Consider the following 230,686-nt stretch of genomic DNA (forward strand, 5'->3'; position numbering starts at 1 on the left):
GGCCGGCTTGCCGCCGTCGGTGGTCGAGGCGTAATGCCAGGGCGCGTCCATGTGGGTGCCGCTGTGGGTGGTGATGTCCAGCCGCTCGGCCGCCCAGCTCTCGTCGCCCGGCAATTGGTCCTTGCGCAGGCCGGGGAACATGGCGGCCATTTCCGGCCAGCCCTGCTGGTGGTCCATGTAGTCGATCTTCGGCAGCAGCGGCGGCGGATCGGTGAAGGGGTTGTTGTCGAGGGTGACCGAGAGGTCTACGAAGCGGCGTTTCCGGTTCTCATTCATTGCAGCGACTCCTTGACTCTGACCTGGGGACGCCCACGGCGTGGGGCGCCGGGCGGGGTAAGCGCGTTGCGGATCAGGCTGGCCACGTTGCGGTCGTGGCTGAAGCCGAGCGCCCGGGCCTGGGGAGCCCGCAGCGGCGGAAAGGCACCGAATGCCGCCTCCAGCTGCGGATTCGGGGCATGGGTGATCAGCGAGCGCCGCTCTTCGCCGTACAGCTCCACCAGCCCCTCGATCACCTCGGCCACCGACAGCTTCAGCACCGGCAGTTGCCAGACCCGGCGGGAGCGCAGGCTGTCCACTTCCAGTTCGGCGGCCTGGATCAGGTTGGCCACGCAGCAGCGCACCGACATCCACCAGCCGGTGGCTTCCGGCGAGACCGGGCAGCAGTACGGCGTGTTGCGCACGAAGGCGTTGAGCAGGTCGCTCATGAACCCGCTGAGCAGCCCGCTGGTGCCGTCGGGCCGCGCCACCACGCTGGGCAGGCGGATGGCGCGGCCGTCCAACTCGCCACGCCGAGACAGGTCCACCAGCGCGGTTTCCACCATCTGCTTGTGGGCCCCGACGGTCAGTGCCGGTTGCAGATCGCCCTCCCCGTTCATCCGCGGCGGCAAATCGTCGCCGTAGACCGCCACGCTGCTGGCGAACACCAGCACCGCCGGGCTGGGCTGAGCGCGCAGCAACTGCATGAGCTCCAGCGAGGCCAGCAGGTTGGTGCGATAGCCCAGTTCGTAGTCGCGCTCGGCAATGGCCCCCGGAATGCCCGCCAGATGGAACACCACGTCCACCCCGTCGGCGAGCGCCCGGCGCAGCACCGCCGACTCGGTGACATCTCCCGGCAGGCGGCGCAGCCGGCCATCCTCCGGCAGCGCACCCAGGCAGCGGTCCACCACCAGCAGCGCGTCAATCGTTCGTCCCCTGAGGGTTCCGGTTTCCAGCAGGCGCAGCACCAGCTGCCGCCCGATGAAACCGTTGGCGCCCGTGATCAGTACCCGCATCGTGCCTCCTCGGCCATCTGGCGATTCATCAGCAACCCTGCCTTTCGGATTGGCGCACGGCAGGCTCGGCAAGCGGCACGGCAACGACCAGCGGCGCGGCGCCGGCGCGGTCCGTGGCACCTGCCGAGGCTTCGTCGGCAGGGGCCAGGCCGCGGGCTTCAGGGAACAGGAACCAGGCCAGGGCCGGCAGCAGCACCAGGGCGCCGACCATGTTCCAGATGAACATGAAGGCCAGCAGCACGCCCATGTCGGCCTGGAACTTGATCGGCGAGAAGATCCAGGTGCCGACGCCGATGGCCAGGGTCACGCCGGTGAGCATCACCACCTTGCCGGTGAACACCAGCGCCCGGTAATAGGCCTGGGACAGGCTGTCGCCCGAACGAATGCGCGCCAGCATGATGCTCATCACGTAGAGCGCGTAGTCCACGCCGATGCCCACGCCGAGGGCGATCACCGGTAGCGTCGCCACCTTCAGGCCGATGCCCAGCCCCACCATCAGCGCCTCGCAGAGGATTGAGGTGAGCATCAGCGGCAGCACCGCGCAGACCACCGCCCGCCAGGAGCGGAACGTCACCAGGCAGAGCAGGATCACCGCGCCATAGACGTAGAACAGCATCTCCCGGTTAGCCTGCTGGACCACGATGTTGGTGGCCGCCTCGATGCCCGCGCTGCCTGCCGCCAGCAGGAACCGGGCCTGCTCGCTGTTGTTCTCTTCGGCAAAGGCCTGCACCTCATCGACCACCGAGGTCAGGGTGTCGGCCTTGTGGTCGGAGAGGTAGGCGTACTGGGTCAGCAGGCTGCAATCCTCGTTGTAGAGGCCTCGCGGCGCGCCGCCGGTGATCATGTTGAGGGTCGCCTGGTTGTTCACCAGTTCGTACCATTTCGGATTGCCTTCGGAGAGCCCCACCAGCACCCGACGATTGAGCTGGGCCAGGGAGTTGGTGCTCTCCACCCCAGGCAATGCCCGCAGGCGCCAGTCCAGATCGTCGACCCGCTTGAGAGTGTCGTAAGCCGCGCAGCCACCCACCGGGGTCTTGACCATAACCGCGAACACGTCGCTGCTGGCACCGTAATGGGCAGTGATGTAGGCGTTGTCCCTGTTGTAGCGCGAATCGGAACGCAGCTCCGGCGCACCGGCATCCAGGTCACCCACCTTGAGGTTGAGGCCGATCAGGTAGCCACCGGTGGCCATCAGCGCGGCGACGAGCACGCAGCCGGTCGCCCAGCGGCGAGTGGTGAAGAGGTCGAGAAAGCGCCACAGCGGATGCCTGACGGTGCCGGCCGCTTCGGCCTGCTCGCTGCGCAGGCTGCGCTGGGCGGCGTGGGCATCGACACCGAGATAGGAGAGCAGGATCGGCAGCAGCACCAGATTGGTGATGATCAGCACCGCGACTCCGATGCTGGCGGTCACCGCCAGGTCCTGGATCACCGGGATGTCGATGGTCATCAGCACCGCAAAGCCCACCGCGTCGCTCACCAGCGCCGTCAGGCCGGCGATGAACAGGCGGCGGAAGGTGAAGCGGGCCGCCACCAGCCGGTGCATGCCGCGGCCGATGTCCTGCATGATGCCGTTCATCTTCTGCGCGCCATGGCTGATGCCGATGGCGAACACCAGGAACGGCACCAGCACCGAATACGGGTCGAGCTGGTAACCCAGCAGCGGCAGCAGCCCGAGCTGCCAGATCACCGCCGTCAGCGAGCAGGCCATCACCAGCAGGGTGCTGCGCACGCAACGGGTGTACCAGTAGAGCACCGCACCGGTGATGAGGATGGCCGCGGCAAAGAACAGCAGGATCTGCCGCAATCCCTCGATCAGGTCCCCCACCACCTTGGCGAAGCCGGTGATGCGGATCTCGATGCGGTCGCTGGCGTACTTGTCGCGCAGCTCCTCGAGCTGGCTCGACAGTCGTGAATAGTCCAGCGGCTGGCCATCGGGCGTGGTCGGCAGCAAGGGCACGTAGATGATGCTGGAGCGCTGGTCGAAGGCCACCAGCTGGCCGATCTCGTTGGAGCGGCTGATGTTGCGCCGCAGGTCGTCCAGGCTGCGTGGCGAGCCGTCATAACCGTCGGGAATCACCGGGCCACCTTCCAGGCCCATTTCGGTGACGCCGACCCAGCGGGTCGAGGGCGTCCACAACGAGCGCATGAAGGCGCGGTCGACACCCGGCAGCAAGTAGATCTCGTCGTTCAGCTGCTGCAGGGTCTGCTGGTAATCCGCGTCATAGATATCGCCCCCGGTGTTGACCACGGCGACGCGCACCGCATTGCCGAGCCCGGAAAGCTCCTGGCGGTGCTCCTGGTAATTGACGATGAAGGGGTGGCTGACCGGGATCATCTTCTCGAAGCTGGCGTTGAAATCCAGCCGGGTCGCCTGCCAGCCCAGTGCCAGGGTGATCAGCAGGCACAGCAGCATCACCAGCGGGCGATGGTTGAACAGGGCGCGCTCGATGAACGAGCCGGAGGCTCGATCGAACCGGGCAAGGCTCTCGGCGGGGTTCGCTGGGGTATTCCGAGGGTCTCTCATGAACCTACTCCGCAGAAGCGTGTGCGTTGGCCGGGGTCAGCGGCGACAGGGACACCGGACCGTTGAAACCGACACCGACCACCCCGCCATCAGCCGTTCGGGCCACGGCGGACAGGGGCGCCCCGGCGCGCACGGGCAGCGGTCGCAGGCTGCCGCCGGCCACTTCCAGCAGACCGCCGGCCTGATTGACCAGCAGCAGGCGGTCGTCAAGGGTGACGGCGTCGTTGAGGGATACCGGGACCGGGTTGTCGAGCATCCGGAAGCTTTCGCCGGCATCGTCCGAGAGCATCACGGTGCCCCGCAGACCGCCGACCAGCAGCGCATCCGCCGGCAGCAGCGCGAGGGTGAAATAGCTGCCTTCGTAGCCGGTCTCCACCGCCTCGAAGCTGGTGCCGTCATCGGTGGAGCGCATGAACAGGCCCTGCTCGCCAGCGATGTAAAGGTGCCGGTCACGGCTGGCGATGGCGTAGAGGTGCGCGCCCCAGTCGTTGGGCAGGCGACCTATGATCGAACTCCAGGTCTCGCCCCCATCGCGGGTGCGAAAGGCCATGCCGAAGGCACCGGCGACGATCCCGTTCCGGGCATCGCTGAAGTGCACCACCAGAAAGGGCTTGTCCGGGCCGTCGTCGACCAGCAACCGGGCATTGTCCAGCCGCTGGGAGCCGGGCCCCGCCTCACGCTCGGCGGCTTCCAGCTCCAGCGCGGCAGCCTGGCGGCCGTCGAGTTGCAGGTTCCAGGTCTCGCCCCCGTCACGGCTGTGCAGCACCACGCCGGAGTGGCCGACTGCCCAGCCGTGTCGCTCATCGACAAACTGCACGTCAGTCAGGCTGATGCGCACCGGCACGCTGCCCTGGCGCCAGCTGCTTCCATGGTCGTCGGACAGGAGAATGATGCCGCGCTCGCCCACCGCCACCAGCCGGTCGCCGGCACGGGTGATGCCGAGCAACACCGCGCGGCCGGGCTCGATCAGCTTCGCAGCGGGTTGCGCCAGCACGTCAGGCGCGGAGTCGGCCAGTAGCGGGCCGGCGAGGGACACGCAGAGCAAGGCAAGGAAGGCGCCGCGGAGCTGTTGGCCGAGCCTTCGCCCTTTGGCGAGATTCGGCGCTCCAGCCTCGGCCGGGCGCCGGACGGCACACGCTTGAATAACCATAGGTAAACCTCTTCTTGTTCTTGTATTGCCGCGTCCGTGCAACGCTCCCGCTTCAGCGGGTCGGCTGTGCGGGAGAAACAGAATCGGAAATCAGGCGGCCCGAGAGGCGCCGAGAATTGTCCAAGGCACCGCCATGCGGTCGCAATCGACGGGCAACAACGGCGGCTCGGCGGCACGGGAAGCCGCACCATCAGAGGAAGAGGCGAAAATCGCACCGGGGGCGCGAAGGCGATGCTGTGTCATTGTTCTTCTCCAGCATTTCTGGCTTCGTTCATGGGCGGCGCACGTAACCGCCTGAACGTAGACGCACCGAAAGTCGTCGCTTTCGGCCTGTTTGTAGCTTCACGTTATGGGCCACGCGGGAATTTGGCTAATCGATCTTAAAGATGGGAGGTATCGCATTCGGCGATACCCAAACGGCCCCTTGCGGCCGGTCTGGATGTGCGGAAAAAGCGCGGCCTGACGCCTGCGCAGCTGATATCGAGGCGCGGCCCAAGCGCAGTCGCCGCGCCTCGTTTCACGGGCTCAGCCGCTGCTTTTCAACGGCTCGTTCTCCGCCCCTGGCTGCCCTGCCCGGCCCACCAGCAACAGGTAGGCGGTCAGGGTGCCAACGCCGCAGAGAGCGATGGCCAGTGCCATGGGCCGGGCGGTGCCGTCATACAGATACCCGAGCAGGGCCGTCGACAGCGCCGCCGCCCCCATCTGGAGGAAACCCAGCAGCGCCGAGGCCGTCCCCGCCATGTGGGGAAACGGCATCAGCGCACCAGCGATGCAGGGCGCCACCAGAAGCCCCGCGCCGAACCCGGTGATCAGCTGTGGGGCGACGACCTGCAGGGGATGCTCGGCGCCGCCAAACACCAGCAGCGACATCAGGCTGCCACCAAGGATCGACAGCCCGGCGCCGGTGACGATCAGGCTATGAATACTGACCCGGCCACTCACACGCGCGCTGATCAGGTTGCCCAGGATGAACGCGCCGATGACCACCAGGTAGTAGAGGCCAAAGCGGGTGGCCGGCACGCCGTAGGCGTCGATCAGCACGAACGAGGCGCTGGAAACGAACGCGAAGTGCCCCGCGAACATGCTGCTGACCGCCAGCACATGGCCCATGAAGACGCGATTGCGCAGGGCACTCAGGTAGTTGCCGAGAATCATTCCCGGACTCAGCGACTGGCGCTGCTCCGGCTTCAGCGACTCCGGCAGCGCCATCGCGACGAACACCAGGGCCAGCAACCCGTAGAGCACCAGCGCGGCGAAGATCGCCTGCCAGCCGAACTGCAACAGCACCCCGCCAATGATCGGGCCCAGGGCCGGCGCCACCGCCAGAATGCTGCCCATCAGCGCCAATACGCGCGTGGCCTCCACATTGGAAAAGGTATCTCGCACCACCGCCCGGCCAAGCACCATTCCCGAGGCGGCCCCGAACGCCTGCAGAAAGCGAAACACCAGAAGCACGGGAATGCTCTCCGCCAGCATGCAGGCGATGCTGCCCAGGGTGAACAGCCCCAGCCCGCCCAGCAGCATCGGCCGGCGACCGAAGCGGTCGGCCAGCGGGCCGTACAGCAGCTGCGAGATGGCCAGCCCCGCCATGTAGGCGGTGAGGGTCAGCTGGATCTGGTCGGCACCTACGCCAAACACCCGCGCCATGGTGGGAAACGCCGGTGTATACAGGGCCGTGGCCAACGGCCCGATAGCCGAGATGGCAGCGAGCATGAGGGCCGTCAGGCCCGGGGTGAGGCGGATCATTGTTCTACCTTGTATGAGACGCGGCCCAGGCAATCCCGAACCGCTCGAAGAATGGAGCACTGCATGGGGACCGGCGTTCCGGCGGAACGCAAAAACCGCGGCCGGGGCCGCGGTTCGGATCAGCGCCAGGGTGCCTGGCTCAGATGGGCTGCGCAGTGACCTCCAGCATCTTCTTCACCAGTCCGATGCGATCGAAGCTATGGTCGCGCTCCATCTCCTTGTCGCCCGCCATGATGGAGCTTTCGGCAATGAACCGGCAACGCTCGAAGCGCCGGGCCATGAAACGCTGCAACCGCTCCTCGAGGGTACCTTCTCCGATGATCTCCTCGCTCAGCACCACCGCATCCTCGATGGCCATCCCGGCGCCCTGCCCCAGATGTGGCGTGGCGGCATGTACCGCGTCGCCGATCAGCACCACACGGCCTCTGAACCAGGGTTCGGCGACGAAGATCACCTCCATCGGCTTGTAGACCACCTGACGGCTGTCGGTAATCTGCTCCGCCAACTTGCCGACAAGCCCTCCGAAACCGGCCAGCCGCTCGCGCATTCTGCCGGCCAGCTCGGCCTGCTCCATGTAGGGATTGTCCGGCTCGTGGCTGGTGACATACATGTACATCAGGTCATCGGCCAGCGGCACCAGCCCGGCGTTGCCGTGCTCGCCCTGGAAATGAGCCAGGTGATCGATTTCCGCCGGCCGCGGGAAGTTGTAGCGCCACACCGCCTGGCCGGTGAAGCGCGGCGTATAGGTGTCACCGAACAACATCCCGCGCATGCGCGAGAACAGCCCATCGGCGCCGATGACCAGGTCGTAGCGGCCGGCGCTGCCGTCGGTGAACCGCACGTCGACCCCCTGCGCGTCCTGGCCCAGGCTTTCCACCGACATGCCCAGGGTCACCTTCGCTCCCAACTCCATGGCCCGCCGGCTGAGCAACTCGTGCAGCGCGAGGCGCGACATGCCGATGTTCGCCGGGTACTGGTCGCCCACCAGGCTCTTGCCGGGGATGCGTACCAGCCGGGTGCCGGTGGCGCCGTCGTAGATGCCCACGTCGGAAAACCCGAACCCGGCCTTGAGGTAATCATCGGCCAGGCCGAGCCGGGCCATCTCCCGCACCACGTTGGCCTGCTGGATGATGCCCACGCCATAAACCGTCCACTCGGACTTGAGCTCCACCAGATCGACACCGATGCCCTGGCGCCGCAACGCAATCGCCGCGCACAACCCACCGATCCCGCCACCGACCACCAGCACCTTGCTCACCTGACCCATTGCATACCTCCTGGTTGTTGTTATGAGGTCACCTTGCCGCGCCCGGCCATGGGAACCGGGACGCGCAATGGGCGTTAACCTAGAGAGGCCAAGCGACCTTGACCAATCGCAAGTGGGGATGTGATGTATCGCGGCAGGCGATAGGTTGGTGGAAGTAGCCAGAGCCGTGGAAATACCTGATGGAAATGCTAACGCCCAGTCAGAAGCCTTCCAGCACAATCTTGCCCTTTGCCTTACCGCTTTCGAGCAGTGCATGGGCACGACGAAGATTGTCGGCGCTGATGCGCCCATAGTTGTCGCCAACGGTGGTGCGCAGGACGCCCGCATCAATCTGCCGCGCAACTTCATTGAGTATGTTGTGCTGCTCCTGCATGTCCTCTGTCTCGTACAGCGAGCGGGTGTACATCAGCTCCCAGTGCAGCGACAGGCTCTTTCGCTTTAGCGGTACGACGTCCAGCGTAGCCGGATCATCGATCAGTCCCAGCCTGCCCTGGGGCTTCAGCGACTCGATGATTTGCTCGTAGTGCCGGTCGGTCTGGGTCAGGCTTGCGACATAGCTGACTTCTGGGATACCGATGCGCTTGAGCTCGTCGCTGAGCGGCTTGGTGTGGTCGATGACATGATGCGCGCCAAGCTCGGTGACCCAAGCTTGAGTCTCAGGGCGCGAAGCCGTACCAATGATGGTCAAGCCAGTGAACTGCCTCGCCAGCTGAGTCAAGATCGAACCCACCCCACCTGCAGCGCCAATGATCAACAGTGTTTCGCCTCGGTCGGAGGTATCGCGTGCAACACCGAGGCGATCAAAGAGCAACTCCCAAGCAGTCAGGGACGTCAGGGGCAGTGCCGCAGCCTGGGCGAACTCCAGCGACTGCGGCATCGATCCGACAATGCGCTCGTCTACCAGCTGCAATTCACTGTTGCTGCCTGGGCGGATCAGCGACCCGGCGTACCAGACCTTGTCACCGGGCTCGAACAGCGTTACGTCGGAACCGACCGACTTGACCACGCCGGCCGCGTCCCAGCCGAGTATGCGCGGCTGGCTTTCGTCCGCGTGCGGTACGTAGCCCTGCCGCACCTTGGTATCGACGGGATTGACCGATACGGCTTTGACTTCTACCAGCAGATCGCGCGGCCCCGGCACTGGCTCGGGTAGATCGATCTCCACGAGGGCGTCAGGGTTCTCAACAGGCAGGCATTGGAAGTGTGCAATCGCTTTCATTCGGAGCTCCTCAGGAGACGCGGTACATTTTCGTGACGGAGAATTTTTCAGCAGCGCACTCGATGACTGGTAGCGCCGCCTGGAAATTCGGAGTCGCTTCGTGCGCAGTCAGTGCCGTTTCGTCCCGCCACTGTTCGACCATATGAAAGGTTCGAGCCTGCTCGGCATCTTTGTGAAAGTCGTATTGGATACCGTCCGCTTCGGCTCGACTTGGGCCCTGTAGCCCCTGGAGCGTCTGCTGGAGTTCGGCTTCGAAGCCGGCATTCGCGACCAGCGTGGCAACCAGTGTGAGAGGGGTGGTCATCAAACCTCCTGTCTGTGTGCGATATAAGAGAATGCATTGGCTGGCACGGGTATATCGAAGATGTCCATGCCGGCCATGCGGCGATGAAGCTAAACCTGTGTTACAGCGCGACAACAATCTTGCCCACCTGGGCATTCGACTCCATATAGCGGTGAGCCTCGGCCATCTCGTCGAAGCCGAATGTACGGTCGATTACCGGTCGCAGCTGTCCGCCAGCGAGCCCTTCGTTGATGAAGTGCTTGGCCCGTTCGAGTTTTTCCTGATTCTGGGTAATTTCGAAAAGCTGATAACCGCGCAGCGTCAAATGCTTGCCGAGCAAATCCATGACCGATACCGGGATATCCCGACTGTCCAAAGCGCCGTACTGAAAGAAGATTCCATGCATGGATAGCGCCTTGAGTACCAAGGCCACGTCGGGCCCGCCCACCGGATCGAAGGCCATGCGCGCGCCCTGTCCATGGGTAATCGCCATGATTTCGGCCACCATGTCCTGTTCCTGGGTCGCAATGACTGCCGCAGCCCCGGCCTGGATCAAGGCTTCACGCTTGTCGCTGGTGCGGGTCAGCGCCACGGGGATGGCGCCTACCATGTTCGCAATCTGAATCGCGGCCAGCCCCACACTGCTCGATGCAGCACGAATCAGCACCGCCTCGCCCGCCTGCAGCCCGCCGAGTTCGATCAGAGCGCCATAGGCCGTGACAAACTTCATCCAGGCTGCCGCTGCCTCGACGAAAGAAAGCGCCTCCGGGTGCTTAACCACCGCATGCGCCGGGGCGTTGACCAACTCCCCATACAAGCCATATTCGGCAAAGGAGAAAGCTGGCACTACGCTGACGGCATCGCCAGGGGCGAAACCGACCACATCGGAACCGATTGCCGACACTGTTCCAGCCGCCTCATAGCCCAACATGGCGGGGAAGTTCGGTTCAATAACGTACTGGCCTGTGCGGTACATCACCTCGGCCCGGTTGATGCCGAGCGCCTTGACGCGAATTTGAACTTCGTTCGGGCCGGGGGCCGGCACGTCGACTTCGTCGATCTGGAGAACCTCGGGGCCACCGGTGCGATGAAAGCGTATGACGCGCGACATAGCGTAATCCTCAGCTAATTATTACGAAGGGGCCGAGCCATGGACCGCTCAGCCAGGCAGCCACCAGCGCCCATAGGCACTGGGCAGGACGATTAGCGGCCACTCAAAGGTTCCTCACGGACAGCCCCCAATTCTCTTGCGCTGGCGACGGAGCTGCCGCCTGCAATCTGATGGTCGACGCAAGAGAGGCGGCCAGCTGTCGTATGCATCGTGGGAAACTAGTCGTCCGGTTTTTTGAACGCCTTTTCCTCCCGTCAATCGAAATATCGTTGCCATATTTCGGAGTAGTCATGGTGGGTGCGGATAATGAGCAGGTATTGCTGCGCCAACGGAAGGTCATGGCCGAGTTCGGTGAGCTAGCCCTCAGATCGCAAGACTTAGATGAAATTCTGACCGAAGCGTGCCGCTTGGTCAGCGGGGCCCTGGGCACTCACCTCGCCAAGTTTCTGGAATTCAGTGAGGATCGCAAGGCGGTATTGCTTCGAAATGGCGTCGGCTGGAAGCCCGGACTAGTTGGCCATCTCTCGCTAAGCGTCGATGAGGGCACACCTGAATGGTACTCGCTGCTAAAAAATGCATCAGTAGTATCTCCGGATATTAGTACGGAAGATCGATTTTGCTACCGCAGGTTCCTCATTGATCACGGCGGCAAGGCCTTTATAAACGTTTTGGTGAAAAGCCGAGACGAGGCCATGCCCTACGGAATCTTCGAGGTCGACAGTACTGAGCCACGGGACTTTTCAGACAGCGACGTAGACTTCCTGCGCAGTTATGCCAACCTGCTAGCGGGAGCTATTTCTCGCTGCCGGGCTACAGACGCTCTGGAAGAATCTGAAAGGCAATTGCGTGAAAGCGAGAGGCACCTCCGCCGTTCTGTCGAACTCAACCCGCAGTTACCCTGGACAGCTGATCCTGAAGGGCGAGTGATATCGGTTGATGCTCGTTGGCTGGCAATTGCCGGGGCGAACCGCGACAAATGTACTGGGCATGAATGGAAAAATCTGGTTCACCCTGATGACATCGTACAAATGATGGCGGTCTGGGAAAGGTCGGTCGCGACACTTGAACCTTATGATTTTCAGGCCCGCTTTCTTAATGCCGCGGGTGAGTACATCTGGTTCAGAACCAGAGCCTTCTCTAGCCTTAACGAGCACGGCCTATGCGAGCAGTGGTACGGAACATTAGAAGATATCAGCGACCGCATTCAGCTTGAGGATGCTTTACGTGAGTGGAATGGAGAGCTAGAAGCGCGCATCCAGGACCGAACCCGGCAGTTCGAGAAATCGCAGGGTGAACACGCCGCCGCTGAAGAAAGGCTTAGACAAAGTCAAAAGATGGAAGCCGTGGGCCAGCTGACTGGCGGCATCGCGCATGACTTCAACAACATGCTCGCAAGCGTAGCCACGAGCCTCGAGCTGATGCAGCGACGAATCGATGCAGGCAAGTTCGAAAAACTGAGCCATTACGTTACGTTGGCCATGACGTCCGTAAAGCGAGCGGCCGCCCTGACGCATCGACTGTTGGCTTTTTCGCGACAGCAGACACTCGACCCAAAGCCTGTTCAAGCCAGCCAGATCATTGCTGGGATGGAAGACCTGATCCGCCGTACGGTAGGGCCAAGCACCATTGTCGAAACCAAGCTCAGGGCTAACGACACGATTCTCTGTGATCCCAATCAATTTGAGAACGCTCTGCTCAATCTCGCCATCAATGCGCGGGACGCCATGCCAGCGGGTGGTTCCCTCAATATCGAAACACGGCGGCATAGCATTCAAGGCGACGTCGCAACAGAGCGAGATCTTCCCCCCGGTGAATACATCGGTGTTTCAGTGACAGATACCGGAATCGGGATGACTCCAGAAGTACTCGCCCGTGCGTTCGATCCTTTCTTCACAACGAAGAAAAGCGGAGAGGGAACGGGCCTAGGCCTATCCATGATCTATGGTTTTACTCAGCAATCAGGAGGCCAGGCGCGCATACATAGTCAACCGGGCATGGGCACCACTGTCACGTTGTATTTTCGCTGGCACGAGCAAGAAGCCCTTCAGAGCGAGATACAAGCGACTGGTACCGTAAGGCTTCCCGGTGCAGCCAATAACGAAACCATACTCTTCGTCGACGACGAGGTAACGGTGCGCCAGGTGGCGTGCGAAGTCCTTCGCGAACTCGGCTATCGAGTCGTGGAAGCTGTTGACAGCAAATCAGCACTTTCGCAATCCCAGAAGCTAGAGAATGTTGATCTATTGATTGCTGACATCGGCTTGCCAGGTCATATAAACGGTATCGGCCTGGCGGAAATGGTTCAAAAAAGCCACCCGAAGCTGAAGGTGCTTTTCATTACTGGTTTTGCCTCAAGTCCTATTTTAGAACAAGCGAATCAGCGACCTGATGCCGAGCTGCTTGCAAAACCCTTCACGCTGGAAGAGCTGACCATTGAGATACGCAACTTGCTAGATCGCCAAAATGATTGATTCGAGGTGACGCAGCGTATCGTTTCGGTTGTATGGGCTTGCCAGCCCCAGCCCGAGACCCTGCCGCCCGCCCCGCCACAACCGCCAGCCCCCGCTCTACCCACCCCCCAACGCCCGCCCGATCAACCGCCCTACATCCCCGTCATCCCTGAACCCCAACTCCCGAGCGGCGCACGCTTCCAGCGGCGGATACCGGCCGAAGGCCGCTTCGAGCCCTTCGTCCGGTGCGTAGCTCACCCGTGCGCGGCGGTCGTCGCCGAAGCGTTGGCAGAGGCCGTCGATCAGCCCGGCCATGCTCAGCCGCAGCACTGGCAGGGCCAGGCTGCGCCGGGCGCTCAAGGCTTCGGCGGGCAAGGTGGCGGCGTGGAGCAGGTTGTCCACGCAGCAGCCCACCGACATCCACCAGGCCGTGGCCTCGGGTGAGACCGGGCAGACGAAGGCTTCGCCGGCGCGCAGTTTCCAGAATACGTCGCTCATGAACGCCGACAGCAGTCCCGATGGCTGCGGTGGCCGGGCGACGATGCCGGGCAGGCGCAGGCTGCAACCTTCCACCCAGCCCCGGCGGCTGTAGTCGTCGATGAGGGTTTCGCCCACCAGCTTCTGCGCCGCATAGCTGAGCCGCGGACGCGGCGGCGTGTCGTCGGTCACCCGTGCCGGCATCGACGCGCCGTATACGGCGATGGTGCTGGCGAACACCAGTCGGGCGGGCTTTTCCTGCTGCCGCAGCAGTTCGAGGATCTGCTCGGTGGCGGCGAGGTTCACTTGCCGCCCGAGGTCGAAGTTTCGCTCGGCCATGCCGCCGGGGATGCTGGCCAGGTGGAACACCACTTCCAGCGGCGCCTGGCCGAAGGTGTCGGCGAGCAGGGCCGGATCGGCGATGCTGCCGGGGACCTGCCGCACCCGCGGGTCACGCGCCGGCTCGGCAAAGGCCATGTCCATCAGCACAAGTTCGCTGAACCGACGGCCCGCGACGGCGCCCTCCTCCAGCAGCCGGCGCACCAGATGGCTGCCAACGAACCCGTTGGCGCCGGTTACGAGCACGCGCATGGGCTACTCCTCGCTCGATACGTAACGGTTGTCGACAGCGCCGAACAGGCTCGTGCCGTCGCTGCCCAGCATTTCGAAACGCAGCCGTTCGCCAAAGCGGATGAAGGGCGTGTACGCCTCGCCGTGTTCGAGCATTTCCAGCGCCCGGCGCTCGGCCAGGCAGCTCGATCCGACGGTCTTGTGGTCGCGATTGGAGAAGGTCCCGGTGCCGAGCATGGTGCCGGCGCCGAGGTTGCGGTTGTAGGCCAGATGGCTCAGCAGCTGGCCAAAGCTGAAGTCCATCTCGCGACCGTTGGGATGGCCGAACCATTCGCCGTTGCGCGTCACCTTCAGGTCCAGCGCGACCCGTCCGTTCTGCCAGGCGTCCCCCAGTTCGTCCGGAGTGACGGCCACCGGGGCGAACACGGTGGCCGGCTTGGCCTGGATGAAGCCGAAGCCCATGGCCATCTCCCGCGGCAGATGCCCGCGCATCGAGACATCGTTGAACAGCGCCAGCAGGCGGATGCTCGCTTCGCAGCGCGCAGGGTCGGCACCCATGGGGATCGGTCCGGTGATGGCGGCCACCTCCCCCTCGAAGTCGCAACCGTCCGCCTCGCTGGGAAAGGCGTAGTCGTCGCAGGGGCCGCGGAAATCGTCGCCCTGGCGCTGGATCAGGATCGGCACGCCAGCCGGCACCTTTACCGTCAGGTTGAAGGCGCGCTCCATGATGCTGCCGTGGTTGAGAAAGGCCGAGGCGTCGACGAACTGGTAGGCCCGTGGCAGCGGCGCCATGGCCTGGGCCGGATCGAAGGCGAAGGCGCCAGGCACATCGCCGGCGTTGAGGGCGTCGTACAGCGATTGCAGGCGCGGGGCGCAGGTGTCCCAGGCTTCCAGGGCCTGTTGCAGGGTACTGGCAATGTCCTCGGTGGAGGCTGCCTGCTCCAGGTTGCGGGAGACCACCACCAGGCGGCCGTCAGGGCTGCCGTCTTTGAGCGTCGCAAGTTTCATGGTTGTTCCTTGTTCTTGTTGTCGGGGTTACCAGTGGATCAGCGGCTGGCCGGCCACGGGCGAGCGGAAGCTGGGAATGCGGTTGCCCAGAAGGCTGCCGAGGTACACGGTCTTAAGGTCCGGCCCGCCAAAGGTGATGCTGGCCATCCAGGGCGCGAGCGGGCCGCGGGCGGCCTGCATGGTGGCGGGCGTCAGGGTGCCGGCATCGCGTTGGCGATAGAGCTCGGCAGTGGCCTCGGGGTTGCTGTCGTCGAGCAAGGTCAGCACCTCCCCCTCGGGGGTGATGGCAATGAGCTTGTCGGTCATGATCAGGGTCACCCAGAGGTTGCCGTGGCTGTCGAAGGCAAAGCCGTCGGGGAAGCCTTCGAGCTTGTCCGGGCCGTAGATTTCACGATCGCTCAGGGTCGCGTCGGGGCCCACGCGCAGACGGGAGATGCAGCGGGCATTGCTCTCCACCACGTAGAGCCATTGCTCGCGCTCGTCGAAGCGGATCTCGTTGGTGCCGCGAAAACCCTCGGCGACCACGCGAATGCCCTTCTCATCGATCACGCCGATGTAACCGTCGGCCACGTCGGCGTTGATCGAGTCGGTCCAGGGCTGCATCTGGGTGGTCACGGTGAACCAGATCCGCCCCTTCGAATCGAGCAGCGGGAAGTTGGTCTTGCCGAAGGGCTTGCCGTGCAGGTCGGCAAAGAGCACCGTCAGCTCGCCCGCCCGGCTCAGCCGCTCGATGCGGTCCAGGCCCCAGTTGCAGATGATGAAGTCGCCCTCGGGCGTCAGCGCCAGGCCGTTGGGCAGCGAGGCGTTCTGCGATTGCACGAAGCGCTGCTCGAAATCGGCCTCGCCGACGCTTGCCTCGGCCGGCGCCAGCAGTTGCTGGCCGCCGTCGGGATCGATGCGTATCACGCCGCCACGGGCATCAGCGGTCCAGAGGGTGCCGTCGCGCTGGGCGACGATGCATTCGGGGCGTTGCAGGTCGTTGCCGACGAAGCGGATGGCGTCTCGATCGACCTGCCAGCCGCGCAGGGGGTTGTCACGCATGGGCATACCTCGGCCGTTTTCCGGCCCTTGTTATTGTGAATTCACGGCACTGCCCCGACGGCGGCTCAGGTCTCCAGCCAGATGCGCCCTTCGCCGTCCACCAGACAGGCCAGTTCGGTCAGCGACTGGCCAAGACAGGGCCCACTCACGCACAGGCCGTTCTCCGGCAGGAAACGGGCGCCGTGGGCGAAGCAGACGATGTACTCGCCGCCCGGTGTCATGAAGCGGTCCTTGCGGTACTGCATGGGCACGTTCAGGTGCGGGCAATCGTTGCGGTATACCTTCGGCCTCCCGTCCAACAGCAGTGCCAGCACCGTGTCGCGGCCCCGGTCGAACGGGTCGAAGCCACGGGCGGCACGGTCCTGCAGGTCCTGCACATCGCAGAGAAAGGTCAGCGGAGCAACTTGATTCATAAGCGCAGTCATACGGCACTCAACGCAATCAGGGTCGCGCCGGAGCGGGGCATTTGACCAATCGCTTGTTCCGATGCGAGGTATCGCAGGAGCTGATAGCTGGTTGTGGCGGCAGAGAGGATGAAGCCCCTCCCCGCCACGGCGTTCGTCACAGATCCAGCACCAGCCGGGCGCTCTTCGCCCGTGAGCAGCACGGCGTGAACTGATCGTTGGCGGCCTGCTCGGCTTCAGTCATGAACAGGTCGCGGTGATCAGGCTCGCCTTCCAGCACGCGCGTCAGGCAGGTACCGCAAATGCCCTGCTCGCAGGACAGCGGCACGATGACGCCCGCCTCTCCCAGCACCTGGGCGACACTCCGGTCGGCAAGCACCTGGAACACCTGTCCGCTGCTGGCGAGCTGGACTTCGAAGCTGTCATTGCTCTCCTGGGCAACGGGCGCCGCGCCGAAATATTCCCGATGCAGATTGGCCTCCTGCCAGCCCTGCGCCCTCGCGGTGCCCAGAACATGCTCCATGAAGCCGCCGGGGCCGCAGACGTACAGATGCGCACCCTCTGCCGGCGAGGCCAGGACTGTCGGCGCATCCAGCGGCTGCCCGTCCCTGCCGTCATCGAAGTGATAATGCACCCGCTCACCAAACGAGGACTGGCGTATCCGCTCGACAAAGGCCGCCCGCTCGGCGGAGCGCGCGCAATAGTGGAGCTCGAAGTCGGCGCCCGTGTGCGCCAGGCGCTCGGCCATGCACAGGATCGGTGTAATGCCGATGCCACCGGCGAACAGCAGACTGCGCTTGGCCTCGTGCGCCAGAGGAAACAGGTTGCGCGGCTCGCTTATCTGCAGCACCGAGCCCTCGGTCAGAGCATGCATCGCCTGTGAGCCGCCACGCGAGGCCGGATCCTTCAGCACGGCGATCTGGTAGCGGTGGGACTCCTCGGGGTGATTGCACAGCGAATACTGACGAACCACGCCATCGGGCAGGTGTACATCGATATGCGCCCCGGCGCTGAAAGCCGGCAGCGGCTCGCCATCAGGGCGCACCAGCTCGAACGCGAGGATGTCCAGCGCTTCCTGCCGGCGCGAGGCGACCTGGACCCTGATCATGCCTCACCCCCGCCAACGATCCTGACGGGGGTTACCGCAGTCGCCTGCTCCTCGGCGATGAGCCGGTCGAGGATCTTGCGCGCCTGCACGCCGCCGGCATCGATGTTCAACTTGAGCAGGTTGCGCTCGGGATAGGCCAGCAGGTTGCGCTGCTGGCGCTCGAGCATTTCGAGATCCTCGGAGAATATCCTGCCCTGGCCCTCGCGGATCGTCTCGGTCAGGGCCTGGTCCTGTGGGTTGAAGTGGCGCGCCATGCCCCAGAAGTACCAGATGGAGGTCTCGGTCTCGGGAGTTATGAAGTCGACCACGATGCTCGACGCCTTGTGTTTCGGGTCGGCGTCGTAGCCACCGTGACCGGCATGCGCCACGCCCACCTCGATCAGTACGTGGCTCGGCGGGGTGAAGCGGCAGATCTGCCAGCGGTCCACCGGCACGTCGTCGGCCAGGTTGTTGCCGCGCAGGGCCATTTGCCAGAACGGTGGGGGCATGATGTTTTCCATATGCCGGGCGGTGGTGACGGTAACGCCGTCCACTGTGGTCCTGGGCGCAGCCTCGTCGATCTCCTTCTGGCCGATACTCGAGGCATGCACGTAGGTCTCATGGGTCAGATCCATGAGGTTGTCGATCATCAGCCGGTAGTCGCAGTTGATGTGGAACAGGCCGCCGCCGTAGGCCCAGTCGGGATGCTCGGCCCACTCCAGGTGGTGAATGCCGGCCGGGTCGGCCCTTTGCTGATCACCGGGCCACACCCAGATGAAGCCGTGGCGCTCCTCGACCGCGTAAGCCTTGTTGCAGGGGAAGCCACGCACACGCTGGCCGGGCATGGAGACGGTCTTGCCGTCACAGCCCATGACCAGGCCGTGATAGCCGCAGACCAGATTGCCGTCCTCGACATAGCCCAGCGACAGCGGCGCGCCACGGTGGGGGCAGAAATCTTCGACGGCGGCGACCCGCCCTTCAGCGCCACGATAGAAGACGATCCGTTCGCCGCAGATCATCCGACCCAGGGGTTTCTCGGCGATCTCGTCGGGGGTGCAGGCAACATACCAGGCATTCTTGGGGAACATCGCGGCCTCCTGTGGGGCGTTTTTGTATTTATTGGATCCAATGAAATACCTGGCGAGGCATGCCGTCAACGGGCCAAACGCATTTTTCGAAACCAGCGGGACGCGGGGATAGACGTAGAATGGGGCTTTGTCCTGCAGCAGACCCCACGCCATGAGCAAACCCGGCCAGCATGTCCTGATCACCCTGCGCAAGATGATCGCCTCGGGCGAACTCCCCGCCGGGGAGCGCCTCGCCGAGATCCCGACCGCCGAGGCGCTGGGCGTCTCGCGCACGCCGGTACGCATCGCCTTTCGCACGCTCGAGCAGGAAGGCCTGCTCAGCAAGGCCGGCGCCCGAGGCTATGTGGTGCGCGCTGTCAGTGCCGACGAAATCGCCGGTGCGGTGGAGATCCGCGGCGTGCTGGAAGGACTGGCGGCACGTCAGGCGGCCGAGCGCGGCCTGTCCTCGGCCACGCGCGCCGCGCTGCAGGAGTGCCTGGATCAGGGCGACGCGCTGTTCGCCAAGGGCTATGTGACCGAAGAGGACCTGGAGGTCTATCACGACCTCAACCTGCGCTTTCACCAGCTTCTGCTGGCGGCCAGCGGCAATCCGGCGATCGCCGAGACCCTGGCCAGGCATGCGGCGCTGCCGTTCGCCTCGGTCAGTGCGCTGGCGGTGAACCTCAACGACCTGGCCCGCGAATACCGCCGCTTCAATTTTGCGCACATGCAGCACCACACCGTGGTCGACGCCCTGGTACACGGCCAGGGCGCACGCGCCGAATCGATCATGCGCGAGCACGCCAATGTCACCCTGCGCTACCGGGAAATGCTCAGCGACACCGGGAGCGATGTGACCATCCTGCGGAAGTGAAGCGGTCGTTACCGGAGGGGCGTTGTGCTTTCGCCCCTGGATAATTGGATCCAAATGCTGGGCGAAAGGACGCGGACCGACGGCTCGAACACCCGGTCTACCGGCAGATGCCGGCCGCGGCCTGCTCGGCGAGCACTTCGGCCATTGCCCGGGCCGCGCGGGACAGCGGACGCGCCCCGTGCCGAATCAGCCCCACCCGACGCTCGATGCGAGGCCCCTCCAGCGCCAGCACGGCGGCGCCTTGCTCCGTCATGGGCGCCGTACAGAGCGCCGGAACGATGCTGACGCCGAGTCCGCTGGCCACCATACGGCCCACGGTGACCAGCTGATGACACTCGAAGGCGACAGGCGTGGCCAGCCCCTCCCGCGCCAGTTCGCGCTCGATCAGCAGGCGTACCGCGGAGGGGCGCTGCAGGGTGATGAAGGGCTCGGCGAGCAGTTCGCGGCCGCTGATCCGGGAGCGCGCCGCCAGCGGTGACTCGCCCGGCACGACCGCGACGAAGCGGTCGAGAAACAGCGGCTCGAACTGCAGGCCCTCCTCCGCTTCCGGCTCAAAGCCGATGCCCAGCTCCACCCGATGGTCGCGCACCATTTCCTGGACCTGCTCGTTGACCACGTCATGCACTGCCACGTTGACCCGCGGATGGCGCTCGCGAAACACCCGCAGCGCCGCCGGCAGACAGTTGCCGGCGAAGGACGGCATGGCCGCCAGCAGCACCTTGCCCATCTGCAGGGAGAAATGCTGGCTGAGCAGCTCCTCGGTATTGTCCCAGTCCGCCAGCAGCCGCCGCGCCAGCGGCACCAGCAATTCACCTTCCGGCGTCAGCCGCACGCTGCGGGTGGTGCGCGTCAGCAGCGGCCCGCCGAGGGACTGCTCAAGCCCCTTGATCGACAGGCTCAGCGCCGGCTGGGAAAGATGCACGCGGTTCGCCGCCTCGGCGAAGCTCAGGGTGTCGGCGAGCGCAAGGAAGGCACGGAGCTGGCGAACATTCATAAGATATCCAAATCAATCGATGGCAAATTCAAAATTAACAAATAAGCCTGCTGCTGCGAAGCTGACATCAGGTGCAGATGCACTGCCTGATCAACACGCACAAGAGGCCGAGCCAATGGCAGGACTGGATAAGCGAGTCGCCTCCTACGAGGAGGCGCTGGAAGGACTGAGCGACAACATGACCGTACTGGCCGGAGGCTTCGGCTTGTGCGGCATCCCGGAAAACCTCATCGCGGAAATCCGCCGACGCGGGGTCAAGGGGCTCACGGTCGTCTCCAACAACTGCGGCGTGGATGGCTTCGGCCTTGGCGTGCTGCTCGAGGAGAGGCAGATCAGCCGGATGATCGCCTCCTATGTTGGCGAGAATGCACTGTTCGAGCGCCAGTTGCTCGACGGCGAGCTTGAAGTGGAACTGACGCCCCAGGGCACCCTCGCCGAGCGGATGCGCGCTGCCGGTGCCGGCATCCCCGCTTTCTACACCGCGACCGGCTACGGCACGCCGGTGGCCGAAGGCAAGGAGGTCCGCGAATTCAACGGACGGCATTACATCCTCGAGCAGGCGCTGCCCGGCGACTTTGCCATCGTCAAAGGCTGGAAGGCCGACCGTTTCGGCAACGTGATCTACCGCCACACCGCGCAGAACTTCAATCCGCTGGCGGCCATGGCCGGGCGCATCACCGTGGTGGAAGTGGAAGAGATCGTCGAGCCCGGCGAACTCGAACCGAGCCAGATCCACACCCCGGGTATCTACGTGGACCGAATCATCCAGGGCACCTTCGAGAAGCGCATCGAAAAGCGCACCTTGCGCGGCTGAGAACAGGAGGCACGAACATGGCACTGACCCGTGAACAAATGGCCCAGCGCGTTGCGCAGGAGCTGCAGGACGGCTACTACGTGAACCTCGGGATCGGCATCCCCACGCTGGTAGCCAACTACGTGCCCGAGGGCATCGACGTGATGCTGCAGTCGGAGAATGGCCTGCTCGGCATGGGCGAGTTTCCCACCGAGGCCGAGCTGGACGCCGACATGATCAACGCCGGCAAACAGACCGTCACCGCCCGCCCCGGCGCCTCCATCTTCGATTCGGCCGAATCCTTCGCCATGATCCGCGGCGGTCACGTCGACCTCACGGTGCTCGGCGCCTTCGAGGTGGACGTTGAAGGCAACATTGCCTCCTGGATGATCCCCGGCAAGCTGGTCAAGGGCATGGGCGGGGCGATGGATCTGGTCGCCGGGGCGGAAAACATCATTGCGCTGATGACCCACGCCTCCCGCGACGGCGAGTCCAAACTGCTGCCGCGCTGCACCCTGCCCCTGACCGGCGCCGGCTGCATCCGCCGCGTACTCACCGACCTGGCCTACCTGGAAATCGAAAACGGCGCCTTCGTGTTGAAGGAGCGCGCCCCGGGCGTCAGCATCGAGGAAATCGTCGCCAGGACCGCTGGCGAGCTGGTCGTGCCGGAGCATGTTCCGGAAATGCGCTTCGTCTGATGCCAACCCGGCCAGCCGCCCGTGGCTGGCCATGGAGAACACCGATGCAAGAAGTCGTTATCGTCGCTGCCACCCGCACCGCCATCGGCAGCTTTCAGGGCGCCCTGGCCGGGCTGCCCGCCGCGGAGCTGGGAGCGCTGGTCATTCGCGCGCTGCTCGAACGCAGCGGCCTGGATCCGGCCGAAGTGGATGAGGTCATCCTCGGCCAGGTGCTCACCGCCGGTGCCGGACAGAACCCGGCCCGCCAGGCTGCCATCCGTGCCGGCCTGCCCCATGCCGTGCCGGCCATGACCCTGAACAAGGTCTGCGGCTCCGGCCTCAAGGCGGTTCACCTGGCCGCCCAGGCGATCCGCTGCGGCGACGCCGAAGCCATCATCGCCGGTGGCCAGGAGAACATGAGCCTCGCCCCCTATGTGATGCCGGGCGCCCGCACCGGCCTGCGCATGGGCCATGCGCCGATGATCGACAGCATGATCAGCGATGGGCTGTGGGATGCCTTCCACGACTATCACATGGGCACTACCGCGGAGAATCTGGCCGAGAAGTACGGCATCAGCCGCGAAGCCCAGGACGCCTTTGCCGCCGCCTCCCAGCAGAAGGCCGCTGCCGCCATCGAGGCCGGCCGCTTCCGCGACGAGATCACCCCGGTGCCGGTGCCCCAGCGCAAGGGCGATCCGCTGCTGTTCGACACCGACGAACAGCCCCGCCCCGGTACCAGCGCCGACGCCCTGGCCAAGCTGCGCCCGGCCTTCAGCAAGACCGGCAGCGTCACCGCCGGCAACGCCTCCAGCCTCAACGACGGCGCCGCCGCGGTGCTTCTGATGAGCGCGGAAAAGGCCAGGCGTCTCGGTCTCCCGGTACTGGCCCGCATCAAGGCCTACGCCAGCGCCGGGGTGGACCCGTCGGTCATGGGCATCGGCCCGGTCCATGCCACCCGCCGCTGCCTGGACAAGGCCGGCTGGACGCTGGACGAACTGGACCTGATCGAAGCCAACGAAGCTTTTGCCGTGCAGGCGCTGTCGGTGGGCCAGGAGCTGGGCTGGGATACGGCGAAGGTCAACGTCAACGGCGGCGCCATCGCCCTCGGCCACCCCATCGGCGCCTCCGGCTGCCGCGTGCTGGTGACCCTGCTGCACGAGATGATCCGTCGGGACGCGAAAAAGGGTCTGGCGACACTGTGCATCGGCGGTGGCCAAGGCGTGGCGTTGGCGGTCGAGCGGGAGTGAGGCCAAAAAACCTCATTCCAGCATTCGCCGCTCGGCACGTTGCAGATCTTCAGGGGAGCCGTAAATCACGATCACATCATTTTCTTCGACTCTGGTATCTGCCGGCGGTGACACCCAGCGCTTACCAGAACGAACGATGGCCTGGATCATCGCTCCCCCAAGATCTAGCTCCCCAACCTGCTTGCCGAGGGCGCTACAGCCAGACGGAATCCCGATAGAGCGGGCCTGACTGGCGTCATCTCGTTCAGGGTCGTCAGCATCCAGGTCATCGCCGCGGAAAAACTCACGAATCAACCGATACTTGCTCGATCGCTGTTCCTGTATCCGCCGCATGACCTGGGACGGCGGAATATCAAGCAGCAGCAGTGCTTGCGAGGCGATCATCAGGCCAGCCTCGAGCGTTTCCGGCACCACCTCAGTGGCCCCGGCTTGTTGCAGCTCCTCGACTCGCGTCTCGTCACGCGTGCGAACCATTACAGGCAGGTCTGGCCGGAGAGTTCGAAGATACTCCAGGGCCTTCAGGGATGCCGCGACGTCGTCGTGACTGATGATTACCAGACGGGCACGGTTCAGGCCTAGCAATTCGAGCATGGTTCTATCGGATGCATCCCCATAGTAAACCGGCTCGCCAGCACCATGAGCTTCCCGAACTCGCACTGCATCGAGATCCAGCGCAATGAATGGCATGTTCTCTTCGCCGAGCAGGTGGGCAACACTTTGCCCGATGCGCCCGTAGCCCAGGATGATCACGTGCCCATAAAGCTGAGCCGTTGTGTCTGGCTCCAGTACCGGACTGCCGGGACTGTTGGTCTGGATAGCACCGCGCACCAGAACGCTGGCGATGGCCTGGTTGTACTTGATGATAAAAGCACCCAGAACCATCGAAAAAAGCACTGACATGAGCGCGATCTGGCCGAGGTAGAAATCAATGGCATCTGATGCAAACGCTATCGCCAGTAATGCAAAGCCGAACTCCCCGCCCACGGCCAGTAACAAACCGGTTCGCCAGGCTGTCGATGGGTCGGCACCGGTTGACCTCACCAGCGCCATCACCAGCAATGTCTTGCTAATCAGCAAAACCAGGGCCCCGAGCAGGGCCCAGTGCCAGATCTGCGGAAGAATCCCCGGATCGACCAACATGCCGATGCCAATGAAGAACAGGCCCAGCAATACATCTCGAAAAGGTCGGATGGTCGATTCCACTTGGTGACGAAACTCTGTTTCACCGAGCATCATCCCTGCCAGAAAAGCGCCGAATGCCAGTGACAATCCGAGGCTATTGGTGGTCCATGCAGCCAGAAGCGCCACGAACAGGACCGTCAGGGTGAAGATCTCTGCGGAGCGACGACCGGCGATGAAGTGAAAAACCGGTCGCAGCAGCCATCGCCCGGCCAGAAAGACCAGCAACAGGGCTAACAGGGCTTTAGCCAGCGCCCAGCCCATGGCTCCCGCGAGCGCCTCCGCTCCAGCTGCCATACCGAGAACTGGAATGACCACCACAAAGGGCACGGCGGTGACATCCTGGAACACCGACATCGCCAATCCGAGCTTTCCGTGGCGACTGTTTTCTTCGCCCTGCTCCATAAGCTGCTTGCCGATGATGGTCGTGGATGACTGGGCGAACACTGCGCCTATCACGAACGCCGCGACAGGGGGCAACCCTGCCAACCAGGCCACCGACCCGACCACGCCGGTCGTAAGGACCACCTGACTGGTGCCGAGTCCAAGGACCTGATGGCGCAAGGCGAGGATCTGCGGCAATGAAAAGTTCAGGCCGATCGTAAACAGAAGAAAAACGATACCGAACTCTGCAATGGTCACGATCTGCGGGATGTCGATAACCGGACCCAGGGTGTGCGGGCCGAGCAACAGGCCGACCAGCAGATAGCCCAGACTGGTGGGAATCTGGAGACGATGAAAACCCACTACAACCGTAACGGCTGCGCCCAACAATAAAATAACTTGCGCAAGGTGCTCCATCAGATGGGACCTCCGCTGACAGGTCGAGCAGCAGGTGGATAACAGCCGGCTCTGCGGGCGACCTGGTTGGATATCAAGATAATCGACGTCATTGCTTGCCTGATCTCATTCCTGACCGTGCCTTTCGCGCATCACGGCCGAAATGAGCTCGATCGCGACTCACGTTCTGGGCGTCTTATCCCTTGAACCCCTTCCCCACCAGATAAACCTCCCTCGACCGCGGCCGCGATGCCTCTGGCTTGCGTATCACCACCTTCTCGAACGAAGTGCGGACGTCTTTCAGGAATTCGTCAGAGCCTTCGCCCTGGAACACCTTGACCACATAGTTGCCGCCGGGCTTGAGCACCTGCCGGACCATGTCGAGGGTGAGTTCGACCAGATACATCGAGGCGGCCTGGTCAGCCGCCGCGACGCCGCTGATATTGGGGGCTATGTCGGAGACGATCAGATCGGGCTGCCGGCCATCGAGTATGTCGAGAAGCTGCTGGAAGACCGCATCATCGGTAAAGTCGCCCTGGATGAAGTCGACGTTATCCAGCGGGTCCATGGGCAGGATGTCGGTCGCCACTACCCGCCCCTTCTCACCCACCAGCTTTCCGGCCACCTGCGACCAGCCGCCGGGGGCGGAGCCAAGATCCATGACCAGCATACCGGGGCGTATCAGCTTGTCCTTCTCGTTCAGCTCGATCAGCTTGTAGCTGGAACGGGAGCGCAAGCCGTCCTTCTGAGCCCGTTTGACGTAGGGATCGTTGACGTGTTCATCCAGCCAGCGGCGGCTGCTTTTGGATCGTTTCATCAGATTTGCGCGAGAAACCCCGCACTTCAGTGCGGCGAGGGATAGCGCGGCGCCGTCAGACGCCCCTGCTCTCGCTGCCTCCTTCTTCGGTGGTCGCTATCTTTACAAGAAGATTTGTACTCTGTGAGGCATCGACCGTTGGTACCCCAGCTCCAAACGCTGCTCCTGTTGCGGACATACGCTGGACTCGCTCCCGCTCGACATTCGCGCCTGGGCCTGCCCCGAGTGCAAGACGGAGCACGACCGCGACGTGAACGCCGCGGTCAATATCAAAGCCGCCGGGCTGGCGGTGTTAGCCCTTGGAGAGAATGTAAGCGGCATGGGTCCAGTACCCGTGTCCGGTTCTCGTTGAATTGGGAATCCCCTTCCTTTAGGGAGGGGAGCAGTCAAGAGAGAGCCAACCACGGAAAAATCAATGAGGAGCAGACCAATGTGCGGGACAGAGGATTGCGAAGCGACGGCAATTATAAGCCGATGACGCTGGTCCGCGGGGCTGGGATCGCACCGCGCCGACCGACACGACACCTTCCAGAACCCCCAGGCCAGGCCTGACAGGGCCGGGCCGCCACAGGTACAATCCGCGCCGCTCTCCCACCTCTTCTCCCTCCTCTGCCGGAGTCACCGGCCAGGACTATTGCCGCCATGATTCGCATCACCGAACTGTCCCTGCCTCTCGATCATCCTGCCGATGAGTTGCGCCAGGCCATCGTCAAGCGCCTGAACATCAGCGACGCCGATCTGCTGGACTTTACCGTGTTCAAGCGCAGCTACGATGCCCGCAAGAAGAACAGCGTCATCCTGTTCATCTACATCATCGATCTTGAGGTTCGCGACGAGGCGGCCGTGCTGGCGCGCTTTGCCGATGACCGCAACGTGCGCCCGGCGCCAGACACCGGCTACTACCCGGTCGGCCAGGCACCGGCCGGTCTGAGCGAACGCCCGCTGGTGGTGGGTTTTGGCCCCTGCGGGCTGTTCGCCGCGCTGCTGCTGGCGCAGATGGGCTTCAAGCCCATCGTGCTCGAACGCGGCAAGGATGTGCGCAGCCGCACCAAGGATACCTGGGCCCTGTGGCGCAAGAAGACCCTGACGCCCGAATCCAACGTCCAATTCGGCGAGGGCGGTGCCGGGCTGTTCTCCGACGGCAAGCTCTACAGCCAGATCAAGGACCCGAAGTTCTACGCCCGCAAGGTGATGCACGAGTTCGTCCGCGCCGGCGCGCCGGAAGAGATCATGTACGTGAGCAAGCCGCACATCGGTACCTTCCGCCTTACAGGCGTGGTCGCGGCGATGCGCGAGGAGATCATTGCCCTCGGCGGCGAGGTGCGCTTCCAGAGCAAGGTGACCGATCTCTTGATCGACAATGGCCAGCTCGAAGGCGTAGTGCTGGAAAGCGGCGAAACCCTGCGCAGTCGCCATGTGGTGCTGGCGCTGGGCCACAGCTCCCGCGATACCTTCCGCATGCTGCATCGCCAGGGCGTGTTTATCGAAGCCAAGCCCTTTGCCATCGGTTTTCGCATCGAACATCCGCAGGGCATGATCGACCAGGCTCGCCTGGGCAAATACGCCGGCCACCCGGAACTCGGCGCCGCCGACTACAAGCTGGTGTACCACGCCAAAAATGGCCGCGCCGTCTACAGCTTCTGCATGTGCCCGGGCGGCACCGTGGTGGCGGCCACCTCCGAACCGGGGCGCGTGGTGACCAACGGCATGAGCCAGTACTCGCGCAACGAACGCAACGCCAATGCCGGCATCGTCGTGGGGATCAACCCACAGGAGGATTTCCCGGGCGACGCACTGGCCGGCGTGGAACTGCAGGAGCGTCTGGAATCACTCGCCTATGAGCTCGGCGGCAGCGACTACTGCGCTCCCGCGCAGCTGGTGGGCGACTTCATTCGCGGCGTGTCCTCGACCGAGTTCGGCGAGGTCGAGCCCTCCTACAAGCCCGGCGTGCGCCTGGGCGATCTGGCGCCCTCGCTGCCGGACTATGCGATCGAGGCCATCCGCGAGGCGCTGCCGGCCTTCGGCAAGCAGATACGCGGTTTCGATCGCGCTGACGCGGTGCTCACCGGTATCGAGACCCGCACCTCTTCCCCGGTCCGCATCACCCGCGACCACGAGACATTGCAAAGCCTCAACCTGCGCGGCCTCTATCCGGCCGGCGAGGGTGCCGGTTACGCCGGCGGCATCCTCTCGGCAGGCGTGGATGGCATCAAGGTCGCCGAAGCCCTGGCCAAGTCGATGCTGGCTGAAGCCGGACAGACCGAAGCGCAGAGCAGCTGAGCGCCCGATTGATGAAACTCGACGACATCAAGAAACTGCACCAGAAAAAGTACCGGGCCGAGTTCGGTCATTTTCTGGTGGAGGGCGAGCATCTGGCGCTGGAGCTGCAAAAAGCCGCCCTGCACAACCCGCAGCTCCAGCGCAGCGAGCTGTACGTAACGGCCGCCTATGAGCACTGGCAAAGCCCGTTCAAGACCCACCTGATCAGCGACCGCCAGATGGCGCAGATCACCGACACCAAAACCCCGCAGGGCATCGTCGCCCTAGTCCCGATGCCGGCCGCGGCCACACCGGCTTCTGCGCCCGTTGCGGGCGAGTGCGCCATCTACCTGCACGAAATCCAGGATCCGGGCAACCTCGGCACCATCCTGCGCACCCTGGCCTGGTTCGGTAACTTCCGCTGCCTGCTCAGCCCCGGCAGCGTCGACCCGTACAACCCCAAGGTCGTGCGCGCCAGCATGGGCGCCATCTTCCACACACCGCTGGAACTGGACGTGGAACTGGATTCCCTGCGCACGCGCTTTGCGCGCATTGCCTGTCTGGATATGGAGGGCGAGCCCGTGCAATCGGCGGGCTTCAGGAATTTCGACTGCTACCTGTTCGGCAACGAAGCCCGCGGCGTACCCCGCGAACAGCTGCACACGCTCGGCGCCCAGCCGTTTACGATCTCCGGTTGCGGCGCGATCGAGTCGCTGAATTTGGCGGCGACGGTGAATATGTGTGTGTATGAGGTAAAGAGGTAGTTGCGGACAATGGGCGAACCTCAACTGAAAGGAAAGCTGACGGTAAATGACGTTCCGCTCTCCTCATCAGAGCTCACGGATACCCGCCCGCCGTGCGCCTTGGCTATTTCCCTGACGATAAACAACCCCAGACCCACGCTTCGTACGCCGTTATCGGCATTCGCGCCTCGGATCATTGGTTCGAACAATTTAGCCAGCAAGGATGGGCTAATCACTGCACCATGGTTCACTACCGCCACATATGCCATGTCATCTTCCAGCTTCGAAGTAACCACGATCGGCCGCTCCAGGTCACCGTAGGAAACGCTGTTACCGACAAGATTACCGATGAGCTGGTGCACGCGGTCAGCGTCCAGGCGCGCAGTACCAGTGCCGACCGCGTCGTGAACAAGTCTCGCCTTAGGAAACGCAACGCGCAGTTCCTCGACGCTTTGACGGACGAGATCATGTAAGTCTAGGTCCGAAGGAGAGACGACGATTCCTCGTCCAACCCTGACCAGGGTGAAATCCAATAGATCACTGATCAAACGCTCTGCGCGGCTAGCCGATTGGGTGATGTATCCGAGCAGGTTGGTCTCTCTAGCGGTGCGCTCGCCTTGGGCGAGCACATCGGTGCTCATCTTGATTGCCGTCAGCGGGTTTTTCAGGTCGTGGCTGGCGATGGCGACCATCTGCTCGGCAAACGATGCGCGTTTCTGGGCCTCCTCGAATGCCTTGCTCAGTTCCGCTTGAGCCAAACGAAGTTCGGCTTCGGCAGCCGATTTCTGCCGCAGAAGCTCCTCGGCGAGCTTTCGGGCTTTAAGTAGCTCTCGCTCATACTTGTCTCGATCATTGATCGTGAATAGCGCCAGTTCATGCTGAACGCCATTGACGCCCGCGCGCCGGACACCATTCAACAACACGGTAAAGGTACGTCGGTCACGGCGCAGAAGGTCTAGTTTCACCTCGGCGACAGAACCTTGCAGCTTCATCAGCGGGGCCCAGTGAGTCTGATGGAAGATTCGCCCGCCCATCGTAAGTAAATTCTGAAAGCGCCTGCTACGAAGCTCCTGTTCGGTGAAACCGATCCATTGGCTGAACGTAAGGTTGGCGCGAAGTATGGTGCCGTCCTCCTTAGTCACTAACAGCCCGCAGGGCGCCTCCTCATAAAGCGACTGCGGGTCGGGCAGTGGAGGCTCATCGCCGTGCATCTAAGCCTTTCCATGGCAGCAGGAAGCTGTCCATTGCATCAGCACAGGCGCCAGGGACACTCATGTGTGGGCAGTGACCGACATTGTCCACCAGGACGAGCGTGCTGTTGAGCATGCTGTTGCGCAGATACTCGCCAACCACGACGGGCGCGATTAGGTCATCGGTAGACTGCAGGATGAGTGTCGGCGTGGCTAGGCCGGCAACGTCTTTCCGGTTGTCCGACGTGAAGGTCACTCTCGCGAAGTGCTTGGCTATCTCGGGGTCGGTACGGCAGAAGCTGTTGGTCAGCTCAGCGCCCAGTTCAGGCTGCCCAGGCGCACCCATGATGACGGGCGCCATGTTGCTGGACCAGCCGAGGTAGTTGTCGTCCAGGCTGTCGAGCAGCGACTTGATGTCTTCGAGGGTGAACCCTCCCACGTAGTCATCGGAGTCGACATAGCATGGGGAGGGGCCAACCATGATATGAGCAGCGATGCGACCGGGCGCTTGCCGATCAGCCAAGACGTCAATCATGGCGCTTACCGAATGGCCTACCAGAATCACTGGCCCGACGGCGAACTGATCAATGATCTCGTTGAGATCCTGGGCGTATCCGGCAAGCGAGTCGTACCTTGCCCAGTCATACGCGCCAATGTCTGATCGGCCTGCGCCTACGAGGTCGTACACCACGACTCTGAAATGGTCTACGAAAAGGCCTGCGAGATAGCGCCACATGGTCTGGTCGCAGCCGAAACCATGGGAAAAAATCAGCGTAGCTGGACCGTCGCCCATCACGTTCACGTTGTTGCGATCTTTAAGGTCCATGTGCATTTCCAGACAAGGTAATTACCACCAGGCAGGGAGTTTAGATATCCAGCCGTGTTAGGTCACTCGATAACTTCAGCGGGCGTTGGGTCGCGAGCTCTATTGGCATGGCGCTTAGGCTAAAGCAGCGTAGTAGAGCCGATAGTGATCCGCGACAGGGAAACCATGGCATCCAGACCGCTCCGAAATCACGAAACCCACCGAATCGGTGGGTTTCGTTCTAGAGTCAAAAAGATTCAGGCGTCGTTGGCGCTCTCGATGCGCTCGTCTTCGTCGGCATTCTTCACGTCGCCGACCGGCCCGCCCTCAGGATCGGTCGTTTGCTCTAACGCTTCGCTGCTCGCACCACCATCCTGCGTGGCGCTGTTGCCACCGGCCGGCAGGTTGGTCTGGACGAAGGCTTCCTGCCCTTCCAGCTCCAGCACCCGCGAGGTGTGGAGCCGGACTTCGCGCAGCAGCTGCGGGTTCTCTGCCAACTTCTGGTCCAGCGAGGGGATGATTTCCTTGAGCCTGGCCTGCCATTCAGGGCTCTCGACCCACTCAGGAAAGACCCGGGTCAGCAGGTTGAGCATGATCGGTGGCGCGGTGGAAGCGCCCGGCGAGGCGCCCAGCAAGGTCGAGAGGGTGCCATCCTCGGAGACCACCACCTCGGTGCCAAACTGCAGGCTGCTGCCGTCGTCGGTCTTCTTGATGATCTGCACCCGCTGGCCGCAGTCGAGAGCTGCCAATCATCAGGGTTCAGCTCGGGATAGTACTGTCGCAACGCCTCGAGGCGATCCTGCATCACTTCGCCGACCAGATAACGCACCAGATTGAAGTTGCTCACGGCCACTTCCATCATCGGCAGGACATTGCTGAAGGTCACCGACTCGAACAGATTGGTCCATGAGCCTTCCTTGAGGAACCTGGTCGAGAAGGTGGCGAAGGTGGCGAAGGGGCCGAAAAAGAGCGTGGGCTGACCATCGAGACCTGAGGATCACCCAGGGCGCGGCCAAACGCGCCGCCGCGCTGACCCACAGGCTGCGGGCCTACGGCCACGGCGGCGAGCCGGCCGATTTCGACGCCGCGGACCCTCAGTTCCCATCGCCAATCGTGGTCCCGCCATCCACCACGATGTTCTGCCCGGTGATGAAGCCACCCGCCGCCGAGGCCAACAGCAGTGCCAGTCCGGCGATCTCATCCGGCGTTCCGACCCGTCGCAGGGGCGTGAGCGCCAGGCGTTTTTCCATGACCTCTGGCCGGTCGGTGAGTGGGCGGGCGAATTCGGTCTGGATCACGCCGGGGCTGATGGCGTTGACCCGCACGTTGGAGGGTCCCCACTCCACCGCCAGGTTGCGCGCCAGTTGGGCCAGCCCGGCCTTGGACAGGCCGTAGAGGCCGAGCGCCTTGTTGCCACGCACGCCGGCGATGCTGGCCATGAGTACCACTGCACCGCCGCCCTGCTCCGCCATTCGCGGAATCAGTGCGTTGGTCAGCCAGAGGGCGCTGCGCAGGTTGACGGTCATGGTCAGCGCCCAGTCGGCATCGCTGGCGCTGGCCAGCGGGCCCATGTGGGGGGCGACGCCAGCGTTGCAGACCAGCGCATCGACGCGGCCGAATGCCTGGACCACGGCCCCGGCCAGGTACGGCACCTGGCCGGACTGGCTGAGGTCGGCGGCAAAGGCTTGCGCCTCGAACCCCTCCTCGGCCAGTTCGTGACAGACGCGCTCGCAATCGTCGGCGCTCTCGCTGCTGATGGCCAGTCGCGCCCCAGCCTGGCCGTAGGCCCGGGCGATGGCCAGGCCGATGCCCCGGGTCGCGCCGGTAATCAGCGCCACCTTGCCGGACAGGTCGAACAGGTTTTGCATGGCGGGCTTTTCCATCAGAGCACCTGGCAGGCGTCGTCGAACGCCAGACGCGGCCCGGCCGGGCGCAGTTTGTCGGGATCGCCATGGCCGATGCAGCAGAGGAAATTGCTTTTCCAGCGGCCGTCCGGAAAGAACTCCTCGTCCACCTGGGCGTTGTCGAACCCGGACATGGGCCCGCAATCCAGGCCCAGCGCACGGGCGGCAGTGATGAGGTAGCCGCCCTGCAGGCTGCTGTTGCGCAGGGCGGCGACAAAGGTCGCCTGGGGGTTGTCGCGGTAGGCGGCGCCGGCATCGTAGGCCGGAAACAGCTCGGGCAGATGCTCGAAGAAACGGGTGTCGTAGGCGACGATGACGGTCAGCGGCGCGGCCAGCATCTTCTCGCCGTTGTGGCCTTTGAGTGCCGGGAGCAGACGCGCCTTGGCCCCGGCGCTGCGAATGAAGACAAAGCGCGCCGGGCAGCAATTGTTGCTCGTCGGCCCCTGGCGCACCAGATGGTAGAGGGCGTCGATCTGCTCGTCGCTGACCTCTCGGTCGAGCCAGCCGTTGTGGGACCTGGCGGAGAGAAACAGCTGATCCAGCGCCTCGGAAGATAGTGGCTGCGACATGAAGAAACTCCAGCTAGGGAGACGGGGCCGCGGGGCCCCGCCAGGTCAATGGGTCGAATGAGCCGCGCCCGCGCCGGGGCTCAGCCGGGCCTGCAGGCCGCCGATACGTGGCACGGCGAGGCAGATCAGCGCCACCAGCACCTGGACCGCACCGATGACGGCCAGCGCGGTGGGCAGCGAGGCGATCACACCACCGGTGAGGGCCACCACCACCAGCGGGCTGGCGAACTGGCCGCCGAACATGGCCGACGTGAAACCACCAGTGGCGCGCCCGCGCAGCGTGCCGCCCACCTGGGCCATGATCCAGGTGATCAGGGTCGGCATCAGCAAGCCGATGCCGAGGCCGTTGATCACCACGGCCACCAGCGCGACCGCATGGCTCGGCGCGGTGGCCAGCAGCAGCCCGCCAATTCCGGTCAGGGCGAAGCCGGCCAGCAGCAGCGCATCCAGGCGATAACGCACCAGCATCCGGAAACTCACGGCGCCGATAACGATGGCCAGTTGGTTGGCGCCCATGGTCATGCCGATCAGTTGCGGCGCCTCCACCCCCAGCAGGTTGAGCAGGTAGCCGCCCTGGGACGGCACCACCAGCAGGCTGAGCCCGGCCAGGAAAGTGAGCACGTAGAGCGGCATCAATGCCTTCCAGGGAAACAGCTGCGCAGGCTCGGCGCCATGCACGTCGCTGTGACGCGCCGGTTCCCATAGCAGCCAGGCGCAGAGCGGCAGCAGCACGAAGCCCACCCCGTAGAGCAAAAACGGCGTGCGCCAGGTTTCCGAACCCAGAAAGCCGGCCAGGGTGATGAACAGCACCGCCGACAGCGAGGTGACCACCATCTGCAACGCCAGCAGGCGTTGGCGGCGGACGCCGCTGTAGTAGTCGCCGATCAGGGTGGTGCAGCAGGTCATGATGCCCGCCTCGGCCAGGCCGATGCCGGCGCGACTGAGGACAATGAGGTACAGCGAATCCAGCCAGACCGGCATCAGGCCGAAGACCGAGTACAGCGCCAGGCAGATCAGCAGCAGCGGCTTGCGGGCCACCCGGTCGGCGATCACGCCGGCAAAGGGGGCCAACAGCGCCACCATCAGTGCCGGCAGGGCGATGATCAGGGGTACCAGCACGGCGCTGCCGGGGGTCTCGGAAAAGTGCTGCATCATTGCCGGAAGGAGCGGTGCCACCAGCACCGCGGCGAGGACCGACAGGCAGCTGCCGATCATCAACAGGGCGGTCTGGGGCCAGGAAGCGTTTCGCATGGGTTCGTCCTTTCTTGTGGTTTGCACGCAAGTGCCGGCGTTGCAGACGGGCCGGCAGGCGGCAAGCCGCCTGGGAAAGAGGGGCCCGGCAATACCGGGCCCGGGAGCAGAGCCCTTAACGCAGGCTCGAGCCGGTCAGGGACGCCGGGGTGAAATGGTTGTCGGGCCAGCCGCCTTCCTTCAGCACCAGGTTGCCCTGGTGATTCGCTTCCAGGTTGCTGGCGTACCAGGTACCGGCGATCAGGTCGTAGAAGCCGTGCGGGCCCTGAACGAAGCCGGGCAGCTCCGGCGCGACCACCGGCAGGTTGTACAGCACCTTCCAGAGGTCTCCCTTGGCGTCGTAACGCTCGCCGGTCACGGCGCGCCAGCTGTCCTCGTCGATGTAGTAGGTGCCCTTGGAAGCGGTGTGGCGCTGACCGTCGCGCAGGGTGGCTTCCACCACCCAGACCCGGTGCCGCTCCCAGCGCACATAATCGGGATTCAGGTGGTTGGCCATCAGCAATGCGTCGATGTTCGGCGCCTGCTGGCTCTTGTTGGCGTTGTAGGGGATCAGCATTTCCTTCTTGCCCACGAGGTTCCAGTCGAACCGGTCCAGGCGGCCAAGCCAGACCTGCAGGTCATCGAAGCCGGCCACACCGGCCGCCGCCGGGGTCGGGGTATCGCAGCAGGAGTTGGGCAGCATCCGCACGCGGCGCTGGCCGGTCAGGTAGACCCAGGTACGGGTCTGGTCGGGGTTCAGGTTCTCGCGACCGATGATGGCCTCGCCGGCACGGATCGGTGGGCCGTCGTTGACCATGCGGAACAGCCAGTAGTCACCCTTGTGCTGGTTCTGGAAGGTTTCCAGGCTGCCCTTGGGGTCGAAATACGGGATCTGCACCTGGGAGTTGCCCACCGCAGTGACCACGTGGCGGCCGTCGGCACTGGTCAGGGCGTTGGTCATCGGCTGCTCGTAGGCGTGGCCGCGCCAGTGCAGCAGGTGGTTCCACATCACCTCGGCGCCGTTCTTCGGCAGTGGGAAGGGCACCCCGCCAAAGGCGTCAGTGGGAGCGTAGCTCGGCGCCGGGCCGGCGCTGGCACGAGTGGCGTTGGCGAAGGTGTTGTCGTAGTACCAGTCCGGCGCGGCAAAGGTACGGCGGGTTTCGTAGACGTCGATCCGGTAGCTGTCCGGATACTTCTGCAGCATGGCCTTGGTGCCCTCGGTGAGCACCGCCTCGTATTCGCCCATGTTGCTGGCGGTCACCGAGTACAGCGGCTTGTCACCGGCGAAGGGGTCCTGGCGCTTGCCCTTGCCGTCGTAGCGGCTGCCGCCAGTCAAACCGCCATCCCAGGCCGGGATGGTGCCATCGGCGTTGCCGGCGCGTTCGGCGCCGAACGGGGTGAGCTCGTTGCCCTTGAGCTTTTCGGCTTCTTCGGCGCTGACCGCGGCATAGGCCAGCGGGGCAGCGGCGGCCAGCAGGGTGACGGCGACGGCAAGGCGCGCTCGTTGGAATGCAGTTCTCATATTGTTCTCCTTATCAGAACGTCCGGGTCACGTAGAGCGAGATGAAGTCACGGTCAGCCAGCGGCTGGTCGAAGCTGTACTGGTTCTGCTGAGTGAGGAAGTGGCCCCGGCTGCCGAAGTAGTTGGTGTAGGTCGCGCCGAAACCCCAGTCCTGCTGGTAGGTGCCACGCACGCCGATGTTGAAGTCGCCACCACGATCCACGCCGAAGTTGCCTACGGCAAGCGAACGACCGCGTGGGCTGTAGCCGATACCCACCGGTACGCTCAGGTCCAGCTGCGGCAGCACCTGGCGGTAGGTCGGGGTGAATACCACACGAAAGCCCCAGGCATCCCGCTCGCCGTTGGGCTCCAGTACCTCGCGGTTTTCGGTGACGCTGAGCATGCGGTTCCAGGCCACTTCACCGACAAAGCTGGACTCGCGGAACACCGCGTTGGTCGGCAAGGTCGCGATCCAGGACATCTGCGCGTGCAGGGTGTTGCCCCTGGCGAAGGCCGCGTTCTTGTCGTTGTCGCCGATCTGCCCCGGCAGCACGGAGATATTGCTGGAAAGCAGCGGGCTGTCGCGGCGGGTGGAAACCTCGAAGCCCAGGTTCACCGGCCCGAAGGTATTGCTGACGCTGGCGCCGAAGGCCTTGATGTTCTCGGCATAGGCCCACTCGAACTGCTCCGGCCCCACCGGTGCCGGCAGCGGCGTCCCTGGCCCGATGCGCATCTGCGACAGGCCGGTCTTGGCGTGGTAGCGGATCGCATAGAGGCCATACTCGGCGTTGCCGTTGGGCAGACGGAAGCGCACGCTGACCCCGCCCTGCCCCGAGTCCTTCGGCTTGTTGTAGCGGACCGGCACGCTCGGTGCGAAGGGCTGCGGCCCGAGCAGGATGCGTTCGCTGCCGTCACCGACGATGTCGCCGACACTGAAGTAGCTGCCCGCGCCGGGCAGGCGCACGCCTTCCCATTCGAACTGGTAATAGGCAGCCAGGGTGACGTCTGGGCTGAGGTCGAATTGGGCAGAGACCTGCTCCACCGGCCGGATCAGCTCGCGAAACTGGGTATTGGGCACCGACTGCGCCTTCACCGCGTCCACTGGCTGCATGCCGCCGGCGATGCCATTGGCGCCATAGAACAGGCTCTCGCCCCAGAGCAGCGAGTGCTGGCCCAGGCGCGCAGTCAGGTTGCGTCCGCCCAGGTCGAAGCGGCCCATCACGAAGTAGTCCAGCAGTTCGGCATCGCGGCCGTGCAGGTCACGGACACCACTCTGGAAGTGGCCATGACGGGTGCCGGGGAAGTTCCAGGAGGTCGGATTGTCGTGGTCGGCGCTGCTGTTGTAGAGGCTGTCGTACCAGGCGGCGCCGGAAATCCGCGCCCCGAAGGTGCCACGGTACATGACCTCCAGCTCCGACAGCAGGTCGAGGCGGTTGGAGACCAGGCCGCGGTCGAAATTGCGGTTGCTGTCATCCTGGTTGATGTTGCTCAGCAGCTCATCGTCCTGGCTGCCCACACGAAAGGCGTTGCTGTACTTGAGGGTGTTATCCCAGCGCAGGCTGAGATCGGGGTTGCCGGTGTCGATCTGGAAGGCATGGGCCGGGAGCGCGCACGCGGCCAGCAGCGCCAAGGGCACACTGGCATGGCTCCAGCGAAGTTTCCCGAATACCGGCTGCCTGATCTTGTCTTTCATGGCGATTCCTCTCGTCATCATTTGTAATTATTGTTTTCTACCTGCAGCTTGTTCAGCGATACATCCGTGACATATCGACCAGAGCACCCGTTACTTCCCGAGGCGGAAATAACCGTTACCCTTCTGCAGTCCAACTTCTCGGCACTCGCGTCGATGGCATTCTTCGCGATGACGTCTGCCTGAACCCGCATCGGCCGGTCCGGCTAGAACTTTTATTTGCTGATTTCGAACACCGGTTCGTTCGGTGTCCCCCTTTTACTGCAGGGCGAAACAGGCTGTTCGCCCTGCAACGGATTCGGGCGCGGTTCAGATCGGTTGCGCGGTAACTTCCAGCATTTCCTTCACCAGGCCGATGCGGTCGAAGGTATGGTCGTGGGCCATTTCTTTGTCGCCGGCCAGGATCGATTTCTCGCTGATGTACCGGCAGCGTTCGAAACGCCGGTCCATGAAGCGCCGCAGGCGGGCTTCCATGGAGCCCTCGCCGACCAGCTCGTGGCTCAGCACCAGTGCGTCCTCGATGGCCATGCCGGCGCCCTGACCGAGATGCGGCGTGGTGGCGTGGGCCGCGTCGCCGATCAGCAGTACCCGGCCCTTGAACCAGGGCTCGTTGACGAACACCACCTCCATCGGCTTGTACACCACCTGGCTGCTGTCGGTGATCTGCTCGCGCAGTTCACCCACCAGCCCGCCGATGGCGGAGATCCGCTCGCGCATCAGTTCGGCCAGCTGAGACGGCTCCATGCGCGGGTTTCCCGGCTCGTGGGAGGTGGAGAACATGTACATCAGGTCCTCCGCCAGCGGCACCAGTCCGGCGTTGCCGGCAGCGCCCTGGTAACTGGCCAGATGGTCGATGGAAGGGTGGCGCGGGAAGTTGTAGCGCCACACCGCCTGGCCTGTGTAGCGCGGCTGGTAGCGGTCGCCGAACAGCATGCTGCGTACCTTGGAGTAGACGCCGTCGGCGCCCACCACCAGGCTGTAGCGGCCGCTGGTGCCATCGGTGAAGATGACATCCACGCCCTCGGCATCCTGCTCCAGGCGCTCGACGCTCAGTCCCAGGCGTACCTGAACACCGCGGCTGATGGCGGTCTCGCTCAGGACGTTGTGCAGCGCCAGGCGGGAGATACCGATGTTGGCGGGATAGTCGGGGCCGGCCAGACGCTGGCCGGGAATACGAACGAGTTGTTTGCCTTCGAGGTTGTAGATGGCGACGTCTTCGAATGCGTAGGCGGCCTGCAGATATTCATCCAGTACCCCGAGGCGGGCCATTTCCCGGACCACGTTGCTTTGCTGGATGATGCCGACACCGTAAACCGTCCATTCGGACTTCAGTTCCACCAGGTCGACGTCGATTCCCTGGCGACGCAGCGCGATACTCGCGCAAAGCCCCCCGATACCGCCGCCCACAATGAGCACTTTGTCTGTTTCACGCATGACGAGCACCTTGTTTTTGTTTTCGTCTGTTCGACTTCGCGCTGCGATGGCGCCAGTCCCAGTCACGTCGGTTGCCACCCGCTCAAGGCATGTCCAACCGCTGTTGGGGTAAAACTAGGGGGCACTGATCCGTTTGACTAATCGTGAGTTGGGATGGAAAGTATCGCGAAAATAAATACAAAAAGGATCTCTCGGATGCGCTTCCAACATCTCGATCTCAACCTTCTGGTCGCCCTCGACGTGCTGCTGGAAGAAGAGAACATCACCCGCGCCGCGGCGCGCCTGCACATGACCCAATCGGCCGCCAGCGGCGTGCTAGGGCGTCTGCGGACCTACTTCGATGACGATCTGCTGGTGCAGGTGGGGCGCAAGATGCTGCCCACTCCACTGGCCCGCGAGTTGGCCCTGCCGGTGCGGGAGGTGCTGATGAAGATCCAGTCGTCGATCACCGCCAAGCCGGTATTCGACCCGGCCACCAGCAAGCGGCACTTCCGCCTGTTCACCTCCGATTACGTGATCAGCGTGCTCTTCGCCCAGGTGATTTGCCGTCTGGCCGAGATTGCGCCGAATGTCACCCTGGAAGTGCTCGCCCTCGGCGATACCGCCTTCGAGTCACTGGCTCGGGGCGAAGTAGATCTGATGGTTATCCCCGATCGCTATCTGGTGGACGATTACCCGGCAGAGCTGGCATTCGAAGAGGAGCAGGTCTGCGTAGTCTGGGCGGACAACACCCAGGTAGGAGACAACCTGACCCTCGAACGCTACCTGGAGCTGGGCCATATCTCGGTGGGCTTCGGCCGCAACCGGCAGCTGAGCATCGAGGACTGGTTCATGAGCCAGTACGGCTGCAATCGCCGGATCGAGGTCATCACCCACGACTTCAACACCCTGCCGCAACTGGTAGTGGGCACCCAGCGCATCGCCACCATGCACCGGCGGCTGGCGGAGCTCTACGCTCGGGCCTTCCCGCTGCGCATCCTGCCGACACCGGTGCCGCTGCCCACGGTTCGCGAGTTCATGATGTGGCACCGCAGCATGGACCGGGACCCCACGCTGCGCTGGCTGCGCGAGCAGATCCTCGAGACCGCCCGCAGCCCGGCGTTCGCCAGCGCCTGAGCCTCAGCCGGCGGTGCGCAAGTGCCCCACCGCCTCGTTGAGCGCCCGACCGACCTGCTGCAATTCTCCCGTCGACGCCTCCAGGTGCCCGCTTTCCCGGGCGCTGGCTTCGGCCACGTCACGCACCCGCTGCATGCTCTCCCCCACCTGCGCCGCCACGGCGCTCTGCTCTTCGGCGGCCGCGGCAATCTGCTGGCTCATCTGCTCCACCCGGGACACGGCCTCGGTGATCTGCGCCAGCGCCTCGGAGGCTTCTGTCGCCAGTTGCACGGTTTCCTCGGTCAGGTCGCGGCTGCCCTGCAGGCGCCCGGCGGCCTGTTCGCTGACCTGCCGCAACTGCGCGATCATGCTTTCAATCTCGCTCGTCGACGCCTGGGTACGCTTGGCCAGCCCCCTGACCTCATCGGCCACCACGGCGAAGCCGCGACCATGTTCCCCGGCCCGCGCCGCTTCGATGGCAGCGTTGAGTGCCAGCAGGTTGGTCTGTTCGGCTACCGCCTTGATCACCTCCAGCACCTTGCCCATCGCCGCGCTTTCCCTGAGCAGCAGCCCCATGGACTCCGAGCAACCGGCCATTTCCCCGGCCAGTCGGGTGATCCGCTCGCCTGCCCGGCGCACCAGCTCATCGCCCCGGCGCGCCTCGCTGTCGGCCTGCCCCACGGCCTGGCTTGCCACACCGGCGTTGTGCGCCACCTCCTGCGCAGTCGCGGCCATCTGCTCCATGGCTGCGGCGGCCTGTTCGGTTTCCTGGCGCTGCTGGGCCACGCCACGGCTGCTGCGGCCGATCACCTCGACCAGACTGTCAGCCGCCCCGTTGAGCTGCCCGACGCCACTGCCGATGCGCCCGACCAGCGATCGCAGGCTGCCCAGCATGCCGCTCACGGTTTCCAGCAACTGGCCCATCTCGTCGCGTCGGGGTTCGACGGGCGGCGCTTCGCTCAGGTCCCCCGCGGCCACCCGTCGCGCCAGGGCAACGGCCTGCCGCAGCGGCTGGACGATGGAGTGGCGGATCACCAGGCTGGCGACGATGCCAAAACCAAGCGCCAGTAGCGTGATGAGGCCCAACTGCCCGTGGAGACGCCCGCTGGCAGCCTCGAACGTCCCGGCCTGGGCCTGCTCGGTGACCGCCAGCCAGTCGCCGACCCGCTCGGCGGTGGCGCTCATCGCCGCTTCGGCCTCTGCGGCCAGGGCCTTGCTCTGGACGAACTGTTCGAACGCCTCGCGGTAGGCGCCCAGCGCGGCGCTGGCTTCGGCCAGGGATTCTCGCTCCGCCCCTTCGACACGCAGCGCGAGGTTATCCAGCGCCGAGACCAGCTCCATCATTCGGCTTTCCCAGTCGCTGCGATAGCGCTCGGCCCCGTCGAGGGTGAAGTACAGCTCGCTGTCACGCAGATTGGTCAGGCGGTCGCGCAGCATCGCCGCCTGCTCCAGCTGCTCCACGCGAAGACCGTCGGGCAGCTCCTGGTCCATCACCTTCAGCCGCAGCCCATCCAACTGATCCAGCAGTACCACGGCAAAGCTCGATCCGACCGTCTGAGCCATGTCCTGCATGCGCAGGCGCGCCCGGCGAGCGGTCTGCTGCGATTCGGCATAGCGGCGGAACTCGTCGAGATAGGCATGGGAAGCCGCTTCGATGTCGGTGTCATCGGCAGCTTCCAGCGCCCGGCTTTCCAGGTGTCGGATCAGCCGCTCGGTAATCGCCTCCACCTCGGTCGCCGCCTCGGGCGCCAGCGACAGGCCGAATGTCTTTTCGCCGATCCGGGCACGCTGCATCAGGGACTGGATGTCTGCCGCGCTGCGAATCTGCTCGCTGCGCTCCTCCACCACCTGCAGGGAATAGAACGCGGTGGCCGCAACGCCCAGGGTAGAGAGCAACACCAGGCCAAAGCCCAGGGACAGTTTGCCGCCCACCGGGAGATTGCCAAGCAAGTGTTTGATCATGGTTTGTTCCTGTCGCATCAGGCTTTTTCTTGTAATGAGTGGCCTCGCACAACGCGCCGAGGCTAATGGCATAAAGCCACAATTCGCCGCGCCGGACCAGCCGCCTTTGCCGATACGAGGTATCGCCAACGGCGATGACACCCCGCGCGCCTTCTTGCAGCCGTAGCGAACGCCTGCCCTGCCCGTCCGCCTGAAGTATCGCGCTACGTGATACCAGCAATCCGGACAAGCGATTTGTGCAATCCCCGAGCCCATGCCAGTTTTTCGAGTATCGATCCCCCATGGCGCTTGCGCGGGGCGTCGATTCCGGCCGGCGCCGACCGCTGGAGCAGCCCGCTATCAACCAGAACAACAAGAGATGCGCAATGCCACAGATCACCCGAGTCGCCCTCAGGCTCCGTCCTCCGCCTGCCCCGCGCCGTTGCAACGCTTCCCTGACGATGCCAGGCGTTCTGCGCCAACCCGATTGTGCCGGCTCACCCTTGCGCTGCCGGAACACCCGGGCGAGCCGTCGCGGACCTTAACGCCGCGGCCAGTGAAGACGATCGCCCTGCCGGGGCTGCCGCAGAGCCAAACACACCAATAAGGAAAACAATCCATGTTCCGTTATTTCCCCACCAATTATGTCTGGAACCTCTCCGTCTGCCTTGCCATGGAAATGGGGGCGAAGATTGGTGAGGTCGTCGAGATGTGCGAGCCGCTGATGGAGGCTTCCAAACAGCCCGACGCCGCCGGCACCCAGGCGTTTCGCGAGACCTGGGCGAAGATGGCCGACAAGCTCTGTGAGCTGGCCGCCGAAGACGAGGAACGCGGCCGCCTGCTTTCGGCCGGCGAAAAGTACAACCGCGCCGCCACCTACTACCTCACCTGCGAGCGCCTGCAGGCCCACGGGGCACCCGGCCGTGCGGCGCTGTACCAGCGCTTTCAGGAGGTTTTCCAGCGCGGCGTGCTGCTCTCGAAGGAGAACTGCGAGCGGGTCGAGATCCCCTACGAGGGCAAGGTGATCTCCGGCCTCTATGTGCGGGCCGAAAGTGTCGAGGGCTGCCAGCCGGCGCTGGTTCAGCTGAACGGCCTGGACTCCACCAAGGAGATGAAATACCGCGTCGGCATGCCTGCCTGGCTGGCCAAGCGCGGCGTCGCTTCGCTGATCATCGACCAGCCCGGCACTGGTGAGGCGCTGCGCCTGCATGACCTCAAGGCACGTTATGACGCCGAGCACTGGGGCAGCGTGGTGTACGAATGGCTGGCCGCCCGCGACGACATCGACTCTGCGCGCATCGGCTGCGAAGGCGTGTCCCTCGGCGGCTACTACTGCCCCCGGGTGGTCGCCATGGAGCCTCGCTACGCCTGCGGCGTGGTCTGGGGCGCCAACCACGACTGGCGCGACGTGCAGAAGCGCCGCCTGGAGAAGGAAGGCAGCTTCCCGGTGCCCCACTACTGGGAGCACGTGCGCTGGGTCTGGGGCGGCAACGACATCGAGGAATTCATGCAGATCGCCGAGAACGTCCACCTCGACGGGGTGGTGGAAAGGATCAAGGTGCCCTTCCTGGTCACTCACGGCGAAAAGGACTCGCAGATTCCGCTCAAGTGGGCGCACCGCACCTACGAACAACTGGTGAACAGCCCCAACCGCGAACTGAAGATCTTCACCGAGCGCGAAGGCGGCATCCAGCACTCGAGCTTCGACAACTCGATCAACGCCGGTCACTACATCGCTGACTGGGTGGCCGAAGTCCTGGGCGGCCGCGTGGCCTGAACAACAAACACAACAAGAGGATTCATTGATGAAGATTATCGGCCCTGATTACCTGGTGTTCGGCGTGGACGACGTCGACGCCTGTACCCAATACATGACCGACTATGGGCTCAAGCCCATCGACGTGACAGACAAGGGCGGCCGCCTGGAGGCGCTGGACGGCACCGGCGTGGTCATTCGGCACCGCGACGACCCTAGCCTTCCGCGGGCCATGGAAACCGGCACCATGCTGCGCGAGACCGTCTACGGCGTGGCCGACGAAGCCAGCCTGCAGGCGCTGGAACAGGAGCTGTCGAAAGACCGCACCGTCACCCGCGGTAGCGATGGCGTGCTGCGCTGCCAGGATGACATGGGCTTTGCCCTGGGCTTCCAGATCACCACCCGCCGCGCCCTGGACCTGCCAAGCGAACGGGTCAACGCCCCCGGCGACCAGCCCCAGCGCCCGGCCAACGAACTGGGCTGCACCAACGACCTGCCAGCGCTGCCGCGCAGCCTGTCCCACGTGGTCTACTTCGTGCCGGACTTCGCCAAGGCAGAGGCCTTCTACAAACGCATCGGCTTCGTCTGCACCGACCGCTTCGTCGGCGTCGGCCCTTTCCTTCGCCCGGGTGGTACCCTGGATCACCACACCCTGTTCCTGATCCAGACCCCGCCGTTCATGAAGGGCATCGAGCACTTCACCTTCCACATGGGCGGCCCCACCGAGGTGATGACCGCCGGCTACCGTTTCGTCGCCAAGGGCTACGAGTCGTTCTGGGGTCCCGGGCGCCACCAGCTGGGCTCCAACTGGTTCTGGTACTTCAACAGCCCTCTGGGCTGCCACGTCGAATACGACGCCGACATGGACCTGCACGACGACAACTGGACCGCCCGCGAAGCCCCGCTGGGGGCGGACGCCTCCCAGTACTTCCTGTTCGAGCACCGCCCCAAGTGGGCACCGGGCGGACCCGGCCCGGCCCAGCAGCACTGATCCTGTCCCCCTGATGGGGGGGCGCTGGCGCCGTGGCAGTGCCCCCGTACGCGTAGCTCACCGGGCCCGGAGCCGCCAATCCGCCGGACCGGGTCGATGGGATTACGGGATGCTCAAGATCATCGCTTCGTGAATTTACAACGGGTGTGGAAGGTACCGTAGGAACGACAAAGCCGCCCCGTGGGGCGGCTTTGGCAGTCTTGCTCAGCGAGAGGGCGACCGGAACCGAGCTCGGCCACCGCCCCGCTCAGAGGCTACAGTTCTTGATCGTATGAAAGCTGTAGGCCAAGGCCAATAGTCCACTGAACTGACGGTCGATGGGCTTGATCGGGCCATCGCCGGTCTGCTCGCAGAAGTCAGTGACAATCACCAGATAATCCTTGAAATCCTTCGGTGACTTGACCACCCGCTGCGTCTCCATTCGCAGCGTCCCATCCTCGCTGTTTTCTTCCGGCGGCATCACCACGGGAGCGCTTCCCGCTACCAGACCATGACCCAGCGAGGGCTTGGTTGAGGCACAGCCTGTCAGGAGTGTGATGGACAAAGCGGCGGCGGCAACAGCATGGATGGCCTGTGGCATGTCGGTTCCTTTGCGCGAGCAATTAATCAGCGTGAGCGAAATAGAAAAGACTGAAACAGATGTTTCAGGCGGCGAAAAAGTGACGCCATTATCACTACGACCATTTCGACACCCCAGTACCGTCCAGCGGTAAAGCAGGATTAATCTACAAACGGTATGAATTCTTGTTCAAGTTGTAGTGCGTCTTCCCTGACCGCCCTTTGCTAGGCCCAACGCTCGGCGGCTCAAGACAACGGAGCTTTCCCGCTCTTGGCTTCAACGCGTCAAGTAACAGGACCCTGGTTATAGCGGCTAAAAGCCATTATTGAACGGAGCTGATGCTGCTTACATGACGCCATTCAAGTCATTGATGGCAATTTGATATTCTCCGCCGCATATCGAAGCGCCGAGCGAGCGAAACCTTCTGAGCGCGCAGAAGGCAGGGTGTCTACACTGATTCCAGCCCTACCCTGATAATTACAAGGAATCGCCATGCCCTATTCGCCCGATCTGGTTTCGGAAATCGATGTCCTCGCGCTGTTTGATCTGGACAACCATCTCAGCGGCGTGAAAATCCGCCATGACGCCCGTCCAGACGCTATTGCCGCTGCCAGGCGGCTCCATCAGAAGGGTCTGGTGACTCAGCCGGACGGAGGGTATCTAACCGACCTGGGCCGCGATGCGGCGGAGCATGTGCAGGGGCTGATGCTCATACTCACCCAGCCCGAGCAGGTCAATTAGGGGCATCGCTCACCGCTCTTCATTCATCGGCCCCCTTCCCGTTTTCAATGGCCTGCGCCGACAACAGCGTGGGCCTCAAGTGCATATCCGTTCGTCGGATTTATACACTCCTCCCAGTTCAGGCTTTCCGAGCGTTGTTCATTTTTTTGGCGACTTTTATTTGGCTGAAATTCTGACCTCCTTGCTCCTGGCGGCCTCGGCCGCGACATCATTTCAACATTACCCGGCAATTCATTATGTTATTTTCTCTCGCCCGCTAAATTCGACGTTTTAATGACGTCAAAATTATTTAGCTTCGCGGCTCTCTTTCTTTTATAACTCTCCTCTCGCAGCCCACACGCTACCCAATCGTGGCGAACTGCTGCGGATAGCCCTGAGCCAGAGCGGCTCGATCAGGCTCCTTGTTTTTTTGAAGGGCTTTTGCCCTTTGCAGTATCAAGTTCTGGAGAGGCGAAATGTCCATCGTAAGTGTACGGAAAGTGCTTGTTCACTCCATCGCCATGGCGGCAATTCTGGGAAGCGGCGCGCTTCCTGTAAGCGCGCTGGCAGCTAGTTCACCCATCGCCCTGGTCGGGGTCAACCTCGCCGGCGCGGAATTCGGCAGCAAACGGCCGGGCGTGCATGGCAAGGACTACATCTACCCGTCCGAGTCGCATTTCAAGCGCTACGCCGAGCTGAACATGAAACTGGTACGCCTGCCGTTCCGCTGGGAACGCATCCAGCCGCAACTGGACGCAGGCCTTGATGCGGCCGAGTTGTCGCGGATGATTCAGACCCTCGACCGTGCCCACAAGCATGACGTCAAGGTCATCCTGGACATGCACAACTATTACCGCTACTTCGGCCACCTGATTGCCACCGATGAGGTTCCGATCAGCCAGTTCGCCAATACTTGGCGACTGCTGGCGCAGCGCTTGGTCAACCACCCGGCAGTGTATGGTTATGGCTTGATGAACGAGCCCTACAGCACCAACGGTTTCTGGCCTGAAGCTGCCATGGCCGCCGCCAAGGCGATTCGCACGGTGGACAAGGAGCGCTGGGTCTTCGTCGCGGGCGACCACTACTCCAACGCCCATGCCTGGGCACGCTACAACCCCAACCTGGTGAACGATCCCTGGATGCGGGACCCGAAAAACAACCTGGTGTACGAAGCGCACATGTACATCGACATCGATAATTCCGGCCGCTTCAATGATCGCGACGCGGTGTACGAACCGGATGTCGGGGTGAAAAAGCTCAAGCCCTTCGTGGATTGGCTCAAGCAGCACAACCTGCGTGGGTTCATCGGCGAGCACGGCGTGCCGGACTTTTCACCCTCCGGAATAGTAGCCACCGACCGTGTGCTCACGTACCTGCGCGAGCACTGCATCCCCAGTACCTATTGGGCAGGAGGCTCCTGGTGGGGCAGCTACGCCCTGGCCATCGAGCCCCGTAGCGACGGAGAGCGCCCGCAATTGCCCATGCTCCAGGCACAGGCAAACACCAGCCACAGCTGCAGCACTATCGGCCCCGGCCAGTAAAAGCTGCACCAGGCCCCGGTCGCGACCCTGCGGCCGGGGCTTTTCTCATCCCGGATTTTCCATACCGTCGTCTGCTGGCGAGCTGGATGGCTCACAAATGATCAAGAGCGGCGATTCACCAGCGCGCCTGCCGCGCCTTGGGTGTTATGGGTAAACCAGATCACTCGACTGGCGCCACGGGTGATGGCGACATAAGCCAGCCGCGCGGTTTCGTCGCGCATCGCCTGGTCATAACTGCTGCGGAAGAAGCCGGACCTGGCGTAGAGCGCATTGCGAAACGGGTGCGCGGGCGGCGGCTCGCAGTCATCGAGGATGATCGCCACTTCCGCCTGCAACCCCTTGGCACGGTGGATGGTCAGTGCCCTGACCGGTAGCGCCGGGTCGAGCCTGGCCTGGATGCGCTTGAGCGCGTCGTTGCCGCGGCTCAGCAGCAGGACGGCAGTTTTTTCGTCTGTGTGGCGCAGGCTGCACTGGGCCGTCACCTCTTCGAGCAAGGCATCCATGCCCGTGCGAAGGTCGAACCCTGGCACCAGCTTGACGCCATGATCCCCGGGCCCTGTGACTTTCGCGGCCCGGCAGTTCTTGTCCTGCTTGCAGGAAACCTCCGCCAGCATGCGCGCCGCGTCCTCCATGACAGGTGCCACCGAGCGGTAGTTGGTTTCCAGACGCAGCACCCTGCTCTTCTTCAAGCGTCCCTTGCCCGGAAAGTGGCGGTCGAAGTCCAGGAAAAGCTCCGGCGAACTGCCGCGCCAGCCGTAGATCGATTGCCAGTCGTCGCCAATGGCCATGAGACTCACCGCCTGGCCCCGGCGCGTCAGCTCACGCTGCGCCGCCTGCAACCAGAGTACGATCTGCGGGGAAATGTCCTGGAATTCGTCGATCAGCAGATGGCTGAAGGGTATCAACGCGGTCTCGCCGAAGCTGCTGCCATTGTCGCCAAGCGTCTCGGTCAGCTGCTGGAATCCGTGATTGAAGGTCATCAATCCCCGGGCAGCGAGCTGCTCGTTGAAACTGCGCCAGAAGAGTGCCAGCGCCTCGGCGAAATCCTCTTCCACCCCGCTCATCCCATCGCCGGTCAGGCACTCCGGGCGCAAGCCGATGCTTTCGGCGAAGCCCGCCTGGACCTGGAACGCCTCGAACAAGGGCAGCGCGCGGAACTCACCTGGCAATCGATAAAGGTTCAGTGGCGCCTTGCCCGCCGGCTTTCCGGACGCAGGCGGAGGCGCGCCGAGCAACCGATGCACCCGCTCGCGGAAGTCGGCGTTCTCGGCGTAGCAGGACTGGTAAGTCTCCTTGAGCACGGCACGCTGGGCGCTACCGGTTGCCAGGCTGTCGTCGGGCTCGCCGCTTCGACCCCGACCGGACTGTTCGAACCAGCGCGGATCACCAAGCGCCTGCCGGGCCATCATGCCCATGGCCGAATGAAAGGTGCGTACACAGCGGCGCGCGCTCGTCTCATCGAAGGGATAGGACCAGAACTGCAGCAGCTCGACCAGCTTGCCCCGCAACTCGGCGCAGGAGGCGTTGGTAAAGGAAATGACCGTCAACCGCTCGGGCGCGACCTTCAGGTGACAGAGCATGAATACCACGCGAAGCAGCAATGTGGAGGACTTGCCCGAACCGGCCCCGGCAAACACCCGCGCCACCGGATGCTCACAGGTGATCATCGTCCATTGCTCATCCGAAGGCTCTCCCAGCAGCCCCTTGCCCACTGCAGCCTTGACCTGCTCGCGCATCGCCTGGATCTGCCCGGTTGTTACCGATAGCGGGGACGGCCCATAGATGCCCTCGCTGGCGGGCTGCGCTCGTTTCGCGCGAGGTTTTGCCGCCCCTTTGGCACGGGCCTTGGCCGTCGCCTTGCTCTTGACCCTGCTGGTAGCGCCGGAGACCAAGGGGGCATTCGGGTGGGGATAGGCATGAGACAGGGCCGAGCCATGCTGCTCGCGCAGGTAGGCCGAAGTCCGGGGAAAGCATGCCCTGAGAGTCGCTGTGAGCAGCGCGCGGTAGCGCTTGACGGCGGACAACATCGTGACGGTCCTGGGTGCCCGAGGCTAGAAGCGCTCACCGGGTGCCAGATAGCGCCACTGCCCCGGCGGCATCTTGCCCATCGGGACGCCTCCGATACGGATGCGCTTGAGCGTTCGTATCGTCAGACCGACGCCTGCACACAGCGTGTGGATCATCCCGGGGGCAACCTGTTTCAGGGCAAAGCGCAGGTGGTGCTCGTTCTGCCAGCTGACCTTGCAACCGCGCCCTTCATTGAGCCGGGCCAATCCACCAGGACTGATCTGCCCCCTGACCTCGGCGACATATTCCTGCTCGATGCGTGCCGAATCATCGTTGAGTTTGCGCAGAGCCCGCCAATCCTGGCTGAACACCGCAAGGCCGCCGGCGCCTGCCTGCAGCGGCAGCGCCGCGCTCAACCGCGCAAAGTGTCCCTTGAGCACCCGCTGCCGGCTCACATCAGCGCTCCAGTGACTGTCGACGCGAATCAGCTGGCTCGCCTCGCCGGCATAGCCAACCGGCACATTGAGCAGCAGGGTCGCAGGCTCCAGGGGTTCGGCCACGGCTCCGGGCAGCAGTTCGACACCTTGTCCTTCGACGGGGTACTGAGGCAGATCCACCACCGCCCCATCGACGGTTACCCAGCCGCCCTCGATGTAGAGCTCGGCTTCCCGCCGGGAGCAGCCGGTGAGCTGGGTGACGCATTTGGACAGGCGAATGGAATCGGACATGGGAGGCAACCTTGAGAGGGCCGATATTGTAGCACTCCGCTTGGCAGGCGCATGCCTGGCGCATAGACTGTACACATATACAGCACAGTGGGAGCCAATGATGGCCGTCGAAGTGGTTTATCGGAGCAGCTGGGACCCGGAGCGTTTGTTCATGGATAAAGCAGAAGCCGATCGTCACGACAAGATGCTGGAACTGGCCGATGCGCTGGCCTCGGCATTGCAGAGGGCCGTGCCCTCGTTGTCCGAACAACAGGCGGAGGAAGCCGGGATCTTCATGGCCCGACACCGGGATCAGTTCGCCAAGGCGTTCAAGCAGAACCTCGAGGCTTTGGCCGAAGTCGGTGAACCTGCGGAAACGGACTGATTCAGAGCCGGTCGAAGCGATATCCCGACCGGAGCCGCGCTTCCCATGAAAGTCGCCTGCATTGCCCTCGCCGCGCTGATCCTCGCTGGCTGCGCGGCCTCGCCAACTGACTTCAGCGAACACGAGACCCAGCTCGCTGCGAAGGTCCGGGCCTATCCCGCCTCGGCCGTCGCACCTGGCAATACCGTCATCGGGCCGGTTCGCAGCGTGACCTGTGACAGCGGCTCCTTCAGCCGCTTCCCTGGTACCGAGGGCGAAGGGGTCTGGCTGTTGAAGCTGGAAACCGCACGCCTCGGAGGCAATGCCGTGGTCCAGTACTCCTGCCGCACTCGAGGCTTCGACCCGGCCAGCGGTTGCCGGGAATCCAAGCGCTGCGAAGGCAAGGCAGCCAGACTTGATTGATGCCTACCCTCTGCCAGAATCAAAGGGTGAACCTGACCATGGCCAGCCAGGTCTGAACCAGAGAGACCTGAGACGCGGAGGATGTGATGGGAGCGGGCGAAAGCGAACAGCACGTGGAGCAACGGCAGTTTCATGCACTGCGTGCCCACGTTGACGAGATGGTTGCCTGTGGCGCCTCCATCGATGGTCGGGATCCACTGAGACTGACCTATGCCGGCGTGCCCCACTGGGTCGAACAGGGCATGCTGATCAGTGATCTTGGTGCCACGCTCGAGATGGAGGGGTTTGCCCATGATGCCTGGCACTGAGCAGGCTCGGCGACACCCCGCCCCAGTGTTTCGTGCGGATGAATCACCGTTGAATGACCTGGACGAGTCCGAGCAGGAGGCCGACGTCCTACCCGACGAGGTGGAGCTGGCTGAAGCGCTTGAGCAGGCCGATCAGGAATCTCCTGCAATGGATCCCGCCCAGCCAGGGCCTGACGCGCTCTGAGCCAGTCAGGCCTTGGCCGTCAGTAGCTGGGTAAGCACCGCCCGCAGCTTGCCTGGCTTGACCGGCTTGTTGAGCAGCGGCACGCCCTGGGCGTGCAGTTCGCGCAGGCACAGGTCGCTGCGGTCGGCGGTGATCATCGCCACGGGAATCTCACTGGCAAAGCGCTGGCGCAACTGCTTTATCACATCGGAACCGACAACGCCGTCATCGAGGTGGTAGTCAGCCAGGATCACCTCTGGCGGCCGCTCCTGAAGCACCTCGAAGGCCTCTCGCTCATCCCTGGCCGTCAACACGCTGCAGCCCCACTGCCCCAGGAGCGCAGCCATGCTCGTCAGAATGCTCGCCTCGTTGTCGATGACCAACACACGACACCCGGGCAAGGGATCGCCCAGCGAAGGCAGTGGACGTGACGGGATATCGGGGGCGGGCGCCAGCGCGGCGCTCGGCAGATCCAGCCAGAAGGTCGAGCCCCGGCCGACTTCCGACCGAACCTGGACCCGGTAATCGAGGATCCCGGCGATCCGGTCGACGATCGCCAGCCCCAGGCCCACGCCCTTGCGCTCGTGCCCGCGCTCGAGGTCGAGCTGGTTGAACTCCAGGAAGATCGCTTCGAGCTGATCCGCGGGAATACCCCGGCCGGTGTCGCGCACCTCGATCCTGATCTGATCGCCGCGGCGGCGTGCGCCCAGCAGGATGCCGCCCTCCTGGGTATAACGGCAGGCATTGCTCAGGAGGTTGCGCAGGATCCGGCTGAGCAGGCGGCCGTCGGTACGCACCGCCGCCTCGGGAAATCGCACCTTCAGACGGAGCCCGGCCGCCTCGGCGACAGACTGGAATTCCGAAGCCAGCGGCGACAGCAGCTCGTCCAGGCTGTAGGTGTCCAGATCCGGCTTGACCGCGGCCTGGTCGAGCCTGGAGATGTCCAGCAGGTCCGAAAGCATATCCTCGGCGCTCTCCAGCGCCTGGTGCGAGCGCTCGATGAGCACCTGCTCGGCGAGCGGCAGGTCGCGCTCGCGCAGCGTGGAGATCAGCAGCCGAGCCGCGTTCATCGGTTGCAGCAGGTCATGACTGGCAGCAGCGAGAAACTTGTCCTTGCTGCGATTGGCGTCTTCGGCAATATCCCGCGCCTCGCGCAACTGAGATTCCATCCGCTCACGCTCGGCGATTTCCTGCTGTAGATGACGATTGGTCGACAACAGCTGCTCGGTTCGCTTGGCGACACGCTGCTCCAGCTCGTCGTTGAGCTGCAACAGGCGACGCTGGGCCTGCTTTCGTTCGGTGATATCGGCGACGAAGCCTTCGACCAGATCGCCTTCGTCTGGCTTGTACAGCAGGTTCATCATCACGTCGACAGCGCTACCATCCTGGCGCAGCAGACGCGTCTCATAGCTGAACAGCCCGTGCTTGTCGCGCAGGACCTGGCGGATGTGTCCCAGCTCGCCGGCCCCGCCGGCGAACAGGCGCTCGACCAGGTCGGCCCGCGCCACGATCTGCGCCGGCTCCTGATATCCAAGCATTCGGGCAAACGCCGGGTTGGCGGCACAGATGGCTGCGTTCAGGCGCGCCTGGAAGATGCCGTGAACGGCATGTTCGAACAGCCACTTGTAGCGATTGCGCTCCTGCTCCAGTTCATCGAGCCGAGCAGCTAGTTCCGGGTAGTAGCTCTTGCGGACCGAATGGCTCCCCAGCCCGAGCAGATCGGCGACGTCGGCGGGGTCAAAGGGCTTCGCCATAGACAACCTCGACGTCCCGCTGGGTCGACTGGCGGGGATTGGTCAGAATGCAGGGGTCGGCCATGGCATGCCGAGAAAGAAAGGGAATGTCGGAGCTGTCGACGCCGTGCAGGCGAAGCGTTTCTTCGAACCCCACGGCGCGCTTGAAGGCAATCAGGTGATCCACCAGCCGTGCGCGGACCTGGGGCGGAGTCAGACCGCGGCAATCGATGCCGAGCGTTTCAGCCACGATCCGGAAGCGCTCCGGTGCAGCGTTGAAGTTGAAGGCAACCACATGCTCGACCAGCGCTGCGTTGCACAACCCGTGCGGCAGGTCGAGGAACCCGCCAAGGCTGTGGGACATCGCATGTACCGCTCCGAGAATGGCATTGGAGAATGCCAGGCCAGCCTGCATGCTTCCGAGCATGATCTTTTCGCGCAGCTCGATATCGCTCGGGTTGGCGATCATCGCCACCAGGTTGCCGTTGATCAGCCGCATGGCCTCGAGGGCATGGGGATCGGTCAGCGGCCCGTGTCCGGTGGAAACGAAGGCCTCGATCGCATGAACCAGGGCATCGATCCCGGTACAGGCGGAGAGAAAGGGATCCATGCTCGCCGTGGTTTCCGGGTCGATCAGCGACACGTCCGGAACCACTGCCTTGCTGACGATGGAAAACTTCACCCGCTCCACCTGATCGGAAATGATCACGAACTGCGAGACGTCCGCCGATGTGCCTGCCGTGGTCGGAATCAGGATCAACGGCGGGCTGGGCATGCGGATGGTGTCGACGCCCTCGAACTCGAGGATGTTGCGACCATGGGCGGCGACGATGCCGATCCCTTTGGCACAGTCCATCGGGCTGCCACCGCCGACCGCGACGATCACGTCGCAGACGCTGGTGCGGTAGAGGTCGGCCCCGAGCATCACCTCATCCACCCGGGGATTGGGCGAGACGCCGGTGAACACTACATGTTGGATGCCCTGCTGATCGAGGCTCGCCAATACATCACCGACCCAGCCCGCCGCCTGTACGCCCGGGTCCGAAACCACCAGTACCCGTCGCGCGCCAAAGGTCGAGGCGTAATTACCTACCGAATGGCGAGAGCCAGCCCCGAAGATGATTTCCGGGCTGACGAACTTGCGAAGTGCGGTTATCGAAGACATACGGCTCGGTTGTTCTTAGGGGATCGCTAGTGACAGCCTGCCTATCGGCAGGTCGTCATCTCTTCGCGCCGATCGTTGGGCGGCGCCTGACGGCGATGGTACTGCAAGGCGCTCAGGGCTGCGAGCCGACGGCGAGCCGCTCACAACAGTCTTTGGTAGAAGCGATACTCGCGTTCAAGGGCATCGGCAAGATTGGCTGCCTGGCGGAAACCGTGTCGCTCACCGGGATAGAGCCTGTACTCCACCGGCACACCACGGACCCGCAGCGCTTCGACCATCGACTCGGTCTGCGCTGGCACCACCACGGCATCCTGGCCACCCTGGAAGAAGATCACCGGCGCCGTGATGCGGTCGGCATGGCAGAGCGGCGTCCGCTGGTGATAGCGCTCGGCATCCTGCTCGGGGTCGCCGATCAGCCAGTCGAGATAGTCGCCTTCGAACTTGTGGGTCGCGCGGCGCAAGCTCAGCGGATCGCTGACGCCATAGAGGCTTCCGCCTCCGCGAAACACCGAGGCAGACGCCAGTGCGCAGAGTGCGGTGTAGCCGCCGGCGCTGGAGCCTCGAATGAAGACGCGCTGCGGATCGATACGCTGCTGATCGGCCAGATACTCGACGAGCGCACAGGCGTCCTCCACTTCCAGCCTGCCCCACTCCCCTTTCAATTGCATACGCATGGCTCGACCGAAGCCACTGGAGCCTCGATAGTTCAGGTCGGCCACGGCAAAGCCGCGCTGGGTCCAGAACTGGATGCGCGGATCGAACACCGGATAGCAGGCTGAAGTCGGCCCGCCATGCACGAAGATCACCAGCGGTGGAGCACCGGCCCCCTGATGAGCGATGTTGCGTGGGGGGTAGAAGAAGGCGTGCGCCCACCCTTCGCCGCTGGCGAAGTGAAGCGGCTGCGGACGCGACAACTGGGCCTCGGCCAGGGGCTGTTCGCCGCCGGTGACCAGGCGCAGCTCAGCGGATATCCGATCGATGGCAATGATGGCCGGGAGCCGATCCGGCGCAGCGGCAATGGCATAGAAGCAGCGATCATCGGCAGTGAGCTGCCGGAAACGGCTGAAGGCCGTGGCGAGCCGCCGGGCGCCAGGCCCCTCCGTCAACCAGAGCTCCCCGAACCCGTCATGAAAGCGGGTCGCTAGCCATTTCTCCTCAGCCAGGGGCAGGTAGGTCGAGGCGCCCAGTTGCCAGGGTGCCGCGGCATGGTCGGCAAGCGCCACCGGCGCGCCTGGCGATGCCTCGCCCAGAGGCATCCAGCGGCCCTGATCCCAGACCCAGGGTTGCCACCAGCCGGCAAGGTCGCTGAGCGCATGGAGACGCCCGTCAGGCGCGAAGCGCGGTTGCTGTATCGACTGGTCGCGAGCACCGCCGGCAATGCAACGGGGGGCCGTCCAGCCGCCAGCCGGGTCGCGTTCGGCCAGCATCAGGCGGGTCGCGGTCCAGGGCTGGTCCGGGCGGCTCCACTCGACCCAGGCCAGTTGGTTTCCCTTGACGCTGGGGCAAGGCGCCGCATAGAAGTCGGCGCCTTCGGCTATCACGCTGCGCTGCCCCTCGACCAGACTGAACGCCACCAACCGATGCACGGCGGTCGCAGAGCTTCGGTCTTCCTCCACGGCAAGCAGTGTCTGGCCGTGGCGGTCAAGGCACAGCGCAGCGTACCGGCAGTGAGCAGCGCTGGTGAGCAGCGCCGGCGCTGCGACCGGATCGGTAGCCTGCCGGTAGATCTGCTGATCCCGGCCATTGACGAAGGCCACGCCCGTTTCAAGCACGCACAGCGCACCCCCGCCATATTCATAGACCCGGCTGCCGAGGGAGACCCCCTCCGGGGTCAGGCAGCGGCTGCCCTGGTCATCCTGGAACCAGAGGGTCGAGCGGGCGTCGGCAGGGTCGTACTGCACCCAGTACAGACCACCATGGCCGGCGGCCAGCTCGGCGAAATCACGGCTGGCACTGGCGGCATCCTCGGCGGTCCAGTCGCTGGGCCAGTATCCATAGGGTAGTTCGTTCACATGGCTCCAGGCCTGGTGGCCGGCGAACCTCAGCTCCTGCAGATCAGCCGGGACGCCTTCTCGTTGCGATATTGCAGCGTTTCAGCCGTTGCGCTGACGGTTTCTGCCTCCCGTCGCGCCTGCAGGATCAGCTCGTGATGCATCGACTTGCCACATACCGGATCAGCGTTGCTGGCGTCGCCGGTGAGCATGAAAGCCTGGCAGCGACAGCCACCGAAGTCCCGCTCCTTCTCGTCGCACGAGCGGCAGGGCTCGGGCATCCAGTCTTGGCCGCGGAAACGGTTGAAACCGAACGACTCATACCAGATATGCGCCAGGCTGTGCTCACGGACGCTGGGGAAGGCGACCGGGAGCTGGCGCGCGCTGTGGCAGGGCAAGGCAGTGCCGTCCGGGGTGATGTCCAGGAACAGGCTTCCCCATCCATTCATGCAGGCCTTGGGGCGCTCTTCGTAATAGTCCGGGGTGACAAAGATGAGCTTGCACGGATGATTCTGCGCCGCCAGCTTTTCGCGGTACTCGTTGGTGATGCGCTCGGCCCGTGCCATCTGCGCCCTGCTTGGAAGCAGCCCGGCCCGGTTCAGCTCGGCCCAGCCATAGAACTGGCAGGTGGCGAGTTCGACGAAGTCGGCCTCCAGTTCCAGGCAGAGCTCGATGATCTCGTCGATGCGATCGATGTTCAGCCGATGGGTGACGAAATTGAGCACCATCGGATAGCCGTGGGCCTTTACCGAACGGGCCATGGCGACCTTTTGTGCATAGGCCTTGCCACTGCCGGCGAGCAGGTTGTTCAGCTCCTCGTCAGCGGCCTGGAAGCTGATCTGGATGTGATCCAGCCCGGCCTCGGCGAAGGCCGCGACCTTGGCGTCGGTCAGACCGATGCCGGAGGTGATGAGGTTGGTGTAAAACCCCAGATCACGGGCCGCGGCGATCAGCTCAACCAGATCCTGGCGAACCAGTGGCTCACCGCCGGAAAACCCCAGCTGCGCGGCACCCATCGCGCGCGCTTGGCGAAACACCTCGATCCACTGGGCTGTGCTGAGCTCTTCGCCCTGCCGGGCGAAATCCACCGGGTTGGAGCAGTATGGGCATTGCAGCGGGCAGCGGTAGGTGAGCTCGGCCAGCAACCAGAGCGGCGGCCCCACCGCGCTTTCACTGCAGTTCGATCCAGAAGCGTTCATTGGCTACCTCGAATAACGCCAGGATGTCCTCGGCGATCCCCTCCGCCTCGGGAAAACGGGCCTGCAATTCGGCGACGATGGCGCCGATGCTGCGCTGGCCGTCGACAAGCTTGAGGATCTCGCCGGCACTCTCGTTCAGCTTGATCATGCCTTCGGGATAGAGCAGCACATGGCAGTTTTGCGCTGGCTCCCACTGAAAGCGATAACCGCGCCGCAGCTTAGGCACCTGGGTCAGGGCGACTTCAGGCCCGGACATGCTGAACTCCGGGGCAAGGGGTTCGTGCACGATGCAGAAGAATGTTCAAAGAGCGATCCCCCGGTGCCAGACACGCTCGTCTGTGACCGTGTGGTAGGGCGGACGGTCAAGTTCGTAAGCCATGCTCATGGCATCCAGCATGCTCCACAGAATGTCCAGCTTGAACTGCAGGATGTCCAGCATGCGCTCCTGGGCCTCTCGCGTGTCGTAGTGAGCCAGGGTAATGCGCAGGCCGTGCTCGACATCGCGCCGGGCTTCCTTCAACCGCTTGCGGAAATAGTCATAGCCCGAGGCGTCGATCCAGGGGTAGTGCTGCGGCCAGGCATCCAGCCGCGACTGGTGAATCTGCGGCGCGAACAATTCGGTCAGCGAGCTGCTGGCCGCCTCCTGCCAGCTCGCCCGCCGGGCGAAATTGACGTAGGCATCGACGGCGAAGCGCACGCCTGGCAGGACCAGCTCCTGCGACAGGATCACTTCGCGGTCGAGGCCCACTGCCTCGCCCAGGCGCAGCCAGGCTTCGATACCGCCCTCTTCGCCCGGCGCACCATCGTGATCGAGGATTCGCTGGACCCACTCCCGCCGCGTCTCGCGGTCCGGGCAGTTGGCCATGATCGCCGCGTCTTTCAACGGGATGTTCACCTGATAGTAGAACCGGTTGGCCACCCAACCCTGGATCTGCTTGCGCGTTGCGCGCCCCTGGTACATCGCCATATGGTAGGGGTGATGAATGTGGTACAGCTCGCCTTTGGCGCGTAGCGCCTGTTCGAACTCGCCGGGTGTCATGGCGGGCCGGTTCATGGGCTTCCCTCGCAGAGTGGACGCGATACGGCGGCGCGGGGCGACAATCGGCGCCGCGCCTGCCGATCGTTGTCAGAGTTCCATTTCCATCCCGTCCCAGGAGACTTCTACGCCCTGAGCGGCCAGTTCGACGCGCTCGGCGGAGTCTTCGTCCAAGATCGGATTGGTGTTGTTGATATGGATGAGGACCTTGCGCTGGCGCGGCAGGCGCTGCAGCGCCTCGAGCATGCCGCCCTCGCCGCTCTGGGGCAGATGGCCCATCTCGCGGCCGAGCTTGGTGCCGACGCCGGCGTGGATCATTTCATCCTCGCGCCAGAGCGTGCCGTCCACCAGTACGCAGTCGGCGTGGCCCATCAAGTCCAGCAGCGCATCGTCGACCTGACCCAGGCCCGGGGCATAGAACAGAACGCCCCCGGTGCGGCTGTCCTCGACCAGCAAGCCGATGTTGTCGCCAGGATGGGGATCATTGCGGTGGGGCGAATAAGGCGGCGCCGCACTGCGCAGCGGAATCGGCGTGATGCGCAGCGCCGGGCAGGCCTCGACGGTGAACGCCTTGTCCAGTTCGATACGCCTGCGGTTCAGGCCGCCATTCCAGTGTTCGAGCATGTTGAACAGCGGAAACCCGCTGGTGAGGTCCTGGTGGACCATGTCGGTGCACCAGACATCATGCGGGCAACCCTCGCGCAGGGTAAGCAATCCGGTGGTGTGGTCGATCTGGCTGTCGAGCAGGATCAGCGCGCGAATGGCAGTGTCGCGCACGTCGCGGGCGGGCTGGAGAGCGGGAAAGGACTCGATCTGAGCCCGGATATCGGGCGAGGCGTTGCAGATGATCCAGTTGACGCCATCGTCAGACAGGGCGATGGAGGACTGTGTACGAGGCTTGGCGTTGAGCGTGCCTTCGCGCAGGCCGCGGCAGTTGCGGCAGTTGCAGTTCCACTGGGGGAAACCCCCACCGGCGGCGGAACCGAGAATACGGATATGCATGGGAGCCCCAACAAACAGCAAGCCCCGGAAGATCCGGGGCTCTTGTTAATCAACGATTGGCGAAGTACATGGTGACTTCAAATCCAATGCGCAGGTCGGTAAAGGCTGGTTTGGTCCACATGGGCGAATCCTCTGTTATGGGCCGATATATTCCGGCGAGGACAGTTATGCACCCTCCGGCTTCACGACCCAATGGTACTTTGGAACGAGTTATTGCTTACGTTGGTATCTGACGCCCATCACCGCCAGGAGTGCCCCTTTGCTGGCCCGGTGTTTGAGCAGATGTGACAGGCTCGGCGTGCGTGTCCAGGCCCAACGGATGGGGTCGGCAAGCACCCACCAGAAAGAAAAAACGGCGCGCCGAGGCGCGCCGAAAGCATGACAGGAGAAAGTCGCTCGAATCAGAAGAAGCCCAGCGGGTTGATGTCGTAGCTCACCAGCAGGTTCTTGGTCTGCTGATAGTGGTCGAGCATCATCTTGTGGGTTTCACGGCCGACACCGGACTTCTTATAGCCGCCAAAGGCCGCATGCGCCGGGTACAGGTGATAGCAGTTGGTCCATACGCGACCGGCCTTGATGCCGCGGCCCATGCGGTAGGCACGGTTGATGTCACGGGTCCAGACGCCGGCCCCCAGGCCGAACTCGGTATCGTTGGCAATCGCCAGCGCCTCGGCCTCGTCCTTGAAGGTGGTCACGCCCACAACCGGCCCGAAGATCTCTTCCTGGAACACGCGCATCTTGTTGTGGCCCTTGATCAGGGTCGGCTGCACGTAGTAACCGCTGGCCAGGCTGCCTTCGAGCTGCTCGGCGGCACCACCGGTGAGGATCTCGGCGCCTTCCTGCTGGGCGATCTCCATATAGGAGAGGATCTTGTCGTACTGCTGTTGGGACGCCTGGGCGCCGACCATGGTGTCGGTGTCGAGCGGGTTGCCGCGCTTGATCTGCTTGATCTTCTTCATGACCTCGGTCATGAACGCGTCGTAGATGGACTCCTGGATCACGGCTCGCGACGGGCAGGTGCAGACCTCACCCTGGTTGAAGAACGCCAGTACCAGGCCCTCGGCCGCTTTCTCGATAAAGGCCGGCTCGGCCTGCATGATGTCTTCGAAGTAGATGTTCGGCGACTTGCCACCCAGTTCCACGGTGCTCGGGATGATGTTCTCGGCGGCGCACTTGAGGATGTGCGAACCGACCGGAGTGGAACCGGTGAAAGCGATCTTGGCAATGCGCTTGCTGGTGGCCAGCGCCTCGCCGGCCTCGCGGCCGAAGCCCTGCACCACGTTCAGCACGCCGGGCGGCAGCAGGTCACCGATGATTTCCATCAGCACGGTGATCGACAGCGGCGTCTGCTCGGCGGGTTTCAGAACGATGGCGTTACCGGCGGCCAGCGCCGGAGCCAGCTTCCAGGCGGCCATCAGCAGCGGGAAGTTCCACGGAATCACCTGGCCGACAACACCCAGCGGCTCATGGAAGTGATAGGAGGCGGTGTGCTCGTTGATCTCGGCAGCGCTGCCTTCCTGGGCACGGATGCAACCCGCGAAGTAGCGGAAGTGGTCAACAGCCAGCGGCACGTCGGCATTAAGGGTTTCGCGCACGGCCTTGCCGTTGTCCCAGGTTTCGGTGACGGCGAGCAGTTCAAGATTCTGTTCGATGCGGTCAGCGATCTTCAGCAGGACCAGCGAGCGTTCCTGGACCGAGGTGCAGCCCCAGGCATCGGCGGCCGCATGGGCGGCGTCCAGGGCCTTGTCGATATCTTCGGCGCTGGAACGCGGGAATTCGGCGATGACCTCACCGGTGACCGGGCTGGTGTTGACGAAATACTCACCCTTGACCGGGGCCACGAACTCGCCACCGATGTAGTTGCCGTAGCGCTGTTTGAAGGAAACGATGGAACCTGCGGTACCGGGTTGAGCGTAGATCATGGTCATGGCCTCTCTTGTCTTGTAGAGCGACACTGGCCATAGCAGCCAGGTCATGGTGCCGATCTTTGCAGCCGCCCCGACGACGAGAAATGCGCCGATGGCATAGGTGCGGTTGTCCTTTGGTAGTACGCGACCAGCCCTGAACAAGGTAGCAGCGGATTGCCGAAGCGGCTTGGGAAGTGTTCCGGCGGCGCCAGCGCAAGGTACTTTACGTGGGCGCCAGCCGAAGACGTAACCCAGCGAATCGGGCTCGGCATTTCTGGGACATCACCGCAGTCGGCGCGCTGGACAAGGTGGTCATCAAGTTCCGCCGCGAAGGCACTGAAGTCGAGGTGCTCGGCCTGAACGAGGCCAGCGCCACCCTCGTCGACCGATTCGGGGTACACGACAAGCCCGAAGGCATCGACCAGATTATCGGCCACTGACCCGGATCATGGGGGCGGATGCACGTTGGTCTATCCTCTGTGCAGAGGTGACACGAGCCCTCAAGCGCTCCCGCTGAACACCATTAGGAGAGATGAATGCCCAATGTGATGGCTTGTATCGACGGCTCTCCGTCTTCCCGCGCCGTCTGCGACTGCGCGCTGTGGGCGACCCAGCGCTTGGACGCGCCCTTGACCTTCCTGCATGTGCTGGACCGCAACCAGTACCCGACCGATACCAACCTGGCCGGAAACATAGGCCTTGGCGCCCGCGAGCACCTGCTCAACGAACTGGCCGCCCTCGACGAGCAGCGCAGCAAGCTGGCGATGAAACAGGGCCGGCACCTGCTGGAGGACGCGCGCGAGTATGCGGCTGGCACCGGCATCAAGGATGCTCGCCTGCTGCAACGCCATGGCAGCCTGGTCGATACGCTGCGTGAACTCGAGGGCGACATTCGCCTGGTGGTCATCGGCAAGCAGGGGCAAGACAGCGAAGACCTCGGGCACCATATCGGCAGCCAGCTCGAGAGCGTGGTGCGCACCCTGCACCGGCCGATTCTCGTCACGCCGCCGGAGTTCGAGGCGCCGCGCAGCGTGCTGTTCGCCTTTGATGGCAGCCCGACGACGCGCAAGGGAGTCGAGTTGCTGGCCGCACGGCCGCTGGTCAAGGGCCTGCCCATCCACCTGGTGATGGTCGGCGCGCAGACAGGCGATGCCGAAGCACAGCTGGAGTGGGCGCGACAGCATCTGGTCGACGCCGGTTTCGATGTGCATACGGCCATTCGCGCCGGAGACGTGGAAGAAACCCTGCTCGCCTACCAGGCCGAACAGGATCTCGATCTGGTCGTGATGGGCGCCTATGGACATTCGCGGATTCGCCAGTTCCTGGTGGGCAGCACCACCGCCAACATGATCCGCCACATCGGTACGCCGATGCTGTTGTTGCGCTAAGGGTGCGCTGAACTGTCCGACCGCCCCGCCAGGGCGGTCTATCCGCGCAAGCGTTTGCGCATCTCGTCGGTAATCACCTGCTCGACCGCGTTTATGCCTTTCCAGGGATCATCGTCGCCAAGTTCGTCCAGGCGCTCGTGCAGATTGCGGATGGTCCACAGGTTCGCGGCCGTGGTGTCAGCCAGTTCGTCCCGAAAGATCGGCACGGACACCGGCAGGCCCTCACGGGCGCGTGGCGAATAGGCGTTGATGGTGCTCGCGCCCTGCCCGTTGCGCAGGTAGTCGATGAAGATCTTGCCGATCCGGTTCTTCGGCCCGCTCACCGCGGAAAAATGCTGTGGCAGCAACTTGGCCATGTGGCTGGCAATCGCCTTGCTGAACGCCTTCACTTCCGCCCAGCCCTGCACGGGTTTCAGCGGTACGACGATATGGAACCCCTTGCCCCCGCTGGTCTTGAGATAGCTCTCCAGCCCCAGCTCATCAAGCAGCGTCAGGGACAGCTGGGTGGCCTCCAGCATACGCCGCCAGGGCAGCGCCGGGTCGGGGTCCAGGTCGAGTACGAAGCGGTCCGGACGATCCAGCGCAGGCGCCACGCCATTCCACGCATGCAGCTCCAGGGTGCCCATCTGCGCCGCGCCCACCAGCGCCTCGGTGGACTCGATGGTCATCAGTCCCGCGTGCCGAGGGTAGAGGCTGCGGTCGAGCTGGGTAATGTGTGGAATGCCGAGCTTGTCGGCGTGCTTCTGGAAGAACAACTCGCCCTCGACCCCGTCCGGCGCACGCACCAGGGCCAGCGGGCGATTGTGCAGGTGCGGCAGGATCCACGGGGCGATGGCGGCGAAATAGCGAGCCAGCTCCAGCTTGGTGACCCCGCTGCGCGGGTCGACGACGCGCTCCGGATGGCTGATGCGTACCTTGGCCAGCGCCTCCTGCGCAGGCCCGGTGGCACTTGCTGGCCGGGCCCGTTCATGGGTGATGGACTCGGCCGGCTTGTCGGCGCGCAGCCCATAGAACACCGCGTGGCGGACCACGCCCTGGCGGGTGATCTCGGCGAACGCGACCTCGCCGATCAGCTGCGGCTCCAGCCAGTGCGCCCCTCGTGCCTCGGCACCGGTGGGCGGATTGATGACCGGGCTCTCGGCAATCTTCAGCGGCTGCATGCGTTCATGAACGCTGGCAAGCGTTGCCTGAGTGAAGCCCGTGCCAACCTTTCCGGCGTAGCGCAACTGCCCCTGCTCGTCGTGCAGGCCCAGCAGCAGTGCTCCGAAACCGCTGCGCATACCCTTGGGCTCGGTGTAGCCGACGATCACGAACTCCTGGCGGTTCTGGCACTTGATCTTGACCCAGCTGCTGCTGCGACGAGACTCGTAGCGGCTGCCGACACGCTTGGCGATCAGCCCTTCGAGCTTCATCTGACAAGCGCTGTCAAGCAGGCTGTCGGGGTGCTCGGAAAAGTCTTCGGAATAGCGCAGCAAGGGCGTTTCGGCAGCATCGAGCAGCATCCTCAGCGCGTTGCGTCGGTCTTCCAGCGGCGCCTCCCGAAGATCCATGCCATTCAGGTAGGGCACATCGAAGAGATAGAACAGAATGCTGCCGCTACGACCGTTCTCGAAGGCATTCTGCAAGGCCTGAAAATCCGGCTTGCCGTCCTCGTCGAGGACGACCACTTCCCCGTCAAGCCACGCCGATTCCAACCCCAGCCCCGCCAGGGCTTCGGCCTGCTCCGGCATCCTGGCCGTCCAGTCATGGCCGCTACGGGTCAACAGGCGTACCTCGCCGGCCTCGATGCGCGCGAGAATGCGATACCCGTCGAATTTGATCTCGTAACGCCAATCGCCAGCCGGGGTCGACTCCACCAGTGTGGCCAACTGCGGCTTGAGAGTTTCCGGCAACTCGGCGGCGCGAGCGCCCCTCAGGTCTGTCGACTCCTGGGGCGTGCGGCGCCGGGCCGGGGTCTTCAGCGGTTGCTCGGCTGCAGCCTTGCTGGCCGTACCGCGCTGACGGGGAACCAGGCTGCGGTCGCTGAGGACGCTGTCGGGCTGCTCGATGACGATGTCATAGTCGCGCTCACTCCGGGCTGCCTGATCGTTCGACTTGATCAGAAACCACTGTTCCTTCTTGCCCGACATGCCAGTGCGCACGAGATTCCAGTCACCCGCGAGCTTCTCGCCTTCGAGGGTGAATTTGAGTTTCCCTTTGCGATAACCCTCAGCCGGATCACCCTGGGGTATCCAGACTCCGCGGTCCCAGACGATCACTTCGCCGGCACCATAATGCCCAGGGGGGATGCGGCCTTCGAAGGTGGCGTATTCCAGCGGATGGTCCTCCACCTGCACGGCCAGGCGCCGAGACTTGGGATCAAGAGAGGGACCCTTGGGAATCGCCCAGCTTTTCAGCGTGCCGGCGAGCTCGAGACGGAAGTCGTAATGCAGCCGCGTGGCGTCGTGTTTCTGGATGCAGAACTGCAAGCCGTGCGCGGCCACCTTTCGGCGGCGCGGGGCAGCCTTCCCTCCAGGCTCGGGCGTGGCGTTGAAATCCCGCTTGCGGTTGTATTCTTCCAGAGCCATGCCTGACCTCTCTGCCACCTGAGTTGGCGAACGGACCATCCCGTTTGGATACCGCTACGCCGCCCGGGGTTCTGCCACCGGTCGCCTGGGGTTAAGCCGATGAAAGGCAGGCTTCGCGCCCGAACTCCATCAGCGTCTCGTCTCTCTATCAGCATGTGATGCCTCAACCCTGGAGACGAAATCATGGCTACTAAACATCGCGGTGGAAGTGGAAATTTTGCGGAAGATCCCCAACGTGCAGCCGAAGCGGGCCGCAAGGGAGGCCAGGTAAGCGGCGGTAATTTCAAGAACGACCCTCAGAAGGCCGCCGAAGCCGGTCGCAAGGGCGGTGCCAATAGCCGCCGTGGTAGCCGTTCGGAGTAGGAGCGGCCGGAGAGTCAGGGGGCGGCAGCAATGCCGCTCCCTATCCCCACCGACGCATTACTCGGTAGTGCCAGGTGAGGTGGCGTCGTCATGGGGGCCGCCGGGTGACGAAAAGCGATCCGTATCGTTACGCTCGGTCGACCAGCTAGTACCCTCATCCCCGCTGGGCGCGGTTTCGACCGGATACCCTTCTTCAGTACGAACCCGGCCCTGCGAATCGGTGTAGGTGTCGAGTTCTTCCATATGGGTGGGATTGCCGCTCGGGCTCGGATAGGCGCCCCGACGTTCTTCGGGTGTTCCCGCCGGCCATTGGGCAAGCGCGGATGTCGCGAACACGCCGCTGATCAACAACGTAAACAAGCTGCTCTTTTTCATTGGAATCCCTCAAGCGTTTAAGGAAATGCCGGCCCGTTGGGTCCTAAGCCGAGCCGGCGGGAGTTCTAACCGAGCGAACCGCCTCCAGACGACGAACGGCCCGAGCCAGGAACCCTGTGAAATCAAGATCTTCCGCTGGGTGACTGAAACGTCGAAGCGCCCCGGGTTTACACGCTGGCGGGGCCTGCTAGGGTGGATAAGGACGGCACTCCTGCCGACGCCGTCTGGCATTCGGCAAGCGACCAGGCTGCCGGACCCCTGCACATCGATCGTGCAGCATCCGCACCTCATCTGTCCGGAGGTTCCCATGGGCACTCGTCTCCCCCCGTCGAAAATAGAAGCCATTCTTCGTGATCACCTGCACCCCTATCGTTGCGAATGTCAGCCCCAGCTCGACAATTCGCTCAGTGTCCGGCTCTACCGGGAGGCCGGTGATATGGATGAACTCACGGCGATCGGCATCAGCCCTGAGCAATGCCGGGACGCGGCGAATCTGGTACGGCTGGCTCAGGAGTTACGAATCGAACTCCACGCCACCAGCGGTTCGCTGTTCGACGAACCCCATCGTGAAGAGCCTACCCACTCGACCGTTCCGCCAGTTGACGCTAGCCATTCCGCCTGAGTAGCCGAGCCAGAACGTTATGGCCATAACTGTCACAGTGATCTTCCTGGCTGTGTCCGAATCGCTCCCAGGCTTTTTCATGAAAGAAAAACACCACGGTATTGCACAAGGGTTCGATCAGCGCTACCGCTCCGCCGAGCGCCCAACTTCCGGTCAATGCATAAACGACCAGAAACGCGGTAAGAAAATGAAGAACGGCAAAGGTCAGGGTCTTGACTAGGGACTTTTTCTTCATGGGCTTCCCACCGCGGCCGGGTTTGCCGGCAGAAGTTTCCTGAATGAAACAGCTGCCGGCGCAGGTTGTTAACGCTTCGCTTCAGCATCCGGAATGGATTCACGCGTCAGGAATTGCTGAGTGACTTTTGGCATGTAGTCGCTCAACCATTCGGCCATGGCAATTTCTTCTTTCAAGATACTTTCGCAGGTGCTGCGAGTTTCACTGTCACCGATTACTTCAGCCGCGGCGATGAGGATCTTGTAGGAAGCAATTTCCAGATTTTCAAATACATAGCTGGCCTGGACACCCTTGACCACTTCATCGCCGACAAACATGCCGCCCATCGCCTGGCCGAAGGCGGTGACTTTCGCGCCCATATCCTTGATGCCCGAATAAGAAGCGTCATAGCGCTTGAGACACTCCTCCACGAGCCTTGCCTGATTTTGGGTTTCGGTGATGTGCTGCTCAATGCGAGCGGTAAGCTCAGGGTAGTGTTCGATGCGATCGAGCTGCTTCTTCAACATCGTTTCCGCCTGGACTTCCATGGCATGCGCGTCCCGCAGCCAATCCACCATGTGCTTTTTCACATCATCAGGCTTGAGTCCGGTGTCATTGTATTGAGCCATGAGTATTTCCTCTATTTAGTGCGGTTACCTGGGAGGGTCTCGACGACCTCTTGTTATGTCCGAGGTGAGTTCCAGATAGGAGTTCCCCCTTCCCCGACTGGCTGCAGGTTTCAGATTTTTGCGTCACTCGCCGGCAGGGCGTTGAACCTAGATCAAGGGTGATCGGTCACTTTGAGCTGTTCCCGAAGCCTGAGGCCCGACTCATGGAAATACCCGCGGCGTTGCTGGAATGGCAGAACTACATTGCAGATCCAGCCATCCGCACGCTGGTGGTGGCAATGGTGGTAGTGCTGGTGCTGTCGCTGTCCAGCCGGGTCCTGACAAGCACGATGCTGCGACTCGGGCGAGGCTTCGTAGTCACTCGTGAAATGGCGCTGCAGGTGCACAAGCCCATACGGGTGCTGCTGCCGCTGATGGGGCTGCAGGCAGTCTGGGCAGCCGCGCCGGCCAATCTGGCGCTGGTCCCCCTGGCCCGCCAGCTGACCACGCTACTGATGATCGGCGTGTTCACCTGGCTGGCGTTGCGCATGCTCCGCGGCGTCGAGCAGGTCATCCTGCTGAACAATCCGGTCAACGTGACGGACAATCTGCGCGCTCGTCGTATCCAGACCCAGACGCGAGTCCTGCTGCGCACCCTGAGCCTGTTCGTCATCACGGTCGGCGCCTCGGCGATTCTCATGACCTTCCCGGCCGCCCGCCAGTTCGGCACCAGCCTGCTCGCTTCAGCCGGCCTGGCCGGCCTGGCTGTCGGCTTTGCTGCACGACCGGTGTTGGGCAATATCATTGCCGGCGTGCAGATCGCCATCACCCAGCCCATTCGACTGGACGACGTGGTGATCGTGGAAAACGAATGGGGGCGGGTCGAAGAGATCACTGGCACCTATGTGATCGTGCGGATCTGGGATGAGCGTCGGCTGGTTGTGCCGCTGCAATACTTCATCGAAACGCCCTTCCAGAACTGGACCCGCAGCACCGCCAACCTGATCGGCTCCGTGTTTGTCTGGGTCGACTATTCATTGCCGCTGGAGCCGCTGCGAGAAGAGCTGCGGCGTCTCTGTGAAGAAGTGCCGGAGCTGTGGAATGGCGAGGTGTGCGTGCTCCAGGTGACAGATACCAGCGAAAAATCCATGCAGCTACGCGCCCTGGTCAGCTCCAGAGACTCTTCCTCCAACTGGGACCTGCGCTGCCATATCCGGGAAAACCTCATCGGCTTCATTCAGCGGCAGTACCCACACGCTCTGCCCCAATTGAGGGCAGATATGAATGTCGGGCAGAAGCACGAGATTGATCTCACCCAGCCACTGCCCAACGAACCTGAGCGCCAACCACCGGTTTGACCGGATTAACACAGGTGCGACCTGTTGTCGCACCCCTCAGCCCAGCGGGCGCTGTACGGTTAGCTCGGCATAGCGTGCCATCAGTTGTTCCAGCCCATACCGCGCAGCCTGCTTGCGAATGGCCACTCGATCCCCCTCGAACTGGACTGTCTCGCTGACCACCCGTGTCCCGTCGTTTCCTGCCAGCGCATAGGCATAGCACTGGGTGCCACTGGCATCCTCTGCAGAATCGTCTGCAACGCCCGTGTTTGACACGGCAAGGCGAGCGCCGGTAACCCTCAATGCGCCGATCGCCATCTCCCTAGCTACCTCCTCACTGGTCAGACCAAAGCGCTCGACCGTTTCTCGATTGACGCCAATCAGCCGATATTTGGCCTCCTCGTCATAAACAACGAAGCCACCATAAAGCACCGCGCCGCACCCAGGAATGTCCCCCAGCAACGAGGCCATTAACCCGCAGGTGCAGGATTCGGCGGTAACCAGGCTAAGCTCGCGCGCCTTCAGGAGCGCAATCAATTGATCCAGACCCTGCATCGTTACATTCTCCCCACTATGCTGGAAAAGCCGACCAGCGCTTTTCTTTCCGAGGCAGCGCTGATTGGCAAAGTTCCTGCTGTGACTTTTTTAGCGGGCTGCGAGAACTAAATAACTTTGGCTTGGTCAACTATGGCGGGGAAGTGCGTCTGCCCTACCCAGAACAATTCAAATTATCTATGTCTAGCGTGCGTCAGACTCCTGCACGGCCGTTCGGTGCGCGCGGGAAATTTGCTCGGAATACGGTATCGGCCTTCAGGCAGCCGGCCATTAGGGAGAAATTCGATGAGTAATGCTGCTGTGAATGCCTTGGCTTTGAATACCCTGCAACGCACCTTCGTACCGCGGTCTACCCGCCCCATCCTGAAAGTCAGCAGCACGCAGGACAGCAAGAAAAAAGTGCTGTTCGTCACTCCCGAATTTGCCGATCTGATCAAGACAGGTGGACTTGGCGACGTTTCGGCTGCCCTTCCCCGCGCCCTGGGCAAGCGTCACGATGTCCGCCTGCTCATCCCCGGCTACGCCCAGGTGATGAACAGCGGCCACCCTATCCGCATGGTGGGCCGAGTCGAGGCGGATGCCGGCATGCCGGCCTGCCGCATCGGGCGGATGGACATGCCCGATGGCCTGATCGTCTATGTACTGGTTTGCCCGGAACTGTACGAACGTGACGGGGGCCCCTATGGTGACCCGCACGGTCGAGACTGGCCGGACAATCCGGTGCGCTTCGCCCGCCTGAGCCTGGCGGCGGCTGATATCGCCGCCGGTCACGCCGCCATCAGCTGGATCCCTGAGCTCCTGCACGCACACGACTGGCCCGCCGGCCTGGTGCCCGCCTACGCCCGCTGGCGTGGGCTTTCGACCCCCAGCGTGTTCACCATCCACAATCTTGGCTACCAGGGCCTGATCGACATGAGTCTGCGGCATACGCTGGCGATTCCTGATTCGGCCTGCCACATGGAAGAAATGGAGTTCTATGGCCAGCTGTCGCTGCTGAAGGCGGGGATCGCCTACGCTGATCATGTCACCACCGTCAGCGCCAACTATGCCCATGAAATCACCACGCCCGAATTCGGCTACGGGCTCGATGGTTTCCTCCGGGTCAAGGCCCGCAAGGGTCTCCTGAGCGGCATCGTCAACGGCATCGACGACAGCTGGGTGCCGCGCAGCGACCCTCACCTGATTGCCGGGTTCGATCGCAACGACCTGTCGGGCAAAGCGGTCAATGCCGCGTATGTCCGCGATTTGTTCGGCCTGGAGCCGTCCAGCGGTCCGCTGTTCGCCGTGGTCTCGCGCCTCGTCCATCAGAAAGGCATCGATCTGACCCTGGGCGTCGCCGAGACCATCGTCGAGCATGGCGGGCAGATCGCGATCATCGGTTGTGGTGAAGAGCACATCGAACAGGCGGTGCACGATCTGGCCGCTCGCTTCCCCGGCCAGGTCGGTGCCCATGTCGGCTTCTGTGAGAACGAAGCCCGCCGCATGTATGCCGGCAGTGACTTCCTGCTCATGCCGTCGCGCTACGAGCCCTGCGGGCTGAGCCAGATGTACGCGCTGCGCTACGGCTCGCTGCCCGTCGCCCGACGCACAGGGGGGCTGGCCGATACGGTGGAGGATGGTCTGACCGGTTTTCTCTTCGACGAGCCTTCCGTCGCGAGCTACCGCAAGGCCGTGCTGCGGGCCATCAACGTCTACCGCTACCCCGACCTGCTCAATGCGATGAGAACTCGTGCAATGGCAACCGAATTCTTTTGGGCGCAATCGATCGAACCATACGACCAGCTCTATCACTCCTTGCTTCTTCAGCGGCAGGTGATAGCCCATATCGTATGACGAGGACTCTTGATGCCTAAGCAATCCGCGCCCACTGGGCGACACGGCGCCGTTCCACTTGGAGGAGGAAAGGCTCGTTTCACTCTCTGGGCACCGGATGCTGAACGTGTCGAACTGCAGCTCATCGACGGCCCGACGCTGCCCATGGTTGCCGATGCCGATGGCTGGTGCAGCTTGGAAATCGACTGTGAACCCGGCACCCGTTATCGCTACCTGATCAACGGTGATCTGGCGGTCCCGGACCCCGCCTCCCGGGCACAGGATGGTGACATCACCGGGCCGAGCATTCTCGTTGACCATAGCCGCCATGTCTGGCGCAACACCGACTGGAAAGGTCGCCCGTGGGAAGAAACCGTGCTTTACGAGGTCCATGTGGCGGCCTGCGGCGGCTACCGCGGACTGGAACGGCGACTGGCGGAACTGGCGGAACTGGGCATCACCGCGATCGAGCTGATGCCGCTGGCGGAGTTCCCGGGTGACCGGAACTGGGGATACGACGGCGTGCTGTGTTACGCCCCGGAGGCCAGCTACGGCTCGCCTGAAGACCTCAAGCACTTCATCGATGCGGCCCACGGCCATGGCCTGATGGTGTTCCTGGACGTCGTCTACAACCACTTCGGTCCCGACGGCAACTACCTGCACAGTTATGCCCAGCACTTCTTCAATCATGATGAACAGACGCCCTGGGGCGACGCCATCGAGTTTTATCGACCCGAGGTCCGCGATTTCTTCATCGACAATGCCATCATGTGGCTGAACGACTACCGATTCGATGGGCTCCGACTCGATGCGGTACATGCCATCATCGACCAGAGCTTTCTCACCGAGCTTGCCGAGCGTGTGCGGGGCGCGGTCGACCCCGAGCGGCATGTCCATCTGGTGCTGGAAAATGAAGCAAACCGTTCCACCCTGCTCGAGCAGGGCTTCACCGCCCAGTGGAACGACGACGGCCATAATGTGCTGCACGTACTGCTCACTGATGAACGCCAGGGTTACTACGCTGACTACCATGCAGACGCCAGCAGCAAGCTGGTGCGCTTTCTCGGTGAAGGCTTCGTCTATCAAGGCCAGCAGAACCGCAAGGGCCACGCCCGGGGCGAACCCAGCGGCCACCTGTCGCCGACCGCCTTCGTGCTGTTTCTGCAGAACCACGACCAGATCGGCAACCGCGCCTTCGGCGATCGCCTGACTACCCTGGCTGATCCCGACGCCCTGCGCGCCGCAACGGTGACGCTGTTGCTCTCGCCCATGATCCCGTTGCTGTTCACCGGCGAGGAGTGGGGGTCACGGCAACCTTTCCTGTTCTTTACCAGCCACCACGGCGAACTGGCCGACGCCGTGCGTGAAGGCCGCCGCGGCGAATTCGCCGAGTTCGCCGAGTTCGCCGATCCGCAGCTGCGCGAGCGCATCCCCGATCCCAATGCCCTGTCCACCTTCGACGATTCGCGTCCCGACGTCACCAGCCAGCAGGAGCCCGGCCACCGCGAATGGCTGTCGCTCTACCGTGAGCTGCTGGCCCTGCGCCACCGAGAGGTCATTCCGCGGCTCAAGGGCTCGCGCTTTCTCGAAGCTCGCTCACTTGGTCAGGGCGCTGCGCTGGCGCGCTGGACCCTGGGTGATGGCAGCGTGCTGAGATTGGCCCTGAATCTAGGTGATGAAGCGCTCGCACTCCCCTCCTCGGCCCCGGCGCGGAGGCTGTTCGCCAGCCGCGAATTGAGAGGGGACGATCTGTTGCCCGCGCGAACCGCGCTGGTCTATCTGGAGAATGAAAATGTCGGATGAGCGTCTCGCACACCTGGCCGAGGCCGCTGGCCTTGCGATTGACTGGGTAGACGCCAATGCGCGGCCGCAACGTGTCACTCCCGAAGTACTCCGCGCGGTTCTCGCCGGCCTCGGGATGCCGGCCGACAGCGAGAGCGACATCAGCGCCAGCCTGCACAAGCTGCACGAGGACGAAGGCGATGGGGCACCGCCGCCCCTGATCACGCTCGATCAGTACAAGCCCGCAAGCCTGCCGGGCACCTTCGCACCTGGTACTCGCTTTCGCCTGGTGCGTGAAGACGGCCACCAGCATGACGGCCAATTGGACGACCAGGGGCAACTTCCGGCGATCGACCAGGTGGGTTATCACCGGCTGGAGATCGGCGAGGCCCAGATCACTCTGGCGGTGGCACCGAGCGCCTGCCCGAGCGTCGCGGCGCGCACCGGCAACACCTGGGGGTTGACCGTCCAGCTGTACGGCCTGCGCCGTCAGGGCGATGGCGGCCTGGGCGATACCGAGGCACTGGAAGGGCTGGCCCGACATGCCGCAATGCATGGCGCCGACGCACTGGCCATCAGTCCGGTGCACGCGATGTTCCAGGCCTACCCGGAACAGTACAGCCCCTACTCGCCGTCCAGCCGGTTGTTTCATAACGTCCTCTATAGCGCGCCCGGAAGCATTCTCGGTGAGCGCCCGCTGCGTCAGGCGATCGAGGCCAGCGGCCTTGCCAGTGAACTGGCACGCCTGGAATCGCTCGATCTGATCGACTGGCCAGTCGTTACCGAAACCCGTCATCGCTTGCTCCGCGAGCTCTATCGCGAGTTCAACCATGGCGGGCATCCGCTGCGCGCCGATTTCGACAGTTTTCGCCAGGCCGGTGGCGAAGCACTGGAGAACCATTGCCGTTTCGAAGCGCTGCATGGCCAGTTGCGCGCCCCCAACGGACGCCCCCAGCACTGGCGCGACTGGCCCGACCACTATCGTGATCCCGCGCACGCCGCCGTGTCCCGTTTCGCCCAGGACAACGCCGAGGAAGTGGGTTACCACGCCTTTGGCCAGTGGCTTGTCGCCCGCGGGCTGGAGCGTGCGCAAACGGCCGCACGCAGCGCCGGCATGCGTATTGGCCTGGTGGCCGACCTGGCCGTCGGCGCCGACGGCGGCGGCAGCCAGGCCTGGAGCCGCCAGGCCGAACTGCTTGCCTCGCTCAGCGTCGGTGCGCCGCCGGATATCCTCAACGGCCATGGCCAGAGCTGGGGCATATCGGCGTTTTCGCCCAACGGGCTGCGCGACAACGGATTCCGCGCCTTCATCGAGATGCTGCGCTGCAATCTCACCCACGCCGGCGGCATGCGCATCGACCACGTGATGGGCCTGCAGCGCTTGTGGGTGATGCCCGTGGGTGCCGGGCCCGACCAGGGCGCCTACCTCAACTATCCGCTCAAGGACATGTTGCGACTGTTGTGTCTCGAGGCGCACCGCCACGACGCGATCATTCTCGGCGAAGACCTGGGCACCATTCCCGACGGTCTGCGCGAAGAACTGGCGCAGCGCAATATTCTTGGCATGAGGGTCCAGTTGTTCGAGGGTCATGAAGGCCGCTTGCCGCCGCCCCATGATTGGTCGAAGACCGCCCTGGCGACCACGTCCACCCACGACGTCCCTACCCTCGCCGGCTGGTGGGAAGGCCACGACATCGACTGGCGCATCAAGGTTGGCATGGAGCCGGAAGGCCAGCGCGCCGAATCCCTGCGCCAGCGCGAGCATGAACGCAGCCGGATGGACGACTCGCTGCGCGCGGCGCTTGGCAAGGACGACCATCCGCTGGACACCCAGGAAGCACTCGATGCCAGCGTGCGTTTCCTTGGCAGCACGCCGGCGCCGCTGGTCCTGCTGCAGGTCGAGGATGCCCTGGGCCTGCGCGAGCAGGCCAACATGCCGGGCATCACCGAGATCCATCCGAACTGGCAGCGACGCTATCCCGGCGAAAGCACAAGCCTGCTGGACAAACCGGAACCAGCGCGCCGGCTGGCGCTACTGGCCGATGCGCGGCGCCAGTCGCCGGGAGCCAGCCCTGAATGAAAGCCCTTACCTCCACGCTTCGCCTGCAGTTTCACCGTGATTTCACCCTCAACGACGCAGCGGCCCTGGTGCCCTACTTTGCCCGCCTTGGCATCAGCCATGTGTACGCCTCGCCACTGCTCACCGCTCGGCCTGGCTCCATGCACGGCTACGACGTCATCGACCCGACCCGCATCAACCCAGAACTGGGCGGCGAGACGGCGTTGAGAGCCTTCATAGACACTCTGCATGAGCACGGGATGGGGTTGATCCTCGACATTGTCTCAAACCACATGGCCGTGGGCGGGCGCGGTAACGCCTGGTGGCTCGACGTGCTCGAATGGGGCCAACGCAGCCCCTATGCAAAATTCTTCGACATCGAATGGCACTCGCCCGACCCGCTGCTTGAAGGCCTGTTGCTCGTGCCGGTCCTGGGGGTCGACTACGGTGAGGCGCTGCTCGACGGGCAGATCAAGATCAAGCTTGAGGTTGACCACGGCCAGCTGTACGCCGAGTACTACGAGCATTGCTTCCCGCTCACCCCGCCCAGTTACGGCGAGCTCCTGCGCGGCGCCGACGAGCCTCGGCTGCGCACCCTCGCCCAGCATTTCGATGCGCTGCGCACCGAGCCTGCACCCTACACCACGGCGGTACAGCTGCGCTCCGAACTGGCGACCCTGCTGAAAGACCCCGAGGTCTGCGCCGCGCTCGGAACATCCCTGCAGACCTACGACTCCACCACCGAGGAGGGTTTCCGCCGCCTGCACAACCTGCTGGAGCGCCAGCATTACCGTGTCGCGAGCTGGCGCACCGCTGCCGACGACATCAATTGGAGACGCTTCTTCGACATCAACGAGCTTGGCGGTCTGCGCGTCGAGCGCCCGGCGGTGTTCGAAGAGACCCATGCCAAGGTCTTCGAACTGATCAGAGAAGGGCTGGTGGACGGCCTGCGTATCGACCACGTCGACGGCCTGGCCAATCCGCGCGGTTATTGCCGGCGCCTGCGCCGTCGAGTCGACCGGCTGGTAGCCTCGCGCAGTGGCGAAACGCACCTGCCGATCTATGTCGAGAAGATCCTCGGCGCTGGCGAGCAGTTGCGGGGCGACTGGGGTGTGGATGGCACCACTGGCTACGAGTTCATGAACCAGGTTTCGCTGCTGCAGCACGATCCGGCAGGCGAATCGGTGCTTTCGCAACTCTGGAGCGAAACCACCGAGCGCACCACCGATTTTCTCGAGGAAGCACGCCAGGCTCGCCAATTGGTCCTCACGGGGCCGCTCGCCGGTGACTTCGAGACCGTGGCACAAGCCCTGCTCGTGGTCGCGCGCAGCGACCTCATGACCCGCGATATCACCCTCGGGGCGATCCGCCGGGCCTTGCTTGAGCTGATCGTCCATTTTCCGGTGTATCGAACCTATGTCAGCGCCTGCGGGCGTTCGGCGGAAGACGAGCCCTTCTTTCAGCAGGCGCTCGAAGGCGCTCGCAACAGTCTCAATGAGGGTGAGTGGCCGCTGCTCGAACACCTCTCTCGCTGGCTCGGCGGCGAAAACCTGCACGACGTGCCCCGGGGCGCCGCGCGCAAGGCCCGCCGCTACGCCTGCACTCGTTTCCAGCAACTCACCTCGCCGGCCGCGGCCAAGGCGGTGGAAGACACCGCCTGCTACCGCTCCGCAGTCATGTTGTCACGCAACGATGTGGGTTTCGATCCACAGCTGTTCAGCGAGCCGCCCGCTAACTTTCACGCCGCTTGCCAGGCGCGGGCGCAGCGCTTTCCGCGCAACCTACTGACTACCGCGACCCATGACCATAAGCGTGGCGAAGACACCCGCGCGCGGATGGCGGTGATCAGCGAGCGCGCCGAGTGGTTCGCTGAAGCCGTGCGACGCTGGCGCGATGAGGCCGCGCCCCTGCGTCAGGAGCTGGCTGATGGCCCGGCGCCCAGTGCCGCCGACGAGTTGATCCTGATCCAGACGCTGCTTGGCAGCTGGCCGCTCGACCTTGCGCCCGACGATAGCTCGGGAATGAAGGAGTACTGCGAGCGCATCCTCAAATGGCAGGAAAAGGCGCTTCGCGAGGCCAAGCTCCGGACATCCTGGACCGATCCCAACGAAGCCTACGAGAGCGCCTGCCGCGCCTACACCGAGGCGCTGTTGATCACAGAGGAGGCGAAATCCCTGCGCCTGGAAATCGCCGCGGCAGCCGACCACATCGCTCCCGCCGGAGCACTCAACAGCCTGGTTCAGACGCTGCTACGACTGACCACACCGGGGATTCCGGACCTGTATCAGGGCGCCGAATTCTGGGATTTCAGCCTGGTCGACCCGGACAACCGCCGCCCGGTGGATTTTGCCTCCCGCGACCACGCGCTGGATGAGGCGGACGATGTCACTGAGCTGATCGCCCGCTGGCACGATGGCCGGATCAAGCAGTGGATCATCTCCCGCACTCTCGCGTTTCGTCAGGCCTGCCCGGCACTGTTTACCGCCGGAAGTTATGTGCCTCTCGAAGTCGAAGGCGACCAGGCCGAGCGCGTACTGGCCTTCGCCCGCGAGCACGCCGGCGACTGGCTAGTAGTGGTTGTCGCCCGGCTTGGCGCGCCCTTGCTGGGCGACGCGACAACCCCGACCATCAACCCGGCGCGCTGGGGCAATACCCGAATTCGCATGCCTCAAGCCCTCGACGGGCGCGCACTGACCCCATTGTTCGGCGGAATCGAATGCGTTTCCGAACAAGCCAGCCTGGGCATGGCGCTGGCATTGGAAAGCCTGCCTCTGGCCATTTTTCATACAACAGCCTATCAATCAGGAGATTCAAGACCATGAGCGTAAATGAGCAACGCATCCGGGAACTGGCCTATCAGATCTGGGAGTCGGAAGGTTGCCCGCACGGTGAGGACGACCGCCATTGGGAAATGGCGTGCAGGCTGGCCGAGGCAGAACAGGGAACCGCAACACCCATTAGCGAACCAATCGAGAAGGCCGCCAGTCGAACCCGCAAGGTAATGCCCAAGCCCGGCGAGACGACTACCCTGGAAGACTCCCTGGGCACTCCCCTGGACAGCGGTACGAGTTCCGTCTTGGAAATGGCTGAAGCCCCTGTAGTGAAGCCGGCCAAGCCCCGTGCCAGCCGCACCCGTACCACCGCGGCAGCCCCGAAGGCACCAACCGATGCTGAAGCGGGAACCCCCGAAACCATCAAGAAAACCCGAGCCCCGCGCGCCAGCAAGAAAAAGGAGATATGACACAGGGATGCGTCGCGAACCGCGCTGCATTTTTCAATCGACGGAGATTTCATGCGTAAGAAAGCCGCCCAGGCACCTCAGGTCATGTCTACATCCCGCATTCGTGAGGGCCTCCCTTTTCCACTCGGGGCGACCTGGGACGGCCTGGGTGTCAATTTCGCCATTTTTTCTGCCCATGCCACCAAGGTGGAGCTCTGTCTCTTCGACTCCTCCGGCGAAACCGAGCTGGAGCGCATCGAACTACCCGAATACACCGACGAGATCTGGCATGGTTATTTACCGGATGCCCATCCGGGCCAGATATACGGTTACCGCGTATACGGTCCGTACGAGCCGGAAGCCGGTCATCGATTCAACCCAAACAAGCTGCTGATCGACCCCTACGCCAAGCAGCTGGTTGGAGAGCTCAAATGGTCGGAGGCGCTGTTCGGCTACACCATCGGCCACCCCGACGGCGACCTTTCCTTCGACGAACGCGACAGCGCGCCCTTCGTGCCCAAATGCAAGGTGATCGATCCGGCCTTCACCTGGGGCCGCGACCACCCCGTGCAAGTGCCCTGGGATCGCACCATCGTCTATGAGACCCATGTGCGCGGTTTCACCATGCGCCACCCAGCGGTGCCCGAAGAGAACCGCGGCACCTTCGCCGGGTTGAAGACCCCGGAAGTCATCGACCACATCCGCAAGCTGGGTGTTTCGTCGATCGAGTTGCTGCCCATCCATGCCTTCGTGCAGGATCAGCACTTGCTGGAAAAAGGCATGAGCAACTACTGGGGCTACAACAGCATCGCCTTCTTCGCGCCGCATCCTGGCTACCTGGCCAACGGCAAGATTACCGAATTCAAGGAGATGGTGGCTCACCTGCACAATGCGGGCCTCGAGGTGATCCTCGACGTGGTCTACAACCACACCGCCGAGGGCAATGAGCTCGGCCCGACGCTCTCCATGCGCGGGATCGACAACGCGGCCTACTATCGGCTGATGCCGGACAAGCGCTACTACATCAATGATTCGGGCACCGGCAATACCCTGGATCTAAGCCACCCCTGCGTGCTGCAGATGGTGACCGACTCGCTGCGCTACTGGGTCACCGAGATGCACGTCGACGGCTTCCGCTTCGACCTGGCTACCATTCTCGGCCGCGAGCACTACGGCTTCGACGAACGCCACGGCTTTCTCGTAGCTTGCCGCCAGGATCCAGTGCTGGCCAGTACCAAGCTGATCGCCGAACCCTGGGACATCGGCCCCGGCGGCTATCAGGTCGGTCGTTTCCCGCCTGGCTGGGCGGAATGGAACGATCAGTACCGTGACACCGTCCGCGCCTTCTGGAAAGGTGACGAAGGTCAGTTGGCCGATTTCGCCGCACGCTTCACCGGTTCTGGCGACCTGTTCAATCAGCGCGGCCGCAAGCCGTTCAGCTCGGTGAATTTCATCACGGCCCACGACGGCTTCACACTCAACGATCTGGTGTCGTACAACCACAAGCACAACGAGGCCAACGACGAGGACAACCGCGACGGCAGCGACAACAACCTGTCGTGGAACCACGGTCATGAAGGGCCGACCACCAACCCTCAGATCTGCGATCTGCGCATGCGGCAGATGCGCAACTTCTTCGCCACGCTTCTGCTCTCCCAGGGCACGCCGATGATCGTCGCAGGTGATGAGTTCGCCCGGACCCAGCACGGCAACAACAACGCCTACTGCCAGGACAGCGAAATTGGCTGGGTCGACTGGGAATTCGGCGAGGACGGCGAGGCGCTGTTAGCCTTTGTTCGCAAGCTGATCCGCTTGCGCCAGCGCTTTCCGATGCTACGACGCAACCGCTTTCTGGTCGGCGCCTATAACGAGGAGCTTGGCGTCAAGGACATCACCTGGCTGGCCCCCAATGGCGAGGAGATGTCCATCGAGCAATGGCACGACAGCCAGAACCGCTGCATGGGCATGGTTTTCGACGGCCGCGCGCAGCCTACCGGCATCCGCCGCGTCGGCTCTGACGCGACCTTGCTGATCGTGGTCAACGCCCATCATGACGAGGTCAAGTTCCTGTTGCCACAAGTACCCCAGGGGATGCACTGGAACCGCCTCATCGACACCCACAAGCCTACTTCACGGCCCGAGCGCTTCGAGTACAACAGCGAGTACGACGTGCATGGCCGCTCTCTTCAGCTCTTTGAGCTGATCAAGGACGAGGAATGACTCGATGCGACATGTCTGGATGATCGCCGGGTTGGCGCTGGCCGTCGGCATGACCGACGTTGCCCAGCGCGCCCAGGCGTCTTCCGCCCAAAAGGATCGCGGGCGGACGGTAACCCAGGCCAAGGATGGTGTCAGGCTGGAAATTCGACACAGTGGCGATGCCCAGACCATGGATGTGTACAACGACCTCGACATGCCGGTCAGCGTGGTGATCAGCGTCACCAACGCGGTGAATATGACCGGCGTACGCAGCGGGCCGATTCATCGCAGCATCCCGCCGCGCAGCAAGGTGCGCATGGCGACCCTGCGCAAGCGCGACACGAACTTTCCCATGATCTATCGCCACAGCTTCAACTACGCGATCGATTACTCCCCCAATCCCGGTGAAGCCGGTCCCGTGGTTGGCCCTGCCTATGAATTGCCCTGGCAGGGCGGCCCCTTCCGCATTTCCCAGGGCGCCGGGGGCGACTTCAGCCACAACAGCCCCAAGGGACGCTTCGCCGTCGACGTGGCGATGCCGGTAGGGACGCCTATCATCGCCGCCCGCGGGGGAAAGGTACTGGCGGTCAATAACAACCAGGCCGGCCGGTTGCCCAACGCCGGCGGCAACTTCGTACGGATCCTCCATGAAGACGGCACCCACGGCGCATACCTGCACCTGCAACGCGGCTCTGTAGCGGTCAAGCCGGGCGACCGGGTCGAAGCCGGCGAACTACTGGGCAAATCGGGCAACACCGGTCGCAGCACCGGGCCACATCTGCATTTCGTGGTGCAGAAGGAAATCGAAGGCAGCCTGGTGTCCATTCCCTTCCGCTTCCGCCATGCCGTCGGCGGACTGCCCAATTTCGCCCGGATGCCCTGAGCGACGGGCGCGAAGTCACCGAGTCCGTGTTTCTGCAATCCCTGACGCCGACGCGACAGGGATGACTTGCCCTGCCCTTTTGCACCGCGCTCAGGTTGTTGGTGATCGCCGCTCGCCGGAGTGGCTGAACCGCATCGGCGTCCACCAGTCGGATAAGTAACGGCGGCATCGCCAAGAAGTCGAACAGGGGCGTCGTGCCTGCGCACCCAGGGCCTGGCCCGAAACGCCGCCTTCGCAATCGGAGAGTCCATGTACCCAGTCGTATCGAAGGAGATCTGCGAGAAGGCGCGAACGGCCTGTGCCAATGGCGGGCGGGCGCAAGCGCTGTCCCGCGGCGACTGAGCCGGCACGATGGGGGCGATCCGTATCGGTATCTCCGGCTGGCGCTATGCGCCCTGGCGAGGCGACTTCTATCCAGAAGGTCTGGTGCAGAAGCATGAGCTACACTTCGCGTCGCGGGCTGTGAACAGTATCGAAATCAACGGCTCGTTCTACTCTCTGCAAAGACCGCAAAGCTATGCCAGCTGGCGCGCGCAGACCCCGGACGGCTTTGTCTTCAGCGTCAAGGCTCCGCGCTTCATCACCCACATCAAGCGTCTCAGGGACATCCAGGCCCCCCTGGCGAATTTCCTTGCTTCGGGCCTGTTCTGCCTCGAGGAAAAACTCGGCCCGTTGCTCTGGCAATTCCCGCCGACCTTCGCGTTCGACCCGGCTCTGTTCGACGACTTCCTCGCCCAGCTGCCAATGGATACCGAGGCAGCCCTGGCTCTTGCCAGGGGCTGCGAGCCGCGCATGGAAGGCCGCAGCCATCTGCACATCGACCGCAAACGCCCGCTTCGCCATGCGGTCGAAATCCGTAACCAGAGCTTTGTCGACCCGCTGTTCATCGAAGCGCTACGCCGCCATGGCGTCGCCCTCGTGATCGCCGACACTGCTGGGAAATGGCCGTTCTTCGAAGATCTGACGGCTGACTTTCTCTACCTGCGGCTGCACGGCGCGGAGAAGCTGTACGAAAGCGGCTATACCAACGAGGCGCTTGACCGCTGGGCCGAGCGCATCCGCCTGTGGGGCCAAGGCTCTCAGCCCGGCGACGCCCGGCTGATCGACCCCAGCCCACCGAGGAGGACCAAGCGAGACGTGTACTGCTATTTCGACAATGACGTAAAGGTCCGAGCCCCTTATGACGCCCGTGCGCTACTGCGGCGGCTCGATCTTGAAGAAGGCTTGCAAACCACCCCAGGTCGTATGGAGGGAGCTCGCTCGTGACTTTGATGAGAGACAGACCACTGGACAGTTCGCAGCTGGACGCTCACATGGCCACCCCACTGGATACTGTCCGCGTGTTGACAGTCAACACCCACAAGGGCTTCACCGCGCTCAACCGCCGGTTCATCCTGCCTGAGCTGCGTGAGGCGGTGCGCTCGGTCGGTGCCGATGTGGTATTCCTGCAGGAAGTGCTCGGCACCCATGAGAAGCATGCCCTGCGCTTTGCCGACTGGCCGAACGTTTCCCAGTACGAATTTCTGGCCGACAGCATCTGGACCGATTTCGCCTACGGACGCAACGCCGTGTACCCCGACGGCGACCACGGCAACGCCCTGCTGTCGAAATTTCCGATTTCGCAGTACGAGAACCTCGACGTGTCCATCTCCGGCCCGGAACGCCGGGGGTTGCTGCACAGCGTCCTGCAGGTTCCAGGGCACGACAACCTGCACGCCATCTGCGTGCACCTCGGGCTTCGGGAAAATCACCGCCAGCAACAGCTTCGGCTGCTGTGCGACCTCATCGATTCGCTACCGCCGGACGCGCCGGTCATCGTGGCCGGGGATTTCAATGACTGGCGACTCAAGGCCCGGAATGTGCTGGAAAGCTGCGCCGGTCTTTACGAGGTATTCGACCGTACCCATGGCGAACTGGCCAAGACCTTCCCGGCACGCTGGCCGCTGCTACGCCTCGATCGCATCTATGTACGGAACGTGGAAGCGCGAAACCCAGTCATTCTTGGTAACAAACCCTGGTCGCATCTGTCGGATCATTTGCCCTTGGCAGTGGAGTTGAAGCTATGAATCGCACCTGGCGTGACGGTAATCGTCTCCAGTTGCTCGAGAATGGCGAGGAATTCTTTCCCGCCGTGAACGAGGCCATTGCCCAAGCCAGGACCGAGGTGCTGCTGGAGACCTTCATCCTGTTCGAAGACCAGGTGGGCAACGCGGTCCAGCAGTCGCTGATCGCCGCCGCCAAGCGTGGTGTGCGCGTCGACATCACGGTAGACGGGTATGGCTCGGCGGACCTGACGCCGGAATTCACCCGCGCCATGACCGAAGTGGGTATACGAATCCACATCTTCGATCCGCGCAAGCGCCTGCTGGGCAAGCGAATCAACCTGTTTCGTCGGTTGCACCGCAAGATCGTGGTTATCGATGGCGAGGTTGCCTTTCTCGGAGGCATCAACCATTCCGCCGACCATCTGGGTGACTTCGGCCCGGAAGCCAAGCAGGATTACGCGATCCGCATCGAGGGGCCGGTGGTCCACGATATCCACCGTTTCGCCCTCAAGACCATCGCCCCGCCCGAGCCCGGCCGCCGATGGTGGCAGCGGCGGATTCGCGGCACCGTCAACGGTCAGGCCGGCCCGGCCAAGGGCGAAGCGCGAGCCATGTTCGTGACCCGCGACAACGATGACCATCACACCGACATCGAGCAGCAGTACCTCGAGGCGATTCGCAGCGCACGGTCGCGCCTGGTGATCGCCAACGCCTATTTCTTCCCCGGTTATCGGGTGCTGCGAGAGATCCGCAATGCTGCCCGGCGCGGCGTCCGGGTGCGGCTGATCCTGCAGGGCCAGCCGGACATGCCCATCGCCAAATTCGGCGCGCGCATGCTCTACAACTACCTGTTGAGAGACGGCGTCGAAATCCACGAGTACTGCCGCCGCCCGCTGCACGCCAAGGTGGCATTGGCCGATTACGAGTGGTGCACCGTGGGTTCCAGTAATCTCGACCCGCTGAGCCTGTCGCTGAACCTGGAATCCAACCTGATCATCCTCGACCGCAATTTCAACGAAACGCTGCATGAGAATCTCGAAGCGCTGCTGCAGCGTGACTGCCGCTCGATCACCATCGAGCGCATCATTCGCGGGTTCTGGTGGCGAGCGCCCCTGGCATTCATCATCTTCCACTTCCTGCGCCACTTCCCGCGGCTGGCGGGGATGATCCCGTCCCGTCCGCCCCGAGTCACCCACCTCTCCTCCGACAAGGCCAGCGAGCTGGAGAATCAAGTGCCTGGCATCCAGAGAGAGCCCCATGACGCAGTCCGATAAACTCGGCCGGATCCGTAGCGCCTGGCCCAAGATCAAGAAAATCCTGTCGTACATCTTCATCTTCGCCGTGGTCGGCTTGCTGGTCGGCCTGGCGACTACGCTCGACTGGCGTGAGGTGGGCAGTGCCCTGCGCAATTACGAGGCGAGCACGCTGCTGCTGGCCGGCGGGGTCACTGCGGCGAGTTACCTCCTGTATGCCTTCTTCGACGTGCTGGGCAAGCACTACGTGCGTCATGACTTGCCGGTGCGCCAGGTACTGCCGGTCACCTTCGTCTGCTACGCCTTCACCATGAACCTCAGCGCCTGGATTGGTGGCATCGCCTTGCGCTATCGCCTCTATGGCCGCCTTGGGTTGCGTCCCGCCCAGATTACCCGAGTGTTCACGCTCAGCATCCTGACCAACTGGCTGGGCTACACCTTTCTGGCCGGCCTCGCCTTCTCTCTGGGCTGGGTTCGCCCGCCGGCAGAATGGGACCTGGGCGCCACCGCCCTACGTCTGCTGGGCTTGGGTTTGATTGTGGTCACCCTGATCTACCTGGGCGCCTGCGCTTTCTCCAAGCGTCGCGCCTGGAAAGTCCGAGGACATGAAATCCATCTGCCCTCGATCAAGCTGGCGTTGATGCAGATCATCATGGGGGCGGCCAACTGGTCATTGATGGCACTCATCGTCTACCTGATGCTGCTGCAGCGGGTCGATTATCTGCAGGTTCTGGGCATCCTGATGATCAGCAGCATCGCAGGCGTGGTCGCTCACATTCCTGCCGGACTCGGGGTGATCGAAGCGGTGTTCGTAGCCTTGCTAGCCGGACAGATGAACAACAGCAGCATTGTCGCCGGCCTCATCGGTTATCGGGTGATCTACTATCTGGTACCTCTCGCCTTCGCCGCGCTCACCTACTTCACGCTGGAAGCCCGGGCGAAAAAGCTGCGCCAGGGCAACGGCGCGACCGATGCGCAGGGGTCAGGAGCAGCAGACACGCCAGCGCAGGCCAAGCATCCGGGATGAAGACCTCGATGAAAGCTAAAGTAGTTTCTAGTTAAAGCTGCAATACTTTTTTAAATCATGTAGTTACGGAAATATCCTAGAAACTTTCGCAAGCTCCATCGTGCTCCAGCAAGTGGCTCATCGCTGTCTTGAGCTTCATTGGGCGAACAGGCTTGTGCATCAGGGTATGCCCCAGTCCCCGCAGTTGCTGCTTGAGTTCATTGCTGTAGTTGGCGGTGATCATCAGGGCCGGCAGCGGAGTGGCGCGTCGCGCATTGACCGCCGACACCACATCGACGCCGTTGCACTCATTGTCCAGATGATAGTCGACCACCAGCAGGTCGGCCTCGGCATGGAAGTTATCCACCTGACGTGCCAGGTCTTCCTCGCTGAGGGCAGTCACTACACTGCAGCCCCAGCCTTCGAGCAAGGTGCGCATGCCGGCGCAGATGGCCGCATCGTTATCCACCACCCAGACCCGCGAACCTTTTAGTCGCTCGGTCAAGGGAGGTGCTTCCTGAGCAGGGCGCGGCAGGGGCATGCGCCGGGTCAAGGGCACCTCCATGGCGAACATTGACCCCTTGCCCGGGACCGAGGCGACACGCACCCGATGCCCCAGCATCCGGGCGATCTTGTCGACGATGGCCAGCCCCAGCCCGAGCCCGCGATCCTGGTGCGGCCGCTGCTGGTCGCCTCGCTTGAATTCCTGGAACACCTCCTGCAGCTTGTCGCCAGGGATGCCGATCCCGGTGTCCCAGACTTCGATCGACAGGCTATGACGATGACGCCTGCAGCCCAGCAGTACCCGGCCACCAGGCGTATAGCGAATGGCATTGGTCAGCAGGTTGCGCAGGATTCTCGCCAACAGCTGGATATCGGTCCGTACCAGCGCCGAGCAAGCGACGAACTCCAGCCGCAGCCCCTCGCTGGCCGCCACCTGGCTGTACTCGGCATAGAGGTTGTCCATCAGCTCGCTGACGGCGAAAGTGGTGACCTCGGGCTTGATCACCCCCGCATCGAGCTTGGAAATGTCGACGAGAGTCCCTAGGAGGTTCTCCACGTCTTCCAGCGAGTTGCTCAGGCTACGCACAAGGCTTGCCCGGTCGGTTGTGTTCTGCTCAAGCATGGCGCTGGTGAACAGGCGCGCCGCATTCAACGGCTGCAGCAGGTCGTGACTGACGGCGGCGAGAAACTTGGTTTTCGACAGGTTGGCCAGTTCCGCTTCGCGCTTGGCCTCGCGCAGACGCGCTTCGGCCTGGCTGCGCTCATCGATTTCGCGGCGCAGTTGGTTGTTCAACGTAGTCAGTTCGGCTGTACGCTCGCGCACGCGCTGCTCAAGATTCTGGTAGGCCTGGTGCAAGGCCTCGGCGGTCCGGCGCCGCTCGGTGATATCGCGAATGAGCACAAAGATTCCCACCACCTGCCCGTCCTCGCGGCGGTTGGGCACGTAGGATCGCAGCATGCAACGGTCCTGCCCGCTCATGTTGGTTTCCGCGACCTCGAAGCTGATGCTCTCGCCATCGAGCGCGCGGTCGATGTAGGGCTGCAGACGCCGGCAGTGCTCGTCGCTGTGAGCTTCGCGCAGGCTGCGGCCGAGCATCGCACCGCGCGGCCAGTGGTACCACTCCTCGTAGACCTTGTTGGTGAACTCATACGCCAGATCGGCCGACAGGTAGGCGATCAGCGCCGGCACATGGTCGGTGATCAGGCGAATCCACTGTTCGCTGCGGCGCAGGGCTTCAGCGTGCTGGTAACGTTCGGTGATGTCGGTGAAGGTATTGACGAACCCACCGGTCGGAAGCGGATGGGTACGGATTTCCAGCACCCGGTCGTTGTACAGATGCTGCTCGATCTGCTGCAGCGGGCGGCCATCGGCATCATGGCTGGCGGGCGTCAGCAAGGGGAGCTCGCTGTCGGCCATGACATCGGCGAAACCGCTGTGGGCGGCGATCGGCGCCAGTCCGCAAAGGTCGAGGAAGCGATGGTTCCAGAGTTCCAGGGAACCTTCGGCACTGACCATGGCGACGCCTTGGGAAAGGTTGTCGATGGCCCGCTGCAAGAGGCTCGACTTCTGCGCCAGGGCCTGCTCCCGGCGGATCAGCTCGCTGTTTTTCACTTCGGTGATGTCGGTGTAGAGGATCACCAGGCCGCCACCGCGGGTCCGTCGCTCGCTGACCTGCATCCAGCGACCATCGTACAGGCGATACAGCGTCTGCTCGTCGCTGCCCCGTTGCTCCTCGACGATCAGCCCGGTGCTTTCGGCCAGCCGCTTGATGTCGCCCAGCCGGGTTCCGCTGGAGATACGTGCGGCACTGCGCGCCCAGAACGACTTGAAGCGGCTGTTGAACAGCACGATGCGCTGGTCGCTGTCGAACAGGACGAAGGCATCGGAGATGCTCTCGATGGCGTCGATCAGGTGCTGGTGCGCGGTTTCCGCGCGCAACCTCGCCTCGCTCAGCAGGCGATTGCTTGCCTTGAGTTCGGCCATCGCCTGATTCAGCGCGTCGGTGCGCTCACGCACCTGCTCGGCCAACTCCACCGAATACTGAAAGGCGGCGTAGGCATCATCGGGCGGTGCCGTCCGCGATTCGACCCGTTCGATCAATGCCCCATTGATACGCTTGAGCTTGTAGTTCTCGCGCTCGAGTTCTTCGATACGCGCGCGGAGCTCAGCGTCGGACGCTTCGGCCGGGTCGGCCGATGGCGACTCCGGTGAAGGTCTGGTTGAGATGCAGGCCATTGCACTGCTCCCCGTAGGTGTTGAAACCGATCACCCGGTGGTCCCGGAGAAAGGCGGAAATGGTGTCGGCAAAGCCCTCGGTGTCTCCCTCCAGGCGGCGCAGGAAGCAATCGCAGCCGATGGTCAACAGGGGTTCGCCCAGCCGGTCGTTGAGTCCTTCGAATAGGGCTTCCAGATTTGGCAACAGAGGTCCTGGGCGCATGGCGGTCAGCACGATGCCGGTTTCCACAGCGCAGTAGAACGTGAGGCTCAGGTCGTCGTTGACCTTCTGGATGGAGCGCACGTAATAGCGGTCGTTGATCCGCACCGCCAGGGGATGGGACGCGAACAGCGCATGATCGAGCGCCTCTACCGGCACGCCGACCAGATCGGCGTAGGCCTTGGCAGCAGGTTCGGCGTTGAGTTCGTAGACCCGGCGCTCGTTACTGTCGGCCTGGGTGACGACAAGCTTGTCCTCCCGCGGCTCGATGTGATGGGTGGAAAACACTTCGAAATCGAGCCAGGTGTTGATCAGCACCACTACGGCAGCGTCGCTGTGAAAACGCCCCCCATGATAGACGTAGGTGTGAGTCAGGTAGTTGTCGTCGCCGGCCGAGCCACCGAAGTGAGGGATCCGCCCAAAGGCAGCGCCCAGTGCAGCGAGAACCACCTCTTCACGGCTGGAGAGGCCATCGAATAGGGTCAGGGCGAAGCTGTGATCCTTGATGGGTGCCAGCGAACTGCTTCGGCAATCGTTGATCAGGCCCTCCACCAGCTGTTGCGCATCGATCAGGCTGAAGCGCTCCATGTCCTCGATCAGCACACTGGCCACTGAGAAGTGTTGGTGATCGAAGCCGATGGCGCTGACGCAGTTACGGCCGTAGCCCTGCGGCGTAATCTCGCCGGCGGTGGTGCATCCCACCAGCGTCACGCCGCCAAAGTACTGTTCGAGCGCATAACCCAGCGCTTCGAGGTCGTACTCGGCCGAACAGAAAAACAGTACGAAGCCCAGATGGGGATGAATCAGTTGTCGCGCGAGATCCTGGGCTACCGTCTCGGCATCCCGCGAATGGGACATGGCAGTGCGAAGCACCTCGTTCTGCTGATCAAGCACCTCAACACGCTCCGCCGGAGAAACAACTCTTGTCATTCATTCTAGGGCGGCGGCGGCAAGCGGGAATGCTACTTCAGTACCGCTCGGGCGATGCCTAGGTCCTACTGGCACAGCGTGCGTGCGGCAAAAAAAACGGGCAGAGCTTAGCGCCCTGCCCGTCTTCCGACCGTAAAAACCCTTACCAGCTAAGTACGGCGCCCACAGCGAAGGTATTGGTGTCTTCGTTCAGGCCAGCACCGCTGGCCCCGCGAATCTCGTACTGGTTGTACTCGGCCACGAGCTGCAGGTTGGCGTTGATGGTACGGAAGTAGGCGATGCCGCGCGTCTCGTAGTCGGCAGCGGTGCCCAGACCATTGCCGTCGTCTTCGGTCTTGCCGTACGACAGGGCCACGCGGTTCTTGTCCCAGGTGTAGGAACCCTGAAGCATATAGCCATCGCTATCGATCTCGCGCAGCAGCGCTTCACCGGCGTTATTGGTGAAGAAGGGGTTGATGCCCTTGGCCTGGAAGCCGGAAGCGGTCAGGCGCAGACCGCCCATTTTCGCCTGAACGCCGTAGCCGAGGCCCTTGGAGGTCACGCTATCGACCTGATTGCTGGTGTTATCAGAGGTCTGGTAGCCGCCGTTGACCCAGGTGTACAGCTGAGTGCTGCCCAGATCGAACTCGTAGCTCACTTCCGCTTCGTAACGCGGCTGGTCCTGGTAGGCCTTGTTGGCCCCGGCCGAACCATCCGCCACCTGGTTGGTGTCCACCGGATCCATGATACCCACGGCCACTTTCAGGCCATCTGCCAGGTTGTTGTTACGGTAGGTGATCTGCGCGGTCGGAAACGGATAGGGATAACCAGTGCCGATGTTGCCGAAGGACACGCCGGTGCCGTCCACCAGACCCAGGGTATCGCTGACGTGGCCGACGCCGGGCAGCATCTCGTCGAGGAAGATGTTCGAACGGGAGAACAGACCGAAATCCTTACCCACCAGCACCTCACCCCAGGCGCCGCCAACGGTACCGTAGAACTGACGCACATCGATCGCGGTATCGGTACCGTTCTGCTCGCCATCGTTGATGGTGACCCAGAACGAGGCGCGACCGCCGAGCGTCATGTCGCTCATGGTCTTGCCGAAATTGAAGCCGATGTAGTTCGGCAGAAAGCCCATCTTCACCCGCGACTGACGGCGATCGAAGGTGTTGTCGTCGCGGTCGACCTTGCTGTTCACGTAGAAGGCGTTGAAGTAGCCATCGGTGGAAAAAGTCATGTCGTCCTGGTTATACAGGACAATGGCAGCCGCGGCCTGCTGGCTGATCCCCAGGGCTACCGCAACCCCAAGCAACCTGGGCAGAAATCGGGCAGTGGCGGTCTTCTTGTTGTTCATCATGCTCTCCGCTATGAAAGGACGAATCCTGGCGGAGGAATTATTGGAACTAGTGCCCAAGGGCCACAGGCTCCCATGGCTTCGGTTATCCAGTGCTTTGGAACAAGCGAAGCGGCTCGGCAGGACAGACGCAATACCACTACGCCAGCAGGATGTACTCGAAAGTCGTAGGAGCCGGGCCGCAGGGGCTCAACCGAGCGCTGGTCCGCCCGTCGCCAGCACGATCCACCCACCCAGGGCCCCGCGCAGTGATGCAAGGCTGGTCTCCAGGCAATGGGCATCGAGCTTCGCCAGGGCCTCGCGCACGAGAGCCGGATGGCGCTCGTCGAGCCCGGCAAGATGCGCTTGCCAGAGCTGCTCGGCGTAGCCGGTCCGACCCAGGGCAATGGGCTCGAGCTGCGCTGCCAAGGCCGATCCGTTGGCAGCGAGACGGGGCAGGTCCAAGCTTTGCTCGCCAAGCCAGCGACGCACGTGCGCCAGTAATGCCTCGGCATCGCAGTGCGGAGACTGGATGCCGAAGACCAGCCCCGCCTGTCCTGCGACCTGCTGGAAGCCACAGAACACGCCGTACCCCAGTTGCAATTCGCCGCGCATACGCTGGTAGAAGCCTGGCTGAAAGTACTGGCCCAGCACTCGCCACGCCGCTTCGCTGGTTGGCTCTTGATCGGGCACCTGACAAAACAGCAACAGTGCGGCGTCTTCGCCGCGACAGCTCAGTAGATGCCGCTGGAGCCCAGGGGCACCACGGCCACCTCTGGGCAAGACCGCCGGCGCACCCGCCAGTTCGGCAATCGCAGCCGCCAGGCGCCCTGCTGCCTCGGGCGTCGCCCCCAACAACAGGCCATCCCAGCGTAACGCTCCGGTCTCCGCAGCGGGCTGCAGGAAGTCGGGCAGCGCACGCATCAGACGCCGAATAGGCATTTCCTCGCGCACCTGCGGATTGCCTGGGCGTGCGATCTTGGCCAGGGCAAAACCGATCTGCTGCACCAGGCGCGGCAGCAAGGTATCCGGGCCGCTGCAGCGCAGTTCAAAACCATGGGCGCCAGGCCTGGCGTCCAGCGCTAGCCCCGCATCGACTGCGGCGGCAGCCAGTGGGCGGAGAGCCTGTTGCCAGGCCTCCTTGCAGGCATGATCGCTCCAGCGCAGGTACAGGGCGGCCCCGTCATGCGGCCAGGGCCATCTGACCAGTGCAGAAGGCAATGTCCCGCTTGAAGCGGCGCCCGCGGCATGCAGCAGCGGGTTGTGCGCCAGCCGCTCGATTATCAGCAGCTGCTGGGTCGGCGGTACCGTCCAGGGTGCAACTTCGGCAGGAAAGCCACACACCTGAGTTGTCGTACCGGAAGCATTGGGCGAGGCCAGCAGGGCAGACACCTGTTCCGGAGAAAAGCCCTTCAGCAACAGCCTGAGCAGCGCCGCGCCCGCTCCCGGCACCAGTGCTTTGCGGTCGAAGCGCTTCAGCCAGTGATCGGCCAACTGGGAGGGCGAGCAGCCATGGGGTAGGGATTCCGCCGGAAGCAGCTCCGGCATGTGGTCGCTGAGGAATCTCAACCAGTCGATCAGTGCCTGCTGCACGGCGCCCGCATGCTGTTCGCCACGCACCAATGTAAATTCAAGCCCGAGGATCGCCTGGCCTGCATAGCAGTACGGGATGTGCACCCGCAGATCCTCGACCCAACCCGCCTGGACGAGCCGATCAAGCAAGCCGTCCGGCAGGCCGCTGGCGAGTTGTCCGCGCAGAATCTCGACAGCCTCGTCAAAGCCGGCCTCGGCACTTTCGAGCCGCAAGCCAAGCCACAAGCACGTGGAATCACCCGGCAGGCGAAGCTGCCACTGCGATTTCCCCCTCACAGGGAAACCGGGCGGCAGCTCGCGTGGCCGCACGCTCCCCGGCACCAGACGACTGGCAAACCGTTCGGCCATCGCCAGCAATCGGTTCGTTGGCTGAGGACCGGCCAGGGCCAGGCAGAGATGCGGCGCACGGTAGAAATCTGTGTGAAACGCACACAGTGCCTGCTGAAACTCAGCCGACTCGACCGCCAGGGTAGCCCGGTTCCCGGCATGAAAGCCCGAGCAGGGATGCTTTGGCGCCATCATCGTCAATAGAGCGCTCTGACCGAGTTGCACGGCATCCGCCGAGCGCGCCAGGTACTCGGCTTGCAGCACCTCGCGCTCGCCCCGCTGCTCGTCCAGCGCCAGTCGGGGGTGAGCCAACATGTCCATCAGTCGGTCCGCGGCATCCTCGAAAGCGTCGATCGGCACTTCGAAAAAGTAGTGGGTCTGGCGCGCTCCGGTGCTGGCGTTGAGCTGTCCGCCGCAGGCCTGCACGAACGGCATCAGTCGCTCGTGACCGCGATAGACTTCACCACCGAGAAACAGCAGGTGCTCGAGAAAATGGGCCAGTCCCGGCCAATGGGTTGGGGCGTCGTGGCTGCCGGCGTCGACGCGCACCACCAGCGCGGCGCGGGACGCCCCGGGCGACTGGACGGCAAGCAGGGTGCAGCCATTGGCATGCTGGTGAACGAGCGGCTGGGACATGGTCGTCTCTCGCGGACCGAACACCCAGCATCAACGCTAGCCGCGTCATGATCAAGTCCAGACGCGGTCCAGGCTTACCAGTCCGGCATTGACGGTAATGGCTCGCCCAGCCGGGCGGCCACGTAACGGTCGATGAGATAGCGGGCGATGGACCGCCGGCCGGGCAGTGCCGGCAAGCGATCAATGGCGAACCAGCGGGCGTCTTCGATCTCCTCCGGCTGCGGCACGATTTCACCGCCGACATATTCGGCGTGAAAACCAAGCATCAGCGCATGGGGAAACGGCCAGTTCTGGCTTCCCATGTAGCGCAGTTCGGAGACCTGCACCCCCACTTCCTCGAAGACCTCGCGTACGACGCACTGCTCTACCGTTTCGCCGGGCTCGACGAAACCTGCGAGGGTGCTGTACATGCCCGGCGCATGACGCGACGAACGAGCCAGCAGCACCTCGTCGGCACGGGTCACCAGCGTGATCATGCAGGGCGAAAGACGTGGGTAATGCTGAAGATCACAGCGCTCGCAGCGCATGGCCCGTTCCCCCGGCGCCGCAGCCATGGGGCCCCCACAGGAGCCACAGAAGCGGTGCTGGCCGAGCCAGGTGCCTATCTGGGCGCCGTAACAGAGCAGGCGAAACAGATCCGGATCGATGTCATCGCGCATGAACTGTCGAAGGCCAACCCACTCACCCTCCGCCACAGCAGGCAGCTCGGCCAGTTCTGCAAGCTGAATGGGCTCACCGTCGAAATACCCGAGAACCTGACAGGACCTCAAGGGAAGTGCCCGCAACACAGTCGCAGGATGCAGCATATCGTCGCCACGCAGAAAGAACCGCTGCCGTGCAAACACCAGCACACGCCCGCCGGCAACCGGAGCATCTGGCAATGCCGGCTGCCAGCGGCTCATCAGGCAGCCGCCGGCACGCCGAGCGCCCGCACGCTTTCAGTCGCCAGATCAAGTACTTCGGAGCCCGACCCTCCCATTTCCAGCCTGTTGCCACCTTCCAGGTAGTATTCAAGGCTGGTCAGCGCATCGGCCAGGGTTTCGAGCATCTGTTGTGAAGGCACCTGGGTGGTCTCGATCATCTGTTGCTGGATATAGCCGGCGCAGGCGTTGATGAGACTCGCCATGCGCTCCTGTCCGAGGAACCACAACCCGCCGCGTACCGCCTGCAGGGTGAAAGGCACGTTGGCGAGATGCAACTTGTCGCCGTTGGACTCTATATAGGCGGTGATGGCCCGTTTCGCCAGCGCCAGGCCCGCCGCAGCCTCGTCCAGCACCACGATACGAGCCTCGTTGAGCTGGTGCTGCGCAAAGGTCATCTCCGGCGACTCCGCCCGCTCGGACGGCAGCTTCATGCGGCGGCGGTCATTGCTGGCGAGCGAAGGCACCACCCCTTCGACGTACAGCACCACATCGGCGAGCTTCTGCAGCTCAGCCAGGGCCGGCTTGCTCTGCTCGCTCCAGCTGGACACCACGCTGAGCTGGCCGTGCAAGGCATTGGCCGCCGACGGCAAGCCAACCATGCCCAGGGTCTTGGCCAGCTTGCCAAGCAAGCTGTGCAGATTGTACAGGGCCTTTTCCTCCGCAGCGCCGCGCTCGATGAGGTCGAGCAGATCCTTGATTCCTGCCAGCTCCTCCTGGATCGCAGTCGACAACGACCTCATGACTGCCTGCCCAGGCCCGGCGAGCCGCTGGGACTCCTCCTCGAGCAGGTGATCGGTAAAGGGCAGCGAACTCAGCGAGAAAGTATCGCGTACCTCACTGGCCAAGGGCCCGCGGCTGTCAGCCAGCGCGATGAAGTAGAGAAGCTCCTTGAGCATGGCCCGGGGTGCCTGATACTCAGCGCTGGTGAACATCAACCTGAGTTCACGATCGAGCCGTGCATACAGCTGCTTGCGTGACGGCCGGAGCAGGAGCTGGCCGTCAGCATGGGCCTCCAGAGCCGCTGCGCCAATCCAGCAGAGGCGCCCGCCGGCAGTGTTGGCGTAGAGCGCATCGAGCCGTGACAGTGCCCGGCTCATGAACTTCAGGCTTGCCGGCACCCGTTGCCCGCGAAGCAGGCCCAGCAGACCAGCCTGGTACATGTGGCGCAGCCGCCGACTTTCCGCTTCGAGTGACTCGACCGAAGCGGCCGCGGTCGTCGGGCGAGGCAGATCCAGACGCACACTGAAGAAGAAACTCTCCGCAAGCGGCGCCTGATCGGAGACCTTGCGCAGCCCGTTGATGCCGGAAAGCAGCAGCTCGGGAATTTCCTGCCGACTGGCATCCACGCTTTCGAGGTAATGACGGAGGATATATAGCGCGTTGTTCAACGCGCTCAATTGAGCGTCGCGGTCCTCGCCCGCCGCCACCGGGATGTCGGTCGCCAGCGTGAGCATTTCCTGCGCCAGCAACTCGGCCCCAACCAGCTCGATGAGATTGAGCGTGCCACGCACCTGATGGAAGGATTCGACCGCCTGCTGCAGCAGGCTTCCGTTGTTACGGTCGACGATGAAATGTTCGAGGCTCTGTTCGGCCTCGGCGATGGTGGCGAACAATTCGTCGCGCACCAGACTCAGCGAATTGGCTCCGGTGACCATGCCTAACGCGCCTTCCGCGCTACGTTGAATTGCTGCATCAGTCGGCGAATTCCGATTTCAGTTGGCTTTAGAGTGCGACGTTTCGTGTCCATGCAGCGCGGGCGGCCGAATAGCGGAATCGAAACGACCGCCTATGGATGTCCTCTCCAGGCATTTTCCCAGCCTGTCTTCGGCCGGTGGGCCGCTGCCGGCTGTGCAGCAAATATAACAAGCAGCGACGGAAAGTCGATCCGATAGCTGTGAAGCAGCCCACGGGATCGAAGGATATCCAAGGCGACTGGTCCTGAAACCGGCTTCGAGCGGGAAGCCAAGCGCTCACTCAAAGGATAGGCGGGGTCAGGAACTCTCTAGCTGCAGCCAGAGCGGCGTGGCCCCAGCCGACTTCTCGATGGCCGCCAGACGCGCCGCGTGGGCGGCCAGTTCTTCGTCAGTGGCACGAATGACCCTGGCGTGGACTCGCCCGGACGGCAGCCGGCGGATCGGACTTGGCAGCGTCCGCCCGGTGCCACCGGCCTCGGTGCCTTCCCCCGCCAGCGACAGGTTGGTCTGCCCACCGGTCATCGCCAGGAAGACGTCGGCAAGAATCTCCGCGTCAAGCAGAGCGCCGTGGAGGTCGCGACCGGAATTATCGACGCCATAACGCTTGCACAGCGCATCCAGACTGTTTCGCTGGCCAGGATGCCGCTCGCGCGCCATCAGCAGGGTATCGAGGATACTGCAGTGCTCGGACAGCTCACTGCGGCCACGCTGGCCGATGAGGCCGAATTCATTGTTCAGAAAGCCGATATCGAACGCCGCGTTATGGATGATCAGCTGAGCATCCTTGATGAACTCGTAAAACTCATCGGCCACGTCGGCAAACCGCGGCTTGTCCTGCAGAAATTCGTTGGTGATGCCGTGGACCGCGATGGCGCCTTCGTCCACCTCGCGGTCCGGCTGCAGATAGACATGGAAGTGTCGCCCGGTCAGGCGACGTCCCTGCAATTCGACACAACCAATCTCGATGACACGGTGGCCGTCACCGACCGGCATGCCCGTGGTTTCGGTATCCAGTACTACACTGCGCATTGCTTTGCTTACCCCATGACGGCGACCCCTTCGATCGCCAGGCTGACCTGATCAGATGGCCGGTTCACGCTTGGCCTGGACAATGCCCCGGTTGGCCAGCAGGTCGGCACGTTCATTCCCCGGGTGCCCGTTGTGCCCGCGAACCCACTCCCAGCTCACTGCATGCCGCTGGACCTGCTCGTCGAGCTGGCGCCAGAGATCGGCATTCTTCACCGGCTGGCGCGCCGCCGTCATCCAGCCGCGCTTTCGCCAGTTCTTCATCCATTCGGTGATGCCTTTCATGACGTACTGGGAATCGGTGACCAGGCGCACCTGGCACGGACGCTTCAACGCCTCCAGCGCACGGATGGCCGCGGTCAGCTCCATGCGGTTGTTGGTGGTGTCCGCCTCGCCCCCCCAGAGCTCCTTTTCCTGGCCCTTGCAGACCAGCAAGGCGCCCCAGCCGCCGGGCCCTGGATTGCCCTTGCAAGCGCCGTCGGTGTAGATCTCTACTTGCTCGCTTTCGCTCATGCTGCCCTGTTCACTTGTTCTCGGCGTCCCGTCGGCTGACCTTCGCGACCGGCATGGGGATCAGCTTGCCCATACGCTCGCGACGAGGCTTGCGCAATGGCCGCAGGCCGACCATCAGTTTGCGCGCCACCAGCACATAGAAGCCACCGGAGGGCAATTGCAGCCGCTGCCCGACGCCTTCCATCCGTGCCAGACGCTCCTGCCAGCGCGGCGAAGAAAGCGGCGGACAATAACACCCGTATCGGCGTTTCTCCATAGCGAAACCCAGCAGGTTGAGCCAGTCGCCTACCCGCGACGGACGAATGCAGGCAGCGTCCCGCAGCGTGGTCCGGGAGAACGCACTGCGCACTCCCCAGAGACTCCAGGGATTGATCCCGACGATGACCAGATGACCGCCCGGGCGGACACTGCGGGCCGCCTCGCGCAACAGCGCATGGGGAGAAAGACTGAAGTCCAGCGCATGCTGCAAGACAATGGCGTCGGCCGCATGCTCGGAGAGCGGCCAGGCCTGTTCTTCACAGTGGATATCCATCCCAGCCAGCGGGGGGCCGAGACGGACGCAGCGGCCCAGTTGCTTCGGCTCGATGGGCGAGTCGACAAAAGGCGCGTAGTGCACCAGGAAACTGCCGAAGCAGCGGCCAAGCTCCTGATCGATGACTACCCGCTCCTTGGCGAGCAATTGCTGGCCGAGCGGCGTCTGGAACCAGAGGCTTGCCTCTTGCACCAGATCCATCCAGCGTTCGTCGGATCTTTCGACGGACATGACTTTCACTCCTTGCCGCCTCGCTCGACGCTGGCGGTCCAGTAATCGTCTAAGCTGTAGCATGCATCTTTATGTTCCACTTGGCGACCCGACGACATGCTTAGAATCGAGCCCCTCCGCGCGTTCTCCGACAACTACATCTGGCTGATCCAGGACGAAGGCTCCCGCCAGTGTGCGGCAGTCGACCCCGGGGATGCCGCTCCAGTCATGGCCTGGCTGGAAGCACACCACGAATGGACCCTCAGCGATATTCTGATCACACATCATCATGCCGATCACGTGGGCGGCGTCCCCCTACTCAAGGCCGCAACCGGCGCACGGGTCGCGGGCCCGGCGGGGGAAGAGATCCCCGAGCGCGATCTGGCGCTAAGCGACGGGCAGACGCTGAGCGTACTGGGCCGCTCGTTGCAGGCCATTGAAGTGCCGGGCCACACCGCTGGTCATATCGCCTACTTCTGCGGCGAGGAACACCCCTGGCTACTCAGTGGCGACACATTGTTCGCCGCCGGTTGCGGCCGGCTGTTCGAAGGCACCGCCGCGCAGATGCATCGCTCCCTGCAGCGCCTTGCCGCCCTTCCTGCCGAAACCCTCGTCTACTGCACTCACGAATATACCCAGAGCAACCTGCGCTTTGCCCAGGCAGTGGAGCCTGGCAATCCCGAGATCGCCGCCCGCTGCCGTCAGGTCGACGAACTGCGCGCCGATGATCAGGTCACCCTGCCCTCTCATCTGGCGCTCGAATTTCGCACCAACCCCTTCCTGCGGGTGGACCAGCCAGACGTACGCGCCGCCGCGGCCGCGCAAGGCCTGCTGGCCGATCAGAGCTCCCCCGAGGCGGTTTTTGCCGCGATTCGCGCCTGGAAGGACCGCTTCCAGTAACGCGACGTGGGTTACAAAACGAACCCCTGCGCTTGACCCTCATGGAGAGGCGTTCCTAGAATCGCCCCCATTTTCAGCTAAGGGGAACACTGCCAATGCCGCCGGCCCCTCGAGATTGCTCCTTTCCAGCCACTATTACGCTGGGCAGGGGTCTCGCTCTTTCGCTCTGCATCATCCTGGCGGGATGCCAGAGCAACGCCAGCCTTGACGTCGAACGGACGACGCCACGCCTCGAGCTCAAGCCCCGCTTCGAACCCGATATCAGCTGGATCACCGAAACACCCGCAGCGCTCGTTCACCAGGATATCTGGGATCGCATACGGGCCGGCTTCCTGCTCGAAGACCTCGTTGACAGTCATCCGCGTATCGAGCAACAGCGCTTGCTGTTGGCCAGCCAGGCCAAATCCGTCGAGATATCCAGCGAGCGTAGCGGTCCTTATATCCACTACATCGTCGAGCGGCTCGAAGAGCGCGACATGCCTCTCGAGCTGGCGCTGCTGCCCGTCATCGAAAGCAGCTATGACCCCTTCGCCTACTCACGGGCGCACGCGGTCGGGCTCTGGCAGTTCATTCCCTCTACCGGCCTACACTTCAACCTGCGCCAGACCAGCTGGTACGATGGCCGTCGTGATATCACCGCCTCCACCGATGCGGCATTGCGTTACCTGGATTACCTGCAGGGCCTGTTCAACGGCGACTGGCTGTTGGCCCTGGCCGCCTACAACGCAGGCGAAGGCACTGTCAGCCGCGCCATCGAGCGCAACCAGCGGCTCGGCTTGCCGACCGACTACTGGAATCTCTCGCTGCCACAGGAAACCCGCAATTACGTACCCAAGCTGCTGGCGCTGTCGCAACTGGTCAAGACCCCTGAGCTCTACGACATCGACCTCAGCCCAGTGGCCGACGAGCCTTACTTCGAGGTGGTCTCGGTCAAACAGCGGCTGGACCTGGCCCGCGTGGCGAAGCTGGCCGACCTCGACGAGGACGAGCTCTATCGTCTGAATCCCGCGTTTACCCGGCGCATCACCCTCGACGGCCCCAAGCATTTGCTCGTCCCTGCGGAAAAGGCTGAGCTACTGAGCGCAGGCCTTGCCGGCATGACGGATCAGGATCTGGTCGACTGGCAACAGTACAGGGTGCGCCCCGGCGACACGCTCGGCGCCATCGCCAGCCGGCATCAGCTGAGCGTCCAGGGCATCAAGGACCTCAACCGGCTTCGCTCGAACCAGTTGAAGATCGGCCAGATGCTGACCCTGCCGATTACTGACGCGGTCGAACCGCAGCAGCAGCTGCGACAGGCGGTCGCACGCACTTCTGCGGTGCCGCAGAGCTACCGAGTCAAGCGCGGCGACAGCCTCTGGGATATTGCCCGCGCCAACAAGGTCGCCGTGCAGGACCTGCAGCGCTGGAACAACCTGTCCGGCAGCAGCCTGCGGGTTGGCCAGAGGCTGCTGGTGCAGGGACCAGCCTCCAGCCAGGCGCAGTCGAGCAAGAACCGCGACGCGGCCACCTTCTACAGGGTAAAAAAGGGCGACTCGCTGTATCTGATTGCCAAACGTTTCGGTGTCCAGCTCACCGCGCTGCAGCAGTGGAACCCGGACAACAAGGCGCTTCGGCCCGGCCAGACACTGACGCTCTACCTGCCCCGCTGACACCGGGCCTGCCGCTCCGTCGGGGTTGGACTTTTGCCATCCCAGACAAGCTGTTACTGTAGCGGGCCAGACCGAAAGCCCGTCACGTCGGGCCTGTGCGCAGGCGCGGTACGCCCGAACAAGGAAGCAGGAGGCGCCGGCCCCCACTTCGATGCAGGCCAGCCAAGCGCGGTCGTTTTCAGCCAGCCTGTAGACCTTATCTCCGCCTGATGCGACTTTTCCTACTGCTGTTCATCCTTGGTTTCGGCCTGCCCGCCCAGGCTTCCCTTACGGAAAGTCACGGCTTCGTTCAGTTCGGCGCGCTGAAATACCCGGCCAACTTCAGCCACTTCGACTGGGTGGACCCGGACGCTCCCAAGGGCGGAACTGTGCGGCTTATGTCTCTTGGTACCTTCGACACGCTCAACCCCTACACCTTCAAAGGCACCAACCCCGCTTCGAACGGCGACTTCCTGCAGCACGGGATCAATGAATTCAACGAGCCGCTGATGGTGGGTACAGGGGTTTACGATCCTTCCGGAGACGAGGCCACCTCAAGCTACGGACTGATCGCCCGAAGTGTCGAATATGCCGACAATCTCAGTTGGGTCGTATTCAACCTGCGTGAAGAAGCGCGCTTTCATGATGGCGAGCCGATCACGGCCTACGATGTAGCCTTTTCCTATCGCTTGCTCACGTCCAAGGGCCATCCCAATTTCCGCATGAATCTGCAGGGTGTCGAGCGGGTCGACATTCTCAACAGGCACCGGATCCGCTTCGTCTTCGATCATCCTGATGATGCGCTACTGATCATGCGCCTCGGTGAAATGCCGGTACTGCCTCAGCACTACTGGAAGGATCGGGATTTCGAGGCGACGACGTTCGAGCCGCCGCTAGGCAGTGGTCCCTACCGCATCACCGAAGTGCAGCCAGGCCGACGCCTGGTCTTCGAGCGGGTAAAGAACTGGTGGGGCGCCGACCTGCCCGTCAACCGCGGCAAGTACAATTATGATCGGGTCGAGGTCGAGTTCTACCGCGATGCGCTGGTGGCCTTCGAGGCGTTCAAGGCGGGAGAATTCGATTTCTTCATCGAACGGCAGGCAAAGAACTGGGCCAACGGTTACAACTTCCCGGCCGCTCGCCGTGGCGAGGTGATCCGTGCGGAAATTCCCCATGAGATTCCAACGCCCATCCAGGCCCTGTTCATCAACAGCCGTCGCCCCGCCTTCAGCGATGCCCGCGTCCGCAAGGCCTTGGGCATGATGTTCGATTTCGAATGGACCAACCGGGCGCTGTTCTACGATGCCTACGAGCGTACCCAGAGCTATTACCCGAACAGCCAGTTCAGCGCGACCGGCAAGCCCGAAGGCGCCGAATGGCTCCTGTTATCGCCGCACCGGGACAAGCTTCCTGCGCAGCTGTTTACCGAGCCTTTCAGGCTCCCACGCTCCGGGGGCCAGGGCATCCCGCGGGACACTCTGCGCCAGGCACTCGGTCTGCTCGACGAGGCAGGCTGGACGCTGTCCGAGCGCGGGCTGCACGACAGGCGCGGCCAGCCGCTGCGTATCGAAATTCTGCTGGTCAATCCGCGCCTCGAGCGCATTTTCCAGCCCTACGTGGAAAACCTCGCGCGCATCGGGATCCAGGCTCACTTGCGTACGGTGGACCGCGCGCAGTACAAACAGCGGCTGGACAACTACGATTTCGACATGATGCTCACCTCGCTGTCCCAGAGCCTCAGCCCGGGCAACGAGCAGTTACTGTATTTCCACTCCAACCAGGTCGACGTCAAGGGCGGGCGCAACTATGCCGGCATCGCCCACCCGGTCGTGGACGACCTGCTGGAAACGCTCCGAAGAGCAACCACCCGCGAAGAACAGATCGCCACCACGCGGGCCATCGATCGCGTGCTGCTGTGGAATCACTACACGATTCCCAACTGGTACATCGGCTACCATCGCCTGGCCTATCGCGATCGCTTCAACCATGTGACGACGCCGCCTTACACCTTGGGTTTGCGAGCCTGGTGGCTGAGAAGTCAGGAGAAGGCCCAATGATGATCAATGTTCGTCATCCGCTGTTGCGCATTGCGCTGCTTGCACTCGGCTGCCTGGCCGGCGCCGCCCTCGCGTCGCCAAGGCATGCGCTCACCCTGTATGGCGAGCCGCCAAAATACCCAGCTGGATTTTCACACTTCGATTATGCGAACCCGGATGCTCCCGTGGGCGGCACTCTGCGTCAGGCGGGTTTCGGCAGCTTCGACAGCCTCAACCCCTTCATCAGCAAAGGTGTTGCCGCAGATGACATCGGGCTGATCTACGACACCCTCGCCAAGGGCAGCCTCGACGAGCCGTTCAGCGTCTACGGCCTGCTGGCGGAGAAGATCGAGCCTGCGGCCGACAACAGCTGGGTGCGTTTTCACCTGAATCCGGCGGCGCGCTTTCACGACGGCGAGCCGGTGACGGCCGAGGATGTGGTATTTACCTTCAATACCCTGATCACCCAGGGCGCGCCGCAATACCGAGCCTACTACGCGGATGTCGAGCGGGTCGAAGCCGAATCCGAGCGGCGGGTACGCTTCATCTTCAAGCACAACCGCAATCGCGAGCTTCCACTGATTCTTGGCCAGCTACCAGTCCTCCCCAAGCACTGGTGGGAAGAGCGTGACTTCAACTCCGGCAACCTCGAACCTCCCCTGGGTAGCGGCCCCTATCGCGTCGAACGCGTCCAGGCTGGGCGATCCATCCGTTACACACGGGTCGAGGACTACTGGGGCAAGGATCTGCCGGTTAATCGTGGCTTCAACAATTTCCAGCACCTGGTGATCGACTACTACCGCGACAACAGCGTAGCCCTGCAGGCGTTCAAGGCGGGCCAGTTCGACTTCTGGCTCGAAAACAGTGCCAAGAACTGGGCCACGGCCTACGACATCGAAGCGGTGTTCGATGGACGCATCATCAAGGAAGAGATCGAAAACCACAGCCCCACCGGCATGCAGGGGTTCATCATGAACCTACGCCGACCATTGCTTCAGGATCGCCGGGTACGCGAGGCGCTGGGTTTGCTGTTCGACTACGAATGGACCAACCGCCAGCTGTTCAACAGTGCCTATACCCGGACCCGCAGCTATTTCGACAACTCCGAGCTCGCATCCACCGGCCTGCCGGAGGGCGAGGAGTTGAGAATCCTCGAGCCGCTGCGTGGGCAGATTCCTGAAGAAGTGTTCGAGCAGGAATTCAATCCGCCAAAGACCGATGGCAGCGGCATCATCAGGGAACAACAGCGCAAGGCCTACCGCTTGCTGACCGAGGCCGGCTGGCGAGTCGAGAACGATCGCATGGTCGACACCCAGGGTCGCCCGGTCCGGTTGGAGTTTCTGCTGGCGCAGACCGAGTTCGAGCGGGTGCTGTTGCCCTACAAGCGCAACCTTGCCGATCTGGGCATCGAGCTCGAGATCCGCCGGGTGGACGTCTCCCAATACATCAACCGGCTGCGCTCGCGTGATTTCGACATGATCGTCAGCGGTTTCGGTCAATCCAACTCACCGGGCAATGAGCAGCGCGAGTTTTGGCATTCCAGCAGTGCCGATAACCCGGGTAGCCGCAACTTCATCGGTCTGGCCGACCCGGCCATCGACACACTGGTCGAGCAACTGATCGGTGCCGACTCGCGCAAGGAGCTGGTCAACCACACCCGCGCGCTGGACCGGGTACTGCTCTGGGGCCATTACGTGGTGCCCAACTGGCATATCAGGACCTGGCGGGTCGCCTACTGGCATCACCTAGAGCATCCGGAGAGCACACCTGAAACCGACATCGGCCTGATGACCTGGTGGAAACGCCCAGCAGTACCGGTGCAGGCAGTCGACCCCGAACAGGCAGTCGATCCCATGGAAGCCGAAGGCGTGGAGCGGTAACTATGCTGGCATACATCCTGCGGCGCCTGCTGCTGATCGTTCCGACACTCTTCGGCATCCTGGTGATCAACTTCATCATCATCCAGGCCGCCCCGGGCGGGCCGGTGGAACAGGCCATCGCCCAACTGGAGGGATTCGAGGGGGCCACCAGCCGGATCGCTGGTGGCGGTTCCGAAGTAGCCACGGCAGGCACCAACTACCGCGGTGCCCAGGGTCTCGACCCGGCGCTCATCGCCGAGATCGAGCGCCAGTACGGCTTCGACAAGCCCGCCCACGAGCGCTTCTGGATCATGCTCAGCAACTACGCCAGGCTCGATTTCGGGGAGAGTTTCTTTCGAGACGCGAGGGTCACTGACCTGATCCTCGAGAAGATGCCCGTATCCATCTCCCTGGGACTCTGGAGTACGCTGATCATGTACCTGGTGTCGATCCCCCTGGGCATCGCCAAGGCCACACGCCATGGCAGCCCGTTCGATGTCTGGACCAGCTCGGTGATCATCGTCGGCTACGCGATCCCGGCGTTTCTGTTCGCCATCCTGCTGATCGTGCTGTTCGCCGGCGGCAGCTACTGGAACTGGTTTCCGCTACGCGGACTGACCTCGAACAACTTCGACGAACTGACCCTGCTGGGCAAGCTGCTGGACTACTTCTGGCACCTGGCGTTGCCGGTCACCGCACTGGTGATCGGCAATTTCGCCACCCTGACGCTGCTCACCAAGAACAGCTTTCTCGACGAGATCAACAAGCAATACGTGACCACCGCGCGAGCCAAGGGCCTCAGCCGGCATCGGGTGCTCTATGGACATGTGTTCCGCAACGCCATGCTGATCATCATTGCCGGCTTTCCAGCCGCGTTCATCGGCATGTTCTTTACCGGCTCGCTGCTGATCGAGGTGATCTTCTCCCTGGATGGCCTTGGCCTGCTGAGCTTCGAGGCGGCGATAAACCGGGACTACCCGGTGGTCTTCGGCACCCTGTTCCTGTTCACACTGCTGGGGCTTGTGGTCAAGCTCATCGGGGACCTCACCTACACCCTTGTCGACCCCCGTATCGACTTCGAAAGCAGGGAGAGCTGAACGGATGCCGATGTCTCCGATCAATCAGCGGCGGCTGGCCCTGTTCAAGGCGAACAAGCGAGGCTACTGGTCGCTGTGGATTTTTCTCGTGCTGTTCGTGCTGAGCCTGGGCGCCGAAATCATCGCCAACGACAAACCCATCGTCGTGCGTTACGACGGCGAATGGTTCTTTCCTGTCTTCAAACGCTACCCGGAAACCGTGTTTGGCGGTGAGTTTCCGCTCCAGGCCAACTACAAGAGCCCCTATATCCAGGAACTGATTACCGAGCGCGACGGCTGGATGCTCTGGCCGCCGATTCCCTTCAGCTATTCGAGCATCAACTACGATCTCCAGGTCCCGGCACCCGCACCGCCTTCGATGGCCAACCTGCTGGGCACTGACGACCAGGGTCGGGACGTGCTGGCGCGGGTAATCTACGGCTTTCGCATCTCGGTGCTGTTTGCCCTGACGCTCACTCTTATCAGCTCGGTCATCGGAATCGCGGCCGGCGCGCTGCAAGGCTTCTACGGGGGCTGGGTTGACCTGGTCGGCCAGCGGCTGCTGGAGATCTGGTCCGGGCTGCCGGTTCTCTACCTGCTGATCATCCTGGCGAGCTTCGTGCAGCCCAACTTCTGGTGGCTGCTGGGCATCATGCTGCTGTTCTCCTGGATGTCGCTGGTGGATGTGGTCCGCGCCGAGTTTCTCCGCGGTCGCAATCTGGAATATGTGCGGGCCGCTCGCGCCCTGGGCATGCAGAACGGCGCAATCATGTTTCGCCACATCCTCCCCAACGCCATGGTCTCCACCCTCACCTTCCTGCCGTTCATCCTGACCGGCGCCATCGGCACCCTGACCGCGCTGGACTTCCTCGGTTTCGGCCTGCCACCAGGATCACCCTCGCTCGGCGAACTGGTGGCCCAGGGCAAGGCCAACCTGCAGGCGCCCTGGCTGGGTATCTCAGCCTTTGCCGTCCTGGCCTTGATGCTGACGCTGCTGGTATTTGTCGGCGAGGCGACTCGCGATGCCTTCGACCCAAGGAAATAAGATGACCGAGACCCTGATCGAAGTGCGCAATCTCGACGTCGAATTCATCAGCGGCGATCGTGTCCAGCGTGTGGTGGAGGGTGTCAGCTTCGATATCCGCAAAGGCGAAACCCTGGCCATCGTCGGCGAAAGCGGCTCCGGAAAATCGGTAAGCGCACACTCCATCCTGCGCCTCCTGCCCTACCCGCTGGCGCGCCACCCCGGCGGCGAAATCCTTTATCAGGGCAAGGACCTGCTCCAGTCGGACGAAAAGCACATGCGCACGCTGCGCGGCAACCGGATCGCCATGGTTTTCCAGGAACCCATGACCTCCCTCAACCCGCTCCACAGCATCGGGCGACAGATCACCGAAGTGCTGTCGCTGCACAAGGGTATGCGCGGCAAGGCTGCGGAGGAGCGCACGCTCGAACTGCTTGAACTCGTCGGCATACCGGAACCACGCAAGCGCCTTCGCGCCTATCCTCACGAGCTGTCTGGCGGCCAGCGCCAGCGGGTGATGATCGCCATGGCCCTGGCCAACGAACCCGAGCTCCTGATCGCGGACGAGCCGACCACCGCCCTGGACGTCACCGTGCAGTTGAAAATCCTGGAATTGCTCAAGGATCTTCAGGCACGCCTGGGCATGGCCCTGCTCCTCATCAGCCACGACCTGAATCTTGTGCGGCGAATTGCGCACCGCGTCTGCGTCATGCAACAGGGCCGCGTCGTGGAACTTGCCGACAGCGAGCAATTGTTCCAGGCGCCTGAACATCCCTACACCCGGGAGCTGCTGGCCGCCGAACCCAGCGGTGGACCGGTGCCAGCCGCAGCTGCCGAGCCGATGCTGGAGGTGAAGGATCTGCGGGTCTGGTTTCCCATCAAGAAAGGGCTTCTGCGACGTACCCTCGACCACGTCAAGGCGGTCGACGGCCTCAGCTTCAGCTTGCCCAAGGGCCAGACCCTTGGGATCGTCGGTGAAAGTGGCTCCGGCAAGTCCACCCTGGGGCTGGCGATCCTCCGTCTGATCGGCAGCCAGGGCGACATCCGCTTCCAGGGCAAGCCCCTGCAAGGGCTGTCGCAAGCACAGGTCCGGCCGTTCCGCCGGCAGATGCAGGTGGTGTTCCAGGATCCATTCGGCAGCCTCAGCCCGCGCATGTCGGTCTCGGAAATCATCGGCGAGGGCATGCGCATCCACAGGCTGGGTACGGCGGCCGAACAGGAACAGGCTATCATCGACGCCCTGGGGGAAGTGGGATTGGACCCGGATACCCGGCACCGCTACCCCCACGAGTTTTCGGGTGGCCAGCGGCAGCGGATCGCCATCGCGCGAGCGCTGGTGCTCAAGCCGGACCTGATCCTGCTGGACGAGCCGACCTCCGCACTGGACCGTACCGTACAGCGTCAGGTGGTCGAACTCTTGCGCAACCTGCAGGCGAAACACAACCTGACGTACCTGTTCATCAGCCACGATCTGGCCGTGGTCAAGGCGCTCAGCCACCAGTTGATGGTGGTACGCCATGGTCAGGTCGTGGAGCATGGCGCGGCGGATACCATCTTTGCAGCGCCCCAGCATCCGTATACACAGCAATTGCTCGAGTCCGCCTTTCTGGCCCCGGCAATTGCAGCACAACCAGAAGAGGGAAAGACACATGGGTTTTCTTAGCGGTAAGCGGGCATTGATCGTTGGTGTTGCCAGCAAACTGTCCATTGCCTCCGGTATTGCCGCAGCCATGCACCGTGAAGGCGCGGAGCTGGCTTTCACCTACCAGAACGAAAAGTTGAAGAATCGCGTCGAGGAGTTTGCCAGCGGCTGGGGCTCGGGCCCGGAATTGTGCTTTCCATGTGACGTGGCCAATGACGAGGACATCGCCAAGGTATTCGAAGCGTTGAGCCAGAAGTGGGACGGCCTGGACATCATCGTGCACTCGGTCGGTTTCGCACCCGGTGATCAGCTCAACGGAGACTTCACCGACGTCACGACCCGCGAGGGCTTCCGTATCGCCCACGACATCAGCGCCTACAGCTTCGTGGCCCTGGCCAAGGCCGGCCGGCCGATGATGAACGGGCGCAACGGCAGCCTTCTGACCCTGTCCTACCTCGGCGCCGAGCGCACCATGCCCAACTACAACGTGATGGGCATGGCCAAGGCCAGCCTGGAGGCGGGCGTTCGCTACCTGGCCGGCAGCCTGGGTCCGGAAGGTACACGGGTCAACGCCATTTCGGCCGGTCCGATCCGCACCCTTGCCGCCTCCGGTATCGCCAGCTTCCGCAAGATGCTTGCCGCCAACGAGCGCCAGACGCCTCTGCGCCGCAACGTGACCATCGACGAAGTGGGTAATGCTGGCGCGTTTCTCTGCTCGGACCTGGCGTCCGGCATCAGCGGCGAAATCCTGTACGTGGATGGCGGGTTCAACACCACCGCCATGGGCTCGCTGGAAGAATAAGCCGCCGCCAGACATGAAAAAACCCGCATCGCTGCGGGTTTTTTGTACGCGGAGAATCAGTTGCGCTCGATTTTGGCGTTCGAGCGCAGCTCGTTCATGAACGCCGCAAAATCCTGCTGCCCCGCTCGCGACGCCAGGAAGCGACGATAGTCGGGTCGCTGTTCGTCATCCAGCACGGATGGCTGGTCATTGACGCCAAGCAATCTGACGACCGCGTAGCTACCATCACCGAGCACCAGGCCGCCATGGCTCGGCGAACCCGCCTGAGCAGGACGCGGCATGCGGAACACCTGCTGCAGCACCGCAGGGTCGATGCCATCCTGGTTACGGCTGGCGGCTTCTAGCCGCTGCCAGGGACGATCCAGCGCCGCGCCTTCACGCAGTTGCGCCAGCACTGCTTCGCCTTCGCTGCGTGCCTGCTCGGTCGCCTTGGAACGCCGCAACTGTGCCTCGATCCGCTCTGCTACCTCTTCCAATGGCAGCACCTGGGGGCGCTGGTGTTCCCGCACGCGAAGGATCACTGCGGTTTCGGTATCGAGCTCGATCAGTTCGCTATTGGCCCCTTCAATCAGCACCAGTTCGCTAAACGCCGCCTGTACGAACTGACGGTTTGCAGCCAGACCCTCGCCTCCCTCGCGACTGAACGGACCCGCGGTCAGCACCTCAAGCCCCATCTCTTCAGCCGGCTGCTCCAGGTCGGCAGATTCGTAAGCGGCGCCTTCCAGGCGCTTGCTCGCCTCGACGAAACGCTGCTCGACCTGCTCGGCACGAATCTGCCTTTCGAGTTCCAGCCGTACCGTCTCGAGTGCCGGGATTTCCGGCGCCTGGACTCCCAGCAGCTGGATCAGGTGCCAGCCGAACTCGGTCCGCACAGGCTCTGACACTTCCTCTTCGCTCAGGGCATAGAGGGCATCTTCGAACTCCTGGTCATAGACACCAGGCCCTGCATAGCCGAGGTCACCACCTTCATCCGCCGACCCGGCATCCTGCGACAGCTCACGCGCGAGTTCGGCAAAGTCCTCGCCCTGCTCCAGTCGCTGGCGAATGGCTTCAACCTGCGCACGCGCATCAGCGTCACTGACATCGCCATCGGTCTCGACAAGAATATGCGCGGCGCGACGCTGTTCGGCCAGATTGGCGATCTGCCGGCGATATAGCGCTTCGACCTGGGCTTCGTCCACTTCTACCTGATCGAAGAAGTCATTCTTGCGCAGCGCAACATATTCGACCAGCACCTGCTCAGGGCTGCGGAAGCGTTCCTGATTGGCCTCGTAGTACTGCTGTATCTCCTCTTCGTTCACCTCGACAGTTGCCGGGTCCGCCTGCACCATCAGCATTTCGAAGTCGCGCGTCTGTGCCTCCAGGCGGACAAAGGCTTCGATCTGCTGATCAGTGACGAATCCTGACCCTGCAATACCAGCCCTGAGCTGACCGATCAGCATCTCCTGCTCAAGCAGTTCACGGAACTGCATGCGGCTGTAACCGAGACGCTGAATGACCTGATCGAAGCGATTGGCGTCGAAACGGCCATTAACCTGGAATTCCGGCGTCTGCAGAATGATCTGGTCCAGGGCGCCCTGGGAATAGGCGAACCGGGCATCGCGCGTGGCCTGCAACAGCAGGGTGCGATCGATCAGGCCAGTAAGCGCCGACTCACGCAGCAGGTTCTCGTTCAGCATACCGGGATCGAAGTCTCCGCCGAGCTGCTGGAGCAACTGATTGCGCTGCATGCTGACAGCCTGCTCGAGGTCCCGCTGGGTAATGGGCTCGCCGTTGACCTCTGCCACGTCCCGGCCACTGCCAGAAGGCCCGAAGATGGCCTCGACGCCAGTGAATGCGAGAAGCACAACGATGATCCCGATGATCGTCTTGGCTATCCAGCCTTGCGAATTGTCCCTGATGTTTTGGAGCATGAGTCCCCCTGGACACTGCGGCAGGCGATTCTGCGGCAGCGCATTATCCAGATAAAAGAAAGGCGCATCCAGGGATGCGCCTTTCTAGAATGTTTCAATATCCGGGTGATTCCGAATACAGCGACGCTCAGTTCACGGCGTCTTTCAGCGCCTTGCCTGCTTTGAAGCCGGGGATCTTGGCTGCTTCGATGTTGATCGGGTTGCCGGTTTGCGGGTTGCGACCGGTCCGGGCAGCACGCTCCTTGACCGCAAAAGTACCGAAACCAACCAGTACTACCGAATCACCGGTTTTCAGCGCATCGGTGACGGATTCGATCATCGCGTCAAGCGCACGGCCCGCAATGGCCTTCGGGATATCAGCAGATGCGGCGATGGCGTCGATCAGTTCCGATTTGTTCACTCTAGAATCCCCTTATTCCTGTTGAGTCATATTGAATATACGGTGTTAAACATAAAGCGGTGCCGAACCGCAGCGGCAGGCTGGTAATGGATGGACCAGAAAACCTGCCTTTAATGCCGTCCGGCTAATGCGTACTGATTCGCTCCTTGGAATCAGACTCACGATTCTCATCCTTTGCGACAATCTCGGGAGCCGCGTCAGGCAAGGGCTCCGGCGCGTATTGCAGCGCAATTTGGAGGACCTCGTCAATCCACTTGACAGGCTTAATCTCCAGATCCTGCTTGATGTTTTCCGGAATTTCCTTGAGATCACGCTTGTTCTCTTCGGGGATGATGACGGTTTTGATACCGCCCCGGTGAGCCGCGAGCAGTTTTTCCTTCAATCCCCCGATGGCGAGCACTTGACCACGGAGCGTGATTTCTCCGGTCATGGCCACATCGGCCCGCACCGGTATCTGGGTTAGCGCCGAGACCAGTGCGGTCGCCATGCCGATACCCGCACTGGGCCCGTCCTTCGGCGTCGCGCCTTCAGGCACATGGATATGTATATCACGGCGCTCCAGTTCCTCGACATTGATCCCCAGACTGGCTCCCCGACTGCGTACCACGGTCAGCGCTGCGGTAATGGACTCACCCATGACATCGCCAAGTGAACCGGTCTTGGTCATCCGGCCTTTACCCGGGACCACGGCCGATTCGATGGTAAGCAATTCGCCACCGACCTGGGTCCAGGCCAGCCCCGTCACCTGACCGATCTGATCCTGCTGCTCGGCGAGGCCGTAGCGGAACTTGCGAACGCCCAGAAAGTGCTCGAGGGAGTCATCCGACACCACCGCCTTGGCATTTTTTTCCAGCGCATGCTCCTTGACCACCTTGCGGCATACCTTGGCGATCTGTCGCTCGAGGCTGCGTACTCCTGCTTCACGGGTGTAATAGCGGATCATGTCGCGGAAGGCGCTGCCATCGAACAGGATCTCGCCCTTCTTCAGGCCGTTCGCCGCGATCTGCTTCGGTGCCAGGTAGCGATTGGCGATGTTGATCTTCTCGTCCTCGGTGTAGCCAGGAAGACGGATGATCTCCATACGGTCCAGCAGGGGCGCTGGGATGTTCATCGAATTGGCGGTACAGACGAACATCACATCCGAGAGGTCGTAATCGACCTCAAGGTAATGATCATTGAAATTGTGATTCTGTTCCGGATCGAGCACCTCGAGCAGCGCGGAAGCGGGATCGCCACGCATGTCGCTGCTCATCTTGTCGATCTCGTCCAGCAGGAACAACGGATTGCGCACGCTGACCTTTGCCATCTTCTGGATCAACCGGCCCGGCATCGAGCCGATATAGGTTCTACGGTGCCCGCGGATCTCCGCCTCGTCACGAACGCCGCCGAGCGCCATGCGAATGAATTTGCGGTTGGTCGCGCGTGCAATCGACTCGGCCAGGGAAGTCTTGCCGACCCCAGGAGGCCCCACGAGGCAGAGCACCGGGCCCTTGAGCTTCTTGACCCGCTTCTGCACCGCAAGGTATTCGAGAATGCGATCCTTCACCTCTTCCAGGCCGTAGTGGTCGGCGTCAAGGATGTCTTCTGCCTTGGCGAGATCCAGGCGAACCTTGCTTGCCTGTTTCCATGGCACATTGACCAGCCAGTCGATGTACGAGCGCACTACAGTCGCCTCGGCAGACATTGGCGACATCTGCTTGAGCTTGTTCAGCTCGGCCTGAGCCTTGGCATAGGCGTCCTTGCTCATGCCGGCTTCTTCTATGCGGCGCTTGAGCTCATCGACTTCATTGTGGCCTTCGTCGATATCCCCCAGCTCTTTTTGAATGGCTTTCATCTGCTCATTCAGGTAGTACTCGCGCTGGCTGCGCTCCATTTGCTTCTTGACCCGGCCACGGATGCGCTTTTCCACTTGCAGCAGATCGATCTCGCCGTCCAGCAACGACAGCACATGCTCGACACGCTCGGCCAGATCGGTGATTTCGAGGATCTGCTGCTTCTGCTCGATCTTGAGCGCCATATGCGCAGCCATGGTGTCCACCAACCGCGCGGCATCGTCGATGCCGGTCAGCGAGCTCAGCACCTCGGCGGGTACCTTCTTGCCAAGCTGTACATACTGTTCGAACTGGCTCAGCAGGCTACGCACGAACACCTCGGCTTCCCGTGCTGCCACCTCGCTTTCATCGATAAGAGCGACTTCGGCGCGGCAGTGGTTCTCGCCATCGGCAAAACGCTCGATAACGCCGCGCTGTTCGCCTTCGACCAGCACTTTAACCGTGCCATCAGGCAACTTGAGCAGCTGCAGAACAGTTGCCACCGTTCCCACTCGATAGAGGGCGTCCTCACCGGGGTCGTCATCAGCCGGGTTCTTCTGGGCCAACAGCAGGATCTGCTTGTCGCCCATCATCGCTGACTCCAACGCCTCGATCGACTTCTCGCGGCCGACGAAGAGTGGGATCACCATGTGCGGATAGACCACCACATCACGCAGCGGCAGGAGAGGCAATTCGATGGTTGTCTTCATAATTCAGCTTCACCCGTTGCCGTTAAACGATAAAAAGCACCTGTCGGTAAGATGGCGGCATAGCCTCCAAAAAACAAGCGCCATGAAAATGCGAAAGGGCCCGGAGGCCCTTGCATCAAGCGTCTGGCGCCGCCTTTGCGGGCGGTTCATTGCTCTCGTAAATCAACAGCGGCTTGGACGTCCCCTCGATGACGCTCTCGTCGATAACCACTTTGCTCACATCCTTCTGGGATGGGATGTCGTACATGGTTTCGAGCAGAACACCTTCAAGAATCGATCGCAGGCCGCGAGCCCCGGTCTTCCGCTCCAGGGCGCGTTTGGCGACTGCCTTCAGCGCATCGGTACGGAACTCGAGCTCCACATCTTCCATGTCGAACAATCGGCCATACTGTTTGGTAAGCGCATTCTTGGGTTCGGTAAGAATCTGGATCAGTGCAGCCTCGTCGAGTTCCTCCAGCGTCGCCACAACGGGCAAACGGCCGACGAACTCGGGAATCAACCCGAACTTGACCAGATCATCGGGCTCGACCGCCTTCAGCGATTCGCCGATCTTCTTGCCTTCTTCCTGGCTACGCACCTCGGCATTGAAGCCGATGCCGCCTTTGGTGGAGCGATTCTGGATGACCTTTTCGAGGCCAGAGAAAGCGCCGCCGCAGATGAACAGGATGTTGCGCGTGTCGACCTGCAGGAATTCCTGCTGTGGGTGCTTGCGCCCCCCCTGTGGCGGTACCGAGGCCACAGTGCCTTCGATAAGCTTCAGCAGGGCCTGCTGAACCCCTTCACCGGACACGTCGCGCGTGATCGACGGGTTGTCGGACTTACGTGAAATCTTGTCGATCTCGTCGATGTAGACGATGCCCATCTGGGCCTTCTCGACATCGTAGTCGCACTTCTGCAACAGCTTCTGGATGATGTTCTCGACATCTTCGCCCACGTAGCCCGCCTCGGTGAGGGTCGTCGCGTCGGCGATGGTGAACGGCACGTTGAGCAAGCGAGCAAGCGTTTCCGCCAGCAAGGTCTTGCCCGAACCGGTCGGCCCGATCAGGAGAATGTTGCTCTTGCCCAGTTCGACGTCGTCTTTCTTGTCACGTTGGTTCAAGCGCTTGTAGTGGTTGTACACCGCTACTGCCAGGATCTTCTTGGCACGCACCTGACCAATGACGTATTGATCGAGGATGCCGCTGATCTCCCGAGGGGTGGGCAATTTGTGCTGGCTGCTCTCGGTCTGTGCTTCCTGCACCTCCTCGCGGATGATGTCATTGCACAGGTCGACGCATTCGTCACAGATGAAGACAGAGGGACCGGCAATCAGCTTGCGTACTTCGTGCTGGCTTTTGCCGCAAAAAGAGCAGTAAAGCAGTTTGCCAGTGTCCTCGCCGTTGCGGGTATCTGTCATTGATCGTTCCAAATCGGAAAGGCTTGGAAAACAAGATGAAGGTATTCGTGGGCTTTTTCAAGCCCACGGAACGCCCGGATATCGCCGGTCAGCTCGCCAACTGGCGGTGGGTGAGGACCTGATCGATGAGGCCATACTTGGCAGCGTCTTCACCATTCATGAAATTGTCGCGATCGGTATCGCGCGCAATCACATCGATGGGCTGCCCGGTATGCTTGGCCAGGACACTGTTCAAGCGCTCGCGGATGGTGAGGATTTCCCGCGCGTGAATCTCGATGTCGGACGCCTGCCCCTGGAACCCGCCCAGTGGCTGGTGGATCATCATGCGCGAGTGCGGAAGGCAGTAACGCTTGCCAGCCGCGCCCCCGGCCAGCAGCAGCGCACCCATACTGCAGGCCTGGCCGATGCAGATGGTGGAAACGTCAGGCTTGATGAACTGCATCGTGTCGTAGATCGACATGCCTGCCGTCACCGAACCGCCCGGCGAGTTGATGTACAGGTGAATGTCCTTCTCGGGGTTCTCGGCTTCCAGAAACAGCAGCTGAGCCACGATCAGGTTGGCCATATAATCCTCAACCTGGCCGACCATGAAGATGACTCGCTCACGCAGCAGACGAGAATAGATATCGTAGGCACGCTCACCACGAGCGGACTGCTCCACCACCATTGGAACCAAGCCGCCTGCGGCCTGAATGTCCGGAAATTGCATCATCGAAGTCGGGGACATTTTCAGCGTTTACTCCCTTATGCATGCCTGAAAAACATAAGCCAGCTCGAGGCTGGCTTATGTCTGTGCGTAAACGAGAAGAAGTGGATCAACCCGCTTGCGGAGCCTCCGCAGGCTTCACGGCTTCTTCATACGAGACTGATGTGTCGGTCACTTTAGCCTGCTGCAGGACAGTATCCACAACTTGTTCTTCGAGCACAACCGAGCGGACCTCGTTCATCTGCTCGCTGTTCTGGTAATACCAGGCCACCACTTGCTCGGGCTCCTGATAAGCCGAGGCCATGTCCTCGATCAGCTCTCGGACGCGGTTTTCATCGGCCTTGAGCTCTTTCTGCCTGACCACCTCGGCAACCACCAGGCCCAAGGCGACACGGCGCTTGGCCTGCTCTTCGAACAGTTCAGCTGGCAGCTGCTCGGGCTTCACATTGCCACCGAACTGCTGCACAGCCTGAACGCGCAGACGATCGACTTCATTGCTGATGAGCGCCTTGGGCACTTCAATGGCGTTGGTCTGGATCAGACCTTCCATGACCTGGTTCTTCACCTTGCTCTTGATAGCCTGGCGGAGTTCACGCTCCATGTTCTGGCGAACTTCAGCACGGAATGCATCCACACCCCCTTCCTGAACGCCGAACAAGGCGAAGAACTCCTCGTTGAGCTCCGGTAGCTTGGCTTCGGCAACGCTTTTCACGGTCACGGTGAACTCGGCAGTCTTGCCGGCCAGATCGAGGTTCTGGTAGTCCTCCGGGAATGTAGGAGTGATGACGCGCTCTTCGCCCGCCCCGGCACCGACCAGCCCATCTTCGAAGCCCGGAATCATGCGGCCCGAGCCGAGAACGAGGTTGACACCTTCGGCGGAACCGCCGGCAAAGGCCTCGCCGTCGATCTTGCCGACGAAATCGATGGTCACCTGGTCATCGATAGCCGCTTCGCGCTCGACCGCTTCGTAACGGGTGTTCTGCTTGCGCAGCGTGTCCAGCATCTTGTCGACGTCAGCCTCGGTGACTTCAGCCTGCAAACGCTCCACTTCGATACCCTCGAAGCCGGCAACCTGGATTTCAGGGAAGACTTCAAAGGTCGCGACGTATTCGAGATCCTTGCCCTTCTCGAAGGTCTTGGGCTCGACCGCGGGCGCACCAGCGGGGTTCAGCTTCTCGGACGCAACCGCTTCGTAATAGGTAGCCTGAATAAGGTCGCCCAGGACTTCCTGGCGAGCGGAAGCCTCGTAACGCTGACGGATCACGCTCATTGGAACCTTGCCCGGACGGAAGCCTGGGATCTTCGCTCGGCTGGCGGTCTGCTGCAGACGCTTGTTGACTTCGGTCTCGATGCGCTCGGCCGGTACGCCGATAGTCATGCGGCGCTCGAGAGCGGAGGTGCTTTCTACAGAAACTTGCATGGATAATCCTCGTTGCACAGACATAAGCCGGGCGTTCCGGCCCCAGAATGGGCGAGCATTCTAGTGGCTCGAATGACAGAAGTCACCCTGCCCGCAGACTGCGCCGACAAAGCTGAGGCTCGAGGTATCCTAAGGACTGAGGCAGGGTGAATACGGGCAGACCGATTCAATGAAGCCAGAGGCGAAAACAGGAGGAAGCGGGAAGACCGTGCTGGCAGCCTGCCTGAGAAAGTGATCCGGAGGTGGTGCGGACGGAGAGACTCGAACTCTCACACCTTGCGGCACTGGAACCTAAATCCAGCGTGTCTACCAATTCCACCACGTCCGCCCGGAACTCTTGAAACGCAAACGCCAGGTATAGACCTGGCGTTTGGAAAATATGGGGTGGACGATGGGGATCGAACCCACGACACCAGGAGCCACAATCCTGTGCTCTACCAACTGAGCTACGCCCACCATATCTTACTGCTTGTACCAGACGCCAAATGGCGCACCCGGCAGGACTCGAACCTGCGACCATCCGCTTAGAAGGCGGATGCTCTATCCAGCTGAGCTACGGGCGCTTTCTTCTGTGCTAAGCGCAGATCAAGCTCCCGGCTTCGTGGATACTCACGAAAGCCACTCTAGCCAGCAACTCGCTGTGCTCGACAAGCGGGGCGAATCTTATAGGCGAGACCAGAAAGCGTCAACAGTATTTTAAAAAAATCTCTGCAATTCAAAGGGGTTACATTGATCGAGCCGGCGCTGCCTTTGCCTCACTGGCGCACCATGAGAGAATGACGGTCCTTTTTCCACCCCTTTCCGATGGTTTCAGAGCGCCATGACCGCACAACTGATCGATGGCAAATCGATTGCTGCCAGTATCCGCCAGCACATTGCCCAACGAGTCGCAGAGCGCCAGCGCGAGGGCCTACGGGCGCCGGGCCTGGCAGTGATTCTGGTGGGAAGCGATCCGGCTTCGCAGGTATATGTCGCGCACAAGCGCAAAGACTGTGAAGAAGTCGGTTTCGTTTCTGTAGCGCATGACCTCCCAGCGGAGACCGGACAGGATCAGTTGCTGGAGCTGATCGACCAGCTCAACGAGGACAAGGCCATCGACGGCATTCTTGTGCAGTTGCCCCTGCCCCGCCATTTCGACACCTCGCTTCTGCTTGAGCGCATTCGCCCCGACAAGGACGTCGATGGCTTCCACCCCTACAACGTAGGCCGCCTCGCGCAGCGCATGCCGCTGCTGCGTCCCTGCACGCCCAAAGGCGTCATGACGCTCCTGCAGAGCACGGACGCCGATCTGTACGGACTGGATGCGGTGGTGGTGGGCGCTTCGAACATCGTGGGCAGACCCATGGCTCTCGAGCTACTCCTCGCTGGGTGTACGGTGACGGTGACCCATCGCTTCACCAAGGGTCTGGAGGATCACGTTCGCCGTGCCGATCTTCTGGTCGTGGGGACCGGCATTGCCGGACTGGTGAAGGGCGACTGGATCAAGCCGGGCGCGATCGTCATCGACGTGGGCATCAACCGCCAGGCGGACGGACGCCTGGTCGGTGACGTCGAATACGCGCCCGCAGCGCAACGCGCCGGTTGGATCACGCCGGTACCCGGCGGTGTCGGCCCCATGACCCGGGCATGCCTTCTGGAAAACACGCTTTACGCCGCGGAACAACTGCACCGGTAAGGCAGCAGGGAAAGCCGCTGGAGGTGACGGAATTCGCCTCGACACGGCTACGGTGGGCCGAAGCCCACCATAGCTGGAACGACGTCGTTTCAACCGCCTCTCGCCCCGCTCTCCAGCCTCAGCGCTCCTGGTCGGCTTAGCCTTGCAGCCGCCAGGTGGTACCGCCCTTGCCATCCTCGAGCACGACACCCATGGCACTGAGCTGGTCGCGAATGCGGTCCGATTCGGCCCAGTTCTTGTCCGCCCGAGCCTGAAGGCGGGCAGCGATCAGGGCTTCGATTTCGACGGCATCCATCTTGCCTTCGGCCCCGGCCTGGAGGAAGGCATCCGGCTCAAGCTGAAGCACACCCAGCAGTCCGGCCAGCGCCTTCAGGCGTGCGGCCAGCCCTGCTGCGGCGGCAGGATCGCTGTCGCGCAGGCGGTTGACCTCGCGCACCATGTCGAACAGCACGGCGCAGGCTTCGGGCGTGTTGAAGTCGTCGTCCATCGCCCGAGCGAAGCGCTCGATGAACGCCTCGCCGCCGACAGGTGCTGCCTCGGGTAGTCCCTTCAGCGCATGATAGAAGCGCTCCAGCGCGCCACGAGCTTCCCGGAGGCTGTCCTCGGAGTAGTTGATCGGGCTGCGATAGTGGCTCGACACCAGCAGATAACGCACCACCTCCGGGTGATATTTCTCCAGCACTTCGCGAATGGTGAAGAAGTTGCCAAGCGACTTGGACATCTTTTCACCATCGACCCGCACCGCGCCGGCATGCATCCAGACATTGGCGTAGAGCTTGCCGGTGGCAGCCTCGCTCTGGGCGATCTCGTTCTCATGGTGCGGGAACACCAGATCCGGGCCGCCGCCGTGGATGTCGAAGGTTTCACCCAGGCAGCAGGTAGACATCACCGAGCATTCGATATGCCACCCGGGCCGACCCGCACCCCAGGGGGACGCCCAGCTCGGCTCGCCTGGCTTGGCGCCCTTCCAGAGCACGAAATCCAGGGGATCTTCCTTGGATTCGTCCACCTCGATGCGGGCGCCGATACGCAGATCCTCGACCTTCTTGCGCGACAGCTTGCCGTAGCCCTGGAACTTGCCGACCCGGTAATAGACATCGCCATTGCCCGGAGCATAGGCGAAACCCTTGTCGATCAGCGTCTGGATCATCGCGTGCATACCCGCAATATGACCGGTCGCTCGCGGTTCGAAATCCGGGCGCAGCACCGACAGCCTGGCTTCATCCTCATGCATTGCGTCGATCATGCGCCCCACCAGCGCCTCGAACGGTTCACCATTCTCGCTGGCCCGGCGGATGATCTTGTCATCGATATCGGTGATGTTGCGCACGTAGGTCAGTTCGAAACCGCGATGACGCAGCCAGCGCGCGACCAGGTCGAAGGCCACCATCACCCGGGCGTGGCCGATGTGGCAGTAGTCGTAGACGGTCATGCCGCAGACATACATGCGGACCCTGTTGCCTTCCAGCGGCCGCAGTGGCTCCTTGGTTTTCGACAGGGTGCTGTAGACGGTCAGTGTCATGCCTGCCCCCAGGAATCTCGCAGCGTCACGGTCCTGTTGAATACCGGCACGCCGGGGCGACTGTCTTTCAGGTCGACGCAGAAGTAGCCTTCGCGCTCGAACTGGAAGCGCTCTTCCGCCTGCACCTGGGCCAGCGACGGCTCGGCGCGGCAGCCCCTGAGCACCTGCAGCGACTCGGGATTTATGTTATCGAGGAAACTGCCGCCCTGCCCTTCACTCTCTTCGGGCGCCTTCTCCGGGTTTGCTGAGCGGAACAGGCGATCGTAGAGGCGCACCTCACACTCGACACTGCCCTCGGCAGGCACCCAGTGGATCACGCCCTTGACCTTGCGCCCCTCGGGGTTCTTGCCAAGGGTGTTCTGGTCATAGCTGCAGCGCAGCTCGACGATGTTGCCCCCGGCATCCCTCACCGTCTCATCGGCGCGAATCACGTAGCTGCCGCGCAGCCGCACTTCGCCGCCCGGCTCCAGGCGCTTGTATCCCTTGGGCGGGCTTTCCATGTAGTCGTCGCGGTCGATATACAGCTCGCGGGAGAACGGCAGCACACGCACGCCCATGTCCTGCTTGGGATGGCGCGGCAACGCGAGATCTTCAATCCGGCCTTCGGGGTAGTTGGTGATCACCACCTTCAATGGACGCAGCACGCACATGGCGCGCGGGGCGTTGGCGTCCAGATCCTCGCGAATGGCAAATTCAAGCATGCCGATGTCCACCACGCCGCCCGCGCGATTGACGCCGATCATGTCGCAGAAGTTGCGCAGCGAGGCCGGTGTATAGCCACGCCGGCGGTAACCGGAAAGGGTCGACATGCGCGGGTCGTCCCAGCCTTCCACATGCTTTTCGTCCACCAGTTGCTTGAGCTTGCGCTTGCTGGTGATGGTGTAATTCAGGTTTAGCCGCGCGAACTCGTACTGGCGCGGCGCGCAGGGCACCGGCAGGTTGGCCAGGAACCACTCGTAGAGTGGCCGATGGTCCTCGAACTCCAGGGTGCAGATGGAGTGCGTCACCCCTTCGATGGCGTCCGACTGGCCATGGGTGAAGTCGTAGCTCGGGTAGATGCACCAGGCGTTGCCGGTCTGGTGATGATGGGCGTGGCGGATGCGATAGAGGATCGGGTCTCGCAGGTTCATGTTCGGCGAGGCCATGTCGATCTTCGCCCTCAGCGCGCGAGCGCCGTCGGGAAACTCCCCGGCCCTCATCCTGGCGAACAGATCCAGGTTCTCCTCCACTGAGCGATCCCGCCACGGACTGTTGCGACCGGGCTCGCTGAGACTGCCGCGGTACTCCTTGGCCTGCTCGGCCGAAAGGTCGCAGACGAAGGCCTTGCCTGTGTTGATCAGGTGCACCGCCCAGTCGTGCAACTGCTCGAAATAGTCCGAGGCGTAACGCTCCTGCCCGGCCCACTTGAACCCCAGCCACTCCACATCGCGCTTGATGGCGTCAATGTATTCCTGGTCTTCCTTGGCCGGGTTGGTGTCGTCGAAACGCAGATTGCATTCACCCCCGAACTCTTCGGCCAGGCCGAAATTCAGGCAGATCGACTTGGCATGACCGATGTGCAGGTAGCCGTTGGGCTCAGGCGGAAAACGGGTGACGATCTTCGCATGCTTGCCGGCGTCCAGGTCGGACTGGACGATGGGGCGAAGGAAGTTGGCAGCGGCGGGAGTCTCTGGCTTGCTCATGGGGTCCTTGATCATGCGGGCGCGCGGCGCGGGTAGGCCGGGCAAATCAAAGCCCGTATCATAGCCGAAGCTGTCAAGCCCCTGACAGACCATGTGCAGGACCGGGCCAGACCTTCCGCCAGCGCCTCGCGCGCCTCGAACAATGCCACCGGCCTACACCTGGTCGTTCTTCCTTCCATCAGCCAACGGATCCAAAGCCGATGATCAAGCTGCATACCAACCACGGCGTCATCACGCTCAAACTCGACGAAGAAAAAGCGCCGCTCTCCTCTGCCAATTTCAAGCAGTACGTCGAAGCCGGTCACTACGACGGCACCATCTTTCACCGGGTCATCAGCAATTTCATGATCCAGGGTGGCGGCTTCGAGCCAGGCATGAAGCAGAAGAGCACCCGCGCGCCGATCAAGAACGAAGCCAATAACGGCCTTTCGAACAGAAAGGGCACCGTCGCTATGGCGCGCACCATGGATCCTCACTCGGCTTCCGCTCAGTTCTTCATCAATGTGGCTGACAACGGCTTTCTCGACCACAGCGCTGAAACCACCCAGGGTTGGGGCTACGCGGTATTTGGCGAGGTTGTCGACGGCATGGATGTGGTGGAGCGGATCAAGGGCGTGTCGACCACTTCCCGTTCCGGCCACCAGGATGTTCCGGCCGAGGACGTGGTCATCGAACGCGCCGAGGTTGTGACCGAGTGACACGATGACCGTCCTGTTCATCTCGGACTTGCATCTGGAAACCGATCGCCCGGACATCACCCGGGCGTTCTTGCGTTTCCTGGAAGCGCGCGCCCCAGGCGCCGAAGCAGTTTATATCCTGGGTGACCTCTTCGAGGTCTGGATCGGCGACGACGCCATGGATGAGATGCAGCACCGGGTCGCCGCCGCCTTGCGCCGTCTCGCCGGACAAGGCACGCAGGTCTATGTCATGCATGGCAATCGCGACTTCCTCATCGGCCAGGCGTTCTGCCGGCTTGCCGGATGCACGCTGCTGCCTGAAGGTAGCATCGTCAGGGTTGAGAACGAGGCGGTGCTGCTCATGCATGGCGACAGCCTCTGCACACTGGACGAGGGTTATCAGCGTCTGCGCAGACGCCTGCGCAACCGCTTTTCGCTCTGGCTGTTACCGCGCCTGCCACTGGGTGTCCGACGAAGACTGGCGCGCAAGCTTCGCAATGCCAGCCAGAATCAGACCCGGCAGAAGGCCAGCGAGATCGTCGACGTGACACCAGCGGCGGTACGCGAAACGATGACGGCGCATGGTGTCGGCACGCTGATCCATGGACACACCCACCGCCCGGCGATACATGAGGTCGCGCTCGAGCAGGGCCGTGGCAAGCGTATCGTCCTGGGAGACTGGGATCGCCAGGGCTGGGTGCTCGAAGCGGACCGGCGAGGGTTTCGCCTGGAATCTTTTCCGTTGTCCTGACCGCTCAGGCAAGCGCCCCGCTGTGAAAGCGAAACTCCGGGTCCGGGGAGAGGATCGCGTCGCGCTCGGCCTCGGCGAAAAACCCGACTCGCTCATCGATCGGGCCATTGGCGTACTGCTGCGCCATGGCCAGGTAATCCTGGTAATGGCGAGACTCTGACTTGAGCAAGGACGTGTAGAACCGGCCGATCTCTTCATCAAGAAAGGGGGCCAGACGGAAAAAACGCTCGCATGAGCGCGCTTCGATGAAGGCCCCGACAATCAGGGTATCGACCAGCCGCTCCGGCTCGCTTTTCCGGATATGGCCGTGCAAGCGCTGTGCATAGCGCGACGCGCTGATCGGCCGGTACTCCACGCCCCGCTTCTTCATCAGGTCCGCCACCTGCTCGAAATGCCGCAACTCCTCGCGAGCCAGGCGTGAGAGCTTGTACTGGAGGTCGCTTTTTTCCACGTATCGGAACATCAGCGTCAGGGCAGTACTGGCTGCCTTCTTTTCGCAATTGGCGTGGTCGATCAGCATGATCTCGGGATGCTGAAGCGCCTGGTCGATCCAGGCACGCGGCGTCGGGCACAGCAGAAAGTTTTCGATTTCCGGCAGCAGGGACATGATTGAGCAGCTAGGCTTGAAAGGATGGCCATTATACGGTGTCGCGACCAGGGCAGACAGGGCGCCGGACGTGCAGGCCGCACGCGAGGCGCCTCGGGCAAGGAGTTGATATGCGAGAAGTGCGAAGTATCCTGGTGGTGATGGAACCCGATCAGGCGCACGGCCTGGCCCTGCCGCGCGCCAGCCAGATCGCCAGCACCACCGGTTCGGAACTCCACCTGCTGGTCTGCGACAAGCGCGACAGCCATGACCAATACCTCAAGCGCCTGGCCGATCAGCTGCGCGACGAGGGGCATACCGTCTCCACCCGGCAGGAATGGCTCGACAAGAATTATCAGACCATCATCGAGGCCCAACAAGCCGAGGGCTGTGGACTCGTGATCAAGGAGCACCAGCCTGAAACGCCGCTCAAGCGCGCCCTGCTGACCCCCGACGACTGGAAACTATTGCGCTTCTGCCCCTGCCCGGTCCTGATGGTGAAAACCGCCAGCAGCTGGTCCGGCGGCAATGTCCTGGCCGCTGTCGATGTCGGCAACTCCGACGCGGAACACCTCGCGCTGCATTCGAGCATCGTGTCCTGCGGCTACGACCTTGCCAGCCTGTCCAACGGCGCCCTGCACGTGCTCAGCGCCCATCCCAGCGCCATGCTTTCCACCGTCGACCCGACCTACGGCCTCAAGGAGACCCTCGAGGAGCGCTACCGTGACGCCTGCCGGGCGTTCCAGTCGGAGTACGGGATCGGCGACGAGCAACTACACATCGTCGAAGGTCCTGCCGACGCGATCATCCCGCAAGTGGCCAGCCAGCTGCAGGCCGTGGTCACAGTCATTGGCTCGGTCGCCCGTACCGGGCTGTCCGGCGTACTCATGGGCAATACTGCCGAGGTCGCTCTCGACGCCCTGGACACCGACGTCCTGGTGCTCAAACCCGATGACATCGTGGCTCATCTCGAAGAACTGGCCGCGCATCGCTGACGTGTCAGACGCGCAGATCCATGCCTTCGACGAGAAACCGTGGCGCGATGTAGCGCTCGTAATGCGCTTCTGACAGCAGGAAAAACTCGCGGTCGATCACCTCCCGCAGCTCCGGCAGCGTATGGTCGCGAAATTCCGGCAACGGGGTAATGCCATAGGCCTCCAGTTGCTGGATGAGCCGCGCGCCACGCACGATGAGTCCGTAGGCCCAGCAGTACTCCGACTGCTCGGCGATGAAGCGAATGCCGCGGGCGTCCAGTTGCTGGCGCAGTGCCTGCCGATCGAACACTTCCAGCTTTCCGGCGACGACCTGAACCAGCAGCGCTTCCAGGCGCAACCAGACAGCCCGTTTTTCCTCTTCGCCGTAGGCGTTCCAGTTCACCACCTCATGGTGGAACCGCTTGCAACCCCGGCAGACGAGATCGCCATATACCGTCGAGCAAAGCCCGACGCAAGGCGTCTTGATGCGCTGAGAAGACATGCTGAACCCACTCGACCTGACGGCCGCGCATCTTAGACCTTTGTCCATACCAGGTCACCCATGTAGCTGCCCTGCACCACTCAACACCGCGGAACAAGGGGGTTACAGCCGACCTCAGGGTCCTCCGGCAGTAGCCCCAACGGGATGCAGCTCCTGTAGCCGACTTAACTTTGGCGGTCCGTTCCATTACACTCCATCCGCCATTTTTGGTGCCATGTCCATACGAAGCTGTTTTCAAAGCGTCACGAGCACAGTTGATCGTAGGCAGGCCGGACGCCGATGACCACCATCGTCCGTCCGGCGCCCCGCCCTTCGTCAAACTTTGAAAACAGCTTCCGGATGCGCGTCCTGTGGACCCCCACAGGAACAATGATGAGGGAAAAACTGTGCTTGAAGCCTACCGCAAACACGTAGAAGAGCGTGCAGCTCAGGGCGTCGTGCCCCAGCCGCTGAATGCCGAACAGACCGCCGGTCTGGTCGAACTGCTGAAGAACCCGCCGGCCGGCGAAGAAGACTTCCTCGTTGATCTGATCAGCAATCGCGTACCCGCGGGTGTCGATGAAGCCGCTTACGTCAAGGCCGGCTTCCTCACCGCTGTCGCCAAGGGCGAAGCGAGCACCCCGCTGATCAGCAAGCAGCGCGCTGTCGAACTGTTGGGTACCATGCAAGGCGGCTACAACATCTCCACCTTGGTCGAACTGCTGGACGATGCCGAGCTGGGCGCCACCGCTGCCGAGCAACTGAAGCACACCCTGCTGATGTTCGACGCCTTCCACGACGTGGCCGAGAAGGCCAAGACCGGCAACCCGCACGCCGAAGCCGTCATGCAGTCCTGGGCAGAAGGCGAATGGTTCACCAACCGCCCTGCCCTTGCCGAAAAGATCACCCTGTCCGTATTCAAGGTGACTGGCGAGACCAACACCGACGACCTGTCGCCGGCTCCGGACGCCTGGTCGCGCCCTGACATCCCGCTGCACGCCCTGGCCATGCTGAAAATGGCCCGTGACGGCATCAACCCGGACGTTCCGGGTTCGGTTGGTCCGATCAAGCAGATGGAAGAGCTGAAAGCCCAGGGCTTCCCGGTTGCTTACGTCGGCGACGTGGTCGGTACCGGCTCTTCCCGCAAGTCCGCCACCAACTCGGTGCTGTGGTTCTTCGGCGACGACATTCCGCATGTTCCGAACAAGCGTGCCGGCGGCTTCTGCTTCGGTACCAAGATCGCCCCGATCTTCTACAACACCATGGAAGACGCCGGCGCCCTGCCGATCGAATTCGACTGCACCAACCTGGCCATGGGCGACGTCATCGACGTCTACCCCTATGCCGGCAAGGTCTGCAAGCACGGCACCGACGAAGTCGTCACCACCTTCGAACTGAAGACCGACGTGCTGCTGGACGAAGTCCGCGCCGGCGGCCGTATTCCTCTGATCATCGGCCGCGGCCTGACCGAGAAGGCCCGCGCCGAACTGGGCCTGGCGTCGTCCACCCTGTTCAAGAAGCCGGAAGCGCCGGCTGACAGCGGCAAGGGCTTCACCCTCGCGCAGAAGATGGTCGGCCGCGCCTGCGGCCTGTCGGAAGGCCAAGGCGTACGCCCGGGTACTTACTGCGAGCCGAAGATGACCACCGTCGGCTCCCAGGACACCACCGGGCCGATGACCCGCGACGAGCTGAAGGACCTGGCTTGCCTGGGCTTCTCCGCCGATCTGGTGATGCAGTCCTTCTGCCACACCGCCGCTTATCCGAAGCCGATCGACGTCAACACCCACCACACCCTGCCGGACTTCATCATGAACCGCAGCGGCGTATCCCTGCGCCCGGGCGACGGCATCATCCACAGCTGGCTGAACCGCATGCTGCTGCCGGATACCGTAGGTACCGGTGGCGACTCACACACCCGCTTCCCGATCGGCATCTCCTTCCCGGCCGGTTCCGGCCTGGTCGCCTTCGCCGCGGCCACCGGCGTCATGCCACTGGACATGCCGGAATCGGTACTGGTGCGCTTCAAGGGCAAGATGCAGCCCGGGATCACCCTGCGTGACCTGGTTCATGCCATCCCCTACTACGCCATTCAGCAAGGCCTGCTGACCGTCGAGAAGAAGGGCAAGAAGAACATCTTCTCCGGCCGCATCCTCGAGATCGAAGGCCTGACCGGCCTGACCGTGGAGCAGGCATTCGAACTGTCCGACGCCTCCGCCGAGCGTTCGGCCGCCGGTTGCACCATCAAGCTGCCGGAAGATTCCATCGCCGAGTACCTGAGGTCCAATATCACCCTGCTGCGCTGGATGATCAGCGAAGGCTACGGTGACCCACGCACCCTGGAGCGTCGCGCCCAGGCCATGGAAGCCTGGCTGGCCAACCCGCAACTGCTGGAAGCCGATGCCGACGCCGAATACGCCGCCGTCATCGAGATCGACCTGGCCGACGTGAGGGAGCCGGTTCTCTGCGCCCCGAACGACCCGGACGATGCCCGTCTGCTGTCCACCGTGGCAGGCGAGAAGATCGACGAGGTCTTCATCGGTTCCTGCATGACCAACATCGGTCACTTCCGCGCGGCCGGCAAGCTGCTGGAGAAGGTCAAGGGTGGCATTCCGACCCGTCTGTGGCTGGCTCCGCCGACCAAGATGGACGCCCATCAGCTGACCGAGGAAGGCTACTACGGCATCTACGGCAAGGCTGGCGCACGCATGGAAATGCCAGGCTGCTCGCTGTGCATGGGCAACCAGGCTCGCGTACAGACCGGCTCGACCGTGGTTTCCACCTCGACGCGCAACTTCCCGAACCGTCTCGGCGATGCGACCAACGTGTTCCTGGCTTCGGCCGAGCTCGCCGCTGTCGCGTCGATCATCGGCAAGCTGCCGACCGTCGAGGAGTACCTGCAGTACGCGGCCGACATCGACAGCATGTCTGCCGACGTGTACCGCTACCTGAGCTTTGACCAGATTGCCGAGTTCCGCGAATCCGCGGAAAAGGCTCGAATCGAAGCAGTGGAAGTCTGATAAGGACTGCCTGGAAAAGCCCCGCTTCGGCGGGGCTTTTTTGTGGACGGCATAAGATGAGGTGCCGTCTGCCCCTCGGGCGACTGTTGCCCTTGCCCCAGGCAGATGCCCTCGACGGTGATAGCCATTACTATCAGGCACAAAAAAGCCCGACATTAATGCCGGGCTTTTCAACACCGCAATTCGTGATTAACGAACTTCGGCTTCCACTTCCGCTTCTACGCGACGGTTGATCTGACGACCTTGCTCGGTAGAGTTGTCAGCGACCGGACGGCTCTCACCGTAACCGACCGAATCGACGCGGTCGCTTTGAACGCCATGGTTGACGAGAACTTCGCGAACAGAATTGGCGCGACGCTCGGACAGGCGCTGGTTGTACTGCTCTGGGCCAATGGAGTCAGTGTGACCTTCAACCACGGTGGTGGTCTGTGGGTACTGCTGCATGAAGTCAGCCAGGTTGCGGATGTCGGCGTAGCTTTCCTGACGCACGTCTGCGCTGTCGAAGTCGAACTTCACGTCCAGTTCGACGCGAACAACTTCTGGAACCGGCTCGGGTTCCGGAGCGGGGGCCGGAGCGGCGACAGGGGCAGGAGCCGGCTCTGGCGCAGGCTGAGCCACCTGACGAGTAGTACCGCCAATGTTCACACCTACACCGAAGCCAGCCATCCACTCGCTGAAATCGGAGTCGATGTTATACATGCCGTCGAGACCTGCACGGGCAAAGATATACTCGGTAAAGTAGTACTTCACACCAGCACCGACGTTGGCGTAGGTGCTGCGGTCACGACCGCTGCGGTCAACCTGGCCGATGCTCTGGTGGGCCATACCGGCGGAAACGTAGGGGCGCAGGCCTACACCTGGCTGACCGAAGTGGTAGGCCGCATCGAGGGAAGTGTATTCGCCACGGATGCGATCACGGCTGCCGGTTCCATCGACGAAGCGCGAGTTCAGGCGATCATAGTCGCCATGGGACAGACCTAGGGAGATATCGTCGGTCAGGAAGTAGCTCACGCCACCGCCGTACATGCGCCCATCACGGCCCTGCAGATCGCGGGTGCTGTCGTGGAAATAGGCCTTCCCGAACAATTCCACCTCAACGGCACCCTGGCCCTGGGCCAGCGCGCCGAGCGAAGAAGCTGCAACCAAGGAACCGATGGCGATGCCTAAGGTGTTTTTCAATTTCATCCGTAAATCCCCATTTCTGGTGGTTGTTTAACGATCATGCCGATACGTATCTAAGGGACGACCGTCATTGGTCAGATAAGACAACGATTGTAGGCTAAGTTTCAGTTTTCGCTGAAAATTTTTCCCTCATCTTATCCAAGGACCGCTTGTACCGCATCTTGGTCGCACTCAACCCCATGTGCATGATGTCCGCGATCTCCTGAAACTCGAGTTCGGCCACGAACCGCAAGATCAAGATCTCGCGATCAATGGGGTTGACATGTACCAACCAACGGTCAAGCCCGCCTTTCTCTACCAGCCGAGGGGCTTTTTCATCGGAAGCCTCCTCTACCGGATCAAGACTCAGCGCATCCACTAACCGGCGCTTGCGCCGCTCTTTCCGATACTGCGTAATGCACTCATTATAAGTAATGCTGAACAACCAGGTCTTGAACTTCGACTTTCCTTCAAAGTTTTTCAACCCATATAGCACTTTGAGCATGACCTCCTGCGTGACGTCATCGGCATCCCGCTCATTGCCCAGATACCGCGCACATACGTTGTATATCGTGCGCTGGTAGCGGTGCATGAGCTCTTCATAAGCCCGAGTTATATGGAACAGCTCTTCATGCGCTCGTTGTACAAGCTCTTCATCGGAGAGCTTGCGAGGATCGTAGCGTGAAGATGCAGGTCGATGGGTTCTAGTCAAGACGTTGAGCCAACCAGCAGAGTCACAGCTCTTCGCCAGTCGTCAGCGAAGCGGCGCGTACTTTACCAGAAGACTCACTGACTTGTGATCCGGTCCTTCAGCAGCTCGCGATTGGCTACTGAAACCAGCTCACCAGACTCCGTCAGCATCACAGTCTTGACAGTCCCGATCTCCTCGATCTGACCTTCCAGATCCCCGAGCCGAATCCGCTGGCCGACCTCGTACAACTCCCGCACATATATTCCGGCAAGAATTTGCCCAACTAGTTCGCGGCTGCCCAGACCAAACGCCAACGCCATTGCCAGCCCGACCGAGGAAAAGACGATGGCAATCACATAATTGAGGAGCTCCGCACGTATCTCGAGCTGGGTGATGGCCACCGACAGGGTGATGACGATTACCAACCCCTGCGCCACCCTGCCCAAGCCACGCGCATGATCCAGACCGACGCCCTCGGCAGCACCCTGCAACACCCGGCACACCAACTGGCCCAGCAGGAAGCCGCCCAGCAGGATCACGCCAGCTCCAAGCACCTTGGGCAGATAGAGCGCGAATGCATCGAGCGCGCCAGAAACCCGTTCGAGCCCCAATGACTCGATCGCGGAGACCAGGAAAATCAGCAGCACGAACCAATAGGCGATCTTGCCGAGCAGCAGTGAGGGCGGCGCACCCACACCTACCCGGCCGAGCAGCTTGGCCACGCCCGAACCCGCAACAAGCCGGTCGAGCCCGACCTTGGCAAGCAACCTAGACAGCAGGCTGTCGAGCAGCCGAGCCACCAGAAAGCCCAGCGCAAGCACCAGGAGCGCACCCAGCAAGCGGGGTATGAAGTCGGCTACTGGCGCCCACAGCGATGCCAGGACGCCCAGGAAGTTTTGAGTCCAGTGATCGAATTCCATGATCAGCCTTGCTGGTTGCGTTTTGAAGGATGACACCGAGTCACATGGCGACCCTGGGTCGGCCCGCCGCTGGCGAGTATCAGGAAAACCTCGCACCAGTGCCCCACCAGGGCAAAGAGATCCGCTGCGCCGACCTGCCTGTTGGCTGTTTGCAGCACTCGCTCCAGACAGGCGTCGTCGTCGTGGCCAGAAGGCTCGTTGAGCATTTCCCGGAGGGAGTCTTCGAAAGGATCGCGCATGCTTGACCTCGCTTGTGTCTGGGCTAGACGCCCGGAGTCGCGCAGCGAGTCACATCTGTCAGCACAAGGCGCCATGCTCGCCGTTCCGACATTGGATCAGCGGCACGACGTGAGCCTGGCCTGGCTTGGGTCACCAGGCAGGTCTCTGGCCAGAAGAATTATTCCGGCATTTCCAGCGGTTGGGGAGAGACGATGATGCCGTTGTTGTCAGCGTAGAGGTATTCGCCGGGACGGAAGGTCACGCCGCAAAAGGTGACCGGCACGTTGAGATCGCCGATGCCGCGCTTGTCGGTTTTCATGGGGTGGCTCGCCAGCGCCTGGACGCCCAGATCGGTCTGCGCGATCACGTCCACGTCACGAACACAGCCGTAGACGACGATGCCTTCCCAACCATTCTTGGCCGCTTTTTCGGCAAGCATGTCCCCAAGCAGAGCCCGTCGCAAGGAGCCGCCACCATCGACTACCAGTACTTTCCCGGTACCGTCCTGATCGACCTGATCCTTGACCACCGAATTATCCTCGAAGCATTTGATGGTCACCATCTGGCCGCCGAATGAGTCGCGCGCGCCGAAGTTGCTGAACAGCGGTTCGACAACCTGCACCAGGTCGGGATAGGCATCGCACAGGTCGGGGGTGACGTATTGCATGGGGGCAACTCCTGTTGAAGGGGGATGGATCGGGGCGTCGTCTCCGACAAGCGTCCGACCGGTAGTGCGGGGTCGGCGCCGTTCCGCTGAAGACGGCAGCGCGGCCATGGTAAACGCCCACTCGCAGCGGCGAAACCGCGACCTCCGTCGGGCACCACCCCACCCGTGTATCGCGATCAGCTCTGCGCAGCGCCTGCTCGTAATACTCGGCCATGGCACTCTGTTAGTATCGTCCGGCCCCAATGGAGCGTTTCTTTCCCGCGAAGGTCATACGCTCTCGACGAGCCACCCTATTGGTTCAGCCCCCCATGGAAAGGAGCTTTCATGCTTTCATCTGCCTTGGCAACCATCCTCAAGGACAAACAGTCAGAGATTCTCGACCAATGGCTCACCGCCCAGCGCCAGGCAGGGATCCGCTTCGATCTCATCGACGAACGTGCGGTCGAGACCGACTCCCAGGAACTGCTCAAGACGCTGACCCGCGCCGTCAGTGAAGAGGGTACGGATATACTCGAGGCTGGCTGGAAGCCGGTCAGGGTGCTTCTCGAGCGGCTCTCTCAGACGCAAGGCCGTCTGGGCTTCAAGCCGAGCGAGACAGCGACCTTCGTGCTGTCGCTCAAGGAGCCGTTGTTTACCCAGATCCAGGCTGCTTCTGGGGACCCGCTTGCCGACATCTGGACCGCCACGCGCCTGCTGGACCAGCTAGGGCTGTTCAGCATGGAATGTTTCATGTCCAGCCGCGAGCAGGTCATTCGCGAGCAGCAGGAAAGCATGCTTGAGCTGTCCACGCCGGTCGTGGAGCTCTGGAAAGGCGTGCTGGCGATCCCCCTGATCGGGTCACTGGACAGCAATCGCACCCAGATCGTCATGGAAGCCCTGCTGGAAAAGATCGTCGAGACCGAATCGGATATCGCTATCATCGACATCACTGGCGTGCCCACGGTCGACACCATGGTCGCCCAGCACCTGATCAAGACCATCACCGCTGCCAAATTGATGGGGGCCAAATGCATCATCAGCGGCATCCGCCCACAGATTGCCGCAACCATTGTCCACCTGGGAGTCGAGCTGGGCGATGTGGTCACCAAGTCCTCGCTGGCCGATGCCTTCCAGCTCGCCCTGCGAGAGCTGCAGGTGCGGATCGTGTCGGCGCCAGGGCGTTGAGGGGGCGGTCATGGTAGACAAGATTCCGATCCTCAAGATGGGTGATTACCTGCTCCTGAGCATCCAGGTGGACATGCACGACCAGCTGGCGCTCGACCTGCAGGAAGACCTCACCGAGCAGATCGTCAAACACCGCAGCAAGGGTGTACTGATCGACATCTCTTCCCTGGAGATCGTCGATTCGTTCATCGGCCGCATGCTCTCTCACATCGCCAACGTGTCGCGAATCCTGGACGCCAAGGTGATCGTGGTCGGCATGCAGCCGGCCGTGGCCATCACACTGGTCGAGCTCGGCCTGTCGCTCGAAGGCATAGCCACCGCACTGAATGTCGAAAAGGGCATGCGCTGGCTGGAAAGGACCGTCCAACAAGACCTGAGCCTGGAGCCCGAGCGTGGGGAAGATACAGACCTTTCCGCTGAAGCAGGAAACTGACATCGTCATCATTCGCCAGCAGGTTCGCAAGGCTGCGCAGGAAGCCGGGCTGGGCCTGGTATCCCAGACCAAGATCGTGACCGCCGCCAGCGAGATCGCGCGAAACGCGCTGATCTACGGCGGCGGCGGCGAGTGCGTTCTGGAAACCACCGAGCGCGACCGGCGCAAGGCGGTTCGCCTGTCGATCAGTGATCAGGGCAATGGCATCGAGAATCTGGAACGCGCGATGGTGGATGGTTATACCTCAGGCAATGGCCTCGGCCTCGGCCTGAGTGGAGCCAAACGCCTTTCGGACGACTTCAGGATCGAAAGCCGTCCCGGCGCCGGCACCACGGTGGAGCTGTGGAAATGGCGATAGCCTGCCGCTACTGCAATCTGGTGTTGACGATCAGCGACCCGGCGCATGTCGATGCGGCCAGACGCGCCATTGTGCGCGAGGCCTCGACGCTCGTCGATGACGAAACCCTGATCGGTCGCCTTACGGTGGTGATCCAGGAGCTCGCGCGCAATCTGGTCAATCATGCCGGCGGTGGTGAGCTTCTCTTCAGCCATGACGGTCGGCGGATTTCGCTGATAGCCATGGACAACGGCCCGGGAATGGACAATATCGCGCAGTGCCTGGCCGACCACTATTCCACCACCGGCACCATGGGTGCCGGGCTCGGTGCCATCCGCCGGATGTCTGATGAATTCGACCTCTACTCTCGCCCCGGGCAAGGCGCCCTGGTGTATGCCGGGTTTCGCCTGCCCTGCGGTCCACGGGACCCCGAGCCAAGGGTAGGTACTGTCTGTACGGCCTATCCGGGTGAGGACGTCTGCGGCGACAGCTGGGCAGTGAAAGGCCACCGGGTGATGGTTTGCGACGGCCTCGGACATGGCCATCTGGCTCATGAAGCCAGCCGCAAGGCGCGCGAAGTGTTTCTTCTGCACAATCCCAGCCTGCCCTTGACAGCGGTCATGGAGCAATTGCACCGGGCACTGTTGCCGACCCGCGGCGGTGCCGTCGCCCTCGCCGAAATCGAGCCAGCCATCGGGCGGGTCAGCTTCTGCGGCATAGGCAATATCAGCGGCATGCTGGCGGGTGATCGAAGTCGCGGGCTAATGTCCAGCAACGGAACCGTTGGCTACAAAATTGGCCGAATTCAGAGCTTCAGCTATCCCTGGGATAAAGCGATGCCTCTGATCCTGACGTCCGATGGCATCACGACCCGATACAACCTGTCTGGCGATCTCGCGATACTAGGGCGGCACCCTGCCCTCATCGCGGCATTGATCCACCGGGACTACAAGCGCCTCAACGACGATGTGACTGTGGTGGTGATGAAAGGTGAATGAACGCATTCGTCTGATGAGCATCGAGGTGCTGGACGAGATCGACGTCGTCAGCAGCCGACAGAGCGCCAAGAAGATCGCAGCCGACCTTGGCATGAGCAAGCTCGAGCAGATCCGGATCGCCACCACCGTCTCAGAACTGGCGCGCAACGTCTACCAGTATGCCAGCTCAGGCACCGTACACTTCGATTTGCAGCGCAATGCGCTCGGCCAACTCGATGCCTTGTACATTGAGATCATCGACCGCGGCCCAGGGATCACCGCACTCGACGAGATACTCAATGGCAGCTACGTCTCTGCCACCGGCATGGGGGTCGGGCTGCGCGGTGCCAGGCGCCTGATGGACGAGTTCGACATACACAGCACCAGCCGGGGCACCCGCATTCTCGGCGGCAAACGCCTCCACCCGCCCCGCCCTTTTCCTTCGAAGGCCGAGCTTCAGATGATGCGCGGACATCTGGAAGCCGGCACTTCGGCCGACCCCTATACCGAAATCAAGGAACAGGCCCAGGAGCTGCTGCTTACCACTGCCGAGTTGCAGACCAAGAAAGACGAGCTCGAAGCGATCAATCTGGAACTGGAAAACACCAATCAGGGCGTGGTGGCGCTCTATTCGGAGCTGGAAAAGACCGCCCAGGAACTCCAGGAGGCAAGTGAGTCGAAGAACCGTTTCTTTTCCAACATGACCCACGAGTTCCGCTCGCCGATCAACATCATCGACAACATTTCTCGCCTGTTGCTCGAAGGCAGTGACGGCACCCTGACCCATGAGCAGCGCAAGCAGGTCCGCTTCATCAGCGACGCGGCGACCGAGCTGGCCGAGCTGGTCAACGAATTGCTCGATCTCGCCGAAGCGCAGTCGGGGCGCCTGGAAGTGGTGCCCGAGCGGTTCTCGCTGTTCGATTTCATCGAACAACTACGGCAGTTTACCGGCGCCCTGTCGATGCGCTATCCGGCCCTCACCTGGGAAGTACTCCAGCCCACGCAGGATGCCACGCTCCATACCGACCGGGGTCGGTTGTTCCAGATCATGCGCAATCTGATCGGCAACGCATTCAAGTACACGCCGTCCGGCCTTATTCGTGTGCAGGTCTTCCAGCCCGACAACGACACACTGGAATTCGTCGTGGAGGACTCGGGCATAGGCATCTCGGAAGAAAACCAGGCGCGCATCTTCGAGGAGTTCTGCCGCCTGCGTACGCCTGGGCTGACCAATATCCAGGGAACCGGCCTGGGCCTGTCGCTGGCTCGTCAGCTGGCTGGACTGCTACGCGGCGACATCAGCCTGACCAGCGAACCGGGACGTGGCAGCCGCTTTCAGTTGCACCTGCCACGTCACCTCGACCAAGACGCAAACCGGCCCGCGAGCGACCTCACTGGTACCACGGTACTGATCATCGACGACAACGAGGCCGACCGATACCTGCTCAGCCGGCTGCTGCAGCCTTATCACGCCATCGTCCTCGAAGCCCAGACCGCAAGCGAAAGCATCGACAAACTGTACTCGGTGAGACCGGACGTGATCTTCCTGGATCTGGACCTTCCGGATTTCGATGGGGCGGAGCTGCTGATGAGCATGGACCGCAGCCTGCACGCGAAGGTGGTGATCAACACCGCAAAGGCGCTTGGAGACGCCGAGCGCGCGCAGCTTGCACCTCTGGCGCAGGCTATTCTTGCCAAGGGCTCGCCGGGCTACGCCGAGGCAGTGTTGCAAACCGTGCAGCGGGTCAGGGAGGGTTTCAATGCGCACTAGACGTATCCTGCTGATCGACGACACCCCTGCCAACCGCTACGTACTGCGCAAGATCCTGCTGACTGAAACAGGTTATGAAGTGATGGAGGCAGGCAGCGGCGCCGAGGGCCTTGAAAAGCTCGACAGCAGCGTCGACCTGGTCATCCTGGACATCAACCTGCCGGACATGACCGGCTTCGAGCTGATTCAGCAGGCCGGTGAAAAGATGGGGGCCGGGCGCCTGCCAGCGATCATCAATATCTCGGCGACCTTCATGAGTGGCAAGGACAAGGCAATGGGCCTCAACAGCGGCGCCCAGGCCTACCTCACCCACCCGATCAACCCTGACGAAATGCTCGCCACCATTTCCAGCCTGCTCAAGTCCAGCGGTCACCTGCAAAGGATCGAGAAACAACGCAATCTGGCCCAGGCGCGCAGCGAGAACCTGCAGGCCGAGCGCATCATGCTCGAGCGCTTCATGCGCTCGTTCGGCCATGACCTGCGCTCGCCCCTCTCAGCGGCAGTCATGGTCAGCGGGCTGATGCAGAAGAGTCCCGGGCGGCGCTCTGATGAACTGCTCAAGGTGCTTTCGGAAAACCTCAAGCGCATGGATGACATGATCACCGATGTGCTGAACATCTCACACGCCAGCATGGGCGGTGGCATCAAGCTCAACGGCGAGAAGCTGCAGCTCGACGGATTGCTCAATGAAGCCATCGACAACCTGCGTTATCTGGTCACGCAACCCCTGACACTGGATGCCGATACAAAGGGCCAACAGGTTTTCTGGGATCGGCAGGCCTTTCTCCGCATCGTCGACAATCTGGTGCTCAACGCCGCCCGGCACGGCGAACAGGGAACGCCCATTGCCGTCCAGCTCTACCTCGATGGCCAATTCGCGATCCTCAAGGTCAGCAACCGGGGCGTCATGCCCGACGAAGTCCTGGAAAACCTGGCCACTCCCTATTTCATCTCCAGCCGAAGCGAGACCCGTGGCTGGGGGCTTGGCCTGCCCATTGTCAAGCTTCTATGCGAAACCTTTGGTGGAGACGTGGAGTTTTCCAACCGGGGCTCTCAGGTACTTGTCGAAGTGCGATTACCGCTGCGACTGCAGGACCAGAGCACGATCTGAATCGCCTCGTCGTGCGGCACCCAACGCCAAGATCGCCGCGGCCCTGCGCAAGCAGACACCTGTGGTCGCCGAGAACATCGTTGGCATGTTCCAAGGGCGCGGCTTGCGCGCGATCTACTACCGGCCCGAACTGCCCCAGGCCTGGGACTTCAACGAGGAGAGGCACTAGATGAGCCAGCGGCTGGCCCGCTTGCTGCCGTGCCTGGAATGGGCACGGCAGTACAACCGCGACTGGGCGGCGAAGGACGGGCTGGCGGCGCTCATCGTCACCCTGATGCTGATTCCCCAGAGTCTGGCCTATGCCATGCTAGCCGGCCTGCCACCGGTGATGGGCCTTTATGCCAGCATCCTGCCGCTGATTGCCTACACCCTTTTTGGCACCAGCCGCACCCTGGCCGTGGGCCCTGCAGCGGTGATCGCCCTGATGACCGCCAGTGTGCTGGGGCCTCTGTTTGTCACCGGCAGCGCTGAATATATGGCTGCTGCTTTGCTCCTTGCCCTGTTATCCGGGGTTGTCCTGCTCGGCATGGCCCTGCTGCGCCTGGGCTTTCTGGCCATTTTCCTCAGCCATCCGGTCATTTCCGGCTTCATGAGTGCCTCGGCGATTCTCATCACCCTCGGTCAGCTCAAGCATATCCTTGGCATCCAGGCCTACGGCGCCAATGCACTGGAGCTGGTCCCCAGCCTGCTGCAGAACCTGCCCGACAGCCACTGGCCGACGCTGATCATCGGCGTCTGCACCCTGCTCTTCCTGCATCTGACACGAACGAGCCTGGCCGGCTGGCTCATTGCGCGGGGCATCAGCCATTCCCGGGCGACCATGGCCACGCGCTGCGGCCCGGTAGTCGCCCTGCTGCTGTCGACCGGCATAGTCTGGACCTTCGACCTGGCGGCAGCGGGAGTTCCGGTTGTCGGCAGCGTACCCCAGGGTTTTCCGCCCTTGACCCCGCCAGCACTGGACCCGGGACTGGCAATGGAGCTCTTACCCGCCGCGGTGCTGATAGGCCTGATCGGCTTTGTCGAATCGGTATCGGTGGCGCAGACCTTCGCCGCCAAGCGGCGCCAGCGGATCAAGCCCAACCAGGAACTTGTCGGCCTGGGCAGCGCCAACCTGGCGGCCGCGTTCAGCGGCGGCATGCCCGTAACCGGAGGACTATCGCGTACCGTGGTGAGCTTCGAGGCCGGCGCACAGACGCCCCTGGCCGGGGCTCTGACCGCCGTGGGCATCGCGCTGACGGTGATGTTCTTCACTCCCCTGTTTCAAAACCTGCCCAACGCGGTGCTGGCGGCGACCATCATCGTCGCCATCCTCACCCTGCTGGACCTCAAGGCGATCCGACGCACCTGGCGCTACTCCCGCCAGGACGGCGCAGCCATGCTCGCGACCATGGCGGGCGTACTGCTGGTGGATGTCGAGTTCGGCGTGATGCTGGGCGTGGCGCTGTCGCTGCTGCTGTTTCTGTGGCGCACCAGCCAGCCGCATATCGCGGTGGTCGGCCAGTTGCCGGGCAGCGAGCACTTTCGCAACGTCGAACGTTTCGCCGTGGTGGAAAGCCAGAAGGTGCTGTCGGTTCGCGTTGACGAAAGCCTGTACTTTCCAAATGCCCGTTATCTCGAGGATCGCATCGCCGAACTGGTCGGCCAGCATCCTGAAGCCGAGCACCTGGTGCTCATGTGCGCCGGGGTGAACCTCATCGATGCCAGCGCCCTCGAAAGCCTGGAGGCCATCACCAGCCGCCTGCAGGCGGCTGGTGTCCAGCTGCACTTTTCCGAGGTCAAGGGACCGGTGATGGATCAACTGCAGCGCTCGGATTTCCTCGATCACTTTGGCGGGCAGATCTTCCTCAGTCAGTTCGAGGCGCTGGTCACCCTCGACCCACAAAGCACCCAGCGCGCCAGCGCCATGCCGCGCATTGGCCAGGGCAGCCAGAGCATGGCGGCCAAGGAAAACGAGCGGGCCTCCTGAACATTGCGCGACGCACGGTCCGGTCATGGCCGAACGACCCTGCGCAACGTGGGGTCAGTCTTGTTGCCACTTGCCCACCGCAAGCAGCGGCTGGTCCCGCCCGGCACGTCGATTCCGGGCATAAGAAGAGAACCGCAAACCGGACCAGTCAGGACCGCCGTTTAAGGAGACCTGATGAGCAACGCCAAGTCCTGCACCCTGATCTACGACGGTAGCCCGCTCGAGGGACCCGCGGACCAGCCCCTGATCGACTTTCTCGCCAGCCACGCCATCGATCTTCCCCACGTCTGTTACCACCGCTCGCTCGGCCCGCTGCAGACCTGTGACGCCTGCTGGGTGGAAGTCGACGGCGACCTGATCCGCGGCTGCACGCTCAAGAGCCACGACGGCCTGACGGTCAAGAGTGACGGCCAGCGTGCGCGGATGGCGCGCGAGGAAGGCATGGACCGGATGCTGGCCAAGCACGAGCTCTACTGCACGCTCTGTGAGAACAACACCGGGGACTGCACGCTGCACAACACCATGGCGGATATGAACATCCCCATACAGCGCTATCAGTTCACCCGCAAGCCTTATGAGAAGGATCACTCCGGCGCTTTTTACACCTATGACCCGGACCAGTGCATCCTCTGCGGCCGTTGTGTCGAGGCCTGCCAGAACGTCCAGGTCAACGAAACGCTGAGTATCGACTTCACCGCAGAGCATCCGCGGGTACTGTGGGACGGGGGCGAGCGGATCGACGGTTCCAGCTGCGTGCAGTGCGGCCATTGCGTCACTGTCTGCCCCTGCAATGCACTCATGGAAAAGACCATGCAGCCCGATGCCGGCCCCTTCACCAGCATGCCGCAGTCGCTCAAACGGCCCCTGATCGACATCGTCAAGACAGTGGAAAAGACCATCGGCGCACCGCCCATCACCGGGGTGTCCAACATGGACATGTACTGGCGCCAGCCGGAGATCAAGAAGACCAAGACCGTATGCACCTATTGCGGTGTGGGCTGCTCCTTCGAGATGTGGACCCGCGACCGCCACATCCTGAAAGTACAGCCGGTAGTCGAGGCCCCGGTCAACGGCATCTCTACCTGCATCAAGGGCAAGTTCGCCTGGGACTTCGTCAACAGTCCGAAACGACTCACGACACCGCTGATCCGCGAACAGGGTCGCTTCCGCGAAGCCAGCTGGGACGAAGCCCTGAGCCTGGTGGCGCGCCGCCTGCTAGAGATCCGCGATGAGCATGGGCCGGACACCATCGGTTTCATCGGCTCGAGCAAGGCGAGCAATGAGGAAGCCTATCTCACCCAGAAGATCGCGCGCCTGATCATTGGCACCAACAGCGTCGATAACTCCTCTCGCTACTGCCAGAACCCGGCGACCAAGGGCCTGTTCCGGACGGTCGGCTACGGTGGCGACGCCGGCACCATCGCCGACATCGAGCAGGCCGAGCTGGTCATACTCGTCGGCAGCAACCTGGCCGAGAACCATCCGGTGATTGCCGCCAAGGTAAAAGCGGCAAAGAAACTGCGCGGGCAGAAACTGCTGGTGCTCGACCCGCGCAAGAACGAAATGGCCGAGCGCGCCGACCTGTTCATTCGCCCAAAGACAAGCACTGACATGGTCTGGGCCTCGGCGCTGGCCCGCTATATTCTCGACAACGGCCTGGCCGACAGGGAATTTCTCGAGAGCCAGGTCAACCAGGTCGAGGAATACCGCAAGTCACTGGAGCCCTTTACCCTGGAGTTTGCCGAAGAGGTCACCCGTATCCCGAAGGCACAGCTGATCGAAGCTGCGGAAATGATCGGTCAGGCCGAATCGGTCTGCCTGCTCTGGGCCATGGGTATCACCCAGCACAGCCACGGCGCCGACACCAGTACGGCCCTGTCGAACCTGCTGTTGGTCAGCGGCAATTACGGCAAGCCCGGCACCGGCGGTTATCCCATGCGCGGTCATAACAATGTGCAGGGCGCCAGCGATTTCGGCTGCCTGAAGAACATGTACCCCGGCTACGAGAAGGTGTCCGACGAGAAGACCCGGGCGAAATGGGCGCAGGCCTGGGGCGTGGAGCCCGAGCGGCTGTCGCTGGAGGTGGGCTCGGATAACTTCCAGATGGTGCAGGACGCCGACACCCACAAGATCCGCGCGATGTTCATCATCGGCGAAGAAACCGCCTTCGCCGATGCCAACACGACCAACGTCCACAAGGGCTTCGAGGAGCTCGAGTTCATGGTGGTGCAGGACATCTTCGTCAGCCGCACCGCCGAATTCGCCGATGTGATCCTGCCGGCCTGCCCCAGCGTCGAGAAGGAAGGCACTTTCACAAACACCGAGCGCCGCATCCAGCGCTTCTATCCGGCCATGCCTCCTCTGGGTGACAGCCGCCCGGACTGGCAAATCCTTACCGAGCTGGCCGCGCGCATGGGCCATGACTGGGGCTACGCTCATCCTTCGCAAATCATGGACGAAGTGGCCGGCATCGCCGACATCTTCGCTGGGGTCAACTACGAGCGCCTCGAAGGCTGGAAGTCCCAATGCTGGCCGGTGCGTGCCGATGGCACCGATACGCCTTTGCTCTATACCGACGGATTTCATACCGATGACGGCAAAGCAGTACTCTTTCCGCTCGAATGGAAAGAACCCGACGAGGCCCAGGACAGCGAGTACGACCTGATGCTCGATAACGGCCGCATGCTCGAACACTTCCAGGGCACGAACCAGACCGGCCGCTCGCCGGCCATCGACGACCTGGTGCCGAACTGGTTCGTCGAGGTAAGCCCCGAGCTGGCGACCGAGCGTGGCATCGAGGATGGCAGTTGGGTCAAGGTCACCTCCCGGCGCGGCTCGGTCGAATTGCGCGCGGTGGTGACCGACCGGGTCGCCGGCACCACCCTGTTCATGCCCATCCACCAGGGCAAGCCCGGCATCAACCACCTGACCGGCGAGCACCACGACCCTGTGGTGAACACGCCGGCCTATAAGGAAACGGCGGTGAGAATCGAACTGATGCCGCAAGGGCGTGGCGAACCGCCTCTGCCGCCGGGCAACTTCCGACATGGCGAGCGCACCCCCAACGAAGGTGTTCCCGTCGAGGTCAAATGGTACCGCGACGATTACAAGACGCCCCCCGCTCACGAACAGCATCCGGAGAGGTTCTAATGGCCGAACGCATCCAGTACGACCCCAAACCCGCCAAGATAGGCCCGGACGCCCACGAGGAGTTGGACCGTCTGCTGAACTCCCTGCATGAGCATGGCGTGCTGCGTTTCGCCAACGATCTGGTAAGTGCCAATACGAAGGTTACCGAGGTGCTGGTGTCAGGCCTCGGTAAACCGGGCACGCTGAACGCCATCCAGAACCTGTCGATTCTCGGCATGGCGCTGTCGCGGATTCAGCCGAACGACTTCTACAAGGTGATCTTCGCCGCCACCGACAGCGTCAACGCTCTGGCGGCCAATGGCGCGCCGAAAACCGATGCCGAGGCTCCCGGGGTTCGCGGCACCTACAAGATGCTCCAGGACGATCAACTTTGGCAGGGTGTGATGCCGCTGCTCGAGGCGATCAAGGTGTTCGCCGCCGGACTGGAGCGGGAAGTCGACAAGCCGATCACGTCGTTCACCGGCAAGCCCGGCCAACAATAGCTACAGCCGATGCAGGTAGAGACTCCCGTCGGCGTCGCTCCAACGCATTTCCAGCTCCGCCGATCCGGGCGCCAGCAGCACTCGCCAGTAGGGATTGGCCGACAGTCCCTCGAAGGGCTCGACCTCCAGCAGCGTTTCACCGTCGCGGATGAGGGTGAGGCGCTGCAGCAGCCGCTTCGGCAGGGGCTGACCTGCGGCATCCAGCCGCCGGCCACTTTCCATTGGATGACGCAGCAGGCTGACCAGCTCCAATCCCGCCTCCCGCGAGCGAAGCCAGGCACGAGTAAGGCCCAGCTCGGCGAGGGGATAACCGCTCGGCGCGGCAAGGCAGCTACTGCCGGCGACGCGCACCGGGCGCGATACCTGCCAGACTCGGCCATCGGCATCGCGGGCCACGACCTCGATGTCCTGGCTGCCGGACAGACGCACCCGGGTGGAAAACTCCAGCGGCTCCCGCCATTCGAGCAGGCCTACCCGGGCGACTCTCGGGTCATCCTCCCCGTTTCGCAGCAGAGCCAGGCGAAGCGGCGCCCGAGCACCTTCCAGCCGGACCGTGACGGGCACAAAGGCGCCGTCCTCTACCCACTCGGGCGCTTCCAGATTAAGGCCGCTAGCCTGCAGCCGGCCTTCTCTCAACAAGGCATCGCGTTCCTGCTCAATCAAAGCTGCCCACGCGCCGCTGCAACAGAGCAGCAACAGGGCCGCCAGCAAGGCCTTCACGCCGGGTTACCCCAGGTCGCCCGGCCAAGGGCCTGGTACCAGGCCAGCGCTTGCGCCGCTTCGCGTTCACGCTCGGCTTCCGGAGCGGCCAGCGAGCTCAATCGCAGGCTGCCGGTCTGCTCCTGCAGCTGCCCGGCGACCGACTCGTAGCGAGCGGCGATGGAAATGGCGCTGTCCGGCGACAGCTGGCTGTAGCAGACATTGTCCAGTGGGGTTGTGCCCAGGGCATCGCTGCCAAGCTCGGCGAGCAGCGCGGACACTGCCCGGCGCGCCTGGGAATGGGCGCTATGGGCGGACTTGGGCATGGGCGCGGCGAGGCAGGCATCGCCGATGACCATCACCCGCGAGGCGAGGCACGCGCGAAAGCCGTCCGCCTCCACCGGCACCCAGCCACTGGCATCGGTCAGGCCAGCTCGCCGGGCAATGTCGCCGGCACGCTGCGGGGGAATCAGATTGATCACCTCGCCGCGGTGACGACTGCCGAACTCGCACTCCAGCTCGCCTCGCACCGCATCGAGCCGCACCACCCTGCCGTCGTCGGCATGGCCGAGCCACTCGATCATTCCCGGGTACAGTCGCTCCCAGCCCTGACGGAACAAGGCCTGCTTGGAAAAGCTGGCCTTGGCATCGAGGATCAACAGTTTGGCGCGAGGGTTGTGCCTGCTGAGGTAGTGGGCGATCAGGCTGGCCCGCTCATAGGGACCGGGCGGGCAGCGGTAGGGGTTGTCAGGCACGCTGAGAATCAGGGTGCCGCCGGGGGCCATGGCCTTCAACTGCTGACGCAAAAGGAGACTTTGCGGACCCGCCTTCCAGGCATGGGGAACCCGCTCAGCGGTGGCGGCATCGTAGCCGTCGATGGCATCGAAGCGAAAATCGATACCTGGCGCGAGGATCAACCAGTCGTAGGCGAGCCAGTGGCCGTCCTCCAGCTGGACGCGCCTGCCCGGCGTGTCGACGTCCAGGGCGGCCTGACGGATGTGGGAGACGCCCATCTCGCGCAACTCGTCGAAGCCCCAGGCAATCTCGTCCAACTGCGCAAGCCCGGTGATGACATGGTTGCTACGCGGGCAGGTGTGTATCAGCGCGCGTGGCTCGATCAGGCTGACGTGCAGCCCTGGATCCACCTGTTTGAGCAACCGCGCCGCCGCCGCGCCGGCAAAACCGCCCCCGATCACCAGTACCCGCGCTTCGCCCCTGGCCAGCCGCCGGCCCGCCAGCGCGAGACAGGGCAGCAAGCCCAGCCCCGCCACCAGTTGGCGCCGGGTCAGGCCTCTGCAGCTCACCGTTCGCTGCCACCCGCCTTGGCCATGTGCTCCGGGCTGTAGCCAAGGCGCAGGCCGCCCCAGTGACGGCCATTCACCACGATGGGCACGGAAAGGTCATGCATCTGCTCGCCGGTGTCTCGGGTGTAGGTCTGCAGCAGCACCGGTTTCTGGTGGCTGCCGCAGCGCTTGCCGGTGCGATCATTGAACAGCCGCTTGCCGCGACTGTGTACCCGGTCGTGTTCCGGGTCACCGGTGGGTGCGGCATTGAAGGCACGGTTATGAGTCGGTACATAACCCTCGGGCGTACAGGCAATGGCGAATACCATGCCCTCGTGGCTCGACAGCAGCGGCTCCTGGATGGGCGGCAGGACCTCGTCGGCGTAGCGGTCAAAGCGCGTTCGGTACTTGGTCGGCGAGGTGCCCGGAATCGGCTCGTACTGGCGATCGAACAAGGCGTCGGCGGCGATGCGCCCGGCCTCGATATCCTGGGAGAACCGCTCGCCAATGGCTTGAGCGCCGCGGCGCGCCAGGTCATAGACGCGCTGGTGATAATCATCGAGCGCCACCTCGGACAGCCGCTCGCTGATCGTCTCGGCCTGGGTCTCGAGTCGCGTGGCGGCTTCCTGAAGCCGCGCGGTGTGCGCGTCGCTTTCGGCCAGATCACTGCGCATCTGTGCCACTGCGGCGAACAGGCTGCCTAGTTGCTCGCGGTTGTTGGTGGAGCCCTGCGCAATTTCGCCAATCTGGGCCTCCACCCCCTGGGCCAGGGTAGCGATACGCTCGAGGCCATTGCCGGCAAGCTCGACGGCACCGACGCTGACGTCCAGATCGGTCGCCAGTTGCCGGATCTGCTCGGCTACCGCGGTGGTCTGCTGCTGGATATCGGTGACCATCTGCCCGACCTCTTCCGTGGCCGCGGAGGTGCGCGCGGCGAGCCCTCTCACCTCGTCGGCGACAACCGCGAAACCCCGGCCATACTCACCAGCCCGGGCGGCCTCGATAGCCGCGTTGAGGGCCAGCAGGTTGGTCTGGCTGGCGATGCCCTGGATAACCTGGGTGACGCGCTGGATGTCTTCGCTGCGCTGGCTCAGGGCCTCGATGAGCTCCCGGCTGGCGTTCGCCCGGCTGCTCAGATGGTGCATGTTGCCCATGGTCTGCCGGACCACCTGCAAGCCGCTGTCGCTGCTCTGGCGTGCCTCGTTGGCGGCATGGACCGCCTGTTGACTGAGCTGTGCGGTATGCTCCTCGGTGGCGATCATCGCCTGGGCGCTGACGACGATGCGATCGGCGCCTTCGAGCTGCGAGTCGAGTCGCTCACCCAGTCGCCTGACCGAGAACGCGACTTCCGCAGCGGACAGCGCGTTATGGGTGGTGGTCTGGGACAAGGCGCGGCTGAGTTCGACCATCGCATCGTCGCTGCGCTCGGCCCCTGCAGCCGGCTCTACCCGGCGGGGACGCCAGAGCAGCGGCAACCAGGCCATCACCAGCATCAAGGGCAAGGCCAGGCCGAGGCCTAGCAGCCCTTGGGCGATTGCCCAGGCCAGCAGCAGGATCGAAATGCCCTGCAGCAAGCCGATCAGAAACCTTGGGATCTGTCCCGAATTCATATCTGAAACCTCGCAGGCCCGGCCAGGCGGCCAAGTGTTTTTATTGTGTTCAAGCGGTTATCGGCAGCTAGCGCCCTAGGTTTACCGCATCTGCATGGTTGCGATATGGCGCTTTGGTAGGGGTTGAGAAACAAAGAGGGCCGGTAGCACCGGCCCTCTTGGGTTGTCCCCGGAGGACGGGGCGCTGAACGCCCGATCCTCCCGACGCCGATGATCAGCGCTTGGCGACCACCTGCTCCTTTGGCAGCTTGAAGGTCCAGAGCATACCGCCCTGATTGAGATCCTTCACGCGCTTGGCGACTTCGCCGCCCCACAGCGGAACCGCGCCACCCCAACCGGAGACGACTGACACGTACTGCTCGCCGTCCATTTCCCAGGTGACCGGGGAGCCGATGACGCCCGAGCCCGTCTGGAATTCGTAGAGCTTCTCGCCAGTCTTGGCGTCGAAGGCCATCAGGTAGCCTTCCGGGTTGCCGGTGAATACCAGGTTACCCTTGGTGGCCAGCACGCCCCCCCACAGCGGTGCGTAGTTCTTGTAGGTCCAGACCTGCTTGCCGGTCTTCGGATCGATGGCGCGCAGGACGCCGATATATTCTTCGTTCAGCGGCTTGATGGTAAAGCCCGCGCCCAGGTAGGCCGCGCCCTTCTTGTAGGACACGCTCTCGTTCCACATGTCCATGCCCCACTCGTTGGACGGCACGTAGAACAGACCGGTGTCCTGGCTGTAGGCCATGGGCATCCAGTTCTTGCCACCAAGGAACGACGGCGCGACGAATACCGAATTGCCCTGCTCGCTCTCGGAAGGTACGCCAGGGCGGTTGGCGTCGTCGTAGATCGGCCGTCCGTTGTCGTCGAGCCCCTTGGCCCAAGTGATCTTGTCGACGAAGGGGAAGCCACGAATGAACTTGCCGTTGGTGCGATCGAGGACGTAGAAGAAGCCGTTACGGTCGGCGGTGGCCGCCGCCTTGATGGTCTTGCCGCCTTCGACCAGGTCGAAGGAGATCAGCTCGTTGACGCCGTCATAATCCCAGCCGTCGTGGGGGGTGGTCTGGAAGTGCCACTTGATCGAGCCGTCATCCGGATTCAGCGCCAGGCGCGAGGCGGAGAACAGGTTGTCGCCAGGACGCAGGTGCGAGTTCCAAGGCGCCGGGTTACCGGTGCCGATGAGGATAGAGTCGGTTTCAGGATCATAGTAGCCGCCCAGCCAGGGCGCGGCGCCGCCGGTCTTCCACAGGTCGCCCGGCCAGGTCTGGCCCGGCTTGCCACCGGAGATGCCGTTCTCGACCTGCTTGCCATCCTTCATCACGTAGCCCATGTGACCTTCGACGGTCGGACGGGTCCACAGCAGTTCGCCGGTCTTCGGGTCGTAGGCGTCCACCTTGCCGACCACACCGAATTCGCCACCGGCAACACCGGTGATGAGCTTGCCCTTGACGATCATCGGGGCGGCGGAGATCGAATAGCCAGCCTTGTAGTCGGCCACGGTCTTGCGCCAGACGACACGCCCGGTGTCCTTGTTCAGCGCGACCAGCTTGGCGTCGAGGGTGCCGAAGATGACCAGGTCGTCATACAGCGCGACGCCTCGGTTGATCACGTCGCAGCAGGGCATGATGCCGTCGGGCAGACGTGCATCGTATTGCCAGAGTTTGGTGCCGGTGCGTGCATCGACGGCGAACACACGGGAATAGGAACCCGTGAGGTACATGACGCCATCCTTGATCAGCGGCTGGGCCTGCTGACCACGCTGCTTCTCGCCCCCGAACGAGAAGGCCCAGACCGGTCGCAGCTGCTGGACGTTGGAAGCGTTCAGAGTGTCGAGCGTGCTGTAACGCTGCCCCTGAACCCCAAGGCCGTTGGTGACGATCTCACCCTGGGTCTTGGTGTCGTTCATGATGTCCTGATCCGTCACTGCCCAGGCCGGCAGGCTGGACAGGGCCATCGCGGCAGACAGTGCAGTCAGGGCAAGGGGCTTGCGAAGACCGGTATGCTTCATTGCGGCTACCTCTGCGGGTTCATTGTTATGGCCGGGAAGCCTTCCCGGTCTGCGGGAAATTCTTGGCCCCATCCCCATTCGTCGCAATTGACCGCTCTGCGGAATTTTCTACAACCTTCGTACCAGTACTCCGCCAGCCGGGTCTCAGCGCCCTTTCTCCCCGCCCGCAAGCCTGGCCTCGCCTGGCTACTCCAGCATTCCGTCAGCTCGCAGTGCATTGGCTGCTGTACAGGCTGAAGAGGCGCCGCCCTGGCGGCGCCTCTCAATCGCCCGGATCGATCCGCTGATACTGCGCAGCCTCGTAGCCCGGAAACAGGTGACTCACGGTGCGTATGAGCTCGTAGCGGCTGAGGTTGACCTCGGCGAACCGCTCGGGGATCGGCGCATGCATCACCTCGGTCATCAGCAGCCCCTGCTCGGCGGAGGTACGCAGCAGATCGTCCAGCCAGCCCAGATAGTCGCGCATCTCCGCAAAAGGGGCCGCATCGCTGGCCACCGGTCCGTGCCCAGGCACCAGCAATGTCCAGGGCAGCGCCTGTAGCAGGTCGATCTCGTCGAGCCAGATATCCAGGCCCGGACTGTTGGGAGTCGTCAGCGCACGCCTGTAGAACAGCAGGTCACCAGCAAAGAGCACGCCGGTGGTTTCGTCGAGGATCACCAGGTCAGCGCCGGTGTGGCCACGCAGCGCCAGAAGCCGGAAGCGATGGCCGCCAAACGCCCAGATGCCGGGCTCGAGCGTCTCGTTGGCCAGCACCACCTCGGTGCCGCGCATCCAGTCACCGACAATCCGGTACATATTCTCGGCCATCGCATCGCCCTGCTCGGCGAGCAACCCGTTGGTTTCGGCGAGCGCGGCGATGGGGATGTCGGCGAACGCCTGATTGCCCAGCACATGGTCGGGATGATGGTGGGTCAGCAGGACCCGGGCGACGGGCTGATCGGTGACCTTGCCGATGGCCTGGCGCATCGCCTCGCCGTAGCGCCGCGACGGGCCGGTATCGATCACCACTACGCCAGCCTCGGTCACCACGAAGGCGGTGTTGACGATATTGCCGCCGTTGCGGTGATCGAAATTATCCGTGCTGCCCTCGAGCAGCCAGGTACCCGGCGCGATCTCCCGGGGCTCCATGCGGTATTCCATGGCCATGGCTGGAGAGGCCAGGCATCCCAGGATCAAGAGCAGTCGCATAACCTCTCCTTACGGCTGCTGGGAGATGAGCAGTTCAGCCAGGCGCCCGGCGTGCTTCAGAATGCCGCGTCGAACTCGTTTCCGTTGTTGTCACGCAGCCAGAGACGCGCCGCGCGCCCAAGGATTTCGAAACTCAGATTGGGGTTTTCACTGATCGCCGAGTACAGCTCCATGTGCGCCAGCGGCGTACCCTCGGCATCGCGCAGCTCGGCCTGCTCGACGAAAAACTCAGGGATACCGTCGACCAGGCCGTTATCCATCGGATGCGAAAGCTCCAGCCGAAGCCGGCTGAACTCCCCGCGCGGAAAACGTCCGCCCAGCACCTGACCCAGACGGTCTTCCCAGCCATCCTGCGCCCGCACCACGCTGGGCGCGGTGCAGCCACCGCCCGCCGCGTCGACACGGGTCGATCCAACGTGCCAGATACCCTCCTCGGTGAGCACCGCTGCGCGTACCGGCGTGGCCTGCTCGACCCGGATGCGCACCGCAAGGAACGGCTGGACCCGCTCGGAGCGGGGATGGAAATCGATGACTCGGGGGATGGGGTTGAGGTCGGCCCAGACCAGAATGCGTGACACCGGAGCCCCGAGGGCGCGGGCGTCGACTTGGATTGGCACCTGGCGGGAGTCTTCGGCGAATGGCGGCGCGATCACCCGCACCCGCTCGTCGAAGCGCACCGGAGCGCCGCCCAGCATGCGCTCGCGGTGATAGTCCCACATCACCGAATTGAGCGGATCGGACTCGCTGGCCTGGGCCAGCACAGGTATCAGCGTCGACCACAGCAGCGCCAGCAGCGAACGCCTCATGGGGCCTCCGGTCGTCATTGGACTTCCTGATAAAGCCCGGGCAACTCGTAGGTCAGCCCTTCGGCCTGGTAGATTCGCTCCATCTCACCGGAACGGATCAGATCCTCGATCACGTCATCCACCGCATAGGCTAGCTGGCGATTGGCCTCATGCACGGCCATGCCGATATCCCAATACTGCCGACCCATCTCCGGGTAGGCATTGACCCCGGGCTTGAGCTGCGGATCACCCGTCTTGTGCAGCAGGTGCTCCACCTCTCCGCGCATGGCCATCACCGCATCCACTTCGCCCTTCTGCATGGCGGCGAACGCCTGGCCAGGGTTGTGGAAGTGATGGGTATTGGCGCTCATGCGCCCGCCAAAGACCGAAGTCATGTAGAAAGACGGGACGCTGTCGATTTCCACGCCGATGGGGTGGTATCCGAACACCGCAACGCTCGGCACCTCTTCGAGGCGGCGCGTATCGTGGGCCACCAGCCAGCGCTCGCGCTGGTAAGGACCGAACATCACCACCAGCTCATTGACCACTTCGCCCAGCTCATTGCGCTTGTAGGAAAACGCGCGGTCGTAGGGCACCCGCAACATCAGGTCGGCGATCTCCTGCTTGCGCAGGTAATGGCCGAGCCAGATGTAGTTACGCAGGTCGTCATCGAGCTTTTCGCCCGGCATCATCCAGATCAACTCGAGGGAGACCCCGAGCTTTTCGGTGAGGGTTCGCGCCAGGACCACGTCGATGCCGCGAGGCTCGCCGTCCTCGCGATAACTGTAGGGTGCGAAGTCGTTGTAAACCGCCACCTTGAGAAAGCCCGAGTCGATGATGTCATCGAACTCTCGGGTCTGAGCCAGCGCCTGACCGATCAACAACGGCAGGCACAACAGCCAGCACAGCAGGCGGCGGGTCATCGACTCACTCCTCTATGTATTTGGTTTCCAGAAAGGTCCGCACCGCCCAAAGGGCTTCCTGGCTCATGTGCTCGGCCATCTTCGGCATGTACACCGCACCGTTGCGCACTGCGCCGTTGATTACCCGCTCCTTGTACCAGTCGTCACCATCCAGGCCCGGCTCGAGGTGGCGCAGGTCAGGGGCGATACCGCCGGAAATGGCATCCAGGCCATGGCAGCGGGCGCAGTTCTGGGCGTAGGCAGAGGAGCCGACGCGCACAGCCAGGTCGTGTTTTTCGTAGGGCTCGCGGTAGGGATTTTCGTCGAGCCACGCTTCTCCGAGGCTATCCAGGCCCTGGGTATCCACGGCCTGAGGGGTCACATCGCCATGACCAACGGCCAGCGAGGAGATACTCAATACACCAGCAGCAAGCAGGGCACGCCAGATATTATGCTTATTCATGTGGGGACCACCTTCTTACGGATTCTCATGCGAGGCCAGCGCCTGCGCCGTGGGGATATCTTAGAAATCCGCCCCCCGCGCCAGAATGCTGCTTTGGTGGCCGCATGGTCCTCCCTTGGTAGTAGAGCCACGGGCGCCCGCCTGCACGCCCTTCGGGCGTAATGGCCATGGGTGAGCTGGAGGTGGTAGTGCCTTGAGACCGATGGCACGTTCAGCGTGATACAGGGCGGTCAGCAGACCGACCGCGCGACGCTCGAGGACTTCAGGACGCCCGGTCCCGGACGAGATCAAGCCGAACCCATAACTGTCATGCCGGCACCCTGAGCATCCCCGCCTCGATGGCCCTGTGCACCATCTCGGCCTGGGAGCTGACATTGAGCTTGCTTTTCAGCAAGGCCAGATGGTTGGACACCGTCTTGCTGCTGATCGAAAGCCGCTCGGCGATCTGCCGCGGCGGCAAACCCCGCGCCAGCATCATGAAGATCTCCAGCTCCCGGGGCGTCATCTCTTCGAGCCCCGCCTTGGGCGCGACTCCCTGCTGCGCCAGTTCGGAGGCCAGCGCACCTTCGATGTACGGATAGCCCGCCGCCATCCTGCGCACCGCCTCCACCAGTACATCCGGCGAACAGCGCTTGGTCAGATAACCGGTGGCGCCGGCATCCAGCGCCTGCCTGACCAGCGGCAGCTCGTCATGCATGCTGAACATCAGCACGGGCAGCAGGGGCAGCCGCTGGCGTAATCGCCGGCAGGTTTCCAGGCCGCTGATGCCGGGCAGGCCGATATCCAGGATGACGAGGCTGGGGATCTGCTGCTCGACCTGGGCCAGCGCCTCTTCCCCACTTTCGGCCTCACTCAGCTGCAGACCCGGAATCAGCGCAGCCAGGAGGCTGGCGTAGCCCTGCCTGACCACGGCATGGTCATCCACCAAGAGGATTTTCATGACGACTCCAGCGAGGGCAGCGAGAGGTACAGCGACCAGCCACTACCCGGACGTTGACGGAACCTGAGCTCGCCGCCCAGGCAACTGGCACGCTCGGCCATGGAGCGCAGGCCGATGCCGGGTCGCCCGGGAGGCTGGCCATGGCCATTGTCCTTCAGCAACAGGCGCAGGCCACGCCCGTGCCGCCGCAACTGCAGTTGCACCCGGCTGGCACGGGAATGTCGCGCGATGTTGGTCAGCGCCTCCTGCAACAGCCGGTACAGATGTACCTTGCGGTCGATGTCCAGGGTCGGCAGCTGTGGATCGAGGCGTAATCGGCACTCGATGCCCTGGGCGCTCTGCCACTGGCCCGCCAGTTGCCGAACGGCCTGATCCAGCTCGAGGTGCTCGAGCATCACCGGATAGAGGTCGCGTACCAGGGTGCGGAATCCATCCTGCAGATGCAGGCTGTGCGCCTCCAGAATGGCAGCGGTCCGGCGCACCGCCTCGGCGTTGTCGGCCTGCACGGAAAGCAGACACGCCTGGGCGCGGATCGCGGCCAGGTACTGGCCGAGGTCGTCATGAAGAACCTGGGCCAGACGGGTGCGCTCGCGCTCCTGCAGTTCGATCAGACGACGCGTCAGCAGCGCGTTCTCCGCCTCGGCCGACTGCAGGGCACTGGCCATGCCATTGAACTGAGCCACGACCTGCTGCGCCTCGGGCAGCCGATGGGTATCCAGACGTGTTGCCAGACGCCCGCGAGAGATGCTCTGCAGACCGGACAACAGGCGCTCGAGCATCTGCATGGCGCGGCCGATCGCCCAGCGGATGGCCACCAGGCAGACCATCAGCGCCCCGCTTAACAGGGCAAGAAGCTGCCAGAGCGACTCCGCCACCTCCTCGACTTCATCGGAGGGGTCCACGGACAGGCGCAGCTGCCCACCGTCGGACAGGTGCACCAGGCGGGCGGGAAACGGGTCCGGGTAAAGCCATTCGGACAGCCAGGAACGCCGGGGATCGAGCGGAACGGCCGTGCCAGGCTCGATCCGCACGACATCGACATGCCGCAGACCCGCATCGAGCTCAGGCGGGAAGCGCCCGCCATCACGGGCGACCGACTCTGCGAGGTAATCGACCACGGTCTGCGCCGCCAGCAGCTCGCGCTGCACGTCATGCCCGGCCTGACGAAGCAGAACCGCCATGCAGACGAGCGCGACCAGCCCGAAGAACAGGCTTACCAACAGATTGGCACGCCCGACGACACTCACGCGGCAAGCCTTACTTGACCACGAAACGGCCGATCATGCCCTTGTTCTCGAGCCCCTTGGCATAGAAGGGAAAGCGACCGGGGCGGATCGGCACGAAGAAGATTTCCGCTTCGCCAGCGTCCTCGAACTCCAGCTCGGTCAAGGTCACGGCCTTGATCTCGACGCCACCGGCTTCGATCTTGCGCAGAAAGATCGACAGCGCGAATTCCGGCGCCTGGAAGGCGTACTCCTTGAGCCCGCTCGAAATGATCTTCAGTCGATAGGCCTTGCCGGTCTCCAGCTGGTACTCGCTCCGGGACATGGCGTAGTCCATCTCCTCGTGGCCGAGGATCAGATCGGGCAGCGCTACGGGCCGACGAGTCAGGTCGCCCGCTGCGGATACCTTGTCGAAGCCGAGCATGCTGATGATCAACAGCACCGGGAGGATAAGGGCCTTGGCGGTACGCATGGCGACACTCTCTTGTTATCGGGCGGCGGCCATCATCCTAGGGCCCGGCGCAAGATCGCCATCTACTACCTTGGTACCGCCAGGTTGGTACTTTCTGCATATTTCCCGCTGCCGCCACTCTTCCTAAGCTGACCGCACTAGAACAATTGCACGGCGGCACCTGCCGACCGTACAGGAGCCCCCATGCGCCAGCTCACCCGCTACGCCCTGGCCTGCGCCCTTGCCTGCGCCGCACCGTTCGCCGCCATCCAGCAGGCGGCGGCCTCGGAGGAGATGGAGATCCGCATCGGTTACCTCGCCTGGATCCCGGATCCCGGCCCTTTGCTTTCCAATGTCATTCCCGAACCTGCCGATGCCGGCCTGCGTGGAGCCGAACTGGGGATTGCCGACAGCAACAGTTCCGGCCGTTTCCTCAAGCAGCGCTACGAGCTCGCGGCTGCCGACGCCGATGACCTGGATGCGCTGCTGGAGGCAGCCCGACAGCAACATGCCGGGGGCATTCGCCTGTTCGTGGTCAACGCACCCAGCGAGAGTTTGCGCGAACTCTCGGCAGCCCTGCCGGACAGCCTGCTGATCAATGCCGGCAGCGCTGCCGATGAACTGCGCGTCGACCAATGCCTGGGTAACGTCCTGCACAGCCTGCCGAGCCGCGCGATGCTGACCGATGCCCTGGTGCAGTTCCTCGCCCTGCGGCGCTGGAATCGCGCCCTGCTGATCGTCGGCCAGACCGACGACGACAAGGCCTATGCCGACGCCCTGCGCCGCTCGGCAAAACGATTCGGGGTGCGCATCGTGGCCGAAAAACCCTGGACATTCGACAACGACCAGCGCCGCAGCGCCCAGACCGAGATGCCGCTGTTCACCCAGACCAGTGAATACGACGTGGTCCTGGTGGCCGACGAGCGGGGCGACTTTGGCGAGTACGTGCCCTACCAGACCTGGTTCCCCCGCCCCGTAGCCGGCACCCAGGGGCTGACGCCCACCGGCTGGCACCGCAGCGTGGAGACCTATGGTGCCGCGCAATTGCAAAAGCGTTTCGAGTTCCATGCCGGGCGCTGGATGAACGACCGCGACTTCGCCGCCTGGATAGGCGTGCGCAGCATCGCCACCGGCGTGACCCGGCTCAAGGAGGTCGACCCGGTCCAGTTGCGCGCGCTGGCCTTGTCAGCCGACTTGCCCATCGACGGCTTCAAGGGACGCAAGCTCAGCTATCGGCCCTGGAATGGCCAGTTGCGCCAACCGATACCGGTGGTGCATCCCCGTGCGCTGGTGACCACCGCGCCACTGGATGGCTTCCTTCACCCCTTCAGCGAACTCGACACCCTGGGTTTCGACGAACCTGAAAGCGAGTGCCGTCTGAGCGAGAAACGCTCATGAGCCCGCGACGCCTGCCTTGGCTGGTCCTGCTGCTCGCCGGTAGCACCACCGCCAGCGACCTGGGCTACGAAGCCTACATCGACAGTCCGCGGCGAATGAAATGCATGTACGGCTACGTCACTGCCAAGACCGGCAACTTCAGCGCGGCGCGCCGAATCTTCGAGGACTGCGTGGCCCGCTGGAACGACGTCTATTCGATGATCTGGCTGGCGCAGATGTACGAATCGGGCAGTGGTGTGCCCAAGGATCCGGTCAAGGCCGCCGAAATGCTCAGGCGCGGTGCCGAACAACCGGACGGGACCAGTTATGTGAGTCTCGCCCGCTATCACTGGGGCACGGTCCTGGCCGAGGGCCGTGGCGTGGAGGCCGACCCCGTGGCCGCCCGCCACTGGCTGGAAAAGGCTCTGGCCGACGGCCAGATGGAGGCCGAGGAATACCTCCAGCGGCTGTCCGCCGACCGCCCCGGTTCCAATGAGGAAGTCCAATGAAGAAGAAACCGCTTGCCCGTCTGCTGGCCGCCACCCTGCTCTGCTGCAGCACCCCGCTGCTGGCCGCCACCGCCTTCGTCACCAACGAAAAGGACAACAACATCAGCGTCATCGACATGAAGACGCTGGAGGTGACCGAAACCATCGACGTGGGCATGCGACCACGCGGGCTGATCCTGTCCCATGACCACAAGGTCCTCTATATCTGCGCCAGCGACTCCGACACCGTTCAGGTGATGGATCTGGAGACCCGGCGCATCATCAAGGAACTGCCGTCGGGTGCCGACCCCGAGCAGTTCGCCCTGCACCCCAACAACCGCTGGCTGTACATCTCCAACGAGGATGACGCTCTGGTCACGGTGGTGGACGTGGAAACCGACCAGGTCCTGGCGCAGATCGACGTCGGGGTCGAACCCGAAGGCATGGCGGTGAGTCCGGACGGACGCTGGGCGGTCAATACCAGCGAAACAAGCAACATGCTTCACTGGATCGACACCGAGACCCACGAACTGGTGCACAACACGCCGGTCGACCAGCGGCCGCGCCACGTGGAGTTCACCCACGATGGCGAGCTGCTCTGGGCCAGTGCGGAGATCGGCGGCACGGTGCACGTGATCGACGTCGCGTCGCGTGAGGAACTCAAGCTGCTCAATTTCAGGATCAAGGGGGTGCACCCGGACAAGGTGCAGCCGGTGGGTATCAAGCTCACCCGCGACGGCCGTTACGCCTTCGTCGCCCTGGGTCCGGCCAACCACGTCGCCGTGGTGGACGCCAGAACCTACGAGGTACTCGACTACATCCTCGTCGGGCGGCGGGTCTGGCATATGGCACTCACCCCTGACGAATCGCAGCTGCTCACCACCAACGGTGTCAGCGGTGACGTCACGGTGATCGACGTGAAGAGCCTCAAGCCAGTCAGATCGATCAAGGTCGGGCGTTATCCCTGGGGCGTCGTGGTCAAGCCATGACCGCTCTGGAGCTCGTCGACGTCGGTTTCAGCTACGGGGCCCGGGGAGCGCTCAAGGAGGTCAGCTTCAGCGTGATGCCGGGGCGCTTCACCGCACTGCTCGGCCCCAACGGGGCCGGCAAGTCGACCCTCATCGCCCTGCTGACCCGGCTCTACGACCTGCACCAGGGCGAGATCCGGGTGTTCGGCAGGTCCCTGCGCAGCGATCCACGCCAAGCCCTCCGGCAACTGGGCGTGGTGTTCCAGCAGAGTACCCTGGACCTGGATCTGAGCGTCGAGCAGAACCTGCGCTACCACGCGGCTCTTCATGGCATGGCGCGCCGGCTGGCCAACGCCAGGATCGATGAGGAGCTCGAACGCCAGCAACTCGCCGAACGGCGCAAGGAGAAGGTCCGGGCGCTCAACGGCGGTCACCGCCGCCGGGTGGAAATTGCCCGGGCGCTGCTCCACCAGCCACGCCTGCTGCTGCTCGACGAGGCCAGCGTCGGGCTCGATCCCGCCAGCCGCGACGCACTCAATAGCCACGTCCGGACACTCTGTGAAGAGCGCGAGATGGCAGTGCTCTGGACCACCCACCTGCTTGACGAGATACGGGCCGAAGACGATCTGGCGATCCTCAGCCGTGGTCGCCTGGCCGCCCATGGCCAGGCCTGCGAAGTCGGTGCGGCCGATGCGGACCTGGCCTCCACCTTCGCCAGACTCACCGGGAGCCCCAGCCCATGAATGCCCCTTCGCGCGTTGTCACCCAGCGCCCGGCGCAGCCGCCAGAGGTCGCCCAATGACGCCCTATCTGGAATGCTTGCGCGGCGTCGTCGGGCGCGAGTGGCTGCGTTTCGTTCAGCAACGCTCGCGCTTTCTCAGCGCACTGGTGCGTCCCCTGTTGTGGCTGCTGGTGTTCGCCGCCGGTTTCCGGGCGGCCCTTGGCATCGCCATCATCGCCCCCTATGACACCTACATTACCTACGAGACCTATATCGTGCCGGGCCTGGCCTGCATGATCCTGCTGTTCAATGGCATGCAGGGCTCGCTCTCGATGGTCTACGACCGCGAGATGGGCAGCATGCGCGTGCTGCTGACCAGCCCGCTGCCGCGGGCATTCCTGCTCGCCGCCAAGCTCCTGGCGACATCGCTGATTTCGCTGCTGCAGGTCTATGCCTTTCTCGTCATCGCCTGGCTGTACGGGATCCAGCCGCCCGCCTGGGGCCTGCTCAGCGCATTGCCGGCGCTGCTGCTCGTGGCGCTGCTGCTCAGCGCTCTGGGGTTGCTGCTGTCCAATGGCATCAGACAACTGGAGAATTTTGCCGGGGTGATGAACTTCGTGATTTTCCCGCTGTTTTTCCTGTCCTCGGCGCTCTATCCATTGTGGAAGATGCGCGAGGCCAGTGAATGGCTGTACTGGCTGTGTGCGATCAATCCCTTCACCCATGCCGTCGAACTGGTGCGTTTCAGTCTCTATATCCAGCTCAACGGTTTTGCCCTGGCCGTGTGCGCGACCCTGACGCTGGTTTTCGCAACGCTGGCCCTGATGACCTTCAACCCCCAGCACGCCGCACTTCGGCGCACGGCCGGCGCAGGTTGAAATCTACGACTTAGGTACTGGTTTCCTCATCCATCGTAGGATTCCCAAGGCAGTGATACTTGCCTGTAATACTGGGGCATGCTCTGGACGACCATCGATGGACAGACCTTCGCACCTGTTGTTACCTGCCCTGGCCGCGCTCCTGGTCGCCACTGGCACTGGAGTTGTCCGGGCGGCCGGCGAAGCCTCGCTGTTCAATGCGGAGGGTTACCGCCAGGCCCACTACCGCAGCCCTACCCCCGCCCATGCAGTGGGCGCCGAAACACTGGACACCGAAGGACTCAGGCAACTGCTCGAACGGCTGCCGCAAACCGTGCTGGTGGATGTCTACCGCCGCCAGTGGCTGCATGACCGCTTCATTCCCGACGAGGATCACCGTAACCTTCCCGGCAGCCTGTGGCTTGCCAATACCGGTGACGGCCAATTGGTCGGACAATGGTCAGGATATTTCAGTTTTCATCTCGAACAGGCGACAGGTCACCAGAAGGACTGGCCCCTGGTGTTCTACTGCCGCTCGGACTGCTGGCTCGGCTGGAATGCGGTCAAGCGCGCCCAGCAGCTCGGCTACACCCAGCTTTACTGGTACCGCGACGGAATCGACGCGTGGGAACAGGCCGGGCTGCCCCTGCAGCCCGCCGAACCCGCTGCCTTGCCATGAAGCCGCGGACCGGAACGATAACGACAAGAAAAGAGGAAATGGCCGTGTACAAGATTCTCATAGCGGACGATCACCCCTTATTCCGGGAGGCCATTCATAACGTGGTGAGTTCGGGCTTTCTCGGCGCCACCATCCTCGAGACGGCCGACCTCGACAGCACCCTCGCGCTGACCGAGGAGCATGACGACCTCGACCTGATCCTGCTGGATCTGAACATGCCCGGCATGCACGGTCTGAACGGCCTGATCAACCTGCGTAACGAAGCACCCACTATCCCGGTGGTCATCGTCTCCGCCGAGCAGGACAAGCAGATCGTGCTGCAAGCCATCACCTACGGCGCGGTAGGCTTCATCACCAAGTCGTCGCCACGCGGCCAGATGACCGATGCCATCCAGCAGATCCTCAACGGCAATGTCTACCTGCCTTCGGACATCATCCGCACCCAGAAGCAGGCAACCCGCCGCACATCACCGGAACATCCGACCATTCCACCCGAACTGCTGCAGGCACTGACGCGCAAGCAGTTACTGGTGCTCGAGCGCATGACCAAGGGCGAATCGAACAAGCAGATCGCCTACAATCTGGACATCGCGGAAACCACGGTAAAAGCCCACGTGTCAGCCATCCTTCGCAAACTCAACGTACACAACCGGGTACAGGCGATCCTGTCTGCCGGTGACATCGACTTCAGTGCCTATCTGCGGCGCTGACCCTTGATCGTACCGCGGACCCTGCTGCTCACGGCTTTGACCATGCTGGCCTTCGCCGGTAACTCGCTGCTGACCCGTGCCGCACTGAGGGACAGTGGCATCGACGCCGCCAGCTTCACCGGCGTCAGGCTGGCAGCCGGCGCACTTACCCTCTGGCTGCTGCTGCGCGTCCAGAGCGAGACTGTCCGGGGCAACTGGCGATCGGGACTCACCCTGTTCGCCTACGCGGCGGCCTTTTCCTACGCTTACCTCAGTCTCGACGCCGGAGCCGGGGCCTTGCTGCTGTTCGGGGCCGTGCAGCTGACCATGGCACTGGCCGGCTGGCGACAGGGTGAGCGCCTGGGCAGCATGCAGACGCTCGGGCTGCTGGCGGCGATGGGGGGGCTGGTCGTGCTGCTGCTGCCGGGCTCGACGGCACCGCCGATGCTCGGGGCCCTGCTGATGATCGGTTCTGGCATCGCCTGGGGTTTCTATTCGTTGCTTGGACGGGGCGGATCCAGCCCCCTGGCAGTCACGGCGGGCAACTTCATCTATTCCCTGCCATTCGCCCTGGTCCTGGCGCTGGCCTTCCACGCTCAGTTGGAATGGAGCGCAGCAGGGATCCTCTACGCAGTACTGGCAGGAGGATTGACTTCGGGAATCGGTTACGCGATGTGGTACACGGCGATACGCGGGCTGGGCGCCTTTCAGGCAGCCAGCGTACAACTGAGCGTTCCGGTGATCGCAGCGCTGGGCGGCGCGCTGCTGCTGGCCGAACCGCTGACCCTGCGCCTGATGGTCGTTTCGCTGATCGTGCTGGGTGGGATCGCCCTGATGCTGCGACCCCGGGCCGCCAGGCAATAAGCCTGCGGCCCGGCTCCGGTCATTGCGGCCGGAGGATGACCACGCTGAGCGGTGGGAGCGTCAGCGACAGCGTCGCGGGCTGGCCGTGATTCTCTTCCTCGACGGCTTCGAGCCAGCCACCATTGCCGACGTTGGAGCCTCCGTAGCATTCGGCGTCGCTGTTGAAAATCTCCAGCCAGCCACCGGCCCTCGGGACGCCCACCCCATAGCCTTCCCGGATGACCGGCGTGAAGTTGGCCACCACCAGTAGCGGATAACCGGAGCTGTCGCGGCGCAGCCAGGCGAAAACGCTGTTACCGCGATCATCGCCGATCAGCCATTGAAAGCCCTTTGGATCGCTATCGAGTTCATGCAGCGCTGGCTGCTGGCGATAGACGCTGTTCAGGTCGGCAAGCAGCTTTTGTGCGCCGCAGTGGTCCGGTTCGTCCAGCAGGAACCAGTCCAGCTCGCGGTCATGGTTCCATTCGCGCCACTGGCCGAACTCGCAGCCCATGAACAGGAGCTTCTTGCCTGGGTGGGTCCACATGAAGCTCAGGTAGGCCCGCAGGTTGGCGAACTTCTGCCAGCGATCACCGGGCATCTTGTCGATCAGCGAACCCTTGCCATGTACCACTTCGTCGTGGGAGATGGGTAGCACGAAGTGCTCGGAATAGGCATAGATCATCCCGAACGTCATCTTGTCGTGATGATAGGTGCGGTGGATCGGGTTCTCCTGGATGTACTTGAGAGTGTCATGCATCCAGCCCATGTTCCATTTGAAGGAAAAGCCCAGGCCACCCTGCTCCACTGGTTTGGATACCCCTGGAAAAGCCGTGGATTCTTCGGCGATCACCAATGCTCCTGGCGCCTCGAGGGCCACCACCTCGTTCAGATGCTGCAGGAAGTCGATGGCTTCGAGGTTTTCGCGACCGCCGTAGCGGTTGGGGATCCATTCGCCGTCCTTGCGCGAATAGTCGCGGTAGAGCATCGAAGCCACGGCATCGACGCGCAGTGCGTCCACATGGAATTCGCGGAGCCAGTGCACCGCCGACGCCAGCATGAAGCCGTGCACTTCGGTGCGCCCGAGGTTGTAGATGAAGGTGTCCCAATCCTGGTGGAAGCCCTCGAAGGGGTGCGCGTACTCGTACAGCGCGGTGCCGTCGAAGTCGCCCAGCCCGTGTACGTCAGTGGGGAAATGCGCCGGTACCCAGTCCAGGATCACACCGATGCCGGCCTGGTGGCAGGCGTCGATAAAGGCGGCGAAGTCTTGTGGACTGCCGTAACGCGCGGTAGGTGCGAACTGCGACAGCGGCTGGTAGCCCCAGGATCCGCCAAAGGGGTGCTCCATGATGGGCATCAGCTCGATATGGGTGAAACCCATTTCCTGGACATAGGGGATCAGCCGCTCGGCCAGTTCGTGCCAGTTGTACAGACGCCCCTCGTCCCCTCCGTCACGGCGCCACGAGCCGGCATGCAGTTCATAGATGGAGATAGGCGCTTCAACCGACTGGCGGGCGGCGCGGGTGTCCATCCATGCCTGATCGCTCCACTGGTGCTCCAGCGGCGCGGCGACCACCGATGCCGTGCCTGGCGGCATTTCGGTGGCCAGCGCGACCGGATCGGCGCGCAGTGGCAGCATGCCGTACTGTCCGAGAATCTCGTACTTGTAGGGCTCGCCCGGTTCCAGTCGCGGAATGAACAGCTCCCACACCCCGGCCGGCAGGCGATGCCGCATGGGATGCCGACGGCCGTCCCAGCTGTTGAAGTTGCCCACCACCGAGATGCGCCGTGCATTGGGTGCCCAGACGGCGAAGCGGACGCCAGGTACCCCGTCCACCTCGGTCACCTGTGCCCCGTAGACCTTGCCCATGTAGCGGTGGTTGCCTTCGGAAAAGAGGTAGATGTCCATCTCGCCCAGTAGCGGGCCGAAGCTGTAGGGGTCCTCGGTAACCTGGGCTCCACCCGCCCAACGAATGCTCAGGCGGTAGGGCTGTGGTCGGTCGAGGCGGGCGAAGAACAGGCCGGGCACCTGACCCTGGTCCATCGATGACAGCACTTCGTCGCTGTCACGTGCCAGCACCTCGACGCCCAGCGCGTTGGGCAGATAGGCCCGGATGACCACGCCGTCGCCATCGGCATGGGGACCCAGGATGGAGAAGGGGTCGCCGTGGACGCCCCGTACCAGCTTATCTACTTCGGAATCCCGCGGCAGCAGGGAGGTCCCGGACAGGGTCACGGCCGGTCGATCAGTCATGGAAGTCTCCGTCAGTCAACTGTTGTGCCAACGAAGCCAGTCCGGCGAGCGGAACCGGCAGCCAGGCCGGGCGGTTTTCGGCTTCGTAGGCCACTTCATATGCGGTCTTCTCCAGCGTAAACAGGAGAAGTGCGGCCTCTGTGCCACGCGCCTGGGTCCAGGCATGCGGTAGCGACGCGGAAGCATTGCGATAGGCGTCGAGAAACACCGCTACCGCGCGCTGGCGATAATCGGTGGCGATGCGTTTGCGGGCCTGATCCGCTTCCTTGGAGGTATCGCTGCTCTGAGCGCCACGCTGTGTCATGGCTGCAGCATAATCGAAAGAGCGCAGTACGCCTGCAACGTCCTTGTAAGGACTGAGCTTTGCGCGCCGCTCTTCCAGCGAGCGCGCCGGCTCACCTTCGAAGTCGATGAAGCAGGCATCACCCTGGACCACCAGTATCTGGCCCAGGTGCAGGTCGCCATGGACCCGTGTCCTCAGCCCGCCCTGGCAGCCATGGGCAAGCCGGTCGACCGCTGCCAGCAGCGTCTCGCGCTGTGCCTGGAGCTGGTCGACGAGGGCGGCGTCGCGACGTTCGAGGCCATCTCGTTTCTGGACCAGCAGGTCGAGAGCGTGGGCCAGTTCGTCGCGGATGCTGTCGGCCCAGATCTGGCTCTGCGCCGGCTCGGTCAGTTCGCGGGCGAAGGCAGGGTCGTCGGTATCCGCTGCCAGCGCCAAATGTAGCTCACCGAGCCGCTGGCCCAGCAGGCGGTTGAAGGTCTCGAGTTCGTCGAGAGCGCTGAACTGGTTTTCCATCTCGGATTCGCCGCCGGCGATCTCGTCGCGCACCGCTCGGTCGAGATTGTTCAGCGTCCACTCCCAGGCGTCGCCCTGGTTATCCAGATAACGCTGGGCGACCATCAGCGCATGGGGCACGCCCGAGCTGTCGACGCGGCTGACCTGGCCGAGCATCGCCGAGATGTTGGCGAAGCCATGGCGCGTGAGGAAGGCCCCCATCTCCAGTTCGGGGTGAACCCCGGCAGTAACCCGTCGCAACAGCTTGATGATCACGCTGTCCTGTACGATCACCGAAGTATTGGACTGCTCGACCCCCGGATAGCGCACGCCTGGCTGCTCCGGCAGGGAGATATCGGCCAGTTGTGGCATGCCCTCGAAGCAGATGCGCTCACCCTTGTTGTCGATGACCAGATTCTCGCGCAGCGCCTTGAGTACCCCCAGGACAAAGGCGTCCAGGGTGAAGGCGTCGGTCAGCAGACCGACTTCAGGTCCTTTGCGCACCCTGGCCATGGCCATCTGCTGCGGCAGTGCCGTGCCGAAATCGGCCTCGGCGAGGTAGCCCATGGGGACCTGGTAGGTGTCACTGCGTCCGCCGGCCTGCACTGCAATCTCGCAGAGGAAGGCCGGATGGGCCTTGTCGCCGAATGGCAGGCTGTAGCACAACTTGAGGGCGTCGATGGGCGAATCCTTGCTGGCGAACCAGCGCCGTTTCGGCAGCCAGGCCGGCATCGAATCGGTTTCGAGAACACGCCGGCAATTGGTGTTGAGGCTGTCCATGCGCTGAAACACGAGCGTCTGGAAATCGGGCATGGTGTCCACCGGTTCCTGGTGCCAACTGGGCATCTGGTCCTTGCTCGCCAACTGAAACCAGTAGAAGCCATAAGGCGGTAGGGTGAGCAGGTAGTTGAGCTGGCCAATGGGCGGGAAGGCGCTGCCGCCCAGCATTTCCACCGGCACCATGCCGGCGTACTGGGACAGCTCGAGTTCGGCAGCCTGTGAAGAACGAGACACGTTGGCCACGCAGAGGATGACCTGCGCGCTGCCATCCTCGGCGGTGTATTCGCGCAGATAAGCCAGGATGCGCCGGTTGGCCGGGGCCAGCATCTTCAGGGTACCGCGCCCGAACGCCTGGAACTGGCGACGCACGCTGAGCAGCCGACGGGTCCAGTTGAGCAGTGAATAGGGATCGCGCTGCTGGGCTTCGACGTTGATGGTCTGGTAGCCATACAGCGGGTCCATGATCGGCGGCAACACCAGACTCGCCGGATCGGCGCGGGAGAAGCCGCCGTTGCGATCCACCGACCACTGCATCGGCGTGCGCACCCCGTCACGGTCGCCGAGATAGATGTTGTCGCCCATGCCGATCTCGTCACCGTAATAAATCACCGGCGTACCGGGCATCGACAGCAGCAGGCTGTTGAGCAGCTCGATGCGCCGCCGATCACGCTCCAGTAGCGGTGCCAGGCGGCGGCGGATACCCAGGTTGATCCGTGCGCGCTTGTCGGATGCGTAGTAATTCCAGAGATAGTCGCGCTCCCTGTCGGTCACCATCTCCAGCGTCAGCTCATCATGGTTGCGCAGGAAGATCGCCCACTGGCAGTTGCCTGGAATTTCCGGGGTCTGGCGCAGGATATCGGTAACCGGGAAACGGTCCTCCTGCGCCAACGCCATGTACATGCGGGGCATCAGAGGGAAGTGGAAAGCCATATGGCATTCGTCGCCCGGCCCGCCATTCTCTCCACCGAAATACAGCTGGGTGTCCTCCGGCCACTGGTTGGCTTCGGCCAGCAACATGCGGTCCGGATAGTTGGCGTCGATTTCCGCGCGGATCGCCTTGAGGACCTGATGGGTTTCCTTGAGGTTCTCGTTGTTGGTGCCGTCGCGCTCGACCAGGTAGGGAATGGCATCGAGCCGCAGCCCGTCTATGCCTAGGTCCAGCCAGTAGCGCATGATGCCGAGAACGGCCTTGAGCACCTGGGGGTTGTCGAAATTCAGGTCCGGCTGGTGCGAATAGAAGCGGTGCCAGAAGAACTGCTCGGCCACCGGGTCCCAGGTCCAGTTCGATTTCTCGGTATCGAGAAAGATGATCCGGGTGCCCTGGTATTTGTCGTCGGTATCGGACCAGACGTAGAAGTTGCGCGCCGCCGAGCCCTTCTTGGCCTTGCGCGCACGCTGGAACCAGGGGTGCTGATCCGAGGTGTGGTTGATGACCAGCTCGGTGATGACGCGCAAGCCACGCTTGTGCGCCTCGGCGATGAATCGCTTGGCGTCGGCCAGGTTGCCGTAATCGGGATGCACGCCACGGTATTCGGCGATGTCGTAGCCGTCGTCGCGTCGTGGCGAAGGATAGAAGGGCAACAGCCAGATGGTGTTGACGCCCAGACCGGCGATGTAATCGAGCTTGTCGATCAGGCCGGCGAAGTCGCCAACCCCATCGTTGTTCGAATCAAAGAAGGACTTCAGGTGTACCTGGTAGATCACCGCGTCCTTGTACCAGAGCGGGTCCTTGATGAACGCAGCGGGCTTGCGGGGTGCTTTTGCCATTTCAGATTCCTTGCTGGTGCCTCTTCCCCTCGCCCGTACCGGGTGAGGGGAAGCCGTTGTCCCGACTACTGACCGACCTGCATGTCAGGCTCGGCGGACGGCGGTGTCAGGCGCCAGATTCCGAATGGCAGATGCCAGGGCTCGATGCGCATCCACTGGGACTTGCCGTACCAGGTCCAGCGGTGGCCATTCATCAGATCTTCGCCATAGGTCTGTGCGTCGTCAGGCAGTCCGAATTCCCACAGGGGCAGTTCGAAAGAACCTTCCTGGGCGTTGTGCGGGTCCATGCACACCGCAACCAGAATGAAATTGGAGCGGTCGGCGGTACGCTTGCCGAAATACAGGATGTTGTCATTGGCCACGTGGTAGAGCTGGAAACCCAGGTGCGTATGCAGTGCGGGGTTCTGGCGGCGAATGCGATTGAGCTGGGCGATTTCCCAGATAATGTTGCCAGGCGCCCGATAGTCGCGAGGGCGGATCTCGTACTTTTCGGAGTTGAGGTACTCCTCCTTGCCCGGCACCGGAGCCGCCTCGCACAGCTCGAAGCCCGAGTACATGCCCCAGAGTCCCGAGCCCATGGTCGCCAGCGCCGCACGGATGAGAAAGCCCGGGCGACCCGAGGTGTGCAGGAAGAAGGGGTTGATATCCGGCGTGTTGACGAAGAAGTTCGGCCGGTAGCAGTCGCGCCAGGGCGTCTCGTTGAGTTCGGTGAGGTATTCGCCCATTTCCTGTTTGGTGTTGCGCCAGGTGAAATAGGTATAGCTCTGGTTGAAGCCCACCTTGCCCAGACCAGCCATCACCGCAGGCCGGGTGAAGGCCTCGGAGAGAAACATCACGTCCGGATCGCGAGCGCGGATATCGGCGATCAGCCACTCCCAGAACGGTAGCGGCTTGGTGTGGGGGTTATCGACGCGGAAGATCTTCACCCCCTGCTCCACCCATAGCCAGACCACGTCACGCAGGGCGTTCCACAGGTCGGGCATCGCATCGTCGGCATAGAAGTCGACGTTGACGATGTCCTGGTACTTCTTCGGCGGGTTCTCGGCGTATTTGATCGTCCCGTCCGGACGCCAGGAGAACCAGCCCGGATGCTCTTTCAACCAGGGATGGTCCTGCGAGCACTGAATGGCGAAATCGAGGGCAATCTCGAGACCCTTATCGGCAGCGGCCTGTACCAACGCGCGGAAATCGTCGAAGTCGCCCAGCTCCGGGTGAATGGCGTCATGACCGCCATCCTCGCTGCCGATGGCATAGGGACTACCGGGATCGTTGGGGCCGGCTTCGAGGCTGTTGTTGCGCCCTTTGCGATGCGTGCGACCGATCGGATGAATGGGCGGGAAATAGAGCACGTCGAAGCCCATGTCGCGGATCATCGGCAGGCGCTTGATGACGTCGCGGAAGGTGCCGTGGCGCTCGGGGCTGTCGGTCTCCGAACGTGGAAACAGTTCGTACCAGCTGGCGAACTCGGCGCGGGTACGCTCGACGTCCAGTGGAAATGCCGCCGACTCGCTGCAATGATCACGCGGATCGGCTGCCCGCATGGCATTGGCGGTCTCGCTGGCCAGCAGCACCGAGACACGCTCTTCGCTCAGATGGCTATGGTTGAGACGCCCAAGTATGTCCTCCAGCGTACCGCGGAGCTCGCCCTCGCTGCGCTGTACCGCGCGCTCGACATGCAGCCGCCCCTCTTCCACCTCCAGCTCGACGGGCACCCCGGCAGCATGCTTCTTGCCCAGCTCGTAGCGATAGGTTTCATACAGATCCCACCAGGCCTCGATACGAAACTCGTGGAGAGCCACCTGGGTCGGGGTGAATTCGCCTTCCCACCAGTCATTGCCGGTGGCCTTGAGCGAGGTACGGCGCCAGGTCTGCTCCCCCTTCTGCCGCCAGCATACGGCGGCGGCCAGCTTGTCGTGACCGTCGGTGAAGATGCGGGTGCACACCGCGACCGGGCGGCCAATGATCGCCTTGGCGGCAAAGCGCCCTTCGTTGACCACCGGCTCGGTGGACTCGATGGCAATGCGGGGCATCTGCAGGGCTTGTTCAAGCGAGGGGTGGATGGAATCGCGCGGGTTGGCACTGTCGGTCATCGGAGGGCTCCTTGGCACGACACAGCACCTTCGGCTGATTCCCGGGCCTCAGGCGCTGCTGGCAGATGAAAAGGCTTATGGGTTATGTGCTTTCCGAGCCGACCGGCGGATAAAAGTTCCGAATACGGAGGGCGCGGCCGCGCACGCATCAACGCACTGACGGGCAGAACCCTCGCCTGGATCTGCCAAGCCCTTCCGAAACACACTGGATAGGCCTCGGCAACGGGCCGCAACATCCATTGCCGGGCCCTGTTCGGCCAGCCCCACGGATCTTCCGGCCATCTGTCACCCGGCTCGGAACGGCCGGAACTAAGCCATACGGATACGCCTCAATCGTCCTGCACTGGCGATGAAGACCGCCGGCAGGAGATAGCCATGACTACCCATGCTCGACCCGACATGCCGCATCCAGACCCCGTCGTCCACGACCAGCCCGGGGACGTTCCGCAAGTGCCATGTCCCGGTGAACGGGAGGACACCAAGCCTGGTGTTCCCCACGCGGACCAGGACGTTGCCGACGAGGAAATGCGCGCAAACTGAACCCTCACGCTATGAAGAGGCAGGCTCAGCCTGCCTTCTTCCGCGGCTTTCCAGGACCGTCCGCAGGGCTTTTACGACGGCTGCGTGGCTTGGCGCCCTGTTCTTCCACCTCCTCTTGCTTCTCGGCGTCCTTGGCTGCCGGGCTCTTGCCGGACTTGCCTTCCAGGCTCCGCCTGAGCAGTTCGGTCAGATCGATCACATCCGCGCCGCGTGCTTCGGCCGGTGGTTCCCCACTGCCAACCTCGGCCAGTTCGCCCTGATGCGCCTTCTGCTCCACCAGCGTCATGATCGCGTCCTGGAAATCGTCGCGATACTGTCTGGGATCCCAGTCCTCGCTCATGTCTTCCACCAGCCGCTTGGCCATGTCGAGCTCGCGGGGGTTGAGCTTGGGCTCGATGGCTTCCTCCTTGAGCTCCAGATACTCGATGCCACGAACCTCGTCGGCCCAGCGCAGGGTATTGAGCACAAGCGCCTTGCCCATCGGCATCACCACTGCGAGGTGCTGCTTGTTGCGCAACACCACTTGGGCAATTCCGACCTTGCCGGTCTGCTCGAGGGTTTCCCGCAGCAGCGCATAGACCTTTTCGCCGCGTCGCTCCGGTGTCAGGTAATAGGGCGTGTCGATATAGAGGAAGGACACCTGGCTGGCGTCGATAAAGGAAATGATGTCGACGGTCTGGGTCGCCTCGGGATAGGCCGAACGGATCTCGTCGTCACTGAGAACCACGTACTGACCTTTCTCGTACTGGACTCCTTTCACCACGTTTTCGCTCTCGATTTCCTCGCCGGTGGTCTTGTTGATGCGCTTGTAACCCACACGGTCCATGCTGCGCTTGTCGAGCCAGTCGAAATCCACACCCTGGCGCGAAGTTGCCGGCACCAGGGCCACGGGGATATGCACCAGGCCGAAACTCACGGCGCCTTTCCAGATGGTACGGGGCATGCTCAATCCCTCCGTGAGCGCCGGGCCATTCGGCCCGGCGAGGGTGATCAACCGTTGACGACGGTACCGCCATTGACGTGGATCACCTGGCCACTGATGTACGAGGCGTCATTGCTGGCCAGGAACACATAGGCAGGCGCCACTTCTTCAGGCTGTCCCGGTCGCTTCATCGGTGTGTTGGCACCAAAGCTGGCGACCTTGTCCGCCGGGAAGGTCGAGGCGATCAAGGGGGTCCAGATTGGCCCGGGGGCCACGCCGTTGACCCGGATGCCCCGCTCGGCCAGGTTCATCGCCAGCGAACGGGTGAAGGCGACGATGGCACCCTTGGTCGAGGAATAGTCCAGCAGCATCGGGTTGCCCTTGTAGGCGGTGATCGAGGTGGTATTGATGATCGACGCACCCTTTTGCAGGTGCGGCAGGACCAGTTTGGTCAGTTGGAACATGCCAAAAATGTTGGTGCGAAAGGTCCGCTCCCACTGCGCCTCGCTGATGTCTTCGAGTCCCTGCTGCACATGCTGCTCGCCAGCGTTGTTGACCAGAACGTCGATGTGACCCCAGGTGTCGATCACGTCCCGGACCACCTTCTCGCAGAAGTCCGCGTTGTCCACGTCGCCGGCGTAGGTCATGCAACGGCGGCCGTACTTCTCGACCACCCGCTGAGTTTCCTCGGCGTCCTGATACTGATCCTTGTAGAGCACCGCCACATCGGCGCCCTCGCGGGCGAAGAGCACCGCCACCGAGCGGCCGATACCGCTGTCGGCACCGGTGACGATGGCCACCTTGCCCTCCAGCTTGCCGGCCGCCTTGTAGTGTTCGCCTTCGTAGCGGGGTGGTGGATCCATCAGGCCTTCCTTGCCCGGTACTGGCTGTTCCTGGGGCGGAAGGGTGTTGTCACTGCACATGCTGCCTCCAAAATCTGCGCGGGGTAGTTTCTGGAGGACGGCTGCGGAGTGGGAAAAGTTTCTGCGCGGCGATGGCCGGGGCCGCAGGGCCCGGCGCCGAGACGCAGCCCTGCGCGCCTCAGTCGAGCGCGTCCCAGCCTCCACCCAACGCGGCGATCAGCAGAACGCTGGCAGTCAGGCGGTTGCCCAGCAGCATGAGGTTGGTACGCTCGCTATCGAGTGCGTTGGTCTGCAGGGTCGCCACGCTGAGAAAGTCGACGATACCCGCGCGGTACTGGTTTTCCATCAACCGCAGCGACTCCTGGGCGGCCTGCAGCGCTTCCTCCTGGACGGCCGCCTCTTCCTGCAGCACGCGGATCTGCACCAGATAGTTTTCCACCTCGCGCAGGCTGTCGAGAACGGTCTGCCGGTAATGGGCGACCACTTCGTCGTAGCGAGCTTCGGCCAGTTCGACCTCGGCACGCCGGGTGCCGAAGTCCAGCAGGCTGAGCCCCAGTTGCGGCCCGAGCGACCAGAAGCGATTGGGCACGCTGATCAGGTTGGCGAGGCTGCTGTCGGCATAGCCCCCGCCGGCGCTGAGCACCAGATCGGGAAACCACGCCGCCTGGGCAACGCCAATGCCGGCGTTGGCGACCATCACCCGGCGCTCGGCAGCGGCCACGTCGGGGCGCCTTTCGAGTAATTCCGAGGGTAGCCCGGCGGGGATCAGCGGCATCCCTGGCAGCTCCTCGCGTCGCTCGATGGCAAAGCCTGCCGGCGGTACGCCCACCAGAACGGCGATGGCGTGCTCGTGCTGGGCACGCTGCCAGCGCAGGTCGATGGCCTGGGCTTCGGTGGTCTTGAGCTGCGCACGGGCCTGGGTCACGTCGGAGCGGCGGGCGATGCCGGCGTCGTACTGGTTCTGGGTCAGGCGCAGCGTCCGACGGTAGGCCTCCAGCGTCTGCTCGAGCAATTCCTGGTGAACATCCAGCACGCGCAGTTGCAGGTAGGTCTGGACCAGTTCGGCCTGCAGGCTCAGGCGGACCGCTGCCAGGTCCGCGGCGCTGGCACCCGCCGAGGCCCGGTCTGCCTCCAGCCCGCGACGCAGCCGCCCCCACAGGTCAGCTTCCCAGGAGGCGTTCACACCCAGCTCGAAACGTTCACTGACCGCGCCGCCCTCCGCCGTGGTGCCGGCGCCCTGGGACTGCCCCGAGCGGCTGTAGCCAGCGTTGCCGCTGACGAAGGGGAACAGCTGCGCACGGCTGCCGCGTACCAAGGCGCGCGCCTGTCGGTACTGCGCTTCGGCGGCGGCCAGGCTCTGGTTGTCCAGATTCAGCCGCGCCACCAGCGTATCCAGTTCGGGGTCGCCGTACAGGGTCCACCAGGTGCCACGGATCAGGGTGTCGCCCGGCGAAGCCGGTTTCCAACCTTCGGCATGGGCGAATTCGGCCACCATGGGCACCTCGGGCCGTCGATAGTCGGGTCCCAGGGTGCAGGCGGTAAGGGTCGTGGCGGCGAGAAGCACGGCCAGTGGCTGCAGCAGAACAGGAAAGGTCATAGCGGTTGATCCAGGGCGGCATCACTGCGCACGCCACGCCAGTGATTGAAGCGGTGCCGCAGTCGGTCGAGATACAGGTACACCACCGGCGTGGTGTACAGCGTGAGGATCTGGCTCAGCAGCAAGCCACCGATCACCGCGAGGCCGAGCGGCTGGCGAAGCTCGGCGCCCTCGGCACCACTGAGCAGCAGAGGCAGGGCGCCAAACATGGCCGCCAGGGTGGTCATCAGGATCGGCCGCAGGCGCAGCAGGCAGGCCTGGCGAATCGATTCCTCGGTGGTGAGGCCGTCCTGCCGTTCCAGTTGCAGGGCGAGATCGACCATCAGAATGGCGTTCTTTTTCACCACACCAATCAACAGGAACAGACCCAGCAATGAGATCAGGCTGAACTGGCCACCGGTGGCGAAGATGGCGAGCAAGGCGCCGACGCCGGCCGAGGGCAGTGTGGAAAGGATGGTCAGGGGATGGATGTAGCTCTCATAGAGGATCCCTAGCACGATGTAGACCAGCACCAGCGCCCCCAGAATCATCAACGGCTGGCCCTGCTGCGCCTGCTGGAAGGCGCTGCCCGCGCCACCCATGCGGCCCTGCACTTCGCTGGGCAGGCCGATCGCGGCCACTGCTCGTTCGATGGCCAGCGTAGCCTCGTCGAGGCTGACCCCGGGGGCCAGGTCGAAGTCGATGTTCTCCGCGGCGAACTGACCGTCATGATGCACCCGGTCCTCCTGCAGGCTGCGCTCGTAATGGGCGAAAGCCGAGAGCGGAACGCGGTGGCCACCGGCCGCCACCACATGCACCTGCTCCAGCACCGAGGGATACTGGGCATACTGCGGGTCGATCTCCATCACCACCTTGTACTGGTTCAGGCTTTCATAGATGGTCGACACCTGCCGCTGGCTGAAGGCGTTGTTCAGCAGGGTCGACACCGTGCGCATGTCCACGCCTAGCCGCTGCGCCGCAGCGCGGTCCACCTGCAGGGTGATCTGCTGGGCGCCCTCGCCTTCGCTGGCGTCGATACTGGTCAGCTCCGGCAGTGCCTGTAGTGCACGGGTGACGCGCGGCAGCCAGGTGCGCAGCTCGTCGAGATCCCCGGACAACAGCGTGTAGCTGTAGTTGGAGCTGCTCTCGCGCCCGCCACTGAAATATACGTCCTGGTCAGGCCGCAGGAAGAAGCGGGCACCGGGCACCGGCGGCTGGTTGCGGCGGATACGCTCCACCACCTCCTGGGCCGACAGGCCGCGCTCGGCCAGGGGTTTCAGGCGGACGATGACGAAGGCGTTGTTCACCCCGCTCTGCCCACCGACGAAGCCGGCCATGCTCTCGACCGCCGGATCGGCCAGCACGGCCTGGCGAAACGCCTCGATCTTGGGCTGCATCACCTGGAACGACATACCGTCATCGCCGCGAATGAAGCCCGACAGCTGGCCGGTGTCCTGCCCTGGCAGAAGAGTCTTGGGCACCTCGATGTAGAGCACCACGTTCAGCGCAATGGTCGCCAGCAGGGTCAGCAGGGTGAGGAAGCGATGGCGCAGCACCCAGCCAAGGCTGCGGTCGTAGTGGCGCAGCAGCCATTGATGCGTGGCATGACTCCAGCCCTGCAGGCGACTCTGGCGGTCGGCCTGGTGCGCTTGCAGCCAGCGGGCGCAGAGCATGGGCGTCAGCGTCAGCGACACCAGCAGCGAGATGAGGATGGCCGCCGCGAGGGTGATCGAGAACTCGCGGAACATCCGTTCCACCAGCCCCCCCATGAACAGGATGGACACGAACACCGCCACCAGCGAGAGGTTCATGGACAACAGGGTGAAACCCACCTCGCGGCTACCCAGGTAGGCCGCCTGCAAGGGTGGGACGCCTCGGTCGATGTGCCGGGTGATGTTTTCCATGACCACGATGGCGTCGTCCACCACCAGACCGGTGGCTACGATCAATGCCATCAGAGAGAGAATGTTCAGGGAAAAGCCGGACAGGTACATCACCGCGAAAGTGCCCACCAGCGAGACCGGTACCGCCATCGCCGGGATCAACGCACTGCGCAACCGGCCGAGAAACAGCAGCACCAGCAGCATCACCAGGCCGACGGCGATCGCCAGGGTCCGCTGGGCTTCGTGCAGGGTCGCGGTGATCATCGCCGAGCGGTCCTGGGCAATGGCCAGACTGACACTGGACGGAAGAATGGCTTCCAGTGCTGGCAGTTCGGCGCGGATACCCGCAATGGTCTCGATGATGTTGGCGTCAGCCTGGCGGTTGATGATCAGCAGCACCGCATCCTGGTCATTGAAGAAGCCGTTGTTGTAGCGATCCTCCACAGCGTCGTAGACCCGCGCCACGTCGTGCAGGCGCAGCGTGGCGCCGTCCTGGTGGCGGATGATCAGTGGCATATAGTCGGCGGCGCGGTGCAGTTGGTCATTGGCCCGCACCTGCCAGCTCTGCGAGGCATCCTCCAGGGTTCCCTTGGGACGTCGCAGGTTGCCCTCGGCGATGGTCTGGCGCACCTCGTCCAGCGACACCTGATACTGCTCGAGCTGCTGTGGCTGCAGCTCGATGCGCACCGCCGGCAGCGAGCTGCCGCCGACCTGCACCTCGCCGACCCCGGTGACCTGGGAGAGCCGCTGCGCCAGGATGGTCGAGCCGATGTCGTAGAGCTGGCCCTGGTCGAGGACCTCCGAGGTCAGTGACATCACCATGATCGGTGCCTGGGACGGATTGACCTTGCGGTAGGTGGGCATGCTGCGCATACCGCTGGGCAAGAGATTGCGCGAGGCGTTGATCGCCGCCTGGACGTCGCGCGCGGCGGCATTGATGTCGCGGTCCAGGGCGAACTGGATGGTGATCCGCGTGTTGCCCTGACTGCTGCGGCTGTTCATCTGGTCGACTCCGGCGATGGCCCCGAGGGCACGCTCGAGCGGAGTGGCCACCGTGGACGCCATGACTTCCGGGCTCGCCCCGGGCAGGTTGGCCTGCACGGTGATCACCGGGAAATCCATTTTCGGCAAGGGTGCCACTGGCAGGAAGCCGTAGCCGAGGGCGCCCAGCAAGAGGATCGCCAGACTCAACAGCGTTGTGGCGACAGGCCGGGCGATGAAGGGCGCCGACAGGTTCATGCGGGCCGGCCCGCACGACCGGCAAGAACAGGCGCGACCGGCAGCCTGCACTTCATGCTACCGCTCCCGGAGTATCGTCGCGCCGCCGGAAACGCCGGCCCAGGCGGTCGAAGAACAGGTAGATCACCGGCGTGGTGAACAGCGTCAGCAACTGGCTGGCGATCAGCCCGCCGACGAGCACCAGGCCCAGCGGCTGGCGCAACTCGGCGCCCGTGCCCGTGGACAGCATCAGCGGAATCGCCCCGAACAATGCCGCCAGGGTGGTCATCAGAATCGGCCGGAAACGCAGCAGCGCCGCGCGATAGATGGCATCGCGCGGCGACAGCCCATCCTGCCGCTCGGCCTCCAGGGCGAAGTCGATCATCATGATCGCGTTCTTCTTGACGATGCCGATGAGCAGGATAATGCCGATGATGGCGATCAGGCCGAGTTCGGTTCCGGTCAGGAGCAGTCCCAGCAGGGCACCCACCGCCGCCGACGGCAGGGTCGAAAGGATGGTGATCGGATGAATGTAGCTTTCGTAGAGCACGCCCAGGACGATATACATGGTCACCACCGCGGCCAGGATCAGCCACAGCGTGCTCGACAGCGACGCACGGAAGGCTTCGGCGGCGCCCTGGAAGTAGGTCTGGATCGCCAGGGGCAGGCCGATCTCGCCTTCGACCGCCTCGATCACCGCCACGGCCTCGCCCAGCGAGACCCCTTCGGCGAGGTTGAACGACAGGGTGACGGCCGGAAACTGGCCGATATGGTTGATCAGCAGCGGCGCTGCGCGCTGCTCGGCGCTCACCAGGCTGGACAGGCGCACCGGCGCTCCTCCCTCGCTGCGCACGAAGATCCGCTCCAGCGCCTGCGGGCCGCTCTGCGCAGCCTCGGCGGAGAGCACCACGCGGTACTGGCTGGCCTGGGTGAAGATGGTCGAGATCTGCCGCTGGCCGAAGGCGTCGTACAACGCATCGGCGATGTCGGCGACCCGGATACCCAGCCGCGATGCCGCGTCGCGGTCGATTTCCAGATGTAGCTGCAGCCCGCGATTCTGCAAGTCGCTGGCCACGTCGGTCAGCTCCGGGCGCGCTCGCAGGGCATCGACCAGGCGCGGGGTCCAGGCCTCCAGCAATTCGCCGTCCGGGCTCTGCAGGCTGAACTGGTATTGCGTGCGGCTGACCCGATCCTCGATGGTCAGGTCCTGTACCGGCTGGAGGTAGAGGTCGATGCCGGGCAGGCGTGCCAGCTCGGGCCGCAGGCGATGGATCACCTCGCTGGCACTGGCATCACGCTCGCTGCGCGGCTTGAGGTTGATCAACATCCGGCCGCTGTTGAGGGTGACGTTATCACCGTCCACACCGATGTAGGACGACAGGCTCTCTACCGCTGGGTCCGCCAGGACGATTCGCGCCGCCGCCTGCTGGCGCTCGCTCATGGCCTGGAAGGAAATCGACTGCGGCGCCTCGCTGATGCCCTGGATGGCCCCGGTGTCCTGCACCGGGAAGAAGCCCTTGGGAACTGCCAGATAGAGCACCACCGTCAGGCCCAGGGTAGCCAACGCCACCAGCAGGGTCAGGGTCTGTCGGCCTAGCACCCAGGTCAGCCAGCCGGCGTAACCGTCGATCAGCCGCGACACCCAGTCCGGCTTGCGCTCGTGAGGCTCGGCCTTGAGCAGACGCGCGCACATCATGGGGGTCAGCGTCAGCGAAATGACCAGCGAAAGCAGGATGGCCACCGACAGGGTCACGGCGAATTCGCGGAACAGGCGCCCCACCACGTCCTGCATGAACAGCAGCGGGATGAGTACGGCGATCAACGAGAGCGTCAGCGAGACCAGGGTGAAACTGATCTGCTTCGCCCCCTTCAGCGCAGCCTGCAGGGGCGTTTCGCCCGCCTCGAGGTGACGCGAGATGTTCTCCAGCATGACGATGGCATCGTCCACCACGAAGCCGGTGGCAATGGTCAACGCCATCAGGGTCAGGTTGTTCAGCGAGAACCCGGCCAGGTACATGATCGCGAAGGTGCCGACGAGCGACAGCGGGACCGTGATCGATGGAATAAGGGTGGCGGAGGCGCGCTTGAGGAACAGGAAGGTGACCAGCGTCACCAGGCTGATGGCCAGCAGCATCTCGGTCTGCACGCCGCGGATCGCGGCGCGGATGGTCTGGGTGCGATCGGTGAGGATCTGAATGTCCAGACCCGACGGCATGCTGGCGGCGACTTCGGGCAGCAGCGCCTGGATTCGCTCGACCACCTCGATGACATTGGCGCCGGGCTGGCGCTGGATGTTCAGCAGCACCGCACGATTCTCGTTTGCCCAGGCGGCAAGGCGCTCGTCCTCGGCCCCGCGATAGATCTCGGCGACATCCTTCAGGCGCAGCGCCGCCCCGCCTTCGTAGCTCAGGATGAGTTCGCCGTACTCTTCCGGCGAGCGCAACTGGTCGTTGGCGTCGAGCATCGACACCCGGGTGGGCCCGTCGAAGTTTCCCTTGGGCTGATTGACGTTGGCCGCATTGATCAGGTTGCGCACATCCGCCAGCGACAGACCATAGGCTGCCAGCGCCTGGGGGTTGACGCGAATGCGTACCGCCGGGCGCTGACCGCCCGACAGGCTGACCATGCCGACGCCGCGAATCTGGGCCAGCTTCTGTGCCATGCGAGTGTCGACCAGATCATGCAGGTCGGTCAGCGACATGCTCTCCGAACTGATCGCCAGGGTCATGACCGGCGTGTCGGCGGGGTTGACCTTGTTGTACACCGGTGGGGTCGGCAGATCGTCGGGCAGCAGATTGCTGGCAGCATTGATCGCCGCTTGTACCTCTTGCTCGGCCACGTCCAGAGGAATTTCCAGGGCAAACCGCAGGGTAATGACGGAGGCGCCGCCGGAACTGGTCGACGACATCTGCCGCAGCCCCGGCATCTGGCCGAATTGCCGCTCCAGAGGGGCAGTCACGGCGCTGGTCATGACGTCGGGGCTCGCGCCAGGGTATAGCGTCATCACCCGGATGGTGGGGTAATCCACCTGGGGCAAGGCGGAAACCGGCAACAGCCGGTAGGCGAGCAGCCCTGCGAGCAGGATGGCGACCATACTCAGGGTGGTCGCCACCGGCCGGAGGATGAAGGGGCGCGAGAGGTTCATCGGCCCAGACGCTCGACGGCAGGTTCTTCCAGCGCTTCGCCGGCACGCCCCACCACGTCCACGGCGGAGCCGTCGCGCAGTCGGTCAGTGCCCTCCATTACCACTCGGTCGCCGCCCGCCAGGCCACCCAGCACTACGGTCAGGGCGCCGTCGGCAGGGCCGAGTTCGACCGAGCGAATCCGGGCGAGGCTCTGTTCGTCGACCACATAGACAAAGGCACCGCGCGCTCCGTACTGGATCGAAGCCGAGGGCACCACGACAGCGTCGTCCAGGGTCTGCACCCGCAGCCGGACGTTGACGAACTGATTGGGCAGCAGCAGTTCGTCGTTGTTGTCGAACTGCGCTTTCAGTCGCAGCGTGCCGGTGGCTGCATCGATCTGGTTGTCCAGGCTTTGCAGCACGCCTTCGGCAAGCAATTCCCGCTCGCCGCGGTCCCAGGCCTGCACCACCAGCGCCTCGCCCTGCCGGAAGCGGGACACCACCGGCGTCAGGTGACCCTCGGGCAAGGTGAAGGACACGGCGATCGGCTGGGTCTGGGTGATCACCACCAGAGGGGTCTCGGCGTTTGCCGTCAGCAGATTGCCCACATCGAGCTGACGCAGGCCCAGGCGGCCCTCGATGGGCGAATGGATACGGGTGTATTCGAGATTGAGCCGGGCTTCTTCCACTGCCGCCTGGTCGCTGGCCAGGGTGCCGCGATACTGCTCGACCTGTGCCTGTTGGGTATCCAGTGTCTGGCGGGCGATGCTGTCCTCGGCGAACAGGCCCTTGTAGCGATCCAGGTCCACCTGCGCGTTACGCAACAGGGCCTGATTCTGCTGAAGCATGCCCTGGGCCTGGTTCAAGGCGACCTGATAGGGCCGAGGATCGATCACCGCCAGCAGTTGGCCCGCCTCGACTCGCTGGCCCTCGGTGAAATGCACTTCCATCAGTTCACCGGCCACGCGGCTGCGGACGTTGACGGTGTTCAACGGGGTCACCGTGCCCAACGCCTTGTGGAAGACCTCGAACGGCCGCTGATCTACATCGGCCACACGTACCGGCACGGCGGCTCCGGAGCCGCCGAAACCCGGCCTTCCGCCTTGCTGCGACGGCTGGTCTGCGCTCGGCCAGAGCCACCAGGCAACCGCCATCACCACGACGATACATATGCAAACCATCATCCAGACGAGGCCGGTACGGCTAGCGGGGGCGGTCGAATCGGGCATAAGAATGAGTTCGTTTCAAAGGAAGCGGGAACCATAAGCACTCTCGCCCTTGCGGCAAAGCGCTTTTACGGCATTTTTACCTTTGCGTCCGTCGCCCCACCCCGGAACCGGGCCTAGGTCATCATGTCTACTCGTGGTCTACAGGCAAGGGAAGTTGGCCTGCCTGCCATTGCCGCTTTCGGGAACTCAAGGAATGAATACATCGCTCGTCCTCCTCGCCTTGACCGTCGGGAGCTTTCTTCTCGGTTTCCTGAGGGATGTCTTTATTGCGAAGGCGTTCGGATTGAGCTGGGAAGCCGACCTCATCTTTGTCGCATTGGTCCTGCCGCTGTTCTTCGAGCAGTTTCTCGGTCTGGCCCTGCGCGACGCCATGATTCCGTATCTGCAAAAGCTGCGCACCACATCCGAAACGACCTTCCGCGCCGTGGCCCGCTGGCTGTACTGGCGTGCCACCCTGGCGAGCCTGGCGGTCACAGGACTTGGCATTCTTGTCAGTTTCTGGCTGATGACTGCCCTGGCCCCAGGCTGGACGCCGGAGCAGGTCGAAACCGGGCAACTGGTGTTCTGCGTCGGCATATTGCTGATTGCCGTGCAGGGCGTGTTGTACTGCCAGGGCGCGCTGTTGAACATGGACCGGATCTTCATCCTGCCGATGACCCGCACCCTGCTCCTCAACGCCGGCGCGATCATCGGGATCCTGCTGTTCGAGCCCAGCGGGATGGTGATTTTCATCGGCATGCTGATCCCCCAGATCGCCCTGATTCTTCTCCAGCACCAGCGCATCGGCTATGTGAACTGGCGAATGCAGGGTGCCCAGGAACCTGTGGGCAAAGGCCGAGGCGGCGAGTTCGGGCTGGCCTTCGCTCCCGTGCTGCTGGCCGCTGGCGCGCAGCAGAGCTGCATCCTGGCGGAGCGGATGTTTGCGTCGTTTCTCGAAGACGGCAACATCACCATGCTGTCGTTCGCCTTTCGCATCGTCACCATCCCGCTGACGCTCTATGCCATGTCGGTACTCTCGGTGCTTTTCCCGCAATTCGCTGAAAGCTGGAGCAAGGGCGAGCATGGCGCTCATGGCGAAGCCATCCGCAAGGGCCTGCTGGCCACGCTCCTTTTCCTCGTCCCCGCTGCGGTGGTGCTCTGTTCGTTTCCCGAAACGGTGGTCTCGGTGTTGCTCGAGCGCGGCCGCTTCGGCGCCGAGGAGAGCGCCGCCACCGCGACGCTGGTAGTGGCCTATGCCATCAGCCTTCCGGCCATGGGCCTGGCCTTGCTCTGGGGGCGCGCCCTGTTGGCGCAGAACCGGGCACGGGTGTTTCTCCTCATCACGCTGTTCAGCTCGGGGCTGACCATCGCCCTGGACGCCCTGCTGTACCGCACGCTGGGCGCACAGGGCCTGGCGTTGGCCTTCTCGGCCGGTGCGATGCTGCAGGCCTCGCTGATGGGGATAGGCGTCTATCGCATGACACCCGCCGGCCTCGGTCTGTCGCTGCTGCTGCGCTGGGCGGCCACCGGCGCGGCGATCGTCGCGGCCCTGCACTACCTGCCCAAACCCCAAGGGCTGATCGAGCTTGTCCTGTATGTCCTCGCGGTACTGGTTGCCTTCGCCCTGGGCGTGACGGCATTGGGCGAACGCGACCTGTTCAAGCGCAGCTACTGGTCGATGAAGCGGGCCTGATCGGCAAAATTCTGATCGTAAAAAAAACCGCTGCCAGTCACGGCAGCGGTTTTTTGTGGCCGAGGCCTGGGTCAGCCTCCCAGCGCCACCATCCCCCGCAATCCGGGTGCCCAGGTGGAAACGCTGAGCGCTGCCGGCTTGGCCAGCAGCTCACGCTGCGCCAGGACGATATCCAGCGCCCTGCTCGGCTGCATGTCGAGGTCGTCGAAGGTGATCAACTGACCCGGTTCCACAGCCCGCTTGAGCGTCGTCCCAGCCAGCAGCCCGATCGGCACATGGTCCGGATTGTTCGAGAGTTTCAGGGCCTCGCCGCGGAACTGGAAGCCGCCGATGCCGCGCTCGATGAACTGGCCAGGTTTCATGGCGTGCTTGGCGATGGCGCCGACACCCAATGTGGGGGCCGTGGAATTGTTGAGCAGGATCTTGTTGCTCGACAATACACGCCTGACAGTCTTGCCCACTTCCAGCGAACACAGATGGAAAGGCCGGGTCAGGACATAGTACGGACCCGGCCCCAGCTTGAAGTACTGGATGGCCGGCGCCTGGTCTTCGTCATGGCGACAGACCAGAAAGACTCCGCCCGCCGGATAGCCGTTGGGAACCACATAGTCGACGATGGGCTGCCCGAGCCGCTCGGCCATGGCGCCCAGCACGCTGCCGGATTCGTTGAGATCGGTCGAAGCCAGCCCTTCCAGGCCTTGGCGGGTGATGGTGGCGCCCAGCCCATTGCCAACGATCACCTGCTCGATCTGCACCTTGGTGCCATCGGTGAAGGAAGTGGTCTGATCGACGCTGATGCCCTGTCGCTTGGCCCAGTAAGCCATGTCTTCAGGCGTCGGGTTATGGTTCAGATAGCCCTTCATGTTGCCGTAGACGAGGGGGCGGAACCCCATCGCCAGCGCATCTTCATGCAAGGCAGCCAAGGATCCTGGCTGATCCCCCTCGGCTTCGGTCATGAACCCCTGGCCCGCGAGATAGGAGCCGGTGGTGACCTGAAGTTCGGCATTCACGGTGACCACCGGAAGCCCTGCCTGGAAGGCGCGCTCTATGACCTCGGTGCCATGAAAGACATCGCCACTGCACTCGATGAGGATGTCCGAATTATCGATCAGCTCATCCAGCGAATTGGTCAGTACCTTGTCCAGCGGGAAATCGGGAATACTTCCGGGAGGTCGTCGGGTGAGCACCCGAGAGATAGTCAGATCATCGTAGTGGCGCATGATCAGGCGGACTATTCCGTGTGCGATCATGCCAGTTCCTGACACACCAACTCTCTTAACGTTTGTGTTAGACATACAGCGAATCCATGCAAATGGGCGTCATTGGTTTTCGACAGCACGGCGGTGAAAAAATTTTCGTGATGCTTTGCAACAAATGGAAATTTTTTTGCCAATGCGCCGAAGCCGAACTGGGCTTTTCCCCTGCAAGGAACCTAGCGCCGCCTCCCTGGCTTCGCTAATCATGTCTGACGAACGGTCACCTCTTGTCCTGTAGGAAATTGACTACAACCGCTCTGGAATGCACCCCGGAGGCGCCGGGGTGCCAGAGGCAGAGCGCCACTATGTTTTACCGAAATACTCCCGGGTCAGCTTGACCACCACCGGGCTCAACAGCAGCAGGGCGATGAGGTTCGGGATTGCCATCAGACCGTTCAAGGTGTCGGCCAGCAGCCAGGCGAAATCCAGTTGCGCCAGCGCGCCCAGCGGAACCGCCAGCACCCAGACGATGCGAAACGGCATCACCGAACGCGTGCCCGCGAGGTAGATCCAGCATTTCTCGCCGTAGTAGCTCCAGCCAAGAATGGTGGTGAAGGCGAACACAACCAGCGCAATGGTCAGGAGCGCAGCACCAAAACCGGGCATGGCCGACTCGAAGGCCGACGCTGACAGGGGGGCACCACTGGCGCCGCTGTTCCAGACACCGGAGGCAATGATCGCGAGTCCTGTCATGCTGCAGACAATGATGGTGTCGATGAAGGTGCCCATCATCCCGATCAGGCCGGAACGCACCGGGCTGTTGGTGGTACCTGCTGCCTGGGCGATACCGGCGGTGCCCAGCCCGGCCTCGTTGGAAAAGATGCCCCGCGCGACACCAAAGCGAATGGCTGCCATCACCGCTGCGCCAGCGAAGCCCCCGGTGGCGGCAATCGGCGTGAAGGCATGGGTGAAGATCAGGTCGAACGCCGCCGGAATGGCCGAGGCATAGATGACCAGGACCACCAGGCTGGCAAGGATGTAGAGGATGCACATCAACGGTACCAGCGAGGCAGCGACGCGTCCGATCCGCTTGATGCCACCCAGGATCACCAGGCCGACCAGGACCATGGCGATCACGCCGGTGAGCCACAGCGGGACGGAGAAGGTGCTCTCCAGCGCCTGGGCCATGCTGTTCACCTGCACCATGTTGCCGATGCCAAAGCCGGCAAAGCCGCCGAACAGGGCAAAGGCCGCGCCCAGCCACAACCAGCGCTTGCCCAGGCCATTCTTGATGGCGAACATCGGCCCGCCGACGAACTCGCCGCGCGCATCCTTCTCCCGGTAGTGCACGGCCAGTACCACCTCGCAATATTTGGTGGCCATGCCCACCAGCGCGGTGCACCACATCCAGAACAACGCACCCGGTCCACCAAGGAAGATGGCGGTTGCCACGCCAGCGATGTTGCCAGTGCCCACGGTCGCGGCCAGGCCAGTCATCAGCGCCTGGAACGGGCTGATATCACCCGGCTCGTCGCGACCCTTGACCCGCCCACCCCACAACAACGAAAAGCCCCGGCCAAGCTGAATCAACGGCATGAATTTGAGCATGATCATCAGGATCAGGCCGGTACCGAGGATCAGCACCAGCATCGGTGGTCCCCATACGATGCCGTTGAGCCAATTGACCAGGTTGTTGAGGACGTCCATGCGAAGCTCCTTGATGAGCGCTAGAGAAATCGGTGACGCGTCGCCGCGTCAGGCGCCGCGATTGTCGAACTGTTTGCAAAAATTGCAGATTTCATGCCGTCTCGCTCCACAAGCGTGAAGAGAGACGGTCGCATTAGAAGTCCCGGCGATAGAAGAGGTCCAGCGAACTGGCCAGCCCACTGGCCGCCTCGAGGAACAGGCGCCTCGTGAGACGGTAGCGCAAGGCGATGGTGTTGCCCGGCTGGAACACGCCCACGCCATAACGCAGGGACAGTCGCTCGGTCAGCTGGCCACTGGCGACAACGCTGGTGGTGTCGCCGGAACCCTCGGTGTCGATCTGGAAATCACGAATGCCGAACATGTCCGCCACCGCCCCGGTAATGGGTGCACTGCCCGCCAGACCCAGGCTGAGCGCTGCCTGGGCCAGCATGTTGCTGTCCCCCCCGTCGGCGCCGAGCGGTCGGCCCAGTACCAGATAGGCCAGGGCCTGGTCCTGGTTCATGCCCGGCTCGGAGAAGATCTCCACCCGTGGATGGGCAGCACTGCCGGTGATGCGCAGTCCCACCACCACATCGTCTTCGTCGATGCTGCGGATCGCCTCGATGTCGAGAAACGGCTGGGCGACCGGGCCAACGAACAGCAACTGCGCACGCCGCAGCGTCAGCCGCTGGCCATAGGCGCGGTAACGCCCGTCGACGAGATTGAGCTCCCCCCGGGTGTCCAGATCGTCCCCGATGTGCAGGAAGCCGCGCAGGTCTGCGGTCAGGCCAAAGCCGACAAATTGCAGCCGGTCACGGCCGACATCGACGTCGATGTCCATGGCGATCTCCAGCGGCACGCCTGGTTCCTGCTCTTCTTCGCCGACGATGACCACGTCCGGCGATACCTGCACCGTCGCCGGTGGCAGCTCTCGTACCTCGATGAGGCCGCGCGGGACATCGACCTTGCCGCTCACCGCCAGTCGCTCCTCGGCAAAGCGTACCCTTAGGGAGGTGGACGCCTCCAGGCGGGCATAGGGTTCCACAGTGATGGGCAGGTTCTGGCCATCGATGGTCAGGTCTGCCTCCAGATTCTCACCCCAGCCGAGGGTGCCTCCAAGCTGCCCGCGGCCGCGCTCGCCGCTGCGCCAGTCACCTGCCAGGCGCGCACCTTGGCCTTCGATGAACAGCTGCACCTGTAGCGCCTCGAGCCGCAGCGGCAGTTCGCTCCCCCCGATCAGCCCATCACGCAGGCTGAGCTGGCCATTCACCAGCGGCTGTTCAAGCGTACCCGACAGCTGCCCATCGCCGCTGAGAACGCCCTGTAGTTCCTCGAGTTGCGGCACGAAGGACCGCGCCACGCCCAGATCGAGCCCGCGCAACATGAACTCGCCATCCATCGGCATGGCCGGGTCTTGCGGATCGAGGCGTCCCTGGACGACCAGCGTGCCCAGGTCGCCGCCCTCGAAGCGCAACTCGGCATCGGCGTATTGCGGCGTCAAGTCGGTTTCCAGCGACAGCCTGGTGTATGGAAAATCCAGCCACTGGTCCGCCTCGCGCAGACGCAGCACACCAGGGCCGGCATCGATCCTGGCGAACCCCTGCGGCCCCGCCTCCGGCAGATCGATTTCGAGGTCGGCGTTGACTTCGCCCTGCCAGGCGAAGTCTTCCGGCAGGAATTCAGCCAGGCTGTCGAGCGGAAAGTCACGTAGTCGATAGCGCAGCTGAGGATCCGGCAGCAGCCGCTGATCGTCGGCGCAGAGCGTGGCGGGCGCCGAAGACCAGCAATGCGCGCCAAGCAGTACGCGGCCATCACCCCGCCGTTCCACGGTCGCCGGGTCACGCAGGACCCACTGCTGGCCATAGCCCTCGATGCGAGCGCTGGCCAGCCTGCCGCGCCAGTCGTCGTTATGCAGCCCACCCTCGGCGGCGAGATCGATTTCCGCGAGCGGGCCCTCCAGAGACAGCGTCGCGCTGTGCTCGGCCTGGGTCCCGGAGGCCTCCAGCGTGAGATCGCCCACTGAGGTGCCGGCGGCATCGATCGAGGCGGCGCGCAGGCTGAGCTGGCCCCGCTCGCCCTCGCTGAGCGAGGCCTGTAGCTGCAGCGATTCGATGCGGTTGTTCTCGAAAGCGAGCGACCGCCCGCTCAGGTCCAGGCGTCCCTGGGGCGATTCGAGAGTGCCCGCCAGGCCCAGCTGTCCACGGGCCTCACCGGCAAGGCCAGGCCAGAGCTGGGCGAGTCGCGCCAGGTCCAGCTCCAGGGCACCTTCCAGCGCCTCGGCAAGGCGGCCGCTGCCCGAGACGCGGTTGTCGCCCATGCTGAGATCGAGCACCGGCACCTCCCAGCGCTGATCGACCCCTGCCGCCTCCAGGCGCAGCCGGGTGGGAAGATCGCGCAACTGTCCCTGCAGGTCCAGGTTGGCCTGCGCGCGCAACCGCTCGTCGCGCAACTCACCTTCGCTGACCAGTGATCCGCCGAGACGGCCGGGCAACTCAGCCACCCAGTAGGCCGGGTCCAGCTCACTCAGTTGCAGCCGCGTGCTCCAGTCGATGCCCTCGGCAAAGCCGAGACTGAGGTTGCCTTCGGCCCGGCCCTGCCCCGCGATCAACACCAGTTGCGGCAGATGCACCCGCTCAAGATCACCACTGACCGGGCTGCCCAGACTGAAATCTCCCGCCGGGCCACTCAGCTGCGCCTGGAAGTTGCCCAGATAGCTCTCGCCCGCGTATTGCAGGTCAGCCTCCAGCGCACCCAGGGCAACAGGCGGCTCCTCCTCCATCGGATAGAGCCGCTGCCAGGGGAAATCCCGCCACTGCAGTTTGGCCTCGGCTTCGAGCTCCTCTTCCCAGTCGACCCGGCCTGACACCCTTACCCAGCGGTCATCGCCAGCATCGAGGCGCAGCTCGTCGAAGCGTGCCCCCAGTTGAGTGACCAGCCCGTCGAGCACCAGGGCAACGGCGCCGCCGTCACCGGCCAGACGCGCGTTGCCGAGCAATCGGTAGCCCTCCTGCATGTCGCCTGTGGCGGTCAGCTCCAGCGTATCGACGCGCAGTGAGTCGGGCAGGTCCGGGCTGGCCTTGAAATCATCGCTGGTGATACGCAGGCTGGCCGGCAGGCGCTCGTCCATCGGGCTCGCCTGCCCTGTGACTTCTGCATTGAGAAAGCCGTGGCTGGTCACCTGCAGCTTGACCACATCCTTCAATTGACCCTCGAGCAGGATGTCCAGGGTCCAGGGCTCGTCCACCAGCGCCAGTGCAGCGTTGCCCTGCAAACGCAGCGGCCAGTCGGCATGGGGGTCGAGACGCCCGGCAAGCTGCAGCTGGACATCCTCGCGGATGACCTGCAGCCGATGAATATCCAGCCCCTCGTCACGCCAGTCGGCGCGCAACTGGGCCGAGCGGAGCTGCTCGGCATCGTTCAGGGTGACGCGGCCGATATCCACCTCGCCGATTTCCAGCGCAAGGGGCAGGCGCAGCTCCGGCAGGCTCGGCGGCTCGGCCTCGGCCGGCTCCTCTTCTTCGGACGGCGGAAAGGTCAGGCTGATCGTCGTACTGCTCAGGTGATCGATACACAGCGTCCGCTGCAACAGACAGGACGGCCGCCAGCGCATGTGTGGCTGCTCTACCACGACCTGGTTTTCATCCTGAACCCAGACCAGGCGCTCGGCACGCCATTGGCCGCCCAACCGGCCCTGGAATCCAATGACCTCGACCCCGGGCGCCCTGGACAGCGCCCAGCGAGCGCCCGCTTCGGAGCCCAGCAGTACCCCCAGGGCCATGAGCACGATCAACAGCAGGACCAGCAGCCCCAGGAGAACCCATTTGACCAAGGACTTCATAGCTCAGGGCCCACCGTGAAGTGCAGGCGCACCCCGCCGTCGCTGTCGAGCGGATGCGCCAGATCGACACGAATGGGGCCGACCGGCGACACCCAGCGAACCCCCACGCCCACGCTGCTCTTGAGCGAAGGAAGATCCAGGGAGTTGAAGGCATTGCCTTGATCGATAAAGGTCGCCACCCGCCAGCGGTCCGTCAGCGCATACTGGTACTCGGCGCTCGTGGCGAACTGGTAGCGTCCACCCACCCGGTCACCTGCTGCATTGGTTGGCGACAGGCTCTGGTAATCATATCCGCGCACGCTCTGATCGCCGCCGGCAAAATAACGGAGCGAAGGTGGCACGGCGCCATATTCGCCACTGAGATTACCTCCCACCTGCAGCCTGCCGAGAAAGCGATGCCGGTCCCACAGGGTGATCAGGCCGCGTAGGTTGGCGTCACCGTGGACGAGGTCGGTGTCCGACAGCAATCCCTCCTTTGCCACCGACAGCGCGAACCCGAGGCGATAACCCCGGTTCGGGTCGACGCGGCTGTCGCTGCGCAAAAAGCTGTAGGCCACCCCGGGCATCAGCAGGCTGCTGGTGCCCGAGTCGTCACCGAGGTCGTACTGCTCGTGCTGCCATTTGAGCGAGTAGATCCGATCCCAGCCATTGGGCAGTTGGCGGTGCCATTCCGGCCCGACCGTCAGCAGGCGGCTGATACTGTCAGTGCCGGCAATTTCCTCGTACTGGTAGCCGCCTGCAAAGCGCAGCTTGTCAGTCAGCGGCGGGTCACGGGGCATCTCGTACCAGAACGCGAGGTTCTGCCGAGGCGCGGCGACTTCCGCCTCGACGCCATAACGGTGGCCCTGCGGGTTGATCCAGTGGCGAATCCATTCGAAGCGCAAGCGCGGGCCCACGTCCGTGGAGAAACCAGGCCCGACGCCAAGTGTGCGCGGCGGTCGCGCGGTGAGATTGACCACTACCGGGATGACCTCCTGCTCGGCCATGGCGGGATTGGCGTCCACCCGAACGCCCGAGAAATAGCCGCTGCCCTGCAGTGCCTGGTTCGCTTCGGCGATCTGCTCCGCGTCGTAGGGCTGGCCGCGCTCAAGGGTAACCATGCGTTGCAGCAGGTCTTCATCAAAGGGCGCGTCACCTTCGAAACTCAGGTTGCCGAGCCGATAACGCGGGCCGCTGTCGAAGATCAGCTCGACGTTGGCCAGTCCGGCCTCGGGGTCGACTTCGAGCCGCTGGCGGGTGAAGCGACCGGCGAAGTAGCCGTACCTCGACGCCTGGTTGAGGATATTCTGCTTGGTGTCTTCGTAGCGCCCATGATGCAGGACCTCGCCACGGCGCAGCAGATCCCGCGGCACAGTGAAGCCTGGTTGCTGCGCTGCAGGCCCCTGAACCCGAACGGTGACATTGCCCAGCCGTACCGGTGGGCCGCTGCGTATGCGCAGGATCAGACTGGGGGTCTCGCCGCCGCGCACCTCCGCCTGGATCTCGCTGCGGTAATAACCCAGCGCCTGTAGCGCGCCTTCGGCCTGGCCCACGGCGATCGGCCGATAACGGATCAGTTCCCGCTCGCTCCGATCACCGAGATCGCCGATGTGGTTGATGATGTTGTCACGCAACTCGGCGTTGCTCGGCTGCAGTCGGACCTGCAGATCCGCGGCCGCAACAAATGAGGACAAAAGGGAGAGCACCGCCAGACTGATGAGGTGTTGCCATTTGTAAGTATGCATATGCGCAGATGCTAGGGCCTGTACGAAAAGTCAGCCGAGCGAAGGTCAAGCAAGGCGAAAAGCGACGAGGAAGCGGAGTTTACTATCGTAAATGAGCATTCCGAGCCGCTTTTCAACGCAGCATGACCGAGCGCAGGTACTTTTCGTACAGAGCCTAGCACGGACCAGAAGCCTGTCCCGAGTGAGAAAGCCCGGCTTCCGTTCTCGCATCACAACGCAGCGGGGAATAGAATCGCACCTTTTCGGAAGCTCCCTCGGATGAAACTCGTTTCCTTCAACATCAATGGGTTACGCGCAAGACCTCACCAGCTCGAGGCGATCATCGAGCGCCATCAGCCCGACATCATCGGCCTTCAGGAAACCAAGGTGGCCGATGATCAGTTTCCACAGCAGGCAATCGAAGCACTGGGCTATCACGTTCACTACCACGGACAGAAAGGGCATTACGGCGTCGCCCTGCTCTCTCGGCAACCGCCCCTGGAGATCCACAAGGGCTTCCCCGATGATGGAGAAGAATCGCAGAAGCGCTTTATCTGGGGCCGTTATGCCGAAGCCGACGGACGCCCGATCACGGTCATGAACGGCTATTTTCCCCAAGGTGAGAGTCGCGCGCATCCTCTCAAGTTTCCGGCCAAGACGCGCTTTTACGCCGACCTGCAGCGGTTGCTGGAAACCCGCTTCAGCCCGGACGATGCCCTCGCGGTGATGGGCGACTTCAATATCTCCCCGGAAGATTGCGATATCGGTATCGGCGAGGCGAATGCCAAGCGCTGGTTGCGTACCGGTAAATGCAGCTTCCTGCCCGAAGAGCGGGAGTGGCTGGAAAAGATCAAGGCCTGGGGCCTGATCGACAGCTTCCGCTCGGCCTTTCCAGAGGTGAACGACCGCTTCAGCTGGTTCGACTATCGCAGCCGCGGCTTCGAGGACGAGCCCCGGCGCGGGCTACGCATCGACCTCATCATGACCACCGCCCCGCTGCGCCAGCGACTGAAGGAGACGGGGGTCGACTACGACATCCGCAGCATGGAAAAGCCTTCCGATCACTGCCCGGTCTGGGTCGACTTCGCCTGATAGCCCGCATACCGCCTCCCTGGCCCACTTGCAAGCGGGCCAGGGGGGCGGGCCCGCCGCTCTAGCACACGGGCCGGAGCATCATGCACAGTTTCACACCCTCCTCCATTAGCTAAACAGCCAATCGAATCGCTGCTCGCCATGATGTCAATCTGATAGCGAACATGATCGAAGGCTGCGTGCAAGGGCGGGTTAAATCTTTCTCGCCGGCGGCCGACACCCTTCACACGGGGTCCACGATTCAGACAACCAGGGCTACTCGGCCGCCCCAACCGCAGACGACGGGATAGATCACCATGAACATGCTCCGCAATTTTCCGATCAGCAGACGCCTGTGGTTCGTCCAGTTGCTCGCCCTGCTGATGCTGCTCGCACTCGGCTGGCTGGTGGCGCTGCAGGTGCACGACTCGCTCTATCAGGGCAAGGCGGAGAAGACGCGCCACGTGGTGGAGACCGCCATGGGCCTCGCCCAGCACTATCACCGATTGGAAACGAGCGGCCAGCTGAGCCCCAGCGAGGCCAGACGCCTGGCCATGCAGCAGATCGGGTCGCTGCGCTACGGTGGAGACGAGTACTTCTGGATCAACGACCTTTCCCCGCGAATGGTCATGCACCCGATGCGGCCCGAGCTGGACGGACAGGACCTGAGCGGCATGGCCGACCCCAACGGCAAGGCGCTGTTCGTGGAAATGGTCGCCGTGGTGAAGCGCAACGGCGCGGGCGCGGTGGACTATCACTGGAGCAAACCGGGCAGCAGTCAACCGGTACCCAAGGTGTCCTATGTCCAGCTGTTCGAACCCTGGGGCTGGGTGGTCGGCTCGGGCGTCTACGTTGACGATGTGAATGAGGAATTCGCCGCCTTCATGACCAAACTGGTCGTAGTGGGTGTGGTGCTCTTTCTCATAGCGGCAAGCATCATGGCGGTGGTGATCAACAGCATTACCCGCCCGCTGCGCAGCACCACGGCGGCAATGGCCAATATCGCCAGCGGCGACGCCGACCTGACTCGCACGCTGGACACCACGGGGCAGGATGAGCTCGCCGCCCTCGGCCGTCACTTCAACGGCTTCTGCGAGAAGCTTCGGGACCTCATGCGGCAGTTACAGGTTTCGGCCAGCACCCTGGATAGCTCCTCGCAATCGCTGTCATCGCTTTCCGAGCAGACCTACCAACAGAGCCAGCAGCAGGCACAGCAGATCGAACTGGTCGCCACGGCGATCAACGAAGTCACCTACTCGGTGCAGGAAGTCGCCAAGAACGCGGAACAGGCTTCGGCCGAGGTGGGTGGCGCGGAGAAGCAGGCCAACCAGGGCCAGCGCAATATCGAGACCAGCCTGAAACAGATCGACGAGCTCAGCTCGACCATTACCCAGGCCGTCGAAGTCATGCGCTCCCTGGCCGACCAGAGCACGCAGATCGGTACAGTCATCGAAGTCATCGGTTCGATTGCCGAACAAACCAACCTGCTTGCGCTGAACGCCGCCATCGAAGCAGCCCGAGCCGGGGAGCAGGGTCGCGGTTTCGCCGTGGTGGCCGACGAGGTACGCCTGCTGGCGCAACGTACCCAGCAGTCCACTGCCGAGATCAAGACCATGATCGAACGACTGCAGCAGAACTCCGGCGCGGCGGTGAACGTGATCCAGGAAAGCAACCGGGCCATGCAATCGACCCTCGAACAGGCCAGCCAGGCCGGCGAAAGCCTGGTGATGATCGCCAACGCGACGCGCAATCTCTCCGGCGTCAACGCGTCGATCGCCAGCGCCACCCTGCAGCAGTCCCATGTGGTCGAGGACATCAATCAGAATGTCACGCTGGCAGCCAACCTGGCCCAGCAAAGCACCACGGCAGCCGAGCATTCCAACCAGGCCAGTCGCCAGCTCGGCGAACTGTCGCGCGAACTGAGCAGGCTACTGCGCCAGTTCAACATCTGAGGCACTCATCAGCCCGGCACTCGCCGGGCTGACTGCCCCAGTCGCCTCTGGCAAGGGCGCCAGCCCGCCTGTTTTTCTCCCCCTCGACTCGTCTTTCCCGCCTGCAAGCCGTCCCGCGTCGCCCTGCGCGCACCGCAAGCGCCTAAAAAGCTGTGAATTTGTGTCGCCGGCGATCCAACCGCGTATTCCACGGTCCTACGCAACATTGGACGAGGAGAACAACACTATGAAAGGCGCCCAAGCCTACGTAAACGAACAATGGCAGGCCTCCGGTCTCGCCAGCCTGCCCAAGGGGCCCGAGTGCCAGACCATCACGCTGCATTTCTTCATCAAGCGCGATGCACAGAATCCAGCGCTGATCAACCAGATCTGCGAGGTGGCGCAGCAGCACCTGTGCGAAACCTATCAAGGCCGCCAGGTTACCCACGAGCCCATTACCGGAGACGTGGTGGGCGACGGCACGGGCGAGGGTATCAACCTCGTCTTTCATGTCGGTTCGGTGGAATGACGCCTCGCCTGCCGTTTCCAGCAGACACGCCCGCATAACGCCTTTTCTCCCCCAACGCCCTTCAGGAGCGCGATGATGATCGGTGACTACGCTTCCATCCTTGACCACCTTGAGACTGCACGCAAACACGCCGACCAGGCCGAAACCGAGGGCAAGCACGAACTCTATCGAGAATCGATCGATGAGCTGGTCGCTGCCATCAAGCTGCTGATGCGAAATACCCAGGAAAGCGAAGGCTAGGGCCTAGACAGCGACTCTGGACGCCTGAGGGCTGCCAGGCCAACGGCCCGCCAGGCTCGCAGGGATGCGAAGTTGGCTTTTTTCAGGCACAAAGAAAATCACCCCCGGATACCTGCGTATCCGGGGGTGATTGATTTGGTTGCGGGAGCCGGATTTGAACCGACGACCTTCGGGTTATGAGCCCGACGAGCTACCAGACTGCTCCATCCCGCGTCTGTGTGGTGCGCATTCTACAGACTGAGCCAGGGGTGTCAACAGGAGTTTGGAAGAAAATCCCACTTGCCTCAGATATTTAGTGAAACGACCTGAGTTCTTGGTCAGCTACAGGAGAGATCAGCGTCTCTCCCTGCCTAAGTTTCGAGATCGCCAGACAGAGGAAAAACGATGCATATCCGAATCGCAAGCGCAACGGCCCTGGTAGCCGTACTGGCCGCGTCCCAGTCTTGGGCCAACCCACCCGTGCAGCATGCCCCTGCGCCGGACCGCGGCGCAGCAGGTAGCGGCTCGATGGGCATTGGCGAAGGCATCCACCACGGCAATCAACCCACCGCTGGTGAAACAGGCGAGACCCGTGATGTCGAGCTGCCGCCGCGCCATCCCAACCTGCGCGATGACAACGGCGGTGACGGCCACGGAGACCACGACACCGATATGGAGCACCGACGGCGTAACTGACCGGCAAGGCGCCGAGGCGTACAATGCCGCGCCTTCAATCGCCCGAGAGCTCACATGCAGATTGCCCTTGCACCCATGGAAGGGTTGGTGGACGACATTCTCCGCGACGTGCTGACGCGAACGACCGGTATCGACTGGTGTGTCAGCGAATTCATTCGGGTCAGCGATCGTCTGCTCTGCGCCTCCCATTTCCACCAGCTCGCGCCCGAGCTTCAGCACGGCGCCCGGACACGAGCGGGCACGCCGATGCGGGTCCAACTGCTGGGCTCGGACCCGGCCTGCCTGGCCGACAATGCCGCCCTCGCCTGCCAGTTGGGCGCGCCGGTGATCGACCTGAACTTTGGCTGTCCGGCCAAGACGGTGAACAAGTCGCGCGGCGGTGCCGTATTGCTCAATGAGCCGGATCTGCTACATGCCATTGTCAGCGAAGTGCGCCAGGCGGTGCCGCCATCGATCCCGGTAACCGCGAAGATGCGGCTGGGTTATGCGCTGCCCGATGGCGCACTGGATTGCGCCCATGCCCTCGTCGATGGCGGCGCCGCACAGCTGGTGGTGCATGCCCGTACCCGCGCAGAGGGCTACAAACCGCCCGCGCACTGGGAATGGGTGGCGCGGGTCCAGGACGTGGTCGCCGTGCCGGTATTCGCCAACGGCGACGTCTGGAGTCTCGAGGACTGGTATCGCTGCCGGGAAGTCAGTGGCGTCGCCGACGTGATGCTCGGCCGCGGACTGGTATCGCGACCCGACCTGGCTCGGCAGATCGCGGCGGCGCGTGACGGCTGCCCGGTAACGCCGTTCTGCTGGACAGACATCCTGCCTATGCTGGCGGACTTCTGGCAGTTATCCAGGCGCAAGCTATCGCCTCGCTACGCGCCGGGTCGCCTGAAGCAGTGGCTCGCCATGCTGACCCGCAGCTATCCCGAAGCCGCCGTACTCTTTGCCGAGATTCGCCGGGAAAACGATTGCGCCCGCCTCGATGCGCTGTTGCTCCCAGGGGAGCGCGCGCCGGGGGTGATGGCCGCTGCCCTGCCGGGCTGACCCGGTTTCCGAGGCACGTTCGACATGCCCATAGTCGGAACTGAACTGCCCAGCCCCTGTCCCCCAGCGCCCCGCTTGCCCGCAAGCGGGGCCTTCGCCGCCCGCACTGAGAGCAAAACTGCAATCTTTCCGCACTAGGCTCGGCCTTTGATGTCAAAGGGCTGGCGCAATTCAGGCCCGGCTGCAATAGCAGGGCATCAGGAATGCCAGTGTCCATGACGAGGAACGCCGTGCGAGCCCCAACTACAAAGAAAACCTTGATTGCAACAACCCTGCTGTGTCTCCTTTTGATCTTGCTCTCCCATCGATTCGGCTACGACGCCCGCCTTTACTACTGGTTTCAGATGAACCAGCACGCCGAGGGCTGGCAGGGCCGTTCGGTCTGGTTGCCCGACTACCGGGTAGATATAGAGGCCAGGCCCGTCGATGGCATCGGCGACAACTTGTCGGGGCTGGCCTACGATCCACACAGAGGCCACCTCTGGTCCGTGGTAAACGCCCCGACCGTGCTGATCGCACTGACCCTGAGTGGCGATGTGATCGCCCGCTATCCGCTGGAAGGCTTCAAAGATGTGGAAGCCGTGGCCTACATGGGCCCGAATCAGCTGTTGGTGGTCGAGGAACGCCGTCAGACGCTGGTGGTGATCGACCTCCCCGAGGCCGAAGGTCCTCTGCAGCGCGACGGTTATCCGTTTCTGACGCTCGAGCTCTTTTCCCCTGACAACAACGAATTCGAGGGCGCGACCTATGACCCCGTACGCGACCGCCTGTACCTCGCCAAGGAGCGCAAACCGCTGCGTCTCTACGAGATCGACGGCCTGCAGCGGAGCCTTGGCAGCAACCTGGCCCTGTCGATCCGGGACATCACCGCCTCGCTCGGACGAAGGGTGTTTGCCACGGACCTCTCCTCGGTAGCCTTCGAACCCCATAGAGGGCATCTGATCCTGCTCAGCGACGAGTCCAAGCTGATGATAGAACTCAGCGAGGAAGGCGAATTCGTCAGTTTCGCCTCCCTTGCCCGGGGCTTTTCCGGTCTCAGCCGAGGCATACCCCAAGCCGAGGGGGTCGCGATGGACCATGAGGGGCATCTCTACATCGTCAGCGAACCAAACCTCTTCTATCGGTTCGAGAAGCGCTCTGAAGTGCCTTCCGGCTAAACGAACGCCAGGTCCGATGCAATTCAAGGATATGAACGAGCGCTCAGCCTAGGCTCTGTACGAAAAGTGCCTGCGCTCGGTCATGCTGCGTTGAAAAGCGGCTCGGAATGCTCATTTACGACTAGTAAACTCCGCTTCCTTGCCGCTTTTCGCCTTGCTTGACCTTCGCTCGGCTGACTTTTCGTACAGGCCCTAGGCCAGACAGGTCACTTGCCATCGGCCGGGTTGAGCAGTTCCTTGACCGTTGCCATCAGGATTTCCATGGAGAAAGGCTTGGTCATGACATGCATGCCCTTTTCCAGGTCACCGTCGCCGAGTACCGCATGCTCGGCGTAACCCGTGACGAACAGCACCTTGAGCCCCGGGCGGATATACCTTGCCGCATCGGCCAGTTGACGGCCGTTCATGCCACCGGGCAAACCCACGTCGGAAATGAGCAGGTCGATCGAAGTCAGAGATTCGAGAATCGCCAGCCCATCGGCACCATCCCCCGCCTCGAGCGCGTGGTATCCCAGCTCGCTGAGCACATCGACTATCAGCATCCTCACCATGGGCTCGTCATCCACCACCAGCACCGTCTGCCCATCGGGCGCACGCGGCAGATTGACCGTGCGGCCCTGAGCGGACTCCTCGTCGGGCGTGTCCAGCGAGCGCGGCAACAGCAGTCTGACTGTCGTGCCCATTCCAGGCGCGGATTCGATCAATGCCTGGCCACCCGATTGCTGGGCGAAGCCGTAGATCATGGAGAGACCGAGCCCGGTGCCCATGCCGATGGGCTTGGTGGTAAAAAAGGGATCGAAGGCGCGCGCCTGCACCTCGGCTGTCATGCCCGTTCCGTTGTCTGTAACCGACAGCACCACATAGTCGCCCGGCGTCGCCGCCCGATCGGCGGCGCTTTTTCCGTCCAGCGTCAGGTTGGCGGTGGCAATTGCAAGCTCGCCTCCGTCGGGCAAGGCATCCCGAGCGTTGATGCAAAGGTTAAGCAGGGCGCTTTCCAACTGGTTGCGATCGCAGCGCATGGACCAGAGATCGTCCTGCAATCGCGTCTGCACCCGGATCTCAGGACCTGCGGTACGCGCTATCAACTCGTACATGCCTTGCACCAGCCGGTTGACGTCGGTGGTCCGCGGGTCAAGAGTCTGCCGGCGAGAAAAAGCCAGCAAACGGTGAGTCAGTGCAGCAGCGCGATTGGCCGAGGACATTGCCGACTGCACATAGCGCTCGGCATCTTCCGGTCGATTCTGCCGCATGCGTCGCGTCACCAGCTCCAGGCTGCCACTGATGCCGGCGAGCAGGTTATTGAAGTCATGAGCCAGTCCGCCGGTGAGCTGGCCCACCGCCTCCATCTTCTGGCTCTGGCGCAGCTGGTCCTCGGCGCGATCCAGTGCAGCAATGCGTGCCTTCTCTTCGGACACGTCGCGAGCCGTGACGTAAAGGCACTTGCCACGCCGCACGGCATTCCAGGACAACCAGCGATAGCTCCCGTCCCGGTGACGATAACGGTTTTCAAAGGCCATCAGGATTCCGGCCTGCTCCAATGAGGCCACCGACTCCGCAGTTCGTGTCAGATCTTCAGGATGTACCCGGGCCATGAAAGGCTGGCCCGCCAATTCAGGGAGACGCCAGCCCAAGGCATCTTCCCAGGCCGGATTCAGCTTGATGAAAGCTCCATCCGCGGCGCAGGTGGCCAACAGATCGGGAGACATCGACCAGATCTGATCCCGCTCGCGCGTACGCTCGTCGACCCGCTGCTCCAGCGTCTCGGTGAGATCCTGCAGATGGCAGAAGCTTTTGCGCAGGGCCGCACAAACCGCCACGATCCCCGAACAGACCAAGAGGAAAAACGCCGCAGCCGCCCACTGCTCCGCGGTCAGATCCAGACTGAAACGCTCGCCCACGAACAGAATATTGGCCTCGAGGGCCGCCACGAAGGTGGCCAGCAGCCCGGCACGCAGCCCAAGTACGAAGCCGATGCCCATGAGCACCGGAATGAACATGAGATATGGCAGACCCATCACTGGCAGCAAGTCGCGCACCAGCGCCGATGCGCCGATGAGCAGGACCGCCCACAGATAACAGGCACCAGAAGAAAGCCGGTGGTGCAGCAGCCAGTTGGGCACTCGTGCCAGCAGCACGGGCGGACGGTGTTTCACGTTGACTAGACCCCGGATTCTGATGGTGAGGCGAGGATTGCCTGATCAGCGCCAAGGGTTTCCCGGCTGAGCTAATCCATAATGTCCCGAATTCTTGCCGCGAGCACATCCACGGCAAAGGGTTTGGTGATCATTTCCATGCCAGGCTGCATGAAGCCGCTGGCGATGGTGGCGTTTTTGGCGTAGCCGGTGATGAACAGGATTTTCAATTCGGGTCGCACCCGCCTGGCCTGCTCGGCCAGTTGCTGTCCGTTCATGCCGGGCAGCCCGAGGTCTGTCACCAGAAGATCGATACGGCTGTCTGATTCCAGCACCGCCAGGCCGGAAAGGCCGTCCGCGGCTTTCAGTGCATGATATCCGAGGTCGCTCAGGACCTCGACGACCAACTCGCGGACCACCGGTTCGTCTTCGACCACCAGTACGGTTTCGCCCACCTCGGCGTGGAGCAGCTGTGCCAGCGCATCGGGGGGCCCGTCCTGCTCGACGGTACCCCACGAGCGAGGGAGATAGAGCTTCACTGTGGTGCCCTGACCAAGCTCCGAATAAATCTGCGCATGCCCCTCGGACTGCTGGGCGAAACCGTAGATCATGGACAGACCCAGCCCGGTTCCCTGGCCGATCGCCTTGGTGGTGAAAAAGGGTTCAAAGGCCCGCTCGCGGATTTCCGGGGGCATGCCGCCCCCAGTGTCAGTGACGGCGATGCACACATACTGGCCCGGAGTCACCTGGCGATTGACTGCGGCATAGGCCTGATCGAGATGGGTATTGCAGGTCTCGATCGTCAATGTGCCACCGTCCGACATCGCATCCCGGGCATTGATGGCCAGGTTGAGCAAGGCACTTTCGAGCTGATGCGGGTCACACCGGGTGGGCCAGAGGCCACCCGCAGTAACCATCTCGATGCGAATGGTCTCTCCAAGCGTCCGCCTGACCAACTCCTCCATCGACAGCACCAGCCGGTTGACGTCCACCACCTTGGGATCGAGCGGCTGTCGCCTGGCAAAAGCCAATAGCCTGTGCGTGAGCGACGCCGCCCGATTCGCCGAATTCATCGCCGCCAGCGCGTAGCGACCCAGGCTCTCGACCCGACCTTGACCGATCCTCGTCTGCATCAGGTCCAGCGAGCCGATGATACCGGTCAGCAAGTTATTGAAGTCGTGCGCGATCCCCCCGGTGAGCTGGCCGATGGCATCCATCTTCTGCGCCTGGCGCAGCGCCTCCTCGGCCTGACGCAGGGCTTGTGCCTGCTCCTTCTCTGCGGTCACGTCACGGCCGACGGCATGGATCAGGCCCTGTTCGGGCACAGCGATCCACGAGAGCCAGCGGTAATCACCATGACGGGTACGATAGCGATTCTCGAAACGCAGGGTCGTGCGCCCATCCGCCAGCCCCTCGACCTCCCCCAGGGTCAACGGCAGGTCTTCCGGATGAACGAAGTCGAGCAAGGATCGCCCGATGAGGTCGCTTTCCCGCCACCCGAGATTATTCGTCCAGGCTGGGTTCACCGCGGTGATTTCGCCATTGAAACGCGCCAGCAGCATCATGTCGGTGGACAGCCGCCACATCCTGTCGCGGTCGGCGGTGCGCTCGGCCACCTGACGCTCGAGCGTCTCGTTGAGCTGGCGTAACGCGTTCTCCGCCTCGAGGCGCTTGATCACTGCCGCGGCGGTTCGCGCCAGGGCCTCAAGGGTCGACACCTCTTCGGAATCGGCTGTACGAGGATTGGACCAATAGGCGCCAACGGCCGCGATGGCCTGGTCTTCGGCCAGGACTGGCACCACGATCAGGCTGCGGGCCAGATTTGGCCGGCAAAGATCTTTGGTCAGGCGGGGCTCTTGCTCCACATCAGGGATGACGATGGTTTCACCCGCGGACATGGCCCAGTCGGCGACGCATTCGGCCAAGGCGAAAGAGCGTCCGCCGCAGGCGAACTGCGGGGCCATTTCCGGGGTGACATGGCACAGCTCCTGGCCGGGCAGTACCACCGAGACGCCATCGGCACCGGTAAGCCTGCGCGCCGCGCCCGCGACGATGCCAATCAGCTCCGACAGGTCACGTGCCAAGGGCGCGCCCTCGATCACCTCCGAGAGCAATTCGAGTCGCGCGGCTCGTTTGCGGGCCAGTTCCTCGGCCTGCTTGCGCTGGCGAATCTCGAACTGGGTGGAGCGAAACAGCTGGGCGTTGTCGATGGCCACCGCCGCCAGCCCGGCAAGGCCGAGCACGAGCTCTTCATGCTCGGCGTCGAACTGACCCGGCTGGCCGTGGCCGAACAGCAGGCCGCCATGGACTTCGCCGGATCGCGACACCACCGGCACCGCCAGGTAGCTGCGCACCGGCAGATGGCCGCGGGGCATTCCTTTATATGGCCCACTCTGGCCATAACGCTGATCAAGGGTGATGTCGTCGCTGCGGACGACCCGTTCACCGCGGAAGGTATCGCCGAATACTGCCGTGATACGCGGCATCGGCAGGTGAGCGAAAGCGTCCTTGGCGGCGCCGGAAAGGGAATACAGGCGGTACTGTTCACCCGCTTCGTCGGTCACGTTATAAAAGAAGGCACCAAACTGCGCCCCGGTGAGGGCCACGGCCGCATCGGTGGTTTCCTGAACCAGCCGCTCGAGATCCAGCTCAGCCGCCAGGCGGCCGCCGATCCGGTTGAGAATCTCCAGGCGCCGCGTCTTGCGTACCAGGGACTCCTGGGCGAGGCGGTGATGAGTGATCTCGGTGCTCATGCCAACCCACTCGCGTAACACACCCTCCTCGTCCAGCCGTGGCGAAGCATGGAAGGAATACAGTCCCCACGTCCCGTCAGCACGTCGCAGGTGGGCCTCGGCGAAATAGCGCTGCTGACTGTCCACCGCCTGGTGCCAGGCGCTCAACAGCGCATCCCGATCCTGCGGATCCACCGCATCGGCCCAGCCGTAACACTGGTATTCATCGAACCGCTGTCCGGTCAGCGCCGCCCAGCCAGGTTGCTCACCCATCAGCTCGCCTGCGGCATTGCAGTGCCAGACCACGCCGGGAAAGGCCTCGACCACAGCCCGCAGGCGCTGCTCGCTGGTATGGAGCGCCTGCCGCTCAAGGCGCTGGCGGGTACGGTCCCGGAGAATCTTCAGGAAGCCGACCGTATCGCCGCTCTCGCTCTTCAACGGCATCATCTGGCCCAGCGCCCAGAAATGGGTGCCGTCGTGGCGCAGATGCCAGTCCTCATCTGCGGCCTTGCCCACCGTCAGTGCTTCCTCCTGCTCCTTGCGGAGACGGTTCTCGGCGCGCTGCTGGGGGGTGTAGATCAGGTCGGCCGGCTGGCCGATCACCGCCTCGGCAGGCCAGCCAAGTACCTTTTCAGCGCCAAGGCTCCAGGAGGTGATGACGCCCTTGAGGTCCATGGTGAGTATTGCGTAATCGACCGCACTCTCGAGGATGGCTTCAAGCAGCACGGCAGGCGGATGAGACTGGGACGGGGCGTCGCTAGGTAACGGCATGAGGGATCGAATCCAGTAAACCTGAGATAAACGCTAGGTGGTTAGAAGGCCGATCACGCGTTTTGCTCCACCGCAAGATCGATTCCACCCCTCGGTGCCCGCACAGCCGCCCGGGCGGAGCCGGCGACAGGGTGATCAGGCACCAAAGCAGTGCACAAGGTCGGTTCCTGTGGCAACAGGTTATTGATTTTCCGAGCGAGTTGCTAGGGAATGAAGCTTGCTTGCCTCCAAGGTGCAGCACCAGGGCTGCTCAGCCAACGCCCTATCCGGGTATGGCCCGTTCCGGAGATATAAAATGTCGACAGAACCCGTAACCCTGATGGTCGCGCGCCGTGTGCGAAAAGGCTGTTATCGCGATTTCCTGGCCTGGCTTGAAGAAGGCAAGCAGCTGGCCAGTGATTTTCCCGGTTACCTGGGTTCAGGCGTGCTCGCGCCTCCTGAAGGAGACGACGAGTTCCAGATCATTTGCCGCTTCGCCGATGAAGCTTCCTTGGCTGCCTGGAAAGGCTCAGCCTCTCGCCACGCCTGGCTCAAGCGCGGCGGCCACCTGTTCGCGCACCCGCACGAGCACCGCGCCAAAGGGCTGGATCACTGGTTCGCACCGGGGGTCCGTCCGCCTCGCTGGAAACAGAGCGTCGCCATCTGGGTGGCATTCTTTCCGGTATCGCTGGCGTTCCAACTGGTCTCAGGCGATGCCCTCAACCAACTCCCCCTTCTACCGGCAGTGCTCGTGAGTACACTGGTTCTCACGCCTTTGATGACCTATGTGTTTATCCCGCTTTCAACCCGTCTGTTGGGAGGATGGCTGCAGGTGGATCGGCATGCCGAATCTCCATCCACGCATACGTTGAGGCGCTGATAGCGCCTCGAACGCCGCATCGATAAGAATTAATGCCTACCTGACAAGCCCGACTCGATAAAGTTCCCATGCTTTTGTATTAAAATAATAACCAAATTTCATAAGATCCCTGTTTATTCGCCTCTGCAAAGCAGCATGTGAGTTATCGAACAAAAATCATCACCACCCCGCTTGACAGGTAATTGGCCATCCCTGATATATATATCTCAAAGCGAAGCCGCATCAGGACAATGCGGCATTACCGAGCAAGGCACTCGGACATATAAGATAACGATTAAACCTTCATAAACAGCATAATTAGCCCTGACTCGATTACCTAGCACGGTAGCGTTGCCGCCAGGTATTTCAAGCCGCCCACACCCCAGCTCATTTCCAATCACAGATGCCTAGCAGCGTCCTGGCGGTAGCATTACACAATATTTTCAAGCAGGCTTTAAAGTTCTTAGAAATCTTTAATTTACATGAATTTCCGTGCCTCTAGAGGATTAACCTCAAGCTCGAAAAAATGCTCAGCGCTTACCGCTCATAATGAAAAAACAAAAACCAGACATATTAGTACAGGTATAAGTTAATACCTGAACAGGACTCGGAAGAGCACACGCGCATTGGAAGTAGCCACAACTCATCCTTTCATACTACATATCACGATTATCGTTCTCCAAATGCATTTCCACCGGCACTGCTTTACGCCACGACCGTGCTTATTCCGATAGGGACATCCGCATGATCAACGTGACCAAGACCTTCCTTGGCGACAAAGAGCAGTTCAAGCAGTATATCGATCGCATCTACGAGACCGGCTGGCTGACCAACCATGGTCCGTTGTCCGAGCAGCTGGAAGAACGGCTCAAGGCGTTTCTCGGCGTGCGCAACATCGTGTTGACGAGTAACGGCACCCTGGCGCTGCAGGTTGCCTATCAAGCCCTCGGGATCAAGGGCAGTGCCATCACTACCCCCTTCAGCTTCGTTGCCACCAGCAGTTCGCTGTACTGGGAAAAGATCAGGCCGATCTTCGCCGATATCGATCCCCATACCTGGAACCTCGACCCCGCACGCATCGAAGCCTGCATCGAGCCGGACACCACAGCGATCGTGGCCACCCATGTGTTCGGCAATCCCTGCGACGTGGAAGCTATCCAGGCAATCGCCGACCGACACGGGCTAAAGGTGATCTACGACGGTGCCCATGCCTTCGGTGTGCGCTACAAGGGCAGTTCGGTGCTTGGCCGGGGCGATGTCAGCACCCTGAGTTTTCACGCGACCAAGCTTTTTCACACCATCGAAGGCGGCGCGATCATCACCAGTGATGATGATCTCGCGGCGCGCCTCCGCCTGCTCTGCAATTTCGGCATCGCCGACACCGACCGCATCGACGGTCCGGGGATCAACTCGAAGCTCAACGAAGTGTCGGCGGCGATGGGCTTGTGCGTGCTCGACCACGTTCCGGAAATCTTTGCCGAGCGTGCCGAAATCGCCCAGCGCTACGAGATGGCCTTCGCCGGTCATCTGGACATGCAAAAGCCGCAGCCCTTCAGCGAGCGCAATTACAGCTATTTTCCGGTGGCACTGCGTGACGAGAGCCATCTGCTGAAGAGCCGCACCCGCCTCAACCAGCGTGAAATCAACCCGCGCCGCTATTTCTATCCCTCCCTCGACACGCTCGACTATCTGCAGCCGCAGCGCCCGCAGTGGCGGTCCCGTGCCTTGAGCCAGCGGGTGCTGTGCCTGCCGATCTACCCCGGCCTGCCCCGACGTGCGCAGGACCAAGTGGTAGATACCTTGCTGGCCGATCTCGATACAGAGCACGCCAGGCCATTCGCCTCTGTACGCGAGGTTGCCGATTTCGCGCTTGTGCCGGCCACGGAGCGGCCCTGAGCCATGCCCGATAGCAAACGCCTTTCCGTGCTGCGCAACACGGGCCTGAACTATCTCGGCCAGGCCTACGCCTTGCTGATCGGCATCCTCATCCTGCCGTTCTACCTCGGTCACCTGGGTGCCGAAGCCTACGGGCTGATCGGTTTTTTTGCGGTAATGCAGGCCTGGCTGCTGTTGCTCGATGCCGGGCTGTCTCCCTCCCTGGTACGCCAGGTCGCGCATTTGCGGGGCAGCGCTGCCGCCGGCAGGTTCGAGTCAGGCCGCCTGCTGCGCTCGTTCGAGCTCATCGTCCTGCCGGTGGCGCTGATCACCGCACTGGCCGTGTACCTGGCCAGTGGCTGGATCGCCGCACATTGGCTGCAAGCTCGCGAACTGGCTCCCGAGCGCATTGCCGACTGCGTGGCGCTGATGGGCGCAATGGTGGCCCTGCGGCTGTACGCGACCCTCTACAAAAGTGGTCTGCAAGGACTCGAATTGCATGGCTGGTTGAACCTGGCCAATGTCCTGATCGCCACCCTGCGCTACTTCGGCGGCCTGATACTGGTGGCCTGGGTCAGCCAGAACCCGGTCGACTTCTTTCTCTTCCATGTCGCTGTGGCGGGGCTCGAAACCCTGGCCTTCGCCGCCAAGGCCTACCGCGAGATGCCGCGGCCTCGTGCTTTCATCGGCTTCGACTGGCCTACAGTCAGACCCGTCCTGCCCTTTGCCGCCAGCATGTCGCTGACCACCGGCTTGTGGATCCTGTTGACCCAGGTGGACAAGACGGTGCTGTCGAACGTGCTGCTGCTGGAGGAGTACGGTTATTTTTCCCTGGTCGCGCTGATCTCCACCGGCCTGCTGACCCTGATCAATCCGCTGGTGCAGACGTTGCTCCCTCGACTGACCATGCTTACCGCGGAAGGCCGCATCACCGACATGAAGCGCCTCTACCTGAACGCCTCCCGGTTCGTCTGCAGCTTTCTGTTTCCGTTGGCGGCGGTCATCGCCTTTCATGCCGAGGATCTGATCTTCGCCTGGACCGGAGACGCGCAGGCCGCCGCCTGGAGCGCGCCGATCCTGTTCTGGTATGCGCTGGGCAGCGCGATCCTGGCCGTCAGCGGCTTTCAGTTCTATCTGCAGTACGCCCATGGCCAGTTGCGCCTGCATCTATGGTTCAGCCTGGTATCGACGGCCATCAGCGTGCCGCTGGTACTGTTCGCCGCTTTCGAATATGGCGCCTACGGGGCAGCGCTGAGCTGGTTCCTCCTGCGCCTGGTCACCTACCTGATCTGGCCTGCATTCATTCACCGTCGCTTCGCTCCCGGCATCCACGGCCCATGGGTCCTCGATCAGGTGCGCATCAGCCTCGTGACCCTGGTCGGGCTGCTGCTTGGCGAGCCGCTGTTCATGGCCATCACCGCCGAGGACCGCTTCCACATCCTGGCCGGTCTGGCCGCCAGCGGCCTGCTCTGCCTGACGCTCGTCGCGCTGAGCTCCCGGCCGCTCTATCTCAAGCTCTATCTCCTGATCAACAAGCCGAGCCTATGACCATGCAAGTGAAGACCGAGCAAGCGATCGTCGCCCGCTGGGAAGGCCGTCGCGAGCCCCTGCTGAGCATCATCTGCCTGGCCTACAACCACGCCGGGTTCATCCGCCAGACGCTGGACGGCTTCCTTGCCCAGGAGACCGATTTCCCCGTCGAGATCATCGTCCATGACGATGCCTCCACCGACCAGACCGCAGCGATCATTCGCGAGTACGAACAGCGCTACCCTTCGATCATCAAGCCGATCTACCAGCGCGAGAACCAGTACCGTCTCGGTGTGCCCTTCAGCACCCGCCTGTTCGCCCAGGCCCGGGGCCGCTACATCGCCTATTGCGAGGGCGACGACTACTGGATAGATCCGCGCAAACTGCAGATCCAGGTGGATTTTCTCGAGGCCCATCCCGACTACGTGATGACCTATCACGATGCTTTCATGTTCAACAGCAAGGGCGTCATCCAGTCCCCGCACCTGACGGGCAGGTACCGCGCCGACGCCACCGCGCTGGAACTGATGCAGGGTCGCCACGTCACCACCCTGACCACCTGCTTCCGCAACCTGATCCACGAACTGCCGCCAGAACTGATCGGCGTCGAGGTGCTGGATATCTGCTGGTGGTCGCTGCTGGGTGCCCACGGCAAGGGACGCTTCATCAAGGAGATCCGTCCGGCGGCCTATCGCATCCACGAGGGCGGCATCTTCTCCATGCGCTCGAGCAAGCAGCGTATCCGTATGTCCATGCACGCCTACTATTGTCTGGCCCGCTATTACCACCGGATCGGTAACCAGGCAGTGCACGACCATTTCATGGGCCTGGTGTTCAGCCACTCGCTGGCGCTCATGCCGGTATCGGGCAAGGTCCGCGCCATGCTCGCGGTAGGCCGCAATATCAGTCTCAACGTGCTGGGCCGGCTCAACCGCCTGCCCGCGCGCAACTGACTTCGGGAAAGGACAGGAAGGAATCCATGACGGTAATGACTCGCTCATCGCTGGAGTACAACGAGGACAGCCGGATCGATCTGGCGGGGATACTGCGTGCCGCCTTCGATCACAAGGTCCTGATCACCTCCATCACCCTGTTGTTCATGGCACTTGGCGTCGCTTACGCCTTGATGGCCACGCCCATCTACCGGGCCAGCGCGATGATCCAGATCGAGCCGAAAAAGAACGGACTTAACGGCGTACCGGAGACGGTCGCACGCGCCAGCTCGGTATCCCTGGCCACCGCCGAAATCGAACTGATCAAATCCCGCGCCGTGCTCGGCCAGACCGTGGAAAACCTCAAGCTGCACCTGGTGGCCGAACCACGCCACTTTCCACTGATCGGCGGCTGGCTGGCACGTATGCACGATCCGGCCGACGAGGGTGATCTCGCCGAGCCCCCGCTGGGGCTGTCGCGCTATGCCTGGGGTGGCGAGCGGCTGGAGGTGTTCCAGCTGGAAGTCCCGGATGATTTCCTCGGCGAACGGCTCACCCTGGTCGCCGGGCAAGACGGTGCCTTCGAAGTCTTCGACCAGCACGGCGATCTCATCCTGCAGGGCAGGCCACGCGAAGCGATCGAACGCAACGGCTTCAAGCTCCAGGTGGCTGATCTCAAGGCGCGCCCGGGCACCGAGTTCAGGTTGATCCGCGCGCGCCCACAGACCACTGCCCTCCTTTATCAGAAGCGTCTGAAGATCGGTGAGGCAGGCAAGGATTCGGGAGTGGTGCTGCTGGCCATCGAGGATCCCGACCCGCACCGGGCCAATGCCATCCTCGACGAGATCGGCCAGTTGTACGTGCGGCAGAACATTGAGCGTACCTCGGCCGAAGCTACCCAGCGGCTGGATTTCCTACGCTCCCAGGTGCCGGTGCTGCGCAAGGAGCTGGAAAAGGCCGAAGCCGCGCTGAATGCCTATCAGACCAGCGCCCGCTCGGTGGACATCAGCATCGAGACCAAGTCGGTACTCGACCAGATCGTCACCATCGAATCGTCGATTTCGGACCTGAACCTCAAGCGGGTCGAGTACGACCGTCTCTATACGCCGGAAAACCCGATCTACAAGACGCTGATGAAGCAGATCGGCGAACTCAATGCCCAGCGCGAGGCGCTGATGCGGCAGGTCGACACCCTGCCGATGACCCAGCAGGAGCTGCTGCGCCTCAAGCGCGACATGGAGGTCACTACCCAGACCTACACGCTGCTGCTGAACAAGGCTCAGGAGCAGGACATCATCCGTGCCGGCACCATCGGCAACGTGCGAATCATCGACCACGCCTATTCCATCATTGAAAAGCCGGCCAAGCCGATTCGCTCGCTGGTGGTGCTCATCGCCATGCTGCTTGGCGTGCTGGTTTCGGCGCTGGTGATACTGCTGCGCCAGGCGTTCTATCGCGGCATCGAGGCACCCGACGCCATCGAGAACCTCGGCCTGCCGGTGTACGCCGCGCTGCCGCTGTCGCGCCGCCAGGAGCGCCTGAACCGCAAGCGCAGCGCCGCACCGGGCCCGCGCCTGCTGGCCTTCGCCGAACCGGACGACCTTGCCGTCGAGTCCCTGCGCAGCCTGCGCACCAGCCTGAGGTTCGCCATGATCGAGGCGCGCAACAAGGTGGTGATGATCACCAGCCCGACGCCCGGAGTCGGCAAGTCGTTCGTTTCGGCCAACCTCGCCGCGGTGGTGGCCCAGGCCGGGCAGAAAGTGCTGCTGATCGACGGTGACATGCGCCGCGGGTATCTGCACGGCCTGCTCCAGCTCCCCAACGAAGCAGGCCTGTCCGACGCCCTTGCCGCCGGGCTGGAGCTGGCCGACGTCGTCCAGCATGGCCTGGAACCCAACCTGGATTTCATCGGTCGCGGCGGCCTGGCGCCCAACCCCTCGGAGCTGTTGATGCGCGAACACTTCACACGGCTGCTGCAGCAGGCCGACGACCGATACGACCTGATCATCATCGATACCCCGCCCGTGCTCGCCGTTACCGACGCCGTGGTAATCGCCCAGCAATCGGGTACCAGCCTGCTGGCGGCCCGCTTCGGGCGCAACTCGCCAAGCCAGATGGAGGCCGCACGCAACCGTCTGGCGCAAAACGGCGTAGTGGTCCGCGGCGCGGTTCTCAACGCGGTGAAGCGCAAGGCCTCCAATTCGGCCTACGACACCGGCGCCTACGGTTACTACAGCTATCCGAGCAAAGCCTGAGGTCCCCATGCCAAGAACCGTTACCGGAATGCAACCTTACCTGTTCCCCTACCTGGGCTACTTTCAGCTCATCGCCAACAGCGATGTATTCGCCATCGGCGACGACATGCAGTTCGTCAGGGGTGCCTGGATCAACCGCAACCGTGTGCTGGCGCATGGCGAGCCCAAGCTCTTCAGCGTGCCGCTCAAGAAGGGTTCGCTGGGCGACTCGGTTCGGGATCGGCGCCTCGGCGACGACTTCGAACGTGAAGCTGCAGCGCTGCTGAAGATGATCAGCCGCCTGTATGCCAAGGCCCCCTACCGCAGCCAGACGCTACCGCTGATCGAACAGATATTTGCCTGTCCGGAGCGAAACCTGGCGCTCTTCGCCGAGCACTCGCTGCGCCTGCTGTGCCGCCACATGGGTATCGACACGCCCATCTGCCGCACGTCGGAGCTGACCCTGGACAAGACTCTCGACAGGCAGGAGCGGGTCATCGAGATCACTCGGCAACTCGGTGGGGACTGCTACATCAACCCGATTGGCGGCATTGACCTGTACTGCCCGGCGCGCTTTCGCGAGGCCGGGGTGAAACTGCGCTTTCTCAAGATGGACGAAGTCGAGTATCAGCAGCTGAAACATTCCTTTGTGCCGTCGCTGTCGATCATCGATGTATTGATGTTCAACGCCCCGGAAGCGCTACCCGACCTGCTGCGCGCGTTCACCCTGGTCGAAGGCGTCGAACCAAATACCACGCGGGACGCCAGGGCGAGCCAAGGCAGCGCGCAACCCGCCTGAAGAAGATCACGGATGCCGAAAGTCGTCTCACTCATGCAGCCTTACCTCTTTCCCTACCTCGGCTATTTCCAGCTGATCGCGGCCAGTGACGCCTTTGTTCTGGGAGATGACCTGCAATACGCAAAAGGCTCCTGGATCAACCGCAACCGGTTACTGGTCGACGGCCGACCAAGCCTGTTCACCCTGTCGCTTCGCAAGGGGCGGTTCGGGGAAACCATCGGCGAGCGCTGGCTGAGCGATGACTACCCTCGCCAGGCCGCAACGCTGATGAAGACGCTTGAGCAGGCCTATGCCAGGGCTCCCTGGCGCGACTCGGTGCTGGAATTGATCGGTGCCATCCTGGCGAGCCCGGAGCGCAACCTGGCCTGTTTCAATGAACAGGCGTTGCGAGCCATATGTGCCCACCTGGGCATCGCCACGCCATTTCATCGCAGCTCGGAGTTCGGCCTGCCGCAGGGGATCGACAAGACCGAACGGCTGATCCGGGTGACCCAGGCCCTGGCTGGCGATTGCTACCTCAACACCATCGGTGGCCTCGCGCTCTACAGGCCATCGGACTTCGAAGCCTGCGGCCTGAAGCTGCGATTTCTGGGCATGGACCCGCTGGAGTATCCGCAACGCCAGGTTCCTTTCGTCCCGTCCCTGTCGATCATCGATGTGCTGATGTCCAACAGCCCTGCTGCGGTCAGGGAACTGCTGCAACGCTTCACCCTCATTGAGGGAAGTCTGAGGCACAGCGATCAATGCGCCCCGCCTTGCCTCTGAGCAGAAAACCGGACGCTTCAGGAACCAGTCAAGCCGCCCAGAGTCACATTGCCATCACTGCACGCACCGGTCTTTTCGGCCGGCGTGCTACAAGGAAGGAGCCTTCATGACCAGTACCATAGCCCGCTGGTATCTCGTCCAGACCAAACCCCGCCAGGAGGAACGTGCCAAGGAGCATCTCGAACGCCAGTCGTTCGAGTGTTACTGGCCACAGAAACCACAGGCCAATGGCGAGGCCAAGCGCAAGGGCTCCGAATCGCTGTTTCCCGGGTACCTGTTCATTCGCCTCGATCACCTGCAGGACAACTGGTACCCGATTCGCTCCACACGGGGCGTCAACCAGATCGTCAGCTTTGGCGGCAACCCTGTTCCGGTCGACGATGAGCTGATCGACAACCTCCGCCACCGGCTCGATAACCTTGCTGAAAAGCCACCCCTGCAGCTCGAGCCCGGGGAAAAGGTTCGGCTCAAGCTCAGCGTGCTCGATGCGGTCGAGGCGATCTTCGTCTGCCCCGATGGCGAAGAGCGCTCGGTGATCCTGCTCACCCTGCTGCAGCGGGAACAGCGCATCAGCGTCAAGAACGACCAACTGGCCAGCTATCAGCGCAGCTGACCCCCTTTCCCGGCCGTTCCTACGAGTCAGACTGATGAAGATTCTTGTCCTGCATACCCTCTACTCTCCCCACGTCGGCGGAGGCGCGGAGGCGGTGGTGAAACAGCTTGCCGAAGGCCTGCAGCGCCGTGGCCACGAGGTGGTGGTACTGGCGACCGGGCCGCGCGAAGGCGTGAACGGCGAGCAGGTCGATGGGCTACGCGTGTACCGTGCCGGGCTGCACAATCTCTACTGGCACCACACCCAGCGCAGGCCCCAGCCACTGATGCGGCTGGGCTGGCATTGGCGCGACCGCTATAACCGCGACATGCGCGTGCCCCTGCGTCAGGTGATCGAGGTCGAACAACCGGATCTGGTCCTCTGCCACAACCTGACCGGCTGGTCGATCTCTGCCTGGGACGAGATCCACCAGGCGGGGCTTCCAGCGGTTCAGGTGCTGCACGACCTTTACCTGCTCTGTCCCCGCGACACCATGTATCACAAGGGCAAGGACTGTGCGCGGCAATGCGGCCTGTGCGCCGCGCTGCGGCACCGGCACGCCGCGGCATCGGCCAAGGTGACGGCGGTGATCGGGGTGAGCCGATACCTGCTCGAACGGGTCTGCGAACAGGGGTTTTTCCCCGGCGTGCCACGACACGTGGTGTACAACCGCTGTGCGGTGCCGGTCGCTGGACGTCTGTCCCGGCCCGACGGACCGCTGCGCTTCGGCTACATAGGTACGCTGTCGGAGAACAAGGGCGTGGCCTGGCTGATCCAGCAGTTCGAAGCGCTTGGACTCGATGCCACGCTGGATATCGCCGGGCGCGGCAAGCACGACGATGAAGCGCGCCTGGCGGCCCTGGTCACAAGCGACCGGGTGCGCTTCGTCGGCTTTCAGGATGCGGCACGTTTTCTTGGCGGGCTGGATGTGCTGGTGATGCCCTCGCGCTGGGCCGAACCCTTCGGCCTGGTTGCGGTGGAAGGCTGTGCACATGGCCTGCCGGTCATCGCCTCGGCCGTGGGCGGCCTGCCGGAGACCATCCAGCACGGCGTCAACGGGCTGCTGTGTACGCCGGAGAATCCCGACTCGCTGGGCCAGGCCCTCGCCACCCTCTACCACGACCAGGCCCTTCGCGAACGACTGGCCCATCAGGCGCGCCTGACAATCACGCCGCTGCTGGACATGGAGCGAATGCTCGACGAATACGAAACGATTCTCCACGAGAGCCTCGAAAGCAGCCGTTCGGGCCAGGAGCAGACCCATGACCAGCGCGTCCTGGCCTGAGGCCAGCCCACTGTGGGTCGGCAAGCCGACGCTGTACGCGGGCGTGGTCGCCTCGGTTCTGCTGGTGGAGACCTTCTCCGGTGCGTTGCGCTACTACTTCGACCTGGTGGGCATCGCCCCGCTGCTCTACCTGCCCAAGCTCGCCTGCGTCGCCGTGGTCGCCCTGGAATTGCCTCATCTCAAGGTGCAGCGCGGCGTATGGCTCATGCTGCTGGTGATGCTGACCTCCTCGCTGCTGGCCTTGATGCACGGGGTGGGGCCGGAGAACGTCGGCTTCACCCTGTTCGCCATCAGCCCCCTGCTGTTCGGCGTGGTCTGTGCTCGTCACCTGCAACGACGCATGGGAACCCTCGGCTGGGTCATCGGTTTCTGCCTGTTCGCGTCGTTGCTCGGGCTCTTGCTGGACATGTTCAGCGAGGTTCCATGGAAGGGCTACAGCTACATGATGGGCGAGACCGAAGTCAGCGGAAATCGCGCCTGGGGCGATGGCGAGCAGGACCGCCCGGCCGGCTTTTCACGGATGTCGACCAGCCTCTCGGTGATGATCGCCATCTACAGCCTGTTTCTCAGCGTGCTCATAGGGTCGCGCCTGCTACGCCTGGTCCTGTACGCGGTGAGTCTGGCGGCGATCCTGGCGAGCACGAACAAGTCCACACTGGTGGCCTATGCGTTGACCCTGGCGCTGATGGCAGTCGCCTGCTACCGGTTGCCGAGCGCCGGCGCCGCGCTGCTGGCGGTGGTGACAGGTCTGGCGCTGCCCTTGATCAGCCTGATGATTCACGTCGACCCGAACACCGTCGCCGGGGCAAGTGACCACGTCCTGGCCTCGCTCAATGATCGCCTGGCCAACAGCTGGCCCAACCTGTTCGCCCTGCTCGTCGATGAAGGCTGGCTCTGGGCAGGCGCCGGCTTCGGTGCGGTGGGCAGCACCCAGTCGGCCTTCCCGATTCCCGGACAGGACCTGTTGACCGTAGCCGATAACACCGCGCTCTACCTCTGGGCCATCTTTGGCGCGGTCGGCGTGCTGCTCTACCTGCTCTGGTTTCCCCTGCTGCTGCGGCTGCAGGAACGAGGCTCGCCGCTGCGCTTCGCCCTGTTGCTGATCGTCTTTTGCATCTGCCTCGTCGGCTGGACCACCGACGTGCTTGAAGTGCCCGCTGCCAGCCTGTTTCTCGGCATGGCCATCGGTCTGGTGCTGGCACCGTCCGAGGCGAGGCAGCGATTGTCCAGGAGATGGAACGAAGCTGTTGTAACGTGACACCCGCCCAGGAGGGGCAAACATGAGCTCAGGAAGTAGTAGTAGTCGTTTGACCGCGGCGCTCGCCGCGCTGATGTTGTGCTCGACCGGGGCGCTGGCCACCGACCAGGGTGATCCGCCTTTCATCGTTGGTGTCAGCTCTCACTTGCTGCACACCGGTGATCCGAGCGGCAGGGCGGATCGGCTGATCCGGGACGCGGGCATCGTTTCGGTACGGGACGACGCACACTGGGCGTTCGTCGAGCGGGAACGGATGCAGCTGCACATCGAGCCCCACTGGTTTGGCTACCTGAGACGCATGGAGCGTCGCGGGCTGAATTCGATGTTCATCCTCGGCTATGGCAACCGCTTCCATGGCGGCGGGGAAAAACCCCGAACCGACCGTGTTCGCGCCGCCTTCGGGCGCTATGTGGAACACGTGGTACGCGAGCTGAGGGGCCGCATCGAGTACTACGAGGTGTGGAACGAGTGGGACATGAACGACGCGGACGACCCGGCCTCGACCCGCGACTACGCTCAGCTGGTCGCCGAGTCGGCGGCGCGCATCCGTCGGCACGACCCGAACGCCAAGATCCTGGCCGGTGCCGTGACCACCCGGGGAATCGAGTCGGGCTTTGCCCACCGGCTCATCGACAACGGCGTGATGCAGGTGGTCGACGGCTTCTCCCTGCACCCCTATGTGCATTGCAGGCGCTACGGCCGACACACACCCGAAGCCTGGATCGACTGGCTTGGCGAGGTGTCGGCCTCGCTCAGTCGGGAGGCCGGCCGCCCGGTGCCGCTGTACCTGACAGAGATGTCCTGGCCGGCCCATCAAGGCCGTTGCGGAATCGATGACAGGCTGCAGGCGGCCTATCTCGCCCGCAGTTACTTTCTCGCCCGGACCCTGCCGAGCATCAAAGGCATGTGGTGGTACGGCCTGCGCAACGACGGGCAGGACCCGACCGAGCGAGAGCACAATTTCGGCCTGCTGACCTACGACTTCGAGCCGAAGCCGGCCTACCACACCCTCTCCGCCATCAGCACGGTGGTTGCCAACTACCGTTACCTCGGCCGCGAGCCCGGCGAGACGGGTGATGTCCAGCTGCTGCGATTCGCCAGCGACAAGCGACAGCTGCTGGTGGCCTGGAGCACCGGAGAGCCGGTTGAGGTGAGCGTGACGAGCGACACGCCCACCGGCCGGCTCGTCCGTCTGACCGACACCGAACAGCCGCAACGGGGCCCTAATCGCAGCGAAAGCGAATGGAACTGTCCAGGCGAGGGTGCGCCCTGCACCGCCCGGGTCACCCTTACCGAATTTCCCAAGCTGATCGTGCTCAGCGATACCGGGTCAGCGCGCGATGCATTGGCGGGTATCACTGAGATTCCATGAGAAGGACATTCGATGATCGCAGTCAATGCCCGTTTCCTCACACAGGAGCTGCGTGGCGTGCAGCGTTTCGCCAAGCAGATCTGCCTGGAACTGCAGGCGATGCGCGACGACCTGGTGTTTCTCGTGCCGAGCAGAGGCAGGCTGTCGCCTGGCGCGGCGGGCCTGCGCACCCGACGCATAGGCGTCAACGGCGGACACCTCTGGGAACAGCTGGACCTTCCGCTATGGCTCGCCCGGCAGGGCAAGCCACTGCTGCTCTCGCTGGGCAACACCGCCCCGGCCTACTACCGCAACCAGATCGCCACGCATCACGACATCACCTATGTGCGCCATCCGGAAAGCTACTCGGCAACCTTCGCGCTGGCCTACCGGCATCTGACCCCTCGGATTCTCAAGCGCGCACGGGCGCTGATCACCGTCAGCGAGTTCTCTCGCCAGGAGATCGCCGAGTACTACGGGTACCCGGCGGAGCACATCAACGTGGTGCCAAATGCGGTGGCCAGCAGCTTCTGCAGCGCATCGCCGGCGTCAAGGGCTGAACGGCCCTATTTGCTGGCCGTCTCGTCGATCAACGCACACAAGAACTTCGGGCGCATGGCGCAGGCGTTCTTGCTGCTCGAGGATTGCGAAGACGTCGAGCTGCGCATCGTCGGAGATTGTCATGCAGCGTTTTCGGCCACCGCAGCGGGCATCGAACACCCCCGGGTGCGCTGGCTCGGCCGGCTGTCGGACGATGAACTGGCGGACCAGTACCGCGGCGCGACCGCCTTCGTGTTCCCCTCGCTGTACGAAGGTTTCGGCATCCCGCCGCTGGAGGCACAGGCCTGCGGATGCCCGGTGATCGCGGCGCACTCGGCCTCGATTCCCGAGGTACTGGCAGACAGTGCCTTGCTGTTCAACCCCTTCGATGTCCAGGAGATGGCCCTATGCATGCGCCGGGTGCTCCGCGAGCAAGGCCTGCGTGACGAGCTGGTTACACGGGGGAAACGAAACCTCGCCCGATACTCCTGGAGGGCCTCGGCCGACCGGGTTTCAAGACTGATCGACAGCGTCGAGGCCTCGCGGCCAGCCCTCGACCTGCGCTTCGAAGAAGGCTGATAACCGATCCAGCGCGCTGCATCTGCCTTTTTCTCCCGGCGCCCCTCGCGCGCCGGATCCCGACGCTCTGCTCCACCTCATCACTGCAACGCTGGCGTTGCGGTACGGATTGCTGCAACTCCACATCCCACCACCACTGAAGGTCTCTCCATGAAGATTGCCATCGTTCATGACTGGCTGGTCACCTATGCCGGCGCGGAGCGTGTGCTCTCTGCGCTCTGTGAAACCTGGCCTGAAGCCGACCTCTACTCGGTCATCGATTTTCTTTCCGACGATGACCGAGCCTTCCTGCACGGAAAGCGCGCACGCACGACCTTCATCCAGCAGCTACCCAAGGCGAGGACGCAATACCAGAAGTACCTGCCACTGATGCCGCTGGCGATCGAGCAACTGGACCTGTCAGGCTACGACCTGGTGATTTCCAGCAGCCATGCGGTGGCCAAGGGCGTGCTCACCGGCCCCAACCAGTTGCACGTCAGTTATGTCCACTCGCCGATCCGCTATGCCTGGGACCTGCAACATCAGTACTTGCACGAAGCCAGCCTGGTCAGTGGGATCCGCGCCAAGCTGGCGCGGATGCTGCTGCACTACCTGCGCATGTGGGATCAGCGCACCGCCAGTGGCGTGGACGAGTTCGTCGCCAATTCGCACTTCATCGGTCGTCGTATCAACAAGAGCTATCGACGCAACTCGACGGTGATCTACCCACCGGTCGATACCGCACGCTTCACCCTTGGCGAGACGCGGGAAGACTTCTACCTGACCGCCTCGCGGATGGTGCCGTACAAGCGGATTCCGATGATCGTCGAGGCCTTTCGGAACATGTCAGACAAACGTCTGGTGGTCATCGGCACGGGACCGGAGCTGGAAAAAGCCCGCGAAGTGGCCGGCCCCAATGTGAGCCTGATGGGCTTCCAGAGCAACGAGGTGCTGCTCGACTACATGCAGCGGGCGCGCGCCTTCCTGTTTGCTGCCGAGGAGGATTTCGGCATCGCCCCGGTCGAGGCTCAGGCCTGCGGTACGCCCGTGATCGCCTACGCGGCCGGCGGGGTTCGAGAGACCGTGCGTGGACTCGACCACCCCGCCCCCACCGGCGTGTTCTATCCGCAACAGACCGCCTCGTCGCTGGTCGCCGCGATACGTCGCTTCGAGCGCGAAGCGCACCGCATCACTGCCCAAGCCTGTCGAGCCAATGCCGAGCGATTTTCCGGTGAGCGCTTCAGGCAGGAGATCCGCGCCTTTGTCGAAGCGAGGGTGGCAGAAAGCGCGCTCCACCACGGCCAGACCGTGCACACCAGCCAGCTCGGGACCAAGGCCTTCAACGCCCTGCCCGTGAAACACGCCTGAATTCCAGAAGTCCCCAGGGACCGGACCGCAGAGAGCCACACCCATGCCCACCAAGATCACCTGGATCGTCGCTGACGGTTACTCCTATACCGAATACCAACTTCTCCCCGGCTCGTCCGAGGAGAGCGTCGTCAAGACCTTTCGCAGCCATCATGAGCCTTTATACGGGCCCCCGGTCACGATCACGCCCGTGAATCCGCCGGTCATATCCGAGCCAGCCCCTGAAGCGGAACCGAGCTGACCGCTCGCGGAGAACCCCATGTCCACAGGCACCACCCTGGTCACCGTGACCTATGGCGATCGGTTCGACTATGTCCGTCAACTCGTCGAACGCTGCGCAGCCTTTGCGCAGATCGAGCAGGTGCTCATCGTCAGCAATGCCGCCACCGAGGCACTCACGAACCTTCAGCAACGCTGGCCAGCGCGCGTCCGGCTGATCCGGCTGGAGAGCAACACCGGTTCGGCCAACGGCTATGCGGTGGGAATCGCGGCCGCCCTTGAATGCGGCACCGACTACATTTGGCTGATGGACGACGACAATGCGCCGACGCCCGCCGCGGTCGAGGTGCTGCACCGGGAGCTTGGTGCGCTGGCCCAACGCGGCGACCCGTCCCAGGTGGCCGTGCTGGGGTTCCGGGCGACCCAGCAGGAGGACATCGCACGAGGCGTGCCGGCGCGTTTCGTGCTGCATCCCCGCTCCAGCTACTTTGGCTTTCACATCGCCCAGCTGCCCTACAAGCTCTGGCGGCGCATGCCCTGGGGCAAGCCCAGCGGCATCCCTCATCGCTGCCTGTCGCTGCCCTTCGCACCCTATGGCGGAATGCTGGCCCACCGCAGCCTGTACCAGCGCATCGGCCTGCCGCTGCGTGACCTGGTGCTCTACGCCGACGACACCGAATACACCCGCCGCATCACCGCCAGCGGCGGTCGGCTCGTGGTGTACACCGACGCCGTGATCGAGGAGCTGGAGGAGTCCTGGAACATCAAGGGTCGCACGCACAACATCTACGAAACCTACCTGCTCGGTGCATCGGAGTTTCGTGCCTATTACGCGGCACGCAACCAGGCCTGGTTCGACAGGCACGTGTGGCGCACCTCTCCCTTCATGTACCGACTCAACCGGCTGGTCTTTCATGCGCTGCTGCGGTTCTTCGCACTGCGGCGCAACGCTTCCAGTCGTCTGGCCCTGCTGCACCGGGCCATACGCGACGGAGAAAACGGCAGCCTGGGGCCGAGCGATACCTTCCCACTGCGCTGATTCTTGCCTGCACACGAGAGATCCGCCATGGACACTTCATTGCAACGCAACGAGAACAACTTCGACTTTCTCAGGCTGCTGGCCGCTTCGGCCGTGGTGGTCGGACACAGCTTCTGGCTGTCCGGCAACGCCGAGCTCGAACCTGTACGCCAAATCCTCGGCTACGCGGACATTGCCGATATCGCTGTCAATCTGTTTTTCGTGATGAGCGGGTACCTGATCGCCGCCTCCTGGCTCAACAGCCGGAACGTGATCGACTTTCTCGGCAAGCGCGCGTTGCGGATCTTCCCGGCGCTGATCGTCTCGACCCTGGTGACAGTGACGCTGGTGGGAAGCCTGGCGACCCGCTTGCCGCTGGGCGAATACTTGCAGTCGCCGCAAACGCTGGGCTACCTGTCCAATATGGTGCTGCTGACCCAGTTCCAGCTGCCGGGTGTGTTCGTCGACAACCTCTTTCCCAACACGGTGAACGGCTCGGTCTGGACGCTGCCCTACGAAGTCGCCATGTACAGCATCCTGATGCTGCTCGGCCTGTGCCGACTGTTCAACAGAACGGTCGTGCTGGCCGGGCTCGCGCTCTTGCTGCTGATCCACTTCGTGCTGATTCCGGAGCTGGGTATCCAGAGCCAGGTGCTCTACAAAGGCACCCGCCTTGGCATTTTCTTCTTTTCCGGCGGCGCGCTGTACCTCTACCGTAAGCAGGTCCGCTGGAACTGGAAGATCGCCGCCGTGCTGCTTGCCGCCTCGCTGGTGAGCGCAGGTCACGAGCGCTGGATGCTGGTGCATACGCTGACCCTGCCGTACCTGGCGATCTACCTGGCGCACCTGCGGATTCCTGCGCTGGTAAAGGCCGGCAAGTACGGTGATTTCTCCTACGGGGTCTACATTTTCAGTTTTCCGGCGCAGCAACTGATCATCTTCTGGCAACCCCAGCTGGCGCTGTCCACCTTCATGGTGCTGAGCCTGGTCGTGAGCCTGACACTGGCTTGGTTCTCCTGGCATCTGATCGAAGCGCCCGCCCTCGCACTCAAGCGCTACCTGCCCCGGACAGCCAACGCGCAGCTCCCGCTGAAAGCCCACTGACAGCCGACAGACGGCCTGACCGCCTGGCTTTCCGAGCCTGCTCGGCAAGCACCCATTGATTGTATAATCGGTGCCTTTCCCCTCTATGTAGTACTGAGGCCTTCTCTTCATGTCGAACAAAGCTCCCAGCGTTGGATTCGTTTCCCTCGGCTGCCCCAAGGCCACGGTGGATTCCGAACGCATCCTGACCCAACTGCGCATGGAGGGATATCAGATCGTGCCGTCCTACCAGGACGCCGATGTGGTGGTCGTCAATACCTGTGGCTTCATCGACAGCGCCAAGGCGGAGTCGCTGGACGCCATCGGCGAGGCCATTGCCGAGAACGGCCGAGTCATCGTCACCGGCTGCATGGGTGTTGATGCCTCGGTCATCCGCGATGTGCACCCCAACGTGCTGGCGGTCACCGGGCCGCAGCAGTACGAGCAGGTGGTCAGGGCCGTCCACGAAGTGGTGCCGCCCAGCAGCGAGCACGATCCCTTTGTCGACCTGGTACCGCCGCAGGGGGTCAAGCTCACCCCGCGCCACTATGCGTACCTGAAGATCTCCGAAGGCTGCAACCACAGCTGCAGCTTCTGCATCATCCCCTCCATGCGCGGCAAGCTGGTCAGCCGCCCGGTGGGCGAGGTGCTGAGCGAAGCCGAGCGGCTGGTCAAGGCTGGGGTGAAGGAGCTGCTGGTGATCTCCCAGGACACCAGCGCCTATGGCGTCGACCTCAAGTACAAGACCGACTTCTGGAACGGGCAGCCGGTGAAGACGCGGATGCTCGAGCTCTGCGAGGCTCTGTCGTCCATGGGTGTCTGGGTCCGACTGCACTACGTCTATCCCTACCCCAACGTCGACGATGTGATCCCGCTGATGGCCGAGGGCAAGCTGTTGCCCTACCTGGACATCCCTTTCCAGCACGCCAGCCCGAAGATTCTCAAGGCGATGAAACGCCCGGCCTTCGAGGACCAGACCCTCGAGCGTATCCGCAAATGGCGTGAGATCTGCCCCGACCTGACCATCCGTTCCACCTTCGTGGTCGGCTTTCCAGGCGAGACCGAAGAGGACTTCCAGTACCTGCTCGACTGGCTGAGCGAGGCGCAGCTCGACCGCGTCGGCTGCTTCCAGTACTCCCCTGTCGATGGCGCACCCGCCAACGCGCTGGATGGCGCGGTACCTGAAGAGGTGAAGCAGCAGCGCTGGGAGCGCTTCATGGCGCATCAGCAGGCCATCAGCGCGGAGCGCCTCAAGCGCAAGATCGGCCACGAGATACAGGTGCTCATCGACGAAGTCGATGACGAGGGCGCGATCGGCCGCTCCTGGGGCGATGCGCCGGAAATCGACGGCCACGTCTATGTCGACAGCAACGACCTGCAGCCCGGCGACATGGTTTGTGTCGAGGTGATCGATGCCGACGAGTACGACCTCTGGGCCAACCCGCTGTAGGCGGGTCTTCCCTCGCCGGATCGACCGTCCCGGCGGACCGAGATGAGCCGATAGCGCAAACACGGAAAGGGCCTCAATGAGGCCCTTTCCGCTTTCTGTGGACCGGCTCAGGTCAGGAGTCGCTGAAATCCCCTTCCTGGGGCGTCGACCGCTGCAGGTGCAGGAACTCCATGTGGTGCTCGTAATGGTCGAGGATGTCCTCGATGAGCTGGCGCTTGGTATAGCCCATCAGATCATAGCCCAGGCTGCCCTGGCGCAGATGCACCTCGAGCCGGTAGTATTCCGCGTCGCTCCGCTGGGAGCGCAACGCGAACGACGGCATGGCGCTGCGTACCGGCCAGATCTGGTAGGTGAAATCCTGCTCGCTGCCGAGGTGGACGTTCAGCGCCAGGTGCTCGTTGCCCTTAGCGCCTTCGGCGATTTCCACCGTGACGCCCCGCTCGCCCAGCGCCGTCTGGATTTCCTCCATGGCCGGCCTGCAGACCTGCTGCAGATAGCGGCGCGTCTGGCTCCAACTCGGAAAACTCATCGCCCTCGCCAGCCGCTGGCCCCAGTTGATCGGCGCCTGTTCGGCGGTGGCACGCCCCGAAAGCTGGCCGGACAGACTCTTCTGGTAGCTGTCGGCCATCATCCCCTCGACACGCAAGGCACGGAACAGCCCGACCATCATGAACACCAGCACCACCGAAAACGGCAGCCCCATGATGACTACCGTACCCTGTAGCGCGGTCAGCCCGCCGGCGACCAGCAGTGACAGGGTCAATAGGCCGATGATCGTTGCCCAGAGCACCCGCAGGCGGATCGGTGCATCACTGTTGGGATCGCGCAGGATGGAGGTGAAGTTCGACAGCACCAGCGAGCCCGAGTCGCCGGAGGTGATGAAGAACACGATCGCCAGCACCGTCACCACGCCCATGGTCAGACCCGGCCAGGGCAGGCTCTGCATGAACAGATAGATCGACGAGCCGGGATTTTCCATCGCCTGTTCACCAAACTCGACGGCGCCGCCCATGACCATCTCGATGGCGCTGTTACCCATGATCGACATCCAGGCCATCATGAAGGCAAGCGGCAACAACAATGTGCCCAGGACGAACTCACGAATGGTTCGGCCCCGTGAAATCCGCGCCAGGAACAGGCCCACGAACGGCCCCCAGGCAATCCACCAGGCCCAGAAAAACACCGTCCAGGCATTCAGCCAGTCGGTCTGCTGGTCATAGGGATAGATGTTCAGCGACAGGCTGAAGAAGTTCGACAGGTAGCCGCCGACGTTGGTGATCAGGGCGCTCATGAGAAAGGTGGTGTTGCCTACGAACAGCACGAACAGCAACAGCAGCAGGGCCATCAGCATGTTGAACTCGGACAGCCGGCGGATGCCCTTCTCGACGCCGGTTGCGGCGGAGATGGCCGAGAACACCACGATCATCACGATCAGCGCCGACTGGCTGGCGGTGTTTTCGGGAATGCCGAAAATGTGGCTCAGTCCGTAGTTCAGCTGGATGATGCCGATGCCCAGGCTGGTGGCGATGCCGAATACAGTGCCTAGCACCGCTGCGGTGTCCACCGTGTGCCCGATGGGGCCGTAGATGCGCTTGCCGAACAGCGGGTAGAGCGACGAGCGAATCGACAGCGGCAGACCCTGTCGATAGGAAAAGTAGGCCAGCGACATGCCCACCAGAGTATAGACCCCCCATCCCGACAAACCCCAGTGCAGGAAGGTGAGCTGCATGGCCTGGCGGGCGGCTTCGGCGCTGCCGCCCACGCCTATCGGAGGCGCGAGGAAGTGGCTGACCGGTTCGGCGATACAGAAGAACAGCAGGTCGATGCCGATCCCGGCGGAGAACAGCATGGCCGCCCAGGTGACGACGTTGAATTCGGGCTTGGAATGATCCGGCCCCAGGCGAATCTTGCCGTAGCGCGACGTGCCGATGACCACCACAAAGATCAGGTAGGCCAGGATGGCAAGGAAATAGAACCAGCCGAAGGTAACGGAGATCCAGCCCAGCACGGCATCGATCACCTGGCGTGACGAGTCGAAGAACATGCTCCAGATGGCGAAGACGACGATGCCCACGGCCGAGGAATAAAAGACGATCGGATTGATCCGGTCCGTCTCGGCCGAAGCCTGGTCCGGGTGTGTCATGTCGAGCTCCTTTGCTTCCCGCGCGCGACAAACCGCCCGGGGTATTCGCAGGGCGCTGTCCCGGCCCAGCCGAGGGCGTTACCGAGAGATTCTGACACTGGATACGGCAAGCGCAGGCGATGGTGCTCGGAAAACCGTTTTGAGGTCTGGATGGACAGCCCGGAATTGTTTCCCATCGATGGGGAAAGGGGCGCGATTCTATACAAATGTTTGATATTTTGCACGGCCCTGGCAGTCGGCTCTGTTTTGATCGTAGCGACAGCCGGTCTGTCACCCGCGACGATGGACGAGGGGGGGCGCCGCTGGGTCTGATGCGCGGCAACCGGTACCTGATGATACCCAAGGGGGTCTGCCCTTCCCTTGTCCAAACGCGACCCCCGACAGGTAGACTGGCGGCCTCCTCAAGCTCAAGGGCTCATCGTGCAGCACCTCGTTTCCCCCATCGGCCATGTGCGCTCCTGCTTTCGGGAGAAGTTCGCCATTCCGCGCCAGCCTCACCTCGCGCCGGCGGCCCGCGGCGTGCTCGAACTACTGCCGCCCTATGACCAGCCGCAGGCGGTGGAAGGTCTCGAACAGGTGAGTCACGTCTGGCTGCTGTTTCTGTTTCACCAGGCGCTCGAACAGCAACCTCGGCTCAGGGTGCGCCCGCCTCGCCTGGGCGGCAATCGCATGGTGGGCGTGTTCGCCACCCGCGCCACCCACCGCCCGAACGGGATCGGCCAGTCGGTAGTCAGGCTGGACAGGCTTGCGCCTGGCCGCCTGTATCTCTCCGGGATCGACCTGCTCGACGGCACGCCAGTGCTGGACATCAAACCCTACGTCCCCTACGCCGATGCCTGTCTGGAGGCACACAACGGCATGGCCGAGGCAGCCCCCGAGCAGCTGGACGTCCAGTGGTGCAACACGGCCCTGGCGCAGGCTCGCGGTCACGCCCGGCGTCTCGAAGAACCACTGGTGGAGCTCATCGAACAATGCCTGGCACAGGATCCACGCCCGGCCTATCAGACACCCGACCCACAACGCCGCTACGGTACCCGACTGTGGGACCTGGAAGTGCGCTGGCACTATCCAGAGCCCACGCAGATCCGCGTGCTCGAAGTTCTGCCCGCGGCCTGATCCCCCCTGCGCTGTAGCAAGCCCGACAAAGCGGACACTCCTCCTGTTTCCCGCCCGGTCCCAACTCCCTGAATTTCAGGCTTTTTTCGCGCGCGCCAGAGGCGACTGGCGCGGCTTGGATCTTGCAATCATGTCAGCACATTCCCAACAGGACGACCTCCCCCATGGGCCTGTACTTGAGCGTGACCACTGCAAGCAACAACCTGAAAGAGAGCCCCATCAACCGCCATATCATTCGCATGGCCAGTTCCGCCGCGCTCCTGTCGCGGCGTGGGGAGATCCCAGCATCGCCCTCTTTGGACGTGACCTTCATGCTGCCGGGCAAGTACGACAAGCCGGACTTCAGCGGCATGCGCATGGGTGGCTATACCCCGCAAAACGACACCCTGTTCTTTCAGGTCGCGGTGCCCCAGCGGGTCCTGGATTCGGAGCTGACCGAGCCCTACATGGACCTGCTGCTGCAGGATGTGGTGGATAACGCTGCGCAGATGTTCCACGAGAACAGCCTGGCCTTCGACGAGGCCGCCTGGCGGCGCATCATCTTCACGCTCAGCGAATCGGCCGCGCCCCGTCCCGACCTTCACCTGGTCGCCAGGCGCTGAGCCTCCCGCATGACATCGGCTACCTTTTTCGGGGCAGGCTGCGGGATTGGCGACCCGGGAGGTCGTCAGCCCCGCAGGGCTCCGCGAGCATCCCGGATGAGTACGAGGTAACGGGAAAATCCGGCAAACGCCGGCCCGAACACCAGCCAGGCATCCTCGGGATCCCTCTGCTTGAGTTCGGCGACTTCGATCAGTAACCGGTTGAGCATCTTCAGCGCGCCGTCCAGATGCATCACCAGCCAGGCGTCATTGGTGACCCATTTGTCCACCAGTTCATCCAGCCGCGCAAAGGTCCGCCTGAGGATGGGGTAGCCGGTGCGGCTTTCCTTCAGGGTCTTCAATATCAGATAGGCCTCGAAGGCATTCTCCGCACACGGCCTGGGCTTGCTGGCCTGCGTCAGATAACTGGCCCTGAAGGCTTCATGCCGACTGTCGAAGGCGTCGAGAAAGGCCGCCTCCGTGTCGAGCGCGACCAGCGGCTCGAACACGCCGAGCAGCACGTCGTAGCACTTGCCGAGTTCATCGACCAGCGTATCGAAGGGTGTCAGAAACGCCGGGTTGTGGATATGCGTCTTCACCAGTTGGCGAATCGCCGACAGCTCGGTCACGGTCATGCCGAGATTCCCGAGCTCCTTCAGGATGCTTGCTTCGACCCCCATGCCCGCCGGCCTCAGGTCAGATCGCTGATTTCAGCCACGCAGGCGTGATCTTTCACCGCATGCAGGGCGTTGTCGAACACCATGCGCGAGCTGAACAGCAGGCTCTTGGCGACGACATCGCCGACCCCGTCCTTGATCACGAAAAAGCTGTCGCCCGCCGCCACCTTGCCAGCGGCGATCTGGTTGCTCATCAAGGAGCCGACCCGAACGTCCTGAATGGCCTTCTCGGCTTCCTGCTTGCTCGGATATTCGGCGCTCAACAGCAGCACCTCGCCCTTGCTGTCGAGCAGGTGGAAGAAGAACTGCTGATCGCTGTTGCTCTTGAGTTCGAAGACTGCCGACATTTCCATTCTCCCAGGCTGGTTTGGCTGGAACGACTTGTCCATGCGGGCAAGCGACCAGCAGGCGACAGGCTTTTGCAAGGCCGGTGCCAAGGGGAAAAGGGGCGTGCAATCAGCCGCTTGGCGGCAGACAAGCGGGTCGGCGTCGCGCCCTGGCACGACAAGATGTCGCAAAGCGGACCAAGCGCAAGGCCTCAGCGGGGCTTTTCGGGCGTCAGCAACAGATGTTCGCTGCCATAGACCTTGTCGAGATTTTCCGGTTTGAACGGGAAGCTCGCATAGCGCCCCGACAGCCAGCCCTCGATCGCATCGGCGTAATGCGGACTGAGCGGATTGCCCGATTGTCCAGAGCTGTTCATGCCCAGCATCGGCTCGTCGAGGCCGAAGTCGACGATCATGCGCATCGACGGCACCAACCAGGTGTCGAAGCTGGCGCCCCAGGCATAGGCCGACACGTTGAGGGTACTGTGATCCCCACCGGCCGGCAGGGGCCCACGGTCGAGCTGGCGTTGCAGGGCCTGCACCCCGGCGCGCTGCGGCGCGCCCATGAAGGGTGCCAGCTGGCTCGCGCCGCTGTTCCAGGTGTAGCGGTGCAGGCGACCCCATTGCCAGGCGCTGCGATCACTGCCCAGCCGCTCTTCCAGCAGCGCCACCGAGGCAGCAAGGCTGCGGGCGAGAATGGTCGGCTTGTCTTCCTGCTCCTGCGTTGTCCTGTCGTTCCAGAATGGGCTGTCGTCACGCCCCAGCAAATGATCGGCCTGGGCCGAATAAGCGGTACCGGCCACCTGCACCAGCGCCCGCCAGGCGGGCGACTGGCCGCCGCCCAGCTCGTCCTGGAAGATCAAGCGAGCACTCTCCTGCAAAAAGGCGCCGTACAGGGCCGCATCGGCCGAATCCGCGGCGAGTCGTCCGTCAAACGCCAGTAGTCGCGTCAATGCCTCCTGTGCCCGGCCCTGCTCGGCGGCAGGCAGTGCGGCGATGGCTTCGGCCAGCGGCTGCTCCATACCGGGATCCTGGAACATGGCCTTGAGCTTGGCGGCGAAGGGGCTGGTCTGGTCGTACTGCATGGCCATCATGCTGCGGCTGTCATGGCGACCGCTCCCGGCCAGCTCGGCAAGGCGCTCGAAGCGCTCGGGGTAGTGCCAGGAACTGGAAAGCTGCATGCCGTAGCCCCGTGGCGCCACCCTGTGGTTGGCAGTGCCCAGCCAGCCCTGGGGTGGATCCTGGTCGTAGGGGTGCAGCATGGGGTCGGCGAAACCGTCCCAGTCATAGCGGCCATCCCAGCCCGGAGAGGGCATCAGACCGAGCCCGTCACGGCGGTTCGGATAGCGCCCGGTGACCTGCCAGCCGATGCTCTGCGCGTCGGCGAACACCAGGTTCAGTGCACTGGCACGGATCTCACGCGAGGCCTCGAAAGCCTGATCGACATTCTGCGCCCGCGACAGATCAAAGAAGGCGTCCAGCGAGCGGTCCTCGTTCATCGGCAGCTGCCGCAACGCCAGGCCATAGCCGCTCTCGAGCGAAAGCGGCTGAAGCGGATGCTTGCGCTCGCCCAGCACGCTGTTCAGCAACACGCCGTTTCGCGTCTCGTAAAGGGTCTCGCGAATCGGCCGCCCGCCCTTGATGAAAAAGGTTTCATGGCGCTGGCGCGCCGGCAGCCACTGGCCATCGGCCAGATACATCAGGCGGTCGCCCTCGCGGCGAACCTGCTCGAGAAACAGGTCCTGAGTGTCGCCCATGACCATGGTCATGCCCCAGGCAAGCCGGCCATTGTAGCCGGCCACCACGGCGGGAATGCCGGCGATGCTGACGCCGGCAGCCTGGTACTTCGGCGAGCGGATCTGCACGTGGTTCCAGAACGAGGGAATCGCCAGCGGCAGATGAGTGTCGTTGGCCAGCAAGGGCTTGCCGCTGCGGCTGCGCTCGCCTGCAATCGCCCAGTT

General features: G+C 63.1%; 185 protein-coding genes, 4 tRNA genes and 4 pseudogenes (2 of these 193 only partly in view). 90 read left to right on the forward strand and 103 right to left on the reverse strand.

Annotated elements, in window-relative coordinates:
• From ACFOMF_RS05625 to ACFOMF_RS05665, 9 genes are all read right to left on the reverse strand, one after another.
• Positions 1 to 276, reverse strand: the beginning of a protein-coding gene (locus ACFOMF_RS05625; protein ID WP_386362089.1) for a cyclase family protein. 513 nt of this gene lie to the left of the window's left edge; 276 of the gene's 789 nt are visible here — the first part of the coding sequence; the start codon lies at positions 274 to 276; the stop codon falls past the left edge of the window.
• The gene (locus tag ACFOMF_RS05630) at positions 273 to 1,271 is read right to left on the reverse strand and encodes an NAD-dependent epimerase/dehydratase family protein (RefSeq protein ID WP_386362092.1); all 999 of its coding nucleotides are present in this window, start codon (positions 1,269 to 1,271) and stop codon (positions 273 to 275) included. The genes ACFOMF_RS05625 and ACFOMF_RS05630 overlap by 4 nt, the downstream gene beginning before the upstream one ends.
• A 28-nt stretch (positions 1,272 to 1,299) precedes the next feature.
• Entirely contained in the window at positions 1,300 to 3,795 is a 2,496-nt protein-coding gene (locus tag ACFOMF_RS05635; protein ID WP_386362095.1) for an efflux RND transporter permease subunit, read from the reverse strand.
• A 4-nt stretch (positions 3,796 to 3,799) separates the two neighbouring features.
• Positions 3,800 to 4,945, reverse strand: coding sequence for a YCF48-related protein (locus ACFOMF_RS05640; protein WP_386362098.1), 1,146 nt, complete (start codon positions 4,943 to 4,945; stop codon positions 3,800 to 3,802).
• A gap of 525 nt (positions 4,946 to 5,470) precedes the next feature.
• The gene (locus ACFOMF_RS05645) at positions 5,471 to 6,691 is read right to left on the reverse strand and encodes a multidrug effflux MFS transporter (RefSeq protein ID WP_386362101.1); all 1,221 of its coding nucleotides are present in this window, start codon (positions 6,689 to 6,691) and stop codon (positions 5,471 to 5,473) included.
• Between the two features lie 139 nt (positions 6,692 to 6,830).
• Positions 6,831 to 7,958: an FAD-dependent oxidoreductase gene (locus ACFOMF_RS05650; RefSeq protein WP_386362103.1), complete on the reverse strand. Its 1,128-nt coding sequence runs from the start codon at positions 7,956 to 7,958 to the stop codon at positions 6,831 to 6,833.
• Between the two features lie 199 nt (positions 7,959 to 8,157).
• Positions 8,158 to 9,177, reverse strand: a complete 1,020-nt coding sequence (locus ACFOMF_RS05655) for a zinc-binding alcohol dehydrogenase family protein (RefSeq protein WP_386362106.1) — start codon at positions 9,175 to 9,177, stop codon at positions 8,158 to 8,160.
• Positions 9,178 to 9,187: 10 nt separating this feature from the next.
• Entirely contained in the window at positions 9,188 to 9,481 is a 294-nt protein-coding gene (locus tag ACFOMF_RS05660; protein ID WP_386362109.1) for a putative quinol monooxygenase, read from the reverse strand.
• Between the two features lie 100 nt (positions 9,482 to 9,581).
• Positions 9,582 to 10,571, reverse strand: coding sequence for a zinc-dependent alcohol dehydrogenase family protein (locus ACFOMF_RS05665; protein WP_386362111.1), 990 nt, complete (start codon positions 10,569 to 10,571; stop codon positions 9,582 to 9,584).
• A gap of 290 nt (positions 10,572 to 10,861) precedes the next feature.
• Here ACFOMF_RS05665 and ACFOMF_RS05670 point away from each other — a divergent pair, with 290 nt between their 5' ends.
• Positions 10,862 to 13,042 carry an ATP-binding protein gene (locus ACFOMF_RS05670; RefSeq protein WP_386362114.1) on the forward strand — a complete coding sequence of 727 codons (2,181 nt, stop codon included), beginning with the start codon at positions 10,862 to 10,864 and terminating at the stop codon, positions 13,040 to 13,042.
• A gap of 96 nt (positions 13,043 to 13,138) precedes the next feature.
• Here the strand turns inward: ACFOMF_RS05670 and ACFOMF_RS05675 are convergent, their stop codons facing one another.
• From ACFOMF_RS05675 to ACFOMF_RS05700, 6 genes are all read right to left on the reverse strand, one after another.
• Positions 13,139 to 14,089, reverse strand: a complete 951-nt coding sequence (locus ACFOMF_RS05675) for an NAD-dependent epimerase/dehydratase family protein (RefSeq protein ID WP_386362118.1) — start codon at positions 14,087 to 14,089, stop codon at positions 13,139 to 13,141.
• 3 nt (positions 14,090 to 14,092) lie between these two features.
• Positions 14,093 to 15,076, reverse strand: a complete 984-nt coding sequence (locus ACFOMF_RS05680) for a fumarylacetoacetate hydrolase family protein (protein WP_386362120.1) — start codon at positions 15,074 to 15,076, stop codon at positions 14,093 to 14,095.
• A 27-nt stretch (positions 15,077 to 15,103) separates the two neighbouring features.
• A complete protein-coding gene (locus ACFOMF_RS05685) occupies positions 15,104 to 16,117 on the reverse strand; it encodes an SMP-30/gluconolactonase/LRE family protein (protein WP_386362124.1) in 1,014 nt (337 codons plus the stop codon).
• A gap of 65 nt (positions 16,118 to 16,182) precedes the next feature.
• Positions 16,183 to 16,530 carry a Rieske (2Fe-2S) protein gene (locus ACFOMF_RS05690; RefSeq protein WP_386362127.1) on the reverse strand — a complete coding sequence of 116 codons (348 nt, stop codon included), beginning with the start codon at positions 16,528 to 16,530 and terminating at the stop codon, positions 16,183 to 16,185.
• Positions 16,531 to 16,678: 148 nt separating this feature from the next.
• Positions 16,679 to 17,629 (reverse strand): PDR/VanB family oxidoreductase, encoded by a 951-nt coding sequence (locus ACFOMF_RS05695; protein ID WP_386362130.1) that lies wholly within the window; start codon positions 17,627 to 17,629, stop codon positions 16,679 to 16,681.
• Entirely contained in the window at positions 17,626 to 18,696 is a 1,071-nt protein-coding gene (locus ACFOMF_RS05700) for a Rieske 2Fe-2S domain-containing protein (RefSeq protein WP_386362132.1), read from the reverse strand. The genes ACFOMF_RS05695 and ACFOMF_RS05700 overlap by 4 nt, the downstream gene beginning before the upstream one ends.
• Positions 18,697 to 18,847: 151 nt before the next feature.
• Between ACFOMF_RS05700 and ACFOMF_RS05705 the strand changes: the two genes are divergently transcribed.
• Positions 18,848 to 19,549 carry a GntR family transcriptional regulator gene (locus ACFOMF_RS05705; protein ID WP_386362135.1) on the forward strand — a complete coding sequence of 234 codons (702 nt, stop codon included), beginning with the start codon at positions 18,848 to 18,850 and terminating at the stop codon, positions 19,547 to 19,549.
• A gap of 97 nt (positions 19,550 to 19,646) precedes the next feature.
• On the opposite strand, the gene ACFOMF_RS05710 is transcribed toward ACFOMF_RS05705, so the two are convergent.
• Entirely contained in the window at positions 19,647 to 20,543 is an 897-nt protein-coding gene (locus ACFOMF_RS05710; RefSeq protein ID WP_386362138.1) for a LysR family transcriptional regulator, read from the reverse strand.
• A 115-nt stretch (positions 20,544 to 20,658) separates the two neighbouring features.
• Here ACFOMF_RS05710 and ACFOMF_RS05715 point away from each other — a divergent pair, with 115 nt between their 5' ends.
• Genes ACFOMF_RS05715 through ACFOMF_RS05725 form a run of 3 tightly spaced genes read left to right on the forward strand, consistent with a single transcriptional unit; the run spans position 20,659 to position 23,260 of the window.
• Positions 20,659 to 21,357, forward strand: coding sequence for a CoA transferase subunit A (locus tag ACFOMF_RS05715; protein ID WP_386362140.1), 699 nt, complete (start codon positions 20,659 to 20,661; stop codon positions 21,355 to 21,357).
• A gap of 17 nt (positions 21,358 to 21,374) precedes the next feature.
• Positions 21,375 to 22,034 carry a CoA transferase subunit B gene (locus ACFOMF_RS05720; protein WP_386362143.1) on the forward strand — a complete coding sequence of 220 codons (660 nt, stop codon included), beginning with the start codon at positions 21,375 to 21,377 and terminating at the stop codon, positions 22,032 to 22,034.
• A 44-nt stretch (positions 22,035 to 22,078) separates the two neighbouring features.
• Positions 22,079 to 23,260 (forward strand): acetyl-CoA C-acetyltransferase, encoded by a 1,182-nt coding sequence (locus tag ACFOMF_RS05725; protein WP_386362146.1) that lies wholly within the window; start codon positions 22,079 to 22,081, stop codon positions 23,258 to 23,260.
• 12 nt (positions 23,261 to 23,272) lie between these two features.
• Here the strand turns inward: ACFOMF_RS05725 and ACFOMF_RS05730 are convergent, their stop codons facing one another.
• Positions 23,273 to 25,240 carry a cation:proton antiporter domain-containing protein gene (locus ACFOMF_RS05730; protein ID WP_386362149.1) on the reverse strand — a complete coding sequence of 656 codons (1,968 nt, stop codon included), beginning with the start codon at positions 25,238 to 25,240 and terminating at the stop codon, positions 23,273 to 23,275.
• A 175-nt stretch (positions 25,241 to 25,415) separates the two neighbouring features.
• Positions 25,416 to 26,036, reverse strand: a complete 621-nt coding sequence (gene rlmE / locus ACFOMF_RS05735; RefSeq protein WP_386362151.1) for a 23S rRNA (uridine(2552)-2'-O)-methyltransferase RlmE — start codon at positions 26,034 to 26,036, stop codon at positions 25,416 to 25,418.
• A 130-nt stretch (positions 26,037 to 26,166) separates the two neighbouring features.
• On the opposite strand from rlmE, the gene ACFOMF_RS05740 reads away from it, so the two are divergent.
• The 3 genes from ACFOMF_RS05740 to ACFOMF_RS05750 all read left to right on the forward strand — a co-directional run bounded on the left by ACFOMF_RS05740 (position 26,167) and on the right by ACFOMF_RS05750 (position 29,059).
• The gene (locus tag ACFOMF_RS05740) at positions 26,167 to 26,388 is read left to right on the forward strand and encodes a zinc ribbon domain-containing protein (RefSeq protein WP_386362719.1); all 222 of its coding nucleotides are present in this window, start codon (positions 26,167 to 26,169) and stop codon (positions 26,386 to 26,388) included.
• Between the two features lie 290 nt (positions 26,389 to 26,678).
• Complete coding sequence (locus ACFOMF_RS05745) at positions 26,679 to 28,316, forward strand: NAD(P)/FAD-dependent oxidoreductase (protein ID WP_386362154.1); 1,638 nt, start codon at positions 26,679 to 26,681, stop codon at positions 28,314 to 28,316.
• Between the two features lie 11 nt (positions 28,317 to 28,327).
• Positions 28,328 to 29,059, forward strand: a complete 732-nt coding sequence (locus ACFOMF_RS05750) for a TrmH family RNA methyltransferase (RefSeq protein ID WP_386362157.1) — start codon at positions 28,328 to 28,330, stop codon at positions 29,057 to 29,059.
• A gap of 20 nt (positions 29,060 to 29,079) precedes the next feature.
• Here ACFOMF_RS05750 and ACFOMF_RS05755 read toward each other — a convergent pair whose 3' ends face one another.
• From ACFOMF_RS05755 to ACFOMF_RS05795, 9 genes and pseudogenes are all read right to left on the reverse strand, one after another.
• On the reverse strand, positions 29,080 to 30,249 hold the full coding sequence (locus ACFOMF_RS05755; protein WP_386362160.1) for a PAS domain-containing sensor histidine kinase: 1,170 nt from the start codon (positions 30,247 to 30,249) through the stop codon (positions 29,080 to 29,082).
• A complete protein-coding gene (locus tag ACFOMF_RS05760) occupies positions 30,236 to 31,054 on the reverse strand; it encodes an alpha/beta fold hydrolase (RefSeq protein WP_386362163.1) in 819 nt (272 codons plus the stop codon). The genes ACFOMF_RS05755 and ACFOMF_RS05760 overlap by 14 nt, the downstream gene beginning before the upstream one ends.
• A 236-nt stretch (positions 31,055 to 31,290) precedes the next feature.
• A pseudogene (locus ACFOMF_RS05765) lies at positions 31,291 to 31,961 on the reverse strand (malate:quinone oxidoreductase); the annotation flags it as partial.
• Positions 31,962 to 32,127: 166 nt separating this feature from the next.
• The gene (locus ACFOMF_RS05770) at positions 32,128 to 32,916 is read right to left on the reverse strand and encodes an SDR family NAD(P)-dependent oxidoreductase (protein ID WP_386362165.1); all 789 of its coding nucleotides are present in this window, start codon (positions 32,914 to 32,916) and stop codon (positions 32,128 to 32,130) included.
• Positions 32,916 to 33,506 (reverse strand): malonic semialdehyde reductase, encoded by a 591-nt coding sequence (locus ACFOMF_RS05775; RefSeq protein ID WP_386362168.1) that lies wholly within the window; start codon positions 33,504 to 33,506, stop codon positions 32,916 to 32,918. The genes ACFOMF_RS05770 and ACFOMF_RS05775 overlap by 1 nt, the downstream gene beginning before the upstream one ends.
• A 45-nt stretch (positions 33,507 to 33,551) precedes the next feature.
• Positions 33,552 to 34,757, reverse strand: a complete 1,206-nt coding sequence (locus ACFOMF_RS05780) for an MFS transporter (RefSeq protein WP_386362171.1) — start codon at positions 34,755 to 34,757, stop codon at positions 33,552 to 33,554.
• A 115-nt stretch (positions 34,758 to 34,872) separates the two neighbouring features.
• Positions 34,873 to 36,258, reverse strand: coding sequence for a DUF1329 domain-containing protein (locus ACFOMF_RS05785; protein ID WP_386362174.1), 1,386 nt, complete (start codon positions 36,256 to 36,258; stop codon positions 34,873 to 34,875).
• A 13-nt stretch (positions 36,259 to 36,271) separates the two neighbouring features.
• The gene (locus ACFOMF_RS05790; RefSeq protein WP_386362177.1) at positions 36,272 to 37,930 is read right to left on the reverse strand and encodes a DUF1302 domain-containing protein; all 1,659 of its coding nucleotides are present in this window, start codon (positions 37,928 to 37,930) and stop codon (positions 36,272 to 36,274) included.
• A 306-nt stretch (positions 37,931 to 38,236) separates the two neighbouring features.
• A complete protein-coding gene (locus ACFOMF_RS05795; RefSeq protein ID WP_386362180.1) occupies positions 38,237 to 39,361 on the reverse strand; it encodes an FAD-dependent oxidoreductase in 1,125 nt (374 codons plus the stop codon).
• A gap of 195 nt (positions 39,362 to 39,556) precedes the next feature.
• Here ACFOMF_RS05795 and ACFOMF_RS05800 point away from each other — a divergent pair, with 195 nt between their 5' ends.
• Entirely contained in the window at positions 39,557 to 40,477 is a 921-nt protein-coding gene (locus ACFOMF_RS05800; RefSeq protein ID WP_386362183.1) for a LysR family transcriptional regulator, read from the forward strand.
• 3 nt (positions 40,478 to 40,480) lie between these two features.
• Here the strand turns inward: ACFOMF_RS05800 and ACFOMF_RS05805 are convergent, their stop codons facing one another.
• Positions 40,481 to 42,418, reverse strand: a complete 1,938-nt coding sequence (locus ACFOMF_RS05805; RefSeq protein WP_386362186.1) for a methyl-accepting chemotaxis protein — start codon at positions 42,416 to 42,418, stop codon at positions 40,481 to 40,483.
• Positions 42,419 to 43,016: 598 nt separating this feature from the next.
• Between ACFOMF_RS05805 and ACFOMF_RS05810 the strand changes: the two genes are divergently transcribed.
• Together ACFOMF_RS05810 and ACFOMF_RS05815 are read left to right on the forward strand one after the other, a co-directional pair.
• Complete coding sequence (locus ACFOMF_RS05810; RefSeq protein WP_386362189.1) at positions 43,017 to 44,174, forward strand: alpha/beta hydrolase family protein; 1,158 nt, start codon at positions 43,017 to 43,019, stop codon at positions 44,172 to 44,174.
• 28 nt (positions 44,175 to 44,202) lie between these two features.
• Entirely contained in the window at positions 44,203 to 45,144 is a 942-nt protein-coding gene (locus tag ACFOMF_RS05815; protein WP_386362192.1) for a VOC family protein, read from the forward strand.
• 247 nt (positions 45,145 to 45,391) lie between these two features.
• Here the strand turns inward: ACFOMF_RS05815 and ACFOMF_RS05820 are convergent, their stop codons facing one another.
• Positions 45,392 to 45,724, reverse strand: a complete 333-nt coding sequence (locus ACFOMF_RS05820; RefSeq protein ID WP_386362195.1) for a hypothetical protein — start codon at positions 45,722 to 45,724, stop codon at positions 45,392 to 45,394.
• Positions 45,725 to 46,195: 471 nt separating this feature from the next.
• Between ACFOMF_RS05820 and ACFOMF_RS05825 the strand changes: the two genes are divergently transcribed.
• On the forward strand, positions 46,196 to 46,444 hold the full coding sequence (locus ACFOMF_RS05825; protein WP_386362197.1) for a TIGR02647 family protein: 249 nt from the start codon (positions 46,196 to 46,198) through the stop codon (positions 46,442 to 46,444).
• A gap of 566 nt (positions 46,445 to 47,010) precedes the next feature.
• Positions 47,011 to 47,964, forward strand: a pseudogene (locus tag ACFOMF_RS05830) (glycoside hydrolase family 5 protein); the annotation flags it as partial.
• A gap of 101 nt (positions 47,965 to 48,065) precedes the next feature.
• Here the strand turns inward: ACFOMF_RS05830 and ACFOMF_RS05835 are convergent.
• Both ACFOMF_RS05835 and ACFOMF_RS05840 read right to left on the reverse strand, forming a co-directional pair.
• Positions 48,066 to 49,991: a UvrD-helicase domain-containing protein gene (locus tag ACFOMF_RS05835; RefSeq protein WP_386362200.1), complete on the reverse strand. Its 1,926-nt coding sequence runs from the start codon at positions 49,989 to 49,991 to the stop codon at positions 48,066 to 48,068.
• A gap of 24 nt (positions 49,992 to 50,015) precedes the next feature.
• Positions 50,016 to 50,699 (reverse strand): RNA pseudouridine synthase, encoded by a 684-nt coding sequence (locus tag ACFOMF_RS05840; RefSeq protein ID WP_386362202.1) that lies wholly within the window; start codon positions 50,697 to 50,699, stop codon positions 50,016 to 50,018.
• A 100-nt stretch (positions 50,700 to 50,799) separates the two neighbouring features.
• Here ACFOMF_RS05840 and ACFOMF_RS05845 point away from each other — a divergent pair, with 100 nt between their 5' ends.
• From ACFOMF_RS05845 to ACFOMF_RS05860, 4 genes are all read left to right on the forward strand, one after another.
• The gene (locus ACFOMF_RS05845) at positions 50,800 to 51,063 is read left to right on the forward strand and encodes a YebG family protein (protein WP_386362205.1); all 264 of its coding nucleotides are present in this window, start codon (positions 50,800 to 50,802) and stop codon (positions 51,061 to 51,063) included.
• 45 nt (positions 51,064 to 51,108) lie between these two features.
• Positions 51,109 to 51,465 carry a hypothetical protein gene (locus ACFOMF_RS05850; RefSeq protein WP_386362208.1) on the forward strand — a complete coding sequence of 119 codons (357 nt, stop codon included), beginning with the start codon at positions 51,109 to 51,111 and terminating at the stop codon, positions 51,463 to 51,465.
• 86 nt (positions 51,466 to 51,551) lie between these two features.
• A complete protein-coding gene (locus tag ACFOMF_RS05855) occupies positions 51,552 to 51,773 on the forward strand; it encodes a hypothetical protein (RefSeq protein WP_386362210.1) in 222 nt (73 codons plus the stop codon).
• A gap of 49 nt (positions 51,774 to 51,822) precedes the next feature.
• Entirely contained in the window at positions 51,823 to 51,957 is a 135-nt protein-coding gene (locus ACFOMF_RS05860) for a hypothetical protein (RefSeq protein WP_386362213.1), read from the forward strand.
• A 5-nt stretch (positions 51,958 to 51,962) separates the two neighbouring features.
• On the opposite strand, the gene ACFOMF_RS05865 is transcribed toward ACFOMF_RS05860, so the two are convergent.
• The 9 genes from ACFOMF_RS05865 to exaC all read right to left on the reverse strand — a co-directional run bounded on the left by ACFOMF_RS05865 (position 51,963) and on the right by exaC (position 61,984).
• Entirely contained in the window at positions 51,963 to 53,690 is a 1,728-nt protein-coding gene (locus ACFOMF_RS05865) for a PAS domain-containing hybrid sensor histidine kinase/response regulator (protein WP_386362215.1), read from the reverse strand.
• Entirely contained in the window at positions 53,674 to 54,834 is a 1,161-nt protein-coding gene (gene ercA, locus ACFOMF_RS05870) for an alcohol dehydrogenase-like regulatory protein ErcA (RefSeq protein WP_386362218.1), read from the reverse strand. Before ercA ends, ACFOMF_RS05865 begins: the two co-directional genes overlap by 17 nt.
• 140 nt (positions 54,835 to 54,974) lie before the next feature.
• Positions 54,975 to 56,846 carry an alpha/beta hydrolase family protein gene (locus tag ACFOMF_RS05875; RefSeq protein ID WP_386362221.1) on the reverse strand — a complete coding sequence of 624 codons (1,872 nt, stop codon included), beginning with the start codon at positions 56,844 to 56,846 and terminating at the stop codon, positions 54,975 to 54,977.
• A gap of 29 nt (positions 56,847 to 56,875) precedes the next feature.
• A complete protein-coding gene (pqqE, locus tag ACFOMF_RS05880; protein ID WP_386362224.1) occupies positions 56,876 to 58,024 on the reverse strand; it encodes a pyrroloquinoline quinone biosynthesis protein PqqE in 1,149 nt (382 codons plus the stop codon).
• Complete coding sequence (gene pqqD, locus ACFOMF_RS05885) at positions 57,996 to 58,280, reverse strand: pyrroloquinoline quinone biosynthesis peptide chaperone PqqD (RefSeq protein WP_386362227.1); 285 nt, start codon at positions 58,278 to 58,280, stop codon at positions 57,996 to 57,998. Before pqqD ends, pqqE begins: the two co-directional genes overlap by 29 nt.
• Before the next feature lie 45 nt (positions 58,281 to 58,325).
• Positions 58,326 to 59,078, reverse strand: a complete 753-nt coding sequence (gene pqqC / locus ACFOMF_RS05890; RefSeq protein ID WP_386362230.1) for a pyrroloquinoline-quinone synthase PqqC — start codon at positions 59,076 to 59,078, stop codon at positions 58,326 to 58,328.
• Positions 59,079 to 59,150: 72 nt separating this feature from the next.
• Positions 59,151 to 60,062 (reverse strand): pyrroloquinoline quinone biosynthesis protein PqqB, encoded by a 912-nt coding sequence (gene pqqB / locus ACFOMF_RS05895; protein WP_386362232.1) that lies wholly within the window; start codon positions 60,060 to 60,062, stop codon positions 59,151 to 59,153.
• A 49-nt stretch (positions 60,063 to 60,111) separates the two neighbouring features.
• The gene (gene pqqA / locus ACFOMF_RS05900; RefSeq protein ID WP_003253598.1) at positions 60,112 to 60,183 is read right to left on the reverse strand and encodes a pyrroloquinoline quinone precursor peptide PqqA; all 72 of its coding nucleotides are present in this window, start codon (positions 60,181 to 60,183) and stop codon (positions 60,112 to 60,114) included.
• Positions 60,184 to 60,463: 280 nt separating this feature from the next.
• Positions 60,464 to 61,984, reverse strand: a complete 1,521-nt coding sequence (gene exaC, locus ACFOMF_RS05905; protein ID WP_386362726.1) for an acetaldehyde dehydrogenase ExaC — start codon at positions 61,982 to 61,984, stop codon at positions 60,464 to 60,466.
• Positions 61,985 to 62,238: 254 nt separating this feature from the next.
• On the opposite strand from exaC, the pseudogene ACFOMF_RS05910 reads away from it, so the two are divergent.
• Both ACFOMF_RS05910 and ACFOMF_RS05915 read left to right on the forward strand, forming a co-directional pair.
• Positions 62,239 to 62,409 (forward strand): annotated as a pseudogene (locus ACFOMF_RS05910) (STAS domain-containing protein); the annotation flags it as partial.
• A 96-nt stretch (positions 62,410 to 62,505) separates the two neighbouring features.
• The gene (locus ACFOMF_RS05915; RefSeq protein ID WP_386362235.1) at positions 62,506 to 63,357 is read left to right on the forward strand and encodes a universal stress protein; all 852 of its coding nucleotides are present in this window, start codon (positions 62,506 to 62,508) and stop codon (positions 63,355 to 63,357) included.
• A 38-nt stretch (positions 63,358 to 63,395) separates the two neighbouring features.
• Here the strand turns inward: ACFOMF_RS05915 and ligD are convergent, their stop codons facing one another.
• The gene (ligD, locus tag ACFOMF_RS05920; RefSeq protein WP_386362238.1) at positions 63,396 to 65,924 is read right to left on the reverse strand and encodes a DNA ligase D; all 2,529 of its coding nucleotides are present in this window, start codon (positions 65,922 to 65,924) and stop codon (positions 63,396 to 63,398) included.
• 207 nt (positions 65,925 to 66,131) lie between these two features.
• Here ligD and ACFOMF_RS05925 point away from each other — a divergent pair.
• A pseudogene (locus ACFOMF_RS05925) lies at positions 66,132 to 66,263 on the forward strand (general stress protein); the annotation flags it as partial.
• An 81-nt stretch (positions 66,264 to 66,344) separates the two neighbouring features.
• Here ACFOMF_RS05925 and ACFOMF_RS05930 read toward each other — a convergent pair.
• A complete protein-coding gene (locus ACFOMF_RS05930; RefSeq protein WP_386362241.1) occupies positions 66,345 to 66,662 on the reverse strand; it encodes a hypothetical protein in 318 nt (105 codons plus the stop codon).
• 307 nt (positions 66,663 to 66,969) lie between these two features.
• Here ACFOMF_RS05930 and ACFOMF_RS05935 point away from each other — a divergent pair, with 307 nt between their 5' ends.
• Positions 66,970 to 67,284, forward strand: a complete 315-nt coding sequence (locus ACFOMF_RS05935; protein WP_386362243.1) for a DUF1652 domain-containing protein — start codon at positions 66,970 to 66,972, stop codon at positions 67,282 to 67,284.
• Here the strand turns inward: ACFOMF_RS05935 and ACFOMF_RS05940 are convergent.
• Positions 67,268 to 67,519, reverse strand: a complete 252-nt coding sequence (locus ACFOMF_RS05940; RefSeq protein ID WP_386362246.1) for a DUF2061 domain-containing protein — start codon at positions 67,517 to 67,519, stop codon at positions 67,268 to 67,270. The two genes, ACFOMF_RS05935 and ACFOMF_RS05940, sit on opposite strands and share 17 nt — an antisense overlap.
• 68 nt (positions 67,520 to 67,587) lie before the next feature.
• Positions 67,588 to 68,127: a ferritin-like domain-containing protein gene (locus ACFOMF_RS05945; RefSeq protein WP_386362248.1), complete on the reverse strand. Its 540-nt coding sequence runs from the start codon at positions 68,125 to 68,127 to the stop codon at positions 67,588 to 67,590.
• 224 nt (positions 68,128 to 68,351) lie between these two features.
• Between ACFOMF_RS05945 and ACFOMF_RS05950 the strand changes: the two genes are divergently transcribed.
• Positions 68,352 to 69,464 carry a mechanosensitive ion channel family protein gene (locus ACFOMF_RS05950; RefSeq protein WP_386362729.1) on the forward strand — a complete coding sequence of 371 codons (1,113 nt, stop codon included), beginning with the start codon at positions 68,352 to 68,354 and terminating at the stop codon, positions 69,462 to 69,464.
• 36 nt (positions 69,465 to 69,500) lie between these two features.
• Here the strand turns inward: ACFOMF_RS05950 and ACFOMF_RS05955 are convergent, their stop codons facing one another.
• Positions 69,501 to 69,998 (reverse strand): CinA family protein, encoded by a 498-nt coding sequence (locus ACFOMF_RS05955; RefSeq protein WP_386362250.1) that lies wholly within the window; start codon positions 69,996 to 69,998, stop codon positions 69,501 to 69,503.
• A 285-nt stretch (positions 69,999 to 70,283) separates the two neighbouring features.
• Between ACFOMF_RS05955 and glgA the strand changes: the two genes are divergently transcribed.
• From glgA to ACFOMF_RS06010, 11 genes are all read left to right on the forward strand, one after another.
• Positions 70,284 to 71,831 carry a glycogen synthase GlgA gene (gene glgA, locus ACFOMF_RS05960; RefSeq protein ID WP_386362253.1) on the forward strand — a complete coding sequence of 516 codons (1,548 nt, stop codon included), beginning with the start codon at positions 70,284 to 70,286 and terminating at the stop codon, positions 71,829 to 71,831.
• 12 nt (positions 71,832 to 71,843) lie between these two features.
• Positions 71,844 to 73,613, forward strand: coding sequence for a malto-oligosyltrehalose trehalohydrolase (gene treZ / locus ACFOMF_RS05965; RefSeq protein WP_386362256.1), 1,770 nt, complete (start codon positions 71,844 to 71,846; stop codon positions 73,611 to 73,613).
• The gene (malQ, locus tag ACFOMF_RS05970; RefSeq protein WP_386362259.1) at positions 73,603 to 75,672 is read left to right on the forward strand and encodes a 4-alpha-glucanotransferase; all 2,070 of its coding nucleotides are present in this window, start codon (positions 73,603 to 73,605) and stop codon (positions 75,670 to 75,672) included. The genes treZ and malQ overlap by 11 nt, the downstream gene beginning before the upstream one ends.
• Complete coding sequence (locus ACFOMF_RS05975) at positions 75,669 to 78,473, forward strand: malto-oligosyltrehalose synthase (protein WP_386362262.1); 2,805 nt, start codon at positions 75,669 to 75,671, stop codon at positions 78,471 to 78,473. The genes malQ and ACFOMF_RS05975 overlap by 4 nt, the downstream gene beginning before the upstream one ends.
• Positions 78,470 to 78,892: a DUF2934 domain-containing protein gene (locus tag ACFOMF_RS05980; protein WP_386362264.1), complete on the forward strand. Its 423-nt coding sequence runs from the start codon at positions 78,470 to 78,472 to the stop codon at positions 78,890 to 78,892. Before ACFOMF_RS05975 ends, ACFOMF_RS05980 begins: the two co-directional genes overlap by 4 nt.
• Before the next feature lie 51 nt (positions 78,893 to 78,943).
• Positions 78,944 to 81,091 carry a glycogen debranching protein GlgX gene (glgX, locus tag ACFOMF_RS05985; protein WP_386362266.1) on the forward strand — a complete coding sequence of 716 codons (2,148 nt, stop codon included), beginning with the start codon at positions 78,944 to 78,946 and terminating at the stop codon, positions 81,089 to 81,091.
• Between the two features lie 4 nt (positions 81,092 to 81,095).
• Positions 81,096 to 81,953 carry a M23 family metallopeptidase gene (locus tag ACFOMF_RS05990; RefSeq protein ID WP_386362269.1) on the forward strand — a complete coding sequence of 286 codons (858 nt, stop codon included), beginning with the start codon at positions 81,096 to 81,098 and terminating at the stop codon, positions 81,951 to 81,953.
• 351 nt (positions 81,954 to 82,304) lie between these two features.
• Complete coding sequence (locus tag ACFOMF_RS05995; RefSeq protein ID WP_386362272.1) at positions 82,305 to 83,219, forward strand: DUF72 domain-containing protein; 915 nt, start codon at positions 82,305 to 82,307, stop codon at positions 83,217 to 83,219.
• A gap of 47 nt (positions 83,220 to 83,266) precedes the next feature.
• On the forward strand, positions 83,267 to 84,019 hold the full coding sequence (locus ACFOMF_RS06000; protein WP_386362274.1) for an endonuclease/exonuclease/phosphatase family protein: 753 nt from the start codon (positions 83,267 to 83,269) through the stop codon (positions 84,017 to 84,019).
• Positions 84,016 to 85,272 (forward strand): cardiolipin synthase ClsB, encoded by a 1,257-nt coding sequence (gene clsB, locus ACFOMF_RS06005; RefSeq protein WP_386362277.1) that lies wholly within the window; start codon positions 84,016 to 84,018, stop codon positions 85,270 to 85,272. The genes ACFOMF_RS06000 and clsB overlap by 4 nt, the downstream gene beginning before the upstream one ends.
• Positions 85,256 to 86,278 (forward strand): lysylphosphatidylglycerol synthase domain-containing protein, encoded by a 1,023-nt coding sequence (locus ACFOMF_RS06010; RefSeq protein WP_386362280.1) that lies wholly within the window; start codon positions 85,256 to 85,258, stop codon positions 86,276 to 86,278. Before clsB ends, ACFOMF_RS06010 begins: the two co-directional genes overlap by 17 nt.
• Positions 86,279 to 86,354: 76 nt before the next feature.
• Here ACFOMF_RS06010 and nahK read toward each other — a convergent pair whose 3' ends face one another.
• From nahK to ACFOMF_RS06055, 9 genes are all read right to left on the reverse strand, one after another.
• Positions 86,355 to 88,997 carry a hybrid sensor histidine kinase/response regulator NahK/ErcS' gene (gene nahK, locus ACFOMF_RS06015; protein ID WP_386362283.1) on the reverse strand — a complete coding sequence of 881 codons (2,643 nt, stop codon included), beginning with the start codon at positions 88,995 to 88,997 and terminating at the stop codon, positions 86,355 to 86,357.
• Positions 88,927 to 90,054: a nitric oxide-sensing protein NosP gene (nosP, locus tag ACFOMF_RS06020; protein ID WP_386362731.1), complete on the reverse strand. Its 1,128-nt coding sequence runs from the start codon at positions 90,052 to 90,054 to the stop codon at positions 88,927 to 88,929. Before nosP ends, nahK begins: the two co-directional genes overlap by 71 nt.
• Before the next feature lie 214 nt (positions 90,055 to 90,268).
• Positions 90,269 to 91,462: a porin gene (locus ACFOMF_RS06025; RefSeq protein ID WP_386362286.1), complete on the reverse strand. Its 1,194-nt coding sequence runs from the start codon at positions 91,460 to 91,462 to the stop codon at positions 90,269 to 90,271.
• 189 nt (positions 91,463 to 91,651) lie between these two features.
• Positions 91,652 to 93,997: a pyrroloquinoline quinone biosynthesis protein PqqF gene (gene pqqF, locus ACFOMF_RS06030; protein WP_386362289.1), complete on the reverse strand. Its 2,346-nt coding sequence runs from the start codon at positions 93,995 to 93,997 to the stop codon at positions 91,652 to 91,654.
• Between the two features lie 74 nt (positions 93,998 to 94,071).
• Positions 94,072 to 94,902 (reverse strand): NAD(+) diphosphatase, encoded by an 831-nt coding sequence (nudC, locus tag ACFOMF_RS06035; protein WP_386362734.1) that lies wholly within the window; start codon positions 94,900 to 94,902, stop codon positions 94,072 to 94,074.
• Positions 94,899 to 96,575 carry a ferrous iron transporter B gene (locus ACFOMF_RS06040; RefSeq protein ID WP_386362291.1) on the reverse strand — a complete coding sequence of 559 codons (1,677 nt, stop codon included), beginning with the start codon at positions 96,573 to 96,575 and terminating at the stop codon, positions 94,899 to 94,901. The genes nudC and ACFOMF_RS06040 overlap by 4 nt, the downstream gene beginning before the upstream one ends.
• Positions 96,576 to 96,911: 336 nt before the next feature.
• The gene (dnaQ, locus tag ACFOMF_RS06045) at positions 96,912 to 97,643 is read right to left on the reverse strand and encodes a DNA polymerase III subunit epsilon (RefSeq protein WP_386362294.1); all 732 of its coding nucleotides are present in this window, start codon (positions 97,641 to 97,643) and stop codon (positions 96,912 to 96,914) included.
• Positions 97,644 to 97,694: 51 nt separating this feature from the next.
• Entirely contained in the window at positions 97,695 to 98,153 is a 459-nt protein-coding gene (gene rnhA, locus ACFOMF_RS06050; RefSeq protein WP_386362296.1) for a ribonuclease HI, read from the reverse strand.
• A 10-nt stretch (positions 98,154 to 98,163) separates the two neighbouring features.
• The gene (locus ACFOMF_RS06055) at positions 98,164 to 98,916 is read right to left on the reverse strand and encodes a methyltransferase domain-containing protein (protein ID WP_386362299.1); all 753 of its coding nucleotides are present in this window, start codon (positions 98,914 to 98,916) and stop codon (positions 98,164 to 98,166) included.
• A gap of 96 nt (positions 98,917 to 99,012) precedes the next feature.
• On the opposite strand from ACFOMF_RS06055, the gene gloB reads away from it, so the two are divergent.
• From gloB to fabI, 8 genes are all read left to right on the forward strand, one after another.
• Positions 99,013 to 99,795 carry a hydroxyacylglutathione hydrolase gene (gene gloB, locus ACFOMF_RS06060; RefSeq protein ID WP_386362302.1) on the forward strand — a complete coding sequence of 261 codons (783 nt, stop codon included), beginning with the start codon at positions 99,013 to 99,015 and terminating at the stop codon, positions 99,793 to 99,795.
• 95 nt (positions 99,796 to 99,890) lie between these two features.
• Positions 99,891 to 101,447: a lytic transglycosylase domain-containing protein gene (locus ACFOMF_RS06065; protein WP_386362304.1), complete on the forward strand. Its 1,557-nt coding sequence runs from the start codon at positions 99,891 to 99,893 to the stop codon at positions 101,445 to 101,447.
• Between the two features lie 209 nt (positions 101,448 to 101,656).
• Entirely contained in the window at positions 101,657 to 103,483 is a 1,827-nt protein-coding gene (locus ACFOMF_RS06070; RefSeq protein WP_386362307.1) for an extracellular solute-binding protein, read from the forward strand.
• The gene (locus tag ACFOMF_RS06075; protein WP_386362310.1) at positions 103,480 to 105,342 is read left to right on the forward strand and encodes an extracellular solute-binding protein; all 1,863 of its coding nucleotides are present in this window, start codon (positions 103,480 to 103,482) and stop codon (positions 105,340 to 105,342) included. The genes ACFOMF_RS06070 and ACFOMF_RS06075 overlap by 4 nt, the downstream gene beginning before the upstream one ends.
• A gap of 2 nt (positions 105,343 to 105,344) precedes the next feature.
• The gene (locus ACFOMF_RS06080) at positions 105,345 to 106,418 is read left to right on the forward strand and encodes a microcin C ABC transporter permease YejB (RefSeq protein ID WP_386362313.1); all 1,074 of its coding nucleotides are present in this window, start codon (positions 105,345 to 105,347) and stop codon (positions 106,416 to 106,418) included.
• 4 nt (positions 106,419 to 106,422) lie between these two features.
• Positions 106,423 to 107,442 carry an ABC transporter permease gene (locus tag ACFOMF_RS06085; RefSeq protein WP_386362316.1) on the forward strand — a complete coding sequence of 340 codons (1,020 nt, stop codon included), beginning with the start codon at positions 106,423 to 106,425 and terminating at the stop codon, positions 107,440 to 107,442.
• Position 107,443: 1 nt separating this feature from the next.
• On the forward strand, positions 107,444 to 109,084 hold the full coding sequence (locus tag ACFOMF_RS06090) for an ABC transporter ATP-binding protein (protein WP_386362319.1): 1,641 nt from the start codon (positions 107,444 to 107,446) through the stop codon (positions 109,082 to 109,084).
• A complete protein-coding gene (gene fabI / locus ACFOMF_RS06095) occupies positions 109,071 to 109,865 on the forward strand; it encodes an enoyl-ACP reductase FabI (RefSeq protein WP_386362322.1) in 795 nt (264 codons plus the stop codon). The genes ACFOMF_RS06090 and fabI overlap by 14 nt, the downstream gene beginning before the upstream one ends.
• A gap of 56 nt (positions 109,866 to 109,921) precedes the next feature.
• Here fabI and ACFOMF_RS06100 read toward each other — a convergent pair whose 3' ends face one another.
• From ACFOMF_RS06100 to ACFOMF_RS06140, 9 genes are all read right to left on the reverse strand, one after another.
• A complete protein-coding gene (locus tag ACFOMF_RS06100) occupies positions 109,922 to 111,778 on the reverse strand; it encodes a SurA N-terminal domain-containing protein (protein ID WP_386362325.1) in 1,857 nt (618 codons plus the stop codon).
• A 127-nt stretch (positions 111,779 to 111,905) separates the two neighbouring features.
• Positions 111,906 to 112,178, reverse strand: a complete 273-nt coding sequence (locus ACFOMF_RS06105) for an HU family DNA-binding protein (RefSeq protein ID WP_386362328.1) — start codon at positions 112,176 to 112,178, stop codon at positions 111,906 to 111,908.
• A 124-nt stretch (positions 112,179 to 112,302) separates the two neighbouring features.
• Positions 112,303 to 114,699, reverse strand: a complete 2,397-nt coding sequence (lon, locus tag ACFOMF_RS06110; protein WP_386362331.1) for an endopeptidase La — start codon at positions 114,697 to 114,699, stop codon at positions 112,303 to 112,305.
• 115 nt (positions 114,700 to 114,814) lie between these two features.
• Positions 114,815 to 116,095, reverse strand: coding sequence for an ATP-dependent Clp protease ATP-binding subunit ClpX (gene clpX / locus ACFOMF_RS06115; protein ID WP_386362334.1), 1,281 nt, complete (start codon positions 116,093 to 116,095; stop codon positions 114,815 to 114,817).
• 88 nt (positions 116,096 to 116,183) lie between these two features.
• Complete coding sequence (gene clpP, locus ACFOMF_RS06120; protein ID WP_386362736.1) at positions 116,184 to 116,804, reverse strand: ATP-dependent Clp endopeptidase proteolytic subunit ClpP; 621 nt, start codon at positions 116,802 to 116,804, stop codon at positions 116,184 to 116,186.
• A 106-nt stretch (positions 116,805 to 116,910) separates the two neighbouring features.
• Positions 116,911 to 118,221 carry a trigger factor gene (gene tig, locus ACFOMF_RS06125; protein ID WP_386362337.1) on the reverse strand — a complete coding sequence of 437 codons (1,311 nt, stop codon included), beginning with the start codon at positions 118,219 to 118,221 and terminating at the stop codon, positions 116,911 to 116,913.
• A 243-nt stretch (positions 118,222 to 118,464) separates the two neighbouring features.
• Positions 118,465 to 118,549 (reverse strand) — tRNA-Leu (locus ACFOMF_RS06130).
• A gap of 52 nt (positions 118,550 to 118,601) precedes the next feature.
• Positions 118,602 to 118,677, reverse strand: a tRNA-His gene (locus ACFOMF_RS06135).
• Between the two features lie 30 nt (positions 118,678 to 118,707).
• Positions 118,708 to 118,784: transfer RNA gene (locus ACFOMF_RS06140), tRNA-Arg, on the reverse strand.
• A 257-nt stretch (positions 118,785 to 119,041) separates the two neighbouring features.
• Between ACFOMF_RS06140 and folD the strand changes: the two genes are divergently transcribed.
• Positions 119,042 to 119,896, forward strand: a complete 855-nt coding sequence (gene folD, locus ACFOMF_RS06145; RefSeq protein ID WP_386362340.1) for a bifunctional methylenetetrahydrofolate dehydrogenase/methenyltetrahydrofolate cyclohydrolase FolD — start codon at positions 119,042 to 119,044, stop codon at positions 119,894 to 119,896.
• Between the two features lie 136 nt (positions 119,897 to 120,032).
• Here the strand turns inward: folD and cysS are convergent, their stop codons facing one another.
• Positions 120,033 to 121,418: a cysteine--tRNA ligase gene (cysS, locus tag ACFOMF_RS06150; RefSeq protein ID WP_386362343.1), complete on the reverse strand. Its 1,386-nt coding sequence runs from the start codon at positions 121,416 to 121,418 to the stop codon at positions 120,033 to 120,035.
• Positions 121,415 to 123,100 (reverse strand): glutamine--tRNA ligase/YqeY domain fusion protein, encoded by a 1,686-nt coding sequence (locus tag ACFOMF_RS06155; RefSeq protein ID WP_386362345.1) that lies wholly within the window; start codon positions 123,098 to 123,100, stop codon positions 121,415 to 121,417. Before ACFOMF_RS06155 ends, cysS begins: the two co-directional genes overlap by 4 nt.
• Before the next feature lie 200 nt (positions 123,101 to 123,300).
• Between ACFOMF_RS06155 and ACFOMF_RS06160 the strand changes: the two genes are divergently transcribed.
• Both ACFOMF_RS06160 and ACFOMF_RS06165 read left to right on the forward strand, forming a co-directional pair.
• Positions 123,301 to 123,798 carry a peptidylprolyl isomerase gene (locus ACFOMF_RS06160; protein ID WP_386362347.1) on the forward strand — a complete coding sequence of 166 codons (498 nt, stop codon included), beginning with the start codon at positions 123,301 to 123,303 and terminating at the stop codon, positions 123,796 to 123,798.
• 4 nt (positions 123,799 to 123,802) lie between these two features.
• Positions 123,803 to 124,528: a UDP-2,3-diacylglucosamine diphosphatase gene (locus ACFOMF_RS06165; RefSeq protein ID WP_386362350.1), complete on the forward strand. Its 726-nt coding sequence runs from the start codon at positions 123,803 to 123,805 to the stop codon at positions 124,526 to 124,528.
• 4 nt (positions 124,529 to 124,532) lie between these two features.
• Here ACFOMF_RS06165 and miaE read toward each other — a convergent pair whose 3' ends face one another.
• The gene (gene miaE / locus ACFOMF_RS06170) at positions 124,533 to 125,135 is read right to left on the reverse strand and encodes a tRNA-(ms[2]io[6]A)-hydroxylase (protein WP_386362353.1); all 603 of its coding nucleotides are present in this window, start codon (positions 125,133 to 125,135) and stop codon (positions 124,533 to 124,535) included.
• Positions 125,136 to 125,245: 110 nt separating this feature from the next.
• Here miaE and ACFOMF_RS06175 point away from each other — a divergent pair, with 110 nt between their 5' ends.
• Positions 125,246 to 126,109: a universal stress protein gene (locus tag ACFOMF_RS06175; protein ID WP_386362356.1), complete on the forward strand. Its 864-nt coding sequence runs from the start codon at positions 125,246 to 125,248 to the stop codon at positions 126,107 to 126,109.
• A 4-nt stretch (positions 126,110 to 126,113) separates the two neighbouring features.
• Here the strand turns inward: ACFOMF_RS06175 and ACFOMF_RS06180 are convergent, their stop codons facing one another.
• Positions 126,114 to 126,590, reverse strand: a complete 477-nt coding sequence (locus ACFOMF_RS06180) for a DUF1289 domain-containing protein (RefSeq protein WP_386362359.1) — start codon at positions 126,588 to 126,590, stop codon at positions 126,114 to 126,116.
• Between the two features lie 386 nt (positions 126,591 to 126,976).
• Between ACFOMF_RS06180 and acnB the strand changes: the two genes are divergently transcribed.
• A complete protein-coding gene (acnB, locus tag ACFOMF_RS06185; RefSeq protein ID WP_386362362.1) occupies positions 126,977 to 129,586 on the forward strand; it encodes a bifunctional aconitate hydratase 2/2-methylisocitrate dehydratase in 2,610 nt (869 codons plus the stop codon).
• 189 nt (positions 129,587 to 129,775) lie between these two features.
• Here acnB and ACFOMF_RS06190 read toward each other — a convergent pair whose 3' ends face one another.
• The 5 genes from ACFOMF_RS06190 to rraA all read right to left on the reverse strand — a co-directional run bounded on the left by ACFOMF_RS06190 (position 129,776) and on the right by rraA (position 133,244).
• Positions 129,776 to 130,771 (reverse strand): OmpA family protein, encoded by a 996-nt coding sequence (locus tag ACFOMF_RS06190; RefSeq protein WP_386362364.1) that lies wholly within the window; start codon positions 130,769 to 130,771, stop codon positions 129,776 to 129,778.
• 94 nt (positions 130,772 to 130,865) lie between these two features.
• The gene (gene sigX / locus ACFOMF_RS06195; RefSeq protein WP_386362367.1) at positions 130,866 to 131,459 is read right to left on the reverse strand and encodes an RNA polymerase sigma factor SigX; all 594 of its coding nucleotides are present in this window, start codon (positions 131,457 to 131,459) and stop codon (positions 130,866 to 130,868) included.
• A 74-nt stretch (positions 131,460 to 131,533) separates the two neighbouring features.
• A complete protein-coding gene (locus ACFOMF_RS06200) occupies positions 131,534 to 132,358 on the reverse strand; it encodes a mechanosensitive ion channel family protein (RefSeq protein WP_386362370.1) in 825 nt (274 codons plus the stop codon).
• Between the two features lie 2 nt (positions 132,359 to 132,360).
• Entirely contained in the window at positions 132,361 to 132,597 is a 237-nt protein-coding gene (locus ACFOMF_RS06205; protein WP_386362373.1) for a CrfX protein, read from the reverse strand.
• A 158-nt stretch (positions 132,598 to 132,755) separates the two neighbouring features.
• Positions 132,756 to 133,244 carry a ribonuclease E activity regulator RraA gene (gene rraA, locus ACFOMF_RS06210; protein WP_386362376.1) on the reverse strand — a complete coding sequence of 163 codons (489 nt, stop codon included), beginning with the start codon at positions 133,242 to 133,244 and terminating at the stop codon, positions 132,756 to 132,758.
• A 324-nt stretch (positions 133,245 to 133,568) separates the two neighbouring features.
• Between rraA and ACFOMF_RS06215 the strand changes: the two genes are divergently transcribed.
• From ACFOMF_RS06215 to ACFOMF_RS06255, 9 genes are all read left to right on the forward strand, one after another.
• Positions 133,569 to 134,408, forward strand: a complete 840-nt coding sequence (locus ACFOMF_RS06215; RefSeq protein WP_386362379.1) for an STAS domain-containing protein — start codon at positions 133,569 to 133,571, stop codon at positions 134,406 to 134,408.
• Positions 134,409 to 134,418: 10 nt separating this feature from the next.
• On the forward strand, positions 134,419 to 134,841 hold the full coding sequence (locus tag ACFOMF_RS06220) for an STAS domain-containing protein (RefSeq protein WP_386362382.1): 423 nt from the start codon (positions 134,419 to 134,421) through the stop codon (positions 134,839 to 134,841).
• On the forward strand, positions 134,801 to 135,199 hold the full coding sequence (locus ACFOMF_RS06225) for an ATP-binding protein (protein ID WP_386362385.1): 399 nt from the start codon (positions 134,801 to 134,803) through the stop codon (positions 135,197 to 135,199). The genes ACFOMF_RS06220 and ACFOMF_RS06225 overlap by 41 nt, the downstream gene beginning before the upstream one ends.
• Positions 135,190 to 136,176, forward strand: coding sequence for a SpoIIE family protein phosphatase (locus ACFOMF_RS06230; RefSeq protein ID WP_386362388.1), 987 nt, complete (start codon positions 135,190 to 135,192; stop codon positions 136,174 to 136,176). Before ACFOMF_RS06225 ends, ACFOMF_RS06230 begins: the two co-directional genes overlap by 10 nt.
• Positions 136,169 to 137,926 (forward strand): ATP-binding protein, encoded by a 1,758-nt coding sequence (locus ACFOMF_RS06235; protein WP_386362391.1) that lies wholly within the window; start codon positions 136,169 to 136,171, stop codon positions 137,924 to 137,926. The genes ACFOMF_RS06230 and ACFOMF_RS06235 overlap by 8 nt, the downstream gene beginning before the upstream one ends.
• On the forward strand, positions 137,916 to 139,037 hold the full coding sequence (locus ACFOMF_RS06240; RefSeq protein ID WP_386362393.1) for an ATP-binding response regulator: 1,122 nt from the start codon (positions 137,916 to 137,918) through the stop codon (positions 139,035 to 139,037). The genes ACFOMF_RS06235 and ACFOMF_RS06240 overlap by 11 nt, the downstream gene beginning before the upstream one ends.
• Positions 139,038 to 139,206: 169 nt before the next feature.
• Positions 139,207 to 141,003 carry a SulP family inorganic anion transporter gene (locus ACFOMF_RS06245; protein WP_386362396.1) on the forward strand — a complete coding sequence of 599 codons (1,797 nt, stop codon included), beginning with the start codon at positions 139,207 to 139,209 and terminating at the stop codon, positions 141,001 to 141,003.
• A 174-nt stretch (positions 141,004 to 141,177) separates the two neighbouring features.
• Entirely contained in the window at positions 141,178 to 144,153 is a 2,976-nt protein-coding gene (gene fdhF / locus ACFOMF_RS06250; protein WP_386362399.1) for a formate dehydrogenase subunit alpha, read from the forward strand.
• Positions 144,153 to 144,635: a DUF1641 domain-containing protein gene (locus tag ACFOMF_RS06255; RefSeq protein ID WP_386362402.1), complete on the forward strand. Its 483-nt coding sequence runs from the start codon at positions 144,153 to 144,155 to the stop codon at positions 144,633 to 144,635. Before fdhF ends, ACFOMF_RS06255 begins: the two co-directional genes overlap by 1 nt.
• Here ACFOMF_RS06255 and ACFOMF_RS06260 read toward each other — a convergent pair whose 3' ends face one another.
• The 11 genes from ACFOMF_RS06260 to ACFOMF_RS06310 all read right to left on the reverse strand — a co-directional run bounded on the left by ACFOMF_RS06260 (position 144,636) and on the right by ACFOMF_RS06310 (position 156,194).
• A complete protein-coding gene (locus tag ACFOMF_RS06260; protein WP_386362404.1) occupies positions 144,636 to 145,274 on the reverse strand; it encodes a thiosulfate oxidation carrier protein SoxY in 639 nt (212 codons plus the stop codon).
• Positions 145,275 to 145,351: 77 nt separating this feature from the next.
• The gene (locus ACFOMF_RS06265; RefSeq protein ID WP_386362407.1) at positions 145,352 to 146,638 is read right to left on the reverse strand and encodes an FCSD flavin-binding domain-containing protein; all 1,287 of its coding nucleotides are present in this window, start codon (positions 146,636 to 146,638) and stop codon (positions 145,352 to 145,354) included.
• Positions 146,635 to 148,227: a methyl-accepting chemotaxis protein gene (locus tag ACFOMF_RS06270; protein WP_386362410.1), complete on the reverse strand. Its 1,593-nt coding sequence runs from the start codon at positions 148,225 to 148,227 to the stop codon at positions 146,635 to 146,637. Before ACFOMF_RS06270 ends, ACFOMF_RS06265 begins: the two co-directional genes overlap by 4 nt.
• Before the next feature lie 214 nt (positions 148,228 to 148,441).
• Complete coding sequence (locus ACFOMF_RS06275; protein ID WP_386362413.1) at positions 148,442 to 150,220, reverse strand: PQQ-dependent methanol/ethanol family dehydrogenase; 1,779 nt, start codon at positions 150,218 to 150,220, stop codon at positions 148,442 to 148,444.
• Between the two features lie 262 nt (positions 150,221 to 150,482).
• Positions 150,483 to 151,409 carry a quinoprotein relay system zinc metallohydrolase 1 gene (locus tag ACFOMF_RS06280; RefSeq protein ID WP_386362416.1) on the reverse strand — a complete coding sequence of 309 codons (927 nt, stop codon included), beginning with the start codon at positions 151,407 to 151,409 and terminating at the stop codon, positions 150,483 to 150,485.
• Between the two features lie 56 nt (positions 151,410 to 151,465).
• A complete protein-coding gene (locus ACFOMF_RS06285; RefSeq protein ID WP_386362419.1) occupies positions 151,466 to 152,215 on the reverse strand; it encodes a quinoprotein dehydrogenase-associated SoxYZ-like carrier in 750 nt (249 codons plus the stop codon).
• 14 nt (positions 152,216 to 152,229) lie between these two features.
• Positions 152,230 to 153,117, reverse strand: coding sequence for a substrate-binding periplasmic protein (locus ACFOMF_RS06290; RefSeq protein ID WP_386362422.1), 888 nt, complete (start codon positions 153,115 to 153,117; stop codon positions 152,230 to 152,232).
• Between the two features lie 4 nt (positions 153,118 to 153,121).
• Positions 153,122 to 153,559: a cytochrome c-550 PedF gene (pedF, locus tag ACFOMF_RS06295; RefSeq protein ID WP_386362424.1), complete on the reverse strand. Its 438-nt coding sequence runs from the start codon at positions 153,557 to 153,559 to the stop codon at positions 153,122 to 153,124.
• 307 nt (positions 153,560 to 153,866) lie between these two features.
• Positions 153,867 to 154,499 carry a response regulator gene (locus ACFOMF_RS06300; RefSeq protein ID WP_386362427.1) on the reverse strand — a complete coding sequence of 211 codons (633 nt, stop codon included), beginning with the start codon at positions 154,497 to 154,499 and terminating at the stop codon, positions 153,867 to 153,869.
• On the reverse strand, positions 154,496 to 155,746 hold the full coding sequence (locus ACFOMF_RS06305; RefSeq protein WP_386362430.1) for a histidine kinase: 1,251 nt from the start codon (positions 155,744 to 155,746) through the stop codon (positions 154,496 to 154,498). Before ACFOMF_RS06305 ends, ACFOMF_RS06300 begins: the two co-directional genes overlap by 4 nt.
• A 10-nt stretch (positions 155,747 to 155,756) precedes the next feature.
• Positions 155,757 to 156,194: a copper-binding protein gene (locus ACFOMF_RS06310; protein WP_386362433.1), complete on the reverse strand. Its 438-nt coding sequence runs from the start codon at positions 156,192 to 156,194 to the stop codon at positions 155,757 to 155,759.
• 183 nt (positions 156,195 to 156,377) lie between these two features.
• Here ACFOMF_RS06310 and ACFOMF_RS06315 point away from each other — a divergent pair, with 183 nt between their 5' ends.
• From ACFOMF_RS06315 to ACFOMF_RS06350, 8 genes are all read left to right on the forward strand, one after another.
• Positions 156,378 to 157,571: an ABC transporter substrate-binding protein gene (locus ACFOMF_RS06315; RefSeq protein ID WP_386362436.1), complete on the forward strand. Its 1,194-nt coding sequence runs from the start codon at positions 156,378 to 156,380 to the stop codon at positions 157,569 to 157,571.
• On the forward strand, positions 157,568 to 158,059 hold the full coding sequence (locus ACFOMF_RS06320) for a tetratricopeptide repeat protein (RefSeq protein ID WP_386362439.1): 492 nt from the start codon (positions 157,568 to 157,570) through the stop codon (positions 158,057 to 158,059). The genes ACFOMF_RS06315 and ACFOMF_RS06320 overlap by 4 nt, the downstream gene beginning before the upstream one ends.
• Positions 158,056 to 159,027 (forward strand): YVTN family beta-propeller repeat protein, encoded by a 972-nt coding sequence (locus tag ACFOMF_RS06325; protein WP_386362442.1) that lies wholly within the window; start codon positions 158,056 to 158,058, stop codon positions 159,025 to 159,027. Before ACFOMF_RS06320 ends, ACFOMF_RS06325 begins: the two co-directional genes overlap by 4 nt.
• Complete coding sequence (locus ACFOMF_RS06330; RefSeq protein ID WP_386362445.1) at positions 159,024 to 159,749, forward strand: ABC transporter ATP-binding protein; 726 nt, start codon at positions 159,024 to 159,026, stop codon at positions 159,747 to 159,749. The genes ACFOMF_RS06325 and ACFOMF_RS06330 overlap by 4 nt, the downstream gene beginning before the upstream one ends.
• 55 nt (positions 159,750 to 159,804) lie before the next feature.
• Positions 159,805 to 160,605 carry an ABC transporter permease gene (locus tag ACFOMF_RS06335; RefSeq protein WP_386362448.1) on the forward strand — a complete coding sequence of 267 codons (801 nt, stop codon included), beginning with the start codon at positions 159,805 to 159,807 and terminating at the stop codon, positions 160,603 to 160,605.
• Positions 160,606 to 160,702: 97 nt separating this feature from the next.
• Positions 160,703 to 161,263 (forward strand): PQQ-dependent catabolism-associated CXXCW motif protein, encoded by a 561-nt coding sequence (locus ACFOMF_RS06340; RefSeq protein ID WP_386362451.1) that lies wholly within the window; start codon positions 160,703 to 160,705, stop codon positions 161,261 to 161,263.
• A 44-nt stretch (positions 161,264 to 161,307) separates the two neighbouring features.
• Entirely contained in the window at positions 161,308 to 161,973 is a 666-nt protein-coding gene (locus ACFOMF_RS06345; RefSeq protein ID WP_386362454.1) for a response regulator, read from the forward strand.
• Between the two features lie 42 nt (positions 161,974 to 162,015).
• Positions 162,016 to 162,816, forward strand: a complete 801-nt coding sequence (locus ACFOMF_RS06350) for a DMT family transporter (protein WP_386362739.1) — start codon at positions 162,016 to 162,018, stop codon at positions 162,814 to 162,816.
• Between the two features lie 19 nt (positions 162,817 to 162,835).
• On the opposite strand, the gene glgB is transcribed toward ACFOMF_RS06350, so the two are convergent.
• The 9 genes from glgB to ACFOMF_RS06395 form a co-directional block, all read right to left on the reverse strand.
• On the reverse strand, positions 162,836 to 165,049 hold the full coding sequence (glgB, locus tag ACFOMF_RS06355) for a 1,4-alpha-glucan branching protein GlgB (protein ID WP_386362457.1): 2,214 nt from the start codon (positions 165,047 to 165,049) through the stop codon (positions 162,836 to 162,838).
• Positions 165,042 to 168,371, reverse strand: a complete 3,330-nt coding sequence (gene treS, locus ACFOMF_RS06360; RefSeq protein WP_386362460.1) for a maltose alpha-D-glucosyltransferase — start codon at positions 168,369 to 168,371, stop codon at positions 165,042 to 165,044. Before treS ends, glgB begins: the two co-directional genes overlap by 8 nt.
• Before the next feature lie 65 nt (positions 168,372 to 168,436).
• Complete coding sequence (locus ACFOMF_RS06365; protein WP_386362463.1) at positions 168,437 to 170,461, reverse strand: alpha-1,4-glucan--maltose-1-phosphate maltosyltransferase; 2,025 nt, start codon at positions 170,459 to 170,461, stop codon at positions 168,437 to 168,439.
• A 565-nt stretch (positions 170,462 to 171,026) separates the two neighbouring features.
• Positions 171,027 to 171,944, reverse strand: coding sequence for a non-homologous end joining protein Ku (gene ku / locus ACFOMF_RS06370; protein ID WP_386362466.1), 918 nt, complete (start codon positions 171,942 to 171,944; stop codon positions 171,027 to 171,029).
• Between the two features lie 47 nt (positions 171,945 to 171,991).
• Positions 171,992 to 172,846, reverse strand: a complete 855-nt coding sequence (locus tag ACFOMF_RS06375; RefSeq protein ID WP_386362468.1) for an SDR family oxidoreductase — start codon at positions 172,844 to 172,846, stop codon at positions 171,992 to 171,994.
• Positions 172,847 to 172,964: 118 nt separating this feature from the next.
• Complete coding sequence (locus ACFOMF_RS06380) at positions 172,965 to 174,383, reverse strand: efflux transporter outer membrane subunit (protein WP_386362471.1); 1,419 nt, start codon at positions 174,381 to 174,383, stop codon at positions 172,965 to 172,967.
• Positions 174,380 to 177,484 (reverse strand): efflux RND transporter permease subunit, encoded by a 3,105-nt coding sequence (locus tag ACFOMF_RS06385; protein WP_386362474.1) that lies wholly within the window; start codon positions 177,482 to 177,484, stop codon positions 174,380 to 174,382. Before ACFOMF_RS06385 ends, ACFOMF_RS06380 begins: the two co-directional genes overlap by 4 nt.
• 52 nt (positions 177,485 to 177,536) lie before the next feature.
• Complete coding sequence (locus ACFOMF_RS06390) at positions 177,537 to 180,608, reverse strand: MdtB/MuxB family multidrug efflux RND transporter permease subunit (RefSeq protein WP_386362477.1); 3,072 nt, start codon at positions 180,606 to 180,608, stop codon at positions 177,537 to 177,539.
• Positions 180,605 to 181,771 carry an MdtA/MuxA family multidrug efflux RND transporter periplasmic adaptor subunit gene (locus ACFOMF_RS06395; protein ID WP_386362742.1) on the reverse strand — a complete coding sequence of 389 codons (1,167 nt, stop codon included), beginning with the start codon at positions 181,769 to 181,771 and terminating at the stop codon, positions 180,605 to 180,607. Before ACFOMF_RS06395 ends, ACFOMF_RS06390 begins: the two co-directional genes overlap by 4 nt.
• A 238-nt stretch (positions 181,772 to 182,009) precedes the next feature.
• Here ACFOMF_RS06395 and ACFOMF_RS06400 point away from each other — a divergent pair, with 238 nt between their 5' ends.
• Positions 182,010 to 183,488 carry a lipid II flippase MurJ gene (locus ACFOMF_RS06400; RefSeq protein ID WP_386362480.1) on the forward strand — a complete coding sequence of 493 codons (1,479 nt, stop codon included), beginning with the start codon at positions 182,010 to 182,012 and terminating at the stop codon, positions 183,486 to 183,488.
• 71 nt (positions 183,489 to 183,559) lie between these two features.
• Here ACFOMF_RS06400 and ACFOMF_RS06405 read toward each other — a convergent pair whose 3' ends face one another.
• From ACFOMF_RS06405 to ACFOMF_RS06420, 4 genes are all read right to left on the reverse strand, one after another.
• Entirely contained in the window at positions 183,560 to 184,738 is a 1,179-nt protein-coding gene (locus ACFOMF_RS06405) for an NAD(P)-dependent oxidoreductase (RefSeq protein ID WP_386362483.1), read from the reverse strand.
• 309 nt (positions 184,739 to 185,047) lie between these two features.
• On the reverse strand, positions 185,048 to 186,391 hold the full coding sequence (locus tag ACFOMF_RS06410; protein ID WP_386362486.1) for an alanine/glycine:cation symporter family protein: 1,344 nt from the start codon (positions 186,389 to 186,391) through the stop codon (positions 185,048 to 185,050).
• A gap of 133 nt (positions 186,392 to 186,524) precedes the next feature.
• Positions 186,525 to 190,208: a translocation/assembly module TamB domain-containing protein gene (locus tag ACFOMF_RS06415; protein ID WP_386362489.1), complete on the reverse strand. Its 3,684-nt coding sequence runs from the start codon at positions 190,206 to 190,208 to the stop codon at positions 186,525 to 186,527.
• Positions 190,205 to 191,932 (reverse strand): autotransporter assembly complex protein TamA, encoded by a 1,728-nt coding sequence (locus ACFOMF_RS06420; protein WP_386362491.1) that lies wholly within the window; start codon positions 191,930 to 191,932, stop codon positions 190,205 to 190,207. Before ACFOMF_RS06420 ends, ACFOMF_RS06415 begins: the two co-directional genes overlap by 4 nt.
• Positions 191,933 to 192,190: 258 nt before the next feature.
• On the opposite strand from ACFOMF_RS06420, the gene xthA reads away from it, so the two are divergent.
• The 4 genes from xthA (at position 192,191) to ACFOMF_RS06440 (ending at position 195,682) form a co-directional block, all read left to right on the forward strand.
• A complete protein-coding gene (gene xthA, locus ACFOMF_RS06425) occupies positions 192,191 to 193,003 on the forward strand; it encodes an exodeoxyribonuclease III (protein WP_386362493.1) in 813 nt (270 codons plus the stop codon).
• 296 nt (positions 193,004 to 193,299) lie between these two features.
• Positions 193,300 to 194,934, forward strand: coding sequence for a methyl-accepting chemotaxis protein (locus ACFOMF_RS06430; RefSeq protein ID WP_386362496.1), 1,635 nt, complete (start codon positions 193,300 to 193,302; stop codon positions 194,932 to 194,934).
• A gap of 226 nt (positions 194,935 to 195,160) precedes the next feature.
• Complete coding sequence (locus tag ACFOMF_RS06435) at positions 195,161 to 195,442, forward strand: hypothetical protein (protein ID WP_386362499.1); 282 nt, start codon at positions 195,161 to 195,163, stop codon at positions 195,440 to 195,442.
• Between the two features lie 75 nt (positions 195,443 to 195,517).
• Complete coding sequence (locus ACFOMF_RS06440; protein WP_386362502.1) at positions 195,518 to 195,682, forward strand: hypothetical protein; 165 nt, start codon at positions 195,518 to 195,520, stop codon at positions 195,680 to 195,682.
• A 136-nt stretch (positions 195,683 to 195,818) separates the two neighbouring features.
• Here the strand turns inward: ACFOMF_RS06440 and ACFOMF_RS06445 are convergent.
• Positions 195,819 to 195,895 (reverse strand) — tRNA-Met (locus tag ACFOMF_RS06445).
• Between the two features lie 171 nt (positions 195,896 to 196,066).
• Here ACFOMF_RS06445 and ACFOMF_RS06450 point away from each other — a divergent pair.
• The 3 genes from ACFOMF_RS06450 to ACFOMF_RS06460 all read left to right on the forward strand — a co-directional run bounded on the left by ACFOMF_RS06450 (position 196,067) and on the right by ACFOMF_RS06460 (position 198,552).
• Positions 196,067 to 196,357, forward strand: a complete 291-nt coding sequence (locus ACFOMF_RS06450; protein WP_386362504.1) for a hypothetical protein — start codon at positions 196,067 to 196,069, stop codon at positions 196,355 to 196,357.
• A gap of 54 nt (positions 196,358 to 196,411) precedes the next feature.
• Positions 196,412 to 197,395, forward strand: coding sequence for a tRNA dihydrouridine synthase (locus tag ACFOMF_RS06455; protein WP_386362507.1), 984 nt, complete (start codon positions 196,412 to 196,414; stop codon positions 197,393 to 197,395).
• A 257-nt stretch (positions 197,396 to 197,652) separates the two neighbouring features.
• Positions 197,653 to 198,552 (forward strand): SdiA-regulated domain-containing protein, encoded by a 900-nt coding sequence (locus ACFOMF_RS06460; protein WP_386362510.1) that lies wholly within the window; start codon positions 197,653 to 197,655, stop codon positions 198,550 to 198,552.
• Between the two features lie 206 nt (positions 198,553 to 198,758).
• Here ACFOMF_RS06460 and ACFOMF_RS06465 read toward each other — a convergent pair whose 3' ends face one another.
• Positions 198,759 to 200,705 (reverse strand): ATP-binding protein, encoded by a 1,947-nt coding sequence (locus tag ACFOMF_RS06465; protein WP_386362513.1) that lies wholly within the window; start codon positions 200,703 to 200,705, stop codon positions 198,759 to 198,761.
• A gap of 71 nt (positions 200,706 to 200,776) precedes the next feature.
• Positions 200,777 to 204,187 (reverse strand): PAS domain S-box protein, encoded by a 3,411-nt coding sequence (locus ACFOMF_RS06470; protein WP_386362516.1) that lies wholly within the window; start codon positions 204,185 to 204,187, stop codon positions 200,777 to 200,779.
• A gap of 295 nt (positions 204,188 to 204,482) precedes the next feature.
• Between ACFOMF_RS06470 and ACFOMF_RS06475 the strand changes: the two genes are divergently transcribed.
• The 17 genes from ACFOMF_RS06475 (at position 204,483) to rimO (ending at position 223,882) form a co-directional block, all read left to right on the forward strand.
• Positions 204,483 to 205,046 (forward strand): antibiotic biosynthesis monooxygenase, encoded by a 564-nt coding sequence (locus ACFOMF_RS06475; RefSeq protein ID WP_386362519.1) that lies wholly within the window; start codon positions 204,483 to 204,485, stop codon positions 205,044 to 205,046.
• A 723-nt stretch (positions 205,047 to 205,769) separates the two neighbouring features.
• A complete protein-coding gene (locus tag ACFOMF_RS06480; protein WP_386362522.1) occupies positions 205,770 to 206,921 on the forward strand; it encodes a DegT/DnrJ/EryC1/StrS family aminotransferase in 1,152 nt (383 codons plus the stop codon).
• Positions 206,922 to 206,924: 3 nt separating this feature from the next.
• Positions 206,925 to 208,448, forward strand: coding sequence for a polysaccharide biosynthesis protein (locus ACFOMF_RS06485; protein WP_386362525.1), 1,524 nt, complete (start codon positions 206,925 to 206,927; stop codon positions 208,446 to 208,448).
• Between the two features lie 2 nt (positions 208,449 to 208,450).
• Entirely contained in the window at positions 208,451 to 209,383 is a 933-nt protein-coding gene (locus ACFOMF_RS06490; protein WP_386362528.1) for a glycosyltransferase, read from the forward strand.
• 26 nt (positions 209,384 to 209,409) lie between these two features.
• A complete protein-coding gene (locus ACFOMF_RS06495; RefSeq protein WP_386362530.1) occupies positions 209,410 to 211,617 on the forward strand; it encodes a polysaccharide biosynthesis tyrosine autokinase in 2,208 nt (735 codons plus the stop codon).
• Positions 211,618 to 211,624: 7 nt separating this feature from the next.
• The gene (locus ACFOMF_RS06500) at positions 211,625 to 212,395 is read left to right on the forward strand and encodes a WbqC family protein (protein WP_386362532.1); all 771 of its coding nucleotides are present in this window, start codon (positions 211,625 to 211,627) and stop codon (positions 212,393 to 212,395) included.
• Positions 212,396 to 212,407: 12 nt separating this feature from the next.
• Positions 212,408 to 213,160 (forward strand): WbqC family protein, encoded by a 753-nt coding sequence (locus ACFOMF_RS06505; protein WP_386362535.1) that lies wholly within the window; start codon positions 212,408 to 212,410, stop codon positions 213,158 to 213,160.
• 106 nt (positions 213,161 to 213,266) lie between these two features.
• Positions 213,267 to 213,773 carry a transcription/translation regulatory transformer protein RfaH gene (gene rfaH / locus ACFOMF_RS06510; protein WP_386362538.1) on the forward strand — a complete coding sequence of 169 codons (507 nt, stop codon included), beginning with the start codon at positions 213,267 to 213,269 and terminating at the stop codon, positions 213,771 to 213,773.
• A gap of 34 nt (positions 213,774 to 213,807) precedes the next feature.
• Positions 213,808 to 215,037 (forward strand): glycosyltransferase family 4 protein, encoded by a 1,230-nt coding sequence (locus ACFOMF_RS06515; RefSeq protein WP_386362541.1) that lies wholly within the window; start codon positions 213,808 to 213,810, stop codon positions 215,035 to 215,037.
• A complete protein-coding gene (locus ACFOMF_RS06520; protein WP_386362544.1) occupies positions 215,015 to 216,295 on the forward strand; it encodes a hypothetical protein in 1,281 nt (426 codons plus the stop codon). Before ACFOMF_RS06515 ends, ACFOMF_RS06520 begins: the two co-directional genes overlap by 23 nt.
• 22 nt (positions 216,296 to 216,317) lie before the next feature.
• Complete coding sequence (locus ACFOMF_RS06525) at positions 216,318 to 217,667, forward strand: hypothetical protein (protein WP_386362547.1); 1,350 nt, start codon at positions 216,318 to 216,320, stop codon at positions 217,665 to 217,667.
• A gap of 12 nt (positions 217,668 to 217,679) precedes the next feature.
• Complete coding sequence (locus ACFOMF_RS06530; protein WP_386362549.1) at positions 217,680 to 218,765, forward strand: glycosyltransferase family 4 protein; 1,086 nt, start codon at positions 217,680 to 217,682, stop codon at positions 218,763 to 218,765.
• A 150-nt stretch (positions 218,766 to 218,915) separates the two neighbouring features.
• Positions 218,916 to 220,112: a glycosyltransferase family 4 protein gene (locus ACFOMF_RS06535; RefSeq protein ID WP_386362552.1), complete on the forward strand. Its 1,197-nt coding sequence runs from the start codon at positions 218,916 to 218,918 to the stop codon at positions 220,110 to 220,112.
• Between the two features lie 43 nt (positions 220,113 to 220,155).
• Complete coding sequence (locus tag ACFOMF_RS06540; protein ID WP_386362555.1) at positions 220,156 to 220,353, forward strand: hypothetical protein; 198 nt, start codon at positions 220,156 to 220,158, stop codon at positions 220,351 to 220,353.
• A gap of 18 nt (positions 220,354 to 220,371) precedes the next feature.
• Positions 220,372 to 221,370 carry a glycosyltransferase gene (locus ACFOMF_RS06545; RefSeq protein ID WP_386362558.1) on the forward strand — a complete coding sequence of 333 codons (999 nt, stop codon included), beginning with the start codon at positions 220,372 to 220,374 and terminating at the stop codon, positions 221,368 to 221,370.
• Between the two features lie 27 nt (positions 221,371 to 221,397).
• Entirely contained in the window at positions 221,398 to 222,453 is a 1,056-nt protein-coding gene (locus tag ACFOMF_RS06550) for an acyltransferase family protein (RefSeq protein ID WP_386362561.1), read from the forward strand.
• Positions 222,454 to 222,562: 109 nt separating this feature from the next.
• Entirely contained in the window at positions 222,563 to 223,882 is a 1,320-nt protein-coding gene (rimO, locus tag ACFOMF_RS06555; protein WP_386362564.1) for a 30S ribosomal protein S12 methylthiotransferase RimO, read from the forward strand.
• 112 nt (positions 223,883 to 223,994) lie between these two features.
• Here the strand turns inward: rimO and betT are convergent, their stop codons facing one another.
• Positions 223,995 to 226,025, reverse strand: a complete 2,031-nt coding sequence (gene betT, locus ACFOMF_RS06560; RefSeq protein ID WP_386362567.1) for a choline BCCT transporter BetT — start codon at positions 226,023 to 226,025, stop codon at positions 223,995 to 223,997.
• A 420-nt stretch (positions 226,026 to 226,445) separates the two neighbouring features.
• On the opposite strand from betT, the gene tsaA reads away from it, so the two are divergent.
• Positions 226,446 to 227,141, forward strand: a complete 696-nt coding sequence (gene tsaA / locus ACFOMF_RS06565) for a tRNA (N6-threonylcarbamoyladenosine(37)-N6)-methyltransferase TrmO (protein ID WP_386362570.1) — start codon at positions 226,446 to 226,448, stop codon at positions 227,139 to 227,141.
• A gap of 164 nt (positions 227,142 to 227,305) precedes the next feature.
• Complete coding sequence (locus tag ACFOMF_RS06570; protein WP_386362572.1) at positions 227,306 to 227,743, forward strand: hypothetical protein; 438 nt, start codon at positions 227,306 to 227,308, stop codon at positions 227,741 to 227,743.
• A gap of 65 nt (positions 227,744 to 227,808) precedes the next feature.
• Here the strand turns inward: ACFOMF_RS06570 and ACFOMF_RS06575 are convergent, their stop codons facing one another.
• From ACFOMF_RS06575 to ACFOMF_RS06585, 3 genes are all read right to left on the reverse strand, one after another.
• Positions 227,809 to 228,402, reverse strand: coding sequence for a hypothetical protein (locus ACFOMF_RS06575; protein ID WP_386362575.1), 594 nt, complete (start codon positions 228,400 to 228,402; stop codon positions 227,809 to 227,811).
• 11 nt (positions 228,403 to 228,413) lie between these two features.
• On the reverse strand, positions 228,414 to 228,746 hold the full coding sequence (locus ACFOMF_RS06580) for a YegP family protein (RefSeq protein WP_386362578.1): 333 nt from the start codon (positions 228,744 to 228,746) through the stop codon (positions 228,414 to 228,416).
• A 191-nt stretch (positions 228,747 to 228,937) separates the two neighbouring features.
• Positions 228,938 to 230,686: the 3' portion of a penicillin acylase family protein gene (locus ACFOMF_RS06585; RefSeq protein ID WP_386362580.1), read on the reverse strand. The gene runs 777 nt beyond the window's last position; only the last 1,749 of its 2,526 coding nucleotides appear in the window; its start codon lies beyond the right edge, outside the window; its stop codon occupies positions 228,938 to 228,940.

The sequence above is a fragment of the Stutzerimonas tarimensis genome (assembly GCF_042648805.1).
Taxonomy (GTDB): Bacteria; Pseudomonadota; Gammaproteobacteria; order Pseudomonadales; family Pseudomonadaceae; genus Azomonas; species Azomonas tarimensis.

What these genes read in the sequence shown, in the direction of transcription:
- ACFOMF_RS05630 (WP_386362092.1), bottom strand. Translation starts at nt 1,271, where the DNA reads ATGCGGGTACTGATCACGGGCGCCAACGGTTTCATCGGGCGGCAGCTG.
- ACFOMF_RS05635 (WP_386362095.1), bottom strand. Translation starts at nt 3,795, where the DNA reads ATGAGAGACCCTCGGAATACCCCAGCGAACCCCGCCGAGAGCCTTGCC.
- ACFOMF_RS05640 (WP_386362098.1), bottom strand. Translation starts at nt 4,945, where the DNA reads ATGGTTATTCAAGCGTGTGCCGTCCGGCGCCCGGCCGAGGCTGGAGCG.
- ACFOMF_RS05645 (WP_386362101.1), bottom strand. Translation starts at nt 6,691, where the DNA reads ATGATCCGCCTCACCCCGGGCCTGACGGCCCTCATGCTCGCTGCCATC.
- ACFOMF_RS05650 (WP_386362103.1), bottom strand. Translation starts at nt 7,958, where the DNA reads ATGGGTCAGGTGAGCAAGGTGCTGGTGGTCGGTGGCGGGATCGGTGGG.
- ACFOMF_RS05655 (WP_386362106.1), bottom strand. Translation starts at nt 9,177, where the DNA reads ATGAAAGCGATTGCACACTTCCAATGCCTGCCTGTTGAGAACCCTGAC.
- ACFOMF_RS05660 (WP_386362109.1), bottom strand. Translation starts at nt 9,481, where the DNA reads ATGACCACCCCTCTCACACTGGTTGCCACGCTGGTCGCGAATGCCGGC.
- ACFOMF_RS05665 (WP_386362111.1), bottom strand. Translation starts at nt 10,571, where the DNA reads ATGTCGCGCGTCATACGCTTTCATCGCACCGGTGGCCCCGAGGTTCTC.
- ACFOMF_RS05670 (WP_386362114.1), top strand. Translation starts at nt 10,862, where the DNA reads ATGGTGGGTGCGGATAATGAGCAGGTATTGCTGCGCCAACGGAAGGTC.
- ACFOMF_RS05675 (WP_386362118.1), bottom strand. Translation starts at nt 14,089, where the DNA reads ATGCGCGTGCTCGTAACCGGCGCCAACGGGTTCGTTGGCAGCCATCTG.
- ACFOMF_RS05680 (WP_386362120.1), bottom strand. Translation starts at nt 15,076, where the DNA reads ATGAAACTTGCGACGCTCAAAGACGGCAGCCCTGACGGCCGCCTGGTG.
- ACFOMF_RS05685 (WP_386362124.1), bottom strand. Translation starts at nt 16,117, where the DNA reads ATGCGTGACAACCCCCTGCGCGGCTGGCAGGTCGATCGAGACGCCATC.
- ACFOMF_RS05690 (WP_386362127.1), bottom strand. Translation starts at nt 16,530, where the DNA reads ATGAATCAAGTTGCTCCGCTGACCTTTCTCTGCGATGTGCAGGACCTG.
- ACFOMF_RS05695 (WP_386362130.1), bottom strand. Translation starts at nt 17,629, where the DNA reads ATGATCAGGGTCCAGGTCGCCTCGCGCCGGCAGGAAGCGCTGGACATC.
- ACFOMF_RS05700 (WP_386362132.1), bottom strand. Translation starts at nt 18,696, where the DNA reads ATGTTCCCCAAGAATGCCTGGTATGTTGCCTGCACCCCCGACGAGATC.
- ACFOMF_RS05705 (WP_386362135.1), top strand. Translation starts at nt 18,848, where the DNA reads ATGAGCAAACCCGGCCAGCATGTCCTGATCACCCTGCGCAAGATGATC.
- ACFOMF_RS05710 (WP_386362138.1), bottom strand. Translation starts at nt 20,543, where the DNA reads ATGAATGTTCGCCAGCTCCGTGCCTTCCTTGCGCTCGCCGACACCCTG.
- ACFOMF_RS05715 (WP_386362140.1), top strand. Translation starts at nt 20,659, where the DNA reads ATGGCAGGACTGGATAAGCGAGTCGCCTCCTACGAGGAGGCGCTGGAA.
- ACFOMF_RS05720 (WP_386362143.1), top strand. Translation starts at nt 21,375, where the DNA reads ATGGCACTGACCCGTGAACAAATGGCCCAGCGCGTTGCGCAGGAGCTG.
- ACFOMF_RS05725 (WP_386362146.1), top strand. Translation starts at nt 22,079, where the DNA reads ATGCAAGAAGTCGTTATCGTCGCTGCCACCCGCACCGCCATCGGCAGC.
- ACFOMF_RS05730 (WP_386362149.1), bottom strand. Translation starts at nt 25,240, where the DNA reads ATGGAGCACCTTGCGCAAGTTATTTTATTGTTGGGCGCAGCCGTTACG.
- rlmE (WP_386362151.1), bottom strand. Translation starts at nt 26,036, where the DNA reads ATGAAACGATCCAAAAGCAGCCGCCGCTGGCTGGATGAACACGTCAAC.
- ACFOMF_RS05745 (WP_386362154.1), top strand. Translation starts at nt 26,679, where the DNA reads ATGATTCGCATCACCGAACTGTCCCTGCCTCTCGATCATCCTGCCGAT.
- ACFOMF_RS05750 (WP_386362157.1), top strand. Translation starts at nt 28,328, where the DNA reads ATGAAACTCGACGACATCAAGAAACTGCACCAGAAAAAGTACCGGGCC.
- ACFOMF_RS05755 (WP_386362160.1), bottom strand. Translation starts at nt 30,249, where the DNA reads ATGCACGGCGATGAGCCTCCACTGCCCGACCCGCAGTCGCTTTATGAG.
- ACFOMF_RS05760 (WP_386362163.1), bottom strand. Translation starts at nt 31,054, where the DNA reads ATGGACCTTAAAGATCGCAACAACGTGAACGTGATGGGCGACGGTCCA.
- ACFOMF_RS05770 (WP_386362165.1), bottom strand. Translation starts at nt 32,916, where the DNA reads ATGGAAAAGCCCGCCATGCAAAACCTGTTCGACCTGTCCGGCAAGGTG.
- ACFOMF_RS05775 (WP_386362168.1), bottom strand. Translation starts at nt 33,506, where the DNA reads ATGTCGCAGCCACTATCTTCCGAGGCGCTGGATCAGCTGTTTCTCTCC.
- ACFOMF_RS05780 (WP_386362171.1), bottom strand. Translation starts at nt 34,757, where the DNA reads ATGCGAAACGCTTCCTGGCCCCAGACCGCCCTGTTGATGATCGGCAGC.
- ACFOMF_RS05785 (WP_386362174.1), bottom strand. Translation starts at nt 36,258, where the DNA reads ATGAGAACTGCATTCCAACGAGCGCGCCTTGCCGTCGCCGTCACCCTG.
- ACFOMF_RS05790 (WP_386362177.1), bottom strand. Translation starts at nt 37,930, where the DNA reads ATGAAAGACAAGATCAGGCAGCCGGTATTCGGGAAACTTCGCTGGAGC.
- ACFOMF_RS05795 (WP_386362180.1), bottom strand. Translation starts at nt 39,361, where the DNA reads ATGCGTGAAACAGACAAAGTGCTCATTGTGGGCGGCGGTATCGGGGGG.
- ACFOMF_RS05800 (WP_386362183.1), top strand. Translation starts at nt 39,557, where the DNA reads ATGCGCTTCCAACATCTCGATCTCAACCTTCTGGTCGCCCTCGACGTG.
- ACFOMF_RS05805 (WP_386362186.1), bottom strand. Translation starts at nt 42,418, where the DNA reads ATGATCAAACACTTGCTTGGCAATCTCCCGGTGGGCGGCAAACTGTCC.
- ACFOMF_RS05810 (WP_386362189.1), top strand. Translation starts at nt 43,017, where the DNA reads ATGTTCCGTTATTTCCCCACCAATTATGTCTGGAACCTCTCCGTCTGC.
- ACFOMF_RS05815 (WP_386362192.1), top strand. Translation starts at nt 44,203, where the DNA reads ATGAAGATTATCGGCCCTGATTACCTGGTGTTCGGCGTGGACGACGTC.
- ACFOMF_RS05820 (WP_386362195.1), bottom strand. Translation starts at nt 45,724, where the DNA reads ATGCCACAGGCCATCCATGCTGTTGCCGCCGCCGCTTTGTCCATCACA.
- ACFOMF_RS05825 (WP_386362197.1), top strand. Translation starts at nt 46,196, where the DNA reads ATGCCCTATTCGCCCGATCTGGTTTCGGAAATCGATGTCCTCGCGCTG.
- ACFOMF_RS05835 (WP_386362200.1), bottom strand. Translation starts at nt 49,991, where the DNA reads ATGTTGTCCGCCGTCAAGCGCTACCGCGCGCTGCTCACAGCGACTCTC.
- ACFOMF_RS05840 (WP_386362202.1), bottom strand. Translation starts at nt 50,699, where the DNA reads ATGTCCGATTCCATTCGCCTGTCCAAATGCGTCACCCAGCTCACCGGC.
- ACFOMF_RS05845 (WP_386362205.1), top strand. Translation starts at nt 50,800, where the DNA reads ATGGCCGTCGAAGTGGTTTATCGGAGCAGCTGGGACCCGGAGCGTTTG.
- ACFOMF_RS05850 (WP_386362208.1), top strand. Translation starts at nt 51,109, where the DNA reads ATGAAAGTCGCCTGCATTGCCCTCGCCGCGCTGATCCTCGCTGGCTGC.
- ACFOMF_RS05855 (WP_386362210.1), top strand. Translation starts at nt 51,552, where the DNA reads ATGGGAGCGGGCGAAAGCGAACAGCACGTGGAGCAACGGCAGTTTCAT.
- ACFOMF_RS05865 (WP_386362215.1), bottom strand. Translation starts at nt 53,690, where the DNA reads ATGGCGAAGCCCTTTGACCCCGCCGACGTCGCCGATCTGCTCGGGCTG.
- ercA (WP_386362218.1), bottom strand. Translation starts at nt 54,834, where the DNA reads ATGTCTTCGATAACCGCACTTCGCAAGTTCGTCAGCCCGGAAATCATC.
- pqqE (WP_386362224.1), bottom strand. Translation starts at nt 58,024, where the DNA reads ATGAACGCTTCTGGATCGAACTGCAGTGAAAGCGCGGTGGGGCCGCCG.
- pqqD (WP_386362227.1), bottom strand. Translation starts at nt 58,280, where the DNA reads ATGTCCGGGCCTGAAGTCGCCCTGACCCAGGTGCCTAAGCTGCGGCGC.
- pqqC (WP_386362230.1), bottom strand. Translation starts at nt 59,078, where the DNA reads ATGAACCGGCCCGCCATGACACCCGGCGAGTTCGAACAGGCGCTACGC.
- pqqB (WP_386362232.1), bottom strand. Translation starts at nt 60,062, where the DNA reads ATGCATATCCGTATTCTCGGTTCCGCCGCCGGTGGGGGTTTCCCCCAG.
- exaC (WP_386362726.1), bottom strand. Translation starts at nt 61,984, where the DNA reads ATGATCTACGCTCAACCCGGTACCGCAGGTTCCATCGTTTCCTTCAAA.
- ACFOMF_RS05915 (WP_386362235.1), top strand. Translation starts at nt 62,506, where the DNA reads ATGCCCAATGTGATGGCTTGTATCGACGGCTCTCCGTCTTCCCGCGCC.
- ligD (WP_386362238.1), bottom strand. Translation starts at nt 65,924, where the DNA reads ATGGCTCTGGAAGAATACAACCGCAAGCGGGATTTCAACGCCACGCCC.
- ACFOMF_RS05930 (WP_386362241.1), bottom strand. Translation starts at nt 66,662, where the DNA reads ATGAAAAAGAGCAGCTTGTTTACGTTGTTGATCAGCGGCGTGTTCGCG.
- ACFOMF_RS05935 (WP_386362243.1), top strand. Translation starts at nt 66,970, where the DNA reads ATGGGCACTCGTCTCCCCCCGTCGAAAATAGAAGCCATTCTTCGTGAT.
- ACFOMF_RS05940 (WP_386362246.1), bottom strand. Translation starts at nt 67,519, where the DNA reads ATGAAGAAAAAGTCCCTAGTCAAGACCCTGACCTTTGCCGTTCTTCAT.
- ACFOMF_RS05945 (WP_386362248.1), bottom strand. Translation starts at nt 68,127, where the DNA reads ATGGCTCAATACAATGACACCGGACTCAAGCCTGATGATGTGAAAAAG.
- ACFOMF_RS05955 (WP_386362250.1), bottom strand. Translation starts at nt 69,998, where the DNA reads ATGCAGGGTCTGGATCAATTGATTGCGCTCCTGAAGGCGCGCGAGCTT.
- glgA (WP_386362253.1), top strand. Translation starts at nt 70,284, where the DNA reads ATGAGTAATGCTGCTGTGAATGCCTTGGCTTTGAATACCCTGCAACGC.
- treZ (WP_386362256.1), top strand. Translation starts at nt 71,844, where the DNA reads ATGCCTAAGCAATCCGCGCCCACTGGGCGACACGGCGCCGTTCCACTT.
- malQ (WP_386362259.1), top strand. Translation starts at nt 73,603, where the DNA reads ATGTCGGATGAGCGTCTCGCACACCTGGCCGAGGCCGCTGGCCTTGCG.
- ACFOMF_RS05975 (WP_386362262.1), top strand. Translation starts at nt 75,669, where the DNA reads ATGAAAGCCCTTACCTCCACGCTTCGCCTGCAGTTTCACCGTGATTTC.
- ACFOMF_RS05980 (WP_386362264.1), top strand. Translation starts at nt 78,470, where the DNA reads ATGAGCGTAAATGAGCAACGCATCCGGGAACTGGCCTATCAGATCTGG.
- glgX (WP_386362266.1), top strand. Translation starts at nt 78,944, where the DNA reads ATGCGTAAGAAAGCCGCCCAGGCACCTCAGGTCATGTCTACATCCCGC.
- ACFOMF_RS05990 (WP_386362269.1), top strand. Translation starts at nt 81,096, where the DNA reads ATGCGACATGTCTGGATGATCGCCGGGTTGGCGCTGGCCGTCGGCATG.
- ACFOMF_RS05995 (WP_386362272.1), top strand. Translation starts at nt 82,305, where the DNA reads ATGGGGGCGATCCGTATCGGTATCTCCGGCTGGCGCTATGCGCCCTGG.
- ACFOMF_RS06000 (WP_386362274.1), top strand. Translation starts at nt 83,267, where the DNA reads ATGGCCACCCCACTGGATACTGTCCGCGTGTTGACAGTCAACACCCAC.
- clsB (WP_386362277.1), top strand. Translation starts at nt 84,016, where the DNA reads ATGAATCGCACCTGGCGTGACGGTAATCGTCTCCAGTTGCTCGAGAAT.
- ACFOMF_RS06010 (WP_386362280.1), top strand. Translation starts at nt 85,256, where the DNA reads ATGACGCAGTCCGATAAACTCGGCCGGATCCGTAGCGCCTGGCCCAAG.
- nahK (WP_386362283.1), bottom strand. Translation starts at nt 88,997, where the DNA reads ATGGCCTGCATCTCAACCAGACCTTCACCGGAGTCGCCATCGGCCGAC.
- nosP (WP_386362731.1), bottom strand. Translation starts at nt 90,054, where the DNA reads ATGTCCCATTCGCGGGATGCCGAGACGGTAGCCCAGGATCTCGCGCGA.
- ACFOMF_RS06025 (WP_386362286.1), bottom strand. Translation starts at nt 91,462, where the DNA reads ATGAACAACAAGAAGACCGCCACTGCCCGATTTCTGCCCAGGTTGCTT.
- pqqF (WP_386362289.1), bottom strand. Translation starts at nt 93,997, where the DNA reads ATGTCCCAGCCGCTCGTTCACCAGCATGCCAATGGCTGCACCCTGCTT.
- ACFOMF_RS06040 (WP_386362291.1), bottom strand. Translation starts at nt 96,575, where the DNA reads ATGGTCACCGGAGCCAATTCGCTGAGTCTGGTGCGCGACGAATTGTTC.
- dnaQ (WP_386362294.1), bottom strand. Translation starts at nt 97,643, where the DNA reads ATGCGCAGTGTAGTACTGGATACCGAAACCACGGGCATGCCGGTCGGT.
- rnhA (WP_386362296.1), bottom strand. Translation starts at nt 98,153, where the DNA reads ATGAGCGAAAGCGAGCAAGTAGAGATCTACACCGACGGCGCTTGCAAG.
- ACFOMF_RS06055 (WP_386362299.1), bottom strand. Translation starts at nt 98,916, where the DNA reads ATGTCCGTCGAAAGATCCGACGAACGCTGGATGGATCTGGTGCAAGAG.
- gloB (WP_386362302.1), top strand. Translation starts at nt 99,013, where the DNA reads ATGCTTAGAATCGAGCCCCTCCGCGCGTTCTCCGACAACTACATCTGG.
- ACFOMF_RS06065 (WP_386362304.1), top strand. Translation starts at nt 99,891, where the DNA reads ATGCCGCCGGCCCCTCGAGATTGCTCCTTTCCAGCCACTATTACGCTG.
- ACFOMF_RS06070 (WP_386362307.1), top strand. Translation starts at nt 101,657, where the DNA reads ATGCGACTTTTCCTACTGCTGTTCATCCTTGGTTTCGGCCTGCCCGCC.
- ACFOMF_RS06075 (WP_386362310.1), top strand. Translation starts at nt 103,480, where the DNA reads ATGATGATCAATGTTCGTCATCCGCTGTTGCGCATTGCGCTGCTTGCA.
- ACFOMF_RS06080 (WP_386362313.1), top strand. Translation starts at nt 105,345, where the DNA reads ATGCTGGCATACATCCTGCGGCGCCTGCTGCTGATCGTTCCGACACTC.
- ACFOMF_RS06085 (WP_386362316.1), top strand. Translation starts at nt 106,423, where the DNA reads ATGCCGATGTCTCCGATCAATCAGCGGCGGCTGGCCCTGTTCAAGGCG.
- ACFOMF_RS06090 (WP_386362319.1), top strand. Translation starts at nt 107,444, where the DNA reads ATGACCGAGACCCTGATCGAAGTGCGCAATCTCGACGTCGAATTCATC.
- fabI (WP_386362322.1), top strand. Translation starts at nt 109,071, where the DNA reads ATGGGTTTTCTTAGCGGTAAGCGGGCATTGATCGTTGGTGTTGCCAGC.
- ACFOMF_RS06100 (WP_386362325.1), bottom strand. Translation starts at nt 111,778, where the DNA reads ATGCTCCAAAACATCAGGGACAATTCGCAAGGCTGGATAGCCAAGACG.
- lon (WP_386362331.1), bottom strand. Translation starts at nt 114,699, where the DNA reads ATGAAGACAACCATCGAATTGCCTCTCCTGCCGCTGCGTGATGTGGTG.
- clpX (WP_386362334.1), bottom strand. Translation starts at nt 116,095, where the DNA reads ATGACAGATACCCGCAACGGCGAGGACACTGGCAAACTGCTTTACTGC.
- clpP (WP_386362736.1), bottom strand. Translation starts at nt 116,804, where the DNA reads ATGCAATTTCCGGACATTCAGGCCGCAGGCGGCTTGGTTCCAATGGTG.
- tig (WP_386362337.1), bottom strand. Translation starts at nt 118,221, where the DNA reads ATGCAAGTTTCTGTAGAAAGCACCTCCGCTCTCGAGCGCCGCATGACT.
- folD (WP_386362340.1), top strand. Translation starts at nt 119,042, where the DNA reads ATGACCGCACAACTGATCGATGGCAAATCGATTGCTGCCAGTATCCGC.
- cysS (WP_386362343.1), bottom strand. Translation starts at nt 121,418, where the DNA reads ATGACACTGACCGTCTACAGCACCCTGTCGAAAACCAAGGAGCCACTG.
- ACFOMF_RS06155 (WP_386362345.1), bottom strand. Translation starts at nt 123,100, where the DNA reads ATGAGCAAGCCAGAGACTCCCGCCGCTGCCAACTTCCTTCGCCCCATC.
- ACFOMF_RS06160 (WP_386362347.1), top strand. Translation starts at nt 123,301, where the DNA reads ATGATCAAGCTGCATACCAACCACGGCGTCATCACGCTCAAACTCGAC.
- ACFOMF_RS06165 (WP_386362350.1), top strand. Translation starts at nt 123,803, where the DNA reads ATGACCGTCCTGTTCATCTCGGACTTGCATCTGGAAACCGATCGCCCG.
- miaE (WP_386362353.1), bottom strand. Translation starts at nt 125,135, where the DNA reads ATGTCCCTGCTGCCGGAAATCGAAAACTTTCTGCTGTGCCCGACGCCG.
- ACFOMF_RS06175 (WP_386362356.1), top strand. Translation starts at nt 125,246, where the DNA reads ATGCGAGAAGTGCGAAGTATCCTGGTGGTGATGGAACCCGATCAGGCG.
- ACFOMF_RS06180 (WP_386362359.1), bottom strand. Translation starts at nt 126,590, where the DNA reads ATGTCTTCTCAGCGCATCAAGACGCCTTGCGTCGGGCTTTGCTCGACG.
- ACFOMF_RS06190 (WP_386362364.1), bottom strand. Translation starts at nt 130,771, where the DNA reads ATGAAATTGAAAAACACCTTAGGCATCGCCATCGGTTCCTTGGTTGCA.
- ACFOMF_RS06200 (WP_386362370.1), bottom strand. Translation starts at nt 132,358, where the DNA reads ATGGAATTCGATCACTGGACTCAAAACTTCCTGGGCGTCCTGGCATCG.
- ACFOMF_RS06205 (WP_386362373.1), bottom strand. Translation starts at nt 132,597, where the DNA reads ATGCGCGATCCTTTCGAAGACTCCCTCCGGGAAATGCTCAACGAGCCT.
- rraA (WP_386362376.1), bottom strand. Translation starts at nt 133,244, where the DNA reads ATGCAATACGTCACCCCCGACCTGTGCGATGCCTATCCCGACCTGGTG.
- ACFOMF_RS06215 (WP_386362379.1), top strand. Translation starts at nt 133,569, where the DNA reads ATGCTTTCATCTGCCTTGGCAACCATCCTCAAGGACAAACAGTCAGAG.
- ACFOMF_RS06220 (WP_386362382.1), top strand. Translation starts at nt 134,419, where the DNA reads ATGGTAGACAAGATTCCGATCCTCAAGATGGGTGATTACCTGCTCCTG.
- ACFOMF_RS06230 (WP_386362388.1), top strand. Translation starts at nt 135,190, where the DNA reads ATGGCGATAGCCTGCCGCTACTGCAATCTGGTGTTGACGATCAGCGAC.
- ACFOMF_RS06240 (WP_386362393.1), top strand. Translation starts at nt 137,916, where the DNA reads ATGCGCACTAGACGTATCCTGCTGATCGACGACACCCCTGCCAACCGC.
- ACFOMF_RS06245 (WP_386362396.1), top strand. Translation starts at nt 139,207, where the DNA reads ATGAGCCAGCGGCTGGCCCGCTTGCTGCCGTGCCTGGAATGGGCACGG.
- fdhF (WP_386362399.1), top strand. Translation starts at nt 141,178, where the DNA reads ATGAGCAACGCCAAGTCCTGCACCCTGATCTACGACGGTAGCCCGCTC.
- ACFOMF_RS06255 (WP_386362402.1), top strand. Translation starts at nt 144,153, where the DNA reads ATGGCCGAACGCATCCAGTACGACCCCAAACCCGCCAAGATAGGCCCG.
- ACFOMF_RS06270 (WP_386362410.1), bottom strand. Translation starts at nt 148,227, where the DNA reads ATGAATTCGGGACAGATCCCAAGGTTTCTGATCGGCTTGCTGCAGGGC.
- ACFOMF_RS06275 (WP_386362413.1), bottom strand. Translation starts at nt 150,220, where the DNA reads ATGAAGCATACCGGTCTTCGCAAGCCCCTTGCCCTGACTGCACTGTCT.
- ACFOMF_RS06280 (WP_386362416.1), bottom strand. Translation starts at nt 151,409, where the DNA reads ATGCGACTGCTCTTGATCCTGGGATGCCTGGCCTCTCCAGCCATGGCC.
- ACFOMF_RS06285 (WP_386362419.1), bottom strand. Translation starts at nt 152,215, where the DNA reads ATGAGGCGTTCGCTGCTGGCGCTGCTGTGGTCGACGCTGATACCTGTG.
- ACFOMF_RS06290 (WP_386362422.1), bottom strand. Translation starts at nt 153,117, where the DNA reads ATGACCCGCCGCCTGCTGTGCTGGCTGTTGTGCCTGCCGTTGTTGATC.
- pedF (WP_386362424.1), bottom strand. Translation starts at nt 153,559, where the DNA reads ATGAATAAGCATAATATCTGGCGTGCCCTGCTTGCTGCTGGTGTATTG.
- ACFOMF_RS06300 (WP_386362427.1), bottom strand. Translation starts at nt 154,499, where the DNA reads ATGAAAATCCTCTTGGTGGATGACCATGCCGTGGTCAGGCAGGGCTAC.
- ACFOMF_RS06310 (WP_386362433.1), bottom strand. Translation starts at nt 156,194, where the DNA reads ATGCGTACCGCCAAGGCCCTTATCCTCCCGGTGCTGTTGATCATCAGC.
- ACFOMF_RS06315 (WP_386362436.1), top strand. Translation starts at nt 156,378, where the DNA reads ATGCGCCAGCTCACCCGCTACGCCCTGGCCTGCGCCCTTGCCTGCGCC.
- ACFOMF_RS06320 (WP_386362439.1), top strand. Translation starts at nt 157,568, where the DNA reads ATGAGCCCGCGACGCCTGCCTTGGCTGGTCCTGCTGCTCGCCGGTAGC.
- ACFOMF_RS06325 (WP_386362442.1), top strand. Translation starts at nt 158,056, where the DNA reads ATGAAGAAGAAACCGCTTGCCCGTCTGCTGGCCGCCACCCTGCTCTGC.
- ACFOMF_RS06330 (WP_386362445.1), top strand. Translation starts at nt 159,024, where the DNA reads ATGACCGCTCTGGAGCTCGTCGACGTCGGTTTCAGCTACGGGGCCCGG.
- ACFOMF_RS06335 (WP_386362448.1), top strand. Translation starts at nt 159,805, where the DNA reads ATGACGCCCTATCTGGAATGCTTGCGCGGCGTCGTCGGGCGCGAGTGG.
- ACFOMF_RS06340 (WP_386362451.1), top strand. Translation starts at nt 160,703, where the DNA reads ATGGACAGACCTTCGCACCTGTTGTTACCTGCCCTGGCCGCGCTCCTG.
- ACFOMF_RS06350 (WP_386362739.1), top strand. Translation starts at nt 162,016, where the DNA reads ATGCTGGCCTTCGCCGGTAACTCGCTGCTGACCCGTGCCGCACTGAGG.
- glgB (WP_386362457.1), bottom strand. Translation starts at nt 165,049, where the DNA reads ATGACTGATCGACCGGCCGTGACCCTGTCCGGGACCTCCCTGCTGCCG.
- treS (WP_386362460.1), bottom strand. Translation starts at nt 168,371, where the DNA reads ATGGCAAAAGCACCCCGCAAGCCCGCTGCGTTCATCAAGGACCCGCTC.
- ACFOMF_RS06365 (WP_386362463.1), bottom strand. Translation starts at nt 170,461, where the DNA reads ATGACCGACAGTGCCAACCCGCGCGATTCCATCCACCCCTCGCTTGAA.
- ku (WP_386362466.1), bottom strand. Translation starts at nt 171,944, where the DNA reads ATGCCCCGTACCATCTGGAAAGGCGCCGTGAGTTTCGGCCTGGTGCAT.
- ACFOMF_RS06375 (WP_386362468.1), bottom strand. Translation starts at nt 172,846, where the DNA reads ATGTGCAGTGACAACACCCTTCCGCCCCAGGAACAGCCAGTACCGGGC.
- ACFOMF_RS06380 (WP_386362471.1), bottom strand. Translation starts at nt 174,383, where the DNA reads ATGACCTTTCCTGTTCTGCTGCAGCCACTGGCCGTGCTTCTCGCCGCC.
- ACFOMF_RS06385 (WP_386362474.1), bottom strand. Translation starts at nt 177,484, where the DNA reads ATGAACCTGTCGGCGCCCTTCATCGCCCGGCCTGTCGCCACAACGCTG.
- ACFOMF_RS06390 (WP_386362477.1), bottom strand. Translation starts at nt 180,608, where the DNA reads ATGAACCTCTCGCGCCCCTTCATCCTCCGGCCGGTGGCGACCACCCTG.
- ACFOMF_RS06395 (WP_386362742.1), bottom strand. Translation starts at nt 181,771, where the DNA reads ATGATGGTTTGCATATGTATCGTCGTGGTGATGGCGGTTGCCTGGTGG.
- ACFOMF_RS06400 (WP_386362480.1), top strand. Translation starts at nt 182,010, where the DNA reads ATGAATACATCGCTCGTCCTCCTCGCCTTGACCGTCGGGAGCTTTCTT.
- ACFOMF_RS06405 (WP_386362483.1), bottom strand. Translation starts at nt 184,738, where the DNA reads ATGATCGCACACGGAATAGTCCGCCTGATCATGCGCCACTACGATGAT.
- ACFOMF_RS06410 (WP_386362486.1), bottom strand. Translation starts at nt 186,391, where the DNA reads ATGGACGTCCTCAACAACCTGGTCAATTGGCTCAACGGCATCGTATGG.
- ACFOMF_RS06415 (WP_386362489.1), bottom strand. Translation starts at nt 190,208, where the DNA reads ATGAAGTCCTTGGTCAAATGGGTTCTCCTGGGGCTGCTGGTCCTGCTG.
- ACFOMF_RS06420 (WP_386362491.1), bottom strand. Translation starts at nt 191,932, where the DNA reads ATGCATACTTACAAATGGCAACACCTCATCAGTCTGGCGGTGCTCTCC.
- xthA (WP_386362493.1), top strand. Translation starts at nt 192,191, where the DNA reads ATGAAACTCGTTTCCTTCAACATCAATGGGTTACGCGCAAGACCTCAC.
- ACFOMF_RS06430 (WP_386362496.1), top strand. Translation starts at nt 193,300, where the DNA reads ATGAACATGCTCCGCAATTTTCCGATCAGCAGACGCCTGTGGTTCGTC.
- ACFOMF_RS06435 (WP_386362499.1), top strand. Translation starts at nt 195,161, where the DNA reads ATGAAAGGCGCCCAAGCCTACGTAAACGAACAATGGCAGGCCTCCGGT.
- ACFOMF_RS06440 (WP_386362502.1), top strand. Translation starts at nt 195,518, where the DNA reads ATGATCGGTGACTACGCTTCCATCCTTGACCACCTTGAGACTGCACGC.
- ACFOMF_RS06450 (WP_386362504.1), top strand. Translation starts at nt 196,067, where the DNA reads ATGCATATCCGAATCGCAAGCGCAACGGCCCTGGTAGCCGTACTGGCC.
- ACFOMF_RS06455 (WP_386362507.1), top strand. Translation starts at nt 196,412, where the DNA reads ATGCAGATTGCCCTTGCACCCATGGAAGGGTTGGTGGACGACATTCTC.
- ACFOMF_RS06470 (WP_386362516.1), bottom strand. Translation starts at nt 204,187, where the DNA reads ATGCCGTTACCTAGCGACGCCCCGTCCCAGTCTCATCCGCCTGCCGTG.
- ACFOMF_RS06475 (WP_386362519.1), top strand. Translation starts at nt 204,483, where the DNA reads ATGTCGACAGAACCCGTAACCCTGATGGTCGCGCGCCGTGTGCGAAAA.
- ACFOMF_RS06480 (WP_386362522.1), top strand. Translation starts at nt 205,770, where the DNA reads ATGATCAACGTGACCAAGACCTTCCTTGGCGACAAAGAGCAGTTCAAG.
- ACFOMF_RS06485 (WP_386362525.1), top strand. Translation starts at nt 206,925, where the DNA reads ATGCCCGATAGCAAACGCCTTTCCGTGCTGCGCAACACGGGCCTGAAC.
- ACFOMF_RS06490 (WP_386362528.1), top strand. Translation starts at nt 208,451, where the DNA reads ATGCAAGTGAAGACCGAGCAAGCGATCGTCGCCCGCTGGGAAGGCCGT.
- ACFOMF_RS06495 (WP_386362530.1), top strand. Translation starts at nt 209,410, where the DNA reads ATGACGGTAATGACTCGCTCATCGCTGGAGTACAACGAGGACAGCCGG.
- ACFOMF_RS06500 (WP_386362532.1), top strand. Translation starts at nt 211,625, where the DNA reads ATGCCAAGAACCGTTACCGGAATGCAACCTTACCTGTTCCCCTACCTG.
- ACFOMF_RS06505 (WP_386362535.1), top strand. Translation starts at nt 212,408, where the DNA reads ATGCCGAAAGTCGTCTCACTCATGCAGCCTTACCTCTTTCCCTACCTC.
- rfaH (WP_386362538.1), top strand. Translation starts at nt 213,267, where the DNA reads ATGACCAGTACCATAGCCCGCTGGTATCTCGTCCAGACCAAACCCCGC.
- ACFOMF_RS06515 (WP_386362541.1), top strand. Translation starts at nt 213,808, where the DNA reads ATGAAGATTCTTGTCCTGCATACCCTCTACTCTCCCCACGTCGGCGGA.
- ACFOMF_RS06520 (WP_386362544.1), top strand. Translation starts at nt 215,015, where the DNA reads ATGACCAGCGCGTCCTGGCCTGAGGCCAGCCCACTGTGGGTCGGCAAG.
- ACFOMF_RS06525 (WP_386362547.1), top strand. Translation starts at nt 216,318, where the DNA reads ATGAGCTCAGGAAGTAGTAGTAGTCGTTTGACCGCGGCGCTCGCCGCG.
- ACFOMF_RS06530 (WP_386362549.1), top strand. Translation starts at nt 217,680, where the DNA reads ATGATCGCAGTCAATGCCCGTTTCCTCACACAGGAGCTGCGTGGCGTG.
- ACFOMF_RS06535 (WP_386362552.1), top strand. Translation starts at nt 218,916, where the DNA reads ATGAAGATTGCCATCGTTCATGACTGGCTGGTCACCTATGCCGGCGCG.
- ACFOMF_RS06540 (WP_386362555.1), top strand. Translation starts at nt 220,156, where the DNA reads ATGCCCACCAAGATCACCTGGATCGTCGCTGACGGTTACTCCTATACC.
- ACFOMF_RS06545 (WP_386362558.1), top strand. Translation starts at nt 220,372, where the DNA reads ATGTCCACAGGCACCACCCTGGTCACCGTGACCTATGGCGATCGGTTC.
- ACFOMF_RS06550 (WP_386362561.1), top strand. Translation starts at nt 221,398, where the DNA reads ATGGACACTTCATTGCAACGCAACGAGAACAACTTCGACTTTCTCAGG.
- rimO (WP_386362564.1), top strand. Translation starts at nt 222,563, where the DNA reads ATGTCGAACAAAGCTCCCAGCGTTGGATTCGTTTCCCTCGGCTGCCCC.
- betT (WP_386362567.1), bottom strand. Translation starts at nt 226,025, where the DNA reads ATGACACACCCGGACCAGGCTTCGGCCGAGACGGACCGGATCAATCCG.
- ACFOMF_RS06570 (WP_386362572.1), top strand. Translation starts at nt 227,306, where the DNA reads ATGGGCCTGTACTTGAGCGTGACCACTGCAAGCAACAACCTGAAAGAG.
- ACFOMF_RS06575 (WP_386362575.1), bottom strand. Translation starts at nt 228,402, where the DNA reads ATGGGGGTCGAAGCAAGCATCCTGAAGGAGCTCGGGAATCTCGGCATG.
- ACFOMF_RS06580 (WP_386362578.1), bottom strand. Translation starts at nt 228,746, where the DNA reads ATGTCGGCAGTCTTCGAACTCAAGAGCAACAGCGATCAGCAGTTCTTC.